The sequence below is a fragment of the Variovorax sp. HW608 genome (assembly GCF_900090195.1).
Lineage (GTDB): Bacteria > Pseudomonadota > Gammaproteobacteria > Burkholderiales > Burkholderiaceae_C > Variovorax.
In genome coordinates this window covers 2387673-2608499 of record NZ_LT607803.1, presented here as the reverse complement: position 1 = coordinate 2608499, position 220827 = coordinate 2387673, and the positions used below count along the sequence as shown (strand labels likewise).

Here is a 220827-nt window from a genome sequence, read left to right as displayed (position 1 = left end):
CGCGGTCGCCGCGCGGACTCACCGTGATGCACGCACTGGGCATCGGCGACAAGAAGACCAAGGGCATGAACTGCTTCGCGCACGAGGGCCTCGTGAAGCGCGTGATCGGCGGCCACTGGGTCTGGTCGCCCGCGATGCAGCGCCTGGCCGAGGAAGAGAAGATCGAGGCCTACATCCTGCCCGGTGGCGTGTCGAGCCAGCTCATGCGCGAGATCGGCGCCGGCAGGCCGGGGCTTTTCACGCACGTCGGCCTCGGCACCGTGTGCGACCCGCGCCAGGGCGGCGGTCGCATGAATGCATCGGCGCGCGAAGACCTGGCCGAAGTGGTGCAGATGGATGGCCGCGAATACCTGCGCTACAAGCCCTTCCCGATCCATGTCGCGCTGGTGCGCGCAAGTGCGGCCGACGAGGACGGCAACATCAGCTTCGAGCACGAGGCCGCCAACCTCGACGCGCAATCGCTCGCGCTCGCGGCGCGCAACAGCGGCGGCAAGGTGATCGTGCAGGTCAAGGAGCGGGTGCCCAACGGCTCGCTGAAGGCGCGCGAGGTGCGCATTCCGGCGGCCTGGGTCGATGCGATCGTGGTCGATCCCGCGCAGGCCACGAGCTACGCGATTCCGTTCGATCCGGCGTTCTCCGGCGAACTCACCGGCGCCGCGCGCCTTGACAGCGAAGCCACGGACCACGCGATGGAGAAGGCCGGGGCCGCCGAGGCCTTCGGCGAGCGCCAGGCCGTGGCGCGCCGCGCCGCCGAGGAGCTGTTGAACACCGGCAAGCAGCGCCCGGTCGTCAACTACGGCGTCGGCGTGCCCGACGCGGTGGCGCGGCTCGTCGCGCTGCGCGGCGACAGCGGCCGCATCTACCAGACCATCGAGCACGGCACCTACGGCGGCCTCCTGATGGATGGCGAGCTGTTCGGCTATGCGCGCAATGCCAGCGCGATGCTGGACGCCGCGACGCAGTTCGACTTCTACGCCGGCGGCGGGCTCGACATCGCCTTCCTCGGCTTCGGCGAGTTCGACGAGGAAGGTAGCGTCAACGTGTCGCGCCTCGGCGGCTTCACGGTCGGGCCGGGCGGCTTCATCGACATCGCGCAGAACGCGCGCAAGGTGGTGTTCTGCGGCACCTTCGCGGCGAAGGGCGTGAAGCTCGCCACCGGCGACGGCCGGATGCGGGTGATGCAGCAGGGCGCCGTGAAGAAGCTGGTGCGGCGTGTGGACCAGATCACCTTCAGCGGCCCGCAGTCGATCGTTCGCGGCCAGGAAGTGCTCTATCTCACCGAACGCGCGAGCTTCCGGCTCGGGCCCGAGGGCGTGGAAATCTTCGAGATCGCGCCCGGCATCGATCTCACGCGCGACGTGCTCGCCGAAATGGGCTTCGCGCCCCGCATCGCGAAGCAGCTCGCTGTGATGCCGGCGCGCTTCTTCAGCGCTGTTGCTGTGGAATGAGGCTTCTCACGCTCGGGAGATCCGCGGCACGAACGAGCCGCGTCTCCTGCGCGGTGATCAGGTGCGCCGAGGCCTGCAGGTAGGCCGGAAAATCCGGATGCGTGTCGCGGGCCCGGCAGCGCGCTTCGTAGTCGGCCAGGCTCTCGTAGGCCCACAGGTGGACGAACTGGTTCTGGGGGCCGACGAAGCTCGTGTAGAAGCCGAGCGGATGGCCGAGCGTCTGCATCAGGATGGGCATCGCGAGCCGGTCGAAGACGTCGAGGAATTCCGGCATCTTGCGCAGTGCGATGGTGTAGACGCGATGGTCCACGAAGGGTCTTGCGATGAGGTTCATGCGACGGGCTCCAGTTGGCGTGCGGGCGGGGTCACTGGTGCCGCTGCCGTGGGCTTCGCGGCCAGGTCCGCGACGTGGTTGGCAGTGACGTACGCAAAGGTCATGTTCGGGCCATGCGTGATCCCGGCGCCCGGATAGTTGCCGCCCATCATACTGGCGCGGTCGTTGCCGACGGCATAGAGGCCGGCGATCGGCGAGCCGCCCTGCCTGAGCACTTCGCCGACCGGGCTCGTGCGGATGCCGTCGAAGGTGCCGAGGTCGCCCATCACCACCTTCACCGCATAGAACGGCCCGGTCTGGATCGGCGCCACGCAGGGGTTGGGCCGGTGTTCCGGGTCCGCCAGGTAGCGGTTGAACGCGCTGCGGCCGCGGTCGAAGGCGGGGTCCTTGCCTTGCGCGGCGCCGCCCGCGTTGTAGGCTCGCACGGTCGCTTCCAGTCCCGCCGGATCGATGCCGGCGCGCTGCGCGAGCTCGGCCAGCGTGCGGCCCTTGATCAGGTAGCCGCTGCGCAGATGCGGTCCGACCGGCATCGGCGCAGGCTTCACGTAGCCGAGGCCGTACTTCGCGAGCGCGGTCTTGTCGACCACCAGCCACATCGCTGTTTCCTTCTGGTCGGCACAAGCGCGGATCATCGCCGCGCCGACGTCGTGGTAGGAGTTCGATTCGTTGGTGAAGCGCTTGCCGTTCTTGAGCACGCCGATGACGCCGGGCTTGTAGCGGTCGAGCAGATGGGGGAACACGCCGAACTCGCCGTTAGCGTAGGGCACGCGCGACACCGGCATCCAGGCTGCGCTGTCTGCGAAACGGATGTCCGCCGTGCCGCCGGCAGCTTCTGCCATCGCGACACCGTCGCCGGTGTTGCCGACCGGCGTGGGCGACAGGTGTTCGCCGCCCCGTGCCACGTGCGGATAGGCCTTGGCGATGCGCCGCACGTCATGCGGGAAGCCGCCGCAGGCGAGCACCACGCCGTGCCGTGCGCGAATGTTGCGCATGCCGCCGGGCCCTTCGACCTGCAGGCCGACCGCGCGGCCGTCTTCCATCAGCACCCTGCGCGCGGGCGCCCCGGTCTCGATCGGGATGCCGAGGTCGAGCGCCGACTTGGCCAGCCGCGCCGCGAGCGCATTGCCGCTCGTGACGTTGATGCCGCGGCGATAGAGCAGCAGCTCCTTCAGGTGCGTGGCCAGCCGGCGCGCGACATAGAGGAAGGAGGTGAGCGACTTCGTCACGCGGAAGAAGTGCTTGAGGTCCGCGTTCGACGAGTTGAACATCATCCCGATGAAGGTGATGGTCGCGAGTGGCGGCTTCAGGCGCTTCATGTCCTTGCCGAGACCGCGGATGTCGTACGGCGCCGCGAGGATCGAACGGCCGATCTGCGCGCCGCCGGGTTCGTCGCAGTGATAGTCGGGATAAAGCGTCTGCACGAATTTCATCTCGGTCTCGCGCTCGAAGAACTCGACCATCTTCGGCCCGTTGTCGAGGAAGGTATCGACCGTCGCCGCATCGAAGAAGCGGCCCGTCTCCCGCATGAGGTATTCGCGCACCGCTTCGCGCGTGTCGGCGGGATTCTGCTTGCGGCCGTGCGGCGCCAGCGGAATCCACAGCACACCGCCCGAAAGGGCCGTGGTGCCGCCGAAGACGGGTTCCTTCTCGATCACCATCACGTCGAGTCCGCGCTTCTTCGCGGTGATCGCGCAGGCCAGGCCGGCCGCGCCGGAACCGACCACCAGCAGGTCGCATTCGCGTTCGTGGGTCATTCTCTGTCTCCTTGGAGTGTGGAATGGGCTCAGGCGGTTGCCGGCGTGCGGTTGAAGCCGGGGCGGGGCACCATGTCCATCAACATGCTGGACATGCCGCCGTCCACCACGAGTTCGGCGCCGTTCACGTACGCCGAGCGCGGACTCGCAAGGAAGAGCGCGGCGTCGGCGATGTCCTGCGGCTCGCCGATGCGGCGGCTTGCGGTCACCTGCGCGCGGCGCGCCTCGAAGCCGGGCTCTTCGTAGAAGGTGGCGGAAAGCGCGGTGCGGATCATTCCCGGGCAGATCGCATTGCTGCGAACGCCCAGCGGACCCCACTCCACGGCCATCTGCCGCGACATCAGCAGCACGCCGGCCTTGCTCGCGCTGTAGGCGCCGCTGCCGGTCTGCGGATGCAGCGCCGAGATCGACGCGACATTCACGATGCTGCCGCACCGCGCATCGCGCATCGGTTTGGAGAAGGCGCGCGCGCACAGCAGGTAGCCGGTGAGGTTGACCGCCAGCACCTGGTTCCATGCATCGAGGCTCACGTCCGCGAGCTCACCGGCGCGCAGCATGCCCGCGTTGTTGACCAGTACGCTGCAGGCGCCGAGTTCACGGCCCACCTGCTGCGCGGCCTTGGCGACGCTGCCTTCGCTCGCGATGTCGCACTCGATGGCAATGGCCCTTCGGCCCTGCGACCGAAGCTGCAAGGCGATCGTTTCCGCGCCCTTGCCGTCGAGGTCGAGCAGCGCGACCTTCGCGCCCGCGTCGCCAAGCGATTGCGCGACCGCGGCGCCGATGCCGCTGGCCGCGCCGGTGACGACCGCGACCTGGTCTTCGAGCGCCAGCCATGCGCCGCTGAATGGTTGGTTTGTTGTCATCGATGTCTCCTGGGGTCCACGGCTTCATTGTTCGGCGCACCCCCCGGCCACGGTTTGACGATTCGTGCCAACAACAGGACAATTCCGGCCTTCCTGCCTGCGCATTGCCACTATGCCAAGAGTCATTCCGAACTACTCGCTCTACGGCGATCAGGCCCAACCCAGTTGGCAGTCGACATTCGATTTCGAATGGATTCCCGCACGCTCGAGCCGCTACAACTGGGAGATCCAGCCCCATACGCACGACGCCTTCGTGCAGATCCTGCTGCTCCAGCAGGGCGCGGCACAGGTGCAGGTGGACCATGCGCGGATCAGCGAACGCGCGCCCTGCCTGATCCTGATTCCTGCACAAACCGTGCATGGATTCCACTTCGCGTCCGACACCGACGGGCCGGTGGTCACCGCGGCGCAGCGGCCCCTCGAATCGCTGGCGCAGGTGGTCATGCCGGAGCTGGTCGACAACATCCGCAAGCCCCTCGTGATGTCGCTCGCCGCGCAGGACGCGGCCATGGATGCGCTGATGCCGATCTTCCTGGCGATCGAGCGCGAATCGAGGCGAAGCTCGATCGGACAGGTGGCTGCCGCGCTGTCGCTGATCACCGCGCTGCTGGTGCAGGTGGCGCGCCTGCGGCAGGTCGACGCGGCAACGCCGATGCTTCGCGATTCGCGCAAGCACGGGCAGATCCAGAAGTTCCGCGCGCTGGTCGATGCGCGCTTCAAGCAGCACCTGCCGCTGCAGGACTACGCCGCCGAGCTCGGCATCACCGCGGGACAGCTCACGCGGCTGTGCCGCGAAGTCCTCGGGACGTCGAGCCTCGCGGTGCTGCACGCGCGGCTGGTGCACGAGGCGCAGCGCGAGCTGGTCTATACCGACGTGAGCATCAAGCGCCTCGCGAGCGACCTGGGTTTCGTCGACGAAGCCTATTTCGGCCGGTTCTTCCGCAAGCACACCGGCCTCGCGCCGCGCGAGTTCCGCGCCCGCGCGCGCAGCTCGACGCACTGAGCGGCCCCGGTATGCCTGGAGCCCGGCGGGGTGGGGCATGGGGCTGCTCAAGAGCAGGCCCGCCCTCAGTGCTGCGCCGGCGCGTGCGTGCTACGCTTGCCGCTTGCCCTGAAGTACCTGAGCCAGCTTGAATGAAAGCCAATTCGATCACCCTGCATCGACTGTGGATGCTGCTCGCCCAGGCCGTGACCGTGGGGGCCGGCCTGCTGATCGCCTGGCATGCCTTCGGCCCCGCCGCGTCGCCGCCCGCCCGCAACGACGTCGTCACGATTCACGAGGCAGGCGGCAGTTCATCGCTGGCGAGCACGATCCTCGGGCGACGCGACACGGGCTATCGTTCGGCAGCGCGCAAGGCGTCGGCCTCGGTGGTCAACATCTACACGCGCAGCGCGTCGAGCCGGCGCAGCCGGCGCGGGCAGGATTCGCTGAGCCTGGGCTCCGGCGTGATCGTCGCGGCGCAGGGCTACATCCTGACCAACAACCACGTGGTCGACGGTGCGACCGAGATCGCCGTCATGCTGCCGAACGGCAAGGTGGCTGACGCGCAGTTGCTCGGCCGCGACCCCGACACCGATCTCGCGGTGCTGAAGGTCGATGCAAAGGACCTCCCGCCGATCACGTTCGCGGAGCCGGGTTCGGTGCAGGTGGGTGACATCGTGCTTGCCGTGGGCGACCCGTTCGGGGTCGGACAGACCGTGACCCAGGGCATCGTGAGCGCAACCGGCCGCAACCGGCTCGGCATCAATACCTTCGAGAACTTCATCCAGACCGACGCGGCGATCAACCCCGGAAACTCGGGCGGCGCATTGGTGGACATCGACGGCAACCTGGTCGGTATCAATGCGGCCATCTACTCGGAAAGCGGAGGATCCCAGGGCATCGGCTTCGCAATCCCGGTGAGCCTGGCGCGCGAGGTGATGGACCAGATCATCGCGCATGGGCGCGTCGAGCGAGGCTGGATCGGCGTGGTCGCGAGCGATGCCAAACGCGGCGCCCCCGATGCATCCGGCGCGGTGGTAGAGAAGGTTCAGCGCGGAGGGCCGGGCGAGAAAGCCGGGTTGCGCGTGGGTGATACCGTCACTGCGATGAATGGCAAAAGCATCGCCGATGCCACGGCCCTCATCAACGAGACGGCGATGCTGGCACCCGGCAGCCGTGTCGAATTCAAGTTGACTCGCCGCGGCGTGGCCATGGCCGTTGCAGTTGAACTGGGCCGGCGTCCCATGCCGGCAGAGAGGCGCCGGTGATCGTCGTCACCGCCAGCGCTCCGCGTGAACGTAGTTTTTCTTGAAACGTCCGCTCATCAAGACGTCATCCGGGTGACGCCGGTTGCGCGTACTTCTGCGGCCATCTGGCAGGCCAGGGTTCATGTGGACGCGAGCGCCGGACAATGTCGCGAGGGATGCTTCGTGTGTCTCAGTTCGGCCATCACCTGGCCATCACCAGTCGTTCGCAAATGGAGCACAGTCCCGCAGAAACATAAGAATGCAACATGCGCTGAGCTCAGCGGCCTCCTTCTTCTTGGGGACATTCCACACCAGCACGGACCCGCTTGCTATGGCAGGATTCGGTACCGCGTCTGAGTCGACGCCTCGTCGGCGCGCAGGCTAGAAATGACAGATTGCTCTTGGCTCAAAATGTCAGCCCGCAGCAGTGACGAGCAGAGGAAGGTCCCATGAATGTCGACGAGTTCGTCAAGGTAACTGAGGCCCTTACAAAGCTGTTGGGCGTATCTATTTGGCCGGTTGTTCTTGTCGTCGTCCTTGTGAAGTTCTCGCCGGCGCTCAAGGAGTTCTTTTACGGCTTGGGTGAGTTTTCCTTCAAAGGGGGAGGTTTTGAGGCCACCGCGAAGAGGAAGCAAGCCGAGGCATCTGCGGCACTTGTAGCTGCATCCGTCGCCCGCCCCGATGCCGAAACAACACCTGAGTCTGCCGCGCGGAATGCAAGGGAGGCGGCAGCTGTTGTTGCAGACGCGGTCAATGCTCGAGTCATCCGTCGTGCCAGTGCCGCTACCGTGCTCTGGGTCGACGACCGGCCGGAAAATAACATTTTTGAGCGTCAGTCGCTGGAAGCTTTAGGCATCTCGTTTGTACTCGCGACCTCGACCGAGGAAGCCCTCAAGCTGCTTTCTAAGCAGCAATTCGATGTCATCATTTCTGATATGGGACGGCCGCCGGACTCACGGGCGGGATACACCCTTTTGGACAGACTTCGCAGCTCTGGCAATCAGACGCCGTTCGTAATTTATGCAGGCTCGAATGCCCCTGAGCACAAGGCGGAAGCTCGCAGTCACGGTGCTATTGGCTCAACGAATCGAGCGACCGAATTGTTTGAGTACGTGCTTGCTGCCCTCAACGGAAGACGGTGAGGGCCTGCGCGATATGGCGCGTTCGGCCAGAAGCCGACCTGCATTTGAAAGATTGGTGTTCAGCCTACAGGCATGGATTCGAATCAATGAACTGAAGGCATTCAAGAATCAAGAACATGGCTGGAACCTGAATCCGTGAGCGCGAGAGTGAAGGTGGCTCACCCTGAGGGTGGGGGTCGATTCGAGGGGGTTTGATCAGGGGCATGACCGATGTGGCGCGTTTAATGCTGCTGTTGCAAGACACAGCACCCGAGTCAACCTCCAATGCGCCCCTTCATCGTCAAGCAACTCGACTACGACCTCACGCCCGTGGCGGGGTTGGCCCTGGTGGGACACCACCTGAAGCGACTCGCCCCGGTGTTCAGGCACATCGACACCGCGCTGCGCGTCGTCGGCGGCGTGGCCAACAGCGACATCCTGCGCAGCTACGTCGGGCTGCTGGTGCAGGGCAAGAGCGATTTCGATGCGATCGAGAACTTCCGCGGTGATGCGTTCTTCAAGCAGGCACTGGGCATCAAACTGCTGCCTTCGAGCCCGACGCTGCGCCAGCGCATGGATGCCCGCGCGGGCGACCTGTTTGACTTCATGCCGCCGCTGATCGAGACACTGCTGGCTGGCGCGCGCCCGGACTACGGCGTGCTGCCTTGCGGCTGGGTGGCGCTGGATGTCGATACGTTCGCCATGGACAACGGCGGCACCGCCAAGGACGGCGTGGGGCGCACCTATGCCGGGGTCGATGGCTACTGTCCGCTGGCGGCCTATCTGGGCTCGCACGGGTTCTGCCTGGAGTTGGCGCTGCGCCCGGGCGTGCAGCACTCGGCGTCGGAGACACAATTCAACTTCGAGCGCGTGATCCCGATGGCGCAGCGCCTGAGTGCGGCGGGCCCGAAGGCGCCGATCCTGGCGCGCCTGGATTCTGGCTTCGACTCGGCGGCGCTGATGCGCGTCATCGAGTCCTATAACCATGCCGGCCAGCCGCAGGTGGACTGGCTGATCAAATGGAATCCGCGCACCACCCACGTGGTGGCGCTGGCCGAGCGACTCGATGCCGACGCAGCCACGCTCTGGGAGCATCCGCGCGCGGGCAAGCGCGTGACAGTGTGGGAGGAATCGCTGTCCATCGAAGGCATCGAGCGGCCGCTGCGCCGCGTGCTGCGCCTGACCGAGCGCACCATCGATGCGAAGGGGCAGCTGTTGATCGAACCCAAGTTCACGCTGGACGGCTGGAGCACGAGCCTGGAGGCCAGACAGTTCGATGCGAAGACCGTCATCGCCCTGTACGCCGACCACGGCACGCACGAGCAGTTCCATTCCGAGTTCAAGACCGACCTCGACCTGGAGCGGCTGCCCTCGGGCAAGTTCAATACCAACTACCTGGTGTGCGAGCTCGCGGCGCTGGCCATGAACATCCTGCGCCTGATGGGCCAGGCCGGGCTGCACGGGCCGAATGCGCCAGTGCGTCACGCGGCCAAGCGCCGGCGCATCAAGACGGTGATGCAGGAGCTCATCTACCGCGCCGGTCGTCTCATCGAGCATGGCCGGCGCGTCATCCTCGGCCTGGGGGCCAACGATCGCGCGGCCAGCGCCTTCGAGCGATTGCACTGGCAACTTGCCGGCACCGGCGGCTGAAGGCAGTCCAGGCGCCAGCACAACATCCAGTACCTCGCCGGCGGCCCCACGTCGCGCAGCGCGCACAAGCGTGCAACGGCGCACGGAAATCGCCCCTGTGCGCACGGTTGCAGAGCATCTCTGGGCGTTCAGTACGGAACGAAGAGGCTGCAATTGAGCCATGCGGTCACTGGACATCCGCTGCGCACCCATTAAGGGCGAATTGGCAGGGCAATTGAACCGGATCGGCATACAGGGGTCACGGATTCAGGTGGAAGCAAGGCAACGCCGACACGACTCGAGCGGTACCAGGGCGCCCTGCTCGGCCTGGCCGCCGGCGACGCTGTTGGCGCGACCGTCGAGTTCAGCCCGAGAGGCACCTTCCTGCCGGTAACGGGCATGACCGGCGGAGGACCCTTTGGTCTTAAGCCAGGGGAGTGGACGGACGACACCTCGATGGCGCTCTGCCTTGCGGCCAGCCTCATCCACTGCCAAGGCTTCGACGCACGCGACCAGATGAACCGCTACTGCAATTGGTGGCGGGTTGGATACATGAGCAGCAACGGGGACTGCTTCGACATCGGCAACACGCTCAGGGCTGCCCTGAGCGAGTATTTGGAGACGGGGAATCCCTTTGCGGGCAATCGGGACCCGCGAACCGCAGGCAATGGCGCGCTGATGCGCCTGGCGCCAGTCCCGATGCTCTTTGCGAGCAGCGAGGCGGACACTTGGTTTCACGCCGGCGAGAGCACCAGGACGACGCACGGGGCTGAGGAGGCCATTCAGTGCTCCCAGCTCTTCGCGCTGCAACTGCGAGCAGCCTTGGCCGGCAGGACTAAAGAACAAATTCTCCAGACCCGCCCGATGGAGACGCTCAAGGCCAAGGTGCAGGAACTGGCCGCCGGCGGCTATCGAGGAAAGCCGCGCGACGACATCCGAGGCTCCGGCTATTGCGTGCAGTCCTTGGAAGCTGCCCTCTGGTCATTCGAGCAGGCCTTGAGCTTCGAGGAGGCTGTGCTCCTGGCCACGAACCTTGGTGACGACGCGGACACGACTGCGGCCATCTGCGGACAGCTCGCCGGCGCGCACTATGGGGTGCAGGGCATCCCGCCGGCATGGCGCGAGCAGCTGGTGATGGGGAGGGAGATTGCCGACATGGCGGAGCAATTGCTGGAGCTTTCGGACCAACGCTAGCGGTCGCGATGTGCGTCGATGCGGCTTTCCCTCCAACTGCGTCTCCATGGTCCAATCCGCAGGTGCGAGTGGTGCCATGCTGGACGCGGCGCTGGCCTTGTCGAGATTCACCTTTTCCTCCGAGAGCGTAGTTTGTCTTAACTGTACTGCAGCTACTCTGCAGTCAGCTTTGACATAGTCGTGCGGCTGACGCTGCCCGAGGCTCAAGGCTTTGGGTCGAAGGTCGAACCGAATTCAGGAGCAGGAATGTGGCCGCCGAAGTGGGTCCGACGGCGCTCGCAATCATCACTGCTGCTCGGGGAAGGCGGCCCGCGTGAGACAGGATGCGGCTGCAACCGGACGTTCGTCTCGACACCCTGAATACCGGTCAACTTCGGTCGACGGCACCCTTGACATAGAACCAAACGGGCAGGCTCACTTCGACCGGCGCGATGTCCTCGCCTAGGCAGTGAAAGAGCACACCAGGTTTCTCGTCCTTGACGACCTTGTAGCCCTCGTCCATCAGACTCATCGCCTCCTTCAAGCGCGAGCGCACATATTCGCGGTCCGGCCGCTTGTTCTGTGGCTGCGGCTTTTCCGGCTGGCGTCCGGGCAGCACCTCCATAAGCAACCACGAAAGGGCGTTGCGCTCAGCGCGGTTCCGATGTAGGTTAACTTGGTCGTCGCCTTCCCGGTCTTCGCGACGCGCCAAGTAGTCAAGCCTGTAGCGCAGCGCAGCAGCATGTCGCCCGAATCTCTCAAATACAGGAAGGTCGCGATTCGTTGGAAAGGGCTCAGGGACATCCGCAAGCGCCTCTTGCAGGCGACGTTGGGAATTGCTGAGTGAATGCTCGGTGGACGGCGCCGGCTCGGTGTCAGGATTGGAATTGCTATGGTTTTCTTGCATCACTGAGTGATTGTCGCGTTGACGAGCACAATCGGCCAGAAGCTGCCGGTCCAGACGCGGCTCAATGCTCGTAAGCTGACATTCGAAACGGTCACTCGAGGAGGTGAGAAATGGCAGAGCACCCGGAGACCCGTTATGCGAAGAGTGGGGAGTGCCATATCGCCTACCAGGTCGTCGGCAGAGGGCCGCTAGACATAGTGTTCATTCCTGGGTTCGTGTCACATGTAGAGCACTGCTGGGAGGAACCGCGCTGGGCGCGCTTCTTCAGGCGCCTCGCCTCGTTCGCCCGACTCATCATCTTCGACAAGCGCGGGACCGGGATGTCCGATCCTGTTCCCGTCGGGCAGTTGCCGACCCTCGAGCAGCGAATGGATGACGTCCGGGCGGTCATGGACGCCGCCGGTTCCAAGCGGGCGGCCCTGGTCGGGGTATCGGAAGGCGGCCCGCTGAGTCTGCTGTTCGCGGCCACGCATCCCGATCGCACCGCAGCCATCGTTCTGATCGGAACTTTCGCGCGGATCGCCTGGGCACCTGACTACACGTTCGGAACACCGCCCGAGGTGTATGACGCGCTGCTGCAGCGGATGGAACAGGAATGGGGCAAGGGCGTGCTGTTGAGCGCCCTTGCACCTTCGCTCGCCAATGACGCGGCAGCACGCGAATGGTGGGGGCGCTTTCAGCGGCAGTCGTGCAGCCCAGGCGCGGCAGTGGCCTTGCTACGCATGGCCTACGAGATCGACGCACGCCCGATCCTTCCCGCAATACGGGTTCCGGCATTGATCTTGCACCGCATCGGCGAGCGCACACTACCGGTCGAGCACGCGCGCTACTTGGCACAGAGGATTCCAGGCGCCGAGTATGCGGAATTTCCCGGCGGTGACCACTTCTTCTTTATCGGCGACGCGAACGCCTATCTGGAGCGCATCGAGGAGTTTCTCACCGGGCAGCGGCGTGACCGCGAATCAGATCGGGTGTTGGCTACGGTCCTGTTTGCCGACATCGCCGGGTCAACCGAGCGGGCTGCACAACTTGGCGACGCTCGATGGCATGAGTTGCTGGACAACTTCTACGGGGTCGCACGCCGCCAATTGGAGCGATTCCGGGGCCGTGAAGTCGACACGGCTGGGGATGGCTTTTTTGCGGCCTTCGACGGTCCCGCGCGGGCTGTGCGTTGCGCGGCCGCCATCGGAAGCAGTGTTCGGTCTCTCGGCCTGGAGATTCGTGCCGGCGTGCACACGGGCGAGTGCGAGGTGATGGGCGCCAAGATCGGCGGCATCGCAGTACATATCGGCGCTCGGATCGCCAGCGCAGCGAGCCCCGGAGAGGTTCTCGTATCCAGTACGGTCAAAGATCTCGTGGCAGGCTCGGGACTGGCTTTCCAGGATCGCGGCGCCCGCGAATTGAAGGGTGTGCCCGGACAGTGGCGTCTCTATGCCGCAACCGAGGCGAGCTGACCGAGATCGCGCCACGAGCGGTCAGTCGGCACCGAGGCAGAAGGGCAGCGAGCGGTCGGTCAATTCGAGGGCAGAATTCCGCATGCAATCGAAGCAGCTTCTCGCGCAGAACGTCGAGTTCGGCAACGCCGGCGAGTTGGACACCAACGGAACGGGTTGGTTTGTCGGATTCAGCGATTGGACCAGGAACCCACCGGCCCACCTGCGGCATGTGCCAGCCGAGGAGCTCGCTAGTGGTCTTTGCGTCAAGTGGTTCTCTCACCCAGCGGGAAATCCGAACGGCGAATCCAAGCCTTTGAGCGACGGGCGGACGATGTCGGTCCTGGTGAGTCCAACCAGCGAATTCAGGATTGAGTTCTCAATGAGCGCCGACTTCGCGCCACAGGGCATCGTTCCGCACACCTTGCGCCGCCATGGTGACTTTGTCATATGGGGCCCGGGCCTGTTTCATCGCGCCTTCGGCGTCCAGCCGGCGTGCATACTCACGGTCCGATGGTCGTCGCCGCGTTAGTCGGCACCCGGCCAACAGGAGTCACTCGGGCAACAGACCAAGGTGGAGAATGCAGACCATGATCCAGGCTCGAAAAGTCCTTGGTGCAGTCGTCATATACGCCGGCCTCAGCGCCGGCTTCGTCGTATTTTGGCTTTCGGGAACGCCCCGCTGGCCGACGACTTCCGTTGGATGGGCTTTGCTGTTCATTGGCGCTCTACCAGTGAGCTTTGCTATCGAATTTGCCGGCAGTCGAATGCTTAGCGTTGTCGACTACGCGCCTGGCGCCCGGCGCCCGACTGTCTGGCTGAGCCGCATATTGCTGGCCGCGACGCTAGTTGCCGTCGCAGTGCTTTGCATGTGGATCGCGACAATGGTCGGGTCAGGCTGATGGGCCGCATCCGGGCCAATTCCAGTCGCTCGCGACGGTAAGCTCTCCTGACGGTCACTTTTCTGCTTCACAGAGTTGGAGGCACCGGTCTCGGCATCGCACCGGTGTGGAGCGAACACCAAGGCCAAGGCGCTCTATCCATTTGAGTGCGTGCCTAGCAAGGTGCGCTTAGCAGTGGAGGCAGTGGCTGAGCAGTCGGATTGGTAGGTACGTCGACCTCCAATCGGTATGCCCAGGAGACTTAACACGCTGTTGAAATACCATTTCCGTGGGTAGACCACATGCATTCAGACTATCACACGTTCTTCCTTTCCGCCGCCTATGCATGGATTCACCGGGGAGGGCGTGGAATAAATGGAATGCACTGAGGGAGAACCTCGAAAACGGTATTTCAACAGTCTGCTAATGCATCCACTCAAGGAATCGAGTTGTAAATTTGTTCCCAAAGCGCACGCTCGCCTACCAAGGTGACTGAAATGAATCTGCTTATTGCCGGTTTTAAGGCTGACGCGTCGGGGTCGGCAGCAATGCGCCTAACGAAGGGAACAAGCTCCGTCTCACTCAACGTCATAAACGTGTTGAACCCTTTAGCAGCACGCCATACAGGGTACCATTGTCGCCGATCTTCAAGCATCATGATGGCGAGGTTAAGAATTTTGCCTCTCTGCGATTGCTTGACTGCCGGATTTCCATCTGGAATTCGATCCCATAGGCTCTTTCCCTCGGCGCCCGGTCGCATGTTGTTCATTAGAACACTCGTCGCGATCCCAAATCTCACCGAAGGAAGCTCGAGGGACGGAGAGCAAACGTTACACGATCTGCCTACCTTAGCGACCGCCTGATTGAAAGCCATCGCGTTGTCGTTTGCCATGTCGACCATAGTTTCTAGGTCAAACGTAGGAGGCAGTAAAACGCCGTTTACCCCAATCCATCCGAGTACCTCTACGTTTACTGACGAACGAATCACATCCAACATAGCAACCTCAATGAGTGGGTTCCCACCAATTGGCTGCGATGCGACGATTTTCGACAACGGGTAGAACCACGGTGCTGGGCGCGAAGGTAACGGCGCGGCATCGATCGCAGTTCCTCGAAATACTTCTGCAATGATGGCTATTGGTAGCTTTTCTCGGGAGCCGCGACTCTTCTCCTCGACAATGGAGGCAGCTTGTGTCCGAGCTTCGGACTCACGGATAGTCACTATTGCGTTTGAGTACGCTGTCAAGGCCGCGTCGCCATAGCCAATCCCAGAAAGTACGATTCTTGCTTCGCTCGCGACTATATCCCCCGCTGATTTAGTTATGCTGGCTCTCAGGCACTGCTCGATCGCGCCGGCCGCATCGGTTTCCGAGGCTGTAATCGCAATCTGATTCATTGCGCGCAATACCGCCACTGCCTCGTCTCGGCGGCTTGCGGTACTCACGCCGCCATCAAGGATGTCTTTGAGACGCTGTTCCAGGTCGACCAAGGATCCCGTCGCCGCCTGGCAGCCGAAGACAGCACTAAGCAATGACCATGCAAGCAAGAGCTTCGCACTGCGTAATACCGCATCCAGGAGGAACATGACTTTTCTCCGGTGGCCATTTCGACAGAACCAATGTTAAAGAGGTTCGAACATCATGGGGCCTTCACCAAACAGCGATGGGTGACCGCGAGCTGCCTTACGTCGAACGGGAGGGCGTCAACCGCGCCCGAATCCGCACCTGTTCGCATCGACGCCGTGCTAGAGAACACGACGCGAGGGTCGGCTCACGGGCACCAGGGGCCGGCGTCGAATGTCGCTAGTTGTGGGTCGCAGGCCGAGATCCCGAGGCCGAGCGCGCGACGTTCCCGGCGGGCAGATTGAGCCACCGGGCTTCCGCTTTGGGCGCGAACCGGCCATGGTAGGGGAATTTGCTTGCGACCCGCGCAGCGCGGACAGCGCTGCTCACGGCAAGCAGGGCGGGCGGCCTGATCCCCGACTTGGCCGACAGCCGAGGGGCGGCCAGGTTGCCGTCGGCGCGGCTATTGCTTGGCCGACTTGTCCGGGTTGTCCGCCGGATTCAGGTAGTTGATGTCGAAGGGTCCGTTGCCGCTCACCTGGATCACCGTCGGCACCTTCGACATGGCGTAGTGCGGCGTCTTGCCCGCGAGCATGTGGAAGCCCCCGGCCGGGCAGCGCGCTTTCGTGCGCCTTGTCGATCTTCTCGCCCATGCCCAGGATCAACGTGCCGGACAGCACCGTGATCTGCTCTGCCTGCGTGTGTGTATGCGGCGCGATCTTGTAGTTCGCCGGTGTCTTCAGGCGCATGACGAACGGGCCTTCCTTGCTTGGGTCGCCCATCAGGACCGCCAGCTTGGCGCCCTTGGGAATCGAGGGCGGCGCGTCGCCCCATTTGATAGCGCCGGGAGTGACCATCATCGGGTCGCCCGCGTCCGCCGCGCTGACCGAAGCAGGCAGTACGAAAAATGCAGAAGCAGCGCCCAGGAACGCGAGCCGACAGACATACCGAGTACGCATTTGAGCCTCCTTTCGGGAGCCGGGATGGTCCCGCGTGAGGCTATACGGGGTCAAGCGTGGAGCGAGATCGGGCGGCGTCGACGGCATTCGGGATTTCAGTGGCGCAAATGTTCCGATCGAGGGCTTCGGGAGCGAGGACGTGACGATCTCGCTATCGGGATGCTCGTAATCGGGGCGATCACGCGAGAAAGAATGCGATGATCAACTTCAACGTGATGAGGCTGAATGCCTCGTGGCCCGTGCTGGATACGGAAAACGAGCGCAAGCAATTTGTTTGGCAAATGCAAAAGAACATTACGCCAAATGCCTACGGGAGAAATGAATGAATGAACCGTACCTTGCCATTTACGTTCAGAACGGCACATTGTTCTTCTCGAAAAAACTGCCATCGGAAGATAAGCCGCGTGCGATTTTTGAGCTCGAAATTGGAGAAGTGATTTCCGATGAATTCGATGAGGCTTCAAAGAAGCTCGGCAATACCGTGCTAGGAATACTTCGCTTATGGCACGAAGATGTGTTTCACGACTGGGGAAAACCCCCGGTGTTAGCGATGATGAAGCGCAAGCCATAAATGAATTTGATATAGCCATGCACTTGATCAGCAAGTCAGTTGCTACAAAGACGAAGGCGCATGTGCAGTCAATTGATGCATTGCTGCATGAGCAGTCGCTGCGAACCAAAGCTGCGCACGACTTTCTCAAGGAGACTTGGCCAGCCATACGTGAGAGGCTGGAAAAGTTCGCGTGACCAGCGCTTGAGGCCACTTCTGCCAAAACAGTCAGCCCGGCGCGCGCAGTAAACGGAGTCGATCCACCCACCGCCGGCGTTACCTTTGGGGACGTTCTCGCAATCGACCCGTAGGAAGGCGATGGCTTGACCATTGGCGGAGGAGCCGGCGTTGCCGGATATGCGGGCGCATCACGCACACGGGCGTGACTTTGTTCGGAGGCGCCCAATCCTGCGGCTGCCCAGGGAAGGTAGCGAAATGAAGAAATTCCTCGGAGTTGGAAAGTTTGCGCTGGCCTGTGCTGGACCGGCACTCGCTCTTTTCCACATCTATCTCTTCAGGAAGTACTTTTCCCTCGGGACAGCGACTCCGGACGAAACTCACACCGTGGCCATAAGCAACCACGGCATCGATAGATACATCAGCTATGCCCAGGATCAGACGCTCAGCATCTCTCTCGGGGCGGCGGTGATCATGCTGGTAGTCTTTTTCGGAATGATCATCCTCAGGCTTCGAGAACATAGAGTGTGAGGGATCTGAGGGCGTCAGTGGGCGCCTGGTCAAGGGCATCGTGGACGGCGCCGGCATCGAGCCGGGAGCGACGGAAGGCGAGCAACTGCAAGCCATGACGCACGACTTCGAGGCTCGCTCCGGTCGGTTTTCTGGAATTCTTCTCACTCAAGTTGGAATTCGCGGCTGGGGGAGGAGGGGAGTCGGCGGCGATTTGGGCGGCGCCGGCCGCCCGGCGCCGGCGTCGTCCTCCTCGACGACCAGGCGCAAAATCGGTGTCGAGCTCGACCGCGCCCGCCGCGCGCAGCTCGATCGCCCTGAGGGAGGCATGCCCAGAATTCCATCACGAGCGAAATTGACCCGCGAATTCCAACTCGAATGCGCAGCGGGTTCAAAGTCGCCTGATGAAATCGAGCCTTTGCCGTTGATCCGCCATGGCGTCAGGTTCCAGCCCGAATGCCCATCGACAAGAGCGGAGGAGAGGGGACGGTGGAGCGTTGGACGGCGCGGGCATCCCCCGCGCGACGTCCGCTGAGCACACACCGGAGCACCACGAAGCCGCAACTGGGCTTGACAGTTGGTCGCCTGGGGTCCTGAATTGCCTTGCCCTGTTTCAGTGCAGAGCAAGGAGACATACGCGATGGCAGACGATCCCTTTGCCCAGCTGAAGTCCGTCCAGCGCGAAGGCTGGGCCCTCTTTGCACCGCTCGAGGCGATGACCACCATTCCCGCCGCGCGGCTCGTGAAGCACGCCGGCGTTCGCGCTGGGCAGCGGGTGCTGGACGTCGGCTGCGGCACCGGCGTGGCGGCGCTCACCGCGGCGCGCCAGGGCGCCAAGGTCTGCGCTCTCGATCTCTCACCTGCGCTGATCGAGCACGGCAGGCGCCATGCGGCCCTGGCGCAGGTCGAGATCGACTTCACGGAAGGCGACGTCGAGGCCCTGCCTTACGAGGACGGCGCCTTCGACGTGGTGCTCAGCCAGTTCGGCCACATCTTCGCGCCGCGTCCCGAGGTGGCTGTCGCGGAGATGCTGCGCGTGCTCAAGCCGGGCGGCACCATCGCCTTCTCGACCTGGCCACCGGAGCACTTCATGGGACACATGTTCGCCCTCGTGGGCAGGTACGTGCCGCCCCCTGCCGGCGCCGCGCCGCCGCCGCAATGGGGCGACCCGAACATCGTGCGCCAGCGCCTCGGTGAGGCGGTGAGCGACATCCGCTTCGACCGCGACGTGATGATCTATCCCACGCTGAGTCCGCAGCACTACCGCAAGACCTTCGAGGAGACCGCGGGCCCCGTGGTGAAGCTGGTGGCCGCGCTGCAGGACGATCCGGCCCGGCTTGCGGCCTTCCGCTCGGAGCTGGAGGACTTCCTGGGCCGCCATCTCGAGGACAACCTGGTCCGTCAGCACTTCCTCATGACACGGGCCACAAAACGGTGAGGCCGTCGGTGTCGGTTCTCATTCGAGTTGGAACTCGCGGGCAGGGGAGGGTCAGCGGATCGGTGCCGCCGCGGGGCCGGCGGGTGCTCGGCCGGCCGTCGACCTGCTCGCCGCGAACCGTCGTTCACCCACCAGATGAGGCCGGTGAGATCTCTAGGTACGATTCCCGATCTCCGGCGATGGTCGCTCGGCACTGAGCGGAGGACCGTTCCCGGCCCAACTGCGGACATTGGGGTGGAGCAAGGAGAACTGATGCTTGAATCGTTTCTGTTGTCGCCAAGGATTGCACTCGGGGCGCTTCTCGGTGCCCTCGTTGGAGCAATTGCAGCAGTCTCGATTCACAGATTTGTGGTGCCTATGCCCGCTCTACTCGGCGCGACGGTAATTGCGGTTTGCTTCCTGGCTGGCCTGTTCTTTGGTGCCAGATGGGACAGCAGGAAGCCCTGAAAATCAAGATGCGTCGTGTCGGGGTCCATTCTGAGAGGGTCGTGCCGCTAGTCGCACTGTATCCGGGCTATCGATCGAAAACTTCCAAATCACCGCATGGCCAGGTCCAGACCCATCCAATTGCAAAATTCAAAGGTGAGGAACAGCATGAGGAACGCTGAAACGACGAACGCCGCGCCCACCTTAATAGATGTCAGTACCACTGCAGCTGTCTTTTGATTCTTTTCCTTCTGTCCCCGATCGTAATGCCACTTGACGGCCAAATACATGCCCACGCTGAGCACGAGAACCTTGAAAATAACAAAAGAGATAGGGATTGCATTCATGATTTAAAGGATATTAATGGTGACAGACGGAGAAATGCCCCATTGCGGCGAATAGCTCAATAGATCGATAAAGAAACGGAAAAACAATCTAACGAAACGGTTGCGGTGAGCTGAATGGGCGTCCGCAAGGCGCGTCGAGAAGCACGCAAGACATCCGTCGAAAGGCGGAGCAGTCCGCCGGCACCACAGAAGCACTCTCATCGTCCTGTCGAGTGTTCATCTTCCAGGCTGATACGTACAGAACCAGATCACCTAAAAAAGATTCGTATCAGATGCAAGGAGGCCGGTAGTCGCTCCGGGGAACGCCGACATCTGATACGGAAATCTCGGGAGCGGTCCAGGACGACCGTATCAGAGGGAGATGCCCATGAACCGCTACGAGAAGCTTGCCGACAACATCGCTCAGCGCATTCGCGCGGGTACCTTCGGTCGAGTGAACGCTTTCAGGAGGGCCCAATGTCTGCAACGGGCGCACACCGGCCATACGACAGGACGGCGCTGAAGGTCCGGCAACGTATCCTGCCCGTCTCAAAATTCCGGCCTGCACGCGGGGGATCGCCGAGATCGCGCGCTCGGCGCTGGCCGGCATGCTGGCGGGCGGCATCGAGCTCGAACAAGAGGGCGCGGTGGTCATGCAGCAGCAGACCCCCAACAGCCACATCCTCAAGCGCCGGCGCGGTCGCGGCCAGGCGCCTCGTCGACCCGTCGCTGCGCAACACCATCTCCCGGTTCGCCTTCGAACTCGGTTCTCGGATGCCGCGCATTTCTCTCGCGTGTTCAGCGAGCGGCTTGGGATGAGTCCGAGCCATCGGCAGATCGGCGGCGCGTTTGAGCGCTGGCTGATCGACGTTCGCCAATTTCATTGGCGCTGGCATACTGTGCGCGTCGCGTTGGAAAAGGACGCGATCGGGTTTGGAAGCCCGCAAATGACGTTGTTACGGCGGAAGCCGCAGTTGCCTCATGGCCTGCGGCTTTTCGCCGCTCGGCCCCAGTTTTTGGCGGCTCGGGCGGGAGGGCGCAAGCCCTGCCGGTTTTCTCGTAACAACGTCCCCGGTCTTCCAACCCGTTCGAGCCGCCGCCTTCGATTGATCTCGGATGCGGCGGATGAAGCAAGTCTGCATTCACCAGGGAGGCCCAAAAATGGCCAAGAAGTCTGATCGCACCGGCGCGCATTCACCCGGCGTATCCATTCCTGCTGGTGGCGAGGCGCAAGGCGCCCATCGACGGCGCAAACCTCGAGCCACCAAGAAGAAGTCATCGAAGCTGCTGCGCAAGGCTTCGTCGACCGCCCTGCGCGCGGTCGACGACTTCAATAACCTGCGTCAAGCCAAGCGAGCGTTCGATTGCATCGAGGACCTGCTGATCCCCCACAACCCCCACGCGATCGAGATGATCTATTTCGAGCCCGGCGACCTGCGGCCGCTGGTGACAGCGGCCAATGAGGAGGTGCGGCGGCACATGGCGAAGCTTCGGAAGGCGGTCGAAGGGGTGCACGAGTTGCTGCTGGCGACGCGAGAGGACAGCCTTGTTCGTTCGGGGTTGATCGAGCAAGCTTAGCTTGCGATCCGGCCCAGACTCAGAGGCGGGCTTCGGCCCGCCCGATGCCCGGGAACTCGACCACCACGGTATCGCCCTCGTGCACCGGCAACACGCCGACCCACGAGCCCGTGGTGACCACGGTGCCGGACGGCACGGTCGCGCCGCCCTGGGTCACGTGGCGCAGCCAGACGGGCAGCAGCCACGCGGGGTCGCCCATCGGATGGGTGCCGCGGCGCAGCTCGGGCGCGCTGCCGCCGATGCGCGTCTCGCACACTTGCGCCGCCCAGTCGCGTGCCGCATAGGGCACCCAGGCGCCCAGCACCAGCGCGCCGTGCGATTGCTGGTCCGCGAGCCGCAGCAGGGCCGTTGCCTGCGCCGGGTCTTTCCAGCGCGAATCGACGATCTCGATCGAGACGGTCATCGCGTCAATCAGGGCCGCCGCGGTCTCCGGCGTGAGGGTCGCGGCGCGTTCGGGCGTCACGGGCTCGCAAAGACGCAGTGCGACCTCGGATTCGATGCCCGGCGCATTGAAGTGCATGCCGGCGAAGCTCGCGGGGCTGGCGCGCACGCCGGCCGGCGGCAACGGTGCGTGCGTCAGCACCGCATCGCGCGAAGGACCGCCGGATTTCCAATGGCCTGGCGCGGCCGAGCCGAACCAGCCCAGCGCCTGGGCCACCCGGTCCTGCACGGCATAGGCTTGCGCCGCGTCGCCGACGCTGTCCGTCCACGCTGCAGAAGCGATGGCACGGTGCTCGCGCCAGGCCGATGCGAGGGCTGCTGCGAGGTCCGTCATGCGTCCACCTTCACCTTGCCGTCCTTGACGACCTTTGCCCATTTGTCGATCTCGCTCGAAATGAACCTGGCGAACTTGTCGCGCGAGCCGCCGCCGTCTTCGGCGCCGTAGGTGTCGAGCCGCTCCTGCACATCGGGCATGGCCAGCACCGTGTTGACGTCGCGGTTGATCTTGTCGGCGATGGCGGCGGGCAGCTTGCCGGGACCCGCGAGTCCGTACCAGGTGGTGGCTTCGAAGCCGTCGAAGCCCTGCTCCTGCATGGTCGGAATGGTCGGATGGCCCTTGGCGCGCTGGGTCCGCGTCTGGGCCACGCCGATCACCTTGCCGCTCTTCACGTGCGGCGTGGCTGCCGTCATCGTCTCGAAGCTGTACTGGATCTGGCTGCCCATGAGGTCGGTCAGCAAGGGCCCGCTGCCTTTGTAGGGCACATGCATTGCGTCGACCTTCGCCTGCAGCTTGAACATCTCCAGCGCCAGATGCTGCGCAGAGCCGGAGCCGGCCGAGCCGAAGCTCACCTTGCCGGGTTCCGCGGCGCACAGGGAGACGATGTCCTTGACCGTCACGGCCTTCTGCGTGGGGCTCGCGATCAGCAGGTTGGGTGTCACGCCGACCAGCACGATCGGCACGAAGTCGCGCTCCACGCTGTAGCGCAGCTTGGGCTGCAGGCTGGGCGCGAGGGCGTGGCTGTTGATGTGCGCCATCAGCAGCGTGCTGCCGTCGCTCGGCTGGGTCGCCACGTACTCGGCTGCGAGCACGCCGGCCACGCCGCCCTTGTTCTCGACGATGACGGTCTGGTTCCACATCAGGGACAGCTTCTGCGCGACCACGCGGGCCAGTGCATCGGTGCCGCCGCCCGGTGGAAAGCCCACCACGATGCGCACGGGGCCGGAGGGCCAGTCCTGCGCGAACACGCTGGGCATGCCAAGGGCCGCTGCAGCCGCGCCCGCGGCCTGGATGAAGGAACGTCGTTGCATGTTGTCTCCGGTTTTATCGATGAACGCGCTGCTGCTGCTCAGGCCGCCTGCTGCAGCGCGGCCGGCGCGGCATGGGCAGCGAAATGGTCCATCGTGGCCTGCACGCCGCTGCCGGCGAGCTTCACGCCGGCGAGCTTCAGGCCCATCTCGACACCGGCGACCATGGCGACGAGCGTCAGGTCGTTGCTGTCGCCGAGATGGCCCATGCGGAACATGCGGCCCTTGAGCTTGCCCAGCCCGGTGCCCAGCGACAGGTCGAAGCGCTGGTGGATCAGCCGGCGCACCGCATCCGCGTCGACGCCTTCGGGCGTGATGACGCCCGTGAGCACCGGCGAGTAGACGGCCGGGTCGGCGCACTGGATCGGCAGGCCCCATGCGTTCACCGCGGCGCGCACGCCGGCAGCCCAGCGCTGGTGGCGCGCGAAGACCTTGTCCAGGCCCTCCCCGAGGAGCATGTCCAGCGCCTCCGAGAGGCCGTAGAGCAGATTGGTGCTGGGCGTGTAGGGCCAGTAGCCGTCCTTGTTCATCTCGACGATCTCGTCCCAGGCCCAGAACGAGCGCGGCAGCCTGGCGCTCTTCATCGCTTCGAGCGCGCGCGGCGAGATGGCGTTGAAGCTGATCCCCGGCGGCAGCATCAGGCCCTTCTGCGAGCCGCTGACGGTGACGTCCACGCCCCATTCGTCGTGACGCAAGTCGGCGCTCGCGAGGCCCGAGATGCTGTCGACCATCAGCAGGGCGGGGTGGCCGGCCGTATCGATGGCGCGGCGCACCGAAGCGATGTCGGAAGTGACGCCGGTCGAGGTCTCGTTGTGCACCACGCACACCGCCTTGATCTTCTTTTCGGTGTCCTTGCGCAGCCGCGCTTCGATCTGGTCCGCCTGCACGCCGCGACGCCAGCCGGGTGCCTGCGGCAGATGCTCGTCGGTGCCGCCCGAGGCCAGGAACTCGGTCGAGATTCCCAGCCGGGTCGCCATCTTGTTCCAGAGCGAGGCGAAGTGGCCGGTCTCGTACATCAGCACCTGATCGCCGGGGCTCAGCGTGTTGGACAGCGCGGCCTCCCAGGCGCCGGTGCCCGAGGCCGGGTAGATGACGACGGGGTGCCTTGTCTTGAAGATCTTCCGGATGTCCGCGAGCACCTTCCGGCCGAGCGCACCGAACTCGGGCCCGCGATGGTCGATGGTGGGCAGGCTCATCGCGCGCAGGATGCGGTCGGGCACCGGGCTGGGGCCGGGGATCTGCAGAAAGTGCCTGCCGGTTGGATGGGTGTCGAGTTGAAGCATGAGCCGTCCTTTCTTTTTTCAGTTTTGCATTCAAAACACAAATTCTGATGATGGTTATCACCTAGACACAGTGCTTGAGACAGCCTGAATTTGCATTCAAAATGCAACTCAAGGAAGAGAACCCATGGCGGAAGTGATCGAAATCTCGCGGCTTGCGCTGCATGACCAAGTGGCGTCCCGGCTGCGCACGATGCTCATCGAAGGCCAGATCGCGCCCGGCGCCAAGCTCAACGAGCGCCAGTTGTGCGAGCAGTTGCGCGTCTCGCGCACGCCGCTGCGCGAGGCGATCAAGCTGCTGGCGGCGGAGGGGCTGGTCGACCTGCTGCCCAACCGCGGCGCGGTGGCCGTCAAGCTGACGGAGGCCGATGTGGTCAACACCTTCGAGTTGCTGTCGGCGCTCGAAGCCATGTCCGGCGAACTGGCAGCCCAGCGCATCACCGACGAAGAGCTGGCCGAGCTGCGTGCGCTGCACTACGAAATGATGGCCTGTTTCGCGCGGCGCGACCTCTCCGGCTACTACCGCATCAACGCGCGCATCCATGCTGCGATCAACGAGGCGGCGAAGAACCCGGTGCTGACGAGCACCTACCGGTCCATCAATGCGCGCGTGCAGTCGCTGCGCTTTCGAACCAACCAGAACGAAGCCAAGTGGGCGGATGCGGTCGCGGAGCACGAACGCATGATCGTCGCGTTGAATGCGCGCGACCCGGTCGCGATGCGCCAGGTGCTGGTCGAGCACCTGAACCGCAAGCGCGACACCGTGCTGGCGCTGCTGCGCGCCGGCGAAATCTATCCAGGGCCCAACGCGGCCAAGACCTGAAGTCCCACCCATGCGCATCGAGCCCGCGAGCCATCTCCAGCCAGCCGGTACCGTCCTGCCTCCCAACGAAACCTGCGAGGCGCTCGCAAGGCGGCTGGCGGCCGAGACGGAGGGCGAGGTGCTCTTCGACGACGCCTCACGCGGCCGCTACGCGACCGATGCGTCCATCTACCAGATCATGCCGGTCGGCGTGCTGGTGCCGAAGGCCGAGCGCGACATCGCGACCGCCATCGACATCGCGCGCGACCTCAAGGTGCCGGTGCTGGCGCGCGGCGGCGGCACCAGCCAGTGCGGCCAGACCACGGGCGCGGCGCTGGTGATCGACAACAGCAAGCATTTCCGGCGCGTGCGGGACCTCGACCTCGAACGCCGCACCGTCACGGTCGAGCCCGGCATCGTGCTCGATCACCTCAACGCGCAGCTCAAGCCGCACGGGCTCTGGTATCCGGTCGACGTGTCGACCAGCGCGCAGGCCACGCTCGGCGGCATGGCGGGCAACAATTCCTGCGGCTCGCGCTCCATCGCCTACGGCAACATGGTGCACAACGTGGCCGGCGCGAGCGCGTGGCTGTCCGATGGCGAACTGCTCGACTTCGGCCCGGTGTCGGGCCTGGGCTCGCGGGCGAGCGACATCGCGCTGCACGTCAAGCAACTGGCGGTGCAGCACCGCGGCCAGATCCAGGCCCATTGGCCCAAGGTGCTGCGCCGTGTCGCCGGCTACAACCTCGACATCTTCGACAACCAGAGCGAGAAGCCGTACACCACCGACGGCAGCGTCAATCTCGCGCACCTGCTGATCGGCTCGGAAGGCACGCTCGCCTACACGCGCAGCCTCACGCTGAAGCTTGCCGAGCTGCCGCGCGCCAAGGTGCTCGGCATCGTCAACTTCCCGAGCTTCCATGCGGCGATGGATTCGGCGCAGCACATCGTCAAGCTCGGCCCCACGGCGGTCGAACTGGTCGACCGCACGATGATCGAGCTGAGCCTGGCCAACCCGGCCTTCAGGCCGACGGTCGAGACCGCGCTGATCGGCCGGCCCGCCGCGATCCTGCTGGTCGAGTTCTCGGGCAGCGACAAGGCTTCGCTGCTGCCGAAGCTCAAGGACCTGGTCGACCTGATGGGCGAGCTCGGCCTGCCGGACAGCGTGGTCGAGATGCAGGGCGACGCGCCACAGAAAAACCTGTGGGAAGTGCGCAAGGCCGGCCTCAACATCATGATGAGCCTCAAGGGCGACGGCAAGCCGGTGAGCTTCATCGAGGATTGCGCGGTGCCGCTCGCGCATCTGGCGGAATACACCGACGGGCTCACCGAAGTCTTCGCGAAGTACGGCAGCCGGGGCACCTGGTACGCGCACGCGTCCGTGGGCACGCTGCACGTGCGGCCGATCCTGGACATGCGCACCGACGGCGCGGCCAAGATGCGCGCCATCGCAGAGGAAGCGAGCGCGCTGGTGCGCAAGTACAAGGGCGCCTTCAGCGGCGAGCACGGCGATGGCCTGTGCCGTGGCGAGTGGATCGAATGGCAGTTCGGTCCGGCGCTGGGCGAGGCCTTCCGCGCCATCAAGCAGAAGCTCGACCCGATCCATCTCTTCAATCCCGGCAAGATCATCGATCCGCCGAAGATGGACGACGGCGCGCTGTTCCGCTTCGCGCCCGAGACCGCGCCCAAGCCGTACCGGCGCATTCCGCTCACGCCGGTGCTCGACTGGTCCGCATGGAACGTGCAGGCCGATCCGGTGACGGAAGTGACGACCGCGCCGGGCACTGGTGGCGACATCACGGGCGGCTTCGCGAAGGCCGTGGAGATGTGCAACAACAACGGCCACTGCCGCAAGTTCGATGCCGGCACGATGTGCCCGAGCTACCGCGTGACGCGCGACGAGCAGCACCTCACGCGCGGCCGGGCCAACACGTTGCGCCTCGCGATCTCCGGCCAGCTCGGCCCCGACGCCTTCACCAGCCCCGCCATGCACGAGACGATGGACCTGTGTGTCGGCTGCAAGGGCTGCAAGCGCGACTGTCCGACGGGCGTCGACATGGCGAAGATGAAGATCGAATTCCTGTCGCACTACAAGAAGAAGCACGGGCATACGTGGAGGGACAAGCTCATCGCCCGGCTGCCGGACTACGCGCATGCGGCGAGCCGCGCGCCGTGGCTTTTCAATCTGCGCAACACGGTGCCGGGTGCGCGCTGGCTGGGCGAGAAGCTTCTGGGGCTTTCGGCGAAGCGCTCGCTGCCCGAGTGGCGCTGCGACACCTTCTGGCGCGCCAGCGATGCTTCGATGTTCGCCAGTCGCGACGAGGCCATCGCCGCCGCGGGGGAAGGGCGCAAGGTGGCGGTGCTTTTCGTCGACACCTTCAATGGCCACTTCGAGAGCGAGAACGCGCTGGCGGCCGCACGCGTGCTCAAGGCTGCGGGCTACGTGCTGCACACGGTGCAAAAGGACGGCAGCCACCACTGCTGTGGCCGCACGTACCTCGCGGGCGGCATGGTTGACGAGGCCAAGGCCAAGGCCGGTGCGCTGGTCGACGCACTGCTGCTGCTGGCCGAGGCGGGCATCGCGATCGTGGGGCTCGAACCCGCGTGCCTGCTCACGCTGCGCGACGAGGCGCTGGTCATGGGCCTGGGCACCAAAGCGGAGACGGTCGCGGGCCAGGCGCTGCTGTTCGAGGAATTCATCGCGCGCGAGCTGAAGGCGGGCCGCTTCCGGCTGGCGCTCAAGGCGCTCGACAAGCCGATCCTGCTGCACGGCCATTGCCACCAGAAGGCGTTCGGCGCAGTCAGCCCGATCCTCGATGTCCTCCAGCTGATCCCCGGCGCCAGGCCGGAACTGATCGAGAGTTCATGCTGCGGCATGGCGGGGAGCTTCGGCTACGAGTCCTCACATTACGAAGTCTCGATGCAGATGGCGGAAGCCAACCTGCTGCCCGCCGTGCGCAAGAACCCCGACGCCATCGTCGTGGCCGACGGCACGAGTTGCCGCCACCAGATCGCCGACGGCGCGCAGCGCGAAGCGATTCACGTGGCGCGGCTGCTCGCTGCGCAACTTGCCTGAGATCCGGGGTGTCAGACGGCGGGGCCGGTCCAGACGGTCTTGACGTTGGTGAACTCGTGCAGGCCGTGGATGCCCAGCTCGCGCCCGTAGCCCGAGTGCTTGACGCCGCCGAAGGGCAGGCGCGCATCGGAAGCGACCATGCCATTGACGAACACGGCGCCCGCGTCGATCTCGCGCGACAGCGCGCGGGCGCGCTCGGCATTGCCGGTCCACAGTGCCGCGCCGAGGCCGAATTCGGTCCCGTTCGCGAGCGCCACCGCATCGTCGGCATTGCGCACCCGCATGATCGCGGCGGCGGGGCCGAAGGTCTCTTCGCGCGCCACGGTCATCTGCGGTGACACGTGATCGAGCACCGTCGCCGGATAGAAGAAGCCTGGGCCGGTCGGCACTTTGCCGCCTAGGCCCAAGGTCGCTCCTTCGTCGATGCTCGCGCGCACCTGCCGGTCGAGCTCGTCGCGCAGGTTGCCGCGCGCCATCGGGCCGAGCGTGGTCGCGTCGGCCAACGGGTCGCCGAGCACCCGCTTCGCGGCGCCGGCCGCGAACGCCGCCGCGAACCGGTCGCCGATCGACGCCTCGACGATGAAGCGCTTGGCCGCGATGCAGCTCTGGCCGTTGTTCTGGAAGCGCGCCTTCACCGCGACCGCAGCGGCGGCTTCGACGTCGGCATCCGCGAGCACGATGAACGGATCGGAACCGCCGAGCTCGAGCACCTGCTTCTTGAGCGCCTTGGCCGCCTGCGAAGCGATCGCGCGTCCCGCGGGGGTAGACCCTGTGAAAGTCACGCCAGCGATGCGGGGATCGTCGATGACGTCGGAAACGCGGGGGGAACCGATCAGCAATGTCGTGAACAAGCCATCCGGCGCGCCGGCCTCGCTAAACAATGTCTGGAGCGCCAGCGCGCACTGCGGCACGTTGGCCGCATGCTTGAGCACCACGCCATTGCCGGCGGCGATGGCCGGCACCGCAGCGCGGATCGCCTGCCAGAAGGCGTAGTTCCACGGCATCACCGCGAGCACGAGGCCGAGCGGGTCGAAGACCACCCGGCTGTCGGTCGCATTGCTGGCGACGCGCACGTCATCGAGCATCTTCGGCGCGTTGGCTGCGTAGTAGTCGGCGGTGACGGCGCTCTTCTCGACCTCGGCACGCGCCTCGGCGATAGGCTTGCCCATCTCCAGCGTGGCGAGCCGCGCCCACTCTTCCTTGTGCCTGCGCAGCACCTCCGCGACGCTGCCGAGCAGCCTTGCGCGTTCCACCGCAGGCTTCTTGCGCCAACCGCGCTGCGCATCGGCAGCGCGGGCCAGCGCCGCATCCACGGTCCTGGCATCGGGTTCTTCGAACGAGGCGAGCGTCTCGCCCGTGGCGGGGTTGATCGAATGCAACATGAAGATTCCTTGAGGCGGTCGGCCTTGATGTTCCGTCTTGTTTGGTGTGGACTGCGCGGCTGGCGTTCCAGCTTTTTCCTAGCGCGCCGTTGCGGCCCGCTCCGCATCGCGCCGCACGATCTCCCTGACCATCGCATCGAACTGGCGGGACATCACGCTCTGCAGCGCGATCCTGCCGATGACCGGCGGTACGTCGAAATCGGGTACCAGACGCCCGGAGTAGGAAAGCCGCGTGTAGCCCGAGGGCAGGCTTTCGATGGTGTAGCGGCCTTCCAGCGCCTTGAGGTTGCCGCCGATGGCGCGCGCCGCCACGCGGGTCGGGGGGGATTCGACGACTGCGAGCGTCACTTCCACCGGCTGCCGGAAGAAGAGGAACACCAGCTCGCCGGTCTGCTCCACGATCACGCGGTCGGCATCGCGCTGCAGCGCGCGCGAGCTGCGCATGTAGGGGATGAAGCCCGCGAGATGGTCGTAGTCGGTGATGACGCTCCACACGGTGCGCGGATCGACCGGCATTTCGGCGGCGACCTCGACGGTGATGGTTTCATCCCTCCGATGGGTTTCGATGTTCACGCCCTGCGCGAGCGATGGAGCGCCGAGCATCATCAAGGCCACGGCAGCCAGCAGCTTGCCTGCCCGGCTCATGGACTCATCGACGCGCGGGCGCGGATGTCGAAGCGGACCTTGAATGCGTCCTCGACCTGCAGTGCACCGCCGAGCAGCGAAAAGGGGGCGATGCCGAATTCGGATTGCTTCAGTTCCGTCATGCCGATCGCGCGCAAGGCGTCCTGCGTGGTGACGAGGATCAGCGGCATGGTCGAGGTCCGGGTGGTTCCGAGCAATGTGATCGAGACGTTCGCCGACGCGGGCTGCGTCTTCGCATCCACGCCGCGCACCTGCACGAGCGCATATGGAAACTCCTGCACCCGCAGCACCTTGTCCTGCATGTTGGTCCGCGTGCCTTCGATGTCGGATGCAGTCGGCTGCGTGTCGAGCCCGGCTTCGGTTCGCAGCGCGGGCTCATCGACGGTGAGTTCGGCCAGCGGCATGTAGAGGTCGGCGCGGCCTTGCGCGGGTGCGACGAAGCCCTGCATCGAACGGCTGGCGATGACGTGGTCATGCCCGAGCCGCCCGAGCGATCCGCCGCGCCGGACGGTGAGCACCACGAGCGCGTCGGCCGGGCCGACGCGATAGACCGCCTCGCCCTGCGCCGCCAGCCGCTCGTAGACGTCCACGGGAAAGCCCTGCGGCGCACGCGCGGGCGCTGCCTCCGGCGCTGCCTGCTGCTTCGGCGCAGATCCGCATGCAGCCAGCACTGCCGCGAGCGCAACGACCACAGCGCGCGCAATGGCGGCGACAGGCATCGCTTTCATGCGGCCTTGCGCAACCGCACCTTGAACGTGACCGTGACATCCGCGCCGATGGTCGTCGTCGTCGTCCATTCCCCGGTGCCGATGCCGAAGGCGCCTCGCTTGACGACGAACTTGCCTTCCATGTTCGCGGTGCTGCCCGATTCGCTCCACGAGAACGGGACTTCGACCGGTTGCTGCGCGCCCTTGAGGGTCAGCGTGCCGCGGGCGACGAAGGCATTGGGCTGCGTGCGGCGGATCTCGGTCGCGTGGAACTCTGCCTGCCGGAAGCGCGCGAAGTCGAACCATTCGGGGCCGGCGATCGCCTTGTTGATGTCGGCGCTCGCCATGTCCGCGCTCGCGACGTTGATCGTCACGTCGAGGCGGCCCGCGTCATCCTGGGCCGGGTCGAGGCTGAGCTTGACGTCGAACTCGCGGAAGACGCCCGGCGCAGGCGTCTTCTCGAACGTGGCGGCGAATTCGAGGCGGCTCGCGACGGGCTCCAGCTTCCAGTCGGCCGCGCAGGCCGAGCCGAAAGGGAAGGCCAGGCCGGCGAGCAGGGCGGCGAGCCGGCGGGCGGTCATGGCGGGTTGGCTCATCGGGATGTCTTTCTCCGCGGCAGCATGCGGACCAGCACATCATCGCGCTTGACATAGTGATGCCGCAGCGCCGCGGCCACGTGCAGCACCAGCAGCACGATGAGCACGATGCCCAGCCCGAGGTGTACACCCGCGACGATGTCGGCCAGACGATCGTCCGGCGCGACGAGCGAGGGCAGCGGAATCAGCCAGTAGATGCTGAACGGCACGCCGGCCGCGGAGCTGACCACCCATCCGGTCAACGGCATGACGATCATCACCGCGTACAGGAGGCCATGCGTGAGGCGCGCCGCGATGCGCTCCCAGCGCGGCATGTTCGATGGCCAGGGCGGCGGGCGGTGCGTCGCACGCCAGGCCAGCCGCACCACCGCGAGCGCGAGAACGAGCATGCCGGTCGACTTGTGCCACACGAAGAGATCCAGTTGGGTCGGCGACAGCGGCCAACTCACCGCCAGCCATCCGGCCACGAACTGCGCCAGGATGAGCGCGGCGATGGTCCAGTGGAGGAACTTGGCGACGGCGCTCCAGCCCGCTCCTGAAGACGCGGGCGCACCCGGCCGGTCAGTCGAGCGGCTGGTAGGCATCGATCGCATCGATGGGCATATCGCGGCGCAGCGCGCCGGCCGGTTCCTGGCCGGCGCGCGCAATGGCCTGCAGCTCGGGCACGAGCGTCAGCAGGCGGCGGGTCAGCCAGTACAGGTGCGAAGGATCGAGCGGATCGGGTTGCCTGAGGACGCCGATCAGCCGCTGGGGACGGTTGCCGAGTGGAAGCGCCGTCAGGGCTTCGAGGACCGTCGCGAGTTCGTCGCGCACATGCGCGTCCACGAGGTCGTGCTCATCCAGGCGCCGCCAGATCGCCCGCACCGCGCGCTCGCACGGCGCGGCCTGCGACGACGGCCGAGCGGCCTCGCCTGGGCTCCACGCGCCCAGGGGCATCGCTTGCGCGGGACGCGCCGCGCTGTGGAGTGGGCTTGCTGGCGAAGGCATGGGGTGCTCCTCCCTCAACGCGCCCACGATACGCCGCGCCCGCGCCGATGGCAACGGCGGACCGGCATTGCTTCACCGGAAAGCCGCCAAACTTGTTACTCCCACCCCTCGCGCGCCGGTGACAGACTGGCCTTTTCCAGACCAGGAGATTGCAACCATGAGCTCATCAACCCAGAAGATGCACACCCCGCGGGTCGTGTCGCGCGAGGCGTGGGAAACGGCCCGCGGGCAGCTGCTCGCGAAAGAGAAGGCGCTGACCCACGCGCGCGACGCACTGGCCGCCGAGCGTCGGCGAATGCCGTGGATGGCAGTGGAAAAGCCATACGTCTTCGAAGGCCCCACGGGCAAGCGAAGCTTGCTTGAGCTGTTCGATGGCCGCCGCCAGCTCATCGTCTACCGCGCCTTCTACGAGCCCGGGGTGTTCGGCTGGCCCGAGCATGCCTGCCGGGGCTGTTCGATGGTGGCGGACCAGGTTGCGCATCTCGCGCACCTCAACGCCCGCGACACCACGCTCGTCTTCGTCTCGCGGGCGCCGCAGGCGGACATCGCGCGGCTGAAGGCGCGCATGGGCTGGGAGGACATCCCGTGGTTCACCGTCACCGACAGCTTCGATGCCGACTTCGGGGTCGGCGAGTGGCACGGGACCAATGTGTTCTTCCAGGATGGCGATCGCATCTTCCGCACCTACTTCGTCAACAACCGCGGCGACGAGCAGATGGGCGGCACCTGGAACTACCTCGACATCACGCCGCTGGGCCGGCAGGAAGCCTGGGAGGACTCGCCCGAAGGCTACCCGCAGACCCCGCCCTACAAATGGTGGAACTGGCATGACAGCTACGCCGCCGACGCCGAGCCCGACAAGAAGTGGGTGGAGGTGTCGGATGCCGGCGAGGCCGCGTTCCGCAAGGATCACTCGAGAAAGTAGGTCTGGATCGGCTCCGCCTTGCCCTTGACCATCGCGGGCGGCATCGGCCGCAGGCGGAACCGGTCGTCGAGCGCGCGGCGGATGTCCTCGGTGATCAGGAGGTCGACCTCGTACTTGCTGGTCAGCCCCTCGACCCGCGAGGCGACGTTGATCGGGTCGCCGGTCACGCTGAACTTCGACAGCCCCGCGGTGCCGATCACGCCGGCCACTACCTCGCCGCCGTGGATGCCGACGCCGAAGCGCAGCTCGGGCAGGCCCTTCTCGCGCAGCGTGGCGTTGTAGCGCGCCAGTTCGGCGCGCATGTCGAGCGCGGCCAGCACCGCGTCGCGCGCCTGCCAGGGATTGGGCTCCATCGCGCCGAACAGCGCCAGCAGGCCGTCGCCGACGAATTCGGTCACATGGCCGTGGTGGCGCGTGATCGCCAGCGTCATGTGGCGGAAGTAGTCGTTGAGGACGCTCACGGTCACGGCCGGGTCGAGCCGGTCGCACAGCGCGGTGAAGCCGCGCAGGTCGGCGAACAGCATCGTCACCTGCCGGCGCTCGGGCGCGAAGGTGTCGCCGCCGAGGGTCAGGCGTTCCACCACATCGGCCGGCACGAAGCGCTCGAACTGGCGCTGGAGCTGCTCCAGCTTGTCGTCGGTGGCGAGGAGCAGCCTTTCGAGCTGGCCGTTCTGGTGCCGCATGCGCAGCGCCAGCGCGGCCAATGCCGCCACGGCGGCCGCCCCGATTGCGGCAAGAACCCAGCCCAGCGCCATCACTCCAGCAGCATCGCGAGGCGGACGGTGCCGTTCGCGAGCGCTGCAACGCCGATGGCTTCCAGCAGTGCGGCGGGGCCCAGCTCGGCGCCGAGCGCGCGGGTCTTCTGCTGGATGGACGAGGGCTCGTAGTAGACCGTGTCCCGGGCCCATGAGAGAAGGTTTTCCTCGCGCGCTGCGAGACGGGGCGAGCGCAGCGTGCCGATGGCGCCGTCGATCTCGGCCTGGCCGAGGCCTTCGTTCTGCAACAGCCGGACGGCCGCCGCTTCGCAATGCGGGCAGCCGATCGTGCGCGCGATCACCGCGAACATCAGTCCCTTCGCGCTGCGGCTGAGCGCGCCGGGCTCGAAGGAGCCGTCGAGCGCCGCCTTCATGACACTGCCCGCGCCAAGGCCGGCGAGCGGCGCGAGCACCGCGCCGAAGGGGCCGGCTGTCAGCACGGCCAGGTCCGTCGTGGCCGGTGGCGGGCTTTCGGGCTTCTTCGTCCAGCGCATTGCAAGGGCGATCACCCAGCGCATCGGGCCGGCCGCCATGTGTTCGAACTTCTGCTCGGGCGGGCACGCCAGCAGCGTGCTCACGCGGTTGTAGAAGCACCCGAAGGAGATCGCGAACGCGATCTCGCCGACCTGCGTGGGCGTGTAGCCGCTCGCGAGCAGCGCCGCGCGGTCGGCCGCGGCCGGCCGCGGCTTCGAGCGCGCGAGGCGGCGGCAGAAGGCGATGAAGGCGCGCTGCTTGTCGTCGAGATCGGCCAGCAGCACATCGCGCTCGACCTGCTGGATGAAGGACTCGCGATAGCCCAGCACCTTCATGAACGCGCGGTTGGCGCCGTAGCAGTAGCGGCAGGCGTTCTCCTGCGCCGTCACCATGCTGCCCATGCGGTGCATGCGCTCGGGCACGGCGGCGGGGATGTAGTTGGTGGCCTGGTAGGCGGCCTCGCGCAGCCAGCCGATCGGGGCGACCCGCCGGTCCACCTCGAGGACCTGGGCGCCGCGCCGCTTGAGTTCGGCTTCCCACTTCGCATCGGGCGACGCCGGCAGCACCGGATCGCTCCACTGGATCTCGCTCAGCAACATCGCCATCGGACACTCCACCGGAAATCGAAGATTGCGCCCTGTGCCGGCATTTCACCGGCCCGGAAGCTGATTCTGCCTGCCCTGGCTGCGCCGCGCCGAGTTCAGCGCCGCACGGCTCGCGTTCGCGAGCAGCTCCGCGAAGGCCTCGGCGGCCGGCGACAGGCTGCGCCCGGCGCGCTTGATGATGCCGATGGGCCGGCTGATCGCGGGCTTTTCGAGCCGCACGCCGACCACCGAGCCCGGCCTGTGCGGCAGCGTGAGCTGCGGCACCACCGCGACGCCCATCCCGTGCTCGACGAGGCCGATCAGCGTCGAGACGTGCCGCACTTCGCAGACCGGGCGGGGCAGGGGCGGCAGCTCGGCCAGCGCCTGGTCGATGAACAGCCGGTTGCGGCTCGCCTGCGACACCCGCGCGTGCGGGTAGTCCGCGAGCTCCTCCCAGCCCACCGAGCGGCGCCTGGCCAGCGGATGTCCCGCGGGCACGGCCAGCACGTAGGGCTCCTTCAGCAGCGGCGTGAACTCGACTTCGGGGTCCTGCATGCCGATGTAGTTGAGCGCGAAGTCCGCCTCGCCCTGCTTGACGGCGGCGAGCACTTCGTCCGCACCCTCTTCGATGATGCGCACCAGCACGCGTGGGTGCCGGGCACGGAAGGCGTTGATCACCGGCGGCATGAAGTGGTGGATGGTCGAGAGCACCACGCCGATGGTCACGTCGCCCGCCTCCAGCTCGGCCGCGTCGCGCAGGCTCTGCACCGAGCGGTCGAGCTCTTCCATCAAGCCGCGCACCTGCCCGAGGAAACGCTGCCCGAGCGTGGTGAGCGCGACGCTGCGCGTGGTGCGGTCGAACAGGCGCACCTCCAGCATGTCCTCGAGGTGCGAGATGCGGCGCGACAGGGCCGGCTGCGAAAGGTACAGCGCACGCGCCGCGGCCGCGAAGCTCTGCGTCTCGGCGACGGTGACGAAGGCGCGAAGGTCCGCCAGCGAAGGCTTGGTCATGGCGATCGATTCATGCAGAGAGTGCAATAAAGCACCAGAAACTTGCAATTTACCGCCAGCTACGACGCGATCAAGGATTTCACCCCGATCGGGATGATCGGCGCAACGCCGAACGTGCTCGCGGTCAACGCCTCGGTGCCCGCAAGCACGGTGGACGAGTTCATCCAGTACGTGAAGGCCAACCCGGGCAAGGTGAGCTATGGCTCGGCCGGGGCGGGTTCGCTCACGCACATGACGATGGAGCTCTTCAAGCAGGAAACCGGGACCATCATGGTCCACATCCCCTACCGCGGCATCGCGCCCGCGATCACCGACCTGATCGGCGGCCAGACGCAGGCGATGTTCCCCGGCCTCGCGGCGGCGCTGCCGCACCTGCGCTCGGGCCGCATGCGCGCGCTGGCCGTCACCGGCAAGGAGCGCAGCGCGCAGCTCAAGGAGGTGCCGACGATGGAAGAGGTCGGCTTCAAGGGCTTCGACGCGATGCAGTGGTACGGCTCGGTCGGCCCGGCGGGCATGCCGGCGGACATCGTGCGGCGGCTCAACGAGACGCAGGTCGCGGTGCTCAAGTCGCCGGACCTCGCGGAAAAACTCGCGGGCGAGGCGGTGGAGCCCTGGCCCATGACGCCGGACCAGTTCGGCCAGTACATCGCCTCGGAGATCGCGCGCTGGAGCGCGCTCGCCAAGGCGCGCGGCATCCGGCTCGACGAGTGACGCCGCGCAGAGATTCCATTTTTCTTTCAACCCCGCAACCGATTCAGTTCCAGTGGCACGCAACACGCACGTTCCCGCCGACACCTCGGCACCCCCGGTCACCGCCATCCTTGCCCGCTTCGTCTCCGGCCACGCCTCGCGCGGCTGGAGCGACGCGGTGGAGCGGGAGGCCCATCGCACCTTCTACAACTGGCTCGGCTGCGCCATTGGTGCGGTATATCATGAAGCAGCGCACGCAACGCTCGGGGCGGTCCGCCTGCTGCGGCCCGCGCCGCAAGCCACTGTGCTCGGCAGCACGGAGAGGGTGGACATGGCCAGTGCCGCGCTGGTCAACGGCATCACCTCGCACACTTTCGACTTCGACGACACGCACCTCAAGACCATCATCCACCCCGCGGGGCCGGTGGCCTCGGCGGTGCTGGCCCTGGCGGAGCATCGCGGTGCGAGCGGCCGCGCGGTGATCGACTCGCTGGTGCTCGGCATCGACGTGGCCTGCCGCATCGGCAACACCATGTACCCGGACCACTACGACCGGGGCTGGCACATCACCGGCTCCACCGGCATGCTCGGCGCTGCCGCGGGTTGCGCACGCCTTCTGAGGCTCGACGAGAAGCAGACCGCCATGGCGCTCGGCATCGCCGCGTCGCAGCCGGTGGGCCTGCGCGAGCAGTTCGGCACCATGACCAAGCCTTTCCACCCGGGCGCTGCGGCGCGCTCCGGGCTGATGTCGGCGCTGCTCGCGAGCCAGGGCTTCACGGCCAGCGAGCGCGCGCTCGAAGCGCCGCGCGGCTTCGTGCAGGTGGTGTCGGAAAAGCGCGCGTGGAACGAAGTGACCGACGAGCTCGGCGAGCGCTTCGAGATCTCCTTCAACACCTACAAGCCCTTCGCCTGCGGGATCGTGATCCACCCGAGCATCGACGCCTGCGTGCGCCTGCGCGCGCGGGGCATCAGCTCCGAGCAGGTCGAGCGCATCGAACTGCGCGTGCATTCGCTGGTGCTGGAGCTGACCGGCAAGAAGGAGCCGAAGGATGGGCTGCAGGGCAAGTTCAGCGTCTACCACGGTTGCGCCGCCGGGCTGCTCTTCGGCCGCGCGGGGGAGGAGGAGTTTTCCGATGCGGTGGTCAACGACCCGCGCGTGGTCGCGCTGCGCAACAAGGTGCAGGCCACGGTCGACGACAGCATCGACGAAGCCGCGGTGCGCGTGACAGCGGTGCTGACCAACGGCCGTCGCGTGGAAGTGAACGTGGAACACGCCATCGGATCGCTCGAGAACCCGCTGACCGACGCGCAGCTCGAGGCCAAGTTCGCCTCGCTGGTGGTGCCGGTGCTCGGCCAGGCGCGTGCGGACGAGATCACCAAGCACTGCCGCACGCTGGCTTCCATTTCCGACATCCGCACGCTGACCGCGCTCTGTGCGGCGTGATGAATCCACTTCTTCGAGACCAGCCGTGACACGACCCGCACCCCTTCGCATCGGCATCCTCAACGGCGACGACATCGGCCACGAGATCGTCCCCGCATCGGTCGACATCGCGCGCGCCGCCGCCGAACTCCATGGCGTGCAGATCGACTGGCATCCGCTGCCCATCGGCGCGCGCGCGCTCGAAACGCATGGGCACACGCTGCCGCCCAGGACCATGGAGACGCTGCAGACGCTCGACGGCTGGATCCTCGGCCCCATCGGGCACCGTGCCTATCCCAAGGTGCCGGACGCGATCAACCCGCATCCGATCCTGCGCAAGAACTTCAACCTGTTCGCCAACGTGCGGCCGACGCGCTCGTATCCGGGCATCGGCTGCCTGCACGACGGCGTCGACCTCGTGATCGTGCGCGAGAACAACGAGGGCTTCCAGCCCGACCGCAACATGGTCGCGGGTTCGGGCGAGTTCCGGCCCACCGACGACGTGACGCTCTCGGTGCGCGTGATCACCCGCGCGGGCAGCCGGCGCGTCGCGCGCGCCGCCTTCGAGCTCGCGCGGCAGCGGCGCGGGCACCTGACCTACGTGCACAAGGACACGGTCTTCAAGCTGGGTTGCGGCATGTTCGTCGAGGAGTGCCGCAAGCTCGCGGCCGAGTACCCGGACGTGCGCGTGGACGACGTGATCGTCGACACCTTCGCGATGCGGCTGGTGCGCGATCCGCAGAGCTTCGACGTGGTGGTGACGACCAACATGTTCGGCGACATCCTCTCCGACGAGGCGGCGGGACTGGTCGGCGGTCTCGACATGGCGCCGGGGCTGTGCATCGGCGACGGTGACGTCGCGATGGCGCAGGCCACGCACGGCTCGGCGCCTGACATCGCCGGGCAGGGCATCGCCAACCCCTACGCGATGATCGAATCGACCCGCATGATGTTCGAGTGGCTGGGCCACAGCCGCCGCAACGAGGGCGCGGTGCGCATGGGCGCATCGATGTCGAAGGCGACCACCGCCGCGCTTGCCGACCGGCAGGCGCGGACCGGGGATATCCGGGGCACCGGCAACACGGCGTCGTTCACGCGGGCCGTGCTGAAGAACCTCCACGTCTGAGGTCCCGGCCTACCGGCGGAAACAACCCTTTCCTGCAACCCTGTTGATGGAGATTCCATGAAGCGACTGAATCGACTGGCCGCCATCGGCGCGGCGCTTGCCGCCCTGGCCCTGCCCGCCGTGGCGCAGAACGTGAAGGTGACGCCACTGGGCGGCATCGACGGCGAGTTCTGCCCGCAGGACCGCGCACTGATCTTCGAGGACCCCAACGGCACGCGCATCCTCTACGACCCGGGCCGCACCGTGGCGGGCGCGTCGGACCCGCGGCTGGGCAAGATCGACATCATCCTCGTGAGCCACATGCACGGCGATCACGTCGGCAACGCGCACAACAAGGCGCCGAACTCGGGCAGCTGCGAGGCACCGGACATGTCGGTGTCGGCGCTGCCCAATACGCTCGCGGTCGAGATCGCGCTGGCGAAGAAATCGAAGATCGTCACCGGCAGCGAAATGCCGCCTTTCTTCGCGGCCAAGCTCAAGGCCAACGGCGGCAGTCCGGCCGATTCGATGCTCGCGCGCTTCGGCGGCAGCGTGACCGTCAGTGGCGTGCGCATCGCGACGGTCAGCGCGCTGCACAGCAACGGCGTTGATCCCGACTACATCGGCGGCGAGCTCGGCAAGTCGATGAAGGAAGCGGGCATCGCTGGCGACGTGGGCCTCGCGACAGGTTATGTGCTGCGCTTCAGCAACGGCCTGGTGGCGTACCTGTCGGGCGATACCGGCATCGTCGCCGACCAGGAGCGCGTGGTGCGCGACTACTACCACGCCAGGCTCGCGGTGATGAACATGGGCGACGGCTTCACGACCGGGCCGCAGGAATCGGCCTTCATCATGAACGAGCTGGTGAAGCCGGCGTCGGTGATCGCCTCGCACGCCAACGAGGTCGGCACGGTGCGCGGCAAGGTCCGGCCGGGAAGCAAGACCGAGGCCTTCCTCAAGGCGTTGAACATGCCGGCCTACGTACCCTTGTCGGGACGCACGATGGAGTTCAACGCCGACGGCAAGTGCACCGTCGCTTGCGAGGCGCAGATGTAGCCCGTCAGGCCTCGGTCGGCACCGTCACGCCGAGCGATTCCGCGAGCCCTGCAAGCGAGCGCCAGATCGCCGGCGCGAGCTCCAGGTGCGTGGCATTGCGCTCGCGGTTCTGCGCTTCGTATTCGCCCGGGTACTGCACGCGATCGAAGCCGGGCGCGGGCGGCGTGTCGTGCAGGTAGTTCAGGAAACCCTCGACTTCGGCGGTCTTCCATTCGAGGCCGAACTCCATCGCGGGATCGATCAGCACCGCGAACATGTTGTTGACCGCCATGCCGTCGCTCGGGTTCTCGGGCTGGATCGTGCCGCCGCCGGAGAGCACGCCCGCCAGCAGCTCGGCCACCACGCCGAGCGCATAGCCCTTGTGCGCGCCGAAGGGCAGGATCGCGCCCGGCGGGTCGGCGAACATCACCGAGGCATCGGTGGTGGGCAGGCCGTTGGCATCGATGAGGCAGCCTTCGGGCAGCGGCTCGCCTTTCTCGGCCGCCACGCGCGTCTTGTTGAAGGCGACCGCACTGGTCGCGATGTCGACCACCAGCGGCGGACGGCCATTGGGCATCGGGCCGGCGAAGCAGACCGGATTGGTCGTCAGGCGCGCGACCTTGCCGCCGTAGGGCGCGACCATCGGCGGGCGGTTGATCACGTTGGTGAAGCTCAGGAGCACATAGCCGGCCGCCGCGGCCATCTCGCCGTAGTGCCCCATGCGCCCGAGGTGGTGCGAATTCCGGATGGTGAGGATGCAATGGGCGGTCTGCTTCACGCGCTCGATGCCGGCCTGCATCACGACCTTGCCCACGTGCTGGCCGAAGCCGCCCTGGCCGTCGTACATCAGCAGGCCGCCGCGGTCCGCGATGCATGTCGCGCGCCCGTCGCCCTGCAGATGCCCGCCCTGCATCGACTTGCGGTAGCTCGGCAGGATCGAGAGCCCATGGCTGGTATAGCCGCAGCGGTCGGATTCGACGAGATGCTCCGCCACGTCGGCTGCAATGTCATGCGGCACGCCCTGCGCCGCGAGGATCCCCGCGCCGAGCGCGCGGGCGTCGTCGAGGGACATGATCATTCCGATGCTCCGTCAGGTCCAGCCGAGCCAGCGCCAGTAGGTCACCGCGAACAGCAGCATCAACAGGTAGCCGATCACCGTGACCGGAATGCCCACGCGCGCGAACTGCTTGCCGTTGAAGGTCTCGGTGCCGAGGCACACCATGTTCTGCGGTGCGTTGATCGGCAGGATGAAGCCGAAACTCACCGTGAAGCCGAGCAGCATCGTCATGCCGACCTTGTGGATGTCGCCGGGCAGGGTCTGCAGCACCGAGATCAGGATCGGCAGCAGCGCCGCGGTGAGCGCGGTCGCGCTCGCGAAGCCGAGGTGGATCAGGATCAGGAAGGCCGCGAGGATCGCGAACACCACCACCGGCCCCTGCGTGGCGAGCCCCGAATGCGCGACCACGAAGCGGCCCAGCCACTGGCCCGCCTGCGTGGTCAGGAGCGCGGTGCCGAGGCTGATTCCGACGCCGAAGACGATCAGCGTGCCCCATGGGATGCGGCCCTGCAGTGTCTTCCAGTCCATCACACCGACACGCGGCAGCATGAGGATCACGAGCCCGACGTAGGTGACCGATGCGGTGTCGAAGTCGTGCAGCTTGCCTTCGGTGGCCCAGAAGAGCAGCAGGCCGATCGACACCGCCGCGAGCCGCTTCTGCGGCCCGGTCATGGGCCCGAGCGCGGCCAGCTCGCGCTGCACCGCTTCCTTGCCGCCGGCGATGGATTCGGATTCGGGCGGCAGCAGCCAGCGCACCATGAAGTACAGCACGATCGACATCACGATCGCCCAGGGCGCACCGGCGACCAGCCACTGGATCCAGCTCACGCGCTCGCCGAGCAGCTTGTCCATGAAGCCGACGGTCAGCAGGTTCTGCGCGGCGGCGGTCTGGATGCCGACGTTCCACACGCTCGTGGCCTGCGCGACCATGATCATGATGCCGGCCGCGATGTTGGAGCGCTTGTCGACGCCGAAGGCCACGATCACGCCCATCATGATCGGCACCACGCAGGCGCTGCGCGCGGTGGCGCTCGGCACCACGAGCGACAGCACGATCGTGACCACGATGCTGCCGATCAGGATGCGCCGCGTGCTGGTGCCGATGGTGGACAGCGTGACCAGCGCGATGCGCCGGTCCAGCCCGGTGATGGTCATTGCGGCCGCGATGCACAGCGCGGCGCCGACCAGCGCCAGCGCGGTGCTCGAAAAGCCCGCCAGCGCCATGCCCAGCGCCGCGCCGGTGCCGTAGCTCGCCGAAGGCGCGTCCACCTTGGGCGCGAGGCCGATCAGCGCGGCCATCAGCGAGGTGATCATGATCGCGCTGGCCTCGTAGCTCACCGCTTCGCTGATCCAGACAATGACGGCGAAGACGAGGATCGCCAGCATGCGGTGCCCGGCGACCGGCAGGCCCTCGGGCAGCGGCAGGGCCAGCACCGCGAGCATCGCGGCCGCGGCGATGTAGAGGCCCCACGGGACCGGCTTGGGCGCCGCCGCTGCGGCGGGTGGTTGCGTACGGACGGGCTCGTTCGTGCTGATGCTCATGAATGCGTTCCCTTCGTTGGGTGCTTCGGCAGAAGCGTCGAACGCAAGCGTAGCAGTCGATGCCCGTCAGGGCCAACGCCGCGCGCCGATGCGCGCGGCGGTTGTACCTGCTTAGTAAGTCTGATCGAGTTGCTCCAGGATCGCCGGGTTCTCGAGCGTCGAGATGTCCTGCTTGATCGCCTCGCCTGCCGCCACGCTGCGCAGCAGGCGCCGCATGATCTTGCCGCTGCGCGTCTTGGGCAGGTTGTCGCCGAAGCGGATGTCCTTGGGCTTGGCGATCGGGCCGATCTCCTTGGCGACCCAGTCGCGTAGTTCCGCTGCGATCTTCTTCGCCTCGTCGCCCTGCGGCCGGTTGCGCTTGAGCACCACGAAGGCGCAGATCGCCTCGCCGGTGGTGTCGTCGGGCCGCCCGACCACCGCCGCTTCGGCCACGAGGTCGGTCTTGCCGACCAGCGCGGACTCGATCTCCATCGTGCCCATGCGGTGGCCGCTGACATTGAGCACGTCGTCGATGCGGCCGGTGATCGTGAAGTAGCCGGTCTTGGCGTCGCGGATCGCGCCGTCGCCCGCGAGGTAATAGCGCCCCTGGAATTCATCGGGGAAGTAACTTTTCTTGAAACGGTCGGGGTCGTTCCAGATGGTGCGGATCATCGAGGGCCACGGGCGCTTGACGACCAGCATGCCGCCTTCGCCCCAGGGCACTTCCTGTCCGGTCTCGTCGACCACCGCGGCCGCGATGCCCGGGAAGGGCAGGGTGCACGAGCCCGGCACCAGCGGCGTGACGCCCGGCAGCGGCGTGATCATGTGGCCACCCGTTTCAGTCTGCCAAAAGGTATCGACAATCGGACAACGGCGGCCGCCGACGTGCTCGTGGTACCACTCCCAGGCGGCCGGATTGATCGGCTCGCCCACCGATCCGAGGATGCGCAGGCTCGACAGGTCGTAGCGCGAGGGATGCACCGCGGGGTGGGCTTCGGCGGCCTTGATGAGCGAGCGGATCGCGGTCGGCGCGGTATAGAAGACCGTCACATGGTGCTCCTGGATCATCCGCCAGAAGCGGCCGGCGTCCGGGTAGGTCGGCACGCCCTCGAACACCACCTGTGTCCCGCCCAGCGCCAGCGGCCCATAGGTGATGTAGGTGTGGCCGGTGACCCAGCCGATGTCGGCGGTGCACCAGAAGACATCCTCGGGCCTGAGGTCGAAGGTCCAGTGGCAGGTCAGCGCCGCATGCAGCAGGTAGCCGCCGGTCGAATGCTGAACGCCCTTGGGCTTGCCGGTCGACCCGGAGGTGTAGAGAAGGAAGAGCGGGTGCTCGGCTTCCACCCACTCGGGCTCGCAGACCGGGCTCTGTGCCGCGACCACATCGGCCAGCCAGAGGTCGCGCGGGGCCTGGAAGGGCACCGCCCCGCCGGTGCGGCGCGCCACCAGCACGTTGCGCACGCTGTCGCAGCCGCCGAGCATCAGTGCCTCGTCGACGATCGCCTTCAGCGGCAGGTGCTTGCCGCCGCGCGCCTGCTGGTCCGCCGTGATGACCAGCACCGCGCCGGTGTCGGCGATGCGGTCGCGCAGCGCCTGCGCCGAGAAGCCGCCGAACACCACCGAGTGGATGGCGCCGATGCGCGCGCAGGCCTGCATCGCCACCACGCCGTCGATCGACATCGCGATGTAGATGACCACCCGGTCGCCCTTCTTCACGCCCAGCGATTTCAGCGCGTTGGCGGTGCGGCAGACACGCTCCAGCAGCTCGCTGTAGCTCACGTGCGTGACCTGGCCGTCGTCCGCCTCGAAGATGATCGCGGTCTTGCCGCCCAGGCCACGCTCGACGTTGCGGTCCAGGCAGTTGTACGAGGCGTTGAGCGTGCCGTCGCCGAACCAGCGGAAGAACGGCGCCTGGCTGCTGTCCAGCACCTCCGTGAAGGGCTGCTTCCATGCCAGGTATTCGCGCGCGAGACGGCCCCAGTAGGCCTCGTGGTCCGCATCGGCCTCGGCGACCAGCCGGTCGTAGGCCTCCCGGCCGGAGACATGGGCGCGGCGGACGAACGCCTCGTCGGGCGCGTAGACAGCGGAAGTTGTCGTGGACTTAGCAGTGGTCATGTCGGCTCCTGAAGGTTCGTTTGGCCCGGGCAGGCCGGCAGCATCAGGGCCCCGGAACCGGCCTGGCTTCCGCCCGGACCATTTGCGCGGCGCTTGATGCGTGTCATGCTTGCCCTCGGTCTTGTGCTCAAGAATTCAAGAATGGGTAGCCGAAGGATGGCCCACGAACTTTTCAGGAGACACACAAGAACATGACGAATGTTTGCAGCCGCGGAGGCGCTCGATGAGCGCCGGCGCCGCATCGGTCGCCGAACCCGCAGCGGCCCCGGCGCCGCTGGAGCGCTACCTGACCCTGCAGACCGGCCTCGACCTGGTCGACCAGGGCCTGTCGATCTTCGACCGCGACCTGCGGCTGGTGGCCTGGAACAGGGCCTACGTGCGCCTGCTCGACTTTCCGGACGAGATGGCCTACCTGGGCGCGCCGTTCGAGAGCTTCATCGGCTACAACGCCCGCCGCGGCGAATACGGCCCCGGCGACCCCGATGCGCTGGTGGCCCAGCGCGTCGCGGCCGCGCGCACCTTCGCCACGCACGAGATCGAGCGCGTGCGGCCCAACGGCCGCGTGCTGCGCATCCGCGGCGAGCCGGTGCCGGGGCACGGTTTCGTCACGATCTACCAGGACGTGACCGAGCAGCGCCGCGCCGAGCGGATCATCCGCGACCACAACGCCGAGCTCGAAGCGCGGGTTGCGGCGCGCACCGGCGAGCTCCAGCGCAGCGAGGAGCGCGTGCGGCTCATCATGGACTCGATCCCCGCGCTGGTGGCCTACTTCGACCGCCGGCGCGTCTACGCCTACCTCAACCGGGGCTACCGCGACTGGTTCCAGGTCGACACCGCGCGGCCCGAATGCGTGAGCGCCAAGCGTTTCCTGGGCGAGTCGGTGTATGCGCTGGTCAAGCCCAACGTGCTGCGCGCGCTCGCGGGCGAGACCCGCAGCTTCGAATACGAACTGCAGACGCACGACGGCCGGCGCCGCGCGGTGCGCACCTCGCTGATCCCCGATCACGGTCCGGACGGCGACGTCGCCGGCTGTTTCGAGCTCACCTTCGACATCACGGAGGAGAAACGCTCGCAGGCCCTGCTCGCGCGCGCCCACAAGCTCGAATCGCTGGGCCATCTGACGGGCGGCCTCGCGCACGACTTCAACAACATCCTGACGGTGGTGATCGGCAACCTCGCCGCGCTCGCCGAAGAACGGCCGGGCGATCCCGCGCTGCCCGAATACGTGCAGCCGGCGCTCGATGCCGCGCGGCGCGGGGCGGACCTGGTGCGCGGCCTCCTGAGCTTCGCGCGCCGCCAGCCCCTGCAGGCGGCGGCGGTGCATGTGGGCGCCCTGGTCGAGACGGTGGCGCGGCTGGTGCGGCGCTCGCTGCCCGAGACCCTGCGGCTCGAAGTGGACGTGGGCGATGCGCCGCTGTGGACCTGGATCGACGCCACCTTGCTCGAACAGGCGCTGGTCAACCTGGTGCTCAATGCGCGCGATGCCAGCGGCCCGGACGCGCGCATCTCGTTGCGCGCTCGCGCCGCCCACATCGATGCGGCGGTCGCGGCGCCGCTGCAACTGTCGGAAGGCGACTGCGTGCGCATCGAGGTGGAGGACAACGGCAGCGGCATGGACGAATATACGCTCGCCCACCTGTTCGAGCCCTTCTTCACCACCAAGGCCCCGGGGCGCGGCACCGGCCTCGGCATGGCGGTGGTGTACGGCTTCATCAAGCAGTCGGGCGGCGCGATCGACGTGCGCAGCGCGCCGGGGCGCGGCACCACGGTGACCGTCTGGCTGCCGGCCGCCGAGCCGCCTGCGCCCGACGCCGGGCCGGACGAGTCGGGCGCAGGCGCGCATCGCGCGGCCGACCGCGGCCTCGCGCTCCTGGTGGACGATGACGCGCAGGTGCGGCGCGCGATCCGGCGCAGCCTGCTCGAGCTGGGCTACGTGGTGCTCGAAGCCGACAGCGGCGCCGAAGCGCTGAAGCTGCTGGCCAATACGCCGGGCATCACGCTCCTGCTGTCGGACGTGGCGCTGGGCGGCGAGATCGACGGCAGCGCGGTCGCACAGGCGGCGCGCACAGAGGGGCGGGCCGGCGCGGTGGTCCTCATGAGCGGCAATGCGCCCGGCGACCTGCCGCGGCTGCCGGGCATTCCGCTCCTGACCAAGCCCTTCACTTCGGAACAACTCGACCGGGCCATCGAGGAGGGAACCCCGCCATGAATGAAAGAGAGCAGCACCCCGGCACCGGCACTACGGTGCATCGCGCCGCGGGCGAGGACGCGGGCACGCCCGCGCTGGTCTACGTGGTCGAGGACGACCCGGGCGTCGCGCGGCTGGTGATCTCGGCGCTGCAGGAGTTCGGCTTCAACTGCGAGACCTTCGGCAGCGGCGCGGCGGCGCTGCGGCGCCTGCAGATGGAGAAGCCCGACCTCTGCATCATCGACCTCGGCCTGCCGGACATGGATGGCTTCGACCTCATGCGCCGCATCACCGCGACCTCGAACGCGGGCGTGCTGATCCTGACCGGCCGCGGCCATCCGGCCGACCGGGTGATGGGGCTGGAGATGGGCGGCGACGACTACGTGGTGAAGCCCTTCGAGGCGCGCGAACTGGTCGCGCGCGTGCGCAGCATCCTGCGCCGGCGCAGCCTCGCGCCCGGGCAGTCGCCGGGCAAGCGTCGCTATGCGCGCTTTCTGGGCTGGCGCGTCGATTGCGCGGCCAACCTGCTGCGCGCGCCCGACGGCGCCGAGCACCAGGTCGGCACCGCCGAGATGCAGGTGCTGCGCGCCTTCATCGAACGCCCGCACCAGATCCTCACGCGCGAGCAGCTCACCGGCTCGCGCGACCTGGCGCCGACCGACCGCAGCATCGACGTGCGCATCTCGCGCCTGCGGCGCAAGGTCGAGCCCGACCCGCACGATCCTTCGGTGATCAAGACGGTGTATGGGGCGGGCTACCTGTTCGCGGCGGATGTGAGCTGGGAATGAAAGCTGCTTTGCGAAGGCATCGAGTCCCCGCATCCGGGGACGCCGCTTTATCGACACGCCTTGCGCATCCTGCTCGTCGCTGATCTCCACTACGCGCTGCCCCAGTTCGACTGGGTGGTGCGCTCGGCGCCGTCCTTCGACCTCGTGGTGCTGGCCGGCGATCACATGGACGTGAGTTCGCCGGTGTCGCTCGATACGCAGTCGGTGGTGCTGCTGCGGTACTTCGCGCTGGCCAGGCCGGGCCGCTCGCTGGTGGTGGCTTCCGGCAATCACGACCTCACGGGTGCGGACCGGCATGGCGAACGTGCCGCCCTCTGGCTGCCGGAGAGCCGCCGCACCGGCATCGCGATCGACGGCGATTCGCTGGAGCTCGGCGACACCCTGGTCACCGTCTGCCCCTGGTGGGACGGCCCGGTGGGCCGCGCCGCGCTCGAAGCGCAGCTGGCGGCCGACGCGCAACGCCGCCCCGCGCGCTGGGTCTGGATCTACCACTGGCCGCCCGTGGATTCGCCCACCTGCTGGACCGGCAGGCGCCACTACGGCGATGCCGACGTGGCTGTCTGGATTGCGCAATTTCAGCCGGACTTTGTGCTCACCGGACATGTGCACGAGCCGCCATTCAAGCCCGAGGGCGCTTGGGCGGACCGTGTCGGCACCACCTGGGTCTTCAATCCGGGCCGGCAGATCGGGCCGGTGCCCGCCCACATCGTGATCGACCTCGGTGCGGGCACCGCATCGTGGCACTCGCTGATGGGCGAGGAAATGCTCCAGCTTGGTGCGAAACGCGCACCGGCGCGCTCGGTCTTCTGAGTCCGCCGGGCCGCGACCGGATCAATAGTCGGGATTCGGTTCGCGCGCCGAGCCGGGACTGGCCACCGGCCCCTGGCGGTGCGCGAGCTGGCCGAGCACGTGCGAGACCATCGCGAGGCCGGGCGAATCGCCGTACTGGTTCTTCAAGTCGGCGAGGTAGGTCGTGACGAAATGCAGCCGTTCGGCCAGGCCCTGCGCGATGAGCCGCATGATGGCCGGATCGCTCATGAGAAAGGCACGGCCGTCGACCGCGTGGCGCACGACGCATGGCGTGCTCGCCGCCACCGTGGCGCTGAAGGGCGAATCCAGCAGCAGCGAGATCTCGCCGATCGCGGCGCCCGGCTTGCTGATCGAATTGATCACCGTGCCGCCCTTGCTGACCTGCAGGACGCCCGACACCAGCACCCACAGCCCGCCGCCGGCCTCGCCCTCCCGCACCACCGCCTCGCCCGGTGAGAGCGCGATCTCCGGAAGGCCGGCCGTGTGGTGCAGCAGTTGGTCCATGCGCGAATGGCAGGCAAGGGTCGTGCCGCGGGCGAGTGCACCGCAATGCTGCACCGCTGCATCCCAATGTGACGAATGATTACATCGCCCACCCGGGCCGATGAGCGCCTCGCAGAATCGTTTCGCATCCCCAATCAGGAGACCGACGATGAGCGAACCCGTGGTGGAAAAGATCCAGGCCAGCGCCAAGTACCGCGAGCTGCGCGACAAGCGCAACCGCTTCGGCGTGTGGCTGACCGTGCTGATGCTGCTCGTGTACTACGGCTACATCGCGCTGATCGCCTTCAACAAGCCCTTTCTCGCGCAGCCGATCGGCGGCGGCGTGACGACCATCGGCATTCCGATCGGCCTGGGCGTGATCGTCTTCACCATCGCGATCACGGCCTACTACATCCGCCGCGCCAACGGCGAGTTCGATCGCCTGACGCGCGAGATCATCCAGGAGGCGACGCGATGAACCACCGTGCACTTTCACGCGCCGTCGTCGCGATCTCACTGGCAGGCGCGGCAGGCCTTGCATGCGCCGCCGGCGGCGACGTCGGCCAGGTCGCCAAGCAGCCGACCAACTGGATCGCCATCGGCATGTTCTCGGGCTTCGTGCTGCTCACGCTGTGGATCACCAAGTGGGCCGCATCGCGCACCAAGTCGGCCGCCGATTTCTACACCGCGGGCGGCGGCATCACCGGCTTCCAGAACGGGCTCGCGATCGCGGGCGACTACATGTCGGCGGCTTCCTTCCTCGGCATTTCCGCCGCGGTGATGGCGACCGGCTACGACGGCCTGATCTATTCGATCGGCTTCCTGGTGGGCTGGCCGATCATCACCTTCCTGATGGCGGAGCGGCTGCGCAACCTCGGCAAGTTCACCTTCGCCGACGTCGCGGGCTACCGCTTCAAGCCGGGGCCGATCCGCGGTTTCGCGGCCTCGGGCACGCTGGTGGTGGTGGCGTTCTACCTGATCGCGCAGATGGTCGGCGCGGGGCAGCTCATCAAGCTGCTGTTCGGCCTCGACTACTGGGTCGCGGTCGTCATCGTCGGCGCGCTGATGATGATCTACGTGCTGTTCGGCGGCATGACGGCCACTACCTGGGTGCAGATCATCAAGGCGGTGCTGCTGCTCGCGGGCGTGACCTTCATGGCCATCATGGTGCTCGCGGGCTTCGGCTTCAGCCCCGAGGCGCTGTTCGCCAAGTCGGTGGAGGTGCGCTCGCAGATCGCGGCCAACGGCGGCAAGAGCCCGGCGGAGGCCTCGGCGATCGGCCTCGCGATCATGGGCCCGGGCGGCTTCGTGAAGGACCCGATCTCCGCGATCTCGTTCGGCATGGCGCTGATGTTCGGCACCGCCGGCCTGCCGCACATCCTGATGCGCTTCTTCACGGTGCCCGATGCGAAGGAAGCGCGCAAGTCGGTGTTCTGGGCCACCACCTGGATCGGCTACTTCTACCTGCTGATCTTCATCATCGGCTTCGGCGCGATCACGCTGGTGCTGACCAACCCCGAGTTCGCCGAGGTCGCGACGGGCACCATCAAGGGCGGCGCGGGCGCGGCCAACATGGCGGCGGTGCTGGTGGCCAAGTCGGTCGGCGGCAACGTGTTCTACGGCTTCATCTCGGCGGTCGCCTTCGCGACCATCCTGGCGGTGGTGGCGGGCCTCACGCTCTCGGGCGCCTCGGCGGTGTCGCACGACGTCTACGCCACGCTGATCAAGAACGGCAAGGCCGACAGCCGCGCCGAGCTCAAGGTCTCGCGCATCACCACGGTCGCGCTCGGCATCGTCGCGGTGCTGCTGGGCATCGCGTTCGAGAAGCAGAACATCGCCTTCATGGTGTCGCTGGCCTTCGCGGTAGCGGCCTCGGCCAACTTCCCGGTCCTGTTCATGTCGGTGCTGTGGAAGGACTGCACCACGCGCGGCGCGGTCATCGGCGGATCGCTGGGGTTGATCTCTTCAGTGGCGCTGACGATCGTGTCGCCCTCGGTGTGGGAAGCGACGCTCGGCAATCCGAAGGGCTCGGCGCTGTTCCCCTACGCATCACCGGCGCTGTTCTCGATGGTCATCGCCTTCCTCGGCATCTGGATCTTCTCGCTGATGGACCGCAGCAAGCAGGCGCAGAAGGAGCGGGCGGCGTTCCCGGCACAGCAGGTGCGCTCGGAGACCGGGCTCGGCGCGGCCACCGCCTCGGCCCACTGATCACGCAGCGAGGCCGCGCAGCTTGAGAAAAGCCAGCGCGGCCATCACCGCATCGTTGAGCGCATCGTGCGCCGGGCGCTGCGGCAGGCCGAGGTCGGACATGATGGTCGCGAACCGGAGGTCGATGTCACCGCCACGCTCGTGCACCGGGCGCTGGCGGTTCTTGTATTCGTAGTAGAGCGCCGAGACTTCGATCTTCGGCTGCGGCAGGCCCATGCCGAGCATCGGGAAGAGGGCGCGATCGATCATCGCGACGTCGAACTCGAGGTAGTAGCCGACCAGCGGCCGGCTGCCGATGAATTCCATCAACTGCTTCAAGGCGTCGTCCATCGCGATGCCCTGTGCCACGTCGCGCTCGCGCAGGCCGTGCACGCGCACGCTGTCGGGCGACACCGCGCGGCGCTCGGGCTTCACCAGCAGTTCGAGCCGCTCGCTGCACAGCACGCGGTTGCCGCGGATGCGCACCGCCGCGATGGCCACGATCTCGTCGCGGCGCACATCGAGCCCGGTGGTCTCGCAATCGAGCGCCACCCATTCGTCCGGCGGGGGCGGATCCCACATGAAGCGGAAGCGCGGATCGCCGAGGTGGTAGAGCAGCCACCCGCGCTTGATCGCGGCGAAGGCGCCGGTCACACCGCGTCCAGATGAAAGCGCAGCCGCAGCATGCGGCGCAAGCGTTTGACGACCTGCAGCGTGTCCTTGAGCAGATCGCGGTCGAGGCTGTTGAGCTTCGCGGGATCGACGCTGCCGCTCACCGGCTTGCGCGCTTCGAGTTCCGCAAGACCCGCCGACAAGCGCAGTCCCATGAAGAAATGCAGGCTCTGCAGTACATCGTCGGCAAGGGCCCGCTCGATCTGCCCGCGCGAGACCAGCGCCGCGAGGCGCGCGGCGGTCGATGTGTCCGCAAGCCGGGCGGCCAGCGCGAGGCTGCGCACGCCATGCACCAGCGGAAAGAGGCCCTGCTTCTTGATGTCGAGGCTGCGCGCCGCGTCGTCACTGCCGCCGCCGAAGTCGAGGATGCGCTGCCACCAGCCGCTGTCGGTCGCGAAGGCATCGACCACCGAGGCGAAGCGCGCCAGCATCGGCTCGTTGTCGGTGGCGATCTGGAACAGGCGCTCGCGCACGCCCGCGAGCAGCGAGGCATCGCCGCAGACCGCATGCGCATCGAGGAAGATCGCGAGCGACATCAGGTTGTCGCCATCGGGTTGCAGCAGCCAGCCTTGCGCGCGGTCCGCGAATTCGCGTTCGCCGCCGCGCCAGCGCGGGTTCGACAGCATCACGCCGCCGGGGCAGGGCGGATAGCCGAAGTCCACCAGCGCCTGCGTCATGCGCGCGCAGATCGCTTCGAGGTCTTCGGGCGGCGCATAGCCGTCGCGCAGCAGCAGGCCGTTGTCCTGGTCGGTCTTGAGCAGTTGTTCGCCGCGGCCTTCGCTGCCCATGACGAAGAGGCAGCTGTTGGCAACCAGATCCGCCGGCGCGACGAGCTGCCAGGTGCGCTCGAACAGCTTGGCATTGAGCGCCTGCACCAGCGTGGCGATCTGCCCGACCCGCGTGCCGCCGCGCTGCAGCAGTCCGATGAGCCGCGTGATGTGCTCGCAGGCCTGCGCGAGCGCCGCAAGGTCGCGGGCCTCGGCGATCTCGCGGTTGATGAGGTAGGAATGGTTCGCGAGAAAGCTGAACAGGTCCATCGCCTCGAGCACGCCGATGACCCGCTCTTCGGCTTCGTCGGCCATCACGACCACGCGGTGCACCTTGTGCCGCACCATGACCGTGAGCGCATCGCCCACCGGATCGCCCGCGCGCACGGTGATGAGCCCGAAGCTCGCGATTTCGCCGACCGGCAGCCGGTCGAGCGGCGTGCCGTGCAGCACCGCACGCTGCAGCGTGGTCACGGTGAAGATGCCGAGCCGCGGCGGATCGGACCGGCCGTCGCGCACCAGCACGTTGGTCGCGCGCTCCGACTGGAAGAGCCGCACCACCGAGAGCACGTCGCAGTCCGCATCGACGAAATGCGGCGCGCGGATCGCGATCGCATCGACGCGTGCCATCTCCAGCGACTGCAGCTCGTGCCGTCCGCGCTGGCCCGCGATCGCTGCGAGCTTGTTCGAGAGATCGGAGAACAGCCGCGCGCCGAAGGTCGCGTTGCGCGCGATCAGCCCGTTCACCAGTTCGCGCGAGAGCTGGTAGGCCAGCATCTCCTCGGCCGCGACGAAGCGGCCCGCGACCTGGCCGGTCAGCAGGCTGCGGCCGTCGAAGGTGTCGTTGGGCCCGAAGCCGGCGACCGGCTCCGTGCCGCCATGCTCGTACTGCCGCGCGAAGCCCTTGATGACCACGAAGAGATGCGTCGGCGCCATGCCCGCATCGAGGATCGCATCGCCCTCGCGGAAGTAGGCGATGTCGACCCCGGCGCGGACGATCTGCTGCTCTTCGGCATCGAGGCAGTCGAAAGGCGATGCCTGGAAGTTGAAGGCGTTGGGCATCCACGCACGATAGCGCGGGATGCGCGGATCAGGAACGCGGCCGAGGCGGTGATTGATGTGGCTCAGGGATGCGCTGGTGCGTCCGGGCCGCGTCCAGGCGCCGCCGCAGCCGCTGCGCGAAGCAGGTCCAGCAGTCGCTGGCGCTGCGGCCGGATGCGGTCGACCGGTCCCCCGATCCCGATGACCACCGATCGCCCGTGCACGGTCGGCGGCAGGAGCATGCAGAGCGTGGCGCCGCCGGCGATCGGAATGTTCTCGGCATAGGCGTGGCCTTGCTCGCGGGCCTGCCGCACGCGCTCAAGCATCAAGTCCAGGGGCTGACGGTCTTCCATGCGCGGCGTCGCGACGTTGGCGCGCCGCACCAGGCGTTCCACTTCGCGGTCGTGGTAGGGCGTCATCAGCATCCAGCCGGTGGCCGACAGGGTCAGGGGCCGCATGCTGCCTTCCTCGGTGTGGAAGCGCAGCGGGTGGATCGACTGGATCACGCGGATGTACTGCGTGTGCACGTCGTTCTGCAGCGCGATCGAGACCGCCTCGCCGGTCGCGCTGTGCAGGTCGCGCATGAGCTCGAACACCTTGCCCTCGCCGAACAGCGCATGGCTGATCCAGTCGCCCAGCGCCGCCACCTTGAGCGTCGGGAAGTAGTGCCGCCTGGTGCGGTCGTAGCTCAGATAGCCCAGGGCCGTCATGTTCTTCAGCAGCACGGTGCCGCTGGACTGCGGATAGCCCAATGCGTCGCAGATGTCCTTCAGCGACTGAGGCCTGCGCTCGCGCTCGAAGAAGGCCAGGACCTCGAGCACCCGGACGGCCGATTTGACGGGCGGGGCCCTCATGGGCGCTCCGAATTCACATATGTGATGTTGATATGCACAAGGCGATCATACTTGCTTACCTGTCGGCAGGTTGGCATGATGCGTCCAAGCCGTCCGGCGCGAGAGCCGGACGTTGTCCAGAAGACGGAGACAAGCATGAAAGAAGGACAGGCAAAGCCCCGGCGTCTCGACGTGGTGGTGGTGGGCGGCGGCTTCGGCGGCATGTATGCGATCTACAAGTTTCGCGAGATGGGTCTCACGGTCCAGGGCATCGAGGCCGGCGGCGACCTCGGCGGCGTCTGGTACTGGAACCGCTACCCGGGCGCGCGCGTCGACCTGCCGAGCATCGACTACAGCTACTCGTTCTCCCCAGAGATCGAGCAGGAGTGGAACTGGTCGGAGCAGTTCGCGGGGCAGCCGGAACTGCTGCGCTACATCGATTTCGTCGCCACCCGGCTCGACCTGCGCCGGCATTTCCAGTTCAACACGCGCGTGACGCGCGCCGCCTGGGACGAGGAGCGGCAGCTCTGGACCGTGACGACCGACCGCGGCGAGGTCTACGAGAGCCCCTACTGCGTCATGGCGACCGGCCCGCTGTCGATCCCGAAGGAACCCGAGATCGCAGGGCTGGCCCGCTTCAAGGGCCGGCTGCTGCACGCGGCCAAGTGGCCGCACGAGCCGGTGGGCCTCGCGGGCCGGCGCGTGGGCGTGATCGGCACCGGGTCGACCGGGATCCAGATCGTGCAGGAGGTCGGGCGCGAGGCCGGCGAGCTGTTCGTGTTCCAGCGCACGCCGAGCTTCACGATGCCGATGCGCAACGTCAAGCTCGAGCCGGACTACCTGGCCGAGGTCAAGCGCCATTACGCGGGCATTCGCGAGGCGGCGCGCAACAGCGCGGTCGGCGGCACCCGGCCGCAGTCGACGCGCGCCTTCTTCAGCGTCACGCCCGCGCAGCGCCGTTCGCTGCTCGAGGACGCCTGGAAGCAGGGCGGCCTGGCGATGCTCGGCACCTTCTCGGACCTGCTGGTCAACGAGGAGGCCAACGAGACCGTGGCCGAATTCGTGCGCTCGAAGATCGGCGAGGTGGTGAAGGACCCGGCGACGGCGGAGGCCCTCAAGCCGCGCGGCTACCCGATCTTCGCGCGCCGTCCCTGCATCGACACCGAGTACTACGAAACCTACAACCTGCCGAACGTGCACCTCGTGGACTGCCTGTCCGATCCGATCGTCGAGGTGACCGAGAAGGGCGTGCGCACAGAGGCCGGCGAGGTCGAGCTCGACATCCTGATCCTCGCGACCGGCTACGACGGCCTGACCGGCGCGCTCACGGCCTTCGAGGTGGCCGGCCGCGACGGCCGCACGGTGAACGACAAATGGAAGGAGGGCGCACGCTCCTACCTCGGGCTGATGATGGAGGGCTTTCCGAATCTCTTCATGACCACCGGGCCGAACGGTCCTGCTGCGCTCGCGAACATCATCCGCATCAGCGAGAACGACGTCGACTGGATCGCGGCGCTCATCGTGCACATGCACGAGCAGGGCCTTTCGGCCGCCGAGCCGACCGTGCAGGCCGAGAACGCCTGGATGGACATCGTCTCCGCGCTGGCCGGGCGCTCGCTGATCACCAAGGCGAAGACCTGGTGGGTCGGCACCAACGTCAAGGACAAGCCCTCGGGACTCACGATGTTCACGGGCGGCTTCCAGAAGTACCGCGAACACTGTGCCGCCGCAGCGGCGGACGGCTTTCGCAGCCTCGCGTTCGAGCGTCGACAGGCGCTTGCTGACGCCTAGGCGTCAGCGTCCGGGGCACCTCCTCTTGCGTGGCGGCCCGAATCGACGCACATTAATTACCGGTCGGCAGGTAACTAGGTCCTGCTGGTGGAACACTAGGAGATTTCATGGAATTCAAGACCCTGCTCGTCGAGATCAAGGACCGCATCGCGCTGGTCACCCTGAACCGCCCCCCCGTCAATGCCCAGAACGCCGAGATGCGCGCGGACATCACGGCCTGCTTCGACGAGCTGTCCGATCGCGAGGACGTCGCCTGCATCGTGCTGACCGGCTCGGGCAAGGTCTTCTCGGCCGGCGCCGACATTCGCGAGCGGCCCAACCTCGGCGCCACGCCGGGCGCCTACGGCCGTCACAACCGGCTGGTGCGCGAGTCGTACTACGCGGTGGTCGAGTGTTCCAAGCCCGTGATCGCGGCCGTCAACGGCCCGGCGATGGGCGCGGGCTTCGGGCTCGTGATGGGGTCGGACATCTGGGTCGCTTCGGAGGATGCCTACGTCTCGATGCCCGAGATCAACGTCGGCCTGGCCGGCGGCGTGACCTTCCTGCAGCGCGTGTTCAGCCAGTCGCGTGCGCGCCGGATGTTCTATACCGGCATGAAGGTCGACGCGAAGGAGCTCTATCGCCTCGGCCTCATCGAGGCCTGCCTGCCGGCCGACGAACTGCTGCCCTATGCGATGGAGATCGCGCGCGACATGGCGTCGAAGAGCCCGATCGCGCTGCGGCTCGCGAAGGAAGCGGCGCGCATGACGATGGTGATGCCGCCGCGCGACGCCTACCGCTACGAGCAGGGCAACACGGTCGCGCTGTCGAAGACCGAGGATGCCAAGGAAGCCCAGCGTGCCTTCCTCGAAAAGCGTGCGCCGGTCTACACCGGACGCTGAAGCAGCGGCGCTTGCACGCGTGGCGCGCCGATTGCGGCTGCTACCATCGCTAGCGTTCCGGCGGCGCTGTGCGCCGCCCCATCGATGACCCAGTAGGACACCCCCCGCCCATGGCCAATGGTCCCGCGGACCCCGTGGAAGCCGCCTCGGAATCCCCATCCTCCACTCGCACCCGTTCGGATGCGCGGCAGGAGCAGCTGATCGAGATCGCGATCCGGCTCTTCGCGCGCAAAGGGTACGAGGGCACCTCGCTGCGCGACATCGCGGAGGAGGCCAAGATCACCAAGGCTGCGCTCTACTACCACTTCCCGAACAAGGAAGAGCTGTACGAGCGCATCGTGCTGGAGTCCATGCAGAACCTGGTCGACACCGTGGGCGCGGCGATGCGCGAGGGCGCCACACCCGCCGATCGCGTGCGGCTGTTCATGCGGGCTTCGGCCGACTTCCTGGATCGCAGCCGTGATTCGTGGATCGCCGGTTCCAACGCCTTCTGGTCGAACAGCGATGCCCGGCCGCGTGCCGTCACGGTGCATCTGCGCGACGCCTACGAGCGCCTGCTGCGCGACAGCATCCGCGACGCGATCAGCCAGGGTCAGTTCCGACCGGTCGACCCCTCGATGGCCGGCCGGATGCTGCTGTCGATGCTCAATCACCTGTGCCGCTGGCATTCGCTGGGCGGTCGGCTGACCACGCGCGAAGTGATCGACCAGTACCTCGACATGGCCTTCGTGGGCCTCAACGCGCCCGCCGGGCGCTGATCCCCTGAGCTGAAACGGACGCGAAGGCGTCCCCGGCCACCGGGCCGCTCTCGGGTAAACCCCAGGCAATTTACTTACCGGCCGTAAAGTAAACTGATTCAGATGATGGAGACGACGGCCATGAGCCTTGTTCGCTGCCTGAGAGCCCTGCTGGTCTGGATGGCATGGGGCGCCGCGCTGCTGGCAGGCGCGCACGCCGAGACTTTTCCGGCCAGGCCGGTGACCATCGTGGTGCCCTACGCGGCCGGCGGCTTCACCGACCAGCTCGCGCGCGTGATCGCGCCGGCCTTGTCGGCGCGCTGGGGCCAGCCGGTCGTGGTGGACAACCGCAACGGCGGCGGCACCACGATCGGCACCGCGCTGGTGGCACGCGCGCCGGGCGACGGCCACACGCTCTTGCTGACCGGCTTCGGCTTCACCGCGAATCCTTTGCTGATGAAGAACCTGCCCTACGACCCGAAGGCGCTGGCGCCGGTCACGCTGGTCGCCGATGCGCCGAGCGTGCTCTTCGTCGCCAACAAGGTGCCGGCCGGCAACCTCAAGGAATTCGTGGCCTACATGCGCCGCAACCCGGGCAAGGTCGTTTTCGCGTCGTCGGGCAATGGCTCGAGCCCGCACATCGGCGCCGAAATGCTGGCCTCGATGGTCGGCGTGCCGATCGTTCATGCGGCCTACCGGGGCAATGCGCCGGCCCTGAACGACCTGATGGGCGGCCAGGTCGATGCGATGTTCGACTCGCCGAGCTCGATGAGCTTCGTGCAGGCCGGCCGCATGAAGGTGATCGGCGTCGCGAGCGAGCAGCCGATCGCGCGCAACCCCCAACTGGTCCCGTTGGCCCAGGCCGGCGTGCCCGAGCTCGCCGGCTTCGTCTGCGGCGGATGGTTCGGCTTCTTCCTGCCGGCGAAGACGCCGTCCGACTTGCAGCAGCGCATCTACGAGGACCTGCGCGCCGTGCTGGCCCAGCCGGAGCTGCGCGAGGGCATCCAGAACGTCGGCGGCGAGCCGCGGCAGACGACCCCGGCCGAATTCGCCGCCTACCTCGACGCGGAGACGCAGCGCTGGGCGCCGGTGATCCGCGAGCGCAACATCCACCTCGACTGACCCCGGCCCGCAGCCATGACGCAACAACACACCGACGACATCACCGACGCCTATGCCGCGTTCCGCGCCGAGCTGCGCGAGTTCGCGCAACGCGAATGCCCCGAAGCCCTCAAGGCGGTGGTGCGCAGCAACCAGAAGGTCACGCGCGCCGAATACAGCGCCTGGCAGAAGAAGCTGCACGCGCACGGTTGGGGCGCACCCAACTGGCCGGTCGAACACGGCGGCACCGGCTGGGACCTGCAGCAGCGCTACCTGTTCGAGGAGGTCATGGCCGAGGCCGACTGCCCGCCGCTGTACCACCATGGCCTCGGCCACATCGGGCCGGTGATCATGCACTTCGGCACCGAGGCGCAGAAGGCGCGCTTCCTGCCGCGCATCGTCGAGGGCAGCGAGTGGTGGTGCCAGGGCTATTCCGAGCCGGGCTCGGGCTCGGACCTCGCATCGCTGCGCACCTCGGCCGTGCGCGACGGCGACTGCTACCTGATCAACGGCCAGAAGATCTGGACCTCCCATGCCCAGGAGGCCGACATGATGTATACGCTCGTGCGCACCTCGGCCGAGGCACGCAAGCAGGCCGGCATCTCGCTGCTGCTGGTGCCGATGGACAGCCCCGGCATCGAGGTGCGGCCGATCCCGACGATCGACCACTGGCACCATGTCAACGAGGTGTTCCTGCGCGACGTGCGCGTGCCGGTTGCGAACCTGCTGGGCGAGGAGGGCGGCGGCTGGCAATGCGCCAAGTTCCTGCTCGATCGCGAACGCCTGTCGCCCGCCACGGTACCGCGTCTGGCGCGCCTGGCCGACCAGATGGCCGAGCTGCTGCGCGCGCGCGGCCGCGAGTCCGACGCGGCACGCGCGAGCCAGCACGTGCTGCTCGAGCACCTCTACCTCGCGCAGGCGGGCGTGATGGGCGCGCGCGAGATGCTGCTCTCGGCGATCCAGGAAGAGATGCAGGGCACGCTCGCGGCCTCCAAGTCGTCGGCGCTCAAGCTGTACTGCTCGGAGCTGTCCCAGCAGCTCATCGGCATCGCGCTCGACGTCGCCGGTCCGACCTACGCCGCCCGGCTCGTGGACACAGTGGCCACGGACGAGGCCGAGGCCGCGCCGCTCAGGCAACTGATCCATACCTACCTGTTCTACCGCTCGCGCAGCATCGCCGGCGGCACGAGCGAAGTGCAGAAGAACGTGATTGCACGCGATATCTTTGGAGCCTGAAGCATGCCCTTTCAAGCCACGCCCATGTTCCCGGGCGACCTCTATGACACCACGCTGCGCGTCGCGGCCACGGCGCCCGTGGTCGAGACCTTCGAATCGCAGCAGCCCAGCGAGACCTGGAACCAGTTCCTGGCGCTCGGCTGGCAGGGCGTGCTCGTGAGCGAGGAGCACGGCGGCGCCGGATACCCGCTCGCCGACATGGCGGCGGTTGCGGAGGCCGCGGGCCGCCATGCGCTCGCGGCGCCGCTGGTCGCGCGCTGTGCGGTGCTGCCGGCGCTGCTGTCCGGCTTCGCGGCCCAGCCGGCCGTGGCCGAACTGCTGAGCCAGATGGTCGCCGGCGAGGCCTCGGTCTGCCCGGCGCTCGATGCCGCGGCCGCCTTGCGTTGCAGCTTCCGGGGCGACGAGCCCGTGCTCACCGGCACCGTGCGCGGCGCCGATCTGACCGAGCCGGCTTCGCACCTGGTGTTCCTGGCGCGCACGGCCGAGGGCGAAGACCTGCTGCTGCTGGCCGCGCGCGACGCGCTGCCGGGCCTCGCGTCCACCTGGCTCGGCATCGATGCGCGGCAGACCGCGGACCTCGAGATCGAAGGGGTGCGGCTTCCCGCGGGCGCGGTGCTGGCGCGCGGCGAGCGCGCCCGCGCCGCCGCGGCCCGGGCGCTCGACGTGGGCGCGCTCATGAGTTGCGCCCAGGTGGTCGGCGCGATGGGCGCGATGATCGAGCAGACCATCGAGTACCTCAACACACGCCAGCAGTTCGGCGTCGCGCTCGCCACCTTCCAGGCCCTGCGGCATCGCACCGTCGACATGTACGTGGCCTACGAGAATGTTCGCGGCATGGTGCGCCAGCGCGTGCTGGCCCAGGGCGACGACGGCGCGCGCGAGATCGCGCTGGTCAAGCTCTACCTGTCGGTCACGGCGCGCCAGGCCGCCGAAGCGTGCATCCAGCTGCATGGCGGAATCGGCATGTCGCGCGAGCTGCCGGCGGCGCGGCTGGCGATGCATGCGCTGTCGTGCAGCCTGCAATGGGGCGACCGCTTCGCGCAACTGGACCGCCTCGTGTCCACCGACCTGCACTGAGGGCGACGCACCATGCATTCCCTGCATCCGCTGTTCCATCCGGCCTCGGTCGCCCTGGTGGGCGCCTCGTCCGACCCCGAGCGCATCGGCGGCAGGCCGCTGCGCTTCATGCGGGAAGGCGGCTTCGAAGCGCCGATCTATCCGGTCAACAAGAGCGGCGACGCCATCCAGGGCCTGCCGTCGTTCAGGAGCGTGAGCGAGATCCCGCACCCGGTGGACCAGGCCGTGATCTGCGTGCCGGTGCAAGGCGTCGAAGCGGCGGTGCAGGACAGCATCGCCAAGGGCGTGCGCGCGATCCAGATCATGACCGCGGGCTTCGCCGAGATCGATGCCAAGGGGCGGGCGCTGCAGGCGCGCATCGCCGCGATGTGCCGCGAGGCCGGCGTGCGCCTGCTCGGGCCCAATTCGCTCGGCCTGCTGAATGTGCCGACGCGCTTCTTCTCGACCTTCTCGACCGCGCTCAATGGCCTGAAGCCGCAGCCCGGCCCGATCGCGCTCGCGACCCAGAGCGGCGCCTTCGGCTCGGCGACCTACGGCATGGCCTCGCTGCGCGGCCTCGGCTTCAGCAAGATCGTCGCCACCGGCAACGAGGCCGACGTCGACGTCGCCGAGTGCATCGACTACCTCGCGGACGACCCCGACACGCGGATCATCTGTGCCGCGCTGGAGTCCTGCCAGGACGGCGAGCGCCTGCGCCGCGCGCTTCGCAAGGCGGCCCGGGCCGGCAAGCCCGTGCTGATCATGAAGGTCGGCCGCACCGAGGCCGGCGCCGCCGCGGCTTCGACCCACACCGGCTCGCTGGCCGGCAACGACGTGGTCTACGACACGGTGTTCGCCGAGTGCGGCGCCTGGCGGCCGCAATCGATCGAGGAGATGCTCGACATCGCCTACGCGTTCTCGGTGCGCCCGGCGCTGCCGGTCAATGCCGACATCGGCATCGTCACCGGCTCCGGCGGCATCGGCGTCCTGATGGCCGACGAGGCCGGGGATCGCGGCCTCGCGCTGCCGGCACTGCCGGGCCCCGGCCGCGAGGCGGCGCTCGCGCTGCTGCCGTTCGCGGTCGCGAGCAACCCGCTCGACATGACGGCGCAGGTCACCTCGGTGCCGCAGGGCGTCTCGCGCTCGGTGGCCACGATGCTCGACCATACGTCGTGGGGCACGGTCTTCGCGTACCTCGCGCACGTCGGCCTCTCGCCGGCGCGCTTCGCTGCGACGCAGGCCGAGCTGGTCGCGGTGGCGCAGAAGCATCCGGGCCGCACGCTGGTGCTCGTGATGCTCTCCACGCCCGAGGTCAACCGGGCGCTCGAAGCCGAAGGCATCGTGGTGTTCGAGGACCCGAGCCGCGCGGTGCGCGCGGTCGCGGCGCTGGCTGCGCTGGCGCAGCGGCGCGAGATGCTGGCACTGCCGCCGCAAGCGCCGGCCGCGGCGGGTGCCACGCTCGATCTGGCGGGCATCGACACCGAGGACGGCGCCAAGCGCGTGCTCGCCGCGGCCGGGCTGCCGGTGCTGCCCGAGCAGCTCTGCACGTGGGCCGCAGAATCGGCCGAGGCCGCGCAGCGCATGGGTTTCCCGGTGGTGGCCAAGATCGTCTCGCCCGACATCACGCACAAGACCGAGGTCGGCGGCGTCATCCTGGACCTGCAGGACGCCGAGGCCGTGCGCGCCGCGCACGAGGAACTGATCGCGCGCGCGCGCCGGGCGCGGCCGCTGGCGCGGCTCGAAGGCGTGCTGATCGCGCCGATGCTGCGCGGCGGCGTCGAGGTGATCCTCGGCGTGCACCGCGATCCGACCTTCGGGCCGATGGTGATGTACGGCAGCGGCGGCACCGCGGTCGAGCTGTTCAAGGACGTGGCTTTCGCATCGGCGCCCCTGTCGACCGAGCGCGCGCGCGGTCTGCTGGACCACGTGCGCTCGACGCAGCTGCTGCGCGGCTGGCGCGGCGCGCCTCCCTGCGACGAAGCCGCACTCGTCGCGGCGCTGTGCCGCCTGTCGGAATTCGCCGCCGCGCATGCCGAGCTGATCGAGAGCGTGGAGATCAACCCCTTCGTGGTGCGGCAGGAGGGCGCCGCCTGCCTCGACGCGGTGATCACGCTGCGCGCGGCGGATGAAGCCGAAACCGGGCGGAGCAGCCATGGCCACTGACACCGATCGCATCGCGGCGCTCGAGCGCCGGCTGGCCGAGCTCGCCGATCGCGAGGCGATCCGCGAGGGCCTCTATCGCTACTGCCGCGGCATCGACCGCAGCGACGAGGCGGCATTGCGCTCGGCCTACTGGCCCGACGCGACCGACCGGCACGGCCCGTTCCAGGGCACGGCCACCGGCTTCATCGACTGGGCCGTGGCGAAGCTCGCGGAGGGCGGGCGCAACGTGCACATGGTGGGCAACATCGCGATCGAGCTGCGCGGCGAGGTGGCCGCGGTCGAGAGCTATTTCCATGCGCTGCAGGCCGACCGCACGGCCGCTGTCCTGCTGTGCGGCCGCTACGTCGACCGCTTCGAGCGGCGCGGCGGCGAATGGCGCGTCGCGGCGCGCGTCGTGGTCTACGACTGGATGCAGCCGCTGGCCGCCGAGCCCGGCAGCGAGGCCGAGCGCTTCGGCGTGCGCCAGCCGATCGGCGCCCGCAAGCCGGACGACCCCTGGTACGCCTTGCTCGCGAGCCTGCCGGCGGCCTGAGGCCGGCGCCGTTCAGACCGCCAGCGTTCCGCCGTCGACCGGCAAGGTGACGCCGGTGACGAAGGAGGCGAGGCCGGACGCGAGAAAGACGGCCGGGCCGGCGAGTTCGTGCGGCTGGCCCAGCCGGCCCGCGGGAATGCGCTGCATGAAACGCTGCAGGCGCGCCGGGTCGCCGCGCGTGGCCTCGGTCATCGGCGTGTGGATCACGCCGGGCGCGAGCGCGTTGACGCGGATGCCGTCGGGCGCGAGGTCCAGCGCCAGCGTCTGGGTGGCCATCTTGACCGCGCCCTTCGAGGCCGAGTAGCCATGGCAGCCGCCCTGCGCGATGAAGGCCGCGCCCGAGGCGATGTTGATGATCGAGCCGCGGGTGGCGCGCAGCGCGGGCAGCCAGGCCTCGACCGTGTTGTAGAGGCCGAACAGGTTGACGTCGAAGGTGCGCCGCAGGTTGGCGGCGGCGCGCGGGCTGTCGATGCCCTCGCGGATCAGCACCCCGGCGTTGTTCACCAGCGTGTCGACCGCGCCGGCCTGCTCGGCGACCGTGGCCGCGAGCGCCGAGCAAGCCTCAGCATCGCTGACGTCGAGCGCATGGGCCCAGCCCGCGACGCCGGCGGCGCGCACCTCGGCCAGCGTCGCCGCGCAGTCCCCGGCGTCGAGGTCGGTCACGACCACGCGCGCACCGGCGCGCGCGAAGGCCACGGCGATCGCGCGGCCGATGCCGCTGGCGGCGCCTGTCACCAGGGCCAGGCGGCCGGCCAGCAGGCCGGGCGTCTCGGGCAGCCGTTCGGGCAGGAAGAGGGGAGCGGGAGCCGTCATGATCGATCGGTCCGGGGGCCTCAGGCGGCCTTGACGCGGGCTTGCGCCTGACGCTCGCGGCGCGTTTCGACCCAAGCGTAGAACTGTCCCGCGATGCCCTTGCGGAACAGCATCACGACCAGCACGAAGACGAAGCCCTGGATGATCAGCACCCACTCGGCGAAGGAGGCGAGGTAGTTCTCCATCGTCACGATGACCATCGCGCCGAGCACCGGGCCGAGCAGCGTCTGCATGCCGCCGACGATGCAGATCAAGAGCGCCTCGCCCGAGGTGACCCAATGCACGTCGGTCAAGGTGGCGATCTGGAACACCAGCACCTTGAGCGCACCGGCCAGCCCCGCGAGCGCGGCCGAGAGCACGAAGGCCAGCAGCTTGTAGCGCAGCACCCGGTAGCCGAGCGACTGCGCGCGTGGCTCGCTGTCGCGGATCGCGCGCAGCACCTGACCGAAGGGCGAATGGACCGTGCGGTGGATGAGCCAGAAGGCCGCGCCGACCACGGCGGCGACGAAGACGTAGAGCACCCGGGTGTCGGCGAGCGAGAACAGGCCCAGGACCATCGGGCGCGGCACGTCCTGGATGCCGTCCTCGCCGCCCGTGAAGGGCATGCGCAGCGCGACGAAGTACACGAGCTGGGCGAAGGCCAGCGTGATCATCGAGAAATAGATGCCCTGGCGGCGGATCGCCAGCAGGCCCGTGACGAGCCCGAGCAGCGCGGCGGTCGCGACGCCGGCGAGGATGCCCGCCGCGCCGTCCCAGCCCCAGGCCTTGATCGCATGGGCCGCGACGTAGCCGGCCGCGCCGTAGAACATCGCGTGGCCGAACGACAGCAGGCCGGCATAGCCGACCAGCAGGTTGACCGAGGCCGCGAGCAGCGCGAAGCACATCAGCTTCATGAGGAACATCGGATAGACGAACAGCGGCGCCAGCGCGACGCACAGGATCGCGGCCGCGAGCAGGGCCAGGTTGGCGCGGGGGGAGAGGAAGGACATGATGAACGGCCCGGAAAGCGAACGGAAAAGAGGACTCAGTGGGCGCGGCCGAAGAGGCCGTTCGGCCGCACCGCGAGCACCAGGATCATCACGATGAAGACGACCACGCCGGCCGCATCGGGGTAGAGCAGCTTGGTCAGGCCCTCGATCGCGCCGAGCGCGAAGCCCGTGACGATCGAGCCCATGATCGAGCCCATGCCGCCGATCACGACCACGGCGAAGACGACGATGACCAGGTTCGAACCCATCAGCGGGCTGACCTGGTAGATCGGCGCGGCCATCACGCCGCCGAGGCCCGCGAGGCCGACGCCGAGGCCGTAGGTCAGCATCAGCATCCGCGGCACGTTGATGCCGAAGGTGCGCACCAGGCCAGCGTTCTCGTTGGCCGCGCGCAGGTAGGCGCCGAGCTGGGTCTTCTCGATGAAGAACCAGGTGCCCAGGCAGGTCGCGAGCGCGGCCACGATGACCCACACGCGGTACAGCGGCAGGAAGGTCACGCCGACGTCGATGCCGCCACCCAGCGGATTCGGATACGGCTGGCCGCTGGCACCGAACTGCAGCCGGAACGCGCCCTCCATGAGCAGCGCGACGCCGAAGGTGAGCAGCAGGGCGTAGACATGGTCGAGCCCGTAGAGGTGGCGCAGGAAGAGCCGCTCGAGCACGATGCCGAACGCGGCCACCACCAGCGGCGCGAGCAGCAGCGCCCACCAGTAGCCGAGGCCGAGGTACTGCAGCAGGCCCCAGGCGACGAAGGCGCCGAGCATGTACTGGGCGCCGTGCGCGAAGTTCACCACGTGCAGCAGGCCGAAGATGATCGAAAGGCCCAGGCTCATGAGCGCATAGAACGCGCCGTTGATCAGGCCGACGATCAATTGGCCGACCAGGGCCGCGGTCGGGATACCGAAGATGCTGTCCATCCGTCGTCCGTTCTCAGAGTCCCACCAGGGCTTCGACCTCGCCCTGCCGGGTGTCCAGTTCGTCCTGCAGGAAATGGCCGGCGACGCGGCCTTCCTCGATCACGTAGAAGCGGTCGGCCAGCGACGAGGCGAAGCGAAAGTTCTGCTCGACCATCAGCACCGTGAAACCGCGCTCGCGCAGCATCCGGATGGTCTGGCCGATCTTCTCGACGATCACGGGCGCGAGGCCCTCGGTCGGCTCGTCGAGCAGCAGCAGGCGGGCGCCGCTGCGCAGGATGCGCGCGATCGCGAGCATCTGCTGCTCGCCGCCCGACAGGCGCGTGCCGGGACTGCGGCGCCGGTTGTAGAGGTTCGGGAAGATCTCGTAGAGCTCCTGCACCGACAGCCCGCCCGGATGCAGCACCGGGGGCAACATCAGGTTCTCCTCGGTCGTGAGGCTCGCGAAGATGCCGCGCTCCTCGGGGCAGTAGGCCACGCCGAGCCGGGCGATCGCTTCGGGGGGCAGGCCGGTGGTCGGCCGCTCCTGCACCTCGATCAGCCCCTCGCGGCGCGCCAGCAGCCCGGTGATCGCGCGCAGGGTGGTGGTCTTGCCGGCGCCGTTGCGCCCGAGCAGGCACACCACCTCGCCTTCGAAGACCTCGAGGTCGATGCGGTCGAGCGCGAGGGTCTCGCCATACCAGCCGCGCAGGCCCTTCACGCGCAGCATGCGGCGCTTGCTGCCGCGGGCGTTGGTTTCAGGCATGGCCGGCACCCCCCACGTAGGCCTCGATCACGCGCGGGTCGCGCGACACCTCGTCGTAGCTGCCCTCGGACAGCACCTGGCCGGACTGCAGCACCGTGACCCGTTCGCACAGTTCGGCGATCACGCGCATGTTGTGCTCGACCATCAGCACCGTGCGGCCCCGGGCGACGTCGCGGATCAGCTCGACCACCGGGCCGATGTCCTCGTGGCCGAGTCCCGCCATCGGTTCGTCCAGCAGGATCATCTCGGGTTCGAGCGCGATCGTGGTCGCGAGCTCGAGCGCCCGCTTGCGGCCGTAGGGCAGCTCGCCGGCGCGGGTGTCGCGCCAGCGCGCCAGGCCCACGCGTTCGAGCAGCGCCATCGCGGGCTCGTCGAGCGAACGCAGCGCGGCGAGCGAGCGCCAGAACGCGAAGGTGCCGCCGCGCTTGCGCTGCAGCGCCACGCGCACGTTCTCCAGCACGCTCATCTGGCCGAACACGGCCGAGATCTGGAACGAGCGCACCAGGCCCGAACTCGCGACGCTGGCCGGGTCGCTCTGCGAGATGTCGCGCCCGTTGAAGAACACCTGCCCGGCGCTCGGCGCGAGGAAGGTCGTGAGCAGGTTGAAGCAGGTGGTCTTGCCGGCGCCGTTGGGACCGATCAGCGCATGCACCGAATGGCGCCGCACAGAGAGATCCACGTCCTTGACCGCGTAGAAGCCGCTGAACTGGCGGCTGAGCTTGCGGGCCTCGAGGATCGGCGCCTCGGTGGTCGCTGCGGAGCACATGGGCCTTGGCTTCCTCAGAGAAAGGCGTGCGTCGCGCCGCCGTCGACGAGCAGCGACTCGCCCGTGATCGAGCGGGCCGCGTCCGAGGCCAGGAAGCAGGCCGCGTCCGCCACGTCCTGGACACTCGACAGGCGCTGCATCGGCGTCTTGGCGATGCGCAGCTTGACCTTCTCGGCGTCGACGTTGAGCCGCACGCCCTCGGTCGGCACCGATCCCGGGCAGACCGAATTGACGCGGATGCCGCGCGGGCCGAGCTCGACCGCGGCCGAGCGCGACAGGCCCAGCACGCCCGACTTGACGCCGCTGTAGATCATGCCGTGCGGCATGCCGATGAAGGCCGCCGCCGAAGCGATGTTGACGATGCTGCCGCCCCGGGCCATGGCCTCGGCCGCGGTCTGGATGCCCCAGACGACCGAATTGAAGCCCGTGCCGACCATGCGGTCGAGCATCTCGGGCGTGATCTCGGCGATCGGTCCGTAGCGCACCCAGATCGCGTTGTTGACCAGGATGTCGAAGCGGCCATGGCGCTCTTTCATCGCCGCGATGGCGTTCGCGAAGGTCTCGCGATGCGTCACGTCGCCGCCGAAGGCCATCGCGCGCCCGCCGGCCGCTTCGACCGCCGCGGCGGCCTCCCTGGCGAGATCCTCGGCGCGGTCGAGGATGCCGACGATGCCGCCCTCGGCGGCGATGGCTTCGACGATGCCGCGGCCGATGCCGCGTGCGCCGCCCGTGATGAGCGCAACCTTGCCTTCAAAGCGTGGGGTCATGAGTCGTCCTTGCGAATTCGAAACGGATGAAAAGAGGGGACGGCGGCGTCAGGCGCAGAGCGCGCGATCATCGAAGCGCACCTCGGGCAGGCCGTGCACGCCGAGGCCGCGCACCACGAAGACGGCGCCGGCCTCGGGGTTCTGCGAGCGCAGCAGGTTGCCGCTGTCGCGAATCGACGTGAGGTAGAGCACGTCGAGATCCGGCCCGCCGAAGCAGGGGCAGGTGATGTAGGCATCGGGCGCGAAGTCGATCGTGCGCAGCAGCGTGCCGTCCGGCGCGAAGCAGGCGAGCTTGCCCGCCAGCACCAGCGCGACCCAGAGGCAGCCGTCGGCATCCACCGTGGCGCCATCGGGCGGCGAACCGAGCGAGCGGGTGTCGATGAACGGCTCCGCCGGGCCGCATGCGCCGGTCGCCGGGTCGTACGGGTAGCGGCGCACCTGGTGCGTCGGACTGTCGGCGAAGTAGAGCCATCGGCCGTCGGGGCTGAAGCAGGTCGCATTGGCGAGCTGGATGCCCCGGTCGAGCGTGCGCACCCGGCCGTCGGGCCCGAGCTGGTAGAGCGCGCCGAGCGGCTCGTGGCGGCCGAGGGTCATCGAGCCGACGACGAAGCGGCCGCGCCGGTCGGTGCGGCCGTCGTTCAGGCGCATGCGCTCGGCCCGGTGCACCACGCCGTCGCCGACGCGCACCAGTGCGCCCGTGGCGCAGTCGAGCAGGTGGAAGTCGTGTTCGAGCGCGAGCAGCAGGCGGCCGCTCTCGCACAGCGCGATCGACCCGATGTGGCCGGGCGCGGTCCATTCGGCGGTTGCGCCGGTCGAGGGCGAATGACGGCGCACGCGCTGGCTGCGGCCGTCGATCCAGTACAGCGACCCGGTGCGCTCGTCCCAGAGCGGGCACTCGCCGAGAAGATCGCGCTGCGGACTCAGGATGTCGATCCGGACCATCGTTCGCTGCTGGCGCTGCGCTTACTTGCTCTTGAGCAGGTCGCAGGCGCTTTCGCTCGCCGGGCGCCAGGTCTGCTCGGGCGGGATCTCGGCGACGACCTTGTAGAAGTCGTAGGGGCCCTTGGACTCCGAGGGCTTCTTCACCTGCACCGCATATACCGGGCGCATCACCTGGCCGTCCTCGCGCACCTTGACGTCCTTCGAGAAGAAGTCGTTGACCGGCAGCTCGTGCATCTTCGCCGCCACCGCCTTGCCTTCGTCGGTGCCCGCCGCCTTGACCGCGTTGAGGTAGTGCAGCGTGGCGCTGTAGGCGCCGGCATGGATATAGGTCGGCACGCCGTTCTTGTAGCGTTCCATGAAGCGCTTGGACCAGGCGCGCGAGGCATCGTCGCGATCCCAGTAGAAGGGCACCGTGAGCTGCAGGCCCTGCGCGACGTCCTGGCCCATCGCGGACACGCTGTTGATCGTCATGCCGAACACCGACACCGTCTGCCCGCTGCGCGTCAGCTTGTATTCGGCGGCCTGCTTCAGGGCATTCGAGAGGTCCAGCCCGGCGTTCAGGATCACGATCGCCTGCGCGCCGCTCGCCTGGGCCTGCAGCAGGTAGGAGGAGAAGTCGGTCGTGCCCAGCGGGTGCTTGACCGATCCGACGACCTTGCCGCCGGCGGCCTGGATGAAGCGGGTCGCGTCCTCCTGGAAGGCCTGGCCGAAGGCGTAGTCGACGGTGATGAAGTAGAAGCTCTTGATGCCCTGCTTCATGAGTGCCTGCACGCCCGCCTTGGGCAGCGCGTAGGTGTCGGTCAGGAACTGGACGTTCATCGGCGAGCAGGCCTTGTTCGTGAGGTCCGCCGTGACGGTGCCGGCCACCAGATAGGGCTTGCTGCGCTCGCGCATCAGCGAGCTCACGCCGAGCGCGATCGACGAAGCCGAGCCGCCGACGATGGCGTCGACCTTGTCGACGTCGAGCCACTTGCGGGCGATGTTCAGGCCGACGTCGGGCTTGTTCTGGTCGTCGGCCACGAGCACCTCGATCGGCTTGCCGAGCACCTTGCCGCCGAAGTCCTCGACCGCCATGCGCACGGCCAGCGAGGAGCCCGGGCCGCCGTTGGCGGAGTAGGGGCCGGTCTGGTCGGCCATGACGCCGATGCGCACCACATCGTCGCTGACCTGGGCCTGTGCGCCCGCGCATGCCGCGAGTGCGAGTGAAGCGGCGAGCGCAAGGCGGGCCAGGGGAATCGTCTGCATGGTTGTCTCCAGGGTTGTCGTGTAGGTCGAAGGGTGCCGCCGCGGGCGGGGCGGTCTTGTCAGGCCCCCGGCGGTTCGGTCGGCAGCCGGTGCGAGGCGAACTGCTCGCGCAACCGGGTCTTCAGCAGCTTGCCGGTGGCCGTGTGCGGCAGCTCGTCGACGAACACGACGTCGTCGGGCAGCCACCAGCGCGCCACGCGGTCCTTCATGTAGGCCAGCAGCTCGGGGCCGGTCGCGGCCGCGCCGTCCTTGCGCACCACGATCAGCAGCGGCCGCTCCTGCCACTTCTCGTGGCGCACGCCGATCACGGCGGCTTCCTTGACCGCGGGGTGTCCGACCGCGAGGTTCTCGAGGTCGATGGAGGAGATCCACTCGCCGCCGGACTTGATCACGTCCTTCGAGCGGTCGGTGATCTGCACGTAGCCCTCGGCATCGATCAGCGCCACGTCGCCGGTGGCGAACCAGCCATCGGCATCGAGCGCCGAGCCGGGCTCGTTGCCGTAATAGGCCGAGACGACCCAGGGGCCGCGCACCTTGAGCTCGCCGGCCATGGCTGCGCCGATCGGCAGGCGTTGGCCGTCGGCGTCGAACACCGCGATCTCGACGCCGAAGATCGCGCGGCCCTGGCGCGTCTGGATGCCGAATCGCTGGTCGAGCGGCAGCGCTTCGTGCGCCGGCAGCAGGTTGCCGATGGTGGCCAGCGGACTGGTCTCGGTCATGCCCCAGGCCTGGATCACATAAGCGCCGAGCAGGCGTTCGAATTTCTCGATGATGGCGCGCGGCGCCGCCGAGCCGCCGATCACCACGCGGTCGAGCTTGAGGCCCCGGCGCGCCGCCTCCGGCAGCGCTTCGAGATGCTGGAAGAAGCCGAGCCAGACGGTCGGCACGCCGAGCGACAGCGTGCATCCCTCATCCTTCATGAGCGCGAACAGGCGGGCGCCCGACAGGTCGGGGCCGGGCAGCACGAGCTTGGCGCCGCACATCGCCGCGGCGTACGGCACGCCCCAGGCGTTCACATGGAACATCGGCACCGCGAGCAGCACGCTGTCGCGCGCGCGCAGCCCGAGGCCGTCGGCGGCGCAGGCGGCCCACGAGTGCAGCACGGTGGAGCGATGGCTGTAGAGCACGCCCTTCGGATGGCCCGTGGTGCCGGAGGTGTAGCAGAGCGAGGAGGCGCTGTCCTCGGGCAGTGCAGGCCAGGCGAAGTCTTCGTTGCCGCCGGCCAGCAGATCCTCGTAGCTGAGCAAGGGTCGCGGCAGCGAAAGCGCCGGCAGCTGCGCCGGCTCGCACAGCGCGACGAAGGCCTTGACATGCGGCAGCGAGGGCGCGAGCTCGGCCACCAGGGGCGCGAAGCTCAGGTCGAAGAACAGGTACTCGTCGGCCGCGTGATCGAGGATGTAGCGGATCTGTTCCGGGAACAGCCGCGGATTGACCGTATGCAGGATGCTGCCGGCGCCCGAGACGCCGAAATACAGCTCGAGATGCCGGTGGGTGTTCCAGGCCAGCGTCGCGACCCGAGTGCCGGGCTCCATGCCCCGGGCCACGAGCGCCGAGGCGAGACGGCGCGCGCGCCGCGCGACCTCGCTCCAGCAGCTGCGCACAGAAGTCTGCGCGTCGACATGGGACACGATCTCGACGCGCGGGTGATGCGTGGCCGCATGTTCGAGCAGCGCGGAGATCTGCATGGAGCGCGATTGCATCAGGCCCAGCATCGAGTTCCCTTGGAAGGTGGAAATCTGGTCATATTTTGCCTGTCGGCCGGTAAGTAAATTGATGCTAGCAGCCGATCGCGCGCTTCGCGTCAAGGGTTTACCCGATGCGCGCGCACCATGGACGTAGGGGCCGCATGGCTATGACGCTTGGGCCCTGTCCTGGGGAGTCTTCTCGCGATAGGTGATGTCGCTGCGACGCTGCAAGGGACACCTGACTGCGGATGCCTGTCGGCCGCTGCGACCGCGGACGCCGGTCCGCCGAGTGGCTCGCGTCAGCCTTGGCTTGGCGCGCGACTCAGTTCGTTGTTGGCCTTGACGATCTCGCGCAGCATGCGCATGAACGCCTGCTGCTCCTTCTTGGGCAACGGTTCGAGCATGCGCGTCTGGGCGCGTAGCACGGCCGGCTCGACTTGGCCGAGCAGGGCCTGTCCCTCGTCCGTCAGGCGGAGCAGCCGGACCCCGCCGGTCGTCCGGCGAGGCGCTGCGCACCATCAGGCCGCGCGATTCCAGCCGGTCGATCACGCCTGCCATCGTCGAGGTATCGAGCCCGATCGAGCGCGCGAGCGAGCGCTGGTCCACTCCCGGCAGGCGTCGCACCGCCTGAAGGCTGGCGTACTGCACCGGCGTCACGCCGAAGGGCTCCGTTTCCTGCAGGAACACCGCGACCGCGATCTGTTGCAGCCGGCGGATGAAGTGGCCGGGAAGGGTGTCGAGATCGATGTCCGCTGGATCGGTCGGGGTCATGGGATGGATCAGGGTTAACCCTTTATTGATGAAAGTCCATTCTACCCCTACACTAATCATCAGTACACGGACGATAAGTGTAGCAATTCAATCCTTCCATCTCATTTCAATCGGAGCAGAGTCATGCAGTTCTATCGCGACGGATACCGCCCGGGCGACCCGGATATCCACCCTGCCGCGCCTCGGGCGCTCGCCCGGACGGCGGAGCTTCCCGCCGAAGTCGATGTGCTGATCGTGGGTACGGGCCCCGCAGGCACGGTGCTCGGCGCCCAGTTGTCGGTGTTTCCGGACATCGACACCCGCATCGTGGAGCGGCGCGCCGGGCCGCTGGAAGTGGGCCATGCCGACGGCGTCGCGTCGCGCACGGTCGAGACCTTCCAGACCTTCGGGCTTGCGGATGCGCTGATGCGCGAGGCCTTCTGGATCAACGAGGTGCGGTTCTGGGGCCCGTCCGAGCAGGACCGCTCGAAGATCGTGCGCACCGGGTGGGTGCCGGATGCCCCCGAGGGTCTGAGCGAGTTCCCGCACGTCATCGTGAACCAGGCGCGCATGCAGGAGTACCTGCTGGACTACATGGCCCAGTCGCCGAGCCGGCTTGCCACCAACTACGGCATCGAGTGCGTCGCCCTCGAGGTCGGCGAAGGCGAGTACCCGGTGGTGGTCACGCTGCGGCACGTGAGCGGCCCTGAAGAGGGCAGGGTGTTCACGGTGCGCGCCAAGTATGTCGTTGGCTGCGACGGCGCGCGCAGCAACGTGCGCCGTGCGATCGGGCGCGAACTGCACGGCGATGCCGCCAACCATGCCTGGGGCGTGATGGACGTGCTCGCGAACACCGACTTTCCCGACTGGCGCACCAAGAACGTGATCCAGTCCGCGGGCAAGGGCAGCCTGCTGATGATTCCGCGCGAGGGCGGGACCATGGTGCGTCTGTATGTCGATCTCGGCGAGGTGCCCGCGGGCGATTCGGAGATCCGCAAGACCACGGTGGAGCAGATGACGGCGATCGCGAACGCGATCCTGCATCCGTACTCGATCGACCTGAAGTCGGTCGCGTGGTCGTCGGTGTACGAGGTGGGCCAGCGGGTGACGGACCGGTTCGATGACGTGGCCGTCGGCGACGCCAGCGGGCGCCTGCCGCACGTGTTCATTGCCGGCGACGCCTGCCACACGCACTCGGCGAAGGCCGGGCAGGGCATGAACGTGTCGATTCAGGACGCCTTCAACCTGGGCTGGAAGCTCGCCGCGGTGCTCGAAGGCCGCTCGCCCCCGTCGCTGCTGCACAGCTACTCGGCCGAGCGCCAGTCGGTCGCGCAGGATCTGATCGACTTCGACCGGCACTGGTCGGCCTTCATCGCCCAGCCCACCGTCGATCCGGCGCATCCCGAACGCGGCGGCGTGACTTCCGAGCAGATGCAGGCGGAGTACGGGCGGCAGCTGCGTTACGTCGCAGGCCAGGCGACGAAGTACAAGCCGTCGCTGCTGACCGGGAACGATACCTACCAGCATCTGGCGACGGGGTTCGAGATCGGCACCCGCTTCCACTCCTCGCCGGTGGTCCGGGTTGCCGACGGCAGGCGGCTGCATCTCGGGCACGTCCACGCCGCCGACGGGCGCTGGCGCCTCTACGCCTTCGGCGACACCGGGCATGGCCTGCGCGATTTCGCGCGCTGGTTCACCGAATCGCCTGCTTCGCCGGCGCTGCGCTTCGCCCCCGCGGGCGCGGACCTGGACGCCATCGTCGATGTGCACGGGATCTTCCGCAGCGGCCACCACGAGATCGACATCGGCACGGTACCCGCGATCCTGCGTCCCTGCTCGGGGCCGCTGGGATTGCAGGATTGGGAAAAGGCGTGGGCGGTCGACCCGCGCGACGACATCTTCGCCGCGCGTGGGATCGCCAGCGCTGGCGCGATCGTGGTGGTCCGGCCCGACCAGTACGTCGCGCACGTGCTGCCGCTGTCCGCGCGCGATGAACTGAGCGACTTCTTCGCCGGATTCCTCCTCGAGCCCGCGCGGCGTTGAGCCGCGATGGCCGCCGGTGGCGACAGGGTGCGCGACGGTGGTACGCCCGTTCAGGCCGCTTCCGCCCATGGGCTGGAGCGGCTTCGCATCTCCCTCACCCGGCGTGCACGAGCTGCTCTGGCAGCCCGGTTCAAATGCTTGGTGACTCCTTCGCTCGCCACGCCCATGGAGCCCGAAAGGTGGGGGCGGACATTCACGTCACGCGTGGCGACTATTGTTGCGGGTGCTTCGCTGCGACGCGACGCGGTCTTGCCGGTGGGACCGATGTTGAAGCGCTCGCGGCCGGCGGCACGGACAGGGTCATGATGATTTTCAGATTTGACATAAGAAAGATTGTATTGCCTTCGATGGGCCTAAAAAAGGAACCCAACAGGGTCCCACATTCAAGGCTCATCGCCCTCGCCAAGCCAGCCGGCACCAACGCACAAGACGCGAACACTAGGCAGCAATCCCGCTGATGCACCGGCCGCACTGTAAGTGGTCGCCCAGACCGTGTCAACCAACGACGCCGGCGGTCTCGCGTGGCGAGCGTCCGTCGACAGATGACACGGCACCTCGGACGAAGTGCTTCGTCGTGGAAAGCGCTTTGAGGCTGCACGCTACTTGAGCTTGAGCACCGGGTTCGACGGCGGCACAGGCTGGACCCATCGGCCCGGCTCAACCAGCACAACCGCAGCGAGCCGGCTCACCACGGTATGGCCGCGACCAATCACCGAATACCGCACGACGTTCGTCCGATTGGGACCGGTCATGTGCCAGCCCGCCTTCACGACTTCGCGCTGGATGCGGTTCGCCTGATCCGGAACCTCGGCCTCGGCCACCAGCGTGGCCGCGAACATCTTGAAGATCAAGGGCGACACCAGCGCCATGCCTTCGGGCACGAAATGCACCACGGCGCCCGTCTCGTTGTACTTGAGCTCACGCGACGCCAACGACTGCTGCAGCCAACGCATGAAGTCCAACGCCAGCGGTCCCGGCTGTGGCCGCGATTCGTCGCGGCCCGGGATCTCCGGGAGCTTGTGCTGAAGGATCACGGGCGGTAGATCGGCGCGCGCAGCGGCACCCTCGCTGTCTTCGTGATCTGGTGATGCTCTACCTACATTCGCCCGCGCAGCAACCTCCGGCGCAGGTCCTGACATGAGCATAGGCCTGGGCCCGCCAACAGGCTTGCTCAATGCGTCAGATTCGGGCTTCTGGCCAGCAACGAGCGAGGAGCGTTCGGCCTTGCGACTTGAATCCGTCGTCGATGCGGCGACGGCGCCGCGCCCAACGTTCATGAGGTCCATCGGAGCGAGCATGCGGGCGGCCGTTCGCGCCGGCGTTGGCGCTGCTGGTCCTGGTGTTGGTGACTTTGCGGGCGCTTCCACGCGAGCGGCCGGTACTGGCATGGCCTGAGCTCTCTTTCTCCGCGGCGGCTGCATGGCGGCGTCAGACGCCATCTCCGAGGCGTCCAGCAGGTAGTCCGCTTCTTCGTCATCGAACATGGGCCGCTTCGGTATTGGCGGCTGCGAGGCGTCCGCGACCTTCAGTGGCCGTGCTGGTTTCTCGAGCGAAGGTCCGGGCCGCGCGGACGCTGACGATGCACCCGGCTTTGCCGCAGGCCTCGGCTTGTTCAAGGTGGGCGCCCTGATCATCTCGGCATCGTTTGGGCGCGCTAGCTGCTCGCTGCCGTGCATGTGACGGCAGGTGCCATGGATATTGGCGATGTCGATGCGCGCGAGACACAGGCATTGCAGACTGACCTCGATCGAGCGCAGAGCGCTATCGAAGCCGTAGTCGTAGCGCGCTGCGAAAGGCAACCCCTGCACATAGCCGGCACGGTCGGTTCGGCGCTCAACAACCTGCTGACCTTTGTGGACAGGACGACTTCATCACCCGACTGCTGCCGCAGAAAATTGCCGAGCCGGTGCTCGCTCAAGCCGTAGCCATAGAGCGGCGCGGTATCGAAGTGGCGAAGACCAGCCGCCAGGCTTCGGAAATCGCGGCCAGGGCCTACGACCCGGCGACAAGCGCAAACAGGTTGCCCAGCGGCGGAGCGCAGCCCAGGCCCAGCCGCGAGCCGGCCTGGAGCCTGTCGAGGACTGGCCGGCTCAAGATGCCGGCTCCCCAGGGCGCACGACGCCCTTGCGCAACAGTACATTGCCATACAAGCGCGCCTCGCCGGTTTGCACAATCGCGAAGGCGCCTCGCGCGCGCTCGTAGAAGGCTTCGCGCGGCAGCGCTTCGGCGCCAACCGTTCGGCCTTCGGCGTGGTGCGCAGCGAGCAGAAATTCCTGCACGATCTCGGGCACCGTCTGCGGAGCATCGACCACTGCCATCGAGGCCACTGGAGCGTCAACGAAGTCGTCCAGCGGCAGCAGCGTGAGCACGGCCCGAACCACCGGCAGCGCCGCGCATCCGTCCATCCGAATCAGCCGACGGGCGCAGCTGCCTGAAGGAAAGTTGGCGTCGACGATGGCGATCTCGTCTCCATGACCCATAGACGCCAGTGCATGGAGCAACTCCGGCCCAAGCAGAGGATCGAGCGTTTTCAGCATGATGCGGACTGACTCCCTTTCGGGTTCACGGACGAAGCGGATCGTCCAGGTTGCCCTTCAAAGCCAAGATTGTGCGCGAACTATCAAGCTGATCGACTCGGGACTGCCCCTGTAGGGCGGAGAACGATTGAAGCGCGAACCCCCACCAATCAGGGCAGAGGTCGCTGGATTAGACCCGTTCTAGGATGACCGCAATTCCCTGTCCAACCCCGATGCACATGGTGCACAGCGCGTAGCGACCCTTTTCTTTGTGAAGCTGGTTGATCGCCGTCGCCACGAGCCGGGCACCGCTGGCTCCCAACGGATGGCCGAGTGCGATCGCGCCGCCATTAATGTTCACGCGAGCGTCGTCATCCTTCAGGCCCAGCAGGCGTAGCACTGCCAACCCCTGGGCCGCGAAGGCCTCGTTGAGTTCTATGACGTCGATCTGGTCGAGCTTGAGTCCCGTCAATTGCAGAACCTTCTGCGTCGCTGGCGCCGGGCCGATCCCCATGACGCGGGGCGGCACACCGGCGGTCGCCATGCCAACCACCCGCGCGCGAGGGGTCAGGCCGAACCTAGCTGCATTTGCCTCGTCGGCCAGCAGCAGCGCTGCCGCGCCGTCGTTGACGCCGCTCGCATTGCCTGCTGTCACGGTTCCGTCGGGGCGCACAACCCCCTTGAGCTTGGCCAGTGCTTCCAGTGTCGTGTCGCGCGGATGCTCGTCCTTGTCGACCAACAGTGGGTCGCCCTTCTTCTGCGCCACCATGACCGGAACGATCTCCGCATCGAAGAAGCCGGACCTCTGGGCTGTGATCGCACGCTGTTGTGAGGCCAGCGCCATGCGATCCTGCGCCTCGCGTTCGATCTTGTAGTCGGTCGCGACGTTCTCGGCCGTCTCGGGCATCGAATCGACACCGTACTGCGCCTTCATCAGCTTGTTGACGAAGCGCCAGCCGATGGTGGTGTCATAAACCGCGTTCGAGCGGCTGAAGGCGCTCTCGGCCTTGGGCATCACGAAGGGTGCCCGGCTCATGCTTTCGACGCCGCCCGCGATCATCAGGCCGGCTTCGCCCGCCTTGATCGCACGCGCGGCGGTGCCGACCGCATCGAGGCCCGAGCCGCAGAGGCGGTTGATGGTGCTGCCGCCGAGTTCGATCGGCAGTCCGGCAAGCAAGGACGACATGCGTGCAACGTTGCGGTTGTCCTCGCCGGCCTGGTTGGCGCATCCGTAAAGCACATCCCCTACAGCCTGCCAGTCAACGTTTTTGTTGCGCTCCATCAGGGCGCGCAGTGGCACCGCGCCGAGGTCGTCTGCCCGGACGCTTGCGAGCGAGCCACCGTAGCGGCCAAAAGGAGTGCGCACGGCATCGCAAATGAAAGCTTCCTGCTTCATGGTGAGTCTCCGGAGAACAAGGTTAGGCGGCGGCGACCGGCAGGCCGACCAGCTTTTCAAGTTCGGCGTGTTCGAGGCCGTCGACCTTGTCGATCAGCTTGAGGCCGGAGGTCGTGCATTCGAGGGTCGCGAGATCGGAATACACCCGCTTCACGCAACCGATGCCGGTCAGAGGATAGGTGCATTTGTCGACGATCTTGCTCTCGCCCTTCTTGGTGAGCAGATCCATCATGACCCAGGTCTGCTTGGCGCCGATGGCGAGATCCATCGCACCGCCGACGGCGGGAATCGCGCCTTCTTCGCCGGTGCTCCAGTTCGCGAGGTCGCCGGTGGCCGACACCTGGAACGCGCCGAGCACGCAGATGTCGAGATGGCCGCCGCGCATCATCGCGAAGCTGTCGGCGTGGTGGAAGTAGGCGCCGCCCGGCAGCAGGGTCACGGGCTGCTTGCCGGCGTTGATGAGGTCGTAGTCCTCTTGGCCTTCGGCGGGCGCCGGGCCCATGCCGAGGATGCCGTTCTCGCTGTGCAGGATGACTTCGCGGCCGGCAGGAAGATGGTTGGCGACGAGCGTGGGCTGGCCGATGCCGAGGTTGACGACGGCGCCGTCGAAGATGTCCTGCGCGACGCGTGCGGCCAGTTGGTCCTTGGTGCGGCGGGTGTAGCTGGACATGTTCATGCTGCCTTCTTGAAGCCGCCGGCCTGCGTGGCGACGCGATCGATCTTGACGATCCGGTGGACGAAGATGCCCGGCGTGACGATGGTCTCGGGATCCATCTCGCCGAGTTCGGCAATTTCGTGCACGGTGGCGATGGTGCGGCTGGAAGCCATCGCCATCACCGGACCGAAATTGCGCGCGGCCTTTCGATACGTGAGATTGCCCCAGCGGTCGCCGCGCTCGGCTTTGATCAGCGCAACGTCGCCGCGAATGGGGTATTCGAGCACGTACTGCTTGCCGTTGATCTCGCGCGTTTCGCGATCGCCCGCGAGCTGCGTCCCGAAGCCCGTCGGGCAGAAAAAGGCACCGATGCCCGCGCCGGCCGCACGGATGCGCTCGGCGAGGTTGCCCTGCGGCACCAGTTCCAGTTCGAGCTTGCCGGTGCGGTAGAGCTCGTCGAACACATAGCTGTCGGCCTGGCGCGGGAAGCTGCAGATGATCTTGCGGACACGGCCCGCCTTGAGGAGGGCCGCCAGGCCGGCGTCGCTGTTGCCGGCGTTGTTGTTGACGACAGTGAGGTCCTTAGATACTATGGAAGGGCCGCGGAGGTCAGCCCCCTGGAGTAGAACGAGGATTCGGAGACTCGTTTCTCGAAAGGAGCACGCAAATGAACGCACCTGACACAGCCCTTCGGGGCCAGGATATGCCGATCACCGGCTGGCTGTACATGGCCTTTGAATTGGGCGACAAGAGCTGGAAGCTATCCCTGGGTGACGGGGTGCGCGCGCCGAGCCGATGCTCGGTCGCAGCAGGGGATACGGCGTTTGTGCTGACCGCGATCACCAAGGCCAAGGCACGCTGCGGCCTGACTGGGCAAGTGCCGGTGCGCAGTTGCTACGAGGCAGGCCGTGACGGCTTCTGGCTGCACCGCTGGCTGACTGAACAAGGGATCGCCAACCTCGTAGTGGACTCGGCCAGTATCGAAGTCAATCGGCGGGCGCGCCGTGCCAAGACGGATCGGCTCGACAGCGACAAGCTGCTGTCGATGCTGATGCGCTACCACGCTGGTGAACGGCGCGTGTGGGCCGTTGCGCGGATTCCCAGCCCGGAGCAGGAAGATGAGCGGCGCGTGCACCGGGAACTTGGGCGCCTGCGGCAGGAACGTACGGCGCACAGCAACCGGATTCGTTCGCTGCTGGTGCTGCACGACCTACGGGTCGAGCGCATCGGTGGGCGCACATGGGTGGGCTGGTGGACTCAGCACGCCGCGCGACTGTTGCCAGGTTTGCGCGCCGAGATTGAGCGCGAGTTCGAACGCCTGTCGCTGGTTGCCAGGCAGATCAGGGCGCTGGAGACAATGCAGCAGCATCAGGTCCGCAGCGGTGCACAACCCGCGATCGCACTGCTCACCCGGCTGGCAGGTATCGGCACGGGAAGTGCATGGACCCTGGTCAAGGAACTGTTTGGCTGGCGGCGGTTTCACAACCGGCGTGAACTTGCCGGCTGCCTGGGCCTGGCGCCGACGCCCTACGCAAGCGGCGCCAGCAACGTCGAGCAGGGCATCAGCAAGGCCGGCAACAAGCGCAGCCGGTGGCTGATGGTCGAACTCGCGTGGAGCTGGCTGCGCTTCCAGCCGGCCAGCCAGTTGAGCCAATGGTTCAATCAGCGCTTTGCTGTCGCCGGCAAGCGCATGCGACGGATCGGCATTGTCGCGCTTGCGCGGCGGCTGGCGATTGCGCTATGGCGCTATCTCGAATATGGTGAGATTCCACTCGAGGCAAGGCTCAAGCCACTGGACAGCGAAGCGGTGGCGGCCTGAACGGAGCACCTCGAGCGACATTGATGAAGGTGAGCGCGCCCGGACAGTAAGAGGATTACCCGACGGGTAGTCGTAGTTTTAGATGGGGCGCCAGTAACGGGGTGGTTCCAGCGCCATGCGCATGCGGTATGTGGTGACCGGCCTGGTGCCGGCACGGATAGAAGTTGGACCGGGCAAACACCCGGGCATCACGCACCCCGACCTGAATCCTGTCGTCGATGCCCTCGCTTTGTTCAAAGGGGACTCCTCAATGCAAGCACAGGTCTTCGCGGCACCGACTCAAAAAAAGTAGTCGGCCTGCACAAAATTGATCCCCAAAGGGCTTGACTTCCAATACCCCATAGAAGTCTTACTGTGTTATATATTTGGTGCTCGTTGATGCCGAAGACAACAGGGACATCGGGGCAGGTTACGAGCCAGCAGTGCGCCGATACGCAATCGCAAACTGGTGATGGAGGATGGGACGTGGCGCTGCGCCCTCTGGGCTTCCCCGAGGTTTGTAATGCGTGGGTAGGGTAGGCGCTTGGCGGCCAGGGTTTTTTTTACCCCCGATCTCGTCGGGGTGCTGCAGTCGCTGCGCCAGCAGGAAGCCGTAGGCGGCGATGCTGAGACTGGCGTGATGATGAAACCCACGCCAACCCCGCCCTTCGTACTGCCCGAGGCCCAGGTCCTGCTTGAGATCCTGGTAGTCACGCTCAATGCGCCAGCGCATCTTGGCCTCGTAGACCATGCGCTCCAGCGACGTGTCTTCGGGCAGCGTGGACAACCAGTACTTCAGTGGCTCTTCGTGGCCCTCGGGCCACTCCATCAGCAGCCATTGCGGCTCGCGCAGTTCGCTGCGCTTCTCGTCGCGGTGCGCTGCACGGACCCGCACGCGCGCGAAGTGCGAGCACAGTGCGGCGTTCGTGCCCTCGCGCCAGGTGACTTCTTGCCAGTCATCGGGCTCGATGTCGAAGGCCACGTCCTTGACCGTGCGGGGCCGGTGCTCGGGGGCGGTGGCGTCGCCGCGGCGCAGCCGTCGTGGCACTCGGCCCCTGCCGCTGTAAGGCTTGGGCGGCAGGGGTTCGTGCCCAGGCGGCCATACCGTGACGCTGCCCGTCACCCCCACGACGTAGCGCAATCCAAGCTCGTCCAGGCGTTCGCGAAACGCCGTGTCTACGCCATAGCCCGCGTCGGCCAACACGCAGTGCCTCGGCGCCCCCTGGGCCATCAGGTGTTCGATCTGCTGCAGCGCGATTTGAGGCTTGGTGGCGAACGCGAGCGCTTCAGGCACGCGGGCCTTCTCGCGTCGGGCCTCGTCGTCAGCCCACTCTTGGGGAAGGTACAGCTGCCACGCCACCGGAATGCTGGCCGCCGCGCAGGCCAGCGACACGCTCACCGCCACCTGGCAGTTGTCCTGCTTGCCCAGCATCCCGCAGTATTGGCGCGCGACGCCCACCGAGTGCCGCCCCTGCTTGGGAAAGCCGGTGTCATCGATGATCCACCAGCCGCCGTCGCTGAAATCCATCAACGGCACGACCCACTGGCATATCCCCAGCAGCATGCGCTCGTCCGACCAATTCGCGTCGGCCACGAAGTGGTGCAGCGACTGGTGGCGCGAACGAACGTTCAGCGGGTCCATATGTGCCGCCATCGGCTCCACGCTCTTGCGCTGCAGCGGCGACATCAGCCCTGTGGTGTAACCCCGCAAGCCCGCATGGCGGTCCGAATGACCCAGCCCCTCACTCAGATGGGCCATGTAGCGCTCGAATTCCTGCAAGTCTTCCATCAAGGTTCGCCCTTCGCTTGAAGAAGTGCGCATAATGCCTTGATTTCGCTCAAATTACTAACACAGTAAGATTAGCGCCCTGCTCGATAAGGCCATCGATGAGTTCATTCGGAATGCCTGCTGTGCCGAATCCACCGATCAGCACCGTGGCGCCGTCGTTGATGCCTGCCATTGCATCGGCAATCGAAAGAGCGATCTTGTTGATCATGATCCTGGTCTCCAATCGAAATGGCAGCTCAGATGAGGCTGCGGATGCTGCCGCCATCAACACCCCAAACCGACGAGGTCACGTACGACGCGAGATCGGATGACAGGAACACGATAACGTTGGCAACCTCTTCTGGTGTGCCCAAGCGCTTGAGCGGGAGTTGCCGCAGCGACAGCTCATGTTCTACGGCCTCTTTGGGAGGCATCTTGTGGAACTCTGCCATCGTGTCGGCGAATCGTAATAGTCCGATCAGTGCCGTTGTCGCTGCCGACGGACCGGGTCTGCTGAGCGTCAGACGGGGACGTTGATGACGGGCTGGAGCAGCGCGAAGGCGACCCGCCAAGCGCGCCCGTCGGCATGGACGGTGGCCGTGCGCTGGTTGATGCGCGTGACCTGTCCAACGTGTCGCTGCAGGTTCTGGTCGACGAAGCTCACGCGCTGGCCGACATGGACGTTTTCGCGCCGCGAGACCTCTGGCGGTGGGCTGGGCTTTGATTGGGTTGGAGCCGCGCCTTGCTCTCCCTTCGGCGTCGCGGTCGGATCCGTGGTCATGATGGCCGCGTACGGCAAGCTGAACTGCTTGGCGCTGGCCTCGTCGAGTACCGTCACTCGATCGTTCTTCATGGACACGACCCTGACCTTGCGCCACTTGCCATCACCCCAGTCCAGGTAGTGGACCTGCTGGCCGAGATGCAATTGGCTGCGCGCCTGGACGATGCGCCGCGGGTCGGCCAGCAGTTGCTCGATCACCCAGCTGAGGTGGTACAGCTCGGCGCTGGTGGCCATGGGCAAGTCTTCGATCCGCGAGATGCTCAGCATGGGCGTCATTTTGCCCGGCGCGCCGGACTCAGGCGGCTTGAGCGAGGTCCTCGTGCCGGGCGGGGCGCGCCTGCTGGAGCTGCGGCGCCACGATCCAGGGCAGCAACTCGTCGATACGGTTGACTGGGTGGTCGGCGATGCGATCGAGCACGTGACGCAGATACGCCTGAGGGTCGATCCCGCTGAGCTTTGCCGTGCCGATCAAGGTGTAAATCACCGCTGCGCTGTGACCGCCAGTGTCCGATCCCAGATGCAAATAATTTTTTCTTCCGATCGCGACGCCTCGCAACGCACGCTCGGCGGCATTGTTATGTGCCTCGATCCGCCCGTCATCCAGGAAGCGCGTGAGTGCCGTCCAGTTGCCAAGCGTGTCGCCGATGGCCAGCGCCATGGGCGCTTTCGCCGAGAGCTGCGCCAAGGCGGTGTTCAGCCAGAGCTTCAGATCGTCGAGCATCGGGCGCGTACGCGCCTGCCGCACCCGCAGGCGCTCCTCAGGGGGCTTGCCATTGATCTCGGCCTCCACCTTGAAGAGCTTGCCGATGCGCAGCAGCGCCTGGTGCGCCAAGGTGCCGGCCAGCTTGTGCTGGCGTTCGTGGATGTCCCACACCTTACGGCGCGCGTGGCTCCAGCATGCAGCCTCGATGACCTGGCCGTTCTCGTAGAGTGGGTGATAGCCGGCGAAGGCGTCCGCTTGCAGGATGCCCCGGAAGCTCTCCAGATGGCGCACGGGATGTTCGCCCTTGCGGTTAGCCGAGTACTGGAACCAAACCGCAGGAGCGGCCGGCTCGCCACTAGGTCGATCATCGCGCACGTAGACCCACAGCCGCCCGGTGCGCGCCTGGCTGCCCTTGCCGCCGAGCACCCGGATGGGCGTGTCGTCGCCGTGAATCTTCCCGGCGCGTAGAACATACCGGCCCACCGCGTCGGCCAGAGGCGTCATCAAACGTGCGGCCTGGCCAACCCAATCCGTCAGCGTGGAGCGCGACAGCTCCACACCCTCGCGGGCATAGATCTGGCACAGCCGATACAGGGGTGTGTGGTCGGCGAACTTGCTCGTCAGCATGTGGGCGAGCAGGCCGCTGCCGGCCAGGCCGCGTGCAATGGGGCGGCTCGCGGCTGGCGCCTGCGAGATCGTACGGCAGCCGCCACAGGCCAGCTTGGGGCGAACATGCCGCACCACGTGGAAGGTGCCGGGTTCGTAATCGAGAACCTCCGAGACGTCCTGGCCAATCTCGCGCAGCCCACTGCCGCAGGTTTCGCACTTGCAACCGCCGGCTTCGCTGGGCATGTGCATCACGGTGCGCCGCGGCAGATGATCGGGCAGTCCACGCGCGGCGGCTTGCTGGCGGGCCTTGCGCTTGTCGCGAGCGTCCTGCAGCGAGCTGATGTTGGCCGTACCTTGCGCACCGTCCGCGGCGTTCTCGGTGTCGATCGCCGGAGCAGTTTCGAACGGCACGGGCGGCGATGCCTCCCACCCACCAGTTCGAGTTGAGCGTGCTCGAGCTGCTCGCTGGAGCGGCCGTACTTCATGCGCCGCAGATAGGCCAGCTCAACCTTCAGCTTGTCGATGGTGAGCAGCGCGATCTTCAACGCCTCCTGCGAACGCAGCACCTCGCCGCTGAGGGCGGCGTTGCTGGCGAGCAGTTCTTCGGGAGTCACAGCATGACTGTGCCAGGCACACCCGGCACCACCAACGGGAGTTGCCCTGTCAACGTCGATGTGTCGGCTATGCCGCGGCGCGTGGCCGCCAGGTCCGTTCGGGGCGGCGCCAATCGATGCCCTCCAGCAGCATCGACAGCTGTGCCGCGCTCAGCGCGATCGAACCGGATTCGGCCTGCGGCCAGACGAAGCGGCCGCGCTCCAGCCGCCGGGCCAGCAGGTACATGCCGTCTCCATCGCTCCACAGCAGCTTGACCAGATCCCCGCGGCGGCCGCGGAAGACGAAGACGTGACCACCGTAAGGATCTTCAGTGAGCACGGTCTGCACTTTGACGGCGAGCGAGTCCATGCCGCAGCGCATGTCGGTGACCCCCGCGGCCAGCCAGATCCGGGTGCCCGCGCGTGGGCCGATCATGCCGATTGGCGCAGCGCGCGCAAGACGCTGCACAGACTGGCTTCGTCGACAGTACCGCGCAGGCGAAGGTGGGCTCCGGCGAGCTCCAGTTCGATGACGCCTGGACGCGACGAGCGATTCGTCGCCGGCGCCAACCCGGACGACTCCTGCGCGCCTTGCTCTGCGAGCATCTCCTCAGCGGGGCCAGCAAGCCGCACAGGCAACAACACCGCGGATTCCGCAGACCTGGCCACGGTCCCTGCGCGCGCGTGCTCGCGCCGCCAGGTGAACAACAAGTTGGCATTGATGCCATGCTCCCGCGCAACGGCCGATGCCGACGCCCCGGGTTGCATGCTCTGCTCGACGAGCTTGGCCTTGAACGCTCGATCGTGATGCCGCCGTCTCGGCTCCGCCTCACTCTTCATGATGTACATGCACTCCTGTTGATGGACACCTATTGGTGCGCCATTTCTTCAGGTCACATGCTGTCTGGCCTCGCCAAGTTAAACAAGAACGGCCTACGTCGGACTATTACGGCGAATCCTCCCTTCTCGGTCCAGAAGGGGGTCCAGATCGGACCTGGCGCTACGGCGTTGATGCGGATGCCGTTCGTCGCTTCCGAGCGCGCCAATCCCTTGGTCAGCGCAAGTACGGCAGCCTTGGAAGCCGAGTAGTCGATCGGCACCGGCTCAGGCTGGCGGGCGAGGTCCGAAGCATTGTTGATGATGACGCCACGGCCTTGGGCGCGCATGATGGGCAACACCTTGCGGCATGCTCGAACGTAGCTCATGAAGTTGAGCTGCAACGTCATGTCCCATTCGGCGTCGCTCAGCTGATCGAAAGTGCGGATCTTGCCGGCGCCGACGTTGTTGACCAGGGCATCCACGCGGCCACGGTAGGCCTGCAGGATCTTCTCGACGCCCCTCGACATACCTTCGTCTGTCGATAGGTCCGCAACGGCATATTCGGCACGAACGCCCAGTTCGCTCGCCTCTGACGCAAGAGTCGATAGATTCTCCTCGTCAATGTCGATCAATCCCAGATCCGAACCTTCGCGAGCGAATGCGAGTGCAGTCGAACGGCCGATTCCCTTGGCAGCGCCCGTGATGAGCACAACCTTCCCTTTCAACCCACTGTCCATGTTCTTCCTTTGATCGTTTGCGAATTCAAGCTGATGATTCGATTACCTTGCCTTCCACGTCAGTTCAGCGGGGCGAGCTTGTCCGGCTTAGCCATTTCGACGGCCCGCTTCGTGTCTTCTGGCATGAGCCGCCCGTCTTCCGACGTGTCAGCGGCGGCGCGACTCATCATCGGTAATAGAGCGTGCCAGGCGCACGAACGCGCTAACTTCCATCGCGTCAGGCAGCCGCTGGTACGGATCGATCAGTCGCGGTTGAACTGCGCCATCGTGGTCTCGAAAGCGCGGCGAGCGATTTCCTCGAGGGGGAGCTTGCGATAGACCTGCGAAAGGATCTCGACGCCGTAGTAGTCGTCGTAGCCCACCTGCTGGACTTCCTTAATGAACTCAGGCGGGTTGAAGCAGCCTTCACCGCAAAGGAGTCGGTGATAGATGGTGTCTTCCCAGAGCGTCCCCTGCACTTCCTCGAGCGCGTCATCGAGCTCGACGGCCTTGAGGAATTGCGGCGGGATCTTGGCGATTTCGCTGTAGGGCATGCCACCGCGCTGGATATGCCAATTGTCGACCAGGATGCCGCCGTTGGGCTGATTTGCGCCAGCAATGATCGCGAGCGCGGTATCGATGGTGGCCACGTTGCTGAAAGGCATGACCTCCATCACGATCGTCACGTCGTACTTGCGGGCGTCTTCGCACAGCCCGGCGAAGGCATCGCGCATCACCGGAATGTTGGCCGGGGTGTAGTCGTGCAGGCCGGGAGCGATCTTGATCTTGCGAGCGCCGATCGTCTGAGCAGTCTCCAGCATCTCCACGCGTTGAACGTCGGAGGCCTTGCGCTTCTCGCCATCCAAGTACCAGTCGACCAGGAACTCGATCTCGCGGTGCTTGATCCCGTTGTCATCAAGGATCTGCTTCGCGGTCTTCAGGCCGATCTTCTGCGCCGTCACCATGAGGTCAGCGTGCGAGAAGCCCAGCCCCTTCCAGCCGGCCTTGGCCGAGACCTCGGCGCGCTCCTGCAGCGAGTACGGGCTGATCTCTGTCGGGCCGAACGGATAGACGTCGCCGGCGAGCGTGAAGTAGGACGCCAGAAGTTCGATGTTTTGTTTGCTCATGGAAGTATCTCTTGAAGGGGTATGTTGAAAAGAATGCGGCGACGGTGTCGGATTTGCTTCTGAGTCGCGATCGCGCTCGTGATCGTGCGCCGCTATGCAGCGATCACTCGTGCGCTTGGACGTTTTCCTGTCCATGCATCACCGAGCAGGTCCATCAATGCCGCGCGCTCGAGGGGTCTAGGGTTCCAGTAGGGATTGGAGAGAGCGATGTCGCAAGCACGTCCAAGGTCTGCTTCTTCCATGCCAATGTCGCGTAGTGCGATGGGCGCTCCCAGGTCGGACGCAAGGTTGAAGATGCCATCAGCGGCGTCCGATGTGCCGAGGGCTCGTGCAGTGCGCTCCATCGCCTCAGGCGCCGCGGCGCTGTTGTAGGCAAGTGCGTGAGCCAAAACGATCGTGTGCGTCTCTGCATGCGGCAGGTTGAAGCTTCCGCCCAGCGTGTGGCACAGCTTGTGATGCAAGGCCATTCCGACGTGTCCTAGCACGGATCCGCAAAGCCAGGCGCCATATAGGCAGTCGCTACGCGCCGCGAAGTCGCTGGGGTTTCTCGCGATCTTGCGCAGCCCGGCAGCCATGGCACGAATCCCTTCTTCCGCCACCAGCGACATGACTGGATTCCCGTCCCGGGCGTACAGCCCTTCGGCTGCATGGGCAATCGCGTTGATGCCGCTGACGACTGACATGCCTAGCGGCAGGCCGATCGACAGCTCCGGGTCGTATATCACAGTGCGCGGCAACACTCTCAGATCGCGTCCGGTCTTCTTCTCGCCTACTTCGGTGATGCCATAGATTGGCGTCATCTCCGAGCCGGCATAGGTGGTGGGTACCGCGACGATGGGCAGCGACGATTCAAGTGCGATAGCCTTCCCAAGCCCGATGGTTGACCCTCCGCCGACAGCGACAGCGCAGTCCGCCCCGACCTCCCGTGCATGCTCACGCGCTTGGCGGGCCGATTCGATCGGCACATGCATCTCAGCACCCGAGTAGACGCCGGCGCTAAGCGGACCCAGCAATGCGGAAGCCTTCTCGGCCTGGGCAACTTGTTGGGGGGTGCAAAGGACCAAGGCACGGCGAGCGCCGAGAAGCTTGATTTCGCTGGCGAGGCGCCCAAAACTGCCTCGGGCAAACACCACGCGTGAAGGCTGCGCGGTGTAGATGAAGTCTCGTTCGCTGACGGTGTTCATTGACGTCTTTCCGCGGTCGCGACCACGCACTGAGACAGCGGATAGTCGACTTGATAGCGCGCTGTTCGCAGGTCACCCAGTTCACCCTTGACACGCAGATGCTCGGGATGGGTCGCGTAGGCATCGAGCGATTCCTGCGTATCGAACTCGGTGTAGAGCACAACGTCGCATGCGTAGTCGACGCCGCTGGTATCGAGGCCAACCTCGATGCGCTGCATGCCCGGAATCCGCCCCTTCAGGCTTTCGAACCGATCCTTGAGAAACAGCGCAGCATTGCGCCTTTCTTCGCGCGTGTCGCCACGCACTTTCCACATCACGATGTGCTTGATGGTTTGGTCGTTCATTGCGGTGCGAATCCTGCTTTTTGTGGCCAGAGGTTGAGAAAGCCGTGGATCTGCGCCGACGCGTACAACCCAGCCTTGTTGAAAGGCTCGTCGTGCAGCCAGGCGACCGCAGCGTCACGGCTAGGAAAATCGATGGCGAGCAAGCTGCCGTGCATGTCCTTGCCTTCATCGTCGACAAGCGGACCCGCGAATGCAATGCGCTCCGCCTGCAGCCCAAGATAGGCCTTGTGTTCCGGGCGAACCCTCGCACGAAGCTCCGACGCATGGGGTCGATCAAGCAGCACGAAGGTGTAGATCACGCATGTCTCCTAAGGTGAAGTGGCCAGGTGACGGGCTGGTATCGCCTGCCTTTGATGGGAATATTAGGTTTGCTGAGGCTGGGGAAAAAGACCACAACAGGGAATCTCTTTCCCGATTGCTGCAACAGTTTTTCAACGCGTCGCAGTCGCTAGTGCCTCAGAATCCCTCCCATGGTGGGCATGTGATGGACGCCCATGTTCGAGCCATACATCGCGGACGATAGATTCATCTCGTCCGAACTGCACATCACCTCCGCCGAAGCAGCGTTGAATGAATTGCGAAGCTCGATCGACGCCTTGACTTCGCTGCGACAGGGCTCGTAACGACAACCGGCCGCCCCCTCCATGACCGCACTTTCCGTACTCGACCTCGTCCCGATTCCCGATGGCCGCACGCTGGCCCAGACGCCGAAGTGGGCGCATGGCTGCGCGAATTCATCGAGTGGTCTGGAGCCGACGAGCTCATGATCGACGCGCGGATCCACGATCCTGCAGCGCGTGCACATTCATACAAGCTGGTCGCGGAATCGATCGCTGATCAATTGACGCCCGGGCTGGGCGCTACAGGTCATGAGAGCGTGGCGACCGAACGTGCGCACGCAACTGCCTGACGCCACAGCGACTCAGTCGAGCTCGCCTCGGGCCGCCCGCGAGGCAAGCTCGTCGATGACTCGCCGAACTCGCGGAATCGGACCGCGCGTCGCAGGCCACACCGCACTCACGTCAACCTTTACGTCAGAGGCTTCTGCCAGGACAGAGACCAGTTCTCCAGTGGCGAGCGCGGCTCGCACCATGAACTCCGGAACTTGGCACAAGCCGCAACCCGCGATGGCCGCGGCCACCATGGCGTCACCGTCGCCGATCTCGTACGTGGGCGGCGGGGCGAAGCGTTGGACTTGGCCTTTGTCATTCCCGCCGACCGCGACCCACGCCAACGGCTGACCACTGCGCTGGCCCACGATGCAGTTGTGATGGGCGAGGTCCTCAATCGACTGGGGCACCCCCTTGCGCTGCAGGTACTCGGGCGCTGCACAGATCACCAGCTTGTGTTGGCTCAAGCGCCGCGCGACTAGCCCGCTGGAATCCTTCAGCGGCCCGAAGCGAATCACGAGGTCCACGCCTTCTTCGATCGGATCGATCACCCGATCGGTGAAACTCACGGTGAGCCGCAACCCGGGATGCTTACGGGCGATCTCCAGCAGGATAGGCATCACGACGGCGCGCCCGAATGCGGCTGGCAAGTCGACGCGAAGGCGACCGGCAAGGGTCTGGTGTCCAGACTGCAGCGCGTCCTCCATGCCGGCGATGTCGGCCAGCGCAGCGGAACAGGTTGCGAAGTAGAGCTCGCCATCCGTGGTGAGGCTGAGCTTGCGCGTGGAGCGATGGAAGAGCCGGCTGCCCAGCCGCTCCTCAAGGCGCGCAACTGCCTTGCCAACCGCAGACTTGCTGATACCCAGTTTCTCTCCCGCGGCCGTGAAGCTCCCGGCTCGCGCCGCGGCGACGAAGGTGGCGATGCCGTTGAGGTGTTCCGGAATAGCCATGGAGACGATTGACGACTTGAAGACTACACTGCGGCAATTTTAGGGTGGTTTATCCGCCTGTGCGTTTACTAGAAACTCAATTCGAGCCAGCTGCCCGTGGCTCGAATCCTTCGCGAGCACCATCGAGCAGTTCGCGCGCACCAACAACGCCGCGTGAAGGAAAGGGGCCTACCTGATGTCCTTTCTTGTGGGCGGCTTCGCGGGGCTGTTGTGGCCTGAACGTCGAGTCGCCGGCTCCACCAGGGATGCGCTGGTGGGCCTGCTCGGCCTCTTTGAGCGGTGCGGCGGCCGCCCACTGGGCGCGTGAGCGGTGGTCGCCTTCGGCGACTCCTCTCATTCGGTGGAGCGCATCGACCAAGCCCAAGGGAGCAAGCGATGCATGGCAGGTCCACGAGAGATTGATCAATCGCCGCGATTGGGCCTTCTGCGGGGCCATTTTGTCTGGGTGCCTCTGAATAGGTCGGCAGTGGGCAGCCGTCCTACTGGGCCAGATACCCACCGTCGATGACCAATTCGCTGCCCGTCAAAAACGACGACTCATCGCTCGCGAGGAAGACGCACCCGGCGGCGACCTCTTGCGGTGACCCCATGCGGCCCATAGGCGCATTGGCGATGATGCCGGCGTTCATGTCGCCTGACTGCGCCTCGACGAGGGGCGTTCGAATCAGTCCTGGGTGTACCGAATTGACCCGCACATTTTCCGGCGCGTAGGTGACAGCCGCATTCTTCGTCATATTTCGCACCCCACCTTTGGCCGCGTTATAGGCAGCAGCGCCTGGCACGCCCACATTGCCCCAGATCGACGAGAAGTTGATGATGGAGCCCTTCTTGACCGACCTCATCGATGGCAGCACTGCCTGCATTCCGAGAAAGCTGCCCGTGAGGTTGACGGCGAGGACGCGCTGCCAGCTTTCCAGATCGGTGCCGTGAACCGGTTCGTAACAAGCAACGATGCCAGCATTGTTGACGAGCACGTCGATGCGTCTGTGAGTTGCAAGAATTCCTTCGACCACTCGCCTCCAGTCGTCCGGTGATGCAACGTCGAGCTGCACATTTTCAATGCCGTCGGCCTTCGCACCTGCTCGAACGTCGCCGGCCACAACGATGGCGCCTTCCATGGCGAACGCCTCCGCTACGGCGCGGCCGATACCCTGCGCAGCGCCAGTGACCAGTGCGACCTTCCCTTCAAGACGACGATTCATTTCTCAAGTCTCCTCATAGACAGTGATCGCACCCTACCGGGGCGCAGCGGCCCAATCCCTTCACCACGGCAGTTGCAGCATCAAAAGGCTGGCAACACACGACTAGCCATCGATAGCGCGATGCACCTCTTGCCCACAACTCTGGGGCACTTCAACCAAAGGAACAGATCCCCCTTGAACTGGCGGACTGCGAAATGCGAGTTCGCACTTCGTATGCATGAAGAGCAATCGGCGGCCGTCGGCAGCAAGAGTGAAAGGCACTCTCAGCTTCGCGGCCACCGCGCACATGCCTGAAGCCTCGGATCGACAAGAGAGCCGACCGAGGCCTGCTTCGATCAATCGTAGAGGACCGCGGCGATCTTCGGATCGTTGATGGTGGCCTTGTCGTACCAGAAGAAGCCGGTGTCGATGATCTTAGGCACCTGCTCGCCCTTGAGCGTCTTGACGGCCGCCTCGACGGTCTTGTAGCCGATGCCCACCGGATTCTGGGTGATCGCGCCGGCCATGGTGCCGTCCATGATGGCTTGCTTTTGCAGCTTGCCCGAGTCGTAGCCGATCACGACGACCTTCTTCTTGCTCTCGCGCACGCCGTTCACAACCCCGATCGCTGCGCCTTCGTTCGTGCCGAAGATGCCCTTGAGGTTCGGAGAAGCCTGCAGGATCGACTTCGTGACTTCGGTCGACTTGAGCTGGTCGCCGCCGCCGTACTGGACGGTGACGATCTTGATCTTCGGATGGTTCGCCTTCATGCGATTCACGAATCCCTCGACGCGATCAATACCGGTTCGGCTGGTCTGGTCATGGCCGACCACAGTGACTTCGCCCTCGTTGCCGACCAGTTCCGCCATCTTGTCAGCCGCCAGCGCTGCTGCCGCAACGTTGTTCGTTGCAGCGGTCGTGACGGGGATGTCACCTGCGACGCCCGAGTCGAACGCGATGATTGGGATCTTCGCCGCTTGCGCCTTCTTCAAGAGAGGCAGTGCAGCCTGGCTGTCCAGCGCCGCGAATCCGATCGCGTTGGGCTTCTTGCCGAGGATGGCGTTCAACATGTCGATCTGCTTGTCGACCATCGACTCCGATTCAGGACCTTCGAAGGTGACGCGGACCTTGTAGTCCTTGCCGGCTTGCTCTGCGCCCTGCTTCACGGCCTGCCAGAACTGATGCTGGAAGCCCTTCGAGAGCAGAGCCACATAGGGTTGCTGATCCTGCGCGAGAGCTGCCATCGGTATGCTGAGCGCGGCGCTCAGGCCGATCGCAACGGCGATAGTTCTTCTGTTCAACATGAGAGTCTCCTGAGAGAGAATTGACCGGATGCCGTCCGGAAAGCGGTGAGGAACGGCCTCCTCAAAAACATTGGCACGCCAGTGCTCAGCTCTTTCCGCGGCGCAGGATGTCGGTGTAGACCGCGAGAATGATGATCAGACCGGTCACGACCGTTTGCCACTCCTGGGCGACGGACATGATGCGAAGACCATTGGTCAGAACGCTCATAATGAAAGCGCCGATCAGGGTTCCGAGGATGGTCCCGGTGCCGCCCGACAGGGACGTCCCGCCGATGACTACGGCAGCAATGGCGTCGAGTTCGTAGCCTTGTCCAAGCGCCGGCTGGGCAGAGTTAAGCCGCGAAGCGATGAGCAGGCCGGCGATGCCGCAGATGGCGCCGTTGAGCGTGTAGACGATGATCTTCCAGAAGTCAGTGTTGACACCGGACAGCCGCATGGCTTCTTCGTTGCTGCCAAGAGCGAACGTGTAGCGGCCTAAAATGGTCTTGTTCAAGATGAGGCTCGCGGCAATTGCGACGATGAGCAGGATCAGGACGGCATTCGGGATAGGCAGGGCAGGAATCAGGTCGCCGACCATGGAGTCCTGCGCGATGGCCGTGAAGTTTGGCGTGTCGTTGAAGTAGATCGGCTTCGTGTTGGCGATCACGAGCGCGAGTCCCTTGAGCAGCATCATCATCCCGAGCGTGGCGATGAACGGCGGGATCTTCAGCTTGGCAATCAGGAAGCCGGACACCAGGCCGCACAGTGCGCCAAAGAAGATGGCTGCGACCACGCCGACCATCAGCGGAAGGCCCCAGTAGGTGAGGAAGACACCCGCCATCACCGAGCAGAAAGTCATCAACGTGCCCACGGACAGATCAATGCCCGACGTGATGATGACGAAGGTCACTGCGATCGCGAGGACGCCGTTGACGGCGGTCGCCTGCAGGATCGCCACCATGTTGTCGCCCTGCATGAAGTTGGGCGATGCGAAGCTGAAAAACACCATCAGTGCGATCAGGCTTCCGAAGGCCAGCAGCTTTTGGCGGGTTGAGGGGTTGAAGATCTTGCCCTTGAGCTTCGCGCCGAAGCTTTCATGGGTCTCGACGGAAGCGCTGGCGCCGCTGGTTGAATTTGTGTTCACGATGATGTCCTCGGTGGTCGGCCTTGCTCAGGCTACTGTCTCGGTGTCTCGCCGTGTGGCGAGCTGCATGATGTTTTCCTGGGTAGCCTCGCGGCCGGGAATCTCGCCGGTAATTCGGCCTTCGCACATCACAAGGATTCGATGGCTCATCCGGATCACTTCAGGGAGTTCTGAGGAGATCATCACGATTGCCTTACCCTGTTCGGCAAGGGCATCGAGCAGCTTGTAGATCTCGCTCTTCGCGCCGATGTCGATCCCGCGCGTCGGCTCGTCGAAGAAAAGGATGTCGCAGTCGCGCAGGAGCCATTTCGCGATGACGATCTTCTGCTGGTTGCCGCCCGAGAGCAGCTTGACCTGCTTTTCGACCGACGACGTTTTGATCTTCAGCTGCTTGACGTAGTCCCGGGCCACTGCGCGCGTACGCTTCTCGTCCACCACGGTGCCGTACTTCAGGAACCTCTTCAGGCTCGACATCACGATGTTGGTTTCGACATCCAGCCCGGTTGCCAGGCCGAACTGCTTGCGATCCTCCGAGAGGTAGCCGATGCCATGCGCCACCGCATCTTCGGGAGATCGAATGTGCGCTCGCTGGCCGTGGACATGAAACTCTCCCGAGTCGATGCGATCGGCACCGAATATCGCCCGAGCGACTTCAGTGCGACCCGCGCCCATCAAGCCGGCAAAGCCCAAGATCTCGCCCTTGCGCAGGGTGAAGTTGACGCCCCGAATTGCCTTGCCGCGATTGAGATCCCGCACCTCCAGGACGACCGGATTTCCGGAGGTATCTGGCGTATGGTTTGCGACGTCTCCGATGTCGCGGCCCACCATCATGTTGATGATCCGGTCGGTGCTCGTCGTGGCCATAGGAACGGTCGCCACGTATTGGCCGTCGCGCATCACGGTGACGCGATCAGCGATCTGCTGCAATTCGTCCATCTTGTGAGAGATGTAGACCACCGCCACACCGTGCGACTTGAGCTTGCGGATGATCGCGAAGAGGTCCGCCACCTCCGCGTTGTTGAGTGCCGCGGTAGGCTCGTCCATGATGAGGACGCGCGAGTCGAACGAGAGCGCCTTGGCAATCTCGACCATCTGCTGTTTGGCGACCGTCAGCTCGCCCACCGGGGTGCGCGGGTCGAGCTTCAGGTGCATGCGCGCGAAGATCTCTTCCGCCTTGCGATTGAGCGTGTTCTCGTCGACGAACACGCCCATGTGCTTTGGCTCCCGCCCGATGAAGATGTTTTGTGCGGCACTCAGGTGGTTCATCAGGTTGAGTTCCTGATGAATGATGCTGATGCCGTGCTTTTGCGCCGAATGAGGGCTGTCGATGTCGACTTCCTTGCCATCGAGCAGGATCTCGCCGGAGTCTTTCTGATAGACCCCCGCCAGGATCTTCATGAGCGTCGATTTGCCTGCGCCGTTCTCTCCCATCAGCGCGTGCACCTCGCCCGGGAACAGCTCGATCTGAACGTTGTCCAGCGCCCGCACGCCGGAGAAAGCCTTCGAAACGCCCTTGATCGAGATGACAGGACTGACTGTATTCATCTTGGCTCCATGATTGACCCGCCTTCAGTGACTTCAGATCCGGACCATGCGGCCGGTGGTCGCCGACTCCAGTGCGCAGTCGGCGATGCGCAAGGCAATGATTCCGTCGCGCAGTGTTGCGGGCATAGGACCCTCGGTTTCCAGGGCCGTGAGGAATCGATCGAGCTCGACCCGGTAGGAATCAGCGTGGCGCTCGAGGAAGAAGTTCAGCAGCGGGTCGCGTGCTTCCGTCATCGTGCTGGTCCAGCGACGCAGCGAAGAGGGGCGGTGGTTCTCGTTGAGCAGCATGCCCTTCGAACCAAACACCTCGACGCGCTGGTCGAAGCCGTAGGAAGCTTCGCGGCATTGATTGATGTGGCACTGCTTGCCGGACGCCGTGCGCATGATGACCATGACGCTGTCGAAGTCCGGCACGTCCGCGATCGTCGGATCGACGAGGCGGCTGCCGATCGCCATGATCTCCACGGGATCTTCGCCGAGCATCCACCGCGCGGTGTCGAAGTCATGGATCGTGCTATCACGGAAGTAGCCGCCGGAGTGCCGCAGGTACTCCCGCGGCGGCAGCCCTGGATCCCGGCTTGTGATGATGACCTGGCGAACAGCGCCCACTTCGCCTTCGTCGATGGCCTGGCGCAAGCGCATAGCGTCCGGGTCGAAACGTCGATTGAACGCGAGCATGACGCGGCCGTTCAGCTTCTCGATCATCTCGACTGCGGTGCGCGCCCGCTCAATGTCGAGGTCGATGGGCTTCTCACATAGCACCGGCTTGCCGAGCTTTACGGCGCGCAGCATCAGATCGACGTGCGTGTCGGTGGGCGTGCCGATCAATACCGCATCGACGTCTTCCCGTTCGATGGCGGCAGCGCAATCCAGCGAAGCTTCGCAGCCAAGTTGCTCGGCCAGCGCTTCCACGGCTGCCTTGTAGGGATCGGCGACCACGACCAGTTTGGTCCGGCGATCTGCCGCGATATTGGCTGCATGGATCTTGCCGATCCGCCCAGCACCAAGCACAGCTACACGTAGCATCTCTTCAACTCCGTCGATGTTGGCCGCGAGCGCGTCAATGCATCGCAGCGAATTGGTTCCCCGGATTCGGTCAGGCGCCGATCAGTTGGCGACCATCCTGTTGATCCAGTCGGTGGAGCCCTCCTGGCTCTTGCGAGGCGCCAAGGTGAAGTCCCAGTTGACCGACCAATACGGCGCCTTGAGCCCGAACTTCTGAGCCTTAGCTTGGTCTTCGACCTTCTCGAAATCAGCGATCAAGTCGTGCTTCACTCCGAAGACGGCGTCCTCGGATAGGTACTGGCAGTCTGGGGTGAAGATGTGGGTGATGACAGGCTCGTAGCCAGGCGCGGTCACGATGGAGTGCATGTGTGCCGCGCGGTTCGGATGGCGTCCGATCTGGCCCAGCAGCTTGCCAACGGGGCCGTCATTCGGGATGGGGTAGTGACGCGGCTTGACCGAGCGGAACCAGTAGCTGCCGTCGTGGGCCGAGGTGAACATGCCGCGCAGGTTCCAATCGGGCTGGACGCCTTTTTGCTGGACGTCATAGAAGCCTTCGTTATTAGTTTGCCAGACCTCGATCTGAGCTCCCTGGACGGGCTTGCCGTCGATGTCGACGACCTTACCACTGGCCAGCATCGGCTCGCCCTTGCCGTCCAGGCAGATGTTCGCGCCGTTCTCGTAGCGCGGGGAGCCGGAGACATAGAAGGGACCCAGGATGGTGTTGGGCGTCGCGCCGCTCGGGCGGCGGTTGTTGATCGAGTCGACCAGCATCGATACGCCCAGGACGTCCGACAGAAGAATGAATTCCTGGCGCCACTGGTTGCACATGTGACCGGTGTCGGTGAGGAATTTGATGGCAGCCAGCCATTCCTCGTGGGTCGGCTCGATTTCCTTAACGGCAGCGTGCAGGTGCTTCACGATGATCGACATGACTTGCTTGAGGCGCGGATCGGCGTCGGCACCCATGCGGGCATTCACTACCTCGGCCGAGGTGTCCTCTTCAAAGTACGGGTACTTTGCTTTTCGATCGCCAGTGGTCATCTTGTCTCCGTTGCAATTGGTGGTTCTTAGGCGCGGTGAGATACGCCTGTTGCTTGGGAAGAACTTTAGGACCGTGACCTCTTTGGCGGAAGAGCCATAGCAGGGAATGAGTTTCCCGCTTACCGAAAGAATGGGTCCCGTTCATCCTTGTTGGTCGTCAATGCCGGGACAAAGGAGGGCTGTCAGCCCGACCCGGCGGGAATCCGCCTGCGTGCCGGCACGAGCGCGCGGCCTAAAGGAATTCGCACGCGATCTCACCCGATCACGGCCACGCAGCCGCTCGCCTCGGCTGATCAGGACGTCCAGAGGCGCTCGTAATCGTTCGCCTCGAAACGCTCGACCATCGCCTCCATGAAGAGGCGCACCTTCGCCGGTAGATGTGCTCGCGTCTGAAAGGCGAAGTTCATCGTCAGGCGGGGCAGATCCCAGTCATCAAGGATCGGCACCAGCGCACCTCGCGCGATGTCGTCGTAGATGATGTATTTGGGCTGGACGAGGATGCCCATTCCGTCCAGGGCGGCACGCACCACAATCTGGCCGTCACTGGCCTCTAGTAAAGGCCTCACGTTCACCACCGAAGTCTCATCTCTGCGCCTGAAGTTGAGCGTGTTCGGGTCGATGGCATGCGAATAGATCAGCATCTTGTGCTTGACCAGATCATCCGGCGACTGAGGGACGCCGTGCCGCTCGAGGTAATCGGGCGAGGCGGCAAGGACCCGCCGGGTCGACCCGAGCCGACGAATGGTGATGTTGGAGTCCGCCTCGAACTGGCGCGTGCGGATCGCGAGATCGACGTTGTTGTCGATGATGTCGTAATAGCGATTCGCCGCGATCACTTCCACCGCGATGTCCGGATACTTGGCCGTGAACGCGGGCAGTAGTGGCTCGATCTGCAAGAGACAAAACGATAGCGACGCCGTGACGCGCAGCACGCCGGTCGGCTTGATAGTCGCTTCGGTCACCGTGGCCTCCGCCTCCCGAAGATCCGCAAGGATCCCCTTGGTCCGCCGATAGAACTCCGTCCCCGCGTCGGTCAGGTACAGCTTTCGAGTCGTGCGCTGAACGAGACGCGCACCCAGATGCTCCTCGAGAGAACACAGATAGCGGCTCGCCGCAGAGATCGATAGGTCAAGGCTCTCGGCAGCCTTCGTCAGGCTGCCCACCTCAGCGATCTGCACGAAGAGTTCTACGGCGGCGAAGCGATCCATGAGCAGTTGTACGCGGGCATCACAAAAACGTAGGGTGCGCGGCGTTTGCGAACTCATCGCCTCGCGCTGCTTATCAGTATGGGCAGTCTCCAGCGTGAGTGGCTTGAGATAAACGGTTCTCAGGTCCTCACACTGTTGCGCGCAGGTTGACGATTGAGCCCTTTAGCGTCGCTCCGCATCCTGGCCACCGACGGTATGGACGCCTCCTCCTCGCTGCTTGACTGCGAAAGGTGTAGCTACTCTGAGGCGAACGTGTTGCCGGGCCGATCCGATCGAGAGAAATGTAGGGGGACAATGGGCGGCAGTGACCGCGACCCGACGATCCCCAAACCAGGGTAGGACTGCAACGGGCACCAAGCCGCTGATCCGCCCAGCCCTCCCTAAGGACGGTTCTCGCTGCACTGCCGACTTGGTTCGGACGTCCTCTTTCGGCGGCATCGCGCCCTTTGCAGTGGCGTGCCGCGCCACTTGTCGAGTCACGCCGTAGTAGCAACGCCTTTTCCAGAGTCGAGCGATGGCGGTACCACGACGAACACCACTCACTCAAGAAAGGCGCTGACGCGGTTCGACCTCTCCATCGCGGGCGGCGAGCCCGCGGATGGCACCGTCGCCGACGACTGACGAGCACCCGCAGCTGCTTTCGACAGGCGTGCCTGCATGTTCACACTCGAGGTTCAGCGGCGCGATCGGCGCCTTTGGACTGTTCGATCATGTGAGCTGATTGGCAACGCTCATGGGAGCGGCCTGCCAAGCTACGCGTATCAGTACGCGCGCTCGCTCAGTACCCAGGCCGGTGACGACGATCTGGACGACGCCGTCACCCGAGAACCTGACTGGTGGCGCAAAGGTGTCTGCGACCCTCAGGAATGTCGGCCAGTCTTGTTCTTGCGCCCAGCGACCTTCGGTGCCGCGGATGCAAGGAGTGCGTGGCGGCAAACCGCCAGGAATTCATCGGCCAGTGGCGAGTCGTCGGGACACGCTCGCGACATGACGATGGCACCCACGGCATGCGCCAGCGCGTCGAGGGTCTTGGCTCGCGCCTGGCCAGCATCTGCCGAACCCGACGCCGCGCGCCGGTTGGTCAGTGCGGCGACGAGGTCTTCGACGCCGGCCGCAAACGCAACCCGAACCGCCTCAGGCTGGCGTGCGGTATCCCCTCCAAGGGCCGCCATCGTGCAGCCGGTAGCCCGTGAGTCTCGGTGCTCTCGCGAGAGGTATTGCTCCACGAACTCCACCGGGCCAACGCCATCGGTCATCGCAACGGTCTGCGCGATGCCGCACGCCGTCGATTCCGCGATCAGGTCGGCCTTGGATCCGAACTGCTTGTAGAAGCCGCCGTGAGTGAATCCCGCGGCCGCCATCAGGTCGGCCACGCCAACCCCGTCGTATCCGTGCTCACGAAACAGAGTGGACGCCGTCTCGACGACGTGCGCCCGGTTTGCTTGAGCCTGTGCCTTGGTGACCTTCATTCTTCGACAACCGTGAGTTCGTGCGTGAACGAGCCCACTATACATTGATGTCGAACATCATCCAACACTTGACACGTTGGATTATGATCGTCATCATTACACCATCGACAGTTTCCAGCTCTCGCGCCAGAGCCAGCTCGCTCGGCCCTCGGACTCGACAGCAGGAACTTCGAAGCGTTGCGCCCGCGCTTGCGGCCCCCTTCCAGCAGGAAATCGATCATGTCAACCCTCCCTACCGTCCTCATCACGGGCGCCTCCACGGGCATCGGCGCCACCTACGCCGAGCGCTTCGCGCAGCGCGGCCACGACCTCGTGCTGGTTGCCCGCGACAGATCGCGGCTGGAGGCGCTCGCCGCCCGCCTTCGCACCCAGCACGACATCGCAGTCGACCTGCTGCCGGCCGACCTGACGCAGCAAGCCGACCTGGTCTCGGTGGAGGCCCGGCTGCGCGACGATGCCCGTATCGGGATCCTCATCAACAACGCCGGCATGGCGCAATCAGGTGGCTTCCTGCAGCAGAACGCTGACGGCGTCGACCGCCTCATCGCGCTCAACATCACCGCGCTGACGCGACTCGCGGCCGCCGTTGCCCCGCGCTTTGCGCAGTCCGGCACGGGCTCGATCGTCAACATCGGCTCGGTCGTCGGCTTCGCCCCTGAATTCGCCATGTCGGTCTACGGCGCGACCAAGGCGTTCGTCCTGTTCCTGTCGCAAGGCCTGAACCTCGAGCTTTCATCCAAGGGCGTGTACGTGCAGGCGGTACTGCCCGCGGCGACCCGCACGGAGATCTGGGAGCGCGCCGGGATCGACGTCAATTCGCTCCCCGACGTGATGGAAGTGGGCGACCTGGTCGATGCGGCGCTCGTCGGCTTCGATCGCCGCGAACTGGTCACGATCCCGCCATTGCAAGTCGCCGGTCGCTGGGATGCGCTGGATGCCGCTCGCCAAGGCTTGCTTTCGGACATTCGCCAGGCGCAGGTGGCCGAACGCTATCGCTCGCAAGCCTGATCGCCTCCCGCCACCCAACCCTGAAAAACTGCCGTGACTTCCTCTCTCCTGAGATCCAGCCTCCACGCCCTGGCGCTTTGCGCTGCGCTCGCGTCGCCGTTTGCCGAGGCCAGTGGCGTCATCTCAACGAACGCGAGCCCTTCGATGACCGCGGGTGTTCGGCCCGTGACCTGGAAGGACGTCCCGACGCAGTTCGTCTCTGCAGGCGGCGTGGACTTCGCGTACCGGGAACTCGGTCAGCAGAACGGGGGCGTCCCCGTCGTGCTGCTCGTGCACCTGGCCGGCGTGATGGACAACTGGGATCCGCGCGTTGTCGATGGTCTGGCCGCGACCCACCACGTGATCGCCTTCGACAATCGCGGCATCGGATCTTCCAGCGGCAAGCCGGCCAACACGATGGAACAGATGGCCGACGACGCCATCACGTTCATCAACGCCAGGGGATTCAAGCAGGTCGACCTCTTGGGCTTCTCGATGGGCGGGATGATCTCGCAGGAGATCGTGCTGAAGGAGCCGCAGCTGGTGCGCAGGATGATCCTTGCGGGCACCGGTCCGGCCGGCGGCGAGGGCATCAGCACGGTGGCGGGCGTGGCGAACTACGACCTGATGCGCGCGAAGCTCACCGGGCAGGACCCGAAGCAGTACCTGTTCTTCACGCGCACGCCCAAGGGCATCGAGGCCGGGAAGGCCTTCCTGAAGCGCCTGCTGGAGCGTACGGACAACCGCGACGCGGAGATCGCGATCGGTGCCTACGTCGCGCAACTCCAGGCGCTCAGCGCGTGGGGGCAAAAGGCGCCGGCAGACCTCTCGGTCGTGAAGCAACCCGTCCTGGTGGTCAATGGCGACGCGGATCGAATGGTTCCGACCCCCAACTCGTACGACCTTGCACGGCGCCTGCCCAACAGCCAGCTGATCATCTATCCCGATGCTGGCCACGGCGGCGTCTTCCAGTACGAGGAAGACTTCGTGCCCAAGGCCCTGGCCTTTCTGGCGAACTGAGCCCCCGATGAGAAGGTACGCAAGCGCACTCACGGCGCGAATCTCCTGGCAAGCACATGAATGACACGCACCTGACCGCACCCACGCGCTTCGTGGAAGTCGGCGGCACCCGATTCGCCTATCGCCGCTGGGGCAATGGAGCCGCTTCGCAGCCTCCGCTGCTGTTCCTGCAGCACTTCCGCGGTGGCATGGATCACTGGGACCCGTTGATGACGGATGGCCTGGCCGCCGGGCGTGAGGTGATCCTGTACAACGGTCGCGGTGTCGCGTCTTCCGCCGGGACGCCGCGCAACCGGATCGAGGACATGGCCGATGACGCCGCGGCGGTGATCCGGGCCCTGGGCCTGCGCCAGGTCGACGTGCTGGGCTTTTCGCTGGGCGGCTTCCAGGCCCTGGACCTCACGTGGCGCCACCCCGAACTCGTGCGCAAGCTCATGCTGCTGGGTACCGGTCCGCGAGGCGGCAACCCCGAACTGGAAGAACGTGTGCTGACCACGGCGGTCAACCCGACTCCCACCTTCGAGGACTTTCGCTACCTGTTCTTCGGCCGGTCGGATCAGGCTGAACAGGCTGCTCGGGCGTTCTGGGAGCGGCGTCACCAGCGGATGGATCAGGACCCGCCGTCTTCGCCGCAGGTGGCCAACGCCCAGATCGAGGCCAACGTGCTGTACCTGCCCCGGTTGAAGGAAGACGACCCCTTCGCCTACCTGCGCGGCATCCATCAGCCCACGTTCATCCTCAATGGCGTGAACGACGTGATGGTGCCGACCGTCAACTCGTTCTACATGGCGCGCAACCTGCCCAACGCACAGTTGTTCATCTACCCCGATGCCGGCCATGCCCCTCAGTTCCAGTGCCCGCAGCGCTTCCTGCAGCACGCATTGCAGTTCCTGGGCGAGTGACGGTGAGCGTCGTCGCCGCCCCAGCGTCATTGGGTCCCAACCACCGTCCTCGAAGGTAAGACGCCATGCTCAAGTTCAAGCTCCTCTTATGGGCCTTTGCACTCTTGTTGCAGCGAAAGATCCGCAGCAACGCGGAGTGCGCGCGCTACCTCGGCGACAAGCAGCTCGTCTTCCAGATCCGCACAGCCTCAGGCGCTGGCCGTTGGTACCTCATCGAGAAAGGCACCGTGCGCTCCTTCGCCGGCTTGACCGACAACGCGGCGTTCACGTTCACCTTCTCGAACGCAGCCAAGGGCTTCGAGATCCTGTCGGCCAAGGACGCACAGCCCGCATTTCTGCGTGGGGTGGGCAGCAAGGACCTGATCGTGAGCGGCGACTTCCGCGAAGTCATGTGGTTCCAGGGGCTCACCGCCTACCTGCAGCCGCCCAAGGTCATAGCGCCCTGGGACCGCAGTCCGTTCTGAAGGCCACCGCGCCGATCCTTCCCCAAGCAACATAACAACATCGGAGACCCTCCATGACGACATCGCTGGGCACCACAGTGCCCGACGCAAGGCCGCCCGGCTCGCATGCGGCGCAAGTGCCCTATGACTTCGACCACATCGTGATCGGCTCGGGCTTCGGCGGCAGCGTCTCTGCCTTGCGGCTGTCAGAGAAGGGCTACACCGTGGGCGTCATGGAAATGGGCCGGCGCTGGAAGCCCGAAGACTTCCCCAAGTCGAACTGGGATGCACGACGCTATTTCTGGCGGCCGGGTCTTCGCATGTTCGGTTTCTTCAACCTGCGGCTGTTCCGCCACGTGGTGGTGATGTGCGGCAACGCCGTCGGTGGCGGCTCGATCGCCTATGCCAGCGCCTTGCTCGAGCCATCGCTGGAGGTGTGGGACCAGGGCTCGTGGGCCGGCCTGCAGGATTGGAAACGGGTCATGCCGGCGCACTACGCCACCGCTGAACGCATGCTCGGTGTGGCCGACAACACGCTGCTGGGCGAGGCCGATCGACGGCTGGAGAAACTTGCGCGCCTGGCCGGGGTGGCCGACAGCTACTACCCCGGGCGTTCGGGCACCTTCTTTCCGCCCCCGGGCGAACGCGGTGGCAAGACCTATCCTGACCCGTACTTCGGCGGAGAGGGTCCGGAGCGCAGTACCTGCATCGGCTGCGGCGGCTGCCTCGTGGGCTGCAGGCACAACGCCAAGAACTCGCTCGACAAGAACTACCTCTACCTGGCCGAGCGGCGCGGCGCCCAGGTCTTTGCGGAAACCCGGGTGGTCGATGTTCGTCCACTCAACGGCATGCCGGATGGCAGCGATGGCTACGAGGTTCACACCGAGTGTTCGACCGCGCTCTTCGACAAGCGGCGGCGCATCTTTCGCTGCCGCGCCGTGGTGTTTGCCGCGTCGTCGCTGGGCACGGTGGAACTGCTGCTGCGGCTGAAGGAAGCGGGCTCGCTGCCGCGGCTCAGTGATGATCTGGGCAAGCGCATCCGCACCAACGCGGAATCGCTCCTCGGGCTGCGCTTCCCCGGGCGCGGGCCCAGCATGTCACCGGGCATCGCAGGCGGTGCCGCCATCTACCTCGACCGGCATACCCACGTCGGCGTGGTGCGCTACGCAGAGGGCATGGACGGCACCAGTCTGCTAATGACGGTCATGCGTGGCGCCACATCGGGCTGGCGACGCATCCCGGCGTGGCTCTGGCGCATGCTGCGCCATCCGGTCCAGGCGCTGCGGGCCCACAACCCGATCGGCTTTGCGCGCCAGACCATGCTCTTCGTGGTCATGCAGAACAAGGAAGGCCACATCGACCTGCGCCTGCGCCGCCCCTGGTACTGGCCATTCGGCAAACAACTGAGCACGGAAGGCGCGCCGATTCCCGCCCATATCCCAGAGGCGAACGCCTTCATCGAACGTGCGGCCAAGGCCCTTGGCGGCGTTCCCATGTCGCTGCTGACCGAAACCCTGTTCAACATTCCCACCACGGCTCATTGCATGGGCGGTTGTGCGATGGCACAGACCGCCGAGCACGGCGTGATGGACGCCCGCAACCGCGTGTTCGGCTACCAGAACATGCTGATCTGCGACGGCTCCATGCTCAGCGCCAACCTGGGCGTGAACCCGAGCCTGACCATCGCGGCGATGACGGAGCTCGCCATGTCCCACATCCCGGCCAAGTCATCTCCCAACCCCGTTCACGACACATCACGCAGCGACATGCCCATGCCCAAGACATCCAACGCCAGCCACCGGCTTCTGAACCAGCCCCTGACATTGCCCAACGGCACGGTCCTGCGCAACCGGCTGGCCAAGGCCGCCATGAGCGAGACGCTCGGCACCTACGACAACCGGCCGACGCCCAGCCTCGTTCGGCTATATGAACGTTGGGGCGCCTCGGGCCTGGGCCTGATCGTGACGGGCAACATGATGATCGACCGCCGCGCTCTGGGCGAGCCCGGCAACGTCGCCGTCGAGGACGAATCCGACCTGACCGTCTTGCGCCAGTGGGCAAAGGCGGCGACGGCGCAGGGCGCCGCCATCTGGGCGCAGCTCAACCATCCCGGCAAGCAGTCCACCAAGGGCCTGAACGCCTTCAACCTCGCGCCTTCGGCCGTCCCCTTCCGCGAGGACATGGCGGCCCTCTTCGAGACTCCACGTGAAGCCACCGGGTCCGAGATCCACGACATCATCGAGCGTTTCGGGCGCAGCGCGGCCATCGTCAAGAAAGCCGGGTTCGGTGGCGTGCAGATCCACGGTGCCCACGGCTACCTGGTCAACCAGTTCCTCTCTGCGCATCACAACCGTCGCGACGACGAGTGGGGTGGAACCCCCGAGAAGCGCCGACGCTTCCTGATGGCCGTCTATGCGGAGATCCGCCGACAAGTCGGTCCGGAGTTCCCGATCGGCATCAAGCTCAACTCGGCCGACTTCCAGCGTGGTGGCTTCACCGAAGAAGAATCGCTGGCCACGATCCGCGCGCTGGCAGGGGCGGGAATCGACTTGATCGAGATCTCCGGCGGGACCTACGAGGCGCCCGCCATGAGTGGCGGGTTGCAGGAGCAGGCAAAGGCATCCACCGCAGCGCGTGAAGCGTACTTTCTCGACTTCGCTGAAAAGGTTCGTGCCGCTGTCCAGGTGCCACTGATGGTCACGGGCGGATTCCGCACTGCAGCCGGCATGGAAGCCGCGCTGCGAACGGGCGCGCTCGATGTGGTGGGCCTGGCGCGCTTGCTGGCGATCGACCCCGACGCGCCTGCCGCACTCCTGGAAGGCCGCGACAGCCTTCAACGAGTTCGCCCGATCAACACCGGTCTCAAGGCCGTGGATCGCATGGGAATCATGGAGGTGCTTTGGTACACGCGCCAACTCGGGCGCATTGCCAAGGGTGGAGACCCACAGCCGAGGGAAAGTGGGCTGTCTGCTTTCCTGAAGTCAGCGCTCATCAGTGGTTGGGGAACGTTCCGCACACGTCGCTTGCGCGCGCGCGGTTGAGCTCGCTCCTCGCACTGCGGCGCACCAACGCCCGACGACACACCCACCTGGCTCCGCCAGGACAAAGGAAGACATGAAAGCACTCACGTTCAAGCGCTACGGCAAGTCGCCCGGCATCGGCTTTGCCGAGATTGCCCGCCCCTCGTTGAAACCAGACGAAATGCTGGTGCAGGTCCATGCCGCGGGGGTGAACCCCATCGACAACATGGTCCCTGCTGGAACGTTCAAGCTCGTCCTGCGCTTCGACTTGCCCGCGACGTTGGGCAGTGATCTGGCGGGCGTGGTGGTCGAGGTGGGCAGCCGCGTAACCCGCTTCAAGCCTGGCGACGAAGTCTTCGCCAGCCTCTTCGACCTCGGCAACGGATCTCTTGCAGAGTTCGCGGCGGTGCCGGAGAGCGCCGCCGCCTTGAAGCCGCACAACCTGGACTTCGTGCAAGCTGCGTCGATTCCGATGGTCGGACTTACCTCATGGCAAGCGCTGAAGGAGCGCGCAGGTCTGCGTCGAGGCCAGAAGGTGTTCATCCCGGCGGGCTCCGGCGGCATCGGTACGTTCGCGATCCAACTAGCTCACCACCTTGGCGCCAAGGTGGGCACCACCGTCAGCACGGGCAATGTGGAACTGGTTCGCAAGCTCGGTGCCGACGAGGTCGTCGACTACAAGAAGCAGGAATTCGAGAAGGTACTTCGGGGTTATGACGCCGTGCTCGGCACCGTCCGGGGAGATGCCATCGCGAAATCCGTCGACATCCTCAATCCGGGCGCCAGGATCGTCTCCCTCATCGGCCCGCTCGACGCGGCGTTCGCGCGCGCGAAAGGCTTGAACTTCTTCCTGAGGTTCGTGTTGGGATTGATGAGCCGCAAGATCTTGCGCATCGCGAGAAAGCGGGAGGTCAACTACTCTTTCCTGTTCATGCGTCCCGACGGGAAGCAACTCGGGGAGATCGGTGAACTGCTCAAGTCCGAACGCATTCGGCCGGTGATCGACAAGGTGTTCCCCTTCGAGCAGGCCAAGGAGGCTCTCGACTACCTGGCGCAAGGACGAGCCAAGGGAAAGGTCGTCGTTCGTATCAAGTAGCCCGTCGTCATCGCCACGATCCAGAGCCGTGACGGCTCGCCCGCATTTTTCAACACCTCGTTTTTCCGTCAAGGATCATCATGCTTTTTGAACCTCTTGCCACGCCTTTGCTGCAACTCGCCAACCGTATCGTGATGGCGCCGATGACACGCAGCCGGGCCGTGGAGGCCAACACGCCGAACGACCTGATGGCCGAGTACTACGGCCAGCGAGCTGCAGCCGGCCTGATCATCACGGAAGGCACATCGCCGTCTCCGAACGGCCTGGGCTATGCACGCATCCCCGGGCTCTTCAACCAGGCGCAGGTGCTGGGATGGCGGCGGGTCACCGACGCCGTCCACGCCAGGGGCGGCAAGATCTTCGTCCAACTCATGCACACCGGGCGCGTGACCCATGTGTTGAACCTGCCGGTTGCAGCCGAGGTCCTGGGGCCCACCGCCGATGCCTGCCCCGGCCAGATGCATACCGATGCGAAGGGCATGCAACAGCACAGCCGCCCGCGGGCCATGAGCCAGGACGACATCGCGCATGCCGTCGACGAATACGTCCAGTCGGCGCAACTCGCGATCCAAGCAGGATTCGACGGAGTCGAATTGCACGCCGCGAATGGCTACCTGATCGAGCAGTTCCTCAACGCCAATGTGAACCAGCGCACCGACCAATACGGCGCCGGCATCGACGGTCGCAACCGCTTTGCAATCGAGATCGCCCGGGCCACCGCGGCGGCCATAGGCCCACAGCGCGTGGGCATTCGGCTCTCGCCTTATGGCGTGTTCAACAGTACTGGGCCTTTTGCCGACGTGGACGCGCAGTACCTGGCGTTGACGCATCAGCTGTCGGAGCTGGGCCTGCTTTACGTCCACGTTCTCGATCATTCGGCCATGGGAGCTCCCGCAGTGCCTGCCGAGCTGAAGGCTCGTCTTCGCGCCGCCTTCAAGGGCCTGTTCATCCTCGCCGGCGGATTCGATCAGGCCAGCGCCGAGCGTGCGCTCGAAGCCGGTCAGGCGGACCTCATTGCCTTCGCCCGGCCCTTCATCGCCAATCCGGACCTGGTCGCACGCATGCGTACTGACGCCGCGCTCAACGTGCTGGACCCCGAAACCTTCTACACCCCGGGTGCCAAGGGTTACACCGACTACCCGGTACTTGCGGACTGAGCTGTACGGTCTGTCGACTATCAAGGAGCCATGCCATGGGCGTTCAGCAAAGATCCGAAAGTGAGCTGGAAAAACGTGCCCACGCGGACTGTCACCGCTGGTGATGTGACGTTCGCCCACAGGGAACTGGGCACCGAACATCCCGATCCTCCGGTCGTGTGCCTCATCCATCTGGCAGCAGTGCTGGACAACTGGGTCCCAGGTCCGGGCTTGTCGTCCTGCGGCTTCGGAGCGAACCGACCGGGCTTCTATGGGTCGCAAGCGGCGCCGACCGACGCAACCTGGCACGGTGGTCGAACGGCGGCTCCTGGGCGCCTGCCGAAGCACAGCGACACAACCTGGACTTCGGCAATGGGCACGTACCCGAAGCATGGGATGGCCCCGTCCGGTGGCGGCTTGGCGGCTCTCACCCGACCTTCGGAGCTCGGCCTCTGAAGACTGTAGCTGGCCCGCGTCCTGCCACATGCGAGTCGTCGCCGGCGTGCGCAAACCGGCGGGTCAGTTCGCCCGCAACCGCCGCTCTAGGCAACACTGGTGCCCGCAATTACTGAAGGCCCCAGCGCCGCTTCCGGGCCAAAGGAGCTGGCTTTTCGGGACCAAGTGCGCTGTTCGCAGCGAGGACGACAGTTTGCAGGATGCATAGGCGGTATATACAATAGGGATACACGATACCCCTTCCCCAGGAGCCGCCATGCCCGCCGCCACCAGCCAACAGCCACTGAAGCTGAACTTCAAAGACGACACGCTCACGACCGTGTCGAGAGACGCGCTGCGGGCACTGGCCAAAAGACTCGGCTTCAACGAAACCCAGACTGTCCTGTACGCGCTCGCGAGACTGCGAGACGAGGTTTTCGTCGAACAGGACATGGAGAAATTGATGCCACTCACCAAGACTCAGCACCAGGCCATCGCGAAGGCTGAACCAAAAAGGAAAGGTAAGGTCATCGGCTCGCTGCTGTGAGCCAGACGTACTGGACACCGGGCCCAAGCTCGGGGACATTGTCGAGTGCAGGTTTCCGCAGGAAGTAGGCGTACCGGGCCCCAAGAACCGCCCGGCTTTAGTGCTTCAGGTCGAAGAGGCGAGCGATGACCCCGCCGGTTCTGTTGTAGTGGTCGCGTACGCCACATCACAGAACACTACAGCGGTGTATCCCGGAGAGTTCGTCATTGAGGCCAGCGCCAAGACGGGCCTGACCAAAGCAACCAAGTTCGACTTGGTCAATCATCACCGGCTTGCCTTTGACGACACCTGGTTCGCCGCCGCGCCCGGCAAAACGCCAAGATACCCTCGACGCGGGCGGCTTGACCTTCAGGATCCCATCGTGAAGCGCAAGCTTCAATCGGCAATCATGGAAGCCAAGAATCAGCCCAAGAACTTCTGAGATGCCCTTCGCATCTTTCGGCCCTGCCAACTTCGGCAGGGCCTTTTTACGATGCCCTGGCCCGGCCACAGCGACCAACTTGCCGCCCCTGAAGGCGGACGTCGCGCCGACATGCCCACCCCTTCGTCTCTCTACACGGCGTTGTGTTGCCAAAGCTTCGACATGGCGCGAAGCTGAGCATCCCGCTCGGTGGTGATATACCCCGACGTCGTTCCGATCGAGCTATGCCCCAGGTTCCTACGAACGATCTCGATGGGCACTTCCGCGCCCAGCTCGTCGGGGTTGAGCGCATGGCTGCCGTGCGAGTGGCGCAGCCAGTGCGTACTGGCCTGCAATAGCCTCGTCGACGCCTCTCCTTCGAGCGTGCGCGCGGCGTCCTCGAACACGGCCTTCGCGGCCTGGTAGAGCCAGTTCGACGAATATCCGATCGGCCCCTTGCCAGGTCCCCCGAACCGGGCCAACACAGGCACATCAACGTTGCTTGCGCCGTCGACACTCGGCGCGCGGCCCGCGGCGCCGAGCGCGTCGGCCAGCTCCCGGACCAGGTTGACGGGTACTGGGACCTCGCGGAATCGGCCGCCCTTCCCTACCACTTCGAGCATCCAGCCGACGGTCGGGCGGCCATCAGCGTCCGTGAACTCCACCCGCTTGAGGTGTCCGCATCGGGCTGCGATCAGTTCGGCCCCGCGCAATCCCGTTGCATACAGCCAGCGCACGGCCCTGCCGCGCAGCTGCTGCGCTGGCGTGCTTGCCTGGTTGATCACCGCAAGCACATGCTTCCACTGCGCCTTGGTCAATGTTCTGCCAGAACCCAACGGCCGCAGCGGGGCGCGTGGTGGCACCACTGCCGCGAACGGATTGCCGACCAGGTAGCCCTGCTTCATGAGGAAGCCGAAGAGCGATCGCAGTATCGTCAGGGCCTGAGCACGCGCGACGGCCGACAAGGGGCCTTCGAGGGGCCGCCAGAGCGGTGACCAGCGTTGCCGGTGTCGCGGCCCGCACCACCAGCCGGGCGGATCGGCAAGGAAGCGCATGTACGCGTCGGCATCCTCCACGCTGAGCGACGACAGGGCCATCCCGTGCTCCAGAACGCACCACAGCAACAGTCGTTCGGCTTCGCGGCGATACGCCCTCTGCGTTGCCGGCATGTCGTCCTTGGTCGAGAGGAATGCTTCGATCGCCCGGTGGTCGTTGTCCGCTCTCAAGAGGTTGCGATCCCTGGGCGAACGATAGCGGCCGTTGCTGCCATCGAGAGCCTGAGGAACCTGCAGCTTCTCCAGCGGCCGCAACGCCGTCGCCGGTGGCGTCACAGCGTCCAGGTCGCTGCGGCTCAGGTGCGACCGCAGGACCAACGCATGGTCCCCGACCGCATGACCGATGCTGCTTTCGTGCGTCTGCAGCCACTGGACGATACGCGTCGCCTTTACGGGTCCGACGCCCGCCACGCAGGTCCACCATCTTGCGCCGACACCATTGATTCGCTGGATCAGGGCGTGCAGCGTCGGCAGATCCGCACGCTGCAGGCGCTCGGCCAGCCTCGGATCAAACCAGGCATGGACCGAATCGCCGGCCAACGGCTCCTGGGCAGCCAGGTTCTCGAGCCACTGGAGCGCCTGCAGCTGCCGCTCGATCATGCGGGCCCGCCGTGAGAGGCGCGTTCCGCCATTGCCGTGGACCTCCGCATAGCGTTCGAGCTGCTCGGCCTCCGAGAAGCCGTCCATGCCGGATGCAAGTACGAATTCCTCCAGCGACGGCGGCGCCGGCGCCGGCGCCGATCCGGTATCCGGCCAGCGCTGTGCGTCGACAAGTACCAGGCGAGCGGTCCCTGGTCGCTGCTCGCGGCGAGCAGCGGCGGCAAACGCACTCCGCATCCAGGCGATCGCGCTTCGCACGCGCCGCGCATCGCCTCTGTCGCCTTCAATATTCAGATATCGGTCCCAGGCTTCCCCCGAGTCGATCCCCTGAACCAAGGCACGCATGAATGCGAAGTGACCTCGATGCAGCTTTCGCGCGCAAGCGGGCAGCGTCTTCACAGCTCGTCCTTGCGTTGCTGTTCAGAACCCGTAGGGATGTTGGGACCAGGCCTTGAGCACCCGATAGTCGTGCTCGGGCAGGACGATCAGGCCCTGCTCGGCGGCGCGCAGCACGCGATGCCCGGACACGTCGCCGACGCGATTGCCGTGGAGCATGAAGAAGAACCATGCAAACGGGACGCCGATGTGGCGATCAAGCTTCTCGAGCTTGCCGTACAGCTCATAGTCACTTCCCTTGTTGCCGGCGATCTTCGCGAGCCTCTTTGTCGTCGCCCAGGCAGGCGTGTACGCCACCGTGCGTGTGTTGCCGGTCATGGTCGCCTCCTTCATACCGGACGGACTTCGATCTCGTCCTCGGGACCGATGGACCGCAGGGGGTCACATGTCCGCCACCGTCCATCGTCCACCCCGAAGGCCGCCAGGGCAGCTTCAGTGGCCGCGTCTGCGTTGGCCGCGACGACCCGGCCGATCAGGTGCGCCCGCCCCGTCACAGGGCTGCGCGGCAACGCATGAGGCCGCCCCGTCAAGAAGACATCCCAGAGGAAGCGCTCCGCCAACTGGCGCTCCGCTATGACCTCGAGATACGGCGTGTTGGTGAAGCGCCAGGCGGCGGCGCGGATCGCCCTGTCGCGGGCTAGCACGCGGTTCGGAGCGCGAACCATGACGGTGAGGCGTTGACGGGTGCGGCGCTCGCGCAGGCTGACCTCGAAGGACCTGTTCCCGCCGGCGAGGATGGTGGAGATCAGTGGGCCGACGTGACCATCGAGCGGAAGGAACCCGCCTGCAGTGTTGTCGTGGGACGTGTCGGCATGTTCGGCATGTTCGGCATGTTCGGCATGTTCGGCATGTTCGGCATGTTCGGCATCGTGACCGTCGAGGTCAAAGGAATCGTCGCTCATCGCATGGCCGCGCTACAAAGGAGCGTTCGCGGACCGTGCCTTGGTCTGGCCCTCCGGCAAGTGGCTTACCGGCGGCCGATGAACAGTCATCGCCAAGGCAGCGCTCGCGCCTGCCTCCGGCCTGCCCGCCCCTCACCTTTGCAGATCGTTCAAAGACGAGGCGTTTCGCCGACCGGGAGGGGCGAGGGTCTGGGGTCAATAACTCATCTTTATCGAGGCTGACTTTCCAGTAGCGGAACGAAGTGCTGCGGGTCTTGGGCCAATGGCCCCGCGGATGGCAGCCCGAACCAATTCGAGCCTTGCCCGAGAAACCCTGAGGGCCTCGCAATCGCGGGCACACGCCTCTGGCTTCCTGGCTTGCCCTACTCCCCTGCCGCGCGGCAATCAGGATGAGAACAGCGCGTCAATCTGGATGAGAAGACCTGCGGTGCAGGAACGGGGCCGGGCGTAGCCCGGAACCGTTCCTGCACCGCGCGCGCCGGCGGGTGCCTCCCCGGGGGCCCATCGGTGGTCGCGGTGGATCGGGTATGGAGCATGGATCTTGTGAACACGAGAGCCTGCCCGTGCCCGGACATCACATCAACGACTACCAGATGAGGCTTTACATGAAGCACAGATTGTCCGAAGGACCATCCAAGGCGGCCGCACGCGTCGGTTTCAGCGTCGCGACGGCCTACCGCGTCGAGCAGGACCCGCGCCTGCCGTCGCAGAAGAAGGCGCCGCGCGAGCGCCGGCGTCCCGATCCACTGGCCGAGATCTTCGACGCCGAAGTGGTCCCACTGCTCAAGGCGGCGCCAGGCGTGCGCCCCGTTGCGGTGTTCGAGGAGATGATGCGGCGTCATCCGCAATTGCCGCCCGGTGTGCGCCGCACGCTGGAGCGGCGCATCCGTGGCTGGCGCGCCATTCACGGCGAAGAACGTGATGTCATCTTCCGTCAGGTGCACGAGCCAGGCCGCCTGGGCCTGTCGGACTTCACCGAGATGGACGGCTTGGGCATCACCGTGGCCGGTGTCGCGCTGGACCATCGCCTCTACCACTTCCGCCTGGCCTGTTCGGGTTTCGAGCACGCGCACGTCATCCTGGGCGGGGAGAGCTATGTCGCGCTGGCCGAGGGGCTGCAGAACGCGTTATGGGCCTTGGGCGGCGCCCCGCGAGAGCATCGCAGCGACAGCCTGTCGGCAGCCTTCCGCAACCTGGAACGAGAGGCTCGCGACGACCTGACGTCGCGCTACGACGCGCTGTGCGCGCACTACGGCATGCAGCCCACGCGCAACAACCGCGGCGTTGCCCACGAGAACGGCTCGATCGAGAGTCCTCACGGCCATCTCAAGAGCGCCATCCGCGACGCCGTGCTGCTGCGCGGCAGCAGCGACTTTGCCGATCTGTTGGCCTATCGCCGCTTCATCGACGAGATCGTCAGTCGCCACAACGCGCGCAACGGCAAGCGCATCGATGCCGAGCGCGTCACGCTGCAGCCGCTGCCGCCCTCACGCACCTGCGACTACGAGGAGACGCTCGTGTACGTGACCTCGGCCGGGGGGTTCACCCTGCGCAAGGTGTTCTACACCGTTCCGTCGCGGCTGATCGGCCATCGCCTGCGCGTGCGACTGTACGACGACCGGCTGGAGCTGCTGCTCGGAGGAACGTCGCTGATGACCCTCGAGCGAGGTCGCCCCGGCGCCAACGGCCGGCATGGTCACGTCGTCGACTACCGGCACGTCATCCATGCGCTGCGCCGCAAGCCGATGGCCTTGCTCAACCTGGTCTATCGGGACCGGCTCTTCCCTCGCGAAGCCTATCGACTGACGTTCGATCGCCTGTGCGAGGCGCTCACACCACGCGCGGCCTGCAAGACCATGGTCGAGCTGCTGAGCCTCGCGCACGAGCGAACCTGCGAAGCCCAGCTCGCCGACGTGCTGGCTCAGGACCTGTCCGAGCGACGACTACCCGACCTGAAGGCCCTATGGGCCCGCTTCACCCCCGATCCGGCTCGCCTGCCGCACGTATGCGTGCAACTGGCCTCGCTGAGCGACTACGAGGCCCTGGTCAACCTCGACATGGAGGTGCAAGCATGAGCGACGAATTCGACTCGACGCGCCTGACGCTGCTGCTGAACGAACTGCGGCTGCCCGCGCTCAAGCAGATGTGGCCGACCTTCGCTGAACGCTCCGACAAGGAGGGCTGGCCCGCCGCCCGGCTACTCATGGCCTTGGCCGAGCATGAGCTCGCCGAGCGCGACCGGCGTCGCATCGAACGCCACCTCGCCGAGGCCAAGCTCCTGCCTGGCAAGACTCTGGATAACTTCGACTTCGACGCCGTGCCGATGGTGTCCAGGGCGCAGGTCTCGGCGCTGTGCGCCGGCGACGCGTGGTTGCGCAACGGCGCCAATTTGATCCTCATGGGACCACCAGGCGGCGGCAAGTCGCACTTGTCGTCCGCCATCGGCCTGGCGCTGCTTGAGAAGGGCTGGCGCGTGCTGTTCGCCCGCACCTCCGACCTCGTGCAGCGACTGCAGATCGCTCGTCGGGAGCTCTCCCTGGAAGCGGCGATCAACCGCCTCGACAACTTCCATCTCGTCGTGCTCGATGACTTCGCCTACGTCACCAAGGACCAGGCCGAGACCTCCGTTCTCTTCGAGCTGATCAGCGCTCGCTACGAGCGCCGCTCCCTGCTCATCACCGCCAACCAGCCCTTCGGCGAATGGAACAAGGTCTTCCCCGATCCTGCGATGACCCTGGCCGCCGTCGATCGCCTCGTGCACCACTCGACGATCTTCGAGCTCAACGTCGAGAGCTATCGCAGGCGCACCGCCATGCAGCGCAAGCAGCACGGACCAGGACGCCCCGCAAGCTTCGCCACCCCGAAGAATGTCGGCGTTCCAACAGCGCGCGACAACCAACCTGCGTCCTGACTCTTGCCAGCGTCAATCAACGCCGGCATCATCCTGCGGCCGATCGCGGTAGGGACGGAGATTGCTCTCCGCCCCCCGCACAGATCCGTACGTGCCCGATTTGGGCATACGGCTCCTACCTCGGGTGTTTGACGGCAAATCGCTCGCTTGGCCATGGATGAAGGACTCGGGGTGGTGGTAGCCATGCAGCAGCGATCTTCGTCATGCGCTCCCATGTCATTCCGTCCTTCTGGCTGCGTCGCCGGAGCGTGCGCCGCCAAAGATTCACGACGTGATATCGGAACGCGCTCAGTGCCCGCGAGTTCGTGGGCACTGCGTGGTATGCGAAGAATCCGGTCACCACAGCCTTCAACCATCGTCCCTGTTCGGGGATGGCGTCGTGCATGCGGTTACGCAACTGCGCCTTGATTTCCTGGAGCTTCGCTCGCATGCGGTCACCCCGTGTTTTGCGCTTGAGCAGGAATGCCCCGCGCCGGGACTTGCCGCATATGAACGTGAACCCCAAGAACGTGAAGGTCTCCGGCCGGCCAAGGCCGCGCCGCTGTCTACGTTTAGCCGCATGACGGCCGAACTCCAGCAAGCGTGTCTTCTCCCCGTGCAGTTCGAGGCCAAACTGTTCGAACCGCGTTCGCATCGCATCCCAGAAGCGCCTCGCATCGGCTTCATGCTCGAAACCCGCCACGATGTCATCGGCGTAGCGCACGACGATCACGTTGCCGGTGGCTTCTCGCCTCCGCCATTGGTGGGCCCAGAGGTCGAAGACGTAGTGCAGGTAGACGTTCGCGAGCAGTGGTGAGACCACTGCTCCTTGAGGAGTCCCCGTTTCACTGACGCTCCAACTTCCCTCTTCCAGGACGCCCGCCTTGAGCCACTTGCGCACAAGGCGAATGACGCGCTCGTCGCCGATCCGGTGCTCCAGGAACCGGACCAACCAGCTCTGGTCGATTCGGTCGAAGAAACTCCGAATGTCCGCGTCGAGAATCCAGTTCACCGGGGTATTGCTGATCGCCACCGCCAGTGCGTCAAGCGCATCGTGCTGACTTCGTCCGGGCCGGAACCCGTACGAGAGGCCGAGGAAGTCTTCCTCATAGATGGCATTGAGCACCGCGACGAGCGCACGCTGAACGATCTTGTCCTCCAGCGCGGCAATACCGAGCGGGCGCTGCTTGTCGGTGCCAGGCTTGGGAATGAACCTTCGCCTGACGGGCAGCGCCCGATATCCGCCGCTATGGACCCGTGCATGCAGGTCTTGGAGGTTTCCCTCCAGCCCCGCCTCGTAGTCCTCCCATGTCACGCCATCAACCCCGGGGGCGGCACGGCGCTTGAGCGCCAGGAACGCGTCCCTCAGTAGATCGACCGTCACGTGGTGTAGCAGCGCAGTGAACTTCCCCTTCTTCCGCTGCCTCGCAGCGTTCCGTACACGGTCCAGCCCCTGTGACACGCTACCGCGGCTCTGAGTCCGTCGCGTGCGCGGTTGGCCCGTGTTCCCCTTGGTCCCCGCCCTTGGCTCCACCCACTCCGCAGCCGGTTGCCCGGCCTTGTTCGCAGGCTTCATCGCTACTATGGCGAGGTCTGACTTCTCGGGTCCGTTCATCATCGGCTACGGCTCCTCGCCTTCCCGATGCGGGCCAGCCCTATACGGCGGCTGGTCAAACCCGAGATCTCCCGGTTCCCGTACAAGGAGCGTGCACACATGCCAGGGTCTACGACCACGCCGGGCCATCCAAACGCTTGCGATGGCGCGCTTGGATGTGTTGCCTTCCGCCTTGTCGACAGCGTCGGCACCCGGACAAGAATACTATCGCGGCTCAATGGCTGGCCTGTGTGTTCCCCTACCGACGCTTCGCCGACACCCTCGCGGGAGCCGGCGCACGGCTCGGGGCCGATGTGGCTCGCTACACCTTCATCGCAATGGACTTGCACCACCTACTCCTTGCCGGTCTCCCGGCGCACCGACAATTCTTCTCATCTTGTTTGTCGCGCGCTTCTCACCCAGATCGTCGCGCCACACTCCCCACCTCCTCGCCGAAGTCGCCGATAGCGACCAACGCATTTATTCGACTAAAAGTTGTTCACGTCCGAGGTTCCGTGCGTGATGTCATGACCGTCAGAACGGCGGCGACCAGCAGCATGAGCGCGCTAGCCACGAAGGTGCTTTGATAGCCCTGTCGGTCGAACAACAGACCACCCGCCGTAGAACCCAGGGCAATGGCCATCTGCACGACGGCCACCAGCAGACCACCGCCCGTCTCGGCGTCATGGGGGAACGTCTTCGCTACCCAAGCCCACCAGCCCACCGGCGCGGCCGTGCCGGCCAGGCCCCATATCGCCAGCAGGACTACGACAACGGCCATCCAGCTCCCGAAAGTGATCAACGACGCGGCGATCGTGGCCATCACCAATGGGATGGCCACGAGCGTTTGATAGAAACCCCGTTCTAGCGCCTTGCCGATCAGCAACGTGCCAATGAAGCCCGCGGCGCCGATCACCAGCAGGATCAGCGAAAGCGTGGGTACCTGCACGCGTGTGACCGTCTCCAGGAACGGCCGCAGATACGTGAACAAGGCAAATTGCCCCATGAAGAAGAGGCTGCTGGCTGCCATGCCCAAGCCGACGCCACGGCGTTTGAACAACCCGAAGATCTGGAAGACCTGGCCGGTGCCCGTCGTGCGTTCTGGGGCCTGCATGGAAGGCAGCGCGCGCCATTGCCAGGCGAGCGTTGTCAGGGCCACCGGCACCAGGCACAGGAATGCGCCGCGCCAGCCGATGACCGCGCCCAGATAAGCGCCCAGCGGTGCGGCCACCACTGTGGCCAATGCATTGCCGCCATTGAGGATGGCCAGCGCGCGCGGCACCTGCGCCGTAGGCACGAGCCGGATGGCCGTGGCCGCCGACATGGACCAGAACCCGCCGATGACCACACCGATCAGAGCCCGCCCCAGCATGTAGGTGAAATAGTTTGGCGACAGCGCAACGATGGCACCGGATAGGCCCATAGCCGCCGTCAGCGACAGCAGGAGCGTCTTTCGATTCAGGGCGCCTGCCAGCACCGCAATGAAGAGGCTGGTCACCACGGCAAACGCACCGGAGATAGCAATCCCTTGCCCCGCCATTCCTTCGCTGACATGCAGGTCGGCGGCCAGCGGTGTGAGCAGGCTGACGGGCATGAACTCCGAGGCGACCAGCGCGAACGCGCAAATCGACATGGCGAACACGCCGCTCCAGGAGGCGGATTGCTTTCGAGAATTGTGAGGGACGCCTGGAGCGCCTGGAGAGGCGGCGGGTAGTTGAGTGGTCATTGGGATGCGGTGATGTCCAGAAAGGCATGGCTGACGGTGCTCCAGCTTTGCCAGTGCATGAATCTTGGCAAATGCACCCCTGCCCGACTAGCTAATTAATCCTTAAAGACCATATAAGCTAAGCTAAACAATAGTTCTGAAAGACTGAAGCATGGTCAAACGCAATCTCAACGATCTCCTGTCCTTCGTCACGGTGGCCCGGGAAGGCAGCTTTACACGTGCTGCGGCATTGTTGGGAGTGACACAGTCGGCCCTCAGCCAGGCCATCAGCGGCCTGGAGACACGGCTTCAGATCCGATTGCTCACGCGAACAACGCGCAGCGTTTCGCCCACAGCCGCCGGAGAGCGACTGGTGAAGGCCATTGGCCATCGATTCGACGAAATTGAGGCGGAGCTGGATGAACTGACCGCGTTGCGCGACAAACCCGCGGGTACGGTACGCATCACCTGCGGGGACTTCGTGCTGCACAACGTACTGCTGCCCAGACTCACCCCGGTGCTGCGCGAGTACCCGGACATCAAGCTGGAGTTCGACGTGAACTACGGCCTGCGCGACATCGTTGCCGATCGATTCGACGCAGGGGTGCGCCTGGGCAAGACGATCGACAAGGACATGATCGCAGTGCCCATTGGCCCGCCGCTGCGTCTGGCGGTGGTGGCATCGCCAGATTATTTTTCTATCCGGCCCATTCCGAAGATACCGAACGACCTCATGGCGCACGCGTGCATCAATCAGCGCATGCCCACGTCAGGTGGGCTGTACGTCTGGGACTTCGAGCGCCGTGGCCGGCAGATCAATGTGCGTGTCGATGGACCCTTGATCTTCAACACGACGCAGCCGCAGGTGGATGCTGCCCTGGCCGGCTTGGGTGTCGCGCTACTGCCCGAAGATGAACTGATGCCGTACATCGAGGCCGGCCGGCTCGTGCGCGTGCTGGAGGACTGGTGCCCGAAATTTGAGGGCTATCACCTTTACTACCCCAGCCGCCGCCAACCATCACCGGCGTTTTCCCTGGTGGTGCAGGCACTGCGCCTCAGCGGGACTGCACGCTAGTCGACACACAGCTCCCTCAATCGCCGTCACGTCACCCGGCGTACCGGGAGCGAGCGGATCCGCTTTCCGGTGGCCGCGAAGATCGCGTTGCACAGTGCAGGCGCGACCGGAGGTACGGGAGGCTCCCCTACCCCGCCAGGTGGCAAGGAGAAATCGTTGTTCACCAGGTGTGTGCGAATCACCTTGGGTGAAGCAGCGTGTCGCAAGACTTCGTAGTCATGGAAGTTGCTCTGCTTCACGCGACCGTTCTCGAAGCTGATCTCTCCCGTAAGCGCCAGGCTCAGTCCCATGATGGCGCCCCCTTCCATCTGCGAACGGATGCGCTCCGGATTGATCTGCGGACCGCAGTCGAGCGCCATATCGACGGCGATGACCTGCACGTTGCCTTGCCCGTCGACAGCGACCTCAATGACCGAAGCCGCATATGACACGAAGCTGTACGCGAACGCCAGTCCGAGGCCATGCCCCGGCGGCAACTTGCGGCCCCATCTGGCACCGCGAGTCGCTGCCTCGATTACGCCGCGGTAGCGCCCGGTATCCACCGGATATAGCTTGGGTGATTCTGAATAGTTGAACTGGTCCGACAGTTCCACGGGATCGATCTTGCGGGGCGCTCCAAGCAGTTCGAGCGCATAGCGCTTGTGGTCCTTGCCGGCACGGTGTGCCAGTTCGGCGATGAAGCACTGCACGGCGAAGGCATGCGGGATGTTCGATACGGATCGGAACCAGCCAATACGGGTATGCGCCTCCACCTCGGCGCCTTCAATACGCACATGGGGGATGTCGAAGGGAATGTTGATCGCGGACATCCCCGCCTCGAAGGGCTGCTGCCCCTTCGCGCCCTGGGCGAAGATCGAGGCGATGGTGGGTGCCGCGGTGCGATGCAGCCACGACGCCGGCAGTCCATCATCCTTCAGCACAGCCTGCAGGTGCTCCGCCGATACGGTGTGGAGGTAGTCATTCCGAATGTCGTCGTCGCGGGTCCAGACCAGCTTGACCGGGGTCCCCGGCATCGCCTTTGCGACATACGTCGCTTCGGCGACGAAGTCGGGCTTTGACTTTCGACCGAAGCCACCGCCCAGGAGCATCGGATTGAGCTTCACTTGCTCGGCCTTGAAGCCCAGCACAGCAGCCACTCCCTCGAGTGCGCCCTGCGGTGCCTGGACCGAAGTCCATACCTCACAGCGGTCGCCCTTGACCAGCACCGTTGCGACCGGCGGTTCCATGCTCGCATGCGCCAAGTGAGGCAGGTAGTACAACGCCTCGAACCTCTTGCTGGCCGGTGCCTTGTCCCAAGCCTCAGGAGCATTGCCTTGATTGCGCAAGATCGTGCCCGACGCATTGACGGCCGCTTCGAGCGTCTTCCTGTAGACGATCGAGTCGTAGCCGCCGTTGGGGCCGTCATCCCAGTCGATCTCGAGGGCCGCGCGCCCTTGCATCGCCGCCCATGTATTGCGGGCCACGACTGCAATGCCACCAAGAGGTTGGAAGGCCGGCGCACCGCTGAAGCCCGGAATTTGAACAACCTTCAGCACGCCGGGAACGGCAAGCGCCTTTTCGCTGCGGAAGCTGCGCAGCTTGGCGCCAAGCACCGGCGCGCGAGCAATCACGGCGAAGACCATGCCTGGCATCCAGGTGTCCATGCCGTAGGCGGCCCGGCCCTCGGTGATTGCCGCTGCATCGACGATATGGACCTTGCCCTTTCCGATGTAGCGGAAGTCCTTCTGGGCCTTAAGCTTAAGGGCGTCCCCTCGGGGAATGGGCTGCTTGGCTGCGTCCGCCGCCAGTTCTCCAAATGCAAGCCGACGGCCACTGGCAGCATGAACGACATCGTGCTGGTTGGCATGCACCTGCGAGACCGGGACGCCCCACTTCGCGGCGGCAGCCGCTTCCAGCATCTGTCGCGCAGCCGCGCCGACGCGGCGCATCGGCATGAAGAAATGACGCATGCTGCGCGAACCATCGACGTTCTGGCTGCCATAGCGCGCCTCGTTGGCTACGGCCTGTATGACCTTCACCTGTTCCCAACGAGCTTCCATTTCGTCGGCGACCACCATCGGTAGGCTCGTGCGAACCCCCGTACCCATCTCGACACGGTGGGCCACGATCGTCACGGTGCCATCGGACGCGATCTGGACGAACACGAGCGGATCGTCAACGACACCGCCCGGCATGCTGTCCGCCCCATACTTCATCGGCTCCGCAGCAAACACATCGCCCGATGCGTTCGTCGCGAGAACCAGTGCACCGACCGACGCTCGCAGAAAGCCCCGGCGAGAGAGAAATGCTTGTTCTGTCCTCATGCCTGGCTCCCGCTCGCCAGCCGACCTGCGGCAAGCCTGATGGCGGCGCGGATGCGCGGGTACCCGATCCATCCGCATGGAACGATCAGTGGATACCTTTACGCACAAAATTCGAATGCGCACTGGCGAACACGAGCGAGAAGCAAGCATCGACAGGGGCAAGAAAAACAAACCCCCGAAGCGCCTTGCGGCGATTCGAGGGTTGTCGAACGTGGATGTGCTCAGGCCTCTTCGTACTGCGAAGTACGGCGGGAAGCTTGGCTCCGGTTCTGTTCCGAACGGCCTTGCGGACGTTCGATCGGCTGGCGCGGTGCGACGCGCTGGGTGCGTTGCTGTGCGGGCGCCGGTGCATGCTCTACGGCTTCTGGCGCAAGTGCATCGTCGGCTTCGAGCTGCTGTGCGGGCTGTGCCTCGTCGGCATCCGTCTCGCGGCGATAGACCAGTTCCCCATCGACCTTGGCGGTGTTGATGAGGATGAGCCGGCCCTTGATCAGGGTTGCATGCTCGAACTGGCCGGTATCGCGGCCTTGCGGGTCGCGGACCTTGCGCTCGTACAAGTGCGGGTAGATGTCTCCCAGCTTGAACGACACCAACACCTTGCTACCGGCATCGACTGCCGGCTTCAACTCCTCGATCAGAGCAATCGCGTCCTCACCACTGACTTTGACGTCGAAGTAGGTGCGGTTCGGATCGTCCGAGGAGCCATGCAGTGCATTGATCGAACACGAAAGGAACGGATCGGCGCGACGGCCACCGCGACGCGTTTCCACCCAGCGAATACGGTTGAGGTAACCGATACCGGAGACGTGGAGGTTGAAGTACTCAGCACCTTGAGCTTGGGGTTGAACGTGATTTGCCATGATGATCTCCAAAAGAAAAAAGGACAGGAGATCGGCGCACCCATGCCTGGCCTGAAGGCCTGGACGGGGAACTGATCATCCCCGTCCGGGTTGCAGTGATAGAAATGCTCTGGAACCGATCTTGGGGATCAGTTCGTGCGCCTCTCAAGAGCTGAGACGCCTCGTGGTGCCTTGCGGCAGTTCACGAGCCGAAAATTACCGCCGCTGCCAAGGGCTGTCAAACACGGTTGACACAACGTCTCTTGCACGCGCCCTCCTGGAGTTCGCAATGTTTGCGCGCCAGGGAAGCCGTGCAGACGCGCCCGAACGCGGCGCCCGGACCGGCCCGCGTCGCATGGCATCACGTTCAACAAGGACTTGCGTCGCAGCACCTCCCGCGAGAGACTGAACGTCCCGTACGGAGGATTCCGATGTCCACTCCCGACGAACTCCAAGCTACCATCGGCGCGATCGTTCAGAAAGGCAAGGGCATTCTGGCGGCCGACGAAAGCGGACCGACCATCGCCAGGCGATTCAAGACGATCGCCGTGGATTCGACCGAGGACAACCGGCGCGCTTATCGCAGTCTGTTGCTGTCGACGCCGGACCTTTGCCGGTACATCAGCGGCGTCATCCTGTACGAAGAGACGCTGACCCAGAGCACGGACGATGGCGAGCCGCTGCCGCAGTTGGCAGCGCGACAAGGGATCGTGCCCGGCATCAAGGTCGATGCGGGAAAGATCCCGCTCGCGTTGGCACCCGGCGATGAGATCACGCAAGGCCTCGATGGGCTCGCCGAACGTCTCAAGGGCTACAAGCAGCAAGGCGCGCGATTCGCGAAATGGCGCGCCGTCTACAACGTCTCCGACACCACCTTGCCAAGCCGCGCAGCGATCGAAGCTAACGCGGAAGCGCTTGCTCGCTACGCCGCGGTCTCGCAGGACCAGGGCGTGGTGCCGATCGTCGAGCCCGAGGTGCTGATCGACGGCGATCACACGCTGGCGCGCTGCGCGGAGGTGACTCAGGCTGTGCTGCACGAGGTTTTCCGTGCCTTGGCTCGCCATCGGGTGGCGTTCGAGCACATGTTGCTCAAGCCCAGTATGGTGGTGCCGGGCAAGGCGCACGCGCCGCAGGCAACGCCCGAGGAAGTGGCTTCGGAGACGATCCGCGTGCTGCGCAGGGCGGTGCCGGCGGCGGTCCCGGGCATCAACTTCCTGTCCGGTGGACAGTCGCCAGTCGAGGCGACGGCCAATCTGGATGCGCTGAACCGACGGGGCCCACAGCCGTGGCATCTGAGCTTCTCCTATGGACGCGCGCTTCAGGAGCCTGCGCTGCAGGCCTGGCAAGGCCGGCCCGCCAACGTGCTGCAAGCCCAGGAGGCGCTGCTCAAGCGCGCACGACTGAATGGCGCGGCCAGCGTGGGTGCGTACAGCGCGGACATGGAAAACGCCAGCTATTGATCCCGCAAACGGGCCTGAGCCGCACCAGCGTCTTCGACTTCTGCAAGCGTCACGAGGCGGCCAGCGCCGAGGCGCTGCAGGAGGTACGGCACTTTGTGTCGAACTCGGGAGTATCGCAAGGTCCGGCGCACGGGCTGACTCGCAACTCCATCAAGAAGTACCTGCGGGCGGGTCTGATGACACGCTCAGTGTCGCCACGTCTCCACCTCAATCACTCCTGTGCTCCTGCCACCCAAAGCCCAAAAGCGACAGGTCGTTCAACCCGAACTCACGCGCAATCGCCGCCACAGCCGCGCCAGGTGCTGCGCAAGCCTGCAGTACCTGCGCCTTCAACTCAGTGCGTGCCGCCGCCTTTGCTTCGTACAGCCGTGCATCTCTAGTGCGTGCGGCATGGCGATCGACCGCGACGCCATGCAGGAAAGCCACCACCGGATCATGCAGGCCATCCTGGTCCACACCCTGCTCGGCGCCTGATTCTTGCTCGGTCAACGCCCGATGCGCTCTCTTGCGCCAGAGCATCTCCAAAGATGCCTCATGCAGCTTCTGTGCCATGAATTAACGGGACATCACACTAGGACCGCGTAGGCGACAGGGGTTTGCGCCGCGTCAATCGTAGGATCAAGGAAGATGGCGGACGCCCCACGGACTGTGGCGCGGCGTTTCAAATGCGCGGGCCGGCAGGTCGACGCGCTGAGGCGGCACAGGCTCGGATGCTCGAGGCAAAAGCGCAGCTGCCTGATCGACCAGCATGTCGAGCTGGGTAGTGCAGTCGAGCAGCGCACGCCTCCGACCTGGTACCCCCGAGGCGCGATGCGAATGACGAGGAAAGAAGCCTGCGGGCACCGCCACGATGCCGCCTGGAGTCAGGGTGAAACGCTCGCGGTCGCGCGCTAGGTCCAGCCCGATGCGCTCGCCGGGAGGCACGTCGTTGTCCTCGCCGATGATGGCGTCCTGGATCTGGGCGCCCCCGCCGACGCGCGCACCTTGCTAAGCGCGAAAGCATCAGGTCGGAGGTGCGTCTGCCCTCGCGAAGGGGCCGGAATGCTGACACGATTTGTTGAACTTTTCCATCCGTCAGTGGCAACCCACTCCGAACTCTGCAGGCGCGAGCGGCTGCTCTGTCACCGGAACTCATCATGAACCCGACGCGTTTCGTATCACGCCTTTCCCTTGGCGAGCCGTCTACTTCCACCGCGGTCGCGTCGCGAGATCGCCTTCGACACCGTTTGAAAAAAGCCTTGCTTTGCGGGCCACGACCTCCGTAGAGATTTGAGGCGGCGACACACGCTTCAGACGAGAACCAGTTGTCTTGAAGTGGGTCGAACCACCCGGCGGCAGAGCCGCCTAGAGTTTTCAAAGGCTCCCGGAAGATCACGGAGGTTCACATGACCAGTCAGATCGCGCAATGGCATGCCGACCACGGAAATTTCTCTCTGCTTCTCAGCATTCTTGACGAACAGGTCACCCGATTTCGCGACGAAGAGAGTCCAGACTACGAGCTGATGCTCGAAATCGTCTCCTACTTGCGAGAGTATGGAGATTGCTATCACCATCCGCGGGAAGACGCCGCTTTTGAGATCCTCGTGGCGCGCGATCCGCAAATGCGACTGCCCATCAACCGTTTGCTTCAGGAGCATCGTGTCATTGCGGCGGCCGGCGAAGAGCTTGTTGCGCGCCTGAACCAAGTCATCAGCGATGCCTACGTCTTGCGCGCCAACGTGGAGGCGGCAGCGGCCCTGTATCTCACCTACTACGAGCATCACATTGCGGCAGAGGAAAGACAGGTTCTTCCACGCTCGAGACTTCTGCTGAATGCGCAGGACTGGGATGTCGTAGCCCGCGCAGCCCCATCGTCCGCGGATCCGTTGTTCGGAAAATCGCCGACCGGAACCTACTCAAGACTGGCCAAGTTGATAGCGGCGAACGCCGCCTCCTGATCACGCTGACCGTTGCCCTCCGGCAACTCTCCCGTGTCGATTCGTAGAGCAACAATTGAACCGCTCGCGATGCCCTGGCTGGAACTCGGGCCCGCAACCATGCTCTGGCAAAGAGAGTCGGCTTGCCGCCGAAATTTTTTGTCCTGGGCGCCAGCGCATAGGCGCAAGCGCGGCGGATCAAATCCAGCAAGCGCCGACGCGGTGCGCCCGGCAATCCTCGGGCAGGACCGCGGAATGACAGGAGACACGGCATGACCAAGCAACTGTCTTCTCGCGCTAGTCAGCAGGAACCCCAGGACCGATTGGCTATGGCTCAAACCGTGAAAGGTGCGACCTCAAGACCGCCTTAGGTCCGCAACGGGGGTTCTTGACCTAAGTCGACGGACGGCCGCTCGGCGACCAAGCATTTCTCCTCAATGTCCCAGAGCCAGACAATGAGCATCAAGCGGGCGTCGCGCCGTCGCTGTCTGACAAGTCCGTGCAAATACTCGGACGGAGTATGACCCGTGAGCAAGACGTTCCTGAGTGCGCATTCGGTGCGATTTGCGATGCGCTCCGCTTCGGCCCAGGCGTCGTAGGGGCTAACCGCGAGATGTTTCATTGCTGGTTCCTCCTCGGGTCGGACAACGGGGTCTGGGTTCCCCGCTCGGCCCGGATATTAGAACCTTAGAACTAATTTGGATATCCCTTGAGGGCGTTTAACATCTCGCTGCACGTCAACGGCTGGCATTTTTACACGCGAATTGGGCGTCACCGGCGAACGGCGAGTCATGGCCCGCAGACCGGCAAATCGGACATTCGATTCATCCGGCGTCGTCGTCTGCACCCGCTACGAGGTCGAAGTCGTCTCAGCCCGACGAGAGACGGGGCAAACGTGCCGGCATCGGCCCGCGGGGAATCAGGAAGCGCGCTTACCGGAGAGGGCCGCACAAAGAAACCCCGTCAGATTGCGCTTCAGTTCGTCGCTGCGTGCTGCGTCGGCCATGCCCTTTGACAACGTGGCCAGACGGTTGTCAGCGGTTGTGTCGGTGACCGCGAGAACTACGGTCCCGATCATCAGTGTGTATCGCCAGATCCATTCGGCTCTTGGTACATGCGGATCCGTGCGGCATAGCGCGTCGATGAACTCAAGCGCGAACGGGTCCAGATACTGGTCATAGACCCGCTTGGTCATCGCACTCGGCTGCAGCCTGTGCTGCAGGATGAATCGCGCGAACAGCTGCCCGGTCTTCGTCGGCTCAAAGTAGGGGCGCACGAAGCATGCGATGAGCGCCTCCAGACGCACTGGCTCCCCTTTGGACTCCGCAGCCTGCATATACGCAGACAGGTCAGCCAGTCGCATGTTCATAGCCCGCTCGGCAAGCCTCGCGAAGATCTCTTCGGCCAAGGCCTCCTTGGAGCGGAAGTAATAGTTGACGGATGCGACGTTGACTGCGGCTTGCGCCGTGATCTCGCGTGTCGATGTCTTCTCCACGCCTTTCTGGGCGAACAGGCTCTCCGCCGCAATCAGGATGCGCTCGCGCGCGTCGGCATTTCCATTCGGATCGATCGTCGAAGCTTTCATATCCCCTGATTTGAATCGGATGCTTGAAACATCCGATTAGGGGAAATCCTATGTACCCCGCTGCGTGCGGTACTGACAATTCAAACAAGCGCTTTAGACAGACGTTTTGTGAATGCAACCGACCATCAGTCAGAGTAGGAATGTCAGTCACCCAACACCCCCTCCACAGATCCGTACGTGCGGAGCTACCGCATACGGCTCCTGCCTTGGGTCATGACGATCAGACGCTGGTTCGGGTAGGGGTGGCAGATGTTCGGGACAGGCAGCCAGCGCGCCATCAAGCGATACATGCGTCGCCAAGGCAGGTCGTGGCTCTGGCTGCGGCGGCACAGCGTGCGATGCCACAGCCCGACGACCTGATGGCGGAATGTCCTCAGCCGCGCGCCGTTGCACGGCACGCCGAAGTAGCGCGCATGCCCAGTCACCACCGCCCGCAGGTACTGGCCCTGCTCCGGGATGGGTTGGTGCATGCGCCTTCTGAGTTCGAGCTTGATCACCTGCAGCTTGGCTCGCAGGCGTTTGGCACTGGTGAGTCGCAGGACCATGAACTTGCCCTTTCGGGTCGTCCCGCAGCAATGCGTGAACCCCAGGAAGTCGAAGGTCTGCGGCTTGCCTTGTCCCTTGCGGCGTCGGTTCTCGTGGGCGAAGCGCCCGAACTCGATCAGCCGCGTCTTCTCGGGATGCAGCTTCAACCCGAACTGGCCCAGCCGCTCGGCCACCGCGCGCTGGAAGCGCTCGGCGTCATCACGGAACTGGAACCCCGCAACCCAATCGTCGGCGTAGCGCACGACGATCACGTCACCCCGGGCATGGCGCCCCCTCCACTGCTTCACCCACAGGTCCAACGCATAGTGCAGGTAGATGTTGGCCAGCAGCGGACTGATGCTCCCGCCCTGAACCGTCCCCAACTCACCTTGCGTGAGCCTGCCGTCCTCCAGCACGCCCGCGTGCAGCCATTTCTTGATCAGCCGCACCACGCGCGTGTCAGCCACGCGATGTTCGATGAACTTCACCAGCCAGTCCCTTTCGATCGTGTCGAAGAACTTGGCGATGTCCGCATCGAGTATCCAGTTCACCTTCCTTGCGCCCACACCCACCGCCACGGCATCCAGCGCGTTGTGCGCGCTGCGCCCGGGCCTGAAGCCGTAGCTGAACCCGAGGAAGTCCTGCTCGTAGATGGCGTTCAACACTTCGACCGTGGCACGCTGGACGAGCTTGTCCTCCAGCGCCGGCACGCCCAGCGGGCGCTTGCTGCCGTCGGCCTTGTCGATGTACACCCTCTTCACAGGCTGGGGCCGGTAGCCCCCTCGGGCCAGCCGCTCGGACAACTCCAGGAGATTGCCCTCCAGGTCCTGTCCGTACGTCTGCCAGGTCTGGCCGTCCACCCCGGCGGCCGCGTCGCGCTTGAGCGCGAGGTAAGCCGCCCGCAGGCGTTCGACCGCGTAGATGTGATGCAGCAGTCCCGTGAACTTCGCATCACGACGGCCCTTTGCCGTCTGTCGTATGCCATCGAGCGCGGTTCCCATGTCATAGACCCGCACCGATCTGCGGGACATGCGCGCCGCGATGGCATTTCCCTTGGCCTGCCGCCTTCCCTCCACCACCTCCGCCGCCGCAGGAGCTTCCCCCGCAGCCTTGTTCGGCAGCTTCTTCGGTACTACGCAGCAGTCCGACTTCCCGCGCCTGTGGCTCATCGTCGTACGCCCTTGGGCTTCACGATGCGCTCTGCAGCCAGCGCTTCCCAGCGCTGCGCAGAAGGACGCGGGATCTCCCGGTTCCCGAACAAAGTGCTTGCGTGCGTGCTCGGGGTCTTTGACCGCGCGGGGTCCGCCTCTGCCTCGCCAATGCGGCAGCGACGGTGTGACCTTCGGCATTCTCCTACTGCCTCGGCACCCCGGACCACCCGCAGCTGTCGCCACGGGGCATGTATTACGCGGCTCGATACCCGGCCCGCTCGTCCCCCTATCAACGCTTCGCCCACACCCTCGCGGATGTGCACGCATGACTCGGGGCCGCCGTAGCTGGCTAAGCCTTCAACGTATGAAACTTTCATTCACAACACTTTGCCGGTTTTGACCGGCGCACAGGAGACAGAGCATGCAAATCGATTGGGATGCCGAGATCCCCATGGACGACGGTTCAGTGGTTCGAGCCGACGTGTATCGCCCGGACGGTGATGGCCGCCATCCCGTTCTGATGTCGTACGGCCCGTACGCCAAGGGCCTGCATTTCGGCGAGGGTTACCCCATGCAGTGGAAGGGACTCACGGAGAAACATCCCGAGATCCTGCGCGGCAGCTCGGGCCGATATGCCAATTGGGAAACGGCTGATCCCGAGCGCTGGGTGCCAATGGGCTATATCTGCATCCGTGTGGATTCCCGCGGAGCTGGCCGGTCCCCGGGGGTTGTCGATTCCTTTTCGCCGCGTGAGGTGCAAGACTTCTACGACTGCATCGAATGGGCCGCCCAGCAACCCTGGTCCAACGGCAAGATCGGCCTTGCTGGCGTGTCGTATTACGGTGCAACGCAGTGGATGGTCGCTGCGAAGCGACCGCCGCACCTGGCGGCCATCTGCCCCTTCGAAGGCTTCTCGGACTTCTACCGGGACGCGTGCAGACACGGCGGGATCCTGAACACCTTCATGAAAGAGTGGTACCCGAGGCAGGTGGAAAACGTACAGCATGGCCTCGGGCGGCGCGGCCGCGTCAACGCCAACAACGGCGAGCTGCTCTGCGGCCCTGTGGAACTGAGCGAAGAGGAACTGCGTGCGAATCGCGTCGACATCGAAGCGATGCAATTGGGCGCGGAGCTGATCACGGACCCTTACTTTCAAAGCCGCCGCACGGATCTCGCTGCGGTAGAGGTTCCCGTGCTGTCATGCGCCAACTGGGGCGGCCACGGTCTGCACCTGCGCGGTAACGTGCAGGGTTACCTGGGTGCCGGCTCCAGGCAGAAATGGCTGGAGTTCCATGGCTTGGAGCACTGGACCCATTTCTATACGGACTACGGCGTCGCGTTGCAGAAGAAGTTCTTCGATCACTTCCTCAAGGGCGAAGACAACGGATGGGAGCGCGAGGCCGCTATCCGGATGCAAGTGCGCCATGTGGATCGGTTCGTGGACCGCGACGAGCACGAGTGGCCTCTGGCGCGCACGCAATGGACGCGTGCATACCTCGATGCCGGCAAGCGGAGTCTGCTGCCAGAGCCCTCTGAAGGGGAGACGCAGACCTCGTTCGACGGTATGAAGGGCAAAGCCAGTTTCAGCATCGCCCCTTTCGCTGAAGATACCGAGATCACGGGTCCGCTCGCCGCCACGCTGCACATCTCGACGACGGCTCACGACGCGGACCTTTTCCTGACCGTTCGCGCATTCGCGCCTGACGGCAAGGAGCACCTCGTCGTCGGTGCGGTCGAGTTCAACGCCCCTCTCGCTCAGGGCTGGCTGAGGGCGTCACACCGAAAGCTTGATCCGAAGGCTTCCAAGCCCTACCAACCAGTGCACGTGCATGACGAGATCGAGTACCTGAGGCCAGGCGAAGTCTACGCAGTGGAAGTCGAGATCTGGCCGATGTGCTTCGTCTTTCCGAAGGGTTACCGACTGGTCCTCACCGTGGGCAGCTCCGACTTCGAGCACGACCTGCCAGGGCCCCACCCTGAACTCTATGGCAAGGCCATGCGCGGCTCGTCGGTGCTGCTGCACGACCATCCGAAGGACCGCACCCCCGAGCGCTTTGGCGGGCAGGTGACGCTGCATTCGGGCGAGCGACACCCATCGTTCCTGCTGCTGCCCGTGATTCCCTCCAAGGACTGAGCAAAGGCAGATCCCCAATGAACAAATTCCGGCGCAATTCCCTTCTCGGAGCCCTCGCGTTAAGAAGAGCCTTCTCACGCGCATTCGTCGAATCAAAGGCCAAACTGAGGCGCTGGAGCGCAAGGTGGAGGCTGGTGAAGACAGCGATCGCGTAGCGGTGCTACATCAGATTGCCGCGATCCGAGGCGCGGTCAACGGGCTAATGGCAGACGTACTGGAAGGCCAGCTTCGCGAGCATGTCGGCGCGCCGGACATCACGGATGAACAGCGTCATGAGCAGATCGAGGAAGTGGTAGCGATCGTACGCAGCTATCTCAAGTGAAGGGACGGGCGAAAGAGTTCGGAGCCGGCCCCGCCTCCTTGAACTACCGCGCTACTTCGCAATGGCCCCGCTCAGGAGATGCTCTTCGGCATAGGGAAACACAACCTCCGGATTTGGCCGTATCAGCTCCGAATCCTTGTACGCGTAGTGCAGCCGTGACAGCAGATCCTGAGAGGACGCTTTTCTCGGCGGGAGTGTCTTTCCTACTGGCGGTCATTCTCATGACTCCCCTTCTGCGACCCGGATGTGCCGGCAACACGGGTCGCCGGCTTCCCGGGTAGCAGCGGCGTGACCTTGCCCGAGAGCAGCAAGACCAAGGCGGACCGGTCCACGACCTCTTGTTCGAGCAGCAGCTTCGCCAGTGCGTCCAGCTTCTGTCGGTTCTCCAGCAGCGTCTGCTGCACCCGCTTGCTCGCGTCAGCCAGAAGCTGCCGGACTTCGGCATCGATCAGCTGTGCCGTACCCTCGCTGTATTCCTTGCGATCTCTTGGCATCATGCCCGCTCCCACGAACAGGGGATTGGGCGTGTCCTCGTAGGTAGCGAGGCCGAGCTTCTCGCTCATGCCGAACTGGGTAATCATCTGGCGGGCCATGTCGGTTGCACGCTGGAGGTCGTTCTGAGCGCCAGTGGAGACATCGCCGAAAACGAATTGCTCCGCAATGCGTCCCCCGAGCAGAACATCGAGCCGGTCGAGGAGCTCGCTGTGCTTCAGAAGATAGCGATCTTCGGTCGGGGTCTGCTGCGTGTAGCCCAGGGCGGCGATACCTCGCGGGATGATGGAAACCTTCGAGACGCGGTCCGCACCCGGACGCAACTCCGCCACGATGGCATGACCGGCTTCGTGGTAGGCGATGGTCTCCTTCTCCTGCTGATTCATCACGCGATTCTTCTTTTCGAGGCCGCCAACGATGCGGTCCAGCGCCTCCTCGAAATCAACCATTTCCACCGACTTCTTGCCCTTGCGAGCTGCCAGCAGCGCGGCCTCGTTGACGAGGTTGGCGAGGTCGGCGCCGGCGAACCCGGGAGTGCGGGCCGCCAGCTTGGTCAGGTCGACGGTGGGCGCCAGGACGACACTCTTGACGTGAACCTTGAGGATCTGCTCGCGGCCCTTCAGGTCGGGTCGGTCCAATGCGACGTGGCGATCGAACCGCCCAGGGCGCAGGAGCGCGGGATCCAGAATCTCGGGGCGGTTCGTGGCCGCCATGATGATCACCCCCTTGTTGGTATCAAAGCCATCCATCTCGACCAACAACTGGTTCAAGGTCTGCTCACGTTCGTCGTTGCCCGATACGACGTTGAGCGCACGGGTCTTGCCCAGCGCGTCGAGCTCGTCGATGAAGATGATGCAGGGCGCCTTGGACTCGGCCTGATCGAAGAGGTCGCGAACGCGAGCGGCACCCACCCCCACGAACATCTCGACGAACTCCGAACCGCTGATGCTGAAGAACGGCACGCCAGCTTCTCCGGCCACGGCTTTTGCCAGCAGTGTCTTGCCAGTTCCAGGCGCCCCAAGCAGCAACACCCCCTTGGGAATCTTGCCGCCAAGACTCCGGTAGCGCTGGGGGTCCTTCAGGAAGTTGACGATCTCGGCCAACTCCTCCTTGGCTTCATCGATACCGGCAACGTCCGCGAACGTCACGCCGGTCTCCTTCTGCATGTAGACCTTGGCCTTGCTCTTGCCGATGCCCATCATTTCGCCAACGCCGCCGCCTACCCGCTTGATGAGAAAGCTCCAGACAGCAAGGAAAAGCATTGCCGGCACGATCCACGACAGCAGCACCCCGATCCATTTGTTGTCGAGCTGGCCCACGAATCGGACCTTGGCGGCTTCCAGGTCCTGAACGAGATTGGGGTCATTGACCCGGACGGTGGAGAAGGCGTGGTCCCCTTTGCCTTGCTGCAGCATCTCGTCGACCTGTTGCTTTGCAAGCAGGCTTTCGATGCCATCGGTATCCAGCGTCCCCGTGATGGCAGTCTCGCCGAGCGCAACGTTCCTGAGCTTGCCGGCTTTTAGCAGGACTTTGAAGTCGCTGTAAGGCAGCGTCTCGACGTGAGATGAGGTCGAGACGCTTTGAAAAACGAGTATTGCCGTGAGTGCAGCCAATACATACCAAAGCGAAAACTGATGACGCGGTTCCATGGAAGCCTGTTGAATGGTCGGGGAAGTCCTCGGCCTGGTCACGCGTGCGACCTGTCATCACCCGCCAGCAGGTTGTAGAGCCACGCGAAGAAGGCGCCAGCAGCGAAGAACCACACGGCAAACACAACGGCTGGGTAAACGACGGACCACCAGGACAGCGCTTGGCCAGTCTCCAGGCGCCGGAAGTCAAGTCCGTGAAAGAGCGCGTTCATGAAGCTCATGAACGACTCCGGAAAGGCTATCCAGACCACGGTGCACAAGGCATAAAACACAACGACCGTGCTCGACAGAATCACGCCGGTTTTGAGGGGTTTCATGGCTGCCTCCGAATTCAGTTGCAGCTAGCCTCGGCGAGGCTTGGTTTGAAGAACATCACCGCCGCCGAAGTGCGGGATGAAGGCAGGGGTCCTGCCTCGGTACGCCTCATATTCCTCGCCGAATTCAGCGAGCGCGTCCTGCTCCTCTGCCTTGGCAAGGCGGACGTACATCCAGACCAGGATGGGAAACATCACGAGCGTAGGTATCGTGGGCCATTGCAGCAGGAAGCCAAGCATGATCAGGATGAAGGCAACGTACTGGGGATGCCTCATCCGGGCATAGAGGCCCGTCGTGGCCAGGCGGTGTTGCTGCTGCGCCTGGTAGAGGACGCGCCATGCCGCCGACAGCATGATGAAGCCGCCGAAGATGAGGACGTCGCTGGCGAGGTGAAACGGCCCCAGATGCGGGTTTCCGCGCCAGCCGAAAATCATCTCCGGAAGATGGCCGGCGTCATGGGATAGAAAGTCGATGCCAGGGAACTTCGCCGAGAGCCAGGGCAAGAGGAAATAGATGGACAGCGGAACGCCGTACATCTCCGTGAACAGCGCAACAATGAAAGCGGAGAAGGCGCCAAACGAGCGCCAGTCGCGCGAGGTCTTCGGCTTGGTGAAGCTGAAGGCAAAGATGATGAAGACCGCCGAGTTGATGATCACCAGCGACCAAAGGCCATAGCCAGATTGGGCGTCGTGGCTCATCGCAGTTCTCCTTTGACATTGCCGTCCTCCCGGGTGTCCCGGGTGTCGCCTCCTTCCTGGCGTTGACCGTGCCCATGTCCATGGTGCATGAACAGGTGCATCAACGGGCACGAAGCCAGAAGAAGCAAGGGCAGGAATTGAATGACGTGCGCCCGGTGCTCCGTCCAGAGGAAGTAGCCGATCACGAGGAGAAAGCCAATCGTGACCAGTTTCGACCTGGAGATCTTCCGCTGGGTAACGTCCGGATGCTCATGACTGTCGTGGTCGTAATCCATACCTTCCTCCGACGAAGACGATCTATCTGGAATTTGGGTCTGTAGCCGCGGCTCGGGCCTGACACTCGCATTCCACCGCTTGTTGAATGTCTCGCTCACACTGCCGCGAAAGGCGCCAGGTGACCCACACCGCAGCGATGGGGCAGGAAAGCAGGACGACTGCGAGCAGGATCGTGAGCGGGGAGACTCCGAACCAGTACACGATCGCGATCGCAAGCAGTGTTGCGAGGGCTGAGCAGATCCATGCGACGATGTGCCTCATGCTGCCTCCTTGCTCACTTGAGCAAGACGGACGCGCTTCAGCAATGCCGAATTGGCCACCACGCTCAGCGAGGACAGCGCCATGGCCGCCGCCGCGAAGATGGGGTTCAACAGTCCGAACGCAGCGACCGGGATGCCAATCGAGTTGTAGATGAACGCCCAGAAGAGGTTCTGCTTGATCTTGCGCATCGTCGCGCGGGAAAGCAGGATGGAGGTCACCACGTCACGGACATCATCGCGTATGAGGATGATGCTTCCAGTTTCCTTGGCCACGTCCGAGCCGGACCCGATGGCGATGCCGATGTCGGCGGCAGCCAGTGCTGGGGCGTCGTTGACCCCGTCACCCACCATGGCTACGACCTCCCTTTGCTTCTGCAATGCGTGAATGGTTTCGACCTTGTCTTCCGGCATCACTTCGGCAATGACATGTTCGATGCCAACCTGCCGGCCGATCGCCTCGGCGGTTCGGCGGTTGTCACCGCTCAGCAGCACGACCTTGACGCCGCGTGCCTTGAGTGCGGCGACTGCCTCGGCGGCTTCAGGTTTCACCGTGTCGGCCACGGCCACCACGCCGAGCAGTTGCGTACCGCGGCCGACCAGCATGGCTGTCTTGCCATCGGCTTCGAGCTTGCCGAGTACCGCTTCGGCTTGGCTCGTTGCGATGCCTTGCTTGGCAAACAGACGCCGGTTGCCCAGCCAGGCCTGCTTTCCGTCGACCTGGCCTTGGATGCCCATGCCAGACAGCGCACTGATGCCGCTTGCCTTGGGGATGGGAAGATCCCGATGCTGGGCGGCGCGAACAATGGCCTCGCCCAACGGGTGCTCTGAGCCGGCTTCGACGGCGGCGGCGAGCGTCAGCAGTTCCGCTTCCTCCTGGCCCGTGAACGGGACGACATCGGTCACGGTCGGCTCGCCGCGCGTGATCGTGCCTGTCTTGTCGAAGACAACGGCGGTTAGCTTCTCGGCGCGCTCCAGAACTTCGCCGCCTCGAATCAGGATGCCGTTGTCGGCTCCCCTGCCGACACCAACCATGAGGGCGGCCGGTGTCGCGACGCCCAGCGCACAGGGGCAAGAGATGATCAGGACCGCCACAAATGCGAGCAGCCCCTGCGGGAACTGGCCGGCCACCGTCCATCCGACCAGGGCCAGCAGGGCAACGGACACCACGGCAGGGACGAAGTACCCGGTCACCTGGTCGGCGAGCCGCTGAATCTGCGCGGTGCTGGCCTGGGCATCCTCGACCATCTTGATGATCTGTGCGAGCGCGGTATCGGCGCCAATCTTCGTCGCCTGGAAGGTGAAGGCGCCGCTGCGATTCAGGGTGCCGCCGATGACCGCCGTGCCGGGCTTCTTTTCCACCGGCATCGACTCGCCGGTCAGCATCGACTCATCGACGCTGGATTCACCCTCGATCACCTTGCCATCTGTGGGAATCTTTTCGCCGGGGCGGACGATGACGGCTTCGCCCACCATGATGCTCTCCGCGGGGATCTCCACTTCCTTGCGATCGCGCAGTACGTGCGCGACGGCGGGCCGAAGATCAAGCAGGCGCCGGACGGCTGCCGACGACTTCTTCTTGATGATTTCCTCCATGTACTTGCCCAGCAGCACGAAGGCAATGATCACCGCGGATACCTCGAAGTAGATGTCCCGCTCTTCGACCTTCACCGGCAGCCAGTTCGGAAAGAACAGCACCACGACGCTGTAAAAGTACGCCACGGACGTCCCCAGTGCGATGAGGAAGTCCATGTTGATGTTGCGGGTCCGGATGGCATTCCACGCTCCCTTGTAGAAGCTCCAGCCACCGATGAACTGCACCGGGGTTACCAGCAGGAAGAGCCACATCCCCCAGGTGAACCACGGCAGCGCGGGAATCGGCGCCCAGGTCAGAAGCGTTGCGCCGGCAGCCAAGGCCAGGAAAGCACCGGCACGCAGAACGGCGAGCGCGAGCACGCCGGTGAGCGCAATCGTTACGCGCGTCTTCATGGCCTTCAATTCGCTCTCCGGCGATTCGAAGATCCGCAGGCAGCTCTCGCTGCAGAAGTAGTACTTGCGATTGCCGCGCTCGGCCGAGAGTGCCGTGGCCTTGTCGACCATCATCCCGCAGATGGGGTCCTTGGCGAGCTGTTTGGTACCGCTGGCTGCAGGCACGCTGGCAAGGTAGGCCCCAGGATTGGCGAGGAAGGCATCCTTGCAGTGCTGGGAGCAGAACCAGTAGGGCCGGAGGTCAACCTCCGCGCTGAGGGTGGCGTCATTTGGCGTGATGTCCATGCCACAGACCGGGTCCCGCACCCGCTCGGAGCTTCCGGTCTTGCCTTGAAGTGGCGGCGCAAGCCCTTCGGCACCCGGGTGCTGATCCGCCAAAGCCACTACCGATCCGTCTGACATGGAGGGCCCTCCCCAGGCAATTCAAACCGCCTGCGGTGGAAGATTCACATGTTCAGTATCGGCCCGGCGATGTGCATGCCAGTTGATTTGAATCAAGTTATCGAGATCGCGCTGGAAGGCAGCTCACCTGAACTCACTTGGTCGCCGGTGCGGGCGCCGACTCGCGGTCCACCATCATCTGCATCATGTGTTCCATCATGTCCATCCGCCTGGACATCATCTCGTGGTCGCCGTGCATGGCACCCACGCCCTCCATGCCCATGCCGCTCATGCCGGAGCCGGGCTTGCCTGTTCTCATCTGACCCATCATGGCCATGCCATTGTTCATGACCTTCATGTGCTCGGCCATCAGCGCCTGTCGCTCCTCGGGTGTCTTGGCGGCCAGCATCTTCGCGTGCATCTCCTCCATGGCTTTCATCTGCATGTTCATCTGAGATGGCGTAGGCGTGGTCGACTTGGCCGCGGGCTTTCGCGCTTTCGTAGTCGCCGCGGAGGGATGGTGGGTGGTGCGGTCCGCTTCCGACGACTGGGCGAAGGCAGCCGTCGAAAGAACCGCCGAAGCAGCGATAAGAATGATGAGACGCATGTTGGGCTCCTTGTGCCCTCGCAGGATCGCAGCGTCGTCCATCGACTCGCTTGATGCGCATCAAGGCGATCGCACCAAACGCATTGACCTTCCAACGGTAGGAGGGTTCAAAGTCGCCGCATCAACGGCAAAGGAGTTTGCGATGCTCACCTATCGAGTCGAAGACATGAGCTGCGGCAACTGCGCCAGCACCATCACCAGGGCCGTTCGCTCGATCGACTCCGGCGCGAAGGTCGACGTGGACCTGTCGCATCGCGCTGGCGCTCGCCGCTGGGCATCTTCATGCTCGTGGCTGGTGCGGTCGGCGTCTATTACTTGCTCACCGGGCACCTCACCCACGTCAGGCAAGCGATTCCCTACCTCATTCTCTTGGCATGCCCGCTGATGCATCTGTTCGGCCATCACCATGGCGGCGGTCACGGCAGTCACCAGCAAGCCGACGAGAAAGACAAGAAGGATTGAAATGCGTCGAGGAGAACAAGAAAAGGAATCCCTCATGCCCTCATCGAGCTCTGCGCGCCACGACCATTCGGGGCACGAGCACGCTCACTATGCCTCCGTGGCTGCCGCCAACCGAGCCGTGAATATTCATGCGGCGGCGCCCGCGGCCGACCCAAGCCAGGTCGAGTACACCTGCCCGATGCACCCGCAGGTGCGGCAGATGGGGCCCGGCCACTGCCCCATCTGCGGCATGGCACTGGAGCCGGTGCTGGCGACGGCCCAGGCAGGGCCGGCGACCGGGTCGAACGCGGTATGCCACTGTTCACGTTGGACGCCGAAGCCCGCGGGGAACTGAACTACGCCTTGGACTATCTGGAGGCTCACCCGCTGATCGACGTGGGAGAGCCGCGATGACACCGCTCCTGTTGGCGCTGCAGGGCAATGATCCGATGGCCGGGAGACTAACCGCGGCCCTGAGTGCCGAGGCCGGCGCGGCGATCGTGCGGCGGTTTCCCGACGGCGAGTCCTATGTACGCGTCGAATCAGCGGTGCAGGGCCGACAGGTCGCCGTCGTGCGTACCCTGGACCGGCCCGACGACAAGCTTGTATCGCTGTTACTGCTGGCCGCGGCAGCCCGCGAAAGCGGCGCCGCCAGCGTCGGCCTGATTGCGCCATACCTCGCCTACAAGCGGCAGGACGTTCGCTTCCGCCCTGGCGAGACAGTGAGCGCGCGGCACCTCGCAGCCTGGCTATCGAGCGGTATCGACTGACTGGCGACGGTCGACCCACCCCTACACCGCATCGCCGAACTATCACAGGCCTTCCCTATTGCGCCGCGCAACGTCCACGCTGCACCGGCCTTGGCCACGTGGATTCGCTCCAATGTCACCCGTCCGCTGCTGGTGGGCCCGGACGAAGAGAGCGGACAGTGGGTAGCCGACGTCGCCCGCCGCACCGAGGCCCGCTCGGTGATGCTTCGTAAGATGCACAAGGGCGACCGCGAGGTCGACGTCTCGGTGCCCGATGTTGAACATTGGCGCACGCACACGCCAGTACTGGTCGACGACATCGTATCCACCAGCCGCACAATGATCGAAACCATCGACCACCTGCGTCGCGCGGGCTTGGACAAGCCGGTGTGTATCGCGGTTCACGCCGTCTTCTCGGGCAACGCAGCGCAGGTCCTCACGGCGGCTGGAGGCGCTGCATCGTAAGCTGCGACAAGATCGCCCACCCTTCCAATGCCATCTCCGTCGCCCCGGATCTCGCACTTGCGGTACGCGAGCTCTTGCAACCTTCGAGCGCATCTGCCGCAAGCTGCGCCTGAAGCGAGGCGAAGCGGCAGATCAAGTACGCGCGCGAGCACATCCGCGTCGAGGGGGTGCAGGACCGCGTCATCGTCGAGTTGTGCGACTAACGCGTCCTGCAAGGCCGCGGCGTCTATGACGAGGTCATCGTGCCGCCTAGGTTGGGCTCGGACGAAGTTCACCTTGGCAATTTGCGACGCGAAGCCCCGGGTCCCGGCGCGCTTCGTCGGTTTGCGTCGGCTCTGACCATGACCTTCAAGATGCACAGGTATGCGTCATCTCGTACTGCGCAGCACGTTCGGTCGTCGCGAGCCAATTCTTCCAGCGCGTTGAGCAGGTGCTCGGCGGCTTCGTACTCGCCCATCCGAAAGGCTCGTTCGTAGAGCATCAATGCGCCGCGCGCTAACGCGCTCAGCGCGCCATCCCGTCGAGCGTTCATCACACACCTAGGCCGGGGGCAGTTCGCCCCCAATTTCGCCAAGATAAACCTTGCCCCCGTGGCAGTGTCAAGGGCTGGCATGACCTGGAGCGCTCGCTGGCACTCGGATGTAGCAAAGCCGAAGGCGGCTGCCGCCGGAAACGTTGACCGCAAGACTGTGGATCGATTGCGACGCGAGATGAATAGAATGACATGAGAAGTGGGAGCGCCGTCATGCCAAGTCCCGAAGATGCTGCACTTTCTGTCACGACAGCTCCGATGCAGTGGTCCACTCGGACTGAAATGTGCGAGCACAAGGGCATCGGCCACCCGGATAGTCTTTGTGATGGCGCGGTCGAGGCTGCCGCTCGCGCGGCATGCCGCGCCTATCTTGAGACCTATGGCGCCATTCAGCATTTCAATCTGGACAAGGCGCTACTGATCGGCGGGATCAGCCAAGCGAGATTCGGTGGTGGCGAATTGGTGCGCCCCATGCGGCTGATCATTTCTGGACCTGTGACCGAGCTGCCGTCGGTACCGATTCAGACGGTCGTCGAGCAAGCGGTTCGCGGTTACCTTGTCGAGACCTTGGGCAACATCGGCAATGCGATTGGCATAGAGGTGATCCTACGGCCCTCGGCCCCGAACCTTCGCCGCGTCACATCGCCCTCCCCGCTCCCGCTCCCGCTCGCCAATGACACGTCCTTCGGGGTCGGTTACGCCCCGCTCTCTCCACTCGAAAACGCGGTGCTCCGCGCCGCAAAGACCTTGCGCTCCAGCGAATTCCGCAAATCCTTCGAGGCCGCCGGACTGGACTACAAGATCATGGGCAGCCGCCTCGATGCGCGTCTGCGATTGACGATTGCGCTTGCGTTCGTCGACCGATACGTGCAAGGCGTCGAGGACTATTTCACGCTAAAGCGGCGGATTGTCGACTACCTTGCCGAACACCTGCCCGGGTGCGAAATCGAGGTCAATACGCTCGACGACCCGACTGCGCACCACGAAAACGAAATCTATCTGACCGTTACCGGGTTGAGCGCGGAGCACGGCGACGACGGTGAGGTTGGCCGGGGAAACCGCACCAATGGCCTGATCACCCCTTACCGGCCTATGTCGCTGGAGGCGGCCGCAGGGAAGAATCCGGCAGCGCATGTCGGCAAGCTCTACAACGTACTCGCGCATCGGCTGGCGGGTCGCATCCATGCCGATGTCGATGGCATCGACGCCGTCACGGTCCGGCTACTCTCGGCAATCGGCCGGCGCATCGACCAGCCTCAACTGGCGGCCATCGACGTCGTCGCTGAGGGGGGCCTCTCGCTCACGCGCCAGCACCAAATCGTTGAAATGACCAAACAACAGTTGACCGCGATTCCTGACCTGGTCAACGAGCTGGTAAGTGGAACATTGAGCGTGTTCTAGGCCAACCGCCTCCTGCCGCCACTACAGTTTTCCGGACCGCAGAATGGCGATGGCCCACGCAAGCCCCATGACGGTCGCAACCACAAAGCCGGCAAGTCCCAGGAGCGGAATCCCCCAGTAATGCGGCCCGCTGTGGAACGTCATGACGATGGACGAGCCAATGACAAGGCTGGCGATGATCAAGCTCAGGCTCAAACGGTTGCTTGCCCGATCGATGTGCCCTTCCAAGCCCTGCAATTGATCGTGTTCAATGTGAAGCGTCGCTCTTCCGCTGCTCAGGACCTCGACCGCGCGGTTGAGCATGTCGGGCAGGCTTGCCACAGCGTGGCGCAGTGAGCGCAGTGTGCGAAAGCCGCGGCTGAAATCCGCAAGCGGAAGATTCAGACCCTGCAAAGCGTGGCGGCGAAGCAAGCGCGGCACGTACTCGCGCAATGAAGCCAGCGCATTGAAGCTCGGGTCCATCGTCAGCGCTTGCGCCTCGATCAGCATGAAGGCTTTCGATACCAGCAGGAACTGGCGAGGCAGCTGGATCTGGTGACGCTGGCTCAGTTGCGCGAACTGCCGCGCGATCTCGCCAAACGAATAGCCCTTTCCGGCCGCCTCGTAATACGCGTTGAGCGCCTTGGTGACATCGCGGGTAAACGCCTGGCGGTCGACACCCTCGGCAGCCATGCCCATCTCGAAATAAGCATCCACCATCCACGCAACGTCGGCCGAGCTGACAGCCAGGATAAGCTGGCCGAGCACCTCCTGATCGTGCGCTGAGGTCTCGCCCATGATGCCGAAGTCGTGCAAGCACAGGCGGCCGTCGTCGAGCAGGAACACATTGCCAGGGTGCGGATCGCCATGGAAGAACCCGTCCTCGAAGACCTGCTTCAGGAATGACCGCATCAGCTTTTCTGCGACTTGCCGACCGCCCGGCAAGTCCGGGGGCTGTTGCGCGAGCTTGTGGCCGAGACTGCGCTCCATCGTCAGGACGCGGCGGCTGGTTAGATCCCAGTAGATACGTGGAATAAATACGTCAGGGTCTTTTTTGAAGTTCTCGCGCAGACGGTCGCCGTTGCGCGCCTCGATGTGATAGTCAAGTTCGTCGCTGATGAGCCGGGCGAACTCTTCGACCAGATTCGATGGACCAAACCGGCGGCTTTCCGGGACGTGCAACTCAAGGCGGCGAGCCAAGAAGCGCATGATGTTGACATCGGCGTGAATGACAGGCTCGATGCCGGGGCGCTGTACCTTGACCACGACCCTGGTGCCGTCCTTGAGACGAGCGGTATGAACCTGGCCGATCGATGCGGCGGCAAGCGGCGTCTCGTCGAATTCGGCGAATAACTCCACGACAGGCTTGGCCAGCTCGCGTTCGACGATGGCGCGCGCCTCATGGCCGGAAAATATCGCAACGTCGTCCTGGAGCTTCTGCAGTTCGTCGATGCAGCGCTCAGGCAGCATGTCCCGCCGCAAACTCAGAAGCTGGCCGAATTTGACGAATGCCGGACCAAGCCCCTCCAGCATTTCACGAAACCGCTTCGCGTCGCGCAGGCTCGTCTTCTCGGTTTCGGAGGCGGCGTCGAACACCGCATGTCTTAGACGCAACCGCTCCACATAGTGTGTCCACCCCGCACCGGCCAGTGCGCGCAGGATCTGGAGCAATCGCGGCAGTTCGGCGGTAGCCGCGCCATTGCCTACATCGCCGTCTGGGATTGCCTGGGTTGTCGTGCTCAAGGGCCCTCCGCTATCTTCGACTCGGTCACCCCGTGCTTCGCCCTTCAGAGACACCGTCGTTCAAGACCTGGGCCGCGGTAGTCCGACCCAGTAAACCATCAAGAGGACACCGGCCGAAAACTAATGGGGAGTGGAAGCTTCACGACAAACATCCGGGGATATGTTCAACGCAGAATGGCCCCCGGGGTGACCTTGACCTTTGATGTGGATCAAGGCAATCGCGCGACGTTCGCCTATCTCGGTCGATCGGTCGCCCTCGCCTCCCCTCACATCGATCCGTCAGTAGCGATGACGCACTTGGCTACTCAGGTGTGCGCAGTGGGCGACGACGGCTCGCCGTCCGGCCATCGCGTTGACCCAGAACCCAACCAGGGCGACGGCGAGAACAAGGGCCTGGGTGAGCAAGGTCTCTGCCGAGGGGAAGGCGCCCAGCACCTCGATGCCACCGGGCTCGCAGAGAGCCAGCCGGCCTCCTGCAGACCGGCCATGCCCTTGCCGGCGAGCACGACCGCGAGCGCCGCAACGAACACCGAGCTGATCGAGAAGAACTTGCCGATCGGCATGCGTGCGCTGGTGCGCAGCAGCGCCCAGGCGATCAACGCCAGGATCAGCACACCGCACAGCAGCCCGGCCGCGAGTGCGTGCCCGTTGCCGTCGACGGCCAGCGCGGAATAGAACAGCACGGTCTCGAACACTTCGCGGTACACCGCGATGAAGGGCAGCGCGAACAGCGCCCAGGCCGAGCGGCGCGACATCGCCGACGACAGCTTGTCCTTCAGATACGCCTGCCAGCGCCCGGCGCTGCTCTTCTGATGCATCCACAAGCCCACGCCGAGTAGCACGATTGCCGCAAACAGCGAAGACACGCCTTCGGTCACCTCGCGGCTGGCGCCGCTGATACTCACGACGTAGGTCGCAACGGCCCAGGTCGCTCCGCCGGCGGCCAGCGCCGAGACCCCCCCGTGCACGTAGCCGATCACGTCCGACCGCTCGGCCTTGCGCAGAAACGCCAGCATGCCAACCACGATCAGCAGTGCCTCGACGCCCTGTCTGAGCGGGATGGTCAGTGCGCCGACGAAGGTCGTCGTCGGGTCCGCCGCACCGGCCCCCAGTTCGGCCTCGGCGCGAGACACAGTCACGCAAGCGGTGAATGCGTGGCTGCGCCGCAGCCCGACGCGCTCGCTGCTGCAGATGCAGCGCGGCAATGCGCTGATCGCGGGCACGCCGCCACATCGTGGCCTCGAGCGGATGCACCTTAAGCCCTCACGGCCGGGATGCGGGCGGCACCTCCGGCAAGTCCGCCAGCAGCCGCTTGAATGAGGACCACTCGAGGGCCGGCCACACTTGCGAATCCGCGCAACCGTAGGTTCGCATCAGTATCGACACCTGCGTGGCGGCCGCGTTGTCGGGTGCCTCGAAGATATCGATGTAGTCGCACGGGCCGAGGACAGCGTAGCTGGCGATCCATTTCACCCCAGGGGCAGTGCTCGGCGATGCGGTCCGCGACATGGCGCTCCAGGGTCTGCAGGGATTTGGGCTGGTGGAGCGCGTTGGAGGACACCCGGTCTGCATCAGGAACAGCGGCATGGTCTTCTCCCATTCTGCAGGAGCGACTCTAGTGCGCACGGAAGACCTTGGATTGATGCGCATCAAGTGCGGCTGCCTTCGCCTTGCGTAGATTGATCAAGCCATCGGCCCGGGGAATTCGCCGGATCGCTGGCTCGAGCAACCTGCAAGGAGATCTCGCCGTGAAGACAGATTCAGACCTGAAAAGAGACCTCGAGGCGGAACTGGCCTGGGGCCCGAGCGAGTAGCGGGAGATCGCGGTGTACCAACGACTCACCGCGGGCGAGATCTGCACCCGCATCGTGACCATCGCATACAGCAGCATGCGCCTGGCCGAGGCAGCCCGGCTGATGAGCCAGCAGAACGTCGGCTGCCTGGTGGTGGTCGAAGAGGCCGATCCCGGTCGGGTCGTGACCGGCGTCCTGACCGACCGCGACATCGTCACTTCCATCGTCTCCAAGGATTTGGACCCCCGCGTCATGACGGTGGCCGCAGCGATGAGCGCCGATGCGGCGGTGGCCCGCGAACAGGACTCGGTGCTCGACGTGCTGGAGACGATGCGGCGCAAGCGCATCCGGCGCATGCCCGTGACGACGCCACAAGGTGTCCTGGTCGGCATTGTCACCCTGGACGACCTGTTCGAGGTGCTGGCTGAGGAGATGCAGGCACTGGCCGGGGTGGTCGGAAGCGGTCGCAGGCGGGAACACACCGCAACCGCCTAGCAGCGGGCACCTCCATAGCGCACGTCGTCCTATGTACGTGATCGACATCGCCGTTGTCCTTCACGATTGGGCGACCCGCCTTCGACGTGTGGCGGTCAGATCGACCCTGCACATCTCCGCTTCCCTCGACTTCCTGCAATCCTTTGATCTCGAACGCATCAGCCGCAAGGCGGGCACGGCGGTGATCGTCTGCCCGCTCGGATACATCGACGCCTACGCGTTCGCTGGTTTTCTTTCTCTTTGCCGAGGACTGCCAGAGCGAGTTCTGCTGGTCCGGCCGCATGTTGAAGACGTGCCGCATGTCGCAGTCGCAGAAGAAGCGGTGGTGATCACCCCGCTGGCGCCTGGCGTGCTGGTTGTGGATCTTTGCTACGGCTTCAAGGACGACACGGATGTGCCGCGTGCGCTCAGTCGGATCCGTGGCCTCGCGCTGGACCCCGCGACCAGTCGCTACTACGTGATCGACGATCGCGTCCTACCCAAGGGCGCCCTGCGTGGCTGGCCACGGTGGCGCCGTTGGCTCTTCGCGGCGCTGTCGGCGGCGTGCGAGCCTGCGGCCGAGTACTTCCATCTGCCAGCCGAACGCACGATGGAGATCGCGACGGGCGCCCCCATGGCCGGCAGCGCGTCGCTCGCAAAGACGTCATAGGGCTGTCCGGCTGCTGCGGTCGAGCTTCCATCGATGGGAACGAGTATTCGCTGATACATGGCTGAACCCCTTGCAGGAAGTTTGCGATCGGGGAATCTCTCAGAGCGCCCCCAGGTAGGCGAGCAGGCCCCGCAAGGTGTACAGACGGGGCGTGTCCGCCTCGGGAATCGCGCGACCCGTGCGCTCGCTCAGGCCGATCACGAAGTTCATGAAGTCCATGGAGTCGAGGTCCAGCGCCGCACGCAGGTCCTCGTCCTCGCGGACGGTGGCGAGGTCCGCTTCGGGCGCGATGCCGGCCAGCACTTCGGCGGCCAGCGCGCGGGCTTGCGTGACGTTCATGGGGCACTCCTTGCCAGCGCCGCAGGATCCTGCAGCGCCGCGTCCAGCAGTTCGAGAAATCGCGCGCCGAGGTGGCCGTCGCTTGCGCGATGGTCCGCGGCCAGGCTGGCCTGCACGACAGGCCGGACGACCAGCTGCCCGTCGGCCACCCAAGGTCGCGGGGCAATCCTTCCGAAACCAATGAGCGCCAGTTGCGGTGGATAGATCACGCCCAACACACTGTCGCTCCCCCGCTCGCCGAGGTTGGTGATGGTCACGGTGGGATCGCTCAGCTCCGAACTGCGCAGGCCGCCGCTGCGCGCGCGCTGCACGAGGTCGCGCAACGCCGCCATCAAGGCGGGCAGGCTGGCCCGATCCGCATCGTGCAGCGCCGGCGCGACCAGGCCGCCACCGCGAAGCGAGATCGCCCAGCCGGGGTGGACGGCCTGCGCAAGCTGCGCCGCGCCGTCGCGCCAGAAGCCATTTAACTGCGGCACCTCGCGCAACGCGAGAGCCGTGGCCTTGAGCAGCAGCACCGCCGCCAGCAGGCGCTCGGCAGGTTCGCGCTGCTGGTTGTACGCCGCGAGCCATTGCTGCGCGGCGCCGAAGTCGATGGCCTGCGTCAGGTAGTAATGCGGGATCTCGCGCTTGGAGCGGCCCATGGCAGCGGCGATGGCCGCGCGCATCTGGACGGGGTTGAACCCGGCGGGCGCGGGCCGTGCAACCGGCGCGCGCAGCGCCTGCGCGGCACGTTCCACGTCGGCGAGTGCGATCACGCCATCGGGCCCGCTCGCGGCCATTGCCGCCAGATCGACCCCCAGCTCCTGTGCACGCCGGCGCGCGGCCGGACTCGCGCGCACGCGGGCGGCCCGCGGCGCGGGTGCCGGCGCGGCCGCACCCGGTGTTTCGCCCAGCCCGCGCACGTGCGCAAGCACGGCGCCCACCGGCAGCTCCGTGCCAATCGGCACGAGGTCCTCCAGCACGCCATCGAGAAAAATCTCGACGTCGATCGCGCCCTTCTGCGTCTCCACCACCGCGACGGTGTCCCCCGGCTTCACGTGCGCGCCGGCCGGCACGCGCCACTGAACGAGCCGGCCCATCTCCATGTCGGCGCCCAGCGCGGGCATGCGGAATTCCTGCATGCTCAACCCTTCGCAAGCAGGCCGCGCACGACATCCAACACCTGCTGCACCTGGGGCAGCGACGCTTCCTCCAGGTGCGCCGCATAGGGCACCGGCACTTCCCGGCTGCAGACGCGGCGGATCGGTCCGTCGAGCTCGTAGAGGCTGCTCTCCCCGAGGCGCGCGGCCAGTTCGGCGGATACCGAGCCGCTGCGCCATCCCTCGTCCACGATCACGCAGCGGTGCGTGCGCGCGACCGAGCTGGCCACGGTCTCGTCGTCAAGTGGCCGCAGCATTCGCAGGTCGATCACTTCGGCCTCCACGCCTTCCTGTGCGAGGCGCCGGGCGGCCTCCAGCGACTTCTGCAGCCCGGCGCCATAGGAGGCGATGGTCACGTCGCGACCCGGGCGCCGCACCCGCGCGCGCAACAGGTCGACGCGATCGATGCCGCCATCCATCTCTTCCTCCATCGCGTACAGGCCGATGTGCTCGAACAGCAATACGGGGTTGGGGTCGGCGAGCGCCGCGGCCAGCATGAAGCGTGCGTCCTCCACCGTGCCGGGCGCCGCCACCTTCAGGCCGGGGATGTGCGCATACCAACCCTCGAAGCTGTGCGAATGCTGCGCCGCAAGCTGGCGTCCGGCCCCGGTCGCCATCCGGATCACCAGCGGGACCGCGAACTGTCCGCCAGACATGTGCGGGATGGTGGCCGCGTTGTTGACGATCTGGTCGAGGGCCAGCAGGCTGAAATTGCAGGTCATGATCTCCACGATGGGCCTGAGGCCTGCGAGCGCCGCGCCAATGCCCATGCCCACGAAGCCGTTCTCCGCCAATGGCGTGTCGACGATGCGCTGCGACCCGAACTCCTCGAGCAGGCCCTTGGTGACGGCATAGCAGCCACCGTACTTGCCCACGTCCTCGCCCATCAGGAAGACGCGCTGGTCGGCCCGCAGCGCGTCGCGCAGCGCCTGGCGACACGCCTCGCGGTAGGTGATGCGGTGCGGCGCGCTCATTGGGCAAGCCCCTGCGGCACGCTGTCCATCGTGACGAAGCGCTCCAGGTCCGCCACCGGCTCGAGCGTGCCCGCCTCCGCAAAGGCGACTGCGGCAGCCAGTTCCTGCTCCACGGCCTCCTCGATCTCGGCCAGCTGCGGCTGCGATGCGTGGTGATTCTCCAGCATCCAGCGGCGCAGGCGCTCGATGGGGTCGCGCTGCTTCCAGTTGTCCACCTCCTCGCGCGAGCGATAGGACTGCGCGTCGAACATGGAGTGGGCGCGGAAGCGGTACGTGCGGCATTCGATGAAGAAGGGCCCCTGCCCCGAGCGGGCGTGCTCCAACCCGCGGGCCGCCGCCGCCTGGACCGCGACCGGGTCCATGCCATCGACGCTGTCGGCATGCATGCGGTAGGCCTCGGCCTTGCGATAGACAGCCGTCTGCGCCTCCGCGTCGGCAATCGGCATCCCCATGGCATAGAGGTTGTTCTCACACACAAGCAACAGCGGCAGCCGCCAGAGCGAGGCCAGGTTCATGGTCTCGTGAAACGCGCCTTCGGTCACCGCGCCTTCGCCGAAGAAGCACGCCGTGACGGCGCTGCGGCCCAGGCGAAGATCCGCGAGCGCGATGCCCGCGGCGACCGGCAGCCCACCGCCGACGATGGCATTGCCACCGAAGAACCGGCGCTCCCCGTCGAAGATGTGCATCGAGCCGCCGCGTCCCAGGCAGCAGCCCTCGCGCTTGCCGAGCATCTCCGCCATGAGACGGTCCATGGGAACGCCGCGCGCGAGCGCCTGGCCATGTTCGCGATAGGTGGCGACCACCGCGTCCTGCCGCTGCAGCGCCGACATCACGCCGACGGCAACCGCTTCCTCGCCATCGTAGAGGTGCAGGAATCCGCGGATTTCCTGCGCCTGATAGAGCTCCACGCATTTCGCCTCGAAGCGGCGGATGCGCAACATCTCCCGGTACAGGCCGTGCAGATGCACGCTGTCCAGGTGCAGCTTGGAGGTCATTGGGTAACCTCCGCGCAGCAGCGCTGCGGTATTCGCCTTGGGGCGGCCCGGCGGCTCATGCCGCATCTCCTTCGAGCGTGGAGAGGTCGCCTTCGGGCAGCCCCAACTCGCGCGCCTTGAGCAGGCGGCGCATGATCTTGCCGCTGCGCGTGCGCGGCAGGCCGGGATGGAAGTCGATTTCCTTGGGTGCAACCGCTGCGCCGAGGCGCTTGCGCGCGTGACCCAGGAGTTCGCGGCGCAGCGCTTCGCCCTCCTCCCAGCCGGGCTTGAGCGCCACGAAGGCCTTCACTGTTTCGCCCGCCACCGGGTCGGGCTTCCCGATGACCCCGGCTTCCGCCACGGCCGGGTGCTCCATCAAGGCGCTTTCCACTTCGAACGGGCCGATCAGGTGGCCTGCGGACTTGATGACATCGTCGCCGCGGCCGACGAACCAGTAGTAGCCCTCGTCATCCCGCTTCGCGAGGTCGCCGGTGAGATACCAGTCGCCGGCGAAGCACTTGCGGTAGCGCTCGTCCTCGTGCAGGTAGCCGCGCATCATCGACGGCCACGGCGCCTTCAGTGCGAGTTCGCCGTCCGTCATGGGCGTCTCCACCGGCTCCACGCGGCCGGCGGCAGTGCGGCGGACGATCGCGGCCTCGATCCCCGGCAGCGGCCGGCCCATGGAGCCGGGCTTGACGTCGAGCGCCGCGTAGTTGGCGATCATGATGCCGCCGGTCTCGGTCTGCCACCAGTTGTCGTGGAAGGGCCGGCCGAAGGCTTCCAACCCCCAGACGACGGCTTCCGGATTCAGCGGCTCGCCAACACTGGCGGCAAAGCGCAGCGCGGACAGGTCACGGCAGCGCACGGCATCGGCGCCGAGCTTCATCATCATGCGGATCGCGGTCGGCGCCGTGTACCAGACGGTGACACGCTCGCGCTCCAGCACCGAGTACCAGGCCTGCGCGTCGAACTCCGCCTCGACCACGACGCTGGTGACGCCGTTGACCAGCGGCGCAAGGATGCCGTAGCTGGTGCCCGTCACCCAGCCCGGATCGGCGGTGCACCAGAAGACGTCGTCGTCGTGCAGGTCCAGCGCGTAGCGGCCCGTGACCGCATGGGCGACGATGGCCTCGTGCACATGCACGGCCCCCTTGGGCCGTCCGGTGGTGCCGCTGGTGAAGTGCAGCAGCGCCATGCTTTCCGGCTCGGTGGGCGGTATCGTGAAACTCGGCGGCGCGCCTGCCACCACCTCGCTCCAGCGCGCCAGCCCCGCGCCTTCGCACGGCGCATCGCCCACCAGGATCACATGGCGCAACCCTGGAAGGCGCTCGCGCAGGCCGAGCAGCTTGCGCTGGTACAACTCCGGCGTGGTGACCACGACGCGGGCGTCCGCGGCGCCGGCGCGCGTGGCGATCGGCTCCGGCCCGAAGGCGGAAAAGAGCGGCGTGACGACGCAGCACGCCTTGAGCGCCCCGAGCACGGCCACATGCAGTTCGGGCACGCGTCCGAGCAGCACGAAGACCCGTTCACCTGCTTCGACGCCCAACGATCGCAGCGCGTTCGCGAAGCGTGCGGTCTCGGCCGCCAGCTGAGCGAAATCCAGTTCGCGCCGGCTGCCATCCTTGCCGATCCAGCGGATCGCGGCCTTGCCGCCGCGCCCGTGCTGGAGGTGCCGGTCAACCGCCTCGTACGCCATGTTGAGGCCGCCGCCCTGCGGCAGTCCGTCCATAAGCCCGCGTGCATCTTCCCAGCGGAAGGACGCGCAAGTCGCCTCGTAATCGAGCAGGTGCGGCGCGGGCCGCAACGAACGCGGGTCCTTGTGGATCCGCTGGCGCAACGCGGTGGCGGGATGGTCCATCGATCACCTCCTGGCGCAATGATGGGCAAAGGCCACGACGCGGGTTTGCGCTTCGTCAACCGCGCTCAACGGCGGCAGCCTACGCTTGGCCGGAACGCATTCGCCGGAGTGATGAGCCATGCACGTCGGAGTCCCGAAGGAGAGCAAGGATCAGGAGCGCCGCGCCGGCATGACGCCCGCCGGCGTGCGCGAGCTGGTGGCCCGCGGGCATGCGGTGCTCGTCGAGCAAGGCGTGGGCGAGGGTGTCGGCATGCCGGACACGGCATATGCCGCAGCGGGGGCTCGCATCGTTCCGTCCGCCGCGGACGTGTTCGCGAAGGCCGAGCTGATCGTCAAGGTGAAGGAACTGCAGCCCCACGAGCGCGGCTGGCTGCGGCCCAAGCAGATCCTGTTCGCCTACTTGCACCTCGCGCCTGACCGGCCGCAGGCGGAAGCACTGCTTGCCTCCGGGGCGGTCGCCATTGCCTACGAGACGGTGACCGGACCTGGCGGGACCCTGCCGCTGCTCGCGCCGATGAGCGAGATCGCAGGCCGGATGGCGGTGCAGGTCGGGGCCGCGTATCTCGAATCGCCTCGTGGAGGTCGCGGCGTGCTGCTCGGGGGCGTGCCCGGCGTCGAGCCCGGACACGTCGTCGTGCTCGGGGCCGGCACCGCAGGGCGCAATGCCTCGCAGATGGCGATCGGACTCGGGGCCCGCGTGACGGTGCTCAACCGGGGCGTGCAGCATTTGCGCGAGCTGGACCAGGCGCACGGCAACCGGATCACGACCCGCATCGCGCATGGCGATAGCATCGAAGAATCCGTGCTCGCGGCCGACCTCGTGATCGGGGCGGTGCTGGAGCCAGGGGCCGCCGCACCCCGGCTGGTGGACCGATCCACGGTCGCACGCATGCGCCCCGGTGCCGTGGTCGTGGACATCGCGATCGACCAGGGGGGCTGTTTCGAGACATCGCGCCCGACGACGCACACGGATCCCGTCTACCGCGAATGCGGTGTGCTGCATTACTGCGTCACAAACATGCCGGGCGCGGTGGCGCGCACATCCACGCTGGCGCTCACGCAGGCGACGCTCCCATTCGTGTGCGCGCTCGCGGACCTGGGCTGGCGCAATGCGCTTGCGCGCGATTCGCACCTGCGCAGCGGGCTGAACATCTGCGAGGGCCATGTGGCTTGCGCCCCGGTGGCCGCCGCCCTCGGCCTGCCCTGGCACCCGGCAGAGGTCTCCAACCCCGGGCGACAAGGAGGCAACCCGTGAAAGCGCAGCATCGATCTGCCCGTCGGCCGAAGCCGTCGTGACCTGTTTCGACAAATGAGCGCAGCACTCCGCCTCCGTTCCAGCCGTGCCTTCATCACTTCCGCGCCCTGCGCTGTATGGGCCTTGAGGCCTTCCGCGAAGGCGTTTGGCGGCTTGCCGATGAGCGGCCTGTCGCGCGTTTGCGCGGAACCGAAGACGCCGGATGCGCTCCGCCCGCGGCAAAGACCTCCACCGATTCAGCAACAGCTCTATCGATCGACTCATTGAAACGGCCGATCTCTCGAAGAGAGCTCTCGTTCAGACGGCAGGCCTCGCCCCACAGACGCAGAACCGAGCATCGGAGCGCCCTGTACTCGGCAACACGTTTCTGGATGCTGAGCCTCGGAGAACGCTGCTTGCCGTCGGGACGGATTGCCGACCTCTGCCGCCCCGGAGCTTGCCCACGCGACTTCGCAATCGCCGTTCTGCGCGGGGAGGCGCGAAGATCTTCGCAGATGGCCTGCAGCACTTTTGGAAGATGATCACGTAGTTGCAGCTCGGTGCAACCCTTCAAAGCCGGCAGGGTGCGCGCATAGGCAACTGCCTCAGCGAGGATGGCTTCCTTCGCGATCTCGATGAAATCTCCAAGGTCCATGTGCGCCTCCGTGTGGGTCCGAAAAGATGCTTCACTGTAGGGTTCTGCTGCCCTCGCGAACTGATGCGGGTCAAGGCATGCAGCGGCGCCCATCGCGGCGGCGGTACTCCAGACGCCTGGGCCCCCGCGCAGGAATTGACGCAGCGCAAGGCGCGTCCTGTGTCGCGGCATAGCATGATTTACATGACAGATATTGTTCTCGATGGCCTGCTGAGTGAGGCCATTGAAGCTGGCGACCAGGCGCTCCTGACTTCCTGGCATGTGAGCGAAGGCGATCATGTTCGGATGGGTCAACCGCTGGCGCAGGTGTGCGTGCTGGGAGAGAGCATCGACATTGCGGCCCCGCACGCAGGGATGGTCGAGGAGATCGTCATACCCGCGGGGGAGAAATTCGCCGCCGGCGACACGCTCGCCCGCTTGATCGAGTTCTGACTGGCTTCCCTGCCCAGCGTCCGCGGGAGCGCTGTGGAAGCATGGTTTGCGTCAGATCAAATCCCGCACGCCACGCTGGAGTAGCTTTGCGGCGCTGTTCAGCGCCGTCCTTGAGATGGGAACGCGGTCATGGAAACGAACGTCAAGTCTTCCGATGAAACATTGCGCCAGAACATACTGGCTGCGCTGCGTCGCGAAGGCAGCACGCGGGAAGTTCATCTCGGAGTGGATGTCTGCGATCGCGTCGCGACGCTCACGGGCCGGGTGGAAGGTTGGGCGGAAAGGCTGGCGCTCGAGCGCGCCGTTCACAGAGTCAAGGGCGTGCGTGCGCTTGTCCTCGCCCTTGAGGATCGTGCTGGAACGGCGCACTTCGACTCAGATCGGGAGATCGCGCTGGCCGCAGTGCGGGGGCTGGAACGCAATGGCGCGATACCGGAAGAGGCTCTGCTGCTCGATGTCGAAGACGGCCTCATCACCCCTGGGAGGAGAAGTCGAATGGGACTCTGACCGGTCGCTCGCGGAAGACATAGTGCTCAGCATCAGCGGCGTCCGTGGCGTCCGGAACAAGTTGAACCTGCGCCCACGCGGCACGGTTGTCGACGTAGCCAAACTTGTCCGGCGAGCAGGTCTGTGGACGCGCCGATTCCGATCGCAGACCGCCGCGAGGGCCCGCAGTACGCCCTGAATGTCAGGGTCTGCGCGAAGCAGCCAAGACATGAAGCGAGCGACCGTCGCGCGGAGCCTTTGACCATGAACAAGCCTGCGTTCGCCTCTCCCTCTGCCAGGGTCGACGTGAGTGCGTATCCCTCGCTTGCCGGCCTGCTGGAAGCCAGCTGCCGGCGCTTCGGCGACAAGACTGCCTTCACCTCCATGGGCGTGACCATCAGCTTTCGCCACTTCGAGCAGCTGACTGCGGCTTTCGCCGGCTACCTGCAGCAGGTGCTGCGGCTGGACAAGGGCGATCGCGTCGCCGTGATGCTGCCCAACACCCTGCAGTCGCCAGTGGCCATCCTGGGCGCACTGCGCGCGGGCATGACGGTGGTCAACATCAGTCCGCTGTACACCGCCTCGGAGCTGGCGTTCCAACTGGCCGACTCCGGTGCGAGCACCATCGTCGTTCTGGAAAGCTTCATGCACACGCTGCTGAAGACCCTTCCGCAAACGCCGATCCGCAACGTGATCGTGACCCAGGTCGGCGACCTCTTCCCGCATCCGCGCAAGGAGCTGGTGAACTTCGCCGCGCGGCGCCTCGGCCGCAAGGTGCCGGCCTGGGACCTGCCCAGCGCCAAGCGCTTCGAGGAGGCGCTCGAACAAGGCGCCCTGCACCCGCCGGCGGACGCGGCGCTGCGCGGCCAGGACCTCGCCTTCCTCCAGTACACCGGCGGCACCACCGGGCGCCCCAAGGGCGCCATGCTGACTCACGCCAACATGGTGGCCAACGTAGAGCAGACCACCGGCTGGATCGGCAGCCGGCTCAAGGAGGGCGAGGAGACCGTCGTCACCATCCTGCCCCTTTCTCATGCATTTGCGCTGACGGCCAACCTGCTGCTCTTCCTCAGGCTCGGCGGCAACAACCTGCTAATCGCCGACCCGCGCGACCTGGCCGGCCTGGTCGCGCAACTGCGCAAGCACCGCTTCACCGCGATCACGGGCGTCAACACGCTGTTCCGGGCGCTGCTGGACGCGCCGGGCTTCGACGCCGTCTGTGCCGCCAACCGGGGCAGGTTGAAGCTCGCCGTGGCCGGCGGCATGGCCATGCAGCCCGAGGTGGCCGAGCGCTGGCAGGCCGCCACCGGCGTGCCGATCGTCGAGGGCTACGGCTTGACCGAGGCCGCGCCGATCGTCAGCGCCAACCCGGCGGACGCCTCCGGCTTCAGCGGCACGCTTGGCCAGCCGCTGCCCTTGACCGAGGTGGCGGTCCTCGACGATGCCGGGCGGGCCGTGGCCGCCGGCACCGTCGGCGAGATCTGCGTGCGCGGACCGCAGGTCATGCCCGGCTACTGGCGCGCGCCCGAGGAATCGGCCCGCGTGTTCACCGCCGACGGCTGGCTGCGCACCGGCGACCTGGGCCGCATGGACGAGCGCGGCGAGCTGCGCTTCGTCGACCGCAGCAAGGACATCGTCGTGGTCTCCGGCCTGAAGGCCTACCCGGCCGAGATCGAGGAGGTGGTTCGCCGCCATCCCGGCGTCAAGGAGGTCGGCGCGATCGGCGTTCCCGACCCCAAGACCGGCGAAGCGGTTGCCTTGTTCGTCGTGAAATGCGACCCCGGCCTCGACGCCGATGCGCTTCGCGAGCACTGCCGCACGTACCTGGCCACCTACATGCAGCCGCGCTACATCGAGTTCCGCGGCGAGTTGCCGATGTCCCCCGTCGGCAAGGTGCTGCGCCGCGCACTGCGGAACGAAGCCCGGACTCGATGAAATCACTTGCACGCAGCAGGAGGCAACACCCATGGACCTCATCCGATGGTTCGCCGATATCGGCGCAGCCGACGTCGCCCAGGTCGGCGGCAAGAATGCCTCGCTCGGCGAGATGTACCGCGAGCTCTCGCCCCAGGGCGTGCGGGTGCCCAACGGCTTTGCGATCACCGCCCACGCCTACCGCCGTACGCTCGACGAGGCCGGTGCCTGGTCGCGCCTGCGCGAGCTGTTCCAGGGGCTGGACACGCGCGACGTCGACGAACTGGCGCGCCGCGCCGCGCGCGCGCGGGACATCGTCTACGGCGCCGCGCTGCCTGCCGAACTGGCGGACCAGATCGCCGCAGCGCATGCGCGGCTGCTGGCGCAGTACGGGCCGGATGCGAGTTTCGCCGTGCGCAGCTCCGCCACGGCGGAAGACCTGCCCGCCGCCAGCTTCGCGGGCCAGCACGAAAGCTTCCTGAACGTCTCGGGAGAGGCCCGCCTCCTCGATGCCGTGCGACGCTGCTTTGCCAGTCTGTTCAAGGACCGCGCCATGAGCTACCGGGCCGAGCACGGCCTCGACCATCTCAAGGTGTTCCAGTCGGTGGGCGTGATGAAGATGGTGCGCGCCGATCGCGCAGCCGCCGGCGTGGCGTTCACGCTCGATACCGAGACCGGCTTTCGTGACGTTGTCTTCATCACCGGCGCCTGGGGCCTGGGCGAAAACGTGGTCCAGGGCACGGTCGATCCGGACGAGTTCCACGTCTTCAAGCCCACCTTCGCCCAGGGCCATCGCGCGGTGCTGCGGCGCAGGATGGGGTCGAAAGAGTGGCGCATGGTCTACGCCACCGGAGTCGCCGGCCGCGAGACCGTGCGCAACGTGCCGACCTCTCCGCAGGACCGTGAGCGCTTGTGCGTCGGCGACGAGCAGGTGCTGGAATTGGCCGACGCCGCCATCCGGATCGAGGAGCACTACAGCCGCAAGGCCGGCAAGTCCATGCCGATGGACATCGAGTGGGCCCAGGACGGCGTGGACGGCCACCTCTACATCGTGCAGGCCCGGCCAGAGACAGTCGTCTCGCAGCGGCCGCTGGGCCTGGTCGAGCAGCATCGCCTGCAGGACCACGGCGAACCGCGGGTGACCGGCCGCGCCGTGGGTGGCGGAATCGCCTCGGGCAAGGTGCGCGTGATCGACGATGTCTCGCAGCTCGCCAGCTTCCGCCCCGGTGAGGTGCTGGTGGCCGACAGCACCATGCCGGACTGGGGCACCGTGATGAAGGCCGCTGCCGCCGTCGTGACCAACCGCGGCGGGCGTACCTGCCATGCCGCGATCGTGGCGCGCGAACTGGGGATCCCGGCTGTGGTGGGCAGCGAGAACGCCACCGCGCGCCTGCGCACCGGCGACGAGGTCACGGTCTCCTGCGCCGAGGGCGCGGTGGGGCACGTCTATGCAGGCGCCCTGCCCTGGTCCACGACGACCACCGACGTCTCGCGGCTCGCGCGGCCGCGGACCCGCGTGATGGTGAACGTCGGCAATCCCGACCTTGCGTTCCAGACCGGCCTGCTGCCGGCCGATGGCGTGGGTCTGGCGCGCATGGAGTTCATCGTCGCGGAACACATCCAGGCCCACCCCATGGCGCTGCTGCACCCCGAGAAGATCGACGATGCGGCGGTTCGCGAGCGCATCGCCCGCCTGACGCGGGGTTTCGAGCGGCCGGCGGACTATTTCGTGCGCCAGCTCGCCGAAGGCGTGGGCACCATCGCGGCGGCCTTCTATCCGCGGCCGGTGATCGTGCGCATGTCCGACTTCAAGACCAATGAGTACGCGAGCCTGCTCGGCGGCCGCTGGTTCGAGCCGCACGAGGAGAACCCGATGATCGGCTTTCGCGGCGCGTCGCGGTACGCGCATCCGGCCTATGCCGAGGGCTTCGCGCTGGAGTGTGCGGCGATGCGCCGCGTGCGCGAGGAGATGGGCCTGGTCAACGTGCAGCTCATGATCCCCTTCTGCCGCCGCGTGCAGGAGGCCGAGCGCGTGCTGCAGGCGATGGCCGCGCTGGGGCTCGAGCGCGGCGTCGGCGGACTGCAGATCCTGGTGATGTGCGAGATCCCGAACAACGTGCTCCAGATCGACGCGTTCTCCCTTCTCTTCGACGGCTTCTCGATCGGCTCCAACGACCTGACGCAGCTCGTGCTGGGCGTCGATCGCGATTCGGAGCTGGTGGCCTTCGACTTCGACGAGCGCGACGAAGGCGTGAAGGCCATGATCGAACAGGCCATCGTTGGCGGCCGGCGCAACGGGCGGCACGTTGGCATCTGCGGCCAGGCGCCCTCGGACTATCCCGAGCTGGCCCGTTGGCTGGTCGAGTTGGGAATCGATTCGATCAGCGTCACGCCCGATACGCTGCTTCCTGTATTGCGCGAGGTGCTCGAGGTCGAGCAGCGGCTCGGGCGGTCGCCGCGCGGTGCGCAGGACGGAACGTGAACTGGATGCCGCGGGGGCGCTCCGGGCGATTCTTGGAAGACCTTCAGCCTAGGTAGCGCGCTCGGGCCCGAAATGATGCAGATCACTCGAGCCCCGTTCAGCGGCCGCCGCTGCACAGTGCGGATAGGGCTGCATTCCAGCTGGATGTGCGCGATTTGGCGTATATGCGCTAGCCAGAGATGCCCGGCGGCTCCTTCTTCTTGCTGCTCTCCGGCTGCAACACGTCCTGACCTGTTCGACCGGTGGCGCAGTGGTAGTTTGACGCGGCCGATCTGAAGGCCGATCATGCCACCGAGCTTCTGACCTTGTGTGCCGATTCGACCTTGGCGTCCAGCTTCGATTCAGCCGCGGCGCTTTCTCTCCCAGGTAACTCGGCACGCGTTGCAGCGCAGGGCGGTGGGGTAGGCCATGAGCCGCTCCCGCGGAATGTCTTCGCCGCATTCGATGCACACGCCGTAGCTCCCTTGCATCATCCGCCGCTGGGCTTCTTCGATTTCCTGCAGGCGCTGACGATCGATGTCGATCTCGGCGAAGCGCAGGTCCTCGCTGCGCTCCCCCTCTGCGTCCTCCGCATTGTTGTGGACCTCGTGCTCGTATGAGACCCGTTCCGGGATCGCGTCCATCGGGTCGGTGCGCCGGCGCAGTTCGTCCAGCGCACGGTGCTTCAGCGCTTCAAGCTGCCTGCGCAGCGCCTCGCGGTCTTCTGATGTGACTCGTGACATGGACTGGCCTCCCGCGGGTCGCTCAGGCTTCCACCAGCAGGTGGTTGATCACCCGTTCGACACCCGGTGCGGACATGGCTGCACCCTGCGCAGCCCTTCGCTCGGCCCACGAATGAACCTTGCCCGTCAGGGTGACCACGGCGTTGTCTACGGCGATGTCGATGTGCTGTGATTCTCGGTAGGCTTGGCGCAGAAGTGCCTGCCCAATGCTCCTCTGGATGTCGGCCGGACCGAAGCGCGCGCGAACCGAAATCCGATTCGTGATGCCAACGACACCCACCAGAGACTGCACGGCAGTCTCCGCCGCGTGGCTTTGGTAGGCCCATTCGACTTCGCCCTCGAGCGTGATCCAGCCGTTCTCCACCAGCGGACGAACCTTGCCGTCAGGCACCAGAACATGCCATTGGAGTGCACGTTCGGCCGCACTTGCGAGGTCAGCGTCGGTGCGTTCGCGGCCGCTAGGCATATTGACGGTCATCTCCACCGCGACGGCGCGCACGCCATGCACCCGTTGGACCGCCCGCTCGATCGCACGCTTCTCCGCGTAGCTCGTGAGCGAGCCCGTCAGTGTGACCACCCCTTCCCTCACGATCACTCCGACATCGGTCGACGTGATCGCGGGGTCGAAGGCGAGTTCGGCCAATACATCGGCTCGGATCAATGCATCGGATTTCATGACGCTCCTTTCACATGAGGCACGCGCGGCGCGAGGCCTCGCGGCAGACCAATGTAGGACGACGACTGCGCACCGGCTTGTGCTGGATCAAATGCTGGATCGAAGGCTGGTGTGACGGCGACACCCGGGTCGCCTTCGAGGCTCCCCGGCTGCATTGACGCAGATCAACAGGTGCCCCTACCAACGCGCCTAGGATGGCTTCATGGCGCATTGAAAGCTATCCGTGCGAAGAGGGTCCTTATGCATAAATCTGAATCGCCTCAGCCGCGTCCTCAAGATGCCTTTCTGCTTTCCGCACTTGGGTGGCAACGCTTGTTTCAGGATTCGGCGGAAAAGCTCCAGCAGGCACAGCTTCATGCCATGGGCGAGTTGACGCAAACCTTCGTCGCCCTCTGCCAGGACGCTTGGGACCGATGGGCCGCGCGATTCGGTGGTGGAGTCCCCCTCGACATTTGACCTTAGGAGCACGCCATCATGCGACTCACGATCTATTCGGGATCCGCGACACCGCTCGAACTCCCGGTTGGCACGTCTCACCATCCGTATCTTGGCCGGCTGCCGGAAGTCGGACAGACGATCGTGATTCCGGAAGACGCCAATGTGGACGATGCCTTCAAGGGCAAGGCCAAGGTCAGGAAGATCATCTGGCGCTACAGCCCCGAGGGAGGCGCCCTTTGGCCCGAAATCATCTGCAAACGCTAAATTGGAAGCCTTCCCAACTGCACGCACGAGGCCCTTTGATCATTTCGTTTTGGGGTACGCAAACATGGAATCCGATGCGATCTATTGCTTCGATCGAGCAAGCGTGTTGTTCCCGATCTATCCTGAGGGGCGCAGTGGCCGTCGAGTGATCGCCGAGATCTCGGAAGACACCTTGCGCGATCTGTTCGGCGCCACTGGCGGCGGCGACAGCCTCGTTCAGGCCTGCAGAGACCACTTCGATGTGATTGAACAGGTGGCACTGCATCACCATCGTCGTGAGCCGACCCAGCCAGTGGTGCTCGGAACCGATCATTTCACGCTGCCGGCCGCGGTCTCGGACGTGTCTGCAACCTGACGTCAGCCGCCAACTTCAACTGCGCAAGTCGACTCCGTGACGTATCGCCCATTCCTTGGCCTTCGCGATGGCGATCCGGATCGCCATCCCTTCTTCATGTCCCAAGAGAAGTAGCGCATTGGCGATCTCGATCGCCTTGGCACGTGCCGCCGGCGACAGCGCTGCCATGGCAGGGGGAAAGCGGTCCGTTGTCCAGGGCATGCGATCCCCTCTGCCAATAATGAATCAATGCGCCATCAGCACCGGCAAGGTCATCGATTGCAGGATCGAACGGGTGGCGCCGCCGACCACCCATTCGCGCGCGCGGCTGTGACCGTAGCAGCCCATCACCAGGAGATCTGCACCCACATCGGCCGCGAGCGACAACAGGCGCTCGCCGATCTCGCCGTCGTCCACCCCGCCCGTTCGTACCGAGGCATCGACGCCCTGCGTCCGCAGATAGGTCTGCAGCCTGCGCAGTGAAGCTTCGGCCGCCTCGCCGTAAGCCACCACCTGCACGGAGCGCGCACGCGAGAGCCAGGGCAGCGCGGCTGTCACGGCGCGAGCGGACTCGCGCGTTTCCTTCCAGGCGATGAGGACGGTCTGCCCGACCGCCGCCACGGTTCCCGCGTAGGGCACGATCAACGCGGGCTTGCCGCATTCGACGAGCACGCTGGACACGAACTCCGGCGGCAGGTCCGCCGCGTCGGGATCCTCTTCATTGCGCTGGCCGAGGACCAGCAGGTCGGCATACAGCGCCCGCCGGGCAAACGCCCAGGGCTCGTCGCCGATGGGTTCTTCCCAATGCAGGCGTGGCGAGCCGGCAGCGGCATCCACGAAGAGGGCGAGTGCCTTGTCCCGGCGTTCCTTGTCGAGCTCCTTCATGATGGAGATCGCATCCGGCGCCGCGCTCAATGCGTACGGATAGCGCATCAGGGCCGTCAGGGTGCAGGGCAAGCCCGTGACCTCCGCTTCGAAGGCATCGGCCAAGGATCGCGCAAGCTGGATCCGCACCGTGGCGCGCGGCGAACTGTCGAGATGGAGCAGGATGGACTTCGGGGTCTGCACGGCCGTTCCTTTCAACGCTTTGGTCGCCGGCAGTCTGCGCCCTGGTTCGGCGCGGCGCCTTGCGCCGCGTCAACTCAGCACTCGGGCCGCGATTCCTCGTGCACCTCGTGCACTTGCGCGACTTGATTCAGCGCAATGCCGCCGGCGTGCTTCCCCATGACGATGGAAAGATCATGAAAGTCTCTTCCGTCGGCATGCGCGCCTCGGGGCTCCGCCTGCGCCTCGCGCTGTTCGCTTCGACCTGCCTGCTTTGTGCCTGCGCATCCAGGGGCCCGGGTCCAGCCGCCCAGTTCGCCGGCTCGCCCGCCGCGGCGGAATACGCCGTGCCGACCGCGCCCGCGTTCTCTTCGCTCGTGGCGAGCCGCCGTACGAGCGTGGTCGACATCACCACGCTGCGTATCGGGCGCGAAGTCCCCGATGAGCGCATGGACGACGGCGACCTGGAATTCGAACCCGAGATGGACTTTGCCGATCGGCTCGCAAGGCCGCTGCCGGCCAGAGCCCGCATCAGCCAGATCCGCGACCTGGCCTCCGGCATGGCCCTGAGTAGCGACGGACTGATCCTCACCGCCGCCCATGTGGTGGCCAATGTCGACGAGGTCCGGGTGCGCCTCGATGACGGCGGGATCTACCTGGCCCGCGTGGTCGGGATCGACCGTCCCACGGACGTCGGCTTGCTGAAGATCGAAGCCAAGGGCCTCACGCCGCCTCCCATCGGCGACTCCTCCACGCTCTCTCCCGGCGACTGGGTTGCCGCCATCGGCGCCCCCTTCGGCTTTCACGGCAGCGTCACGGCGGGCGTGGTCAGCGCCGTCGATCGATTCATCGGCGCAGCCGGCGTGCCGTACATCCAGACCGATGTGGCCATCAATCCGGGCAGCTCGGGCAGCCCGCTGTTCAACAGCCGCGGCGAGGTCGTTGCCATCAACTCGCTGATCTACAGCGGCAGCGGCGGCTACATGGGGCTTTCCTTCTCGGTGCCGATCAACGTCGCCATGAAGGTCGCCATGGAACTCAAGTCGAGCGGGCATGTGCGCCGGGCGCGCATCGGCGCCGAGTTCCAGCAGGTCACCCCGGCGCTGGCGCAGGCTTTCGGCCTGTCCGACGCCAGAGGCGCCCTCGTGGTGCGCGTGGATGCGCGCGGTCCCGCACAGGCGGCCGGCCTGAAACGCGGTGATGTCGTGACCGCATTCGACGGCGTGTCGGTCGCCCGCTTCACCGACCTTCTGCAGCGGATCGCCGCCGAGCCGCCCCGCAGTCGCCATCTTCTGGAGGTCTGGCGTCAAGGCGGACCGGTTCCGATCCCGGTCGTTCTCTCGGAAAGCGTGACGCACGAAAGTACCTTGCGACCGGAGAGCCTGGACGAGTGGGCCGATGGCCTGGGCCTGACGCTGGGCGAGTTGCCGGCCACGCAGCGCGCCCAGTTCGGCATCGACGGCGGCCTGATGGTCCGGGAAGCCACGGGCGCCGCGCGCAGCGAAGGCCTGCGCCCCGGCGACCTCATCGTGGCCTTGAACGAAACACGGCTGGACCGCGTCGAGGACTACCGGCGCGCCGTGGCGAAGGTGCTCCCCGGCCGCAATGTCGCGCTGCTCGTCATGCGCGACCGGCGGCTGGTCTATGTCGCGGTGCGTCGCCCGTCCCTGTCGGAAGCTTCGGGCCAGATCGGAACTGAATGATTCCCGGCACGCGCCGGCTATGACTCTCGCACGTACGAGCCCGGCGCGGGAACGATCCGTCCGTCGATCGTGACGCTGCGGACGGCCCTCGCCGCGGTTTCTCCGCTCGAGTGCCCGCGCAGCCAATGCGTCCACGCCGGCCACCATGCGCCCTGGGTACTCGCCGAATTCCGAGCGCCAGAACAGCAGAGGCACCTGCACCTTCGGGTCGCGATCGACCACGAGCGGGTACTGCGCGCCGGGCAAGTCCGCTTGCGCATCTGAGGGCCGCCTCGGCGAGCCTCCGATAGCGCCGTACTTCGTCAACGGGCACGCCGAGCGCGCGATCCGATTGAGCCAGATCAAGCCGCTTGCTCTTGCAGCGGCCTACATTGAATTTCGCGTGGTGCAATGGCCCACGCGTGATCAGTCAGCTTTTTGACCCGAGGAGCTACCATGAGCAATCTGCGACTGCTGGACCCGGTGTTCGGCAACGACTTCGAAACGGCGCTGCGCCGTTTCTTCCCTCCCACCGTCTTCGAGGGCGAACCCGCCCCACTGAAGATGCGCATCGACGTGACCGAGAACGAGAAGGCCTTCAACGTGAAGGCCGACATCCCCGGCGTGAAGAAGGAAGACATCAGCATCAAGGTCGACGGCCACATCGTCAGCATCGATGCCGAGACCAAGAGCGAGAAGGAAACCCGCGGCGAAGGCGACAAGGTCCTGCGCAGCGAGCGCTACTACGGCTCGATCTCGCGCACTTTCAGCCTGGGCCAGGACGTGGACGACACCAAGGTGCAGGCGAAGTACGCCGACGGTGTGCTCACGCTGGAACTCCCGAAGAAGGCCCCCGCCACCGCCTCGAAGATCGTCATCGAGTAAGCGGGCGTTCCAGCCCCGGCCCGCGGAGGCGGGTTGGCGGCTCGAGATCAGACAGAACCGGAGTCGGCCGAACACGGGTCGTCCCCGCGCAGACTGCACATATGGACAACGCGCAACCCTGCCTTTTCGCACCGGCTGCAACGCTGCATTGGGCGCAGGCGGTCGCAAAGCACATGGATCTCGCGCTATCGCCGCTGGAGGAGCGCGAGTTCGAAGACGGTGAGCACAAGTCTCGGCCGCTCTGCTCCGTACGCGGCCGCGATGTGTATGTGCTGCAATCGCTTCACTCGGATGCGCGCGCCAGTGTGAACGACAAGCTCTGCCGCCTACTCTTCCTCCTGGGCGCATTGCGCGATGCGTCCGCCGCAAGAATTACCGCGGTTGTCCCCTATCTGGGCTACGCGCGCAAGGACCGCAAGAGCCAGCCGCGCGACCCTGTCACAACGCGCTACGTGGCGACCATGTTCGAGGCGGTCGGCACTGATCGGATCGTGACGCTCGACGTGCACAACCTCTCCGCGTACCAGAATGCATTTCGTTGCCAAACTGACCATCTGGAGGCAACCGGCCTGCTGGTGCGGCACTTCGCGCCGCGAATTGGGAACGCCGAGGCGGTGGTGGTTGCACCTGACGCGGGAGGCATCCAGCGGGCGGAGCGGTTCCGGCTTCGGCTGGAGCAGACGCTGGGCCGACCGGTAGGGTCGGCCTTTGCCGAAAAGCACCGCAGCGGCGGCGTCGTGAGTGGCGAGCTCTTCGTGGGCGATGTCAGTGGTAGGTTCGCCATCATCGTGGACGATCTGATCGGCACCGGTGGCACGATCGCTCGTACCGCGGAAGTCTGTGCCAGGTTGGGGGCGGCCTCGGTCCACGCTGGAGCAACACACGGGCTGTTCGTCGGCAACGCGGCGAGCGCGCTGGATCGCCCCGCTTTGGCAAGCATCGTGATCGCCGACACTGTGCCGCCGGAACGTCTGCCTGAGGGCCCGGTGAGAGACAAGCTTGTCGTGCTCCCGACACACGCCCTCTTCGCCGAAGCCATCCGGCGGCTGGCGACAGGCGGCTCCATCACGCAACTTCTCGCTTCCTAGGCTGCTTTGACTCCCGCTGCATTGCGATGTTGCGCTTGCACGCCGCCATGTGACCCGCGGCGAGGTCAAGATACTGCTGCGCGCGCCGCCGCCATTTGGGCGAGTCGCGATACTTTTCCTCATGCAGGTGCGCAATGGCCAGCCGTGCGCGCGACATCGCCCGGCAGCTCTGGTGAAACTCGATGAGCGCACGCGGCACCGCGTCGCCCGAGAAGCCGAGATAGGACCCGATCAACGTCTCACCCAACACGGGCGCTCCCAGTCGTTCGCATTCGAGGGCGAGGAAGCCCACTTCGTCGATCGCATCCTGCATGCGTAGTTCCGCCGAGAATTCCAGCGCGTCGATGATCGCCGGCGGCTCGCCCAGATAGACGTGTTCGGGCCGCAGGTCCCCATGCGCCTCGACGACACGGCCCGCTGCCAATCGCACATCGAGCAGCGCTGCGTTCCGCTCCACGAAGTGGCGCTGAGCCCTACATAGCGCCTGCACCGTGCCCGCTGCCAGGTGCCAACGCGGGATCGACAGTTCGCGTTCGCACTCGTCGATTTCCCTTCGCAGCAAAGCGCGGTATGCAGCCGCCCCGAAAGGCGCAACACCGCAAGTCGTATGGAAATCGGCGAGACACCGGGCGATCGCCTTCATCTGGTCCTGCGTGGCCGTTCGGTCGTGCAGAGCAGCGTCCAGCATCTTTTGAGCAGGCAGGGCCTTCATCTTCACGAGCCAGTCCACGACGCGGTCCCGGCCGTGCTGGCCCAGACGCAGACCGCCTCCGGCGTCCTCGCACAGCGGCACCACGTCAATGTAGACATCGGGAGCGAGGCGACGGTTCAGGCGCAGTTCCTCAAGGCAGTAGAAGTGCCGTGCGGAGAGCGAGCGGAAGTCCAGCCGATCCTTCCGGACGGGCTTCTTCAGCTTGTACGCATGGTCACCTGCGATGAAGACCCACGACATGTGCGTCTCGATGGCGCGCACCTCATCCACTGGGTCAGGATAGCGGCGGCCGTCTCTCAACGCCGCAACCTTTGTCTCGAGGGATGGCTCTCGCACGATGCTCAGCCCCCGTTCATGCTCGCGGCCAGCGCGCGCAGTCTTGGCGCCACGACGACCGGCATCCGCGACGTGGGGTGCAGCGCACGGAGTACAGGCGACAATGCCGAGACCTGCTCTCGCGCGTGCCGCCGGGCCTCATGCAAGCGCCGACACGCCGATGTTCTCTTGCCGGCCGCCATCACCTGCTCCAGCAAGGGAACTCCCTGCTGCGGCTCACCGTCGAGTGCGAGTGTGTCCAGTTCGATGCTGCCACTGTGTGCGAAGTGACGGTAGACCTGCTTCACGCCAGGCCAGGTCGCCTTGCCTTCGGAGCGTTTGCGCCGCGGGGCTCCGTCGTAGGAAACAAGCTTGTACGCGCAATCGAGGAAAGGTGCATCAGCGGCCGTGTTCATGCGAGTGCCCACGCCGAAACCATCGATCGGTGCTTCTTGACGCACCAGGGCATCCAAACGCCACTCATCCAGATTTCCGCTTGCCAGGATGGTCGTCCCCTGCATGCCACCGGCGTCCAGGATGGCGCGTACACGGCGAGCATGTTCGCCAAGGTCGCCGCTGTCGATCCGGACGCCACGAATCGACAGGCCTTCCGCGCGCAGCCGCGCCTGCAACGCCACAACCTTGCGCGCGGCGGCCTCCGTGTCGTAGGTGTCGATCAGGAGAATGCTGTTGGCGGGCTGCGCGCGTACGAAGCGCTCGAACGCGTCCATCTCGTTGTCGTGCGCCTGAACGAACGAATGAGCCATGGTGCCAAAGAGCGGAATCGCGAAGCGCATGCCGGCGAGCAAGGTCGCGGTCCCATCGAAGCCGGCGAGATAGCTGGCGCGCGCAGACAGCAGGCCTGCTTCGGCCCCGTGGGACCGACGCATCCCGAAGTCGACCAGTTGCTTGCCAGGCGCCGCCAGCACACAGCGAGCAGCCTTGCTCGCCACCACTGTCTGGAAGTGCAACAGATTGAGTGCCCGGCTTTCGATGAATTGCGCTTCACGCAGGGGTGCGGTGACGCGCAGAAACGGCTCATCGGCAAACGCCAGCGTACCTTCTGGCATTGCCCAGACGTCGCCCGTGAAGCGGAAATCGCGCAGCGTCCGGAGGAACACCTCCGAGAAGCGCCCCGTGCCTGCGAGCCAGTCGATCTCGTCATGCGTGAAGTGGAGGTCCTCCAGCCAGTCGAGCAACGATTCCAGCCCCGCGGCAAGCAGGAAGTTCCGCGTATCTGGCAGCCTTCGGGAAAACATCTCGAACGTCGCGGTGCCAGCCATTCCCTGCTGCCAGTAAGCCTGCAACATGGTCAGTTGGTAGAGATCGGCCAACAAGGGACTGCAGTCCGGGCTGGCGATTGCGCGGCCGGCGCCACCTTGTCGGTCGGTGTGATGCACGATATGGCTCCTGCGATGGCATCACTGTGCAACCCGTCGCAGCGCCCGCAGTTGCGCTAGCTCAATCGGACTGCTGATCGGATGCGGCATCGTTGAGGTTTCCGCTTTGCAGGAGATCTCGATGTCGATCCTGCCCCTCAATCTCGACTCCGACATGCTCACGCTGCCGGCGCCGCGGCTTCAAGCTGCCACGCTCGAAGAGGCACTGCAGCGACGCTGCAGCACACGCATCTTCCTGCCGGATTCGCTGTCGCTGGAGGAGTTGTCCGCCGTGCTCTGGGCCGCATTCGGCGTGAACCGCCCGGAATCCGGCGGGCGCACCGCCCCTTCGGCGCGCGGATGGCAGGAAGTGCTCGTGTATGCCGTGATGGCCGAGGGCGCGTGGCGCTATGACGGGCAGGCCCATCGGCTGGACCTCGTCAAGGCTGGCGACTTGCGGGCAGCCACCGGAGTGCAGGATTTCGTCGGCTCGGCACCCCTGAACCTGGTGTACGTGGCCGACTTCGAACGCATGCACGATGCGCGCGAAGAGGACCGCGTCTTCCTCGCCGGCGTGGACGCCGGATGCATCGCCGAAAACGTCTATCTCTATTGCGCAGCTGCCGGGCTGGCGACGGTGGTCCGCGCATTGATCGACCGGCGAAATCTCGCCCAGGCGCTCGATCTGAAGCCGACGCAGCGCATCGCGCTGGCACAGAGCATCGGCCGGACGGGACTCATCCAATGAGTCCTGGCCGGAGGTCGCTTGCTCAACCCGGCTCGCCGGGGAATGCGCGCGCAAATGCCTCGATGAAGGCCTCGTAGCGTGCACACGGCAGGCGATCGATGCCGGCAGCACTCGCTCGGCCGCTGCCTCCGAACCCGCGGCACAGCACATCCGCTCCGGCCGGTGCCGTGCGCGGCGAACGCACGCTTACCACGGCGGCTCCTGCACTGTCCGGCCGCAGCACCGCATGCGCGCGCGTCGGCTCACGCTGGCTCAACGTGTTGGCGTAGGTGCCGAGAACGCGCCGCGCCCACGGTGCGTCAGGCAACCGGTGCACTTCGCCGCCCGGGAGCACCAGGCGCTCGGCCTCCGCTTCGGCACAGACCAGGTCCGCCTGCCGACGCAACGCCAGGTCTTTGGCAAGCGGTTCGTCCTTGATGAAATCAAGCGGGTCTCGATAGGGCCGCACTCGCTCGTACAGGCGTGCAGGCGGCAGCAGAAGATCTTCCTCGCTCCCGCCATACGCGTTGTAATTGATGCCTTCACCGAGTTCTCGCAGAGACCGCACAGAAGCGTCATCCAGGCCGAGACTGCGGGCGAGTGCGCTCGCCCGCGTCGGCAGGTCGTCGCCGAACGCGCCGACCACAGCCCAGGCGCGATACGCGCCGGCGAGGTGACGGTCCACGAGGAGGCTGGTGCAGATACCGGCCGCTGTGTCTATGATCAGCTGCAGATGCGGATGCGCCGGCATCTCGCCCGCGAAGTGGTGGTCGAAGTATTGGAGCGAGCAGCGCCAGCAAAGCCTCGCGGTTGCGATCGAGCGACACGTCCAGCACCGTGACGGTATCGCCCGCCACCGCCCGAACGCGCTCCAGCAAGGAGATGTCGCGCTTCACGCCGGTGACCAGCGTAGCTGCCCGCGGCTGCGCGAGGCGCAACTGGTGCAGCGCGCAGATGCCGTCTGCATCGCCGTTGAAGACATCCCAGTGGCTCATTGGGTAGCCTCCGCGCAGCAGCGCTGCGGTATTCGCCTTGGAGCGGCCCGACGGCTCATCCGAAGCGCTTCCGCCGAACTCAATGCTCGTTGCGGGCAATGTAGAGGGGCTTTTGCTGTTGCGGACCCTGCCCTCGCGCCGCTTCGCGGGCGATGCCGGAACGCAACGCCCCTGCGAGGGCCTCGAACTCCTGTGCGATCGCGTCGAGCAGGTCGTCCAGGGATACCAGACCGGCGATGCTCCCATCGTCGTTGCTGACCAGCAGTCGACGGACACCGGCCTTGCGCATCACCGCGAGCGCTTCCGGCACCGTAGCGGTCGCGCGCACTCCGGCAAGCTCGGTGCCGCACAGCGCGCCCACCGGTTGGCCAGCGGGCGACTGCCCATCGGCCAGCGGGCCAATCACCATGTCGCGGTCGGTGATCATCCCGATCACCCTTCCTGGTTCATAGGGGTCGGTGACGGCAAGCGCGCCGACATGGTTCTCGCGCATGGCGCGCGCTGCGTCCTGCACGGATGCATCGGCATTGACGGATACCAACTCCCGCCGACAGAGGTCTTGCATATTCATGGCGTGTGCTCACTGAGATAGGGGTTGCGATACGTCTGCCTCGGTCAGCGCGCGGTGTTGCAGCGGCTGCGCAAGCGAGGCTGACGCCAGTGCGTCACCGAAGGTGAGGAGGCGCTTCGTGCCGCTGCCATCCTCGATCTCGCGAACCAGGAATTCGGCCGTGAGAATTGGGGCGCCCTTGAGTAGCCGCGTGGCTTCCGCCACCGCGTTCGACGCACCGGCCGCGTTCATGGTCGTGATCTGCGCGACACGCCGCAGGCGCGTGGCGTTCTGAGTGAGGAATGTGCGCATCGGCCCCGCCATCTGGTAGGCCCAGATCGGGGAGACGATGACCACCGCGTCGAAGTCCGAGGGCTCGGGCCCCTCGTACCGGATCGCCGGCCGGCGCCGAAGCAGTGAATCGAGCACGCAGCGTAAGCCCCCCATGAACCCTGCCCGCGGATGGCTGTCGCGGATCTCACCGAGCGGCCAGCCATGGTGCGACGCGAGCAGCTGCGCGGCACGGCGACATACGCCGCTGTACGAATAAAAGACGACCAGAGTCTTGTCCATGCTGGGCTCCTTTGGAAAACGCAGCGACCGTGTGACCGCCTCAGAACATGTCGGGCGAAGGCACGGCGGGCGGCGGCAGTTCCTTCTTCGGCGCATCGGCCACCATGCAGTCGATCGTGAGGATCAGGCTTGCGATGGAACCCGCGTTCTGCAGCGCGAGGCGCGTCACCTTGGCCGGGTCGATGACCCCCATCGCAAGCATGTCGCCATATTCGCAGCGCGCCGCGTTGTAGCCGAAGCTCGGCTGCGCATGGGCATCCACGCGGTCCAGAACGATGGACGGTTCCTGCGCCGCATTGAGAACGATGAGGCGGATCGGCTCCTCCAGCGCGCGCACCACGATCTTCAGGCCCGAGTCCTCGTCGAGCGTGGGCAGCGTCACGCCCTGCAGCGCCTTGCGTGCACGCAGCAAGGCGACCCCGCCGCCCGGAACGATGCCCTCCTCGATCGCCGCGCGCGTGGCGTGCAAGGCGTCCTCGACACGCAGTTTCCGCTCCTTCAGCTCGGTTTCCGTGGCGGCGCCGACCTTGATCACCGCCACGCCGCCCGACAGCTTGGCGATGCGCTCGTCCAGCTTCTCGCGGTCGTAGTCGCTGGCAAGCTTCTCGCGCTCCTTCTTCAGCATCACGATGCGGTCGCGGATGGCGGAAGCATCCCCCGCCCCGCCGACGATGGTCGTGCTCTCCTTGTCGACCACGACACGGCGGGCGCGGCCGAGGTGCTCGAGCTTCGCCTTCTCGAGCGTGAGGCCCAGCTCGGCGGAGACCACCTGCCCGCCGGTGACCAGCGCGATGTCTTCCAGCATCGCCTTGCGCCTGTCGCCGAAGCCCGGCGCCTTGACGGCGCAGGTCTTGAGCACACCGCGGATGCTGTTCACGACCAGCGTCGCCAGGGCATCGGCATCCACCTCTTCGGCGATGACCAGCAGGGGCATCCCGCCCTTCGCGCTCGACTCGAGCAAGGGCACGAGCTCCTGCAGGCCGGAGAGCTTCTGGTCGTACAGCAGCACCGCGACGTCTTCCAGCACGCAGGTCTGGCGCTCCGGATTGTTGATGAAATAGGCAGAGAGATAGCCGCGATCGAACTGCAGTCCCTCCACGGTCTCGAGCTGGCTCGTGATGCCGGACCCGTCCTCGATGGACACCGCGCCATCGCGACCCACCTTGTCCATCGCCTGCGCGACCAGCTCGCCGATGGAGCGGTCGTTGTTCGCCGAGATCGCCGCGACATGCGCGATCTCCTGCGATGTGGCGCAGGGTTGCGCCATCTTCTTGAGCTCGGAGACGACGACGTCGATGGCCTGCTCGATGCCATGCTTGAGTTCCATCGGATTCATCCCGGCGGCCAGGTATTTCAAGCCTTCCTGCACCAGCCGGTGCGCCAGCACGGTGGCCGTCGTGGTGCCGTCGCCGGCCATCTCGCTGGTGCGCGCGGCGACTTCGCGCATCAGTTGTGCGCCCATGTTCTCGAAGCGGTCCTCGAGCTCGATCGACTTCGCGACGACCACGCCGGAATTGACGATCTGGGGCGCGCCGAACTCGCGGTCGAGCACCACCGTGCGCCCTCTTGGCCCCAACGTCACCTTGACCGCCTCGGCCAGGGTATCGACCCCACGGCGGATCTTGTCGCGAGCCTCCTCGCGAAACAGCAGTTTCTTGGCCGACATCTCTAAAGACACCTCCTGCTGACATCTTTCGCCTTCTTCTCGACTCCGGGCTTGCGCTAGGTCAAGCGAGCGGCCTCCCGCCGGCGCGCGGTCATATCAGCCTCTCGCACTGCCCCCCATGAAGAGACGCAAGTCGCCTCTCCGAGTGCACGGGCATTCCTGCGTTTGCATGGAACGTGGCCGACCCAGTCGCATGCCGTGAGGGCGTGGCCCGCGTGGAAGCCGAGCTCGGCCACGTCGACGTGCTGGTCAACAACGCCGGCATCACCCGCGACGCCATGCTGCACAAGATGTCGGACGCGCACTGGCGCGAAGTGATCGACGTCAACCTGGGTGGCTGCTTCAACATGTGCCGCGCTGTCATCGAAGGCATGCGGGAGCGCCGCCATGGACGCATCGTCAACATGGGTTCCGTCAACGGGCTCGCGGGGCAGGCCGGCCAGTGCAACTATGCGGCAACCAAGGCGGGGATGATCGGCTTCACGAAGTCCCTCGCCCTGGAGGGCGCCTCGCGCAACATCACGGCCAACGTGATCGCGCCCGGCTACACGGACACAGCCATGGTCGGCGCGGTGTCGCCCGAGGTGCTCGCGGGAATCCTCAGGACCGTGCCGGTCGGCCGCCTCGCGACGGCTGCCGAGATCGCGCGCGCCGTGGTGTTTCTCGCATCGGAGGACGCGGGCTTCATCACCGGCATCACCTTGTCGATCAACGGCGGCAAGTACATGCCCTGAGTCGACGGCTGCAGGGCCCAGGGCGGGCGCACAGCGTCGACGATTGATTTGGATCAAGCCGCGTCGGCCAGACGCGCGATGCAATCGAGAGCCTGATTCGAAAGAACGGAGACGACATGACCGAGAAGCTCGATGACCTGAAAACATGGACTCAGCAGATCGACGACGTCATGCACGAGATCGTGCGCGAAGCCGCGATCTGCGATGTGAAGCTGCTGGACCCGGGCGTGATCGAGGCGATTCTGCAGAACAACGACTCGGTGTGCGGCCGCGAGAACCCCAGGGCGTTCAAGAAGCTGCGCGACATGCTGATGTTGGGATTCATCATGCGCGACAAGGTCTACGAAAAGCTGGGCCCCGTTGAGACGGACGAATTGGTCGGGGCCATTCGCGACAAGCTGCGCCAGCGCATGGGCGGCAGGCTCGGAGGCAATGCGGCATCCTGAGACGTCGGTCAGGGCTTCGGCGCCGTCCTCCGCTTCGAGGATGACGCGCTTTCAGCCATCTGGCCACAAACATTGATCCGCCTCAATGAGTCGAAGGCCGCTTCGGCGCACGATGACATCGAAACAAGAAGGAGCCATGACCATGACTCGTAATGTCGGGACCATCGACCGCGTGCTGCGCATCGCGTTGGGACTATTGCTCGTCGGATTGGCTTTCACAGGCACAGTAGGCCCATGGGGTTACATCGGCCTCGTACCCCTGCTGACGGGCTTGGCGGGGCGTTGCCCGGCTTATTCACTGTTCGGCTTCCGGACCTGTGGCGCAGGCGAGGCTGCGAATATGACGGGCAGATCGTGAAACTCACAGCGCCGCCGTCGTTGCGAGCATCGCCCGCTCGGGGAGCCTTCTCCTACCCGTTGACGGTTGTCGCGACGCTTGCTCTGCTGGGTGCAGCGGTGACTTGGCTCATGTTCAACGCCCTGATCGCACTGGCTACACGGGATTGAGCGGACCTCCGTCGACGACCCGAACGATGCGGTCGCACCGCTGGGCTAGCGCCGCGTTGAGCACGGCGCCGAGCACCGGATTCGGCCGGTAGGTTGCCAAACCTTTGAGGCCCGATTTCCAGGCGCGCAGATACAGATCCTGAAAATCCTCGTAGCGATAGTCGACGGGAACGTTCACGGTCTTGGAGATTCCGGCGTCGATCATCGGCGCCACCGCAGCAACCATTTCCTCATGCGACTCTGCGCTGATCTGAAGCGCGGTGACGAAGGCGGGTGTCAGCGGCGCCCCCCCGCCCTTGAGGTGCCGATAGAGGCGCGAGGCGTGATCCTCGACAGGATGCTCCGTGAAAGCGCCGTCCGGCGTGCGCCTGCGGCGCCTGTAAGTCCAGGCGTACGCGGGCTCGATCCCGTTGCTCGCGTTGTCGGCGAAAGCGATGCTGATGGTGCCCGTGGGAGCGATCGACAGGAGGTGCGAATTCCGGATCCCCTTCACGGCGATGCGCGCCTTGAGCGAAGCAGGCAATCGCGAGGCGAAGGTTCCACGGCCGAGGTACAGGTCGGCATTGAAAAGCGGGAAGGCGCCGCGTTCGACTGCGAGGTCCACCGATGCGCCATAGGCCGCGTTCCGCATGACCTCTGCGATCCGCCGGGCTGCATCGCGTGCGGCGGCCGTGTCGTAGCGCAGATTCAGCATCACCAGCGCGTCGCCCAGACCCGTGAACCCCAATCCGATCCGCCGCTTGTCGCGGGCCTCGTCGTGCTGCCTCTTCAACGGCCAGACGGTGACGTCCAGCACGTTGTCGAGCATGCGAACGGCGATCGCGGCGAGGCGCGCGAAGCCATCCTCATCGAAGCGCGCAGCCGCTTCGAATGGGGACCGCACGAAGCGCGTCAGGTCGATCGAACCGAGACAGCAGCAACCGTAGGGCGGCAACGGCTGCTCGCCGCAAGGATTCGTGGCTGCGATGGTCTCGCAGTAGGACAGATTGTTGTCGAGGTTGATGCGGTCCAGGAAGAGCACACCCGGCTCGGCATGATCGTAGGTCGACCGCATGATCTGCTCCCAGAGCCCGCGCGCCGGGATCGTCCGGTAGACCCAGAAGCCGTCATCGCGTTGATGCGCACCCTCGGCACGGCAGCGGGGACCGGGTTCGGCCCGGTGCACGAGTTCGAATGGCGCGTCGTCCTCGACCGCCTTCATGAAGGCATCGGTCACCCCCACCGAGATGTTGAAATTGGACAGATCGCCCTTGTCCTTGGCATGAACAAAGGTCTCGATGTCCGGATGGTCGCAGCGAAGCACGCCCATCTGCGCCCCTCGCCTCGCACCCGCCGATTCCACCGTCTCGCAGGAGCGATCGAAGACGCGCATGTAGGAGACGGGACCCGATGCGATGGACTGGGTGCCTCGGACCCACGCACCGGCCGGGCGGATGCGCGAGAAGTCGTAGCCGACACCGCCACCACGGCGCATCGTCTCCGTGGCCTCCATCAAGGCGACATAGATGCCGGGATGGCCGTCCTCCTCGGCCGCGATCGAATCGCCCACGGGTTGCACGAAGCAATTGATGAGTGTCGTCGACAACGCAGTGCCGGCGGACGACTGGATGCGCCCGCCGGGGAGAAATCCCACCTCGAGCGCCTGCAGGAAGCGCGCCTCCCACTGCACGCGGCTCGGGAGCGTCTCCGCCCGTGCAAGCGCGTGGGCGACCCGGGCTCGCACATCGGCGGCGCTGTGCTCCTCGCCCTTTGCGTATTTCTCCTGCAGCACCTGCACGCTGATCGGCTGTGCCGGAAGCATTGGCGCCGGCGACGCAAGAGGGGTGGCCTCGGTGGGCATGGCAGTCCCCGAATGGAGGGGATTCGATGATGCGTCGCAAACGCGCGTTCCGTCCAGTCGCCCGACGGCGCCCTCCCCCGCGCGAAACTTGATCGAACGCAAGTGCCGCGCTGCACCACCCGCCAAGAATTCCTTGCTCGCCACAGCGGCCCGTGGCGGACGGATCGTCCATCGAGGCGGCCAGGGAAAGCTCAGCCATGAGACGCCCCGGCCTTCCGATCCTCCTGATGTCGGGCTATTCCGGTGAATTGCTCGACGACCCGATGGGGTGGGAGGTGCTGGCAAAGCCCTATACCCGCGCCGAGCTCGAACGCGCGATCGGCCGGGTGCTCAAGAACCACTGAACGACGGCGCGGGAGCGCCCACCACCCGCGACACCTTGCCGCTGCGGCCGACGCGCCCCGGCTCTCCACATCGGCACTCGATCCGCACGTCCGTCGCCCCCTGCGATCGCAGGAACTCGCCCAGCACGCGCTGCGCCCTCCGGAGCGCGAGTTCCGCATCGGCACTGCGCGATCCGGTGCAAAGCAGGAGATCGCACGGCCCCTTCTGAACGAGCTGGAAATCGAACAGCCCGGCCCCCTCCTCGATCGCGGTGCTCAATGCGAGCGGGAGCACCTTGACGGAACCGGCGCGCTCGCTGCCCAGGCAGAGCGTGTCCTCGCAACGACCCTGTACCTCGATCACGGGCAGATGGCAGCCGCACGCGCATGGGTCCGCATGCACGACGATGCGATCGCCCAGGTCGTATCGGATGATCGGCTGGACGTGGTTGGAAAGATTCGTCAGCAGCACCGTCGCGCCGGCTTCGCCGGCCGGCACCGCGCGGCCCCGGTCATCCACCGATTCCAGGATGGCCCAATCGGAGTTCAGGTGCATGGCGCCCCGTTCGCACTCGAAGGCGAGCGACAGAAACTCCGAGGCCCCATAGCTGTTGATCAGCCGGCAGTCGAAGGCGCGGCGAATGAAGTCGCGCTTGGCGGGCGACAGATCCTCGCCACCGGTCCACACCTCGCGCAGGGCCGTACGCATCCGCCCGGCCAGCCGCTCTTCAGCCAACAGCACCGCCGCGCTCGGATAGGTGGCGATGACCGTCGGCGCCAGGGCATCGATGTCCCGGACGATGGCCTCCGTCGGCTGCATGAACGAGATGCAGCGCAAGCGCTGCCAAAGCACGGGATTGAGCCGCCGCAGCCGCTCGATCGAGACCGTGCTCGCGAAATGGCCGTTCGTCGCGCCGACGAACGCGATCTGCCCGCCCCACGCCCAGGGGCCGAAGAGCTGCCGCATGGCCCGGGACATCGGCCCACGTACCGCGTCGAGTGCGTCGCACACCGCGAGTGCGAGATCGTCCTGGACGAAGACACCCGGCTCGCCGCTGCTGCCGGAGCTCTCCCACGCCAGGTAGCGGCCCAGGAAGGGTTCGGCAATGCGGCTGGCATCCGAGACGAAGCGGCAGAGGCCGTCGAGCCGGATCGCGGGATCCGTGACCCACTGGTCGAAATGGCTCATCAGCTCGCACTTCCTCGCCACCGGCAGGTCTTCGAGGCGGACCCTGTCGACATCGTGGTTGCGCAGCACACGCCCGTAGAACGGCGAGCGCTCCCTGGCCCAGGCCAGCAGGCGGCGCAGGCGCTGCCGGCGCCGTTCCTCCAGGGCGTCGCGACTGGCGTGGGACGCCATCGCAACGTCCATCGCGATCGTCCCCCAGAGCCAGGGATCGATCGGCGGCGGCATGACGGGCGGCATGGCCTCGAGCTCGGCCGCAGGACCTCAGTTCGCGACCTTCAGTTCGTTGACGACACTCGTGACGCCCACGGCGGACCATGCGGCAGCCTGCGCGGCCGTACGCTCCGCCCACGAGTGGACGGTGCCACGCAGTGTCGCCTCGGATCCATCGATGACCACGTCGATGTCCTCTGCCTCCTTCTCGGCCTGGCGAACCAATGCCTCGCGAATCTTGGTCGCCACATTGGAATGAGCGGCACGCTGCCTCAGAACGATGCTGTTGCTGACACCCACCACCCCCTTGAGCGAGCGCACGGCGCGCGCCGCCGCATTGCGCTGGTACTCCCACTCCACGTCGCCCTTGAGCGTGACCCATCCCTGCTCGACCTTCAGGCTGATGCCGGCAGGGACCTGCGCGCTCCACGTCAGCGCATCTTCCGCAGCGGCCGCGATCTCGGAATCGCTTCGCTGGTGACTCGGCGCAAGCTTGACATCCAGCTCGAGCGCAAGCGCCCTGACGCCCTGCACGCGCTGGACCGCGCGCTCCACCAGGAACTTCTCCCCGTAGGTGCCGAGGTGCCCGGTGAGCGTGACCACGCCGTTCTCCACCATGACCCCGACGTGGGCTGCGTTGATCGCCGGATCCCACTCGAGTTCGCTCTCCACGTCCTTCTTGAGTTGGGCATCTGTCTTCATGATCGACCTTTCCACTGGCGTTGCATCTGCCGATTCGATCCCGCGAGGCGCGCAGCGCCTGCACGTGCAAGAGATCGTAGGAGGAGGTGACTCCGCCTCGATTGATTCATCGCAATTCAGACAGCAAGCGGCACCATTCAACTCAGGCAAAGCGTGATGCGCGTCAAGACACGGGCCTTCACGCAGTGAGCGCGGCGCGGGGCCTTGCCGTCCCTGGGTCGATCGAATCGCGAAGGCGGCAGACAGCTCGTCGTGAGAATCTGCTGGTATATGGGGGGTGTCCTTGAACAGAGGCCCTGATATGGCGCGCAGGCCGCGATCGCGGTTGACGCAGCTCAAGCGCGGCACTGGCCGATGCGGCTTGATCCAGATCATCCGGCAGCGAATGTCCGCCCACCTGGCATCCGATACTGCGCGACAACCTCGACGGCTCGGTGCCCGAGCTCGTCACGAACGAGGCCGCGAGCTGGCCGGCCGATCTGATCGTGCTGGGCACCCACGGCCGCCGCGGGGCGAAGCGCTTGTTCCTCGGCAGCAGCGCCGAGCAGATCCTGCGCATCGCGCCCGTCCCCATCCTGCTGGTGCGCGCGATCGAGCAGCCGACCGAGGGCGAAAAGACGGAGGCGGAGGCCGGGCGCAAGCCGCTTCGCGTGACGCTGCCCAGCGGCGCGCTGGCGATCGAATGAGCCGCGGGCGCGCGTCAGGCGCCCTGATCGCGCTCATCACGCGGGGTTGACCAGGCGGCCGTCAACGACCCGCACGATGCGGTCGCAGCGCTCGGCCAGCACCGCGTTGTGGGTGACGAACAGGACCGCCATGCCCTCCTCCCGATTGGCTTCGTGCAAGAGCGAGAACACCGCGTCGGCCGACTGGCTGTCCAGGTTGCCGGTCGGTTCATCGGCCAGTAGCAGGCGCGGATTCATCGCGAGCGCGCGCGCCACCGCCACCCGCTGCTGCTGCCCTCCGCTGAGATTGGTGGCCAGGTTGTCACGCCACTTCGACAGGCCGACGCTGTCGAGCAATCCCGCCGCCCGCCGGGCCATGCTCCGCTCGCTGAAGCCGGAACTGCCGATCATCGGCATCATCACGTTTTCCAGGGCCGTGAAGCCCGAGAGCAGGTTGTGATACTGGAAGACGAAGCCGATGCCGTGCCCACGCAGCCGGGTGATCGCTTGGTCGTCCAGGCCCACGGTTTCCTCTCCGCAGATGCGCAGCGAGCCGGCGGTCGGACGGTCCAGCAGGCCGATGATGTTCAGCAGCGTGCTCTTGCCCGACCCCGAGGGGCCCATCACGGCACAGAACTCGCCCGGCACCAGGTCCAGGTCGATGCCGTGCAGCACCTCGGTCTCGATCGGCAGGCCGACGTGAAAGGCCTTGCGCACGCCGCGCATGCGAACCACCGGTTCAGCCACGGATCGCCACCACGGGATCGAGACGCGCCGCTCGCAGCGCGGGCGCAAAGGCTGCCGCCAGGCCGGTGAGGGTCGCCAGCAGCATCGAGAGGAGGAACAGGCCGGGCTCGATCTCCACCGGGAAGAAGGGCGTGCCATCGGGATTGCGCGCATAGCGCTGCCACAGCCACAGCGCCACCAGCGCCATGCCCGAGCCGCCGAGGGAGCCCATGAGCCCGAGCAGGCCGCCCTGCAGCAGGAACACCCGCAGCACCTGGCCGCGCGAGATGCCCATCGCCCGCAGGATGCCGATCTCGCGCGACTTCTGCACCACCGACACCACCAGCACGCTCGCGATGCCGAAGGCCACCGACAGTCCCACGAAGAAGCGGATCGTGGTGTTCGAGGTCTTCTGCGCCTGGACGGCAGTGAAGAACTGCGCATTGGTCGCGATCCAGCTGTCGGCCTCCACCCCGGTGGCGCCCGTGATGTGGCGCGCGATGTCCTCGGCCGCGTACACGTCCCGAACGGTCACGTCGATGCTCGAGACGCCGCCGACGAGGCCCAGCAGGCTCTGCGCGGTGCGCAGCGCCACGTAGGTGGTGCGCTGGTTGGCCCCCTTGTTGCCGAGGTCGAACAGCCCCGTCACCGTGAGCGTGTTGTCACGCCCGGCGGCGGTGGAGACGCGCAGCTTGTCGCCCACGGTGACGCCGAGGTCGCTGGCGAGGTCGATGCCGATCAGGATGTCGGTGTTCGTCAGGCGCGGCGCACCGTGCACGATCTTCTCGGGAACGGTCACGATGCGGAAATACACCTGCGGGTCGACGCCGATCAGCGTGATCGCCCGGCTCGCGTCGCCGCGCACCACCAGCGCGGAACCGCTCGCGGACGGCGAGACCAGCACGACGCCCGGCATCGCCTGGATCTGCGCCGCGATCGACTGCCACTGGTCGATCGACTTGATCCGCTGCAGCGGCGCCTGGACGATGGCATCGTCATGAATCCCTGCTTCGCGGCCGCCCCGCTCGAGCACGCGCGCCACCTCTTTGGGCGGCAAGAGCTGGATGTGCGCCTGCGCCGTCAGCACCCGGCGGATGAAATTCGCCTGCAGGGCGACCAGCAGCGCCGACATGAAGACGATCACCGCCACGCCGATCGCGATGCCCGTGATGATCAGCGTCGTCTGCATGCGTCCCTCGCGCAGGAAACGCGCTGCGATGATCCATTCGAAGGGAAGACCGCGCTTCATGGCGAGCGAACCGTCAGGAGGCGGAACCGGTCCGCACGCGGGGCTGCAGGCGCGCGCCGTCGGCGATGTCGGGCGTCGACGCCGGCACCACCAGGTCGCCGGCCTGCAGTCCCTCGAGCACTTCGCTCTGGCCGCCCGAATGCAGGCCCAGCTTGACGCGCTGGCGCCTCGCGTGGTGGCCATCGACCTTCAGCACCCAGGGCTCGCCGCGATCGGCATCGCGCACCGCATCGCTCGCCAGCAGCAGCGTCTGGCTGCGGGAAGCCGTGCGGATCTGCACCGACACGGTCATGTCCTGGCGCAGGTAGGCCGGTGGATGCGGCACGGCCAGCTTGACTTCGACCGAGCCGCGCTGAACGTCCACGCCGGGATTGATGTAGACCAGCTCGGCGGCGAAGTGCTGGTCGGCATAGGCATCGGCCGACGCCAGCGCCTGCTGCCCGAACGCGAGCAAGGCCAGGTTCTTCTCGTCGATCTGCACCACGAGCTGCGTCTGGCCCGCCGGCGAGAGCACCATCAGCGCCTTGCCGGGCTGCACCACATCGCCCGGCTCCACCGAGCGGTCGATCAACGTACCGGCCACGGGCGCCTTGATCGTCGCGTAGTTCAGACGCGAGTGCGCGGCCGTCGCAGCGGCACGCGCCTCGGCCAGGGCGGTGGTCGCCACGGCGTGGTCGCCGCCGCCGGGCTGCGCACTCGCGAGCTGGCTTCGGGCCGTGAGCACCTGCGCCTCGCTGAGGTCGACCGCCTTGCGCAAGTCGTCCAGCGCGGCCTGGCCGATGAAGCCCTGCTCGCGCAGCGCCACGTTCCTGCGCCACTGCGCACGCGCGTTCTGCGCGCCGATCTCGGCCTGCCGCAAGGCCTGCGCGGCCACCGGCGCCTGCACTTCGCGCAGCAGCCTGAGGCGCGCTTCGGCCTGCTGCACCGCCGCGTCGGCCTGCGCGGCGACGGCGACCCATTCGGCGTCGACCAGCTGGATGAGCACCTGGCCCGCCACGACCTCCTGCCCTTCAGACACGGGCACCGCCCTCACCTCGCCGGCGAGCTGGGCGCCGATGCTGACCCGGTGAGGCGCCTCGACATGGCCACTGGCCACCACCGACTGGACGAAGTCGCCGCGCAGCACCGGCGTGACGGCGACACGCGGCCCCCACAGCACACTCGGGCCGAACCAGAGCCCCAAGGCGACGAGCGCCAGCACGGCCAGCGCCGCAGGTGCACGGCGCCGGATCAGGGCGAACACCCCCGGATGCGGCGGCTGCGCGAGGCCCGGCGGCGTCGACTGCGCGGCGACCCGCGGGCCGGAGTCGCCCGGGCGTACATCCGCCGACGAGGGATCGAGCTTCATGCTGCGACTCTAGGCTGCGAGTGGGCGCCCCGCATGACGCAGATCAAACAAGCTTGCTCGAACCGCAGCGGGTCGAGGACGCATCGATATTGATGAGCGGCGTCAAGTCCGCACGTCGCAACCGGCAACGGACGCAGGCCGCGGGCCCGGATGTTCCGACCGCGGCCCGCGCGATGGGCGTCGCGATCCTCACGAAGACCCGCGCCGGGGGCGGCGGCGAAAAAATGCCCGCGGTCGCGGACGCCTCCGGGCCCGGCCGCTGGGTGCTGTGGATCGGGGACGTGGCGGTCGACGACGAAGCCGCACAGGACGACCACCGCCGCATCATGCAGGCCGTGCTGGTCGACGCCTTGCGCAGCGCCTGAATCCTTCGTCGGGGCACCCGATGACCGTCGTTTGCGCCAGATCAAGTGCTTCCTTCGCTGCCCTTTCGATACTGGACCCAAGGAGGTTCCATGTACCAACGCATCCTGGTCCCCGTCGACGGCAGCCCGGTCTCGCAGCACGGACTCGAAGAGGCCATCCGCCTGGCGCAGCTGACCCATGGCCGGCTCCGGCTGGTCCATGAGGCGGTCCGCATCCACCAGCCGACCGGGGCACTGTCGATCGAATAGCCGAACAACGAGGCGTGTCTGGAAAGACGGGCAAAGGACCATGACCGCGTTTCAATCCCTTCTCGTGCACCTGGACGGCACGGCACGCGCCGCGGTGCGCATGAACCTCGCGCTCAGACTCGCGCTCGCCTGGCGGGCCCGCGTCAGCGCACTGTTTGCAGTCGCTCCGAGCCACCTGCCCCTGCTGCCGGTGGGCCCCGGCATGCCGCCGCTGCCGCCGGACGCGCGCATCGAGGCCGAACACCGCCGACGTGCGCTGGCGACCTACGATCGCTCCTGCGCCCTCGCGAACCAGCCCTGCGAATGGCTCGAACTGGACGGCGATCCGGTCATCGAGACCTTCACCCGCCGGGCGCTGCTCGCCGATCTGCTCTTTCTGGGCCAGCGCGATCCGGCCGATGCGACCGGCTTCGACGTTCCTGCCGACTTCGTCGAATCGGTCGTGATCGGCAGCGGGCGTCCGGCGCTGATCATTCCCTTCGCCGGCGAGATCGCGGATTCGCCGGACAGCGCACTGGTGGCGTGGAAGCCCACGCGCGAGTGCGCGCGCGCGCTCGCGGCGGCGATTCCCTTCCTGCAGAAGGCACACCACGTCCATCTGGTCGAGGAAGACGGGGCCGAGTGGCATTCCGTGCCCATCGACGTGCGCGACTACCTGCGCCTGCACGGCATCGAGCGGGTCCACGAGCACGCAAGGCTCGCGCCGGACAGCGACGGCGAGGCGATCCTTTCGATCGCCTCCGACTGCGATGCCGATCTGCTCGTCATGGGCTGCTACGGGCACAGCCGCGCGCGCGAGCTGCTGCTCGGCGGCGCGACGCGGACCGTGCTGGATTCGATGACGCTTCCGGTCCTCATGGCGCATTGAGGAGTCGACATGAGCCAAGCCATTTCCTCCCTGATGCAGCGTCCCGTCGTCAGCGTGGGCATGGACGACACGGTGGCCCAGGTGGAGGCACTGCTCGCCAGCCGGCACCTGACCTGGGTCCCCGTGCTCGAGCCGACGAATCGCGAGGTGGCCGGGATCATCAGCGCCTCGGATCTCGTGGCTTTCCACGCGCAGGGCCGCGATCCCGCCACGACCCGTGCCTGGCAGATGTGCACCTACAAGCCGGTCGTGGTGGACGCCGGGACACCGGTCGCCATGGTGGCCGCGCTCATGGTCGAGCGCGGCATCCACCACGTGGCCGTGAGCGACCGCAACGGCATTGCCGGCGTCGTCTCGGCGCTGGACTTCGTGCGGACCTTCGTGCCCGAGGGCCTTCGCTGAGCGGACGGCTCGCATCATGCGAATGCCCGCATCCCGCTTCGCCACCGCATGGCTCGTGGGCGCACTCTGTGCCGGCGCCCTGGCGCCCGCGGCTGCATCGCCTCTCCTGCCCCCGGGGACGCACGTGAGCGGCGGCATCGGCGAGGAAGACCAGCACCGCATGCAACTGAGCCGCAGCCTCTACAACCTGCGGCTCACCTTCGCCGAGGCGGGCACCGGCGCCTATCTCTCGGGCGTCGACGTCGTCGTCGAGCCCGTCGAGCGGGGGCGGACCCATGGTCCCTTCAAGGACTGCGGCCCCTTGCTGTACGTTGCTCTGAACCCCGGCGCCTACCGCGTGCGGGCCACCTACCGCGGCCTGGCCCGCACGATCAACGTGCACATCGGCAGGGAAGCCGTCACCGCCACCCTCTACTGGCCCATCCTGCCCGACTGACCGGCCGCGACCACTCAACGAAAGGAAGTCACATGCGATCCGATGCACAACTCAGGAGCGACGTCCAGGCCGAACTGGACTGGGATCCCGCGATCCACTCGACCCAGATCGGGGTGATCGCCGCGGACGGCATCGTCACCCTGACGGGCCACGTCGCCAGCCACGCCGAGAAGCACGCCGCCGAATCCGCGGCCCGTCGCGTCAAGGGGGTCAAGGCACTGGCGGTGGAGATCACCGTCAAGCTGCCCGACGACGCGACGCGCAGCGATGCCGACATCGCCCTCGCGGCCGAACGCGGCCTCGAATGGTCGGCGCTCGTGCCGGCCGCCACGATCAAGCCGGAGGTCGAGAACGGCTGGGTCACCCTGAACGGCGAAGTCGAGTGGGACTACCAGCGCCGGGCCGCCGAGAAGGCGGTGCGCAACCTGATGGGCGTCACCGGCGTCACGAACGCGATCAGGATCATTCCGAAGGTGAAGGTGGTCGATATCGAGAAGCGGCTTCACGACGCCCTGTCGCGCCAGGCCGACCGCGAAGCCGGCCACATCCAGGTCACGGTGGAGGGCTCCGAGGTCCGCCTCAAAGGCAGGGTCCACTCCTGGGCGGAACTCAACGCGGTGCAGGGCGCGGCCTGGTCGGCGCCCGGCGTGAGCTCGGTGGTCAACGACCTCATGATCGACTGACCTCCGGTGCCCCGGCCGGCGCTGGGGCTTACTGCACCGCGGTTCCGAACGAGGGAAACACAGGCCGGGGTCCGGCTGGCTCAGTGGCCGCCTTGCGCTCGCTCTTCTCGCGCTCGATCCCACCTCGCAGAGCACGCGCGAGTTGGGCCAGTTCGTCGGAGATGGCCGCCATCAGATCCTCGGCGGCCACGAGCCCGGTCACCCGGCCCGCGTCGTCGACCACGAGGACCCGACGCACGCCGGCCTTTTCCATGGTGGCAGTGGCCTCCTGGACACTGGCACTGCCGGGCACCGCGACGAGCGACTTCCTGGCGAGATCGCCCGCGCTCAGATTGCTGCCCGACTGACCGCTGCCGACGACATCGAGCGCCAGGTCGCGATCGGTGAGGATGCCCGTGACGCGTGGCGGGTCGTCCCCTGTCACCACGACGACCGAACCGACATGTTCTTCCGACATGCGGGCTGCGACTTGCGGGAGGGAGGCCGCTGCGGGAACGGCAACGACTTCGCGGCGGCACAAGCTGGCGATGTTCATGGGATCTCCGTGAGTGATGTGATGGGGGTTCCCACTTTAGGCGGCGCGTCCGGACACGCCATGACGAAGATCAATCAGCGCCGGGCTCCACCCACAAACTCATTGCGACAGGACATCGATCGTTCACGCAGTGTTGCCTTCCGTTTCTCGCCGTTGACCGTTCGGCCATGCGCACCGACTAGATTGACTTTACGGGATCACTTCAATCAGGAGAATCCTATGGCCAACCCACCTGCCGACGGCGCCTACGAACTCCGCTTCGATGCCCTGTATTCCAATCGGCGGTCCTACAGCTTCCCATGCGACGGAGTGGGGCACGTCGATATCGATTCGCTCAGCGAACGCGGACGCCTCAACTACCTCTACGCGCGCGCCATGATCGGCGTGGAGGTCGCCTGGCCCGCCGTGCGCGTAAGCATGCCGCACTGAGAGGGCATCGAGAGCCGGCATCGAGCGAACACTTGACATGGGTCAATCCGCTGGGGAGTCCGGTTCCTAACATGGGCTGATCCATTCACCTTATGAAGGACACAGTCCATGTACGACGCAGCGACTCGAAACGCCGACACATCTGTAACAGGCGCCACGGACAAGTGGGGCAATGTCCTGCACGGCTTCGGCGAGCGTCTGGACGAAATGCGCGGCGGCGCGATCAGCAAGGCGCGCGAGGCAATGCACACAGCCGACGGCACCATGCACCGGCACCCTTACCCCGTCATGGCCGCCTTGGCGCTCACTGGCCTGATCGTGGGCATCCTCGTCGCCCGCCGCTGACCGCGGCGAGCCTTTTGCAGCAACAGGAGACAGCAATGAAGAGCCAATGGATCGTGGTGGCCAACGCCTCGCTCGCTCGCATCTTTCGCCAAGGTGCCGGCAATGGCGGACTGGAGCCAGTCGAGACCTTGACGCATACGCAAAGTCGCGTGCACCCCGGCGAACTCGCCGCGAGCGATCAGGGAGGTGGCGAGCGAGACCACCACGACGATCGGTTCGAGGCGCGCAACGACATCCGCCGGAAGGAACATGTGCGCTTCGCGCGTGCATTGGCGGACCGCCTGGAAAAGGGTCTTGCCGCCCAGGAATTCGATTCGCTAACCATCCTGGCCGCGAAACCCTTCCTAGGCGAGCTCAGGCAACAGTTGAGTTCAGCAGTCAGCGAGAAGATCGGCGTCGAGTTGAACAACGATTTCACCGCCCTGAGCGCGGCCGAGATCGCACAGCGTCTCCCACTCGCGCACGCCGCAGGCCGCGAGACGCACGGCGCGAGCTGACAGCACGCCGGACCCTCTCCGGAGGCAGGCCATGACAACCGAGCAGCCCGGTCTGCCCCCCGGCGTGGTGGCGCTGATCCCGATGCGGAACTTCGTCCTGTTTCCGCATGCGCTGACCGCGATCAGCGTCGGGCGCGATCCTTCGATTGCCGCGCTCAGGCATGCGCTCGAGAACGAGATTCCGGTGGGTGTCGTCCTGCAGAAGAATCCACAGGAGGAACTGCCGACCTTCGATTCGCTCCACGCAGTCGGGACCCTCGCCAGGATCGTCCACCATGTCGAACCCGAGCAGGGGCAGCACCATGCGGTGTGCCAGGGCATCCAGCGCTTCCGTCTGGTCGAGCCCTGCGACGGCTACCCTTTCCTGGCGGCGAGGATCGCCGAGATCGACCAGGACGCCGACACCTCCCCCCAGGCCGAAGCGCTGGAGCTGCAGTTGCGCGAGCGCGCCATCGAACTGCTTTCGCTGCTTCCCAGCGTACCTTCGGAGTTCGTGCAGGCGCTACAGACCACGCGCGGCCCTTCGGCGCTCTCCGACATCGTGGCCGGCGTGATCGACGTCGAGGTGAACGAGAAGCAGGAGCTGCTGGAGATGGTGGCCACGGTGCCGCGGGTGGAGAAGCTGCTCAAGCTTCTCTCGCATCGCCTGGAGGTGGTGCGCCTGTCCCGGGAGATCGGGGAACGCACCAAGGAACAGATCAGCGATACGCAGCGCAAATTCCTCCTGCGCCAGCAGATGGAAACCATCCGCCACGAACTCGGCGAAGACGATGCCAACGCGGAAGACCTCCAGCGCATCGACGAAGCCATCGCCAAGGCGGGCATGCCGACCGATGCCCAGGCGCACGCGCGCAAGGAACTCCATCGGCTTCGCTCCATGCAGGACACGAGCGGCGAGTACGCCATGCTGCGCACCTACCTGGAGTGGATGGTCGAGCTCCCATGGAAGAGTCCGGTCCTGGCGCCGATCGATCTTGCGGCGGCGCGCGCGACGCTGGAGGCCGATCACTTCGGCCTCGAAAGCGTCAAGAAGCGCGTGCTCGAGTTCCTCGCCGTTCGCAAGCTCAACCCCGCGGGGCGCGCGCCCATCCTCTGCTTCGTGGGTCCACCCGGGGTCGGCAAGACATCACTGGGCCAGAGCATCGCGCGCGCCATCCAGCGGCCCTTCGTGCGCGTATCGCTCGGCGGCGTGCACGACGAAGCGGAAATCCGCGGGCACCGCCGCACCTATATCGGCGCCTTGCCGGGCAACATCCTGCAGGGCCTGCGCCGTGCCGGGGCCCGCGATGCGGTGATGATGCTCGACGAAGTCGACAAGCTCAGCGCCAGCGCGCATGGCGACCCGTCGGCCGCGCTGCTCGAAGTGCTGGATCCCGAGCAGAACGGCACCTTCCGCGACAACTACCTCGGCATCCCGTTCGACCTGAGCCGGGTGGTCTTCATCACCACCGCGAATGTGATCGATCACGTGCCCGCGCCCGTGCGCGATCGTATGGAGGTGATCGAACTGCCCGGCTATTCGCAGGAAGAAAAGCTGAACATCGCGCGGCGCTACCTCGTGCCCCGGCAACGCGAGGCCAACGGGCTGAAGGAGGACCAGTGCGTCCTGACCGAAGCGGCCATCGCGGACATCATCGCCAACCGCACGCGCGAGGCCGGCGTTCGCCAGCTCGAGCGCGAGATCGGTCGCGTGATGCGGCACGCGGCGATGCAGGTGGCGGAAGGCGCGGTGCCGTCGGTCAGCGTCGACGCGGCCGAACTGGACGCTGTGCTCGGCCCTGCACGCTTTGAGCATGAGGCCGCGCTTCGCAGCAGCCTCACCGGCGTGGCCACGGGTCTCGCCTGGACGCCGGTGGGCGGCGACATCCTGTTCATCGAAGCCGCGCGCATGCAGGGCACCGGCAAGCTGCACCTGACCGGACAGCTCGGCGATGTCATGAAGGAGAGCGCGCAGGCCGCGTTCACGCTGGCCAAGACCCGCGCGGCGGCTCTGGGCATTCGGCCGGAGGTGTTCGACGCGAGCGACGTGCACCTGCACATCCCGGCCGGCGCGGTGCCCAAGGATGGGCCCAGTGCCGGCGTCGCCATGTTCATCGCGCTGGCGTCGCTCTTCTCCGACCGGAAGGTGCGGCACGACATTGCCATGACCGGGGAGATCAGCCTTCGCGGCCTGGTGCTGCCCGTCGGGGGGATCAAGGAGAAAGTGCTCGCCGCCCAGCGCGCGGGCCTCGCGGCCGTGCTGCTTCCTGCCCGCAATCTCAGGGACCTCGCGGACGTACCCGAGACCGTGCGCGCGTCCATGCGTTTCGTGGCCCTTGATACGGTCGACGATGCCATCGCCGCCGCCCTCGATCCGGACGCACGCTGAGATGGCCTGGAGGGTGATGCCATGCCGCCAACCGACTTCGAGCACCTTCGCGCCGCCATGGTGGATGAACAGATTGCAGGGCGTGGCGTCCGCACCGCCGCGGTCCTGGATGCGATGCGCGCCGTACCTCGCGAGGACTTCCTGCCCGAATCCTTGCGCGAGTTCGCCTATGAGGACGCAGCGCTGAAGATCGACGCGCATTCGTCCCTTCCGCGGCCGTACCTCCTCGCGATCATGGCCGACGCGCTCGCGCTCGACACACGGGCCCGGGTGCTGGAGATCGGTACCGGCGCGGGCTACGCGACGGCGGTGCTGGCGCGACTGGCGTCCAGGGTTCACAGCGTCGAGCCGGATGGCGCCGCCGCCGCGAAGGCCGCGGCCCTCTTGCGCAGCCTCCATTGTCCGCACGTGCACATCGTGCATGGCGATGCCAACCGGGGCCTGCCGGAGCATGGGCCCTACGACGCCATCCTCGTGCATCCCGACGGTGCCGACATCGTCGGGGCGCTGAAGCCGCAGCTCGCCGTCGGCGGGCGCATGGCGGTGTCAGTGGGCAAGGATCCCGCCGTGCGGGAGTTGGTCCGCGTGACGCGCACAGGCCCCGCCGAGTACGCGATCGAGGACATCGCCGACATCCGTGTCGCGCCGCTCGACGTTGACGCAGGCCGCAGCATGCCGCGCGGTGACAGGCGCGGGACGCCGGAGGCGACGCTGGCGCAGCGCATCGCGCACGCCTGCGAACGCTTCGAAAGCATCGACGACGCGGACCTCGAATCGCTACTCGCCCGCATCGGCGATGCTCGCGTCGTGCTGCTCGGCGAGGCGACGCACGGTACTTCCGAGTTCTACCGAATGCGCGAGCGCATCTCGCGCGCGCTCATCGAACGCAAGCACTTCCGCTTTGTCGCAATCGAAGGCGACTGGCCCGACACGGCACGGATCGACCGCTACGTGCGCCATGGCCGCCACCGCCCGTCGAAATGGACCGCCTTCGCGCGTTTTCCGGTCTGGATGTGGCGCAACCAAGAAGTTCGCGCGTTCGTCGAATGGCTGCGCGGACACAATGCCGGGCTTGCGGAGCGCGACCGCGTGGCCTTCCATGGCCTGGATCTCTACAGCCTCTACAACTCCATCCATGCGGTCGTCGGCTACCTGGAGGATGTGGACCCGGCGACCGCCAGCATCGCCCGCCGGCGCTATGGCTGCCTCACGCCGTGGCAATCCGATCCGGCGAGCTACGGCCATGCAGCCCTCAACGCCAAGTACCAAAGCTGCGAGCACGAAGTGGTGGCCATCCTCGGCGAGCTGCTGCGCAATCAGCAGCACTATGCCGAGCGGGACGGCGATCGCTTCCTCGACGCGGTGCAGAACGCGCACCTGGTAGCCAACGCCGAGCGCTACTACCGCATCATGTACTACGGATCGCGCGCGTCCTGGAATCTGCGGGACAGCCACATGTTCGAGACGCTGAAGATGCTGCTCGCCCATCACGGGCCGGACAGCAAGGCCATCGTGTGGGCGCACAACTCGCACGTCGGCGATGCCCGGGCGACGGAAATGTCGCACCGTGGGGAACACAACATCGGTCAGCTCTGCCGCGCCGAGTTCGGCCGCAATGCCTGCCTGGTCGGCTTTGGCACGCACGGCGGAACCGTCGCCGCGGCCACCGCCTGGGATGGTCCGATGGAGGTCAAGACGGTCCGGCCATCGCTCGCGGGCAGCTACGAAAAGCTGTTTCACGACACTACCATCGCGAACTTCATACTGCCGCTGCGCAGCCCGGTGCCAGACGAGGTGCTCGAGGGCCTGTCGACGGAGCGGCTCGAACGCGCGATCGGAGTGCTCTACCGCCCCGCGACGGAATTGCAGAGCCATTACTTCCAGGCCCTGCTGCCACGCCAGTTCGACGAATACATCTGGTTCGACCAGACCCGCGCCGTGACGCCGCTGCCGACGGAAACCATCGAGGGCCTTCCGGAGACCTATCCCTTCGGACTCTGACAGGGGCACACCATGACAGAACCCATTTCGATGCTCATCGGTCCCGAGCGCCTCGAAAGCGAGCTTTGCTTGCCGAAGCCGCTACGCGGCATCATCGTGTTCGCGCACGGCAGCGGCAGCAGCAGGTTGAGTCGCCGCAACCTTCAGGTGGCGCGAGCGCTCCAGGCCTGCGGATTCGGCACGCTGCTGTTCGACCTTCTCACACCCGAGGAGGCCGAGATCCGGGCCAACGTGTTCGACATTCCCCTGCTGTCGCAGCGCGTGCTGCTGGCGCTGGACGCACTGGCTGCGACTGCGGCCGCACGGCAGCCCGTCGGGCTGTTCGGGGCGAGCACCGGGGCCGCCGCGGCGCTGGTTGCCGCGGCCCATCGGCCGGAGGCGGTGCAAGCCGTCGTCTCCCGCGGGGGACGTCCGGACCTCGCCATGGATGAGCTCGGCATGCTCCGTGCGGCGACCCTCCTGATCGTGGGCGGCGCGGACCGCGAGGTCCTCGCGATGAACCAGACGGCGCTGCGGGCGCTGAACTGCGTGAAGCGCCTGGAAGTCGTTCCGCGCGCCACCCATCTTTTCGAAGAGGCCGGCGCGCTGGAAACGGTGGCCCGCCTGGCGTGCGCGTGGTTCCTCGAACATCTTCGGCCCGGCGACTGAGGCATGCATCGCATGCAGCGACCCCGACCCGTACGGGGCCCGGCGTAGAAGCCGCCGTCATTGGTGTACGTGCCATACGCCCCCAGGTGCTGGTTGCGCAGATCGTTGTTGCCCGCGCCGAGCCCGCGGACCCCGCGGGCGAAGCCATTCACGTCGAAGGTGCCGTCTGGCCCGCGAATGTGGGCGCTTCGGCCCGCTGAGCGCCAACATCACCTGCGCTCATGTGCACGTGTCGAAGTGGACGACCGGCATCTGGGTACGCATGAAGTTGAGCGCGTATTGCAGCGCCCCCTGGCTCTGGGCATGCAGGGTGAGCAAGGGCTGGGCGACTTCGACATGATCTCCGACCTGCACATGAAGGACCGCCCCCGCGGACGGATCGCGCGGCGCACCTGCCAGCTTGGCCGCACGCGCCAACAGGCGCGTGTCGATCGCCGCGACCGCGCCGCTGGTGTGCGCGACCACGACGTGGGTGTGCGTCGCACTGGGCGGCACGCGCGAGCCGCCCTGCGCTTCGCAGATCGCGATGAACTTCGCGAGCGCCCGCCCGTCGTCGAGCACCTGGCGTGCCAGTGCCTGTCCGGTGCCATCGGACGACTTGCCAGCCATTTCCAGGACCAGGCCGGCCAGCACCAGTGCGCGTTCGCGCAGATCCTGCGGTGCGTCGGGCGCCCGCTCGAGCACCGCCATGACGTCGATGGCTTCCAGTGCAGGGCCAATCCCGCGCCCAACCGGTCGGGTGCCGTCCGTCAGAATGGTGCGAACCTGCAGGCCGAGAGCGGCGCCGACCGCCACGAGGCCTTTCGAGAGGGCCTCGGCAGCGGCGACGCTCCGGACTTTCGTCAGCGAGCCGACCGGCAGGTCGATCAGCACGCGCTGCGAACCCACGGCCGCTTTCTTGGAGAGGATCGACGCAATGAGCAGACCGTGGCTGTCCAGGCTGAGTGGCCGCTCAACGCGGATCAGGATGTCGTCGGCCGGACTGATGCGTGTGTTTCCACCCCAGACGATGCAGCCGTGCTCACGCTCCACCACTCGGCGCATCGTGGGCAGGTCGAGGTCCACGGGCGCGAGGACCTCCATGGTGTCGGCGGTCCCGGCCGCGGAAGTGATGGCGCGCGAGGAGGTCTTGGGCATCGTGACGCCGCAGGCGGCCACGATCGGGACCACCAGCAGGCTGGTCCTGTTGCCGGGAAGACCGCCGATGCAGTGCTTGTCCATGACCGGCGTGTCGTCCCATGCAACGCGCTCGCCCACGTCGACCATCGCGCGCGTGAGCGCCACCATTTCGTCGAAGTCGAGCCCATCGCCCGCGCAGAGCGTGATGAGCGATGCGAGATGGATGTCGGCCACGCGCCCGTGGCTCACGTCGTCCATCAACGCGCGCAAGGCTTCGTAGGTGAAGGGTTGTCCATGCACCTTGCCGCGCAGATGGGCCACCGACTCCAGCACCGGCGGATGCCGCACCTCCACGAGGTCGCCCTCCACCGCGCCCAGCGTGGACCAGGCGACATCCGACAGGGCGATCTCGTCGCGTGCGAGCCAGTCGCCGCTCACGTGATGCAGGATCGCCAGCAGGTGCCGCCCGTTGTCGATCACCTCCACCTGCGCCTGCGCCTCGAAGCCCTCGGCGCGGCAGACGTGGCAGTCGCTGCGCATGTAGACGACAGGCTGCTGGTAGGTGTCGATGCCGGCGCGGCGGACCGGCAGCGCCGGCAAGCTCATTCGCCGGCCGCAGCGAGGGCGGATGCGCTGGCCCGCAGCAGCTCGGCGGCGGCATCCTCCTCGTCCGGCGCACGGACCAGCAGGACCGGAACGGGCGCGACGCGCAGGATGCGTTCGGCACCGCTGCCCAGCATCAGCCGCTTCGCGCCACGCCGTCCATGCGTTCCCAGAACGATCAGCTCGGCGCCCCAGTTGCGCGCCTCTGACGCGACCTTGTCCTGCACGGGCCCGGGAAAGGCGTCGCACAAGCGGGTGTCGGCTTCGATGCCAGCCGCCCGCGCGGTCGCCTGCGCCGCGTCGAGGATCCGGGTGGCTTCGCCGCGCAGCGACCGCAGCAGGTCGTTCGACAGACCCGAGTCGCTGCCGAGCGCAAGCGCGAACGACAGGTCGTCGATGACATGGAACAACCGAAGCTGCCCGTGGGTCAGCTTCGCGATGCGGATGGCTTCCTCCAGGCCGCAATTCGAAGTCGCACTGCCATCGACGGGAACGAGGATTCGCTGGTACATGGCATCTCCTTCAGAGGGATCGTCAGTATTCACGGCCCTCCGCGCAGGAGACTTGACGTAGCGCAAGCACTCGGGAGGTGATCCAATCGATGCCGATGGCAATACGAAGCGCAGGGCTGCTGATGTACCGACGCAAGTACGGTGCGATCGAGGTGCTGCTCGTGCACCCGGGCGGACCGTTCTGGGCGAAAAAGGACGAGGGTGCGTGGTCGATACCGAAGGGCGAATACGACAGCGAGGCGGAAGATGCCCTCGAAGCGGCAAAGCGGGAGTTCACCGAGGAGACCGGCTTTCCGCCGGGCTCCATCCACCGGAGCCTCGGCGAAGCCCGGCTGCGCAGCGGAAAGGTTGTCGCAGCCTGGGCGTTCGAAGGTGACTGCGACCCGAAGGCGTCGGTATCGAACACCTTCGAACTCGAATGGCCGCCGCGCTCAGGGCAGCGCGTGCGCTATCCCGAGGCTGATCGCGCCGAATGGTTCGCCATCGAGGAAGCTTGCCGCCGCGTGCACCCGGCGCAACGGGTGTTCATCGAACGGCTCGAAAGCATGGCCGCGCAGTAGGATTTGCGCGCGTCGAACTCAGGATGATGCGTGCAGGTGGGTGTCGTTGGGGCTCGCGCTGCCGCTCTCAGCGTCCGCGCGCCTTGCCCCGCGAACCTCTTCGCGTATGCAATGCATCAGATACGTTCCTCCGCTCAGGTGTCCGAGCATCAAAAGGACTCCGATCACGGTAAAGACCGGGTCCTGCTGGATGCCGGCATTGGCATCCAGCAGAGCCAGGGACAGCGCCAGAAGGATGAAGAGCCACGTGATCGAGGCGACGGATGCGTGGAAATAGATCCAGAGAGTCTTCACGGCAGTCCTTTCGACGGGCTGAAGCAAAGATACGGACCCGCCTTGGAAATGCTTTGACGCCGCGCAAGATATTCGAAGCCAAGAACGCTTGATCAAGCCATTCCCGTGGCAGAGCTCTCGCGCATACGCATTCCGAGAGCGACGTTCTTTGCGATAGCTCAACCGCCTCGGTCGTTGCCCGCATGAAGCTCGCCATATCGACTTTGGGAGAGACAGCCATGCGGATGAAGATATTGATCGCCGTTCTTGGCCTCACCCTTGGCTCCGCCTCCCCTGCCGCAGGCTCGGACCCTCCGGGCCAACTCAGCCCAGCGTCGACGCCATCCCAGAAGGCCAAGGATGCCGCCAGCAGGGCTGCGCAAGAGGCGCAACGCGCGGCGAAGAAGGCAGCCGACGCGGCGAATGCCGCTGCCGAGCAAGGCAAGGTCCACGCTGGAAAGATTTCCAAGGCGTTGGCGGAAGGCATTCGGCGCGCCGCGCAGAAAGCCGCAGAGGCTGCCAGGCGCTTCGAAGCAAAGGCCTCTGAATCGTCGGCCCTGGCACTGGATGCCAGCAAGGAAGCCGCCAATGCAGCGTTGGAAGAAGGCAGGAAGGCTACGAAGGCCACGGAGGAGGCACTGCGACGAGCGGAAGAAGCGGCCAGGGTCGCTGCGCAGTCGACCCAGGAAGAGGCCGAGAAGGCAGCCCAGAGCGCGCGGGAAGCCCTCCAGACTGCTGCCGAAGCGACGCGCAAAGCCGCACAAGCCGCTCGCGACGCCGCGGCCAAGGCGATCGAACAAGCTCGCGGCCCCGGATCTGCCGGACCACAGTCGCCGGGCAAGTAGAGGCACTCCGCGCGGCGAAGACTTGCGCCAGCGCAAACGTCTGGCACTGGAGATGCGCGATCGTATCGACATACATTCGGAAACACGTGAAATGAACCTGCCTTTCGCCATTCAGTTCGACGGCATCGCGCGCTCGGACGCAGTCGAAGATCTCGCCCGATCCCGCGTCGAGCATCTCAAGCGGTATTTCGCGGACCTGACGGCCTGCCACGTGACCATATCCAAGGAATCGCAGCATGGGCAACCGGGCGGTTTCTTCTCCGCCCGGGTGGCCGTGACACTGCCGGGCCGGGAGCTCATCGTCTCGCACGCGCACGAGCACGATGCCCATATCGCGCTGCGAGATGCCTTCGACGCGATCAGGCGAAGGCTGGAAGACAGCCAGCAGATCCGCCGCGGCGAGGTCAAGCATCACGCCGCGGTCACGCACCGCGAGGGCGACGACACAGGCGGCGAGTGAAATCCGGGCCTGATTGCCACAAAATCGGCTGAGGCGGACATGGACGTGTTCTGGTTGGGAGTGCGACTGCTGTTGCTGCTCACCGCGGCCAACGGCGCACCGATCCTGTTCAAGAGCATGCTGGGCGAGTACTGGTGCACCCCGATCGACTTCGGCCATCCTTTCTTCGACGGCCGGCCGTGGCTCGGCCCCTCCAAGACGTGGCGTGGGCTCGCCGCCGCCGTGACGGCGGCGGCGGTCGTTGCTCCGGTTCTTGGTTTCCCGCCCGACGTGGGCGCGCTATTCGGCTTCTTGGCAATGATCGGAGACGTACTCTCCAGCTTTGTCAAGCGCCGTCTGGACGTCGCGCCGAGCGGACAGGCCTTCGGCATCGACCAGGTTCCCGAATCATTGCTGCCGCTGCTGGTGATGCAGCACGCGCTGGCCATCCCCTGGCCGGTGATTGGCGGCGTGACCTTGGCTTTTCTGCTGATGGAAACGCCGGTGGCTTGGCTATTCCACCGCCTGGGCTTGCGCGACCGTCCCTACTGATCGCAGCCGGTCACGGTGCCGTGTAGCACCTGCACCGTTAAGTGGGAGAAGGGCTTTCGGACCCACGGCGCGCTCTTCCGGAGCCAGATCGTCACCAAGCAAATCGGCTTGGCGGCCAACGCGGACAATCAAGTCGCGGTGTGCTTTGAGCCCGATGACTTGGACGCGTTCATGAAGGGCATGGAGTCCCCCGCGACGGCGGAAGCCATGGCCTTTGATGGCGTCCAGAGAGAGACCGTCAAGGTATTCGTCCTGGACAAGGAGTTCAAGGTCTAGTGGGCGCGCCTCGCGAAGGCCCAGGCACCTCCGAAAATCGACTGCGCACTGGTGCCTGACCTATGGCGCCTCGGAGGGAGGGCCCCGGCGATGGTTGCTAGGGTCTTGCCATTGCCATTGCCGACCTGGTTGCCCAGCAGACCTCCGACCACTGCGCCGAGGCCGATTTCAACGGGGTTGTATTGCGCCACCGGCGCAGACTGCGGGGCCGCGGACGGGACTTGCGAGTACGCGGGTTGCGTGGTCCGGGCTGCGGCGAATACGTAGATGCCTGGGCGTACGTTGGGGAGGCCGAAGGCGGTGTGTGCCGGGTCGGGTAGCGATGCACGATCGGCATGTCCTCGAGCATGCGTTGGCGCAACGGGGTGATGGCCGAAGTGATCGTGTCCACGGTTGATGCTCCGTCGAGACGAGGCGGAATTGCCTCCCCGTCAACAGTGGCAACAACTCAGGAAATGAACCTCTTGGACTTGGCGCGAAGCGCCTACCGCGAGAGCGGTTTCGTCCTTTGGACGCTCAGCGGATTGTGGCAACTGGGCCATCTCGGCAATCGGCGGCCCGGATGGCGACTGGGGATCAGGCCCCCAGATCCCGGCGCTTCTGCTCGAATTCCTCGCGACCGATCTCACCGCGTGCATAGCGCTCTTGCAGAATCTCGATCGCTGTTTTGTCGCGCCGTGGTGGTCCCCAACTCTGCCTTCGATCGAACGGCGAATCCCCCGTCAACCAACGGAACAATGTCATGACGCCGAGCACGACCAACGCCCAGAACACGACCATGAGCAGGACACCGAAGCCCAATCCGCCATATCCGTTCCAGTTCCACATCATGTGCTTTTCCTCTTCAATGCGGCAAATGAGCCAATAGCCGTGACTTGAGGCCCTGACCCAACCAGCGACCACACAGCAGCTCAGCCCACCGGCGCAGGCTTCTTGCTGGCCAGTGTTTCGCTCATCCGCACCGCCGCGACCACCCCCGACAAAAACGTGATGCCGGCAATCAGCCAGACGGCGGCGGCGAGTCCTCCCAGCACATCGGCCGTGATACCTGCCAAGAGGGCACCGACGGCATAGCCCAAATCGCGCCAGAGGCGGTACACACCGACGGCGGAAGCGCGCCATGCGGGATAGGCAACGTCACCGATGGCCGCCAGCAGGGTCGGGTAGACCATTGCGGTGCCGACGCCGAGAAGTACGCCGCCCCAGGCGAAGCCCGCAAATGTTGAGGTCATGGCGGTCACGGCAATGCCAGCGGCTTGCACCCACATCCCCCAGACGATCAACTGCTTGCGGCCGACCCAGTCGGACAGCGCCCCAGTGCCAATCTGCGCGATGCCCCAGACCGCTGGGTAGATGGCGGCGAGCATGCCGATCTGTGTCAGGGTCATGCCGGCCGCAGCAAACACCAGAGGAAACAACCCCCAGGCCAGGCCATCGTTGAGGTTGTTCACCAGGCCGGCCTGGCTGACACTGGACAAGTTGCGGTCGATGAGCGAGGCGCGCCGAAAGACCTCCGCCTGACTGAGGGGCGGCGCCGGTTCGCCGGCGTGGTGGGCGCGCATTTCGTGAGCGACATGGTGGCGCGTTTCTCGCACCACCAGCGCGGACAGTAGCAAGCCGAGCGTCGTGTAGACCACCCCCAGGTAGAACGGCTGCGGGCGCAGACCGTATTGGGCCGCCATCCAGCCTGTCGCCAACGCGCTGCCCGCGACTGCGAAATAGCCCGAGAATTCATTGAGACCCATCGCCAGCCCACGCTGCTTGGGACCCACCAAGTCGATCTTCATGATGACCGTCGTGGACCAGGTGAGACCTTGGCTCACTCCGAGCAACACATTGGCGGCAACGATCCAGTTCCAGGTTGGCGCCCACATGAGGATCCAGGGCACCGGCAAGGCCACCAGCCAGCCGGCGACCAAGACATGCTTGCGGCCCCAGCGATCCGAGAGGCGGCCAGCAAAGTAGTTGGTCAGCGCCTTGCTAATGCCAAAGACGACGATGAAAGACAAGATCGCCGACCTGGCGGCAATGTCAAACTCGCGCTCGGCAACGGCCGGCAGGATGCTGCGCTCCAGCCCTACCATGGCGCCGACAAAGGCATTGACCAGTAGCAGCAACGAGAATTGACTGAGGTTCTCGCGTAGACCGAGGCGAATGGCCGCTGTTTGCATGCGTCAGCGCTCCAATCCCAGGTTGAAACGCACCATGGCTTCCATGTCAGCCGGACGCGGCGGAATGGTTTGCGTTACCGTCTCGATGAAGGCGGCGCGCTCAAGGGACAACGCCGTGTTCCAGCGCTTTTCAAAACCGAGGGTAGAGGCCGGTTTGCCCGAGAGGCCAGCGCCGCAGACGCTCCCCGCCTGATGGCCGGGATAAATCTCCACTTCGTCGGGCAGCGACAGCAGCTTGGTGTGCAGGCTGTCGTACAGCACGCCCGCCATCTCACGTTCCTTTCCCGCGAGATCGGGGCGACCGACGGCGCCGACAAATAGGGTGTCTCCCGTCACGACGAACCAAGGCTGCTCGGCCCGGCGCTTATCGGTGACCAGCAGGCAAAGGCTATCCGGTGTGTGTCCCGGCGTGTGCAGGACCCGGATCTTGACGTTGCCGACGTCCAGCAATTGCCCATCCTTCAGTGGCAGGAAATCGTAGTGGACCCGCCCCTGGTTGGACTCGTGTAGACCGTACGCCGCTCTCACCCTTGCGGCCAATTGCCGGCCACCCGAGTAATGGTCTGCATGCACATGGGTGTCGATGACATGCGTGATTTCGACTTGCGCTTCCTTGGCGGCGTGGACGAACCAGTCCTCGTCGCCGGCGACGACATCGACCGCGACGGCCTTGCCCAGGCCGCCACAGCCGAAGAAGTACGACAGGGAGGATTCCTTGGTGGCCAGTTGCTTAAAAAACATGGTTTTCTCCGGTTCGCCGCTTCAAAAGACCAGCACCTTCTCCGACCAGCCCGGCCAGTCGGCCAGTTCTTCGAGCGTGCTGCGGTGACAACCCTCAGACAGGTCTGCGGTGGCAATTCCCCGCGCATCGAGGCACGACCCACAAGCGCCGACTTGACCACTGCGACGGGAAACGGCGGCCAACATGACTTCGGTGCTGTAGAAGCCGGCCGGAACCTTCTGGTGCCGATGGGCGGTCAGTACCGCATCACCCATCAGAAAGACCCGAACCTCGTTGCCTTCTCGTTTGGCCAAAGCGCCTGCCAGGCGCAGGCCGTTGTAGGTGCGTTCCGATCCGTAGGGTGCGTCGTTGAGGATGAGCAGGGTCTTCATGGGCGATCCTTGGGAGGTCTGTGCATTCAGCGCTCGATGTGAAGTCCGCTGGCGGCCCATTCACTGACGCCGTCACTGAGCTTTTTGGCCGCAAACCCGCGGGCGCGCAGCAAGCGCACCGCCTCCTCTGACATCAGGCAGAACGGACCACGGCAGTAGGCGACGATTTCGCGATCGGTCGGTAAATCCGCCAGGCGCTGCTTCAACTCCGTGAGCGGCAACGAGCGCGCAAACGGCAAGTGACCCGCCTGAAACTCGGTGCCCGGTCGTACGTCGATGATGATGACCTCCCCTGTGCGGGCTTTCGCGAGCAGGCTGGCCTTGCTCTCCATCACCAAGGCCTCTGGGTGCGCCGTCATTTGCTCCAGCGCGACGCGCAGTTCGACCAGGTGCTCCTCGGCCGCTTCACGCAAGGACACCCAGAGCGGAGCCACGTCTGGCCCGCTGAGTCGGTAGTGGATGAAGGTGCCTTCGCGGCGGGTTTCGACCAAGCGCGCTTCCCGCAGTGCCCTCAGGTGCGCACTGGCCAGCCGGATGTCGATCTCCGCCTGCGTCGCCAACGTCTCGACGCTCTTTTCGCCTTGGGCCAATAACTCGATCAACTCCAGGCGCTTGGGGCTGGAGAGGGCTTTGCCAATCCGGGCCACCTGCTCGTACAGCAGGTTTTTGATCACATGCGTGTTCATGTTTTTATTCTAACGAATATTGGAATAATGTCTACGTGCACACGCAACCAGGCATCGAGCGGGCCACTGGTCACTCCGTCAAGCGACAAGTTCCAGGCGCCGGCCTGTCATCTTCAGGAATGCCACCATCCTGTAGGCGCTTAAGTGCGCGGTAGAGCGCCTCATGGGTCAATCCGAGGTCGTTGGCCCAGGCCTTTTTGGTCTGGGCAAGCAGAACGACGCCTCCTACCCCTTCCGCTTCGATGTAGTGAAGGATGCGATCCTCGGCGGTTTTGAGGCTTAGTCGTTCGCATTGCGCGCGCAGTTTGCGCACCTCCCGCGCAAGAATGGTGTGCCATTGCCGGCAAAAGTCGGGGTCTTGGGCCAGCGCACGTTTGAAGGCGCCGATCGGAAAGGCCTGGACCACCGACGGTTCGGACGCGACGGCGTCACAGTGGTAGAGCTTCGAGTCTGGCTGGCCTCGGCAACAAAACCGCCCCGCGAGCGTTGCAGAGTGATTTCAGCGCCTCCTCGGCCGACCCGGACCAGGCGGACTTCTCCCGAGATCACCAGAAAGGTGCTTCTGACCCTATCGCCAGTGCGAAACAACATGCCGCCTGCGCTCAAGTCGATCTGACGCGACATTGCGCAGAGATGGTTGGGCATGGCTCGGGCCATTTCTGCTGCAGAGGCCGAAGCGGGCTCAAGGGATCGATCATGCGCCATGTGATTTCAGTCATATGCAAATCTGCGTATGGCGCCATAGGATGCGATCGACGTCAACTTCGGGGAAGACCATGCGCCGATTCATTTCTCTTGCAGCAACGCTCACCATCGCGTCGATGGCCCAGGCGCAACTGGCGAGTTCACAGACCCCGATGCCCATGCCGATGCCAGGCATGGAGCACATGCAGATGGACCACACCGCCCACATGGCCGCGATGGCCAAGGCGCAGCGCCAATCCGAAGTGGCCGAACGCGGCCCGGAGGTGATGCCGTTCAGCTTGGCGCAGACCCTGCACATTTTCACCAAGGACGCTGAGGGCGGTGTCCAGCAAGTGGTGGCGCGCGACAAAGCGGATGCCAAGCAAACTGCTTTGGTGCGGCAACACTTGAAAGACATCCGGGCCCAGTTTCTCGAGGGGGATTTTTCGGGGCCGAGCCACGTCCATGGCGCCCGGATGCCAGGACTGGCAGACCTCAAGGCGGCCAAGCCGGGCCAGATCACCATCGACTACAAAGACGTCAAAGGTGGCGCACAACTAGCGTACCGCACCGCCGACCCGATATTGGTAGCGGCCATCCACGAGTGGTTCGATGCGCAAGTCTCCGATCATGGCAAGGACGCCACGGCCGGACGTATGCCTTGAGCGGAGCGATTGTCATGTACGTTGGATGACCCGCATCGTGGGCCGGTCGCGCGAATTGTTCCTTGGCGCCCAGCTTGTATGCACGCGTTTCGGGACAGGCGCCCTCAATTTCTGAGGCTGCCGCGAACGACTGGTCCTGGCGCCGACTCCTGCCCTCACTTGACACCAGTTCGGAAAGTAGCTTCTTGAGCCGGGCATTGCGCAAATCGACCTCGTCCAGTTGGCATTGCATGACTGCATTGCGTCGAGCGGACCCCTCGAAATAGGTAGCTTCCACAATCGAACAGTTCTCTTCCACGGACGTTCGCCAAGCGGCGTTGGAACTGCGCACGGTCTCAGCGTAGCGAGCAGCGGCATCGCTTGAATCGCTGACCTTCGACCTGACGGCGTTCCCGCAGGCCAATGCAGGGGGCTGTCCGCGTTTGCTCGCGAACCGCTCGCGATCTATATTTTCATTTGGGTATTCTTGTTGCCGAAAGGAGATCTGCCATGGATCTTCTCGTCGAATCCGTGGACGTCTGGGCTGCATCCGTTCCGGACAAGCCCGGCGGCGTGGCCCAGGTGCTGACGGTCCTGCACGAGGCCGGGGCGGACCTGCAATTCATCATCGCGCGCAGAGCTCAGGAGGAGCCCGGCAAGGGGGTTGTGTTCGTTACCCCGCTGCAGGGCGACGCCGAGGTCAGGGCGGCCGCCGTGGTGGGCTTCAATGTCACCCGGCGTCTGCACTGCGTGCGGCTGATGGGCGCCGATCGGCCGGGGGTTGCCGCAGCGTTGACGCAGAAGCTGGCAGATGGCGGCATCAATCTCAGCGGGTTCTCGGCCTCCGTCATCGGCAAGCAGTTCGTGGCCTATGTGGGACTGGACTCATTGGACGATGCCAACAAGGCGATGGAAATTCTGCGGCAGACCTGATGAGGGGCGGCACGGCCCTCCTCCACCTAGATCCACTGGAGTGACAGCGTAGGAAGCTGGCCGCACCCGCAGCGCAGTTCTGCGGGCGCAAGAAAAGCCGACACCCGTCTGCGCAGGTGCTTTGCGATACCGCCTAGGGCGTTTGGCTATCCCGATTGGGCTGAGACGAACTCCGCGGCCCGCTGGGCGTGTAGCTCGCGCCGTGATGAGCCAGGTAGTCGCGGATGAACCGTCGCACTACCTGCGACGGCGTGACATCCTGCTGCGCGCAAAGCGTCTCGAAGGCCTTCTTCTTGGCCGGATCGATCAGGACGGTGAGGCGGGCGGTCTTCAGCTCCAGGGGGGTCATAGAATTATCATGACATTATAATTTACGTGTCACTTCAGACACATTGGATTCAACTATCAAGCACCGGCCTCTCCGGGCACTCGGCGCCTTGGCGTCTCGTTGCACGCCAGAAGAGAGTACGGCGAGCCCCGTCGTTGCAATGCTCCCCCAGGCTTTGCGTGGCCTCATGGCCAAGGATCGAACCCGCCACGCCAACCGGCAACTCGGCGGTCTGCTGGCCTTTGTGGCCGGCGCGGTGAACGCTGGCGGTTTCCTGGCCGTTCAGCGCTACACCTCGCACATGAGCGGCATCGTCTCGGCGATCGCCGATGATCTGGTGCTCGGGCAGGTGGCGTTGGCCGCAGCGGGTGGAGCGTCCTTGCTGGCCTTCGGCGTCGGGGCGGCCACCACTTCCTTCCTGGTCAACTGGGCACGTCGGCGGAATCTGCACGGGGAATACGCGCTCAGCCTGATGATCGAGGCCGGGCTGCTGCTGGTCTTCGGGCTCCTCGGCGCCAATCTCGAGCGCTTCGTCGAGTTGTTCGTGCCGTCCACGGTGCTGCTGTTGTGCTTCATCATGGGCTTGCAGAACGCCATCGTCACCAAGATATCCAAGGCCGAGATCCGCACCACCCACATGACCGGCATCGTCACCGATCTGGGCATCGAGCTGGGGCGGCTCTTCTACTGGAATCGCCTGGAACGGGCCAGGCCCGAGCACTTCGTGCGGGCCGACCGGGACAAGCTGGCGATACACGCGACGATCCTGGCCCTGTTCTTCGGCGGCGGACTCGTCGGTGCCGTCGCGTTCAAGGCGGTCGGTTTCTCGGCAACCGTGCCGATTGCCGCGTTGTTGATGGCGCTGGCGGCGCCGCCCCTGCTGATGGACCTGCGCTCGCAGCGATCCGCCGCGGAGGGCGACGCGATCTGACGGTTTCCCCGGACGACGCTCTTTGCTTGTGGAACCCCAGTCTTGCTGAACGATTTCTTCCCCTTCATCGCCCCCGACAAGGTGCGCCCGTTCGTCTATGAGGACGGGCACACGGTGGCCATGCACTTCGACATCTCGGCCATGCAAAGCCGCATGCGCCGCGACGATCCCTATCGGCTGGATCTGGAGTACACGCGCACCATGATGGGCTGCCTGCTGCTGCAGCCCGCTCCGCAGTCGATCCTTGCGATCGGTTTGGGCGGGGGTTCGCTGCCGAAGTACTGCTACCGGCATGTCCCGGCCGCGGACATTACCGTCGTCGAGATCAACCCCCACGTCATCCAGATGCGCGACACCTTCCTGGTGCCGGCCGACGATCACCGATTTCGGGTCGTCTGTGACGACGGCGCGAGCTTCGTGGCTGCCGCGAAGCACCGCTACGACGTCGTCCTCGTGGACGGCTTCACCTATGACGGACAGCCCGAGCAGTTGTGCACCCCGGACTTCTATGCCGCGTGCCGGTCCGTGCTGAGTGCCACGGGGGTCATGGCGGTCAATCTTCATCGCAAGGGGCCGACCTGCGAGGCCCTGTGCGACAGGATCGTTCGCTGCTTCGGCGAAGACGCCGTGCTCCTCGTCCCCGCCAGCGGGGGATCGAACCTGGTCGCACTGGCCGCGAAGGCGGGCAGCCTTCGCTCGATCGCCTCGGAGTTCAATAGGCGCTGGGACGGCTTGGCCGCGGTCCACCAACAGACATTGCGTTCGAGCGTCTGGCGTATCGAGCGCGGTCTTCTCACCCACTCGCAATTGGCAACTCATTCCGACTGAGGCGTGCTGGAGCTGCTATAGGGTGGCTTAACCCCGGCACTTCTGCTGTTGGCGAGCGGACGACGCAAGCGCACAATTTGTGTCACGGGCTCCGGGCGCCCGGTTGCAGTGCTGCACAACACTCGAGGTGCGCGCTTGGCAGCGAGTTGCAAAGGCGGTGGGCGACTGCGCCCGGCAGCCCGAGGGCTCCGCCTTGGTCAAATTTGGGCCGCGGCTGGAGGTCGACACGCCAAGCGCCGGGAGACTAGTATGTTCACGCATCTCTTGCTTCCCACCGACGGCTCGCCGCTATCCGATCTTGCGGTTCAGCAGGGCATTGCCTTCGCCCGCGAGCTAGGCACCAAGGTCACGGGGCTGCACGTCCTGCCGTCCATTCACGTCCTTACACTGCAGTCGGAGGCGCTTGAGGAGGACAAGCGACAATTCGCTGCCCGAATGCGTCTGCTGGCGGACCAGTACCTCGGTAAGCTGTCGGCGCTCGCAACGCAATCCGACGTCGCCTGCGACACCATCGCCGTCGAGCACGTTCATCCCTACCTGGCGATCATCGAGACCGCGCGGACGCGGCACTGCGACCTGATCGTGATGGCTTCACACGGGCGACGGGGCATGCAAGCGCTCCTGCTCGGTAGCGAGACACAAAAGGTGCTCACGCATTCCGAGATCCCTGTGCTGGTGCTCCGCGAGGCTCGGGTGCGCTCAGCCGCGTGACCTGGTGGAGATGATGACCGACTGCCGGCCGCGGAGTCGCGAGTTTCGGCAGACGGTCAGCGGCGTTGGTGAGCCCACCTCAGTCATGGGGAATGAGGCAGGCGCCGGCTATCCATGTCCGTAAGCAGATCGATCGGCGGCTGCTGCGACACCTGGGTCAGGGTCAGCCAACCGATCGGGTGATCGAGCGAGTTGATCAAAGCCACCACGCACGCCAAGGCAATCGCTAGAACCGGCATGGCAAGCGTCCTTCTGGATTCCGCGACGCCGGCCTGGTATCCCACCATGAACATGCCAAGTATCGTGAGCGCGGCGAGCATCAGCCAGAATCCGCTCCGCCTCCTCAATCACGCTCTCGACGCGCTCCTCGCCGGCCGCTTCTGATCCCTGAACAGAGGCTGCAAGGCAGCGCGGCGACAGAAGAAGCAAGGACAAGTCGCAGCGGAGGGCTGCGCGAACCATCCTGCTTCAGTAGTGAGGTAACTCGCCCAACGAAGACCTTGCTGCCCTGCCGACGATAAGAGATTGAAGCCAGGACCGATGCGGGCGCCTTTGTGCTCACCGCCGTAGGCGGCGAACCAGTCCTCCCACGCCAAAGGAATCTCGTTGTGCTGCAGCAGAGTGCTGTCCTTGAGGTCCGCGAAATGCCTGATGTTGAACTTGTCCCTATATCTGGGTGAGCACACCACGCTCGTCTCTTTGCCGATGAGATACGTGGCCTCCGCAATAACCCAGTATCCTGATCAAGGACGGCATCATCGAGAAGATCGGCGGGGCCGATCTGGCTTGCGAAGGCGCCCTGGAGATCGATGCCATGGGCATGACCCTCATGCCTGGCCTCATCGACTGCCACGTGCACGTGATGGCCTCGTCCTTCAATCTCGGTGCCGTCGCCCGCATGCCGAACGCACTGGCACTGCTTCGCGCACTGCCGATCATGAAGGGCATGCTGGACCGCGGATTCACGTCGGTGCGTGATGCAGGCGGTGCCGACTGGGCGCTGGCCGAGGCGGTGAGAACACGGCAGGTCACCGGGCCTCGACTGTTCTGTGCCGGCAAGGCCTTGTCGCAGACCGGCGGGCACGGCGACTTCCGTGCCCGCAACGACATCCTGGAAGACCCCTGCGCGTGTGCCTACAAGCTCGGCAACATTGCCCGCGTGGTGGACGGCGTCGATGCTTGCCGTCTGGCGGTGCGCGAGGAGATCCTGAAGGGCGCGTCTCAGATCAAGGTCATGGCCTCGGGCGGCGTGGCCTCGCCCAACGATCCGATCATCAATCTTGGGCTCTGCGAGTCCGAACTGCGAGCCATCGTGGAGGAAGCAGGTAACGCCAACACCTATGTCATGGCGCACGCCTATACGCCACGGGCGATTGCGCGCGCGGTCCGATGCGGCGTGCGGACCATCGAGCACGGCAACCTCGTGGACGAGCCGACGGCCCAGTTGATGAAGGAGATGGGTGCCTACATGGTGCCCACGCTCATCACATACGAGGGCCTTGCGAACGACGGCCCCAAGTACGGCCTTCCCCCCGAGTCGGTGCGCAAGATTGAAAGCGTGCGCACCAACGGCCTGGAAGTACTGAAGGTACTCGACGCAGTGGGAGTGAAGATGGGCTACGGCTCCGACTTGCTGGGCGAAACGCACGATCTGCAGTCCGAAGAATTGCCGCTGCGCGCCAAGGTTCTCGGCAATGCCAAGACGATCCAGCAAGCGACGCTGATCGGCGCCGAGATCCTGAACCACACAGGCATCCTGGGGGAGATCGTCGAGCAGGCCTATGCCGACCTGCTGCTGATCGACGGCAATCCGCTGGACGACATCGCGTTGCTCACCCGTCATGACACGGCCATACGGCTCGTCATGCAGGACGGCGTCATCCACGCGAACCGCCTTTAAACGACAAGTTGAGCGGCACCCAAGCCGGCTGGATCGCCAGCAGCACCTATGTCGGCTTCCTGGTGGGCGCGCTGATGTCTGGACTGCTGGGTGACCGTTTCGGCCGCAAGGTGGTCATGATGTGGTCGCTGGTGCTGTTTTGCGTTGCAACCTTCGTCAACGCCTTTGCGACGAACTTCCATGAGTTCTACATCCTGCGCATGATCGCGGGAGGGTAGCCCTGGAAGGCATCAACGAATGAAAGACGAGCCCAAGCTGAAGTGCCTCGCGCAGGCCGCCCAGGCGCTTGGCCGGGCCCAGAGCTCCGAAGCGCAGTGGTCGGAGATTTCTCGCCTGGTCGATTCCATCTTTGGTTACAGCCTCCTGACAGGCCTTGCATTCCTGAAGGAGCAGCGGCTGATGCGCCGCATCTTCTCGAGCGATGAAACCCCCAACCCGTCGGGCGGCTTCAAGGCCACGGGCAAGGGGCCCTGGTCAGTCCAGGTGCTCGACCGGGGGCGGCCCTACATCGGGAGTGACGAGGCGGACATTCGTGCTGTGTTTTCCGAAGCCGAACTGCTGATCGAGCGCGGCCTGCACTCGGTACTCAATCTTCCCATCTGGGGCGCGGGCTGCGTGATCGGGTCACTCAATCTTCTGTCTCACCGGCACGCTTACGATCAGGCGGACGGACAGCTGATCGATCTGGTTTCGGGCATCTGCGCCCCCTTTGCTTTCGCAGTGGAGCACCTTGGACCGGTCGCGTTGCCAACCCTCTGAGCACCCAGCATATAACTTCTCGCTTGAAGTTCATGGCGGACTCCTTGTCGAAGTGTCCGGCCGGCGATGCCGGCCGGTGTCAAATGAGACCTCGGGCTGAAGGTCAGACGCTCCTTCACGGCCTCATAGCGCTTCTTGCCCTGTGCACCATCGAAACCGGTCAGGCGACGTTGATCCTGGTCGCGATCGAAGAGTACAACTCTCGCCTCCGGATTACGCTCCAGAAGTTCCATTGCGAGGTAGGAGGCGATGAAGCCTGTGCCCCCGGTGATGAGGATGGGACGAGTCATGATTTCTGCTCCTTGGAGAGTCAGGTGAACGGCAATGTGACTGACGACTTGTCTGGATTGCCACCCCATCGCGCAGCCTTGTGAGTTCGCATCGTGGTGGTAAAGGGGCGCGACACTTGGCTACGCGTCGGTGCGTGACGATAGGTGCTCGCCAAGAAATTCTCATCCCCCACGCTGAGGAGCAGAAGAGCTGATCGAGTGTCTACGCCCGAAATCCAAAAACGGTTCCGAACTCGCGCCCGATTCAAGGCAACTGCTTGATACGCAGTCGCGTGAACTGCACCCGGGAGCCGGCGTGATGATTCTGCAGGCCGATAAAGCCCTGCGGGGAACGGTTGGCGTTTTGCAGCTGGCTGACTTGCTGGCCATCGAGCCAGACGGTAATCGTCGAACCGTTGGCTTCAATCTCATAGGTGTGCCACTGGCCGGCAGTCGGTGCGGAAGTGGAAGCGGCAAGGCCGTAGACGGCTCCCGTGTTGTGCAGCGGATCACCGAACGTTGGCGGATTGGTGTCCGGATTCTTGCCGGTGTTGTCGATCTGGATCTCGTAGCCTTGTGCCACGGGAATCGTCCAGTCGGTTCCGGGGTCGGGAAAGCGAATGAAGATGCCGGAGTTGTCGTCGACCGCCGAAGCGCGCCAATCGACCCGCAGCACGAAGTTCTTGAACTGCCGCTCTGTAAACCACAGCAGGCCGATGCCACCGAACGATTCGATGATGTTGCCGCCCAACTCCACGAAGCCGCCCGACCCGGCCGTCTTCCATCCGGCGATGCCACCGGTGCCTAGTGGCGAAAAGCCGGGCTCTGCGCCAAGGGACTCGCGCACGATCGCCTCGGCGGTGCGTCGCGCAAGCGCAGTGGCGGTGAGTGACGGGTTCGCCGAGCCGAGCGTGGGAAACAGCGCAGGGCCCGCGACGTAGGCGTTGGAGATGTGATGAAAGCGGCCATCGAGATTGGTCACCGAATCATTCGGGTTCGCGCCCATCCAGAGTGTTCCAGCTTCGTGATGGGTTGTTCCAAGTCCGTCGCGCGCCTGCCCGACGACTTTGATCTTCGCCGGATCGTTGTTGGCGACCGCGTTGGCCAAGTCGAGCGCGGCCTTGTCCATGATGTCCCAGAGGCCGTTGTCGTCCTGATTGGTCGCCAGATTGACCCACGCGCGGCGCATTCCGAACTCATCGGTCTGGTCGCTCAAGTCCACCCAACTCGGCGACCGCCCGGTTTGCTTGTTTGCGTTGGCACTCCGATCGCCGTTCATCTCGGCGATGCCGCGCAGCGTGATAACGATCCAGTCTTCCTGCTGGGCAGCCAGCGTCTGATCGAGAAGGTCGATGTCCGGAATCATGCGGAACATGTCGTCCTCCGAACCGCCCGCGACCGCCGCGGCAGTGACTTGCAGGTGATAGCGACCTTTCGGGGTCGAGCCGCGGACAAGCAGCGCGGCGGCCTCCAGGCGCTCGGGCAATGCCGGGTCGATGACAGAGCGATGGATCCGCACGACGGTGTTCGAGCGCAAGTGCGCCATGAGGTTGCGACCCATCAGCGGCGTGGGAAACGATTCAAGCGCGAGGCGCGTGGCTTCGATGGTGCCGGAGGCCAGCACGACCACGCACGTGGGTGGAATGCCGATGGACTTCAGTTGCCCGTTCACGCGCACGTCGATCGCCGTCACCGCCCCGCCGGCCGTTTGCAGCTTGGTGACGTGCGCCTTCGGCACGATAAAGAGCCGGCGCTGCCAGTCGGGGCGCCCCGCCGCTTCGCGCACCGCGTCCGTGAGAATGGGCATGCTGCTCCACTTGTCGAAGCTGAACAGTCCGGACGCCGGCGGGGCGGCTTGCACGGCGAGCGGGGCGTCTTCGATGCCATCCACTGTCGCCACGCCAGCAGCGGCGCTCATGAACTTCTTCTTCAACGCATCAAACAACGGACCCGAGATGTAGTCGGTCTTGTCGAAGACGCCTGTTTCCTTCTCGACTCGCTCATAGGCATCGCCGGAGTGAGTCGGGCTCTGAAGCTGGGTCGCCACCGGCTGCGGCCAATTCGCCAAATCGGCATCTGTGAGGCGCGGCGACCATCCACCCCAGTAGAGGGATCGGCCGCCAGGGCAGTAGGCCAGGCCGGGAAACGCCACCATGCTGCGCCATGGCGTACCCCAGACAAGCTCGCGCGTACCAGGATCGTCAACGTTCTGGATCACGGACACAGGCGCTGCCGCGTTCAGGCCGATCCGCGACAGATTTTGAACATGCTCCGTGACCAGAAGACTGCCTGCGTCAAGCACGAGGACACGAAGGTTGGGTCCAAGACGATAGATCTTCTCGGCGCAGTAAGCACCGTACATCCCCGCGCCAATGACGACGGCATCAAACGCGACGCCGCCATTCGCGGTCGCTTCATCCCAAGTGCTGCAAACATAACGGCCCAGGACATCAATCGAAAAGGTGGTCCCTTGCAGCCGTACCTGCTGATTCGCCTCGACCAGTTGATTGATCATGGTGCTTCCTCAGTGCGGTTGGTGGGGATTGCCGCCGCGGCCGCCGAGGGTAGCTGCCTTGTCGGAGCCGAGGAGGCGGAAAATGAAAACGCGCATGTGCATCGGTTTCATGGTGCATTCCCGCATGTGAAAGCCGGCATCCTAGAATCATGGGCCGGAGAGCGCCAGTCGCCAAACGGCCAGGGCCCACTCGAGCAGCGAGCGGGAATCCCGTGGCGCCGGGGCTCCCTGCTCTAGTGCTTTCAGCCAGATACCACCGTCATCGCTCTTCAGGCACACGACATTCGCGCGATCATCGGCATGCGTGCGCCTTATCCTGCGGCGTGCTGTGCATCGAGTGCATGCCTGACGGCACGCGCGAGATCCGCGGCCTTGCCCTTGCCCCAGTAGTGCAGGAACATGATGCGCGGCGTCTCGTGCGTCATATGCTGGTGAATCGCGACGATGTTGATGCCGTCGCCTCGCATGGCTTTCAGTACTGGCTGCAGCTCGCCTTCGGTCATCGCAAAGTCGCCGTCGACCACGGCGTTGTCGTCGCTGCCGGCGAACGCGGCCCAGGCGTTCACGCCCATCTGGTTGCCGACCATCGCGTCGTGCATGCGAGCGGTCCGCCCGATCGTGACCTTCACCATGCCGTCCTTGCTGTCGGCTTTTGCACCGAGCGCCTCCTCGATCGGGGCTGCGCTGATATGACTGGGCGCTGGCACCTCGCCGCTGAACGCAGCGGCCAGAGTCGCCTGGGTCGAGCGGATCTGTGCGATGCGGTTCATACACGGCCTTGACGCCAGCGGCGAGCTTGCGCGCATCGCCTTGGCCGCCGATGTGCATGAAGTAGACCTTGGGCGCGTCGAAGAAGAAATGGTTGTGCTACGCCGTGACCTCGAGGCCCGTGTCGAGTGCAGCGCTCATCGCGGGATTCACTTCATCTTCGAAGAGAACCGTGTCGCCCATCAGCCGCGATCGTCCAATGGTCGCTCCCGGTCGGGCAAGGACGGATCGTCGCGACTCGATTTGGCGTGCCGCACGAGAAACAGAGTTTTCACGATCAACTTTCGAGCTGATTCAACTCTGCACCAGCACTATGGCAACGCATCGAGCCGTTGCGCCAACGTCGCGCGCGAGAGTTCACCGATGCGCGTACTGACAAGCTTGCCGTGCGCATCGAAGAACAATGTGGTGGGCAGCGCGCGTTGGCCGAACGAGGCCGAAACGCTGCCTTCGATATCAAGCAAGACATTGCGCAACCCCGGATATCGGGCAACCAAAAAGCTGTTCACCGTTTCGGCGGCTTCACCCTGGTTCAGAAAGACGAAGTGGACATCTGGGCGTTCCGTCTGTGCCTGCTCCAGAATGGGCAGTTCGCGTTGGCATGGTGGACACCAGGTGGCCCATAGATTCACCACGACGGGTTTGCCATGGAACTCCGAAAGCAACACCTCCTGCCCTTGCGGGCTTGCCAGTTTGACCACCGGTATCTGGAGCGCTTCGGCGGGCCAGGTCGCGAGGATCATGGTGCCGAGCAGCCAGCCTCCGGTAGCGGTGGCCAGCGCGGCGCCCACGGGCCTTGCCAGCGTCCGGCGAAGCCATGCAAGAACCAACAGGCACGCCCACGCAGCGACGATTCCTCCCAGCGGGCTCCATCCACCGTCGCGAATATCCAAAATGCCAAGCGGCGCCGCGCTGTATGCCTCGTGGAATCGGAGCACGAACGAGAGCCGCGAGGCGATCAGGGCGACTAGCAACAAGCGAAAGAGCGCTGGATCGGCATCGACGCCAAGTTTGCGTCCGAGACGGCTCCCGACCAGGGACCCCGATCCCACGGCTGCGAACACGAGCAGCAACTCAAACGGCACGCTGAGCGGACCGATTTGAAGGGCCCCGCTCATGAGCGGTCCCCGCCAGTAGGTTGCCGCCTGATGAGATCACCCGCCGTAAAGTCTCCGACCAGGCGGGAGCCACGCCGCTCGCGTCCTTGGGCATCGAACAGCATCACAGTCGGCGGTCCGATGATCTGATGAGCTCGCATCAGGGCCATCTGGGCTGGATTGCTTGCCGTGACATCCGCTCGCAGCAGCACGATGCCGCGCAGTGCGTGTTGAACCTGCGCATCTCCGAATACCTCTTTCTCGATGCTCTTGCAAGAGACACACCAGTCCGCGTAGAAATCCACCAGCACCGGCTTACCCGCATCGCGGGCGGCCTCGATCTGCTTCTGGAGTTCACTCGAACTGTCGACGGGCTTGAAGAGAAGCGCGGCGCCTGCCACGTGAGCGTTTCCGCGTGGGGCTGCCGTGTGCGTGACGAATCCCAGTGGCTGCAGCGGATCCCCGGCACCGCGGGCCGCGCCAAGTACCGTCGCGCCGCCCCACAACCCGGCCAACAGCGCAGCACTGCAAAGCAGTATCCGCGCGCCCGTGCTTGCACGTTCGTGCCCTTCTCCTTCCGGTGCGGCCAATTGATACAGGGTCACCGCCAGACCGACCTGCAGCGAGCCCCACAGCCCCAGCGAAACTGGCTCGGACACCACACGCTGCACCATCCAGATCGCTGTGCCGAGAAGCAGAAACCCAAAAGCGCCCTTGACGCGGTCCATCCATTGCCCCGGATTGGGCAGGTACCGGGCGCCCACCGTGCCAACGACGAGCAACGGAACGCCCATTCCAAGTCCAAGGGAGAGCAGGAGCAGGCCGCCTTGGACTGCGTTTCCGCTCTGCGCAATGTAGAGCAAGGTTCCGGCGAGCGGCGCCGTCATGCAAGGCCCGACCAGCAGTGCCGAAAGCGCTCCCATTCCCGCCGCACCCGCCATCGTGCCACTCCGTCGGCAACGGCTCGCACTGTCCAGCCGATCACGCAGGACGGCCGGCAATTGCAGCGTGAACAAGCCGAACATGCCACATGCCAGGACGACGAACACCGCGCCGAACGCGAGCAGTGTCCATCGGTTCTGCAAAAGTGCCTGTAGATTGGCTCCGGCAACGGCCGCGGCGACCCCCAATATCGCGTACGTCAACGCCATCGGAAGGACGAATGCGAGCGAGAGTGCCAGCGCGCGCCGCGGCGTGGCCTGGTTGCCGACCACGATGCTCGAAACAATGGGCACCATCGGCAGTACGCACGGCGTAAAGGCCAGGGCGATGCCAAAGGCAAAAAACAACGGGAGGGTCCATGCCAGCGAGCGTTTCTCGATCAGGCTCAGGACATCGCCGTCGTTGCCTCCTGCCACGTCCAACAGTGTGCCGCGCTCCGCGCCTGCGACTGCTGGAGCCGAATGGCCCGTGTCTGTGGCCGACGGTTCGATCGTCACCGTGCGCATCTGCGGCGGATAACAAAGTCCCGCTTCGGCGCAGCCTTGCCACGTGACGGTCATCGATTGCGTTCGCGCATCCGGCGCCTTGGCCTGGATCGCTACAGAGCTGTGATAGACCTCCATCGGCCCGAAATTCGGATCGCTTTTCTGCTCGCTCGCCGGGCGAACGAAGTCGACCGGCGCACCCGAAGGCTGTGCAGTGACCGCGATACGGTCGCGATACAGGTAGTAGCCCGGCGCAATCGTCCACCGAAACCGGACGGGTTCATCAGGACTGCTTGGCTGTCGGACGCTCATGGCGAATGCCTGCTCCACAGGCAGAAACGACTCTTCCGCCTGCGCGACGCCTTGGAAGACCCCGAGCATCACGATCAACGAAATCAGGACGTGGCGCATGAAGCGCGATAGACAATGGAAAGGCACGTACACAAGGGCTCGTTGCAGGAAAGGAAGTTCTTGACCCGCGGCAGCTGAACGATCCGTCGATGCCAAGCTGATCGTGATAGCGGCCAGCGCGACGAACCGAACCGGCGACCGCCCCGCTCGAAAACGCGGCATTCGCAAGTCCCGGTTCGCCATGGCCTACTGCCTACTGTTCTCTAGGCGACCGCAGGGAAGTCGATGGCGGTGTCGTTGATGCGATTGAACACGTTCGTAAAGACAGTCACCGCGATCGCGAGGCTGATGTCCACCAACTGAGCGTCGGTGTATCCGGCAGCCTTGATCGAAGAGAACTCTTCCTGGCTGATGGTGCCGCTGGTTCGCGCCAGCTTGCCGACGAACCGCACGAGCGCATCGCGCTTGGCATCGCCCGTGGGCAGTCCGGCGCGAATTTGCTTGAGCACTTCGGACGGGAGTCCCGTGAGCTTGCCAAGCATGCTGTGCGCAGCAACGCAATAGTCACAGCCCGCAACCTTGCTGACCACCAGCTTGATGGTTTCCTGGTCCTGCTTGCTTAGCGAACCGGTCGCCAGCGCCCCGTCGGCCTGGAGGACAGCCTTCAGCGCGGCTGGGCCGTGTGCGCCGATCGTCGCGAAGGTATTGGGAACGCTGCCAGCGGCCTTCTTGATCTGGGCGTACACCTCGGCGGTGGCCCCGGTTGCTGATGCGATGGCAGGGGTAGCGATACGAGTCATGGAAAGCTCCGGTGAAGAAGGTTGTTGAGGAGCTGTGACTGTAGGCGCGCCACTTGAGATTGATAAGACCAAAATACCTCATTAAGCTATCGATTCGTCTCACTACACAACCTTCCGACGCACCTCACCCATGGATTGGCTCAGCAAATTCCTGCACATGATCCCGGTCAGCGGACAGCTTGAACTCCGCTGTCTCTACGGCGCGCCCTGGCGGGTGG

The 220827-nt window shown here is 65.6% G+C and carries 217 protein-coding genes and 12 pseudogenes (2 of these 229 running past the window's edge); 103 read left to right on the top strand and 126 right to left on the bottom strand.

The features are described 5' to 3' along the window. Positions 1–1448, top strand: partial view of an acyl CoA:acetate/3-ketoacid CoA transferase gene (locus VAR608DRAFT_RS12240; RefSeq protein ID WP_088954307.1) — the 3' portion only. Its footprint begins 151 nt before the window's first position; the window shows 1448 of its 1599 coding nt (coding positions 152–1599); its start codon lies off the left edge, out of view; its stop codon occupies positions 1446–1448. On the opposite strand, the gene VAR608DRAFT_RS12235 is transcribed toward VAR608DRAFT_RS12240, so the two are convergent. From VAR608DRAFT_RS12235 to VAR608DRAFT_RS12225, 3 genes are read right to left on the bottom strand one after another with little or no spacing between them, the layout of a single operon-like run. Then, positions 1426–1782: an NIPSNAP family protein gene (locus VAR608DRAFT_RS12235; RefSeq protein ID WP_088954306.1), complete on the bottom strand. Its 357-nt coding sequence runs from the start codon at positions 1780–1782 to the stop codon at positions 1426–1428. The two genes, VAR608DRAFT_RS12240 and VAR608DRAFT_RS12235, sit on opposite strands and share 23 nt — an antisense overlap. Beyond that, complete coding sequence (locus VAR608DRAFT_RS12230) at positions 1779–3536, bottom strand: FAD-dependent oxidoreductase (RefSeq protein WP_088954305.1); 1758 nt, start codon at positions 3534–3536, stop codon at positions 1779–1781. The genes VAR608DRAFT_RS12235 and VAR608DRAFT_RS12230 overlap by 4 nt, the downstream gene beginning before the upstream one ends. 29 nt (positions 3537–3565) lie before the next feature. Next, entirely contained in the window at positions 3566–4399 is an 834-nt protein-coding gene (locus tag VAR608DRAFT_RS12225; protein WP_088954304.1) for an SDR family NAD(P)-dependent oxidoreductase, read from the bottom strand. 112 nt (positions 4400–4511) lie between these two features. On the opposite strand from VAR608DRAFT_RS12225, the gene VAR608DRAFT_RS12220 reads away from it, so the two are divergent. The 5 genes from VAR608DRAFT_RS12220 to VAR608DRAFT_RS12200 all read left to right on the top strand — a co-directional run bounded on the left by VAR608DRAFT_RS12220 (position 4512) and on the right by VAR608DRAFT_RS12200 (position 10572). Continuing rightward, entirely contained in the window at positions 4512–5402 is an 891-nt protein-coding gene (locus tag VAR608DRAFT_RS12220; RefSeq protein WP_088954303.1) for a helix-turn-helix domain-containing protein, read from the top strand. A 131-nt stretch (positions 5403–5533) separates the two neighbouring features. Beyond that, positions 5534–6649: a S1C family serine protease gene (locus tag VAR608DRAFT_RS12215; RefSeq protein WP_088954302.1), complete on the top strand. Its 1116-nt coding sequence runs from the start codon at positions 5534–5536 to the stop codon at positions 6647–6649. A gap of 428 nt (positions 6650–7077) precedes the next feature. Then, a complete protein-coding gene (locus VAR608DRAFT_RS12210; RefSeq protein WP_088954301.1) occupies positions 7078–7770 on the top strand; it encodes a response regulator in 693 nt (230 codons plus the stop codon). A 264-nt stretch (positions 7771–8034) separates the two neighbouring features. Further along, positions 8035–9399 carry an IS1380 family transposase gene (locus tag VAR608DRAFT_RS12205; protein ID WP_088954300.1) on the top strand — a complete coding sequence of 455 codons (1365 nt, stop codon included), beginning with the start codon at positions 8035–8037 and terminating at the stop codon, positions 9397–9399. A 297-nt stretch (positions 9400–9696) separates the two neighbouring features. Beyond that, positions 9697–10572 (top strand): ADP-ribosylglycohydrolase family protein, encoded by an 876-nt coding sequence (locus tag VAR608DRAFT_RS12200; protein ID WP_231973556.1) that lies wholly within the window; start codon positions 9697–9699, stop codon positions 10570–10572. A gap of 367 nt (positions 10573–10939) precedes the next feature. Here the strand turns inward: VAR608DRAFT_RS12200 and VAR608DRAFT_RS36985 are convergent, their stop codons facing one another. Further along, the gene (locus VAR608DRAFT_RS36985; protein WP_157730879.1) at positions 10940–11458 is read right to left on the bottom strand and encodes a hypothetical protein; all 519 of its coding nucleotides are present in this window, start codon (positions 11456–11458) and stop codon (positions 10940–10942) included. Between the two features lie 110 nt (positions 11459–11568). On the opposite strand from VAR608DRAFT_RS36985, the gene VAR608DRAFT_RS12190 reads away from it, so the two are divergent. After that, the gene (locus VAR608DRAFT_RS12190) at positions 11569–12912 is read left to right on the top strand and encodes an adenylate/guanylate cyclase domain-containing protein (protein WP_088954297.1); all 1344 of its coding nucleotides are present in this window, start codon (positions 11569–11571) and stop codon (positions 12910–12912) included. A gap of 82 nt (positions 12913–12994) precedes the next feature. Beyond that, positions 12995–13423, top strand: coding sequence for a hypothetical protein (locus tag VAR608DRAFT_RS12185; protein WP_088958746.1), 429 nt, complete (start codon positions 12995–12997; stop codon positions 13421–13423). Between the two features lie 785 nt (positions 13424–14208). Here VAR608DRAFT_RS12185 and VAR608DRAFT_RS36980 read toward each other — a convergent pair. Next, positions 14209–15357 (bottom strand): hypothetical protein, encoded by a 1149-nt coding sequence (locus VAR608DRAFT_RS36980; RefSeq protein ID WP_157730877.1) that lies wholly within the window; start codon positions 15355–15357, stop codon positions 14209–14211. 363 nt (positions 15358–15720) lie between these two features. Then, the gene (locus VAR608DRAFT_RS12175; RefSeq protein WP_231973455.1) at positions 15721–16293 is read right to left on the bottom strand and encodes a cupin domain-containing protein; all 573 of its coding nucleotides are present in this window, start codon (positions 16291–16293) and stop codon (positions 15721–15723) included. 197 nt (positions 16294–16490) lie between these two features. On the opposite strand from VAR608DRAFT_RS12175, the gene VAR608DRAFT_RS38255 reads away from it, so the two are divergent. The 4 genes from VAR608DRAFT_RS38255 to VAR608DRAFT_RS12165 all read left to right on the top strand — a co-directional run bounded on the left by VAR608DRAFT_RS38255 (position 16491) and on the right by VAR608DRAFT_RS12165 (position 18968). Beyond that, entirely contained in the window at positions 16491–16619 is a 129-nt protein-coding gene (locus VAR608DRAFT_RS38255) for a hypothetical protein (RefSeq protein ID WP_269458548.1), read from the top strand. Continuing rightward, positions 16616–16864 (top strand): hypothetical protein, encoded by a 249-nt coding sequence (locus VAR608DRAFT_RS36975; RefSeq protein WP_157730875.1) that lies wholly within the window; start codon positions 16616–16618, stop codon positions 16862–16864. The genes VAR608DRAFT_RS38255 and VAR608DRAFT_RS36975 overlap by 4 nt, the downstream gene beginning before the upstream one ends. 414 nt (positions 16865–17278) lie before the next feature. After that, entirely contained in the window at positions 17279–17551 is a 273-nt protein-coding gene (locus tag VAR608DRAFT_RS12170) for a hypothetical protein (RefSeq protein WP_157730873.1), read from the top strand. Positions 17552–18170: 619 nt separating this feature from the next. Continuing rightward, positions 18171–18968, top strand: coding sequence for a class I SAM-dependent methyltransferase (locus VAR608DRAFT_RS12165; protein ID WP_088954294.1), 798 nt, complete (start codon positions 18171–18173; stop codon positions 18966–18968). 536 nt (positions 18969–19504) lie between these two features. Here the strand turns inward: VAR608DRAFT_RS12165 and VAR608DRAFT_RS12160 are convergent. Next, the gene (locus tag VAR608DRAFT_RS12160) at positions 19505–19741 is read right to left on the bottom strand and encodes a hypothetical protein (RefSeq protein ID WP_157730871.1); all 237 of its coding nucleotides are present in this window, start codon (positions 19739–19741) and stop codon (positions 19505–19507) included. Positions 19742–20184: 443 nt separating this feature from the next. Beyond that, on the bottom strand, positions 20185–20604 hold the full coding sequence (locus VAR608DRAFT_RS37445; RefSeq protein ID WP_088954292.1) for a hypothetical protein: 420 nt from the start codon (positions 20602–20604) through the stop codon (positions 20185–20187). 241 nt (positions 20605–20845) lie between these two features. Here VAR608DRAFT_RS37445 and VAR608DRAFT_RS12150 point away from each other — a divergent pair, with 241 nt between their 5' ends. Further along, positions 20846–21298, top strand: coding sequence for a hypothetical protein (locus VAR608DRAFT_RS12150; protein WP_157730867.1), 453 nt, complete (start codon positions 20846–20848; stop codon positions 21296–21298). 19 nt (positions 21299–21317) lie between these two features. On the opposite strand, the gene VAR608DRAFT_RS12145 is transcribed toward VAR608DRAFT_RS12150, so the two are convergent. From VAR608DRAFT_RS12145 to VAR608DRAFT_RS12135, 3 genes are read right to left on the bottom strand one after another with little or no spacing between them, the layout of a single operon-like run. Further along, positions 21318–22073 (bottom strand): fumarylacetoacetate hydrolase family protein, encoded by a 756-nt coding sequence (locus VAR608DRAFT_RS12145; RefSeq protein ID WP_088954290.1) that lies wholly within the window; start codon positions 22071–22073, stop codon positions 21318–21320. Further along, positions 22070–23047 (bottom strand): Bug family tripartite tricarboxylate transporter substrate binding protein, encoded by a 978-nt coding sequence (locus VAR608DRAFT_RS12140; protein WP_088954289.1) that lies wholly within the window; start codon positions 23045–23047, stop codon positions 22070–22072. The genes VAR608DRAFT_RS12145 and VAR608DRAFT_RS12140 overlap by 4 nt, the downstream gene beginning before the upstream one ends. A gap of 38 nt (positions 23048–23085) precedes the next feature. Continuing rightward, a complete protein-coding gene (locus tag VAR608DRAFT_RS12135) occupies positions 23086–24327 on the bottom strand; it encodes a pyridoxal-phosphate-dependent aminotransferase family protein (RefSeq protein ID WP_088954288.1) in 1242 nt (413 codons plus the stop codon). 124 nt (positions 24328–24451) lie between these two features. Here VAR608DRAFT_RS12135 and VAR608DRAFT_RS12130 point away from each other — a divergent pair, with 124 nt between their 5' ends. Next, positions 24452–25147 carry a GntR family transcriptional regulator gene (locus VAR608DRAFT_RS12130; protein ID WP_088954287.1) on the top strand — a complete coding sequence of 232 codons (696 nt, stop codon included), beginning with the start codon at positions 24452–24454 and terminating at the stop codon, positions 25145–25147. A 10-nt stretch (positions 25148–25157) separates the two neighbouring features. Next, positions 25158–28202, top strand: a complete 3045-nt coding sequence (locus VAR608DRAFT_RS12125) for an FAD-binding and (Fe-S)-binding domain-containing protein (RefSeq protein WP_088954286.1) — start codon at positions 25158–25160, stop codon at positions 28200–28202. A gap of 11 nt (positions 28203–28213) precedes the next feature. On the opposite strand, the gene VAR608DRAFT_RS12120 is transcribed toward VAR608DRAFT_RS12125, so the two are convergent. The 6 genes from VAR608DRAFT_RS12120 to VAR608DRAFT_RS12095 all read right to left on the bottom strand — a co-directional run bounded on the left by VAR608DRAFT_RS12120 (position 28214) and on the right by VAR608DRAFT_RS12095 (position 32519). After that, the gene (locus VAR608DRAFT_RS12120; protein ID WP_088954285.1) at positions 28214–29584 is read right to left on the bottom strand and encodes an NAD-dependent succinate-semialdehyde dehydrogenase; all 1371 of its coding nucleotides are present in this window, start codon (positions 29582–29584) and stop codon (positions 28214–28216) included. A gap of 78 nt (positions 29585–29662) precedes the next feature. Further along, complete coding sequence (locus VAR608DRAFT_RS12115) at positions 29663–30229, bottom strand: SRPBCC family protein (protein ID WP_088954284.1); 567 nt, start codon at positions 30227–30229, stop codon at positions 29663–29665. After that, positions 30226–30957, bottom strand: coding sequence for a YceI family protein (locus VAR608DRAFT_RS12110; RefSeq protein WP_157730865.1), 732 nt, complete (start codon positions 30955–30957; stop codon positions 30226–30228). Before VAR608DRAFT_RS12110 ends, VAR608DRAFT_RS12115 begins: the two co-directional genes overlap by 4 nt. After that, positions 30954–31532 (bottom strand): YceI family protein, encoded by a 579-nt coding sequence (locus VAR608DRAFT_RS12105; RefSeq protein WP_088954282.1) that lies wholly within the window; start codon positions 31530–31532, stop codon positions 30954–30956. The genes VAR608DRAFT_RS12110 and VAR608DRAFT_RS12105 overlap by 4 nt, the downstream gene beginning before the upstream one ends. Next, on the bottom strand, positions 31529–32116 hold the full coding sequence (locus VAR608DRAFT_RS12100) for a cytochrome b (RefSeq protein WP_088954281.1): 588 nt from the start codon (positions 32114–32116) through the stop codon (positions 31529–31531). The genes VAR608DRAFT_RS12105 and VAR608DRAFT_RS12100 overlap by 4 nt, the downstream gene beginning before the upstream one ends. After that, positions 32094–32519, bottom strand: a complete 426-nt coding sequence (locus VAR608DRAFT_RS12095; RefSeq protein WP_157730863.1) for a hypothetical protein — start codon at positions 32517–32519, stop codon at positions 32094–32096. The genes VAR608DRAFT_RS12100 and VAR608DRAFT_RS12095 overlap by 23 nt, the downstream gene beginning before the upstream one ends. 178 nt (positions 32520–32697) lie before the next feature. Between VAR608DRAFT_RS12095 and VAR608DRAFT_RS12090 the strand changes: the two genes are divergently transcribed. Further along, positions 32698–33444, top strand: a complete 747-nt coding sequence (locus tag VAR608DRAFT_RS12090) for a DUF899 domain-containing protein (RefSeq protein ID WP_172843975.1) — start codon at positions 32698–32700, stop codon at positions 33442–33444. Here VAR608DRAFT_RS12090 and VAR608DRAFT_RS12085 read toward each other — a convergent pair. The 3 genes from VAR608DRAFT_RS12085 to VAR608DRAFT_RS12080 are packed head-to-tail and all read right to left on the bottom strand — an operon-like array spanning position 33429 to position 36268. Further along, complete coding sequence (locus tag VAR608DRAFT_RS12085) at positions 33429–34199, bottom strand: adenylate/guanylate cyclase domain-containing protein (protein WP_157730861.1); 771 nt, start codon at positions 34197–34199, stop codon at positions 33429–33431. The genes VAR608DRAFT_RS12090 and VAR608DRAFT_RS12085 overlap by 16 nt on opposite strands. Next, positions 34199–35278 (bottom strand): carboxymuconolactone decarboxylase family protein, encoded by a 1080-nt coding sequence (locus VAR608DRAFT_RS36965; RefSeq protein ID WP_157730859.1) that lies wholly within the window; start codon positions 35276–35278, stop codon positions 34199–34201. The genes VAR608DRAFT_RS12085 and VAR608DRAFT_RS36965 overlap by 1 nt, the downstream gene beginning before the upstream one ends. 45 nt (positions 35279–35323) lie before the next feature. Further along, on the bottom strand, positions 35324–36268 hold the full coding sequence (locus VAR608DRAFT_RS12080; protein WP_088954277.1) for a LysR family transcriptional regulator: 945 nt from the start codon (positions 36266–36268) through the stop codon (positions 35324–35326). A gap of 42 nt (positions 36269–36310) precedes the next feature. On the opposite strand from VAR608DRAFT_RS12080, the gene VAR608DRAFT_RS12075 reads away from it, so the two are divergent. The 4 genes from VAR608DRAFT_RS12075 to VAR608DRAFT_RS12060 are packed head-to-tail and all read left to right on the top strand — an operon-like array spanning position 36311 to position 40542. Next, the gene (locus VAR608DRAFT_RS12075) at positions 36311–36979 is read left to right on the top strand and encodes a tripartite tricarboxylate transporter substrate-binding protein (RefSeq protein WP_231973453.1); all 669 of its coding nucleotides are present in this window, start codon (positions 36311–36313) and stop codon (positions 36977–36979) included. Positions 36980–37031: 52 nt separating this feature from the next. After that, complete coding sequence (locus VAR608DRAFT_RS12070) at positions 37032–38402, top strand: MmgE/PrpD family protein (protein WP_088954276.1); 1371 nt, start codon at positions 37032–37034, stop codon at positions 38400–38402. A gap of 25 nt (positions 38403–38427) precedes the next feature. Further along, a complete protein-coding gene (locus tag VAR608DRAFT_RS12065) occupies positions 38428–39507 on the top strand; it encodes an isocitrate/isopropylmalate dehydrogenase family protein (protein WP_088954275.1) in 1080 nt (359 codons plus the stop codon). Between the two features lie 57 nt (positions 39508–39564). Further along, positions 39565–40542 (top strand): MBL fold metallo-hydrolase, encoded by a 978-nt coding sequence (locus VAR608DRAFT_RS12060; RefSeq protein WP_088954274.1) that lies wholly within the window; start codon positions 39565–39567, stop codon positions 40540–40542. 4 nt (positions 40543–40546) lie between these two features. Here VAR608DRAFT_RS12060 and VAR608DRAFT_RS12055 read toward each other — a convergent pair whose 3' ends face one another. The 3 genes from VAR608DRAFT_RS12055 to acs all read right to left on the bottom strand — a co-directional run bounded on the left by VAR608DRAFT_RS12055 (position 40547) and on the right by acs (position 45214). Further along, complete coding sequence (locus VAR608DRAFT_RS12055) at positions 40547–41599, bottom strand: Ldh family oxidoreductase (RefSeq protein ID WP_088954273.1); 1053 nt, start codon at positions 41597–41599, stop codon at positions 40547–40549. A 12-nt stretch (positions 41600–41611) separates the two neighbouring features. Then, positions 41612–43120: a DASS family sodium-coupled anion symporter gene (locus tag VAR608DRAFT_RS12050; RefSeq protein WP_088954272.1), complete on the bottom strand. Its 1509-nt coding sequence runs from the start codon at positions 43118–43120 to the stop codon at positions 41612–41614. A gap of 111 nt (positions 43121–43231) precedes the next feature. Further along, a complete protein-coding gene (gene acs / locus VAR608DRAFT_RS12045; protein WP_088954271.1) occupies positions 43232–45214 on the bottom strand; it encodes an acetate--CoA ligase in 1983 nt (660 codons plus the stop codon). Between the two features lie 223 nt (positions 45215–45437). Here acs and VAR608DRAFT_RS12040 point away from each other — a divergent pair, with 223 nt between their 5' ends. The 3 genes from VAR608DRAFT_RS12040 to VAR608DRAFT_RS12030 are packed head-to-tail and all read left to right on the top strand — an operon-like array spanning position 45438 to position 49000. Further along, positions 45438–47423: a hybrid sensor histidine kinase/response regulator gene (locus VAR608DRAFT_RS12040; RefSeq protein WP_088954270.1), complete on the top strand. Its 1986-nt coding sequence runs from the start codon at positions 45438–45440 to the stop codon at positions 47421–47423. Beyond that, the gene (locus VAR608DRAFT_RS12035; protein WP_088954269.1) at positions 47420–48190 is read left to right on the top strand and encodes a response regulator transcription factor; all 771 of its coding nucleotides are present in this window, start codon (positions 47420–47422) and stop codon (positions 48188–48190) included. Before VAR608DRAFT_RS12040 ends, VAR608DRAFT_RS12035 begins: the two co-directional genes overlap by 4 nt. Before the next feature lie 60 nt (positions 48191–48250). Continuing rightward, positions 48251–49000: a metallophosphoesterase family protein gene (locus tag VAR608DRAFT_RS12030; protein ID WP_157730857.1), complete on the top strand. Its 750-nt coding sequence runs from the start codon at positions 48251–48253 to the stop codon at positions 48998–49000. Positions 49001–49021: 21 nt separating this feature from the next. On the opposite strand, the gene VAR608DRAFT_RS12025 is transcribed toward VAR608DRAFT_RS12030, so the two are convergent. Then, a complete protein-coding gene (locus VAR608DRAFT_RS12025; RefSeq protein WP_088954267.1) occupies positions 49022–49504 on the bottom strand; it encodes a Crp/Fnr family transcriptional regulator in 483 nt (160 codons plus the stop codon). 148 nt (positions 49505–49652) lie between these two features. On the opposite strand from VAR608DRAFT_RS12025, the gene VAR608DRAFT_RS12020 reads away from it, so the two are divergent. Together VAR608DRAFT_RS12020 and VAR608DRAFT_RS12015 are read left to right on the top strand one after the other, a co-directional pair. Then, a complete protein-coding gene (locus VAR608DRAFT_RS12020; RefSeq protein ID WP_088954266.1) occupies positions 49653–49961 on the top strand; it encodes a DUF485 domain-containing protein in 309 nt (102 codons plus the stop codon). Then, positions 49958–51691, top strand: coding sequence for a cation acetate symporter (locus VAR608DRAFT_RS12015; protein ID WP_088954265.1), 1734 nt, complete (start codon positions 49958–49960; stop codon positions 51689–51691). Before VAR608DRAFT_RS12020 ends, VAR608DRAFT_RS12015 begins: the two co-directional genes overlap by 4 nt. Here the strand turns inward: VAR608DRAFT_RS12015 and VAR608DRAFT_RS12010 are convergent, their stop codons facing one another. The 3 genes from VAR608DRAFT_RS12010 to VAR608DRAFT_RS12000 form a co-directional block, all read right to left on the bottom strand. Further along, positions 51692–52324: a 3'-5' exonuclease gene (locus tag VAR608DRAFT_RS12010; protein ID WP_088954264.1), complete on the bottom strand. Its 633-nt coding sequence runs from the start codon at positions 52322–52324 to the stop codon at positions 51692–51694. Next, positions 52321–54171, bottom strand: a complete 1851-nt coding sequence (locus VAR608DRAFT_RS12005) for a DUF294 nucleotidyltransferase-like domain-containing protein (RefSeq protein WP_088954263.1) — start codon at positions 54169–54171, stop codon at positions 52321–52323. The genes VAR608DRAFT_RS12010 and VAR608DRAFT_RS12005 overlap by 4 nt, the downstream gene beginning before the upstream one ends. 62 nt (positions 54172–54233) lie before the next feature. Beyond that, a complete protein-coding gene (locus VAR608DRAFT_RS12000; RefSeq protein WP_088954262.1) occupies positions 54234–55004 on the bottom strand; it encodes an IclR family transcriptional regulator in 771 nt (256 codons plus the stop codon). A gap of 135 nt (positions 55005–55139) precedes the next feature. On the opposite strand from VAR608DRAFT_RS12000, the gene VAR608DRAFT_RS11995 reads away from it, so the two are divergent. From VAR608DRAFT_RS11995 to VAR608DRAFT_RS11960, 8 genes are all read left to right on the top strand, one after another. Next, complete coding sequence (locus VAR608DRAFT_RS11995) at positions 55140–56774, top strand: flavin-containing monooxygenase (protein ID WP_088954261.1); 1635 nt, start codon at positions 55140–55142, stop codon at positions 56772–56774. A gap of 107 nt (positions 56775–56881) precedes the next feature. Beyond that, positions 56882–57655 (top strand): enoyl-CoA hydratase/isomerase family protein, encoded by a 774-nt coding sequence (locus tag VAR608DRAFT_RS11990; protein ID WP_088954260.1) that lies wholly within the window; start codon positions 56882–56884, stop codon positions 57653–57655. A 110-nt stretch (positions 57656–57765) separates the two neighbouring features. Further along, positions 57766–58413 (top strand): TetR/AcrR family transcriptional regulator, encoded by a 648-nt coding sequence (locus VAR608DRAFT_RS11985; protein WP_088954259.1) that lies wholly within the window; start codon positions 57766–57768, stop codon positions 58411–58413. 120 nt (positions 58414–58533) lie between these two features. Then, on the top strand, positions 58534–59514 hold the full coding sequence (locus VAR608DRAFT_RS11980; protein WP_157730855.1) for a Bug family tripartite tricarboxylate transporter substrate binding protein: 981 nt from the start codon (positions 58534–58536) through the stop codon (positions 59512–59514). A 15-nt stretch (positions 59515–59529) separates the two neighbouring features. Beyond that, on the top strand, positions 59530–60729 hold the full coding sequence (locus VAR608DRAFT_RS11975; RefSeq protein WP_172843842.1) for an acyl-CoA dehydrogenase family protein: 1200 nt from the start codon (positions 59530–59532) through the stop codon (positions 60727–60729). A 3-nt stretch (positions 60730–60732) separates the two neighbouring features. After that, positions 60733–61806, top strand: coding sequence for an acyl-CoA dehydrogenase family protein (locus VAR608DRAFT_RS11970; protein WP_088954257.1), 1074 nt, complete (start codon positions 60733–60735; stop codon positions 61804–61806). Positions 61807–61818: 12 nt separating this feature from the next. After that, positions 61819–63948, top strand: coding sequence for an acetate--CoA ligase family protein (locus VAR608DRAFT_RS11965; protein ID WP_088954256.1), 2130 nt, complete (start codon positions 61819–61821; stop codon positions 63946–63948). Then, entirely contained in the window at positions 63938–64480 is a 543-nt protein-coding gene (locus VAR608DRAFT_RS11960; protein ID WP_088954255.1) for a nuclear transport factor 2 family protein, read from the top strand. The genes VAR608DRAFT_RS11965 and VAR608DRAFT_RS11960 overlap by 11 nt, the downstream gene beginning before the upstream one ends. A 12-nt stretch (positions 64481–64492) precedes the next feature. Here VAR608DRAFT_RS11960 and VAR608DRAFT_RS11955 read toward each other — a convergent pair whose 3' ends face one another. The 10 genes and pseudogenes from VAR608DRAFT_RS11955 to VAR608DRAFT_RS11910 all read right to left on the bottom strand — a co-directional run bounded on the left by VAR608DRAFT_RS11955 (position 64493) and on the right by VAR608DRAFT_RS11910 (position 74117). Further along, positions 64493–65293, bottom strand: coding sequence for an SDR family NAD(P)-dependent oxidoreductase (locus tag VAR608DRAFT_RS11955; RefSeq protein WP_088954254.1), 801 nt, complete (start codon positions 65291–65293; stop codon positions 64493–64495). Positions 65294–65313: 20 nt separating this feature from the next. Continuing rightward, a complete protein-coding gene (locus tag VAR608DRAFT_RS11950; RefSeq protein WP_088954253.1) occupies positions 65314–66282 on the bottom strand; it encodes a branched-chain amino acid ABC transporter permease in 969 nt (322 codons plus the stop codon). A gap of 35 nt (positions 66283–66317) precedes the next feature. Beyond that, positions 66318–67199, bottom strand: a complete 882-nt coding sequence (locus VAR608DRAFT_RS11945; protein ID WP_088954252.1) for a branched-chain amino acid ABC transporter permease — start codon at positions 67197–67199, stop codon at positions 66318–66320. Positions 67200–67212: 13 nt separating this feature from the next. After that, positions 67213–67941, bottom strand: a complete 729-nt coding sequence (locus tag VAR608DRAFT_RS11940; RefSeq protein WP_088958743.1) for an ABC transporter ATP-binding protein — start codon at positions 67939–67941, stop codon at positions 67213–67215. Then, on the bottom strand, positions 67934–68707 hold the full coding sequence (locus VAR608DRAFT_RS11935; RefSeq protein WP_088954251.1) for an ABC transporter ATP-binding protein: 774 nt from the start codon (positions 68705–68707) through the stop codon (positions 67934–67936). The genes VAR608DRAFT_RS11940 and VAR608DRAFT_RS11935 overlap by 8 nt, the downstream gene beginning before the upstream one ends. Positions 68708–68721: 14 nt before the next feature. Further along, positions 68722–69474 carry an SDR family NAD(P)-dependent oxidoreductase gene (locus tag VAR608DRAFT_RS11930; protein ID WP_088954250.1) on the bottom strand — a complete coding sequence of 251 codons (753 nt, stop codon included), beginning with the start codon at positions 69472–69474 and terminating at the stop codon, positions 68722–68724. Positions 69475–69522: 48 nt separating this feature from the next. Further along, the gene (locus tag VAR608DRAFT_RS11925) at positions 69523–70416 is read right to left on the bottom strand and encodes an SMP-30/gluconolactonase/LRE family protein (protein ID WP_088954249.1); all 894 of its coding nucleotides are present in this window, start codon (positions 70414–70416) and stop codon (positions 69523–69525) included. Between the two features lie 21 nt (positions 70417–70437). Further along, entirely contained in the window at positions 70438–71661 is a 1224-nt protein-coding gene (locus tag VAR608DRAFT_RS11920; RefSeq protein WP_088954248.1) for an ABC transporter substrate-binding protein, read from the bottom strand. A gap of 59 nt (positions 71662–71720) precedes the next feature. Further along, positions 71721–73373 carry a long-chain-fatty-acid--CoA ligase gene (locus VAR608DRAFT_RS11915; RefSeq protein WP_088954247.1) on the bottom strand — a complete coding sequence of 551 codons (1653 nt, stop codon included), beginning with the start codon at positions 73371–73373 and terminating at the stop codon, positions 71721–71723. Positions 73374–73645: 272 nt separating this feature from the next. After that, positions 73646–74117 (bottom strand): annotated as a pseudogene (locus VAR608DRAFT_RS11910) (MarR family winged helix-turn-helix transcriptional regulator). 123 nt (positions 74118–74240) lie between these two features. Here VAR608DRAFT_RS11910 and VAR608DRAFT_RS11905 point away from each other — a divergent pair. After that, positions 74241–76139, top strand: a complete 1899-nt coding sequence (locus tag VAR608DRAFT_RS11905) for an FAD-dependent monooxygenase (protein ID WP_088954246.1) — start codon at positions 74241–74243, stop codon at positions 76137–76139. 599 nt (positions 76140–76738) lie between these two features. Here the strand turns inward: VAR608DRAFT_RS11905 and VAR608DRAFT_RS11900 are convergent. The 6 genes and pseudogenes from VAR608DRAFT_RS11900 to VAR608DRAFT_RS11875 all read right to left on the bottom strand — a co-directional run bounded on the left by VAR608DRAFT_RS11900 (position 76739) and on the right by VAR608DRAFT_RS11875 (position 81383). After that, complete coding sequence (locus VAR608DRAFT_RS11900) at positions 76739–77938, bottom strand: conjugal transfer nickase/helicase domain-containing protein (RefSeq protein ID WP_231973452.1); 1200 nt, start codon at positions 77936–77938, stop codon at positions 76739–76741. A 50-nt stretch (positions 77939–77988) separates the two neighbouring features. Further along, positions 77989–78279 (bottom strand): annotated as a pseudogene (locus VAR608DRAFT_RS38520) (aldo/keto reductase); the annotation flags it as partial. After that, entirely contained in the window at positions 78230–78676 is a 447-nt protein-coding gene (locus tag VAR608DRAFT_RS11890; protein WP_088954243.1) for an RbsD/FucU family protein, read from the bottom strand. The gene VAR608DRAFT_RS11890 and the pseudogene VAR608DRAFT_RS38520, both read right to left, overlap by 50 nt. Positions 78677–78845: 169 nt before the next feature. Next, complete coding sequence (gene pcaF / locus VAR608DRAFT_RS11885) at positions 78846–80051, bottom strand: 3-oxoadipyl-CoA thiolase (RefSeq protein ID WP_088954242.1); 1206 nt, start codon at positions 80049–80051, stop codon at positions 78846–78848. A 22-nt stretch (positions 80052–80073) separates the two neighbouring features. After that, complete coding sequence (locus tag VAR608DRAFT_RS11880; protein WP_172843973.1) at positions 80074–80721, bottom strand: 3-oxoacid CoA-transferase subunit B; 648 nt, start codon at positions 80719–80721, stop codon at positions 80074–80076. Between the two features lie 2 nt (positions 80722–80723). Beyond that, the gene (locus VAR608DRAFT_RS11875; protein ID WP_231973451.1) at positions 80724–81383 is read right to left on the bottom strand and encodes a 3-oxoacid CoA-transferase subunit A; all 660 of its coding nucleotides are present in this window, start codon (positions 81381–81383) and stop codon (positions 80724–80726) included. Between VAR608DRAFT_RS11875 and VAR608DRAFT_RS11870 the strand changes: the two genes are divergently transcribed. After that, the gene (locus tag VAR608DRAFT_RS11870) at positions 81374–82525 is read left to right on the top strand and encodes an IS110 family transposase (protein ID WP_088954123.1); all 1152 of its coding nucleotides are present in this window, start codon (positions 81374–81376) and stop codon (positions 82523–82525) included. The genes VAR608DRAFT_RS11875 and VAR608DRAFT_RS11870 overlap by 10 nt on opposite strands. 409 nt (positions 82526–82934) lie before the next feature. Here the strand turns inward: VAR608DRAFT_RS11870 and VAR608DRAFT_RS11865 are convergent, their stop codons facing one another. From VAR608DRAFT_RS11865 to VAR608DRAFT_RS11795, 13 genes and pseudogenes are all read right to left on the bottom strand, one after another. Next, positions 82935–84293: an IS701 family transposase gene (locus tag VAR608DRAFT_RS11865; protein WP_088954239.1), complete on the bottom strand. Its 1359-nt coding sequence runs from the start codon at positions 84291–84293 to the stop codon at positions 82935–82937. Between the two features lie 58 nt (positions 84294–84351). After that, positions 84352–84501, bottom strand: a pseudogene (locus VAR608DRAFT_RS11860) (CoA-transferase); the annotation flags it as partial. Between the two features lie 28 nt (positions 84502–84529). Then, positions 84530–84724: an SDR family oxidoreductase gene (locus tag VAR608DRAFT_RS11855; protein WP_443082932.1), complete on the bottom strand. Its 195-nt coding sequence runs from the start codon at positions 84722–84724 to the stop codon at positions 84530–84532. A gap of 68 nt (positions 84725–84792) precedes the next feature. Continuing rightward, positions 84793–85287 carry a hypothetical protein gene (locus tag VAR608DRAFT_RS11850; protein WP_231972906.1) on the bottom strand — a complete coding sequence of 165 codons (495 nt, stop codon included), beginning with the start codon at positions 85285–85287 and terminating at the stop codon, positions 84793–84795. 61 nt (positions 85288–85348) lie between these two features. Continuing rightward, positions 85349–86979, bottom strand: a pseudogene (gene tnpC / locus VAR608DRAFT_RS11845) (IS66 family transposase). A gap of 67 nt (positions 86980–87046) precedes the next feature. Then, a complete protein-coding gene (tnpB, locus tag VAR608DRAFT_RS11840; protein ID WP_088952444.1) occupies positions 87047–87394 on the bottom strand; it encodes an IS66 family insertion sequence element accessory protein TnpB in 348 nt (115 codons plus the stop codon). Continuing rightward, on the bottom strand, positions 87391–87807 hold the full coding sequence (tnpA, locus tag VAR608DRAFT_RS11835; RefSeq protein WP_088952445.1) for an IS66-like element accessory protein TnpA: 417 nt from the start codon (positions 87805–87807) through the stop codon (positions 87391–87393). Before tnpA ends, tnpB begins: the two co-directional genes overlap by 4 nt. Positions 87808–87851: 44 nt before the next feature. Then, complete coding sequence (locus tag VAR608DRAFT_RS11830; protein ID WP_088954238.1) at positions 87852–88514, bottom strand: SDR family NAD(P)-dependent oxidoreductase; 663 nt, start codon at positions 88512–88514, stop codon at positions 87852–87854. Between the two features lie 242 nt (positions 88515–88756). Next, entirely contained in the window at positions 88757–89620 is an 864-nt protein-coding gene (locus VAR608DRAFT_RS11825; RefSeq protein ID WP_088954237.1) for a sugar phosphate isomerase/epimerase family protein, read from the bottom strand. 92 nt (positions 89621–89712) lie between these two features. After that, positions 89713–90804: a maleylacetate reductase gene (locus VAR608DRAFT_RS11820; protein WP_088954236.1), complete on the bottom strand. Its 1092-nt coding sequence runs from the start codon at positions 90802–90804 to the stop codon at positions 89713–89715. Beyond that, a complete protein-coding gene (locus tag VAR608DRAFT_RS11815) occupies positions 90801–91148 on the bottom strand; it encodes a Dabb family protein (protein WP_088954235.1) in 348 nt (115 codons plus the stop codon). The genes VAR608DRAFT_RS11820 and VAR608DRAFT_RS11815 overlap by 4 nt, the downstream gene beginning before the upstream one ends. Next, positions 91145–91447 carry a YciI family protein gene (locus tag VAR608DRAFT_RS11810; protein WP_088954234.1) on the bottom strand — a complete coding sequence of 101 codons (303 nt, stop codon included), beginning with the start codon at positions 91445–91447 and terminating at the stop codon, positions 91145–91147. The genes VAR608DRAFT_RS11815 and VAR608DRAFT_RS11810 overlap by 4 nt, the downstream gene beginning before the upstream one ends. Positions 91448–92070: 623 nt before the next feature. Further along, positions 92071–92988: a LysR family transcriptional regulator gene (locus tag VAR608DRAFT_RS11795; protein WP_088954231.1), complete on the bottom strand. Its 918-nt coding sequence runs from the start codon at positions 92986–92988 to the stop codon at positions 92071–92073. Positions 92989–93163: 175 nt separating this feature from the next. Between VAR608DRAFT_RS11795 and VAR608DRAFT_RS38250 the strand changes: the two genes are divergently transcribed. Next, the gene (locus tag VAR608DRAFT_RS38250) at positions 93164–93295 is read left to right on the top strand and encodes a hypothetical protein (protein WP_269458547.1); all 132 of its coding nucleotides are present in this window, start codon (positions 93164–93166) and stop codon (positions 93293–93295) included. Between the two features lie 172 nt (positions 93296–93467). On the opposite strand, the gene VAR608DRAFT_RS11790 is transcribed toward VAR608DRAFT_RS38250, so the two are convergent. The 8 genes from VAR608DRAFT_RS11790 to VAR608DRAFT_RS11755 form a co-directional block, all read right to left on the bottom strand. Next, positions 93468–94190: an SDR family NAD(P)-dependent oxidoreductase gene (locus tag VAR608DRAFT_RS11790; protein ID WP_088954230.1), complete on the bottom strand. Its 723-nt coding sequence runs from the start codon at positions 94188–94190 to the stop codon at positions 93468–93470. Between the two features lie 335 nt (positions 94191–94525). Continuing rightward, the gene (locus tag VAR608DRAFT_RS11785; RefSeq protein WP_443082948.1) at positions 94526–95413 is read right to left on the bottom strand and encodes an ABC transporter substrate-binding protein; all 888 of its coding nucleotides are present in this window, start codon (positions 95411–95413) and stop codon (positions 94526–94528) included. 145 nt (positions 95414–95558) lie between these two features. Continuing rightward, entirely contained in the window at positions 95559–96518 is a 960-nt protein-coding gene (locus VAR608DRAFT_RS11780) for an ABC transporter permease (RefSeq protein ID WP_231973552.1), read from the bottom strand. A 105-nt stretch (positions 96519–96623) separates the two neighbouring features. After that, positions 96624–98141 (bottom strand): sugar ABC transporter ATP-binding protein, encoded by a 1518-nt coding sequence (locus VAR608DRAFT_RS11775; protein WP_088954227.1) that lies wholly within the window; start codon positions 98139–98141, stop codon positions 96624–96626. 33 nt (positions 98142–98174) lie between these two features. Then, positions 98175–99167 (bottom strand): inositol 2-dehydrogenase, encoded by a 993-nt coding sequence (gene iolG / locus VAR608DRAFT_RS11770; protein WP_088954226.1) that lies wholly within the window; start codon positions 99165–99167, stop codon positions 98175–98177. An 81-nt stretch (positions 99168–99248) separates the two neighbouring features. Continuing rightward, positions 99249–100187, bottom strand: coding sequence for an intradiol ring-cleavage dioxygenase (locus VAR608DRAFT_RS11765; protein ID WP_088954225.1), 939 nt, complete (start codon positions 100185–100187; stop codon positions 99249–99251). Between the two features lie 293 nt (positions 100188–100480). Further along, positions 100481–101395 carry a LysR family transcriptional regulator gene (locus VAR608DRAFT_RS11760; protein ID WP_088958742.1) on the bottom strand — a complete coding sequence of 305 codons (915 nt, stop codon included), beginning with the start codon at positions 101393–101395 and terminating at the stop codon, positions 100481–100483. An 860-nt stretch (positions 101396–102255) separates the two neighbouring features. After that, the gene (locus VAR608DRAFT_RS11755) at positions 102256–102864 is read right to left on the bottom strand and encodes a TetR/AcrR family transcriptional regulator (RefSeq protein WP_088954224.1); all 609 of its coding nucleotides are present in this window, start codon (positions 102862–102864) and stop codon (positions 102256–102258) included. 219 nt (positions 102865–103083) lie between these two features. Between VAR608DRAFT_RS11755 and VAR608DRAFT_RS11750 the strand changes: the two genes are divergently transcribed. From VAR608DRAFT_RS11750 to VAR608DRAFT_RS11700, 10 genes and pseudogenes are all read left to right on the top strand, one after another. Then, positions 103084–103872: an SDR family NAD(P)-dependent oxidoreductase gene (locus tag VAR608DRAFT_RS11750; protein ID WP_088954223.1), complete on the top strand. Its 789-nt coding sequence runs from the start codon at positions 103084–103086 to the stop codon at positions 103870–103872. Between the two features lie 144 nt (positions 103873–104016). Continuing rightward, positions 104017–104871 (top strand): alpha/beta fold hydrolase, encoded by an 855-nt coding sequence (locus tag VAR608DRAFT_RS11745; RefSeq protein ID WP_088954222.1) that lies wholly within the window; start codon positions 104017–104019, stop codon positions 104869–104871. A 56-nt stretch (positions 104872–104927) separates the two neighbouring features. After that, a complete protein-coding gene (locus tag VAR608DRAFT_RS11740) occupies positions 104928–105773 on the top strand; it encodes an alpha/beta fold hydrolase (protein WP_088954221.1) in 846 nt (281 codons plus the stop codon). Positions 105774–105838: 65 nt separating this feature from the next. Then, a complete protein-coding gene (locus tag VAR608DRAFT_RS11735; protein ID WP_088954220.1) occupies positions 105839–106237 on the top strand; it encodes a helicase in 399 nt (132 codons plus the stop codon). Positions 106238–106290: 53 nt separating this feature from the next. Next, positions 106291–107940: pseudogene (locus VAR608DRAFT_RS11730) on the top strand (GMC oxidoreductase); the annotation flags it as partial. Between the two features lie 48 nt (positions 107941–107988). Further along, positions 107989–109257 carry an NADH:flavin oxidoreductase/NADH oxidase family protein gene (locus VAR608DRAFT_RS11725; protein ID WP_088958741.1) on the top strand — a complete coding sequence of 423 codons (1269 nt, stop codon included), beginning with the start codon at positions 107989–107991 and terminating at the stop codon, positions 109255–109257. A 73-nt stretch (positions 109258–109330) separates the two neighbouring features. Further along, on the top strand, positions 109331–110332 hold the full coding sequence (locus tag VAR608DRAFT_RS11720) for an NADP-dependent oxidoreductase (RefSeq protein ID WP_088954219.1): 1002 nt from the start codon (positions 109331–109333) through the stop codon (positions 110330–110332). Between the two features lie 80 nt (positions 110333–110412). Beyond that, positions 110413–111489: an alkene reductase gene (locus VAR608DRAFT_RS11715; RefSeq protein WP_088954218.1), complete on the top strand. Its 1077-nt coding sequence runs from the start codon at positions 110413–110415 to the stop codon at positions 111487–111489. Positions 111490–112180: 691 nt separating this feature from the next. Then, on the top strand, positions 112181–112450 hold the full coding sequence (locus tag VAR608DRAFT_RS11705; RefSeq protein WP_088954216.1) for a hypothetical protein: 270 nt from the start codon (positions 112181–112183) through the stop codon (positions 112448–112450). Then, a complete protein-coding gene (locus VAR608DRAFT_RS11700; RefSeq protein ID WP_088954215.1) occupies positions 112407–112871 on the top strand; it encodes a type II toxin-antitoxin system PemK/MazF family toxin in 465 nt (154 codons plus the stop codon). The genes VAR608DRAFT_RS11705 and VAR608DRAFT_RS11700 overlap by 44 nt, the downstream gene beginning before the upstream one ends. Positions 112872–113002: 131 nt before the next feature. Here the strand turns inward: VAR608DRAFT_RS11700 and VAR608DRAFT_RS11695 are convergent, their stop codons facing one another. From VAR608DRAFT_RS11695 to VAR608DRAFT_RS11685, 3 genes are read right to left on the bottom strand one after another with little or no spacing between them, the layout of a single operon-like run. After that, a complete protein-coding gene (locus VAR608DRAFT_RS11695) occupies positions 113003–114904 on the bottom strand; it encodes a phage integrase family protein (protein WP_231973448.1) in 1902 nt (633 codons plus the stop codon). A 21-nt stretch (positions 114905–114925) separates the two neighbouring features. Then, positions 114926–115219 carry a hypothetical protein gene (locus VAR608DRAFT_RS11690; RefSeq protein ID WP_157730851.1) on the bottom strand — a complete coding sequence of 98 codons (294 nt, stop codon included), beginning with the start codon at positions 115217–115219 and terminating at the stop codon, positions 114926–114928. Positions 115220–115230: 11 nt separating this feature from the next. After that, positions 115231–115803 carry a hypothetical protein gene (locus VAR608DRAFT_RS11685; RefSeq protein WP_088954213.1) on the bottom strand — a complete coding sequence of 191 codons (573 nt, stop codon included), beginning with the start codon at positions 115801–115803 and terminating at the stop codon, positions 115231–115233. A gap of 563 nt (positions 115804–116366) precedes the next feature. On the opposite strand from VAR608DRAFT_RS11685, the gene istA reads away from it, so the two are divergent. Both istA and istB read left to right on the top strand, forming a co-directional pair. Next, positions 116367–117878 carry an IS21 family transposase gene (istA, locus tag VAR608DRAFT_RS11680; protein WP_157730849.1) on the top strand — a complete coding sequence of 504 codons (1512 nt, stop codon included), beginning with the start codon at positions 116367–116369 and terminating at the stop codon, positions 117876–117878. Then, complete coding sequence (istB, locus tag VAR608DRAFT_RS11675; protein WP_088954211.1) at positions 117875–118714, top strand: IS21-like element helper ATPase IstB; 840 nt, start codon at positions 117875–117877, stop codon at positions 118712–118714. Before istA ends, istB begins: the two co-directional genes overlap by 4 nt. Positions 118715–118829: 115 nt before the next feature. On the opposite strand, the gene ltrA (VAR608DRAFT_RS11670) is transcribed toward istB, so the two are convergent. Both ltrA (VAR608DRAFT_RS11670) and VAR608DRAFT_RS11660 read right to left on the bottom strand, forming a co-directional pair. Continuing rightward, positions 118830–120311 carry a group II intron reverse transcriptase/maturase gene (ltrA, locus tag VAR608DRAFT_RS11670; protein WP_088954210.1) on the bottom strand — a complete coding sequence of 494 codons (1482 nt, stop codon included), beginning with the start codon at positions 120309–120311 and terminating at the stop codon, positions 118830–118832. A 475-nt stretch (positions 120312–120786) separates the two neighbouring features. Continuing rightward, positions 120787–121920 (bottom strand): MFS transporter, encoded by a 1134-nt coding sequence (locus VAR608DRAFT_RS11660; protein WP_088958739.1) that lies wholly within the window; start codon positions 121918–121920, stop codon positions 120787–120789. A 244-nt stretch (positions 121921–122164) separates the two neighbouring features. Here VAR608DRAFT_RS11660 and VAR608DRAFT_RS11655 point away from each other — a divergent pair, with 244 nt between their 5' ends. After that, positions 122165–123067 carry a LysR family transcriptional regulator gene (locus VAR608DRAFT_RS11655; RefSeq protein WP_088954209.1) on the top strand — a complete coding sequence of 301 codons (903 nt, stop codon included), beginning with the start codon at positions 122165–122167 and terminating at the stop codon, positions 123065–123067. Between the two features lie 26 nt (positions 123068–123093). Here the strand turns inward: VAR608DRAFT_RS11655 and VAR608DRAFT_RS11650 are convergent, their stop codons facing one another. Both VAR608DRAFT_RS11650 and VAR608DRAFT_RS11645 read right to left on the bottom strand, forming a co-directional pair. Then, positions 123094–125370: a xanthine dehydrogenase family protein molybdopterin-binding subunit gene (locus VAR608DRAFT_RS11650; RefSeq protein WP_088954208.1), complete on the bottom strand. Its 2277-nt coding sequence runs from the start codon at positions 125368–125370 to the stop codon at positions 123094–123096. 221 nt (positions 125371–125591) lie between these two features. Then, positions 125592–126230 carry a DUF3577 domain-containing protein gene (locus tag VAR608DRAFT_RS11645; protein WP_088958738.1) on the bottom strand — a complete coding sequence of 213 codons (639 nt, stop codon included), beginning with the start codon at positions 126228–126230 and terminating at the stop codon, positions 125592–125594. A 410-nt stretch (positions 126231–126640) separates the two neighbouring features. Between VAR608DRAFT_RS11645 and VAR608DRAFT_RS11640 the strand changes: the two genes are divergently transcribed. Next, the gene (locus tag VAR608DRAFT_RS11640) at positions 126641–127669 is read left to right on the top strand and encodes a class I fructose-bisphosphate aldolase (protein WP_088954207.1); all 1029 of its coding nucleotides are present in this window, start codon (positions 126641–126643) and stop codon (positions 127667–127669) included. A gap of 207 nt (positions 127670–127876) precedes the next feature. Here the strand turns inward: VAR608DRAFT_RS11640 and VAR608DRAFT_RS36960 are convergent, their stop codons facing one another. Together VAR608DRAFT_RS36960 and VAR608DRAFT_RS38515 are read right to left on the bottom strand one after the other, a co-directional pair. Next, positions 127877–128221 carry a hypothetical protein gene (locus VAR608DRAFT_RS36960; protein WP_157730847.1) on the bottom strand — a complete coding sequence of 115 codons (345 nt, stop codon included), beginning with the start codon at positions 128219–128221 and terminating at the stop codon, positions 127877–127879. Between the two features lie 66 nt (positions 128222–128287). Continuing rightward, positions 128288–128641: pseudogene (locus VAR608DRAFT_RS38515) on the bottom strand (hypothetical protein); the annotation flags it as partial. A gap of 413 nt (positions 128642–129054) precedes the next feature. On the opposite strand from VAR608DRAFT_RS38515, the gene VAR608DRAFT_RS11630 reads away from it, so the two are divergent. Beyond that, the gene (locus tag VAR608DRAFT_RS11630; RefSeq protein WP_088954205.1) at positions 129055–129606 is read left to right on the top strand and encodes a hemerythrin domain-containing protein; all 552 of its coding nucleotides are present in this window, start codon (positions 129055–129057) and stop codon (positions 129604–129606) included. 898 nt (positions 129607–130504) lie between these two features. On the opposite strand, the gene VAR608DRAFT_RS11620 is transcribed toward VAR608DRAFT_RS11630, so the two are convergent. Beyond that, complete coding sequence (locus VAR608DRAFT_RS11620) at positions 130505–131170, bottom strand: TetR/AcrR family transcriptional regulator (protein WP_088954203.1); 666 nt, start codon at positions 131168–131170, stop codon at positions 130505–130507. 185 nt (positions 131171–131355) lie between these two features. Further along, positions 131356–132864 carry a group II intron reverse transcriptase/maturase gene (gene ltrA, locus VAR608DRAFT_RS11615; protein ID WP_231972977.1) on the bottom strand — a complete coding sequence of 503 codons (1509 nt, stop codon included), beginning with the start codon at positions 132862–132864 and terminating at the stop codon, positions 131356–131358. Between the two features lie 403 nt (positions 132865–133267). Here ltrA (VAR608DRAFT_RS11615) and VAR608DRAFT_RS11610 point away from each other — a divergent pair, with 403 nt between their 5' ends. Beyond that, entirely contained in the window at positions 133268–134980 is a 1713-nt protein-coding gene (locus VAR608DRAFT_RS11610; RefSeq protein ID WP_088954202.1) for a CocE/NonD family hydrolase, read from the top strand. A 10-nt stretch (positions 134981–134990) separates the two neighbouring features. Further along, positions 134991–135302, top strand: a complete 312-nt coding sequence (locus VAR608DRAFT_RS11605; protein ID WP_443082947.1) for a metal/formaldehyde-sensitive transcriptional repressor — start codon at positions 134991–134993, stop codon at positions 135300–135302. 203 nt (positions 135303–135505) lie between these two features. On the opposite strand, the gene ftsH is transcribed toward VAR608DRAFT_RS11605, so the two are convergent. The 6 genes from ftsH to VAR608DRAFT_RS11570 all read right to left on the bottom strand — a co-directional run bounded on the left by ftsH (position 135506) and on the right by VAR608DRAFT_RS11570 (position 141966). Next, positions 135506–137443 carry an ATP-dependent zinc metalloprotease FtsH gene (gene ftsH / locus VAR608DRAFT_RS11600; protein WP_088954200.1) on the bottom strand — a complete coding sequence of 646 codons (1938 nt, stop codon included), beginning with the start codon at positions 137441–137443 and terminating at the stop codon, positions 135506–135508. Positions 137444–137481: 38 nt separating this feature from the next. Next, complete coding sequence (locus tag VAR608DRAFT_RS11595; protein ID WP_088954199.1) at positions 137482–137760, bottom strand: DUF5676 family membrane protein; 279 nt, start codon at positions 137758–137760, stop codon at positions 137482–137484. Positions 137761–137784: 24 nt separating this feature from the next. Next, positions 137785–138456, bottom strand: a complete 672-nt coding sequence (locus VAR608DRAFT_RS11590) for a methyltransferase family protein (protein WP_088954198.1) — start codon at positions 138454–138456, stop codon at positions 137785–137787. After that, the gene (locus VAR608DRAFT_RS11585; RefSeq protein WP_088954197.1) at positions 138453–138731 is read right to left on the bottom strand and encodes a DUF2933 domain-containing protein; all 279 of its coding nucleotides are present in this window, start codon (positions 138729–138731) and stop codon (positions 138453–138455) included. Before VAR608DRAFT_RS11585 ends, VAR608DRAFT_RS11590 begins: the two co-directional genes overlap by 4 nt. Before the next feature lie 258 nt (positions 138732–138989). Continuing rightward, positions 138990–141380 carry a heavy metal translocating P-type ATPase gene (locus tag VAR608DRAFT_RS11575; protein WP_269458546.1) on the bottom strand — a complete coding sequence of 797 codons (2391 nt, stop codon included), beginning with the start codon at positions 141378–141380 and terminating at the stop codon, positions 138990–138992. A 133-nt stretch (positions 141381–141513) separates the two neighbouring features. Further along, the gene (locus VAR608DRAFT_RS11570; RefSeq protein WP_088954194.1) at positions 141514–141966 is read right to left on the bottom strand and encodes a hypothetical protein; all 453 of its coding nucleotides are present in this window, start codon (positions 141964–141966) and stop codon (positions 141514–141516) included. Between VAR608DRAFT_RS11570 and VAR608DRAFT_RS38365 the strand changes: the two are divergent. The 6 genes and pseudogenes from VAR608DRAFT_RS38365 to VAR608DRAFT_RS11545 all read left to right on the top strand — a co-directional run. Continuing rightward, positions 141953–142204: pseudogene (locus VAR608DRAFT_RS38365) on the top strand (heavy-metal-associated domain-containing protein); the annotation flags it as partial. The gene VAR608DRAFT_RS11570 and the pseudogene VAR608DRAFT_RS38365 sit on opposite strands and share 14 nt — an antisense overlap. A 44-nt stretch (positions 142205–142248) precedes the next feature. Continuing rightward, a complete protein-coding gene (locus VAR608DRAFT_RS11560) occupies positions 142249–142428 on the top strand; it encodes a DUF2933 domain-containing protein (RefSeq protein WP_088954193.1) in 180 nt (59 codons plus the stop codon). 34 nt (positions 142429–142462) lie between these two features. Beyond that, positions 142463–142762: a heavy metal-binding domain-containing protein gene (locus VAR608DRAFT_RS11555; RefSeq protein ID WP_088954192.1), complete on the top strand. Its 300-nt coding sequence runs from the start codon at positions 142463–142465 to the stop codon at positions 142760–142762. Positions 142763–142817: 55 nt separating this feature from the next. After that, positions 142818–143177, top strand: a complete 360-nt coding sequence (locus VAR608DRAFT_RS37925; protein WP_231973447.1) for a ribose-phosphate pyrophosphokinase-like domain-containing protein — start codon at positions 142818–142820, stop codon at positions 143175–143177. Positions 143178–143267: 90 nt separating this feature from the next. Further along, entirely contained in the window at positions 143268–143621 is a 354-nt protein-coding gene (locus VAR608DRAFT_RS37920) for a phosphoribosyltransferase family protein (RefSeq protein ID WP_231973446.1), read from the top strand. Positions 143622–144366: 745 nt separating this feature from the next. Further along, positions 144367–145554: a methionine adenosyltransferase gene (locus VAR608DRAFT_RS11545; RefSeq protein ID WP_088958737.1), complete on the top strand. Its 1188-nt coding sequence runs from the start codon at positions 144367–144369 to the stop codon at positions 145552–145554. Positions 145555–145575: 21 nt separating this feature from the next. Here the strand turns inward: VAR608DRAFT_RS11545 and VAR608DRAFT_RS11540 are convergent, their stop codons facing one another. The 3 genes and pseudogenes from VAR608DRAFT_RS11540 to VAR608DRAFT_RS11530 all read right to left on the bottom strand — a co-directional run bounded on the left by VAR608DRAFT_RS11540 (position 145576) and on the right by VAR608DRAFT_RS11530 (position 148863). Beyond that, positions 145576–147276 carry an ABC1 kinase family protein gene (locus VAR608DRAFT_RS11540; protein ID WP_231973445.1) on the bottom strand — a complete coding sequence of 567 codons (1701 nt, stop codon included), beginning with the start codon at positions 147274–147276 and terminating at the stop codon, positions 145576–145578. Positions 147277–147555: 279 nt separating this feature from the next. Then, positions 147556–148406 (bottom strand): annotated as a pseudogene (locus VAR608DRAFT_RS11535) (FTR1 family iron permease); the annotation flags it as partial. Positions 148407–148539: 133 nt separating this feature from the next. Further along, positions 148540–148863 carry a GYD domain-containing protein gene (locus tag VAR608DRAFT_RS11530; protein ID WP_197700512.1) on the bottom strand — a complete coding sequence of 108 codons (324 nt, stop codon included), beginning with the start codon at positions 148861–148863 and terminating at the stop codon, positions 148540–148542. 239 nt (positions 148864–149102) lie between these two features. Here VAR608DRAFT_RS11530 and VAR608DRAFT_RS11525 point away from each other — a divergent pair, with 239 nt between their 5' ends. Beyond that, positions 149103–149564 (top strand): CBS domain-containing protein, encoded by a 462-nt coding sequence (locus VAR608DRAFT_RS11525; protein WP_088954191.1) that lies wholly within the window; start codon positions 149103–149105, stop codon positions 149562–149564. Positions 149565–149595: 31 nt separating this feature from the next. After that, entirely contained in the window at positions 149596–150213 is a 618-nt protein-coding gene (locus VAR608DRAFT_RS11520) for a KUP/HAK/KT family potassium transporter (protein ID WP_088954190.1), read from the top strand. 99 nt (positions 150214–150312) lie between these two features. On the opposite strand, the gene VAR608DRAFT_RS11515 is transcribed toward VAR608DRAFT_RS11520, so the two are convergent. Genes VAR608DRAFT_RS11515 through acsA form a run of 5 tightly spaced genes read right to left on the bottom strand, consistent with a single transcriptional unit; the run spans position 150313 to position 155497 of the window. Further along, positions 150313–150552: an acyl carrier protein gene (locus VAR608DRAFT_RS11515; RefSeq protein WP_088954189.1), complete on the bottom strand. Its 240-nt coding sequence runs from the start codon at positions 150550–150552 to the stop codon at positions 150313–150315. Further along, positions 150549–151673 (bottom strand): dihydrolipoamide acetyltransferase family protein, encoded by a 1125-nt coding sequence (locus VAR608DRAFT_RS11510; RefSeq protein WP_088954188.1) that lies wholly within the window; start codon positions 151671–151673, stop codon positions 150549–150551. The genes VAR608DRAFT_RS11515 and VAR608DRAFT_RS11510 overlap by 4 nt, the downstream gene beginning before the upstream one ends. 2 nt (positions 151674–151675) lie before the next feature. Continuing rightward, positions 151676–152665 (bottom strand): alpha-ketoacid dehydrogenase subunit beta, encoded by a 990-nt coding sequence (locus VAR608DRAFT_RS11505; protein WP_088954187.1) that lies wholly within the window; start codon positions 152663–152665, stop codon positions 151676–151678. Further along, positions 152662–153660 (bottom strand): pyruvate dehydrogenase (acetyl-transferring) E1 component subunit alpha, encoded by a 999-nt coding sequence (gene pdhA / locus VAR608DRAFT_RS11500; protein ID WP_088954186.1) that lies wholly within the window; start codon positions 153658–153660, stop codon positions 152662–152664. Before pdhA ends, VAR608DRAFT_RS11505 begins: the two co-directional genes overlap by 4 nt. A 55-nt stretch (positions 153661–153715) precedes the next feature. Beyond that, positions 153716–155497, bottom strand: a complete 1782-nt coding sequence (acsA, locus tag VAR608DRAFT_RS11495) for an acetate--CoA ligase (RefSeq protein WP_088954185.1) — start codon at positions 155495–155497, stop codon at positions 153716–153718. 118 nt (positions 155498–155615) lie between these two features. Between acsA and ald the strand changes: the two genes are divergently transcribed. Further along, positions 155616–156752, top strand: a complete 1137-nt coding sequence (ald, locus tag VAR608DRAFT_RS11490) for an alanine dehydrogenase (protein ID WP_088954184.1) — start codon at positions 155616–155618, stop codon at positions 156750–156752. A gap of 94 nt (positions 156753–156846) precedes the next feature. Here the strand turns inward: ald and VAR608DRAFT_RS36955 are convergent, their stop codons facing one another. Continuing rightward, a complete protein-coding gene (locus tag VAR608DRAFT_RS36955) occupies positions 156847–157386 on the bottom strand; it encodes a hypothetical protein (protein ID WP_157730845.1) in 540 nt (179 codons plus the stop codon). 183 nt (positions 157387–157569) lie between these two features. On the opposite strand from VAR608DRAFT_RS36955, the gene VAR608DRAFT_RS11485 reads away from it, so the two are divergent. From VAR608DRAFT_RS11485 to ppsA, 4 genes are all read left to right on the top strand, one after another. Beyond that, complete coding sequence (locus VAR608DRAFT_RS11485; protein ID WP_088958735.1) at positions 157570–157818, top strand: lipoyl domain-containing protein; 249 nt, start codon at positions 157570–157572, stop codon at positions 157816–157818. A 129-nt stretch (positions 157819–157947) separates the two neighbouring features. Then, positions 157948–158325 (top strand): BON domain-containing protein, encoded by a 378-nt coding sequence (locus tag VAR608DRAFT_RS11480; protein WP_088954183.1) that lies wholly within the window; start codon positions 157948–157950, stop codon positions 158323–158325. A 243-nt stretch (positions 158326–158568) separates the two neighbouring features. Beyond that, entirely contained in the window at positions 158569–160239 is a 1671-nt protein-coding gene (locus VAR608DRAFT_RS11475; protein ID WP_088954182.1) for an AMP-binding protein, read from the top strand. A 31-nt stretch (positions 160240–160270) separates the two neighbouring features. Further along, a complete protein-coding gene (ppsA, locus tag VAR608DRAFT_RS11470; protein ID WP_088954181.1) occupies positions 160271–162700 on the top strand; it encodes a phosphoenolpyruvate synthase in 2430 nt (809 codons plus the stop codon). A 341-nt stretch (positions 162701–163041) separates the two neighbouring features. On the opposite strand, the gene VAR608DRAFT_RS11465 is transcribed toward ppsA, so the two are convergent. Together VAR608DRAFT_RS11465 and VAR608DRAFT_RS11460 are read right to left on the bottom strand one after the other, a co-directional pair. Then, positions 163042–163422, bottom strand: a complete 381-nt coding sequence (locus VAR608DRAFT_RS11465; protein ID WP_088954180.1) for a TraR/DksA family transcriptional regulator — start codon at positions 163420–163422, stop codon at positions 163042–163044. A 22-nt stretch (positions 163423–163444) separates the two neighbouring features. Beyond that, positions 163445–164098 (bottom strand): BON domain-containing protein, encoded by a 654-nt coding sequence (locus tag VAR608DRAFT_RS11460; protein ID WP_088954179.1) that lies wholly within the window; start codon positions 164096–164098, stop codon positions 163445–163447. Between the two features lie 474 nt (positions 164099–164572). On the opposite strand from VAR608DRAFT_RS11460, the gene VAR608DRAFT_RS11455 reads away from it, so the two are divergent. Next, the gene (locus VAR608DRAFT_RS11455; RefSeq protein WP_088954178.1) at positions 164573–164800 is read left to right on the top strand and encodes a hypothetical protein; all 228 of its coding nucleotides are present in this window, start codon (positions 164573–164575) and stop codon (positions 164798–164800) included. Between the two features lie 64 nt (positions 164801–164864). Beyond that, positions 164865–165155, top strand: coding sequence for a hypothetical protein (locus VAR608DRAFT_RS11450; protein WP_197700511.1), 291 nt, complete (start codon positions 164865–164867; stop codon positions 165153–165155). Positions 165156–165170: 15 nt separating this feature from the next. Here VAR608DRAFT_RS11450 and VAR608DRAFT_RS11445 read toward each other — a convergent pair whose 3' ends face one another. Next, positions 165171–165323 (bottom strand): hypothetical protein, encoded by a 153-nt coding sequence (locus VAR608DRAFT_RS11445; RefSeq protein WP_197700510.1) that lies wholly within the window; start codon positions 165321–165323, stop codon positions 165171–165173. Positions 165324–165380: 57 nt separating this feature from the next. Then, complete coding sequence (locus tag VAR608DRAFT_RS11440; protein WP_088954176.1) at positions 165381–166202, bottom strand: universal stress protein; 822 nt, start codon at positions 166200–166202, stop codon at positions 165381–165383. Positions 166203–166375: 173 nt separating this feature from the next. Here VAR608DRAFT_RS11440 and VAR608DRAFT_RS11435 point away from each other — a divergent pair, with 173 nt between their 5' ends. The 3 genes from VAR608DRAFT_RS11435 (at position 166376) to VAR608DRAFT_RS11425 (ending at position 169833) form a co-directional block, all read left to right on the top strand. Then, positions 166376–167881: a trypsin-like peptidase domain-containing protein gene (locus VAR608DRAFT_RS11435; RefSeq protein ID WP_231973444.1), complete on the top strand. Its 1506-nt coding sequence runs from the start codon at positions 166376–166378 to the stop codon at positions 167879–167881. A 435-nt stretch (positions 167882–168316) separates the two neighbouring features. Then, positions 168317–168745: an Hsp20/alpha crystallin family protein gene (locus VAR608DRAFT_RS11430; RefSeq protein WP_088954175.1), complete on the top strand. Its 429-nt coding sequence runs from the start codon at positions 168317–168319 to the stop codon at positions 168743–168745. Positions 168746–168846: 101 nt separating this feature from the next. After that, positions 168847–169833: a ribose-phosphate diphosphokinase gene (locus VAR608DRAFT_RS11425; protein WP_088954174.1), complete on the top strand. Its 987-nt coding sequence runs from the start codon at positions 168847–168849 to the stop codon at positions 169831–169833. Here the strand turns inward: VAR608DRAFT_RS11425 and VAR608DRAFT_RS11420 are convergent. Both VAR608DRAFT_RS11420 and VAR608DRAFT_RS11415 read right to left on the bottom strand, forming a co-directional pair. Beyond that, the gene (locus VAR608DRAFT_RS11420; RefSeq protein WP_231973443.1) at positions 169811–170785 is read right to left on the bottom strand and encodes a hypothetical protein; all 975 of its coding nucleotides are present in this window, start codon (positions 170783–170785) and stop codon (positions 169811–169813) included. The two genes, VAR608DRAFT_RS11425 and VAR608DRAFT_RS11420, sit on opposite strands and share 23 nt — an antisense overlap. Before the next feature lie 101 nt (positions 170786–170886). Beyond that, complete coding sequence (locus VAR608DRAFT_RS11415; RefSeq protein WP_269458564.1) at positions 170887–172221, bottom strand: nicotinate phosphoribosyltransferase; 1335 nt, start codon at positions 172219–172221, stop codon at positions 170887–170889. Positions 172222–172381: 160 nt separating this feature from the next. Here VAR608DRAFT_RS11415 and VAR608DRAFT_RS11410 point away from each other — a divergent pair, with 160 nt between their 5' ends. Then, positions 172382–172987 (top strand): nitroreductase family protein, encoded by a 606-nt coding sequence (locus VAR608DRAFT_RS11410; RefSeq protein WP_197700509.1) that lies wholly within the window; start codon positions 172382–172384, stop codon positions 172985–172987. A 22-nt stretch (positions 172988–173009) separates the two neighbouring features. On the opposite strand, the gene VAR608DRAFT_RS11405 is transcribed toward VAR608DRAFT_RS11410, so the two are convergent. From VAR608DRAFT_RS11405 to groL, 4 genes are all read right to left on the bottom strand, one after another. Then, positions 173010–173717, bottom strand: a complete 708-nt coding sequence (locus tag VAR608DRAFT_RS11405; protein ID WP_331713030.1) for an acetyltransferase — start codon at positions 173715–173717, stop codon at positions 173010–173012. Between the two features lie 323 nt (positions 173718–174040). Then, positions 174041–174532, bottom strand: a complete 492-nt coding sequence (locus VAR608DRAFT_RS11400) for a CBS domain-containing protein (RefSeq protein WP_088954172.1) — start codon at positions 174530–174532, stop codon at positions 174041–174043. A gap of 9 nt (positions 174533–174541) precedes the next feature. Then, on the bottom strand, positions 174542–175084 hold the full coding sequence (locus VAR608DRAFT_RS11395; protein ID WP_088954171.1) for a flavodoxin: 543 nt from the start codon (positions 175082–175084) through the stop codon (positions 174542–174544). Positions 175085–175124: 40 nt separating this feature from the next. Further along, positions 175125–176750: a chaperonin GroEL gene (gene groL / locus VAR608DRAFT_RS11390; RefSeq protein ID WP_088954170.1), complete on the bottom strand. Its 1626-nt coding sequence runs from the start codon at positions 176748–176750 to the stop codon at positions 175125–175127. Between the two features lie 146 nt (positions 176751–176896). Between groL and VAR608DRAFT_RS11385 the strand changes: the two are divergent. The 3 genes and pseudogenes from VAR608DRAFT_RS11385 to VAR608DRAFT_RS11375 form a co-directional block, all read left to right on the top strand. Next, positions 176897–177484: pseudogene (locus VAR608DRAFT_RS11385) on the top strand (3-oxoacyl-ACP reductase); the annotation flags it as partial. Positions 177485–177600: 116 nt separating this feature from the next. Next, positions 177601–177930, top strand: coding sequence for a hypothetical protein (locus tag VAR608DRAFT_RS11380; protein WP_088954168.1), 330 nt, complete (start codon positions 177601–177603; stop codon positions 177928–177930). A gap of 85 nt (positions 177931–178015) precedes the next feature. Then, positions 178016–178288, top strand: coding sequence for a YgaP family membrane protein (locus tag VAR608DRAFT_RS11375; RefSeq protein WP_443082931.1), 273 nt, complete (start codon positions 178016–178018; stop codon positions 178286–178288). A gap of 135 nt (positions 178289–178423) precedes the next feature. Here VAR608DRAFT_RS11375 and VAR608DRAFT_RS11370 read toward each other — a convergent pair whose 3' ends face one another. Beyond that, positions 178424–180277 (bottom strand): adenosylcobalamin-dependent ribonucleoside-diphosphate reductase, encoded by a 1854-nt coding sequence (locus VAR608DRAFT_RS11370; protein WP_088954167.1) that lies wholly within the window; start codon positions 180275–180277, stop codon positions 178424–178426. 197 nt (positions 180278–180474) lie between these two features. On the opposite strand from VAR608DRAFT_RS11370, the gene VAR608DRAFT_RS36950 reads away from it, so the two are divergent. Further along, positions 180475–180621, top strand: a complete 147-nt coding sequence (locus VAR608DRAFT_RS36950) for a hypothetical protein (protein ID WP_157730843.1) — start codon at positions 180475–180477, stop codon at positions 180619–180621. Here the strand turns inward: VAR608DRAFT_RS36950 and VAR608DRAFT_RS11365 are convergent. Together VAR608DRAFT_RS11365 and VAR608DRAFT_RS11360 are read right to left on the bottom strand one after the other, a co-directional pair. Then, positions 180608–182026 carry a phenylacetate--CoA ligase family protein gene (locus tag VAR608DRAFT_RS11365; RefSeq protein WP_088954166.1) on the bottom strand — a complete coding sequence of 473 codons (1419 nt, stop codon included), beginning with the start codon at positions 182024–182026 and terminating at the stop codon, positions 180608–180610. The two genes, VAR608DRAFT_RS36950 and VAR608DRAFT_RS11365, sit on opposite strands and share 14 nt — an antisense overlap. 24 nt (positions 182027–182050) lie before the next feature. Continuing rightward, a complete protein-coding gene (locus tag VAR608DRAFT_RS11360) occupies positions 182051–182701 on the bottom strand; it encodes a BON domain-containing protein (protein WP_088954165.1) in 651 nt (216 codons plus the stop codon). Positions 182702–183135: 434 nt separating this feature from the next. Here VAR608DRAFT_RS11360 and VAR608DRAFT_RS11355 point away from each other — a divergent pair, with 434 nt between their 5' ends. Further along, positions 183136–183387, top strand: coding sequence for a universal stress protein (locus VAR608DRAFT_RS11355; protein ID WP_331713029.1), 252 nt, complete (start codon positions 183136–183138; stop codon positions 183385–183387). A gap of 36 nt (positions 183388–183423) precedes the next feature. On the opposite strand, the gene VAR608DRAFT_RS11350 is transcribed toward VAR608DRAFT_RS11355, so the two are convergent. From VAR608DRAFT_RS11350 to VAR608DRAFT_RS11340, 3 genes are read right to left on the bottom strand one after another with little or no spacing between them, the layout of a single operon-like run. Next, positions 183424–184092 (bottom strand): ABC transporter ATP-binding protein, encoded by a 669-nt coding sequence (locus VAR608DRAFT_RS11350; protein WP_172843840.1) that lies wholly within the window; start codon positions 184090–184092, stop codon positions 183424–183426. Positions 184093–184105: 13 nt separating this feature from the next. After that, entirely contained in the window at positions 184106–185341 is a 1236-nt protein-coding gene (locus VAR608DRAFT_RS11345) for an FtsX-like permease family protein (RefSeq protein WP_088954163.1), read from the bottom strand. 13 nt (positions 185342–185354) lie between these two features. After that, positions 185355–186689, bottom strand: coding sequence for an efflux RND transporter periplasmic adaptor subunit (locus VAR608DRAFT_RS11340; protein WP_088954162.1), 1335 nt, complete (start codon positions 186687–186689; stop codon positions 185355–185357). Positions 186690–186742: 53 nt separating this feature from the next. Between VAR608DRAFT_RS11340 and VAR608DRAFT_RS11335 the strand changes: the two genes are divergently transcribed. The 6 genes and pseudogenes from VAR608DRAFT_RS11335 (at position 186743) to VAR608DRAFT_RS11310 (ending at position 189692) form a co-directional block, all read left to right on the top strand. Further along, complete coding sequence (locus VAR608DRAFT_RS11335; RefSeq protein ID WP_157730841.1) at positions 186743–187054, top strand: hypothetical protein; 312 nt, start codon at positions 186743–186745, stop codon at positions 187052–187054. Positions 187055–187144: 90 nt separating this feature from the next. Continuing rightward, positions 187145–187255 (top strand): annotated as a pseudogene (locus tag VAR608DRAFT_RS11330) (universal stress protein); the annotation flags it as partial. 88 nt (positions 187256–187343) lie between these two features. Beyond that, positions 187344–188171, top strand: coding sequence for a universal stress protein (locus VAR608DRAFT_RS11325; RefSeq protein ID WP_088954159.1), 828 nt, complete (start codon positions 187344–187346; stop codon positions 188169–188171). Between the two features lie 9 nt (positions 188172–188180). After that, complete coding sequence (locus VAR608DRAFT_RS11320) at positions 188181–188573, top strand: CBS domain-containing protein (RefSeq protein ID WP_088954158.1); 393 nt, start codon at positions 188181–188183, stop codon at positions 188571–188573. A 22-nt stretch (positions 188574–188595) separates the two neighbouring features. Then, on the top strand, positions 188596–189009 hold the full coding sequence (locus VAR608DRAFT_RS11315) for a hypothetical protein (protein WP_088954157.1): 414 nt from the start codon (positions 188596–188598) through the stop codon (positions 189007–189009). Positions 189010–189041: 32 nt separating this feature from the next. Next, positions 189042–189692: a BON domain-containing protein gene (locus VAR608DRAFT_RS11310; protein ID WP_088954156.1), complete on the top strand. Its 651-nt coding sequence runs from the start codon at positions 189042–189044 to the stop codon at positions 189690–189692. A 28-nt stretch (positions 189693–189720) separates the two neighbouring features. Here the strand turns inward: VAR608DRAFT_RS11310 and VAR608DRAFT_RS11305 are convergent, their stop codons facing one another. After that, positions 189721–190227, bottom strand: a complete 507-nt coding sequence (locus VAR608DRAFT_RS11305) for a CBS domain-containing protein (RefSeq protein ID WP_088954155.1) — start codon at positions 190225–190227, stop codon at positions 189721–189723. Between the two features lie 219 nt (positions 190228–190446). Between VAR608DRAFT_RS11305 and VAR608DRAFT_RS11300 the strand changes: the two genes are divergently transcribed. The 6 genes from VAR608DRAFT_RS11300 (at position 190447) to VAR608DRAFT_RS11280 (ending at position 196515) form a co-directional block, all read left to right on the top strand. After that, on the top strand, positions 190447–190656 hold the full coding sequence (locus VAR608DRAFT_RS11300) for a hypothetical protein (RefSeq protein WP_088954154.1): 210 nt from the start codon (positions 190447–190449) through the stop codon (positions 190654–190656). Positions 190657–190764: 108 nt separating this feature from the next. Continuing rightward, complete coding sequence (locus VAR608DRAFT_RS36945; protein ID WP_157730839.1) at positions 190765–191001, top strand: hypothetical protein; 237 nt, start codon at positions 190765–190767, stop codon at positions 190999–191001. 14 nt (positions 191002–191015) lie between these two features. Continuing rightward, positions 191016–191498 carry a host attachment protein gene (locus VAR608DRAFT_RS36940; RefSeq protein ID WP_157730837.1) on the top strand — a complete coding sequence of 161 codons (483 nt, stop codon included), beginning with the start codon at positions 191016–191018 and terminating at the stop codon, positions 191496–191498. Positions 191499–191529: 31 nt separating this feature from the next. Then, positions 191530–193866, top strand: coding sequence for an endopeptidase La (gene lon / locus VAR608DRAFT_RS11290; protein ID WP_088954152.1), 2337 nt, complete (start codon positions 191530–191532; stop codon positions 193864–193866). A 21-nt stretch (positions 193867–193887) separates the two neighbouring features. Next, a complete protein-coding gene (locus VAR608DRAFT_RS11285) occupies positions 193888–195867 on the top strand; it encodes an erythromycin esterase family protein (RefSeq protein WP_088954151.1) in 1980 nt (659 codons plus the stop codon). A gap of 30 nt (positions 195868–195897) precedes the next feature. Continuing rightward, positions 195898–196515: a dienelactone hydrolase family protein gene (locus VAR608DRAFT_RS11280; protein WP_088958729.1), complete on the top strand. Its 618-nt coding sequence runs from the start codon at positions 195898–195900 to the stop codon at positions 196513–196515. 219 nt (positions 196516–196734) lie between these two features. Here the strand turns inward: VAR608DRAFT_RS11280 and VAR608DRAFT_RS11275 are convergent, their stop codons facing one another. Both VAR608DRAFT_RS11275 and VAR608DRAFT_RS11270 read right to left on the bottom strand, forming a co-directional pair. Next, positions 196735–198240: a thymidine phosphorylase family protein gene (locus VAR608DRAFT_RS11275; protein ID WP_088954150.1), complete on the bottom strand. Its 1506-nt coding sequence runs from the start codon at positions 198238–198240 to the stop codon at positions 196735–196737. Continuing rightward, entirely contained in the window at positions 198237–198749 is a 513-nt protein-coding gene (locus VAR608DRAFT_RS11270) for a universal stress protein (protein WP_088954149.1), read from the bottom strand. Before VAR608DRAFT_RS11270 ends, VAR608DRAFT_RS11275 begins: the two co-directional genes overlap by 4 nt. An 89-nt stretch (positions 198750–198838) precedes the next feature. On the opposite strand from VAR608DRAFT_RS11270, the gene VAR608DRAFT_RS11265 reads away from it, so the two are divergent. After that, on the top strand, positions 198839–199309 hold the full coding sequence (locus tag VAR608DRAFT_RS11265) for an NUDIX domain-containing protein (protein ID WP_331713028.1): 471 nt from the start codon (positions 198839–198841) through the stop codon (positions 199307–199309). Between the two features lie 18 nt (positions 199310–199327). Here VAR608DRAFT_RS11265 and VAR608DRAFT_RS11260 read toward each other — a convergent pair whose 3' ends face one another. After that, positions 199328–199603 carry a hypothetical protein gene (locus VAR608DRAFT_RS11260; protein ID WP_157730835.1) on the bottom strand — a complete coding sequence of 92 codons (276 nt, stop codon included), beginning with the start codon at positions 199601–199603 and terminating at the stop codon, positions 199328–199330. Between the two features lie 182 nt (positions 199604–199785). Between VAR608DRAFT_RS11260 and VAR608DRAFT_RS11255 the strand changes: the two genes are divergently transcribed. From VAR608DRAFT_RS11255 to VAR608DRAFT_RS36935, 4 genes are all read left to right on the top strand, one after another. Continuing rightward, a complete protein-coding gene (locus tag VAR608DRAFT_RS11255; protein WP_157730833.1) occupies positions 199786–200427 on the top strand; it encodes a hypothetical protein in 642 nt (213 codons plus the stop codon). Positions 200428–200449: 22 nt separating this feature from the next. Next, entirely contained in the window at positions 200450–200887 is a 438-nt protein-coding gene (locus VAR608DRAFT_RS11250; protein WP_157730831.1) for an HPF/RaiA family ribosome-associated protein, read from the top strand. 39 nt (positions 200888–200926) lie between these two features. Next, a complete protein-coding gene (locus tag VAR608DRAFT_RS11245) occupies positions 200927–201418 on the top strand; it encodes a CDP-archaeol synthase (protein WP_088954145.1) in 492 nt (163 codons plus the stop codon). A gap of 108 nt (positions 201419–201526) precedes the next feature. Next, complete coding sequence (locus tag VAR608DRAFT_RS36935) at positions 201527–201694, top strand: hypothetical protein (RefSeq protein WP_157730829.1); 168 nt, start codon at positions 201527–201529, stop codon at positions 201692–201694. Here the strand turns inward: VAR608DRAFT_RS36935 and VAR608DRAFT_RS11235 are convergent. From VAR608DRAFT_RS11235 to VAR608DRAFT_RS38510, 8 genes and pseudogenes are all read right to left on the bottom strand, one after another. Further along, positions 201691–201846 carry a glycine zipper 2TM domain-containing protein gene (locus VAR608DRAFT_RS11235; protein ID WP_269458563.1) on the bottom strand — a complete coding sequence of 52 codons (156 nt, stop codon included), beginning with the start codon at positions 201844–201846 and terminating at the stop codon, positions 201691–201693. The genes VAR608DRAFT_RS36935 and VAR608DRAFT_RS11235 overlap by 4 nt on opposite strands. A gap of 424 nt (positions 201847–202270) precedes the next feature. Continuing rightward, positions 202271–202525, bottom strand: a complete 255-nt coding sequence (locus VAR608DRAFT_RS11230; protein ID WP_088954142.1) for an SHOCT domain-containing protein — start codon at positions 202523–202525, stop codon at positions 202271–202273. Between the two features lie 80 nt (positions 202526–202605). After that, positions 202606–203865 (bottom strand): MFS transporter, encoded by a 1260-nt coding sequence (locus tag VAR608DRAFT_RS11225; protein ID WP_088954141.1) that lies wholly within the window; start codon positions 203863–203865, stop codon positions 202606–202608. Positions 203866–203868: 3 nt separating this feature from the next. Then, positions 203869–204606, bottom strand: a complete 738-nt coding sequence (locus VAR608DRAFT_RS11220; RefSeq protein WP_088954140.1) for an MBL fold metallo-hydrolase — start codon at positions 204604–204606, stop codon at positions 203869–203871. Positions 204607–204627: 21 nt separating this feature from the next. Continuing rightward, positions 204628–204978, bottom strand: a complete 351-nt coding sequence (locus VAR608DRAFT_RS11215; RefSeq protein ID WP_088954139.1) for a DsrE/DsrF/TusD sulfur relay family protein — start codon at positions 204976–204978, stop codon at positions 204628–204630. 26 nt (positions 204979–205004) lie between these two features. Then, positions 205005–205664: a metalloregulator ArsR/SmtB family transcription factor gene (locus VAR608DRAFT_RS11210; RefSeq protein ID WP_088954138.1), complete on the bottom strand. Its 660-nt coding sequence runs from the start codon at positions 205662–205664 to the stop codon at positions 205005–205007. Between the two features lie 70 nt (positions 205665–205734). Continuing rightward, the gene (locus VAR608DRAFT_RS37915) at positions 205735–206070 is read right to left on the bottom strand and encodes a Crp/Fnr family transcriptional regulator (RefSeq protein WP_088954137.1); all 336 of its coding nucleotides are present in this window, start codon (positions 206068–206070) and stop codon (positions 205735–205737) included. A gap of 53 nt (positions 206071–206123) precedes the next feature. Then, a pseudogene (locus VAR608DRAFT_RS38510) lies at positions 206124–206288 on the bottom strand (cyclic nucleotide-binding domain-containing protein); the annotation flags it as partial. 152 nt (positions 206289–206440) lie between these two features. On the opposite strand from VAR608DRAFT_RS38510, the gene VAR608DRAFT_RS11200 reads away from it, so the two are divergent. After that, positions 206441–207013, top strand: coding sequence for an aspartate carbamoyltransferase (locus tag VAR608DRAFT_RS11200; RefSeq protein ID WP_088954136.1), 573 nt, complete (start codon positions 206441–206443; stop codon positions 207011–207013). Positions 207014–207502: 489 nt separating this feature from the next. Continuing rightward, positions 207503–207925, top strand: coding sequence for an ACT domain-containing protein (locus VAR608DRAFT_RS11195; RefSeq protein WP_088954135.1), 423 nt, complete (start codon positions 207503–207505; stop codon positions 207923–207925). 133 nt (positions 207926–208058) lie between these two features. Here VAR608DRAFT_RS11195 and VAR608DRAFT_RS11190 read toward each other — a convergent pair whose 3' ends face one another. Next, a complete protein-coding gene (locus VAR608DRAFT_RS11190) occupies positions 208059–208265 on the bottom strand; it encodes a ribbon-helix-helix domain-containing protein (protein ID WP_088958727.1) in 207 nt (68 codons plus the stop codon). Positions 208266–208413: 148 nt separating this feature from the next. Here VAR608DRAFT_RS11190 and VAR608DRAFT_RS11185 point away from each other — a divergent pair, with 148 nt between their 5' ends. From VAR608DRAFT_RS11185 to VAR608DRAFT_RS11175, 3 genes are all read left to right on the top strand, one after another. Continuing rightward, positions 208414–209184, top strand: coding sequence for a YoaK family protein (locus VAR608DRAFT_RS11185; RefSeq protein ID WP_088954134.1), 771 nt, complete (start codon positions 208414–208416; stop codon positions 209182–209184). Positions 209185–209226: 42 nt separating this feature from the next. Continuing rightward, positions 209227–210012 (top strand): fused MFS/spermidine synthase, encoded by a 786-nt coding sequence (locus VAR608DRAFT_RS11180; RefSeq protein ID WP_088954133.1) that lies wholly within the window; start codon positions 209227–209229, stop codon positions 210010–210012. Between the two features lie 249 nt (positions 210013–210261). Next, positions 210262–210723: a universal stress protein gene (locus VAR608DRAFT_RS11175; protein WP_088954132.1), complete on the top strand. Its 462-nt coding sequence runs from the start codon at positions 210262–210264 to the stop codon at positions 210721–210723. 83 nt (positions 210724–210806) lie between these two features. On the opposite strand, the gene VAR608DRAFT_RS11170 is transcribed toward VAR608DRAFT_RS11175, so the two are convergent. After that, positions 210807–211043, bottom strand: coding sequence for a hypothetical protein (locus VAR608DRAFT_RS11170; protein WP_088954131.1), 237 nt, complete (start codon positions 211041–211043; stop codon positions 210807–210809). Between the two features lie 494 nt (positions 211044–211537). Between VAR608DRAFT_RS11170 and VAR608DRAFT_RS11160 the strand changes: the two genes are divergently transcribed. From VAR608DRAFT_RS11160 to VAR608DRAFT_RS11150, 3 genes are read left to right on the top strand one after another with little or no spacing between them, the layout of a single operon-like run. After that, on the top strand, positions 211538–212623 hold the full coding sequence (locus VAR608DRAFT_RS11160; protein WP_231973439.1) for a metal-dependent hydrolase family protein: 1086 nt from the start codon (positions 211538–211540) through the stop codon (positions 212621–212623). Positions 212624–212631: 8 nt separating this feature from the next. After that, positions 212632–212841, top strand: a complete 210-nt coding sequence (locus VAR608DRAFT_RS11155; RefSeq protein ID WP_231973438.1) for an MFS transporter — start codon at positions 212632–212634, stop codon at positions 212839–212841. A gap of 19 nt (positions 212842–212860) precedes the next feature. Continuing rightward, positions 212861–213382 (top strand): GAF domain-containing protein, encoded by a 522-nt coding sequence (locus VAR608DRAFT_RS11150; protein WP_088954129.1) that lies wholly within the window; start codon positions 212861–212863, stop codon positions 213380–213382. Here VAR608DRAFT_RS11150 and VAR608DRAFT_RS38505 read toward each other — a convergent pair. From VAR608DRAFT_RS38505 to VAR608DRAFT_RS11115, 6 genes and pseudogenes are all read right to left on the bottom strand, one after another. Then, on the bottom strand, positions 213283–213672 hold the full coding sequence (locus VAR608DRAFT_RS38505; RefSeq protein ID WP_157730828.1) for an NAD-dependent epimerase/dehydratase family protein: 390 nt from the start codon (positions 213670–213672) through the stop codon (positions 213283–213285). The genes VAR608DRAFT_RS11150 and VAR608DRAFT_RS38505 overlap by 100 nt on opposite strands. 244 nt (positions 213673–213916) lie before the next feature. Continuing rightward, a complete protein-coding gene (locus VAR608DRAFT_RS11140; RefSeq protein WP_157730826.1) occupies positions 213917–216166 on the bottom strand; it encodes a family 16 glycoside hydrolase in 2250 nt (749 codons plus the stop codon). 311 nt (positions 216167–216477) lie between these two features. Then, positions 216478–217132, bottom strand: a pseudogene (locus VAR608DRAFT_RS11135) (DUF1259 domain-containing protein); the annotation flags it as partial. A gap of 113 nt (positions 217133–217245) precedes the next feature. Continuing rightward, positions 217246–218052 (bottom strand): TlpA disulfide reductase family protein, encoded by an 807-nt coding sequence (locus VAR608DRAFT_RS11125; RefSeq protein ID WP_088954127.1) that lies wholly within the window; start codon positions 218050–218052, stop codon positions 217246–217248. After that, positions 218049–220052: a protein-disulfide reductase DsbD gene (dsbD, locus tag VAR608DRAFT_RS11120; RefSeq protein WP_197700507.1), complete on the bottom strand. Its 2004-nt coding sequence runs from the start codon at positions 220050–220052 to the stop codon at positions 218049–218051. The genes VAR608DRAFT_RS11125 and dsbD overlap by 4 nt, the downstream gene beginning before the upstream one ends. 20 nt (positions 220053–220072) lie before the next feature. Further along, positions 220073–220609 (bottom strand): carboxymuconolactone decarboxylase family protein, encoded by a 537-nt coding sequence (locus VAR608DRAFT_RS11115; RefSeq protein ID WP_088954126.1) that lies wholly within the window; start codon positions 220607–220609, stop codon positions 220073–220075. 130 nt (positions 220610–220739) lie between these two features. Between VAR608DRAFT_RS11115 and VAR608DRAFT_RS11110 the strand changes: the two genes are divergently transcribed. After that, positions 220740–220827: the start of a cupin domain-containing protein gene (locus VAR608DRAFT_RS11110; protein WP_088954125.1), read on the top strand. Its footprint extends 881 nt past the window's final position; the window shows 88 of its 969 coding nt (coding positions 1–88); the start codon lies at positions 220740–220742; its stop codon lies beyond the right edge, outside the window.

Coding starts and splice junctions, on each gene's coding strand:
- VAR608DRAFT_RS12235 (WP_088954306.1), bottom strand. CDS start 1,782: ATGAACCTCATCGCAAGACCCTTCGTGGACCATCGCGTCTACACCATC.
- VAR608DRAFT_RS12230 (WP_088954305.1), bottom strand. CDS start 3,536: ATGACCCACGAACGCGAATGCGACCTGCTGGTGGTCGGTTCCGGCGCG.
- VAR608DRAFT_RS12225 (WP_088954304.1), bottom strand. CDS start 4,399: ATGACAACAAACCAACCATTCAGCGGCGCATGGCTGGCGCTCGAAGAC.
- VAR608DRAFT_RS12220 (WP_088954303.1), top strand. CDS start 4,512: ATGCCAAGAGTCATTCCGAACTACTCGCTCTACGGCGATCAGGCCCAA.
- VAR608DRAFT_RS12215 (WP_088954302.1), top strand. CDS start 5,534: ATGAAAGCCAATTCGATCACCCTGCATCGACTGTGGATGCTGCTCGCC.
- VAR608DRAFT_RS12210 (WP_088954301.1), top strand. CDS start 7,078: ATGAATGTCGACGAGTTCGTCAAGGTAACTGAGGCCCTTACAAAGCTG.
- VAR608DRAFT_RS12205 (WP_088954300.1), top strand. CDS start 8,035: ATGCGCCCCTTCATCGTCAAGCAACTCGACTACGACCTCACGCCCGTG.
- VAR608DRAFT_RS36985 (WP_157730879.1), bottom strand. CDS start 11,458: ATGCAAGAAAACCATAGCAATTCCAATCCTGACACCGAGCCGGCGCCG.
- VAR608DRAFT_RS12190 (WP_088954297.1), top strand. CDS start 11,569: ATGGCAGAGCACCCGGAGACCCGTTATGCGAAGAGTGGGGAGTGCCAT.
- VAR608DRAFT_RS12185 (WP_088958746.1), top strand. CDS start 12,995: ATGCAATCGAAGCAGCTTCTCGCGCAGAACGTCGAGTTCGGCAACGCC.
- VAR608DRAFT_RS36980 (WP_157730877.1), bottom strand. CDS start 15,357: ATGTTCCTCCTGGATGCGGTATTACGCAGTGCGAAGCTCTTGCTTGCA.
- VAR608DRAFT_RS12175 (WP_231973455.1), bottom strand. CDS start 16,293: ATGCGTACTCGGTATGTCTGTCGGCTCGCGTTCCTGGGCGCTGCTTCT.
- VAR608DRAFT_RS38255 (WP_269458548.1), top strand. CDS start 16,491: ATGATCAACTTCAACGTGATGAGGCTGAATGCCTCGTGGCCCGTGCTG.
- VAR608DRAFT_RS36975 (WP_157730875.1), top strand. CDS start 16,616: ATGAATGAACCGTACCTTGCCATTTACGTTCAGAACGGCACATTGTTC.
- VAR608DRAFT_RS12170 (WP_157730873.1), top strand. CDS start 17,279: ATGAAGAAATTCCTCGGAGTTGGAAAGTTTGCGCTGGCCTGTGCTGGA.
- VAR608DRAFT_RS12165 (WP_088954294.1), top strand. CDS start 18,171: ATGGCAGACGATCCCTTTGCCCAGCTGAAGTCCGTCCAGCGCGAAGGC.
- VAR608DRAFT_RS12160 (WP_157730871.1), bottom strand. CDS start 19,741: ATGAATGCAATCCCTATCTCTTTTGTTATTTTCAAGGTTCTCGTGCTC.
- VAR608DRAFT_RS37445 (WP_088954292.1), bottom strand. CDS start 20,604: ATGAAATTGGCGAACGTCGATCAGCCAGCGCTCAAACGCGCCGCCGAT.
- VAR608DRAFT_RS12150 (WP_157730867.1), top strand. CDS start 20,846: ATGAAGCAAGTCTGCATTCACCAGGGAGGCCCAAAAATGGCCAAGAAG.
- VAR608DRAFT_RS12145 (WP_088954290.1), bottom strand. CDS start 22,073: ATGACGGACCTCGCAGCAGCCCTCGCATCGGCCTGGCGCGAGCACCGT.
- VAR608DRAFT_RS12140 (WP_088954289.1), bottom strand. CDS start 23,047: ATGCAACGACGTTCCTTCATCCAGGCCGCGGGCGCGGCTGCAGCGGCC.
- VAR608DRAFT_RS12135 (WP_088954288.1), bottom strand. CDS start 24,327: ATGCTTCAACTCGACACCCATCCAACCGGCAGGCACTTTCTGCAGATC.
- VAR608DRAFT_RS12130 (WP_088954287.1), top strand. CDS start 24,452: ATGGCGGAAGTGATCGAAATCTCGCGGCTTGCGCTGCATGACCAAGTG.
- VAR608DRAFT_RS12125 (WP_088954286.1), top strand. CDS start 25,158: ATGCGCATCGAGCCCGCGAGCCATCTCCAGCCAGCCGGTACCGTCCTG.
- VAR608DRAFT_RS12120 (WP_088954285.1), bottom strand. CDS start 29,584: ATGTTGCATTCGATCAACCCCGCCACGGGCGAGACGCTCGCCTCGTTC.
- VAR608DRAFT_RS12115 (WP_088954284.1), bottom strand. CDS start 30,229: ATGAGCCGGGCAGGCAAGCTGCTGGCTGCCGTGGCCTTGATGATGCTC.
- VAR608DRAFT_RS12110 (WP_157730865.1), bottom strand. CDS start 30,957: ATGAAAGCGATGCCTGTCGCCGCCATTGCGCGCGCTGTGGTCGTTGCG.
- VAR608DRAFT_RS12105 (WP_088954282.1), bottom strand. CDS start 31,532: ATGAGCCAACCCGCCATGACCGCCCGCCGGCTCGCCGCCCTGCTCGCC.
- VAR608DRAFT_RS12100 (WP_088954281.1), bottom strand. CDS start 32,116: ATGCCTACCAGCCGCTCGACTGACCGGCCGGGTGCGCCCGCGTCTTCA.
- VAR608DRAFT_RS12095 (WP_157730863.1), bottom strand. CDS start 32,519: ATGCCTTCGCCAGCAAGCCCACTCCACAGCGCGGCGCGTCCCGCGCAA.
- VAR608DRAFT_RS12090 (WP_172843975.1), top strand. CDS start 32,698: ATGCACACCCCGCGGGTCGTGTCGCGCGAGGCGTGGGAAACGGCCCGC.
- VAR608DRAFT_RS12085 (WP_157730861.1), bottom strand. CDS start 34,199: ATGGCGCTGGGCTGGGTTCTTGCCGCAATCGGGGCGGCCGCCGTGGCG.
- VAR608DRAFT_RS36965 (WP_157730859.1), bottom strand. CDS start 35,278: ATGGCGATGTTGCTGAGCGAGATCCAGTGGAGCGATCCGGTGCTGCCG.
- VAR608DRAFT_RS12080 (WP_088954277.1), bottom strand. CDS start 36,268: ATGACCAAGCCTTCGCTGGCGGACCTTCGCGCCTTCGTCACCGTCGCC.
- VAR608DRAFT_RS12060 (WP_088954274.1), top strand. CDS start 39,565: ATGAAGCGACTGAATCGACTGGCCGCCATCGGCGCGGCGCTTGCCGCC.
- VAR608DRAFT_RS12055 (WP_088954273.1), bottom strand. CDS start 41,599: ATGATCATGTCCCTCGACGACGCCCGCGCGCTCGGCGCGGGGATCCTC.
- VAR608DRAFT_RS12050 (WP_088954272.1), bottom strand. CDS start 43,120: ATGAGCATCAGCACGAACGAGCCCGTCCGTACGCAACCACCCGCCGCA.
- acs (WP_088954271.1), bottom strand. CDS start 45,214: ATGACCACTGCTAAGTCCACGACAACTTCCGCTGTCTACGCGCCCGAC.
- VAR608DRAFT_RS12040 (WP_088954270.1), top strand. CDS start 45,438: ATGAGCGCCGGCGCCGCATCGGTCGCCGAACCCGCAGCGGCCCCGGCG.
- VAR608DRAFT_RS12035 (WP_088954269.1), top strand. CDS start 47,420: ATGAATGAAAGAGAGCAGCACCCCGGCACCGGCACTACGGTGCATCGC.
- VAR608DRAFT_RS12025 (WP_088954267.1), bottom strand. CDS start 49,504: ATGGACCAACTGCTGCACCACACGGCCGGCCTTCCGGAGATCGCGCTC.
- VAR608DRAFT_RS12020 (WP_088954266.1), top strand. CDS start 49,653: ATGAGCGAACCCGTGGTGGAAAAGATCCAGGCCAGCGCCAAGTACCGC.
- VAR608DRAFT_RS12015 (WP_088954265.1), top strand. CDS start 49,958: ATGAACCACCGTGCACTTTCACGCGCCGTCGTCGCGATCTCACTGGCA.
- VAR608DRAFT_RS12005 (WP_088954263.1), bottom strand. CDS start 54,171: ATGCCCAACGCCTTCAACTTCCAGGCATCGCCTTTCGACTGCCTCGAT.
- VAR608DRAFT_RS12000 (WP_088954262.1), bottom strand. CDS start 55,004: ATGAGGGCCCCGCCCGTCAAATCGGCCGTCCGGGTGCTCGAGGTCCTG.
- VAR608DRAFT_RS11995 (WP_088954261.1), top strand. CDS start 55,140: ATGAAAGAAGGACAGGCAAAGCCCCGGCGTCTCGACGTGGTGGTGGTG.
- VAR608DRAFT_RS11990 (WP_088954260.1), top strand. CDS start 56,882: ATGGAATTCAAGACCCTGCTCGTCGAGATCAAGGACCGCATCGCGCTG.
- VAR608DRAFT_RS11985 (WP_088954259.1), top strand. CDS start 57,766: ATGGCCAATGGTCCCGCGGACCCCGTGGAAGCCGCCTCGGAATCCCCA.
- VAR608DRAFT_RS11980 (WP_157730855.1), top strand. CDS start 58,534: ATGAGCCTTGTTCGCTGCCTGAGAGCCCTGCTGGTCTGGATGGCATGG.
- VAR608DRAFT_RS11975 (WP_172843842.1), top strand. CDS start 59,530: ATGACGCAACAACACACCGACGACATCACCGACGCCTATGCCGCGTTC.
- VAR608DRAFT_RS11970 (WP_088954257.1), top strand. CDS start 60,733: ATGCCCTTTCAAGCCACGCCCATGTTCCCGGGCGACCTCTATGACACC.
- VAR608DRAFT_RS11965 (WP_088954256.1), top strand. CDS start 61,819: ATGCATTCCCTGCATCCGCTGTTCCATCCGGCCTCGGTCGCCCTGGTG.
- VAR608DRAFT_RS11960 (WP_088954255.1), top strand. CDS start 63,938: ATGGCCACTGACACCGATCGCATCGCGGCGCTCGAGCGCCGGCTGGCC.
- VAR608DRAFT_RS11955 (WP_088954254.1), bottom strand. CDS start 65,293: ATGACGGCTCCCGCTCCCCTCTTCCTGCCCGAACGGCTGCCCGAGACG.
- VAR608DRAFT_RS11950 (WP_088954253.1), bottom strand. CDS start 66,282: ATGTCCTTCCTCTCCCCCCGCGCCAACCTGGCCCTGCTCGCGGCCGCG.
- VAR608DRAFT_RS11945 (WP_088954252.1), bottom strand. CDS start 67,199: ATGGACAGCATCTTCGGTATCCCGACCGCGGCCCTGGTCGGCCAATTG.
- VAR608DRAFT_RS11940 (WP_088958743.1), bottom strand. CDS start 67,941: ATGCCTGAAACCAACGCCCGCGGCAGCAAGCGCCGCATGCTGCGCGTG.
- VAR608DRAFT_RS11935 (WP_088954251.1), bottom strand. CDS start 68,707: ATGTGCTCCGCAGCGACCACCGAGGCGCCGATCCTCGAGGCCCGCAAG.
- VAR608DRAFT_RS11930 (WP_088954250.1), bottom strand. CDS start 69,474: ATGACCCCACGCTTTGAAGGCAAGGTTGCGCTCATCACGGGCGGCGCA.
- VAR608DRAFT_RS11925 (WP_088954249.1), bottom strand. CDS start 70,416: ATGGTCCGGATCGACATCCTGAGTCCGCAGCGCGATCTTCTCGGCGAG.
- VAR608DRAFT_RS11920 (WP_088954248.1), bottom strand. CDS start 71,661: ATGCAGACGATTCCCCTGGCCCGCCTTGCGCTCGCCGCTTCACTCGCA.
- VAR608DRAFT_RS11915 (WP_088954247.1), bottom strand. CDS start 73,373: ATGCTGGGCCTGATGCAATCGCGCTCCATGCAGATCTCCGCGCTGCTC.
- VAR608DRAFT_RS11905 (WP_088954246.1), top strand. CDS start 74,241: ATGCAGTTCTATCGCGACGGATACCGCCCGGGCGACCCGGATATCCAC.
- VAR608DRAFT_RS11890 (WP_088954243.1), bottom strand. CDS start 78,676: ATGCTGAAAACGCTCGATCCTCTGCTTGGGCCGGAGTTGCTCCATGCA.
- pcaF (WP_088954242.1), bottom strand. CDS start 80,051: ATGAAGCAGGAAGCTTTCATTTGCGATGCCGTGCGCACTCCTTTTGGC.
- VAR608DRAFT_RS11880 (WP_172843973.1), bottom strand. CDS start 80,721: ATGTCCAGCTACACCCGCCGCACCAAGGACCAACTGGCCGCACGCGTC.
- VAR608DRAFT_RS11870 (WP_088954123.1), top strand. CDS start 81,374: ATGAACGCACCTGACACAGCCCTTCGGGGCCAGGATATGCCGATCACC.
- VAR608DRAFT_RS11865 (WP_088954239.1), bottom strand. CDS start 84,293: ATGGAAGACTTGCAGGAATTCGAGCGCTACATGGCCCATCTGAGTGAG.
- VAR608DRAFT_RS11855 (WP_443082932.1), bottom strand. CDS start 84,724: ATGGCAGAGTTCCACAAGATGCCTCCCAAAGAGGCCGTAGAACATGAG.
- VAR608DRAFT_RS11850 (WP_231972906.1), bottom strand. CDS start 85,287: ATGGCCACCAGCGCCGAGCTGTACCACCTCAGCTGGGTGATCGAGCAA.
- tnpB (WP_088952444.1), bottom strand. CDS start 87,394: ATGATCGGCCCACGCGCGGGCACCCGGATCTGGCTGGCCGCGGGGGTC.
- tnpA (WP_088952445.1), bottom strand. CDS start 87,807: ATGTACATCATGAAGAGTGAGGCGGAGCCGAGACGGCGGCATCACGAT.
- VAR608DRAFT_RS11830 (WP_088954238.1), bottom strand. CDS start 88,514: ATGGACAGTGGGTTGAAAGGGAAGGTTGTGCTCATCACGGGCGCTGCC.
- VAR608DRAFT_RS11825 (WP_088954237.1), bottom strand. CDS start 89,620: ATGAGCAAACAAAACATCGAACTTCTGGCGTCCTACTTCACGCTCGCC.
- VAR608DRAFT_RS11820 (WP_088954236.1), bottom strand. CDS start 90,804: ATGAACACCGTCAGCGAACGAGACTTCATCTACACCGCGCAGCCTTCA.
- VAR608DRAFT_RS11815 (WP_088954235.1), bottom strand. CDS start 91,148: ATGAACGACCAAACCATCAAGCACATCGTGATGTGGAAAGTGCGTGGC.
- VAR608DRAFT_RS11795 (WP_088954231.1), bottom strand. CDS start 92,988: ATGGCTATTCCGGAACACCTCAACGGCATCGCCACCTTCGTCGCCGCG.
- VAR608DRAFT_RS38250 (WP_269458547.1), top strand. CDS start 93,164: ATGTCCTTTCTTGTGGGCGGCTTCGCGGGGCTGTTGTGGCCTGAACGT.
- VAR608DRAFT_RS11790 (WP_088954230.1), bottom strand. CDS start 94,190: ATGAATCGTCGTCTTGAAGGGAAGGTCGCACTGGTCACTGGCGCTGCG.
- VAR608DRAFT_RS11785 (WP_443082948.1), bottom strand. CDS start 95,413: ATGGCAGCTCTCGCGCAGGATCAGCAACCCTATGTGGCTCTGCTCTCG.
- VAR608DRAFT_RS11775 (WP_088954227.1), bottom strand. CDS start 98,141: ATGAATACAGTCAGTCCTGTCATCTCGATCAAGGGCGTTTCGAAGGCT.
- iolG (WP_088954226.1), bottom strand. CDS start 99,167: ATGCTACGTGTAGCTGTGCTTGGTGCTGGGCGGATCGGCAAGATCCAT.
- VAR608DRAFT_RS11765 (WP_088954225.1), bottom strand. CDS start 100,187: ATGACCACTGGCGATCGAAAAGCAAAGTACCCGTACTTTGAAGAGGAC.
- VAR608DRAFT_RS11760 (WP_088958742.1), bottom strand. CDS start 101,395: ATGGATCGCTTCGCCGCCGTAGAACTCTTCGTGCAGATCGCTGAGGTG.
- VAR608DRAFT_RS11755 (WP_088954224.1), bottom strand. CDS start 102,864: ATGAAGGTCACCAAGGCACAGGCTCAAGCAAACCGGGCGCACGTCGTC.
- VAR608DRAFT_RS11750 (WP_088954223.1), top strand. CDS start 103,084: ATGTCAACCCTCCCTACCGTCCTCATCACGGGCGCCTCCACGGGCATC.
- VAR608DRAFT_RS11745 (WP_088954222.1), top strand. CDS start 104,017: ATGACCGCGGGTGTTCGGCCCGTGACCTGGAAGGACGTCCCGACGCAG.
- VAR608DRAFT_RS11740 (WP_088954221.1), top strand. CDS start 104,928: ATGAATGACACGCACCTGACCGCACCCACGCGCTTCGTGGAAGTCGGC.
- VAR608DRAFT_RS11735 (WP_088954220.1), top strand. CDS start 105,839: ATGCTCAAGTTCAAGCTCCTCTTATGGGCCTTTGCACTCTTGTTGCAG.
- VAR608DRAFT_RS11725 (WP_088958741.1), top strand. CDS start 107,989: ATGCCCAAGACATCCAACGCCAGCCACCGGCTTCTGAACCAGCCCCTG.
- VAR608DRAFT_RS11720 (WP_088954219.1), top strand. CDS start 109,331: ATGAAAGCACTCACGTTCAAGCGCTACGGCAAGTCGCCCGGCATCGGC.
- VAR608DRAFT_RS11715 (WP_088954218.1), top strand. CDS start 110,413: ATGCTTTTTGAACCTCTTGCCACGCCTTTGCTGCAACTCGCCAACCGT.
- VAR608DRAFT_RS11705 (WP_088954216.1), top strand. CDS start 112,181: ATGCCCGCCGCCACCAGCCAACAGCCACTGAAGCTGAACTTCAAAGAC.
- VAR608DRAFT_RS11690 (WP_157730851.1), bottom strand. CDS start 115,219: ATGACCGGCAACACACGCACGGTGGCGTACACGCCTGCCTGGGCGACG.
- VAR608DRAFT_RS11685 (WP_088954213.1), bottom strand. CDS start 115,803: ATGAGCGACGATTCCTTTGACCTCGACGGTCACGATGCCGAACATGCC.
- istB (WP_088954211.1), top strand. CDS start 117,875: ATGAGCGACGAATTCGACTCGACGCGCCTGACGCTGCTGCTGAACGAA.
- ltrA (WP_088954210.1), bottom strand. CDS start 120,311: ATGATGAACGGACCCGAGAAGTCAGACCTCGCCATAGTAGCGATGAAG.
- VAR608DRAFT_RS11660 (WP_088958739.1), bottom strand. CDS start 121,920: ATGTCGATTTGCGCGTTCGCGCTGGTCGCCTCGGAGTTCATGCCCGTC.
- VAR608DRAFT_RS11655 (WP_088954209.1), top strand. CDS start 122,165: ATGGTCAAACGCAATCTCAACGATCTCCTGTCCTTCGTCACGGTGGCC.
- VAR608DRAFT_RS11650 (WP_088954208.1), bottom strand. CDS start 125,370: ATGAGGACAGAACAAGCATTTCTCTCTCGCCGGGGCTTTCTGCGAGCG.
- VAR608DRAFT_RS11645 (WP_088958738.1), bottom strand. CDS start 126,230: ATGGCAAATCACGTTCAACCCCAAGCTCAAGGTGCTGAGTACTTCAAC.
- VAR608DRAFT_RS11640 (WP_088954207.1), top strand. CDS start 126,641: ATGTCCACTCCCGACGAACTCCAAGCTACCATCGGCGCGATCGTTCAG.
- VAR608DRAFT_RS36960 (WP_157730847.1), bottom strand. CDS start 128,221: ATGGCACAGAAGCTGCATGAGGCATCTTTGGAGATGCTCTGGCGCAAG.
- VAR608DRAFT_RS11630 (WP_088954205.1), top strand. CDS start 129,055: ATGACCAGTCAGATCGCGCAATGGCATGCCGACCACGGAAATTTCTCT.
- VAR608DRAFT_RS11620 (WP_088954203.1), bottom strand. CDS start 131,170: ATGAAAGCTTCGACGATCGATCCGAATGGAAATGCCGACGCGCGCGAG.
- ltrA (WP_231972977.1), bottom strand. CDS start 132,864: ATGAGCCACAGGCGCGGGAAGTCGGACTGCTGCGTAGTACCGAAGAAG.
- VAR608DRAFT_RS11610 (WP_088954202.1), top strand. CDS start 133,268: ATGCAAATCGATTGGGATGCCGAGATCCCCATGGACGACGGTTCAGTG.
- ftsH (WP_088954200.1), bottom strand. CDS start 137,443: ATGGAACCGCGTCATCAGTTTTCGCTTTGGTATGTATTGGCTGCACTC.
- VAR608DRAFT_RS11595 (WP_088954199.1), bottom strand. CDS start 137,760: ATGAAACCCCTCAAAACCGGCGTGATTCTGTCGAGCACGGTCGTTGTG.
- VAR608DRAFT_RS11590 (WP_088954198.1), bottom strand. CDS start 138,456: ATGAGCCACGACGCCCAATCTGGCTATGGCCTTTGGTCGCTGGTGATC.
- VAR608DRAFT_RS11585 (WP_088954197.1), bottom strand. CDS start 138,731: ATGGATTACGACCACGACAGTCATGAGCATCCGGACGTTACCCAGCGG.
- VAR608DRAFT_RS11575 (WP_269458546.1), bottom strand. CDS start 141,380: ATGTCAGACGGATCGGTAGTGGCTTTGGCGGATCAGCACCCGGGTGCC.
- VAR608DRAFT_RS11570 (WP_088954194.1), bottom strand. CDS start 141,966: ATGCGTCTCATCATTCTTATCGCTGCTTCGGCGGTTCTTTCGACGGCT.
- VAR608DRAFT_RS11560 (WP_088954193.1), top strand. CDS start 142,249: ATGCTCGTGGCTGGTGCGGTCGGCGTCTATTACTTGCTCACCGGGCAC.
- VAR608DRAFT_RS11555 (WP_088954192.1), top strand. CDS start 142,463: ATGCCCTCATCGAGCTCTGCGCGCCACGACCATTCGGGGCACGAGCAC.
- VAR608DRAFT_RS37925 (WP_231973447.1), top strand. CDS start 142,818: ATGACACCGCTCCTGTTGGCGCTGCAGGGCAATGATCCGATGGCCGGG.
- VAR608DRAFT_RS11545 (WP_088958737.1), top strand. CDS start 144,367: ATGCCAAGTCCCGAAGATGCTGCACTTTCTGTCACGACAGCTCCGATG.
- VAR608DRAFT_RS11530 (WP_197700512.1), bottom strand. CDS start 148,863: ATGCCGCTGTTCCTGATGCAGACCGGGTGTCCTCCAACGCGCTCCACC.
- VAR608DRAFT_RS11520 (WP_088954190.1), top strand. CDS start 149,596: ATGTACGTGATCGACATCGCCGTTGTCCTTCACGATTGGGCGACCCGC.
- VAR608DRAFT_RS11515 (WP_088954189.1), bottom strand. CDS start 150,552: ATGAACGTCACGCAAGCCCGCGCGCTGGCCGCCGAAGTGCTGGCCGGC.
- VAR608DRAFT_RS11510 (WP_088954188.1), bottom strand. CDS start 151,673: ATGCAGGAATTCCGCATGCCCGCGCTGGGCGCCGACATGGAGATGGGC.
- VAR608DRAFT_RS11505 (WP_088954187.1), bottom strand. CDS start 152,665: ATGAGCGCGCCGCACCGCATCACCTACCGCGAGGCGTGTCGCCAGGCG.
- pdhA (WP_088954186.1), bottom strand. CDS start 153,660: ATGACCTCCAAGCTGCACCTGGACAGCGTGCATCTGCACGGCCTGTAC.
- acsA (WP_088954185.1), bottom strand. CDS start 155,497: ATGGACCATCCCGCCACCGCGTTGCGCCAGCGGATCCACAAGGACCCG.
- ald (WP_088954184.1), top strand. CDS start 155,616: ATGCACGTCGGAGTCCCGAAGGAGAGCAAGGATCAGGAGCGCCGCGCC.
- VAR608DRAFT_RS36955 (WP_157730845.1), bottom strand. CDS start 157,386: ATGGACCTTGGAGATTTCATCGAGATCGCGAAGGAAGCCATCCTCGCT.
- VAR608DRAFT_RS11485 (WP_088958735.1), top strand. CDS start 157,570: ATGACAGATATTGTTCTCGATGGCCTGCTGAGTGAGGCCATTGAAGCT.
- VAR608DRAFT_RS11480 (WP_088954183.1), top strand. CDS start 157,948: ATGGAAACGAACGTCAAGTCTTCCGATGAAACATTGCGCCAGAACATA.
- VAR608DRAFT_RS11475 (WP_088954182.1), top strand. CDS start 158,569: ATGAACAAGCCTGCGTTCGCCTCTCCCTCTGCCAGGGTCGACGTGAGT.
- ppsA (WP_088954181.1), top strand. CDS start 160,271: ATGGACCTCATCCGATGGTTCGCCGATATCGGCGCAGCCGACGTCGCC.
- VAR608DRAFT_RS11465 (WP_088954180.1), bottom strand. CDS start 163,422: ATGTCACGAGTCACATCAGAAGACCGCGAGGCGCTGCGCAGGCAGCTT.
- VAR608DRAFT_RS11460 (WP_088954179.1), bottom strand. CDS start 164,098: ATGAAATCCGATGCATTGATCCGAGCCGATGTATTGGCCGAACTCGCC.
- VAR608DRAFT_RS11455 (WP_088954178.1), top strand. CDS start 164,573: ATGCGACTCACGATCTATTCGGGATCCGCGACACCGCTCGAACTCCCG.
- VAR608DRAFT_RS11450 (WP_197700511.1), top strand. CDS start 164,865: ATGGAATCCGATGCGATCTATTGCTTCGATCGAGCAAGCGTGTTGTTC.
- VAR608DRAFT_RS11445 (WP_197700510.1), bottom strand. CDS start 165,323: ATGGCAGCGCTGTCGCCGGCGGCACGTGCCAAGGCGATCGAGATCGCC.
- VAR608DRAFT_RS11435 (WP_231973444.1), top strand. CDS start 166,376: ATGAAAGTCTCTTCCGTCGGCATGCGCGCCTCGGGGCTCCGCCTGCGC.
- VAR608DRAFT_RS11430 (WP_088954175.1), top strand. CDS start 168,317: ATGAGCAATCTGCGACTGCTGGACCCGGTGTTCGGCAACGACTTCGAA.
- VAR608DRAFT_RS11425 (WP_088954174.1), top strand. CDS start 168,847: ATGGACAACGCGCAACCCTGCCTTTTCGCACCGGCTGCAACGCTGCAT.
- VAR608DRAFT_RS11420 (WP_231973443.1), bottom strand. CDS start 170,785: ATGTCGTGGGTCTTCATCGCAGGTGACCATGCGTACAAGCTGAAGAAG.
- VAR608DRAFT_RS11410 (WP_197700509.1), top strand. CDS start 172,382: ATGTCGATCCTGCCCCTCAATCTCGACTCCGACATGCTCACGCTGCCG.
- VAR608DRAFT_RS11405 (WP_331713030.1), bottom strand. CDS start 173,717: ATGCCGGCGCATCCGCATCTGCAGCTGATCATAGACACAGCGGCCGGT.
- VAR608DRAFT_RS11400 (WP_088954172.1), bottom strand. CDS start 174,532: ATGAATATGCAAGACCTCTGTCGGCGGGAGTTGGTATCCGTCAATGCC.
- VAR608DRAFT_RS11395 (WP_088954171.1), bottom strand. CDS start 175,084: ATGGACAAGACTCTGGTCGTCTTTTATTCGTACAGCGGCGTATGTCGC.
- groL (WP_088954170.1), bottom strand. CDS start 176,750: ATGTCGGCCAAGAAACTGCTGTTTCGCGAGGAGGCTCGCGACAAGATC.
- VAR608DRAFT_RS11380 (WP_088954168.1), top strand. CDS start 177,601: ATGACCGAGAAGCTCGATGACCTGAAAACATGGACTCAGCAGATCGAC.
- VAR608DRAFT_RS11375 (WP_443082931.1), top strand. CDS start 178,016: ATGAGTCGAAGGCCGCTTCGGCGCACGATGACATCGAAACAAGAAGGA.
- VAR608DRAFT_RS11370 (WP_088954167.1), bottom strand. CDS start 180,277: ATGCCCACCGAGGCCACCCCTCTTGCGTCGCCGGCGCCAATGCTTCCG.
- VAR608DRAFT_RS36950 (WP_157730843.1), top strand. CDS start 180,475: ATGAGACGCCCCGGCCTTCCGATCCTCCTGATGTCGGGCTATTCCGGT.
- VAR608DRAFT_RS11365 (WP_088954166.1), bottom strand. CDS start 182,026: ATGCCGCCCGTCATGCCGCCGCCGATCGATCCCTGGCTCTGGGGGACG.
- VAR608DRAFT_RS11360 (WP_088954165.1), bottom strand. CDS start 182,701: ATGAAGACAGATGCCCAACTCAAGAAGGACGTGGAGAGCGAACTCGAG.
- VAR608DRAFT_RS11350 (WP_172843840.1), bottom strand. CDS start 184,092: ATGCGCGGCGTGCGCAAGGCCTTTCACGTCGGCCTGCCGATCGAGACC.
- VAR608DRAFT_RS11345 (WP_088954163.1), bottom strand. CDS start 185,341: ATGAAGCGCGGTCTTCCCTTCGAATGGATCATCGCAGCGCGTTTCCTG.
- VAR608DRAFT_RS11340 (WP_088954162.1), bottom strand. CDS start 186,689: ATGAAGCTCGATCCCTCGTCGGCGGATGTACGCCCGGGCGACTCCGGC.
- VAR608DRAFT_RS11325 (WP_088954159.1), top strand. CDS start 187,344: ATGACCGCGTTTCAATCCCTTCTCGTGCACCTGGACGGCACGGCACGC.
- VAR608DRAFT_RS11320 (WP_088954158.1), top strand. CDS start 188,181: ATGAGCCAAGCCATTTCCTCCCTGATGCAGCGTCCCGTCGTCAGCGTG.
- VAR608DRAFT_RS11315 (WP_088954157.1), top strand. CDS start 188,596: ATGCCCGCATCCCGCTTCGCCACCGCATGGCTCGTGGGCGCACTCTGT.
- VAR608DRAFT_RS11310 (WP_088954156.1), top strand. CDS start 189,042: ATGCGATCCGATGCACAACTCAGGAGCGACGTCCAGGCCGAACTGGAC.
- VAR608DRAFT_RS11305 (WP_088954155.1), bottom strand. CDS start 190,227: ATGAACATCGCCAGCTTGTGCCGCCGCGAAGTCGTTGCCGTTCCCGCA.
- VAR608DRAFT_RS11300 (WP_088954154.1), top strand. CDS start 190,447: ATGGCCAACCCACCTGCCGACGGCGCCTACGAACTCCGCTTCGATGCC.
- VAR608DRAFT_RS36945 (WP_157730839.1), top strand. CDS start 190,765: ATGTACGACGCAGCGACTCGAAACGCCGACACATCTGTAACAGGCGCC.
- lon (WP_088954152.1), top strand. CDS start 191,530: ATGACAACCGAGCAGCCCGGTCTGCCCCCCGGCGTGGTGGCGCTGATC.
- VAR608DRAFT_RS11285 (WP_088954151.1), top strand. CDS start 193,888: ATGCCGCCAACCGACTTCGAGCACCTTCGCGCCGCCATGGTGGATGAA.
- VAR608DRAFT_RS11280 (WP_088958729.1), top strand. CDS start 195,898: ATGCTCATCGGTCCCGAGCGCCTCGAAAGCGAGCTTTGCTTGCCGAAG.
- VAR608DRAFT_RS11275 (WP_088954150.1), bottom strand. CDS start 198,240: ATGAGCTTGCCGGCGCTGCCGGTCCGCCGCGCCGGCATCGACACCTAC.
- VAR608DRAFT_RS11270 (WP_088954149.1), bottom strand. CDS start 198,749: ATGTACCAGCGAATCCTCGTTCCCGTCGATGGCAGTGCGACTTCGAAT.
- VAR608DRAFT_RS11265 (WP_331713028.1), top strand. CDS start 198,839: ATGCCGATGGCAATACGAAGCGCAGGGCTGCTGATGTACCGACGCAAG.
- VAR608DRAFT_RS11255 (WP_157730833.1), top strand. CDS start 199,786: ATGAAGCTCGCCATATCGACTTTGGGAGAGACAGCCATGCGGATGAAG.
- VAR608DRAFT_RS11245 (WP_088954145.1), top strand. CDS start 200,927: ATGGACGTGTTCTGGTTGGGAGTGCGACTGCTGTTGCTGCTCACCGCG.
- VAR608DRAFT_RS11230 (WP_088954142.1), bottom strand. CDS start 202,525: ATGATGTGGAACTGGAACGGATATGGCGGATTGGGCTTCGGTGTCCTG.
- VAR608DRAFT_RS11225 (WP_088954141.1), bottom strand. CDS start 203,865: ATGCAAACAGCGGCCATTCGCCTCGGTCTACGCGAGAACCTCAGTCAA.
- VAR608DRAFT_RS11220 (WP_088954140.1), bottom strand. CDS start 204,606: ATGTTTTTTAAGCAACTGGCCACCAAGGAATCCTCCCTGTCGTACTTC.
- VAR608DRAFT_RS11215 (WP_088954139.1), bottom strand. CDS start 204,978: ATGAAGACCCTGCTCATCCTCAACGACGCACCCTACGGATCGGAACGC.
- VAR608DRAFT_RS11210 (WP_088954138.1), bottom strand. CDS start 205,664: ATGAACACGCATGTGATCAAAAACCTGCTGTACGAGCAGGTGGCCCGG.
- VAR608DRAFT_RS11200 (WP_088954136.1), top strand. CDS start 206,441: ATGCGCCGATTCATTTCTCTTGCAGCAACGCTCACCATCGCGTCGATG.
- VAR608DRAFT_RS11195 (WP_088954135.1), top strand. CDS start 207,503: ATGGATCTTCTCGTCGAATCCGTGGACGTCTGGGCTGCATCCGTTCCG.
- VAR608DRAFT_RS11185 (WP_088954134.1), top strand. CDS start 208,414: ATGCTCCCCCAGGCTTTGCGTGGCCTCATGGCCAAGGATCGAACCCGC.
- VAR608DRAFT_RS11175 (WP_088954132.1), top strand. CDS start 210,262: ATGTTCACGCATCTCTTGCTTCCCACCGACGGCTCGCCGCTATCCGAT.
- VAR608DRAFT_RS11170 (WP_088954131.1), bottom strand. CDS start 211,043: ATGCTCGCCGCGCTCACGATACTTGGCATGTTCATGGTGGGATACCAG.
- VAR608DRAFT_RS11160 (WP_231973439.1), top strand. CDS start 211,538: ATGGGCATGACCCTCATGCCTGGCCTCATCGACTGCCACGTGCACGTG.
- VAR608DRAFT_RS11150 (WP_088954129.1), top strand. CDS start 212,861: ATGAAAGACGAGCCCAAGCTGAAGTGCCTCGCGCAGGCCGCCCAGGCG.
- VAR608DRAFT_RS38505 (WP_157730828.1), bottom strand. CDS start 213,672: ATGACTCGTCCCATCCTCATCACCGGGGGCACAGGCTTCATCGCCTCC.
- VAR608DRAFT_RS11140 (WP_157730826.1), bottom strand. CDS start 216,166: ATGATCAATCAACTGGTCGAGGCGAATCAGCAGGTACGGCTGCAAGGG.
- VAR608DRAFT_RS11125 (WP_088954127.1), bottom strand. CDS start 218,052: ATGAGCGGGGCCCTTCAAATCGGTCCGCTCAGCGTGCCGTTTGAGTTG.
- dsbD (WP_197700507.1), bottom strand. CDS start 220,052: ATGGCGAACCGGGACTTGCGAATGCCGCGTTTTCGAGCGGGGCGGTCG.
- VAR608DRAFT_RS11115 (WP_088954126.1), bottom strand. CDS start 220,609: ATGACTCGTATCGCTACCCCTGCCATCGCATCAGCAACCGGGGCCACC.